Annotated in this window: 189 protein-coding genes, 1 tRNA gene, 1 other RNA gene, 4 pseudogenes and 3 riboswitches (1 of these 198 cut by a window edge); of the genes and pseudogenes, 101 read left to right on the forward strand and 94 right to left on the reverse strand. The window is 66.3% G+C overall.

All coding sequences use genetic code 11. The features are described 5' to 3' along the window. From AC5RTY_RS10610 to AC5RTY_RS10620, 3 genes are all read right to left on the reverse strand, one after another. The coding region (locus AC5RTY_RS10610; RefSeq protein ID WP_494139494.1) for a peroxidase family protein at window positions 1-4775 on the reverse strand (4775 nt) is incomplete at its 3' end. A gap of 186 nt (window positions 4776-4961) precedes the next feature. Beyond that, entirely contained in the window at window positions 4962-5459 is a 498-nt protein-coding gene (locus tag AC5RTY_RS10615) for a CoA-binding protein (protein WP_494002027.1), read from the reverse strand. Further along, the gene (locus tag AC5RTY_RS10620; RefSeq protein WP_494002028.1) at window positions 5456-6931 is read right to left on the reverse strand and encodes an O-acetylhomoserine aminocarboxypropyltransferase/cysteine synthase family protein; all 1476 of its coding nucleotides are present in this window, start codon (window positions 6929-6931) and stop codon (window positions 5456-5458) included. The genes AC5RTY_RS10615 and AC5RTY_RS10620 overlap by 4 nt, the downstream gene beginning before the upstream one ends. 92 nt (window positions 6932-7023) lie before the next feature. After that, a riboswitch (SAM riboswitch) is annotated at window positions 7024-7118 on the reverse strand. A 323-nt stretch (window positions 7119-7441) separates the two neighbouring features. Between AC5RTY_RS10620 and malQ the strand changes: the two genes are divergently transcribed. Both malQ and AC5RTY_RS10630 read left to right on the forward strand, forming a co-directional pair. Then, entirely contained in the window at window positions 7442-9643 is a 2202-nt protein-coding gene (malQ, locus tag AC5RTY_RS10625) for a 4-alpha-glucanotransferase (protein WP_494139495.1), read from the forward strand. Between the two features lie 139 nt (window positions 9644-9782). Next, complete coding sequence (locus AC5RTY_RS10630) at window positions 9783-10649, forward strand: putative endonuclease domain-containing protein (RefSeq protein WP_494139496.1); 867 nt, start codon at window positions 9783-9785, stop codon at window positions 10647-10649. A 220-nt stretch (window positions 10650-10869) separates the two neighbouring features. On the opposite strand, the gene AC5RTY_RS10635 is transcribed toward AC5RTY_RS10630, so the two are convergent. The 4 genes from AC5RTY_RS10635 to AC5RTY_RS10650 all read right to left on the reverse strand — a co-directional run bounded on the left by AC5RTY_RS10635 (window position 10870) and on the right by AC5RTY_RS10650 (window position 15926). Beyond that, on the reverse strand, window positions 10870-13038 hold the full coding sequence (locus AC5RTY_RS10635; RefSeq protein ID WP_494139497.1) for an acetate--CoA ligase: 2169 nt from the start codon (window positions 13036-13038) through the stop codon (window positions 10870-10872). Beyond that, the gene (locus AC5RTY_RS10640; RefSeq protein ID WP_494139498.1) at window positions 13014-13937 is read right to left on the reverse strand and encodes an ABC transporter permease; all 924 of its coding nucleotides are present in this window, start codon (window positions 13935-13937) and stop codon (window positions 13014-13016) included. Before AC5RTY_RS10640 ends, AC5RTY_RS10635 begins: the two co-directional genes overlap by 25 nt. Further along, complete coding sequence (locus tag AC5RTY_RS10645; RefSeq protein WP_494139499.1) at window positions 13937-14980, reverse strand: aliphatic sulfonate ABC transporter substrate-binding protein; 1044 nt, start codon at window positions 14978-14980, stop codon at window positions 13937-13939. The genes AC5RTY_RS10640 and AC5RTY_RS10645 overlap by 1 nt, the downstream gene beginning before the upstream one ends. Before the next feature lie 106 nt (window positions 14981-15086). Then, window positions 15087-15926: an ABC transporter ATP-binding protein gene (locus tag AC5RTY_RS10650; protein ID WP_494139500.1), complete on the reverse strand. Its 840-nt coding sequence runs from the start codon at window positions 15924-15926 to the stop codon at window positions 15087-15089. Window positions 15927-16287: 361 nt separating this feature from the next. Between AC5RTY_RS10650 and AC5RTY_RS10655 the strand changes: the two genes are divergently transcribed. Further along, window positions 16288-16653 carry a VOC family protein gene (locus AC5RTY_RS10655; protein WP_494075887.1) on the forward strand — a complete coding sequence of 122 codons (366 nt, stop codon included), beginning with the start codon at window positions 16288-16290 and terminating at the stop codon, window positions 16651-16653. Window positions 16654-16829: 176 nt separating this feature from the next. Here the strand turns inward: AC5RTY_RS10655 and AC5RTY_RS10660 are convergent, their stop codons facing one another. Beyond that, a complete protein-coding gene (locus AC5RTY_RS10660; RefSeq protein WP_494024831.1) occupies window positions 16830-17372 on the reverse strand; it encodes a helix-turn-helix domain-containing protein in 543 nt (180 codons plus the stop codon). Window positions 17373-17438: 66 nt separating this feature from the next. Here AC5RTY_RS10660 and AC5RTY_RS10665 point away from each other — a divergent pair, with 66 nt between their 5' ends. Together AC5RTY_RS10665 and AC5RTY_RS10670 are read left to right on the forward strand one after the other, a co-directional pair. Further along, window positions 17439-18791: an alpha/beta hydrolase gene (locus AC5RTY_RS10665; protein WP_494139501.1), complete on the forward strand. Its 1353-nt coding sequence runs from the start codon at window positions 17439-17441 to the stop codon at window positions 18789-18791. Between the two features lie 138 nt (window positions 18792-18929). After that, window positions 18930-19346: a CoA-binding protein gene (locus AC5RTY_RS10670; protein ID WP_494075885.1), complete on the forward strand. Its 417-nt coding sequence runs from the start codon at window positions 18930-18932 to the stop codon at window positions 19344-19346. Window positions 19347-19409: 63 nt separating this feature from the next. Here the strand turns inward: AC5RTY_RS10670 and AC5RTY_RS10675 are convergent, their stop codons facing one another. Then, window positions 19410-20366, reverse strand: coding sequence for a zinc-binding dehydrogenase (locus AC5RTY_RS10675; RefSeq protein ID WP_494139502.1), 957 nt, complete (start codon window positions 20364-20366; stop codon window positions 19410-19412). A 327-nt stretch (window positions 20367-20693) separates the two neighbouring features. Next, window positions 20694-20808, forward strand: a riboswitch (SAM riboswitch). Window positions 20809-20883: 75 nt separating this feature from the next. Here AC5RTY_RS10675 and AC5RTY_RS10680 point away from each other — a divergent pair. From AC5RTY_RS10680 to AC5RTY_RS10695, 4 genes are all read left to right on the forward strand, one after another. After that, on the forward strand, window positions 20884-22122 hold the full coding sequence (locus tag AC5RTY_RS10680) for an acyl-CoA dehydrogenase family protein (protein WP_494075883.1): 1239 nt from the start codon (window positions 20884-20886) through the stop codon (window positions 22120-22122). Window positions 22123-22308: 186 nt separating this feature from the next. Further along, window positions 22309-23634: an acyl-CoA dehydrogenase family protein gene (locus AC5RTY_RS10685; protein ID WP_494075882.1), complete on the forward strand. Its 1326-nt coding sequence runs from the start codon at window positions 22309-22311 to the stop codon at window positions 23632-23634. A 14-nt stretch (window positions 23635-23648) separates the two neighbouring features. Further along, window positions 23649-25109, forward strand: coding sequence for an APC family permease (locus AC5RTY_RS10690; protein WP_494139503.1), 1461 nt, complete (start codon window positions 23649-23651; stop codon window positions 25107-25109). Window positions 25110-25181: 72 nt separating this feature from the next. Further along, window positions 25182-25271: riboswitch (SAM riboswitch) on the forward strand. Between the two features lie 88 nt (window positions 25272-25359). Continuing rightward, a complete protein-coding gene (locus tag AC5RTY_RS10695) occupies window positions 25360-26781 on the forward strand; it encodes an LLM class flavin-dependent oxidoreductase (protein ID WP_494075880.1) in 1422 nt (473 codons plus the stop codon). Window positions 26782-26859: 78 nt separating this feature from the next. Here the strand turns inward: AC5RTY_RS10695 and AC5RTY_RS10700 are convergent, their stop codons facing one another. Further along, the gene (locus tag AC5RTY_RS10700; protein WP_494075879.1) at window positions 26860-27699 is read right to left on the reverse strand and encodes a DUF1206 domain-containing protein; all 840 of its coding nucleotides are present in this window, start codon (window positions 27697-27699) and stop codon (window positions 26860-26862) included. Between the two features lie 343 nt (window positions 27700-28042). Between AC5RTY_RS10700 and AC5RTY_RS10705 the strand changes: the two genes are divergently transcribed. From AC5RTY_RS10705 to AC5RTY_RS10720, 4 genes are all read left to right on the forward strand, one after another. Beyond that, complete coding sequence (locus AC5RTY_RS10705) at window positions 28043-28447, forward strand: MmcQ/YjbR family DNA-binding protein (RefSeq protein WP_494013279.1); 405 nt, start codon at window positions 28043-28045, stop codon at window positions 28445-28447. A 3-nt stretch (window positions 28448-28450) separates the two neighbouring features. Beyond that, window positions 28451-28996 carry a DUF1990 domain-containing protein gene (locus AC5RTY_RS10710; RefSeq protein ID WP_494013278.1) on the forward strand — a complete coding sequence of 182 codons (546 nt, stop codon included), beginning with the start codon at window positions 28451-28453 and terminating at the stop codon, window positions 28994-28996. A gap of 85 nt (window positions 28997-29081) precedes the next feature. Continuing rightward, window positions 29082-29402, forward strand: a complete 321-nt coding sequence (locus tag AC5RTY_RS10715) for a putative quinol monooxygenase (protein WP_494002047.1) — start codon at window positions 29082-29084, stop codon at window positions 29400-29402. A gap of 56 nt (window positions 29403-29458) precedes the next feature. Then, window positions 29459-30259, forward strand: a complete 801-nt coding sequence (locus tag AC5RTY_RS10720) for an SDR family oxidoreductase (RefSeq protein ID WP_494013277.1) — start codon at window positions 29459-29461, stop codon at window positions 30257-30259. A 29-nt stretch (window positions 30260-30288) separates the two neighbouring features. Here the strand turns inward: AC5RTY_RS10720 and AC5RTY_RS10725 are convergent, their stop codons facing one another. After that, window positions 30289-31281, reverse strand: a complete 993-nt coding sequence (locus tag AC5RTY_RS10725) for a LacI family DNA-binding transcriptional regulator (protein ID WP_494002342.1) — start codon at window positions 31279-31281, stop codon at window positions 30289-30291. A 208-nt stretch (window positions 31282-31489) separates the two neighbouring features. On the opposite strand from AC5RTY_RS10725, the gene uriH reads away from it, so the two are divergent. The 3 genes from uriH to AC5RTY_RS10740 are packed head-to-tail and all read left to right on the forward strand — an operon-like array spanning window position 31490 to window position 34910. Next, window positions 31490-32533: a uridine-preferring nucleoside hydrolase UriH gene (gene uriH / locus AC5RTY_RS10730; protein WP_494075878.1), complete on the forward strand. Its 1044-nt coding sequence runs from the start codon at window positions 31490-31492 to the stop codon at window positions 32531-32533. Beyond that, window positions 32530-33954 carry a uridine transporter UriT gene (uriT, locus tag AC5RTY_RS10735; RefSeq protein ID WP_494002050.1) on the forward strand — a complete coding sequence of 475 codons (1425 nt, stop codon included), beginning with the start codon at window positions 32530-32532 and terminating at the stop codon, window positions 33952-33954. Before uriH ends, uriT begins: the two co-directional genes overlap by 4 nt. After that, window positions 33951-34910 (forward strand): ribokinase, encoded by a 960-nt coding sequence (locus tag AC5RTY_RS10740; RefSeq protein ID WP_494139504.1) that lies wholly within the window; start codon window positions 33951-33953, stop codon window positions 34908-34910. The genes uriT and AC5RTY_RS10740 overlap by 4 nt, the downstream gene beginning before the upstream one ends. Window positions 34911-34982: 72 nt before the next feature. On the opposite strand, the gene AC5RTY_RS10745 is transcribed toward AC5RTY_RS10740, so the two are convergent. The 4 genes from AC5RTY_RS10745 to purS all read right to left on the reverse strand — a co-directional run bounded on the left by AC5RTY_RS10745 (window position 34983) and on the right by purS (window position 38987). After that, complete coding sequence (locus AC5RTY_RS10745) at window positions 34983-35384, reverse strand: VOC family protein (RefSeq protein ID WP_494075876.1); 402 nt, start codon at window positions 35382-35384, stop codon at window positions 34983-34985. A gap of 133 nt (window positions 35385-35517) precedes the next feature. Beyond that, window positions 35518-37932 carry a phosphoribosylformylglycinamidine synthase subunit PurL gene (purL, locus tag AC5RTY_RS10750; RefSeq protein WP_494139505.1) on the reverse strand — a complete coding sequence of 805 codons (2415 nt, stop codon included), beginning with the start codon at window positions 37930-37932 and terminating at the stop codon, window positions 35518-35520. After that, window positions 37933-38715: a phosphoribosylformylglycinamidine synthase subunit PurQ gene (gene purQ / locus AC5RTY_RS10755; RefSeq protein WP_493977174.1), complete on the reverse strand. Its 783-nt coding sequence runs from the start codon at window positions 38713-38715 to the stop codon at window positions 37933-37935. Further along, complete coding sequence (gene purS / locus AC5RTY_RS10760) at window positions 38715-38987, reverse strand: phosphoribosylformylglycinamidine synthase subunit PurS (protein WP_494002056.1); 273 nt, start codon at window positions 38985-38987, stop codon at window positions 38715-38717. Before purS ends, purQ begins: the two co-directional genes overlap by 1 nt. Window positions 38988-39209: 222 nt before the next feature. Here purS and AC5RTY_RS10765 point away from each other — a divergent pair, with 222 nt between their 5' ends. After that, window positions 39210-39380 (forward strand): hypothetical protein, encoded by a 171-nt coding sequence (locus AC5RTY_RS10765; RefSeq protein ID WP_494013269.1) that lies wholly within the window; start codon window positions 39210-39212, stop codon window positions 39378-39380. A 189-nt stretch (window positions 39381-39569) separates the two neighbouring features. Here the strand turns inward: AC5RTY_RS10765 and AC5RTY_RS10770 are convergent, their stop codons facing one another. Both AC5RTY_RS10770 and AC5RTY_RS10775 read right to left on the reverse strand, forming a co-directional pair. Then, window positions 39570-39911, reverse strand: coding sequence for a serine protease inhibitor (locus AC5RTY_RS10770; RefSeq protein WP_494075874.1), 342 nt, complete (start codon window positions 39909-39911; stop codon window positions 39570-39572). Window positions 39912-40168: 257 nt separating this feature from the next. Beyond that, window positions 40169-41209, reverse strand: coding sequence for a 3-methyladenine DNA glycosylase (locus AC5RTY_RS10775; RefSeq protein ID WP_494075873.1), 1041 nt, complete (start codon window positions 41207-41209; stop codon window positions 40169-40171). A 319-nt stretch (window positions 41210-41528) separates the two neighbouring features. Between AC5RTY_RS10775 and AC5RTY_RS10780 the strand changes: the two genes are divergently transcribed. Beyond that, on the forward strand, window positions 41529-44690 hold the full coding sequence (locus AC5RTY_RS10780; protein ID WP_494139506.1) for a S8 family peptidase: 3162 nt from the start codon (window positions 41529-41531) through the stop codon (window positions 44688-44690). Window positions 44691-44803: 113 nt separating this feature from the next. Here AC5RTY_RS10780 and AC5RTY_RS10785 read toward each other — a convergent pair whose 3' ends face one another. Next, window positions 44804-45268 carry a MarR family winged helix-turn-helix transcriptional regulator gene (locus AC5RTY_RS10785; RefSeq protein WP_494075871.1) on the reverse strand — a complete coding sequence of 155 codons (465 nt, stop codon included), beginning with the start codon at window positions 45266-45268 and terminating at the stop codon, window positions 44804-44806. 91 nt (window positions 45269-45359) lie between these two features. Between AC5RTY_RS10785 and AC5RTY_RS10790 the strand changes: the two genes are divergently transcribed. After that, a complete protein-coding gene (locus AC5RTY_RS10790; protein ID WP_494024553.1) occupies window positions 45360-45572 on the forward strand; it encodes a hypothetical protein in 213 nt (70 codons plus the stop codon). A gap of 74 nt (window positions 45573-45646) precedes the next feature. Continuing rightward, on the forward strand, window positions 45647-45859 hold the full coding sequence (locus AC5RTY_RS10795; RefSeq protein WP_494002063.1) for a hypothetical protein: 213 nt from the start codon (window positions 45647-45649) through the stop codon (window positions 45857-45859). A 113-nt stretch (window positions 45860-45972) separates the two neighbouring features. On the opposite strand, the gene AC5RTY_RS10800 is transcribed toward AC5RTY_RS10795, so the two are convergent. The 5 genes from AC5RTY_RS10800 to AC5RTY_RS10820 all read right to left on the reverse strand — a co-directional run bounded on the left by AC5RTY_RS10800 (window position 45973) and on the right by AC5RTY_RS10820 (window position 52991). Further along, window positions 45973-47262 carry an aspartate kinase gene (locus AC5RTY_RS10800; protein ID WP_494002064.1) on the reverse strand — a complete coding sequence of 430 codons (1290 nt, stop codon included), beginning with the start codon at window positions 47260-47262 and terminating at the stop codon, window positions 45973-45975. Window positions 47263-47502: 240 nt separating this feature from the next. Continuing rightward, a complete protein-coding gene (gene recR / locus AC5RTY_RS10805) occupies window positions 47503-48099 on the reverse strand; it encodes a recombination mediator RecR (RefSeq protein WP_494002065.1) in 597 nt (198 codons plus the stop codon). 24 nt (window positions 48100-48123) lie between these two features. Next, complete coding sequence (locus AC5RTY_RS10810) at window positions 48124-51771, reverse strand: DNA polymerase III subunit gamma and tau (protein WP_494139507.1); 3648 nt, start codon at window positions 51769-51771, stop codon at window positions 48124-48126. 75 nt (window positions 51772-51846) lie between these two features. Continuing rightward, an RNA gene (gene ffs, locus AC5RTY_RS10815) (signal recognition particle sRNA small type) lies at window positions 51847-51942 on the reverse strand. 35 nt (window positions 51943-51977) lie between these two features. Then, window positions 51978-52991 (reverse strand): hypothetical protein, encoded by a 1014-nt coding sequence (locus tag AC5RTY_RS10820; protein WP_494110221.1) that lies wholly within the window; start codon window positions 52989-52991, stop codon window positions 51978-51980. A 315-nt stretch (window positions 52992-53306) separates the two neighbouring features. Between AC5RTY_RS10820 and AC5RTY_RS10825 the strand changes: the two genes are divergently transcribed. After that, window positions 53307-53394: transfer RNA gene (locus AC5RTY_RS10825), tRNA-Ser, on the forward strand. A gap of 272 nt (window positions 53395-53666) precedes the next feature. On the opposite strand, the gene AC5RTY_RS10830 is transcribed toward AC5RTY_RS10825, so the two are convergent. The 3 genes from AC5RTY_RS10830 to AC5RTY_RS10840 all read right to left on the reverse strand — a co-directional run bounded on the left by AC5RTY_RS10830 (window position 53667) and on the right by AC5RTY_RS10840 (window position 56989). Then, window positions 53667-54581, reverse strand: a complete 915-nt coding sequence (locus AC5RTY_RS10830) for an oxygenase MpaB family protein (protein WP_494139616.1) — start codon at window positions 54579-54581, stop codon at window positions 53667-53669. 195 nt (window positions 54582-54776) lie between these two features. Then, complete coding sequence (locus AC5RTY_RS10835) at window positions 54777-55808, reverse strand: isopenicillin N synthase family dioxygenase (protein ID WP_494013261.1); 1032 nt, start codon at window positions 55806-55808, stop codon at window positions 54777-54779. Window positions 55809-56077: 269 nt separating this feature from the next. Beyond that, window positions 56078-56989 (reverse strand): Cof-type HAD-IIB family hydrolase, encoded by a 912-nt coding sequence (locus AC5RTY_RS10840; protein ID WP_494013260.1) that lies wholly within the window; start codon window positions 56987-56989, stop codon window positions 56078-56080. A gap of 112 nt (window positions 56990-57101) precedes the next feature. On the opposite strand from AC5RTY_RS10840, the gene AC5RTY_RS10845 reads away from it, so the two are divergent. The 5 genes from AC5RTY_RS10845 (at window position 57102) to AC5RTY_RS10865 (ending at window position 61975) form a co-directional block, all read left to right on the forward strand. Further along, window positions 57102-57818: a DUF4352 domain-containing protein gene (locus AC5RTY_RS10845; protein ID WP_494075866.1), complete on the forward strand. Its 717-nt coding sequence runs from the start codon at window positions 57102-57104 to the stop codon at window positions 57816-57818. Further along, entirely contained in the window at window positions 57811-59358 is a 1548-nt protein-coding gene (locus AC5RTY_RS10850) for a cupredoxin domain-containing protein (RefSeq protein ID WP_494139508.1), read from the forward strand. The genes AC5RTY_RS10845 and AC5RTY_RS10850 overlap by 8 nt, the downstream gene beginning before the upstream one ends. Next, window positions 59358-60866 (forward strand): multicopper oxidase domain-containing protein, encoded by a 1509-nt coding sequence (locus AC5RTY_RS10855; protein ID WP_494139509.1) that lies wholly within the window; start codon window positions 59358-59360, stop codon window positions 60864-60866. The genes AC5RTY_RS10850 and AC5RTY_RS10855 overlap by 1 nt, the downstream gene beginning before the upstream one ends. A gap of 139 nt (window positions 60867-61005) precedes the next feature. Continuing rightward, window positions 61006-61305, forward strand: a complete 300-nt coding sequence (locus tag AC5RTY_RS10860; protein WP_493977152.1) for a type II toxin-antitoxin system VapB family antitoxin — start codon at window positions 61006-61008, stop codon at window positions 61303-61305. After that, window positions 61298-61975: a LytR C-terminal domain-containing protein gene (locus AC5RTY_RS10865; protein ID WP_494024809.1), complete on the forward strand. Its 678-nt coding sequence runs from the start codon at window positions 61298-61300 to the stop codon at window positions 61973-61975. Before AC5RTY_RS10860 ends, AC5RTY_RS10865 begins: the two co-directional genes overlap by 8 nt. A 123-nt stretch (window positions 61976-62098) precedes the next feature. On the opposite strand, the gene AC5RTY_RS10870 is transcribed toward AC5RTY_RS10865, so the two are convergent. Continuing rightward, window positions 62099-63289, reverse strand: coding sequence for an MFS transporter (locus AC5RTY_RS10870; protein WP_494024808.1), 1191 nt, complete (start codon window positions 63287-63289; stop codon window positions 62099-62101). A 246-nt stretch (window positions 63290-63535) separates the two neighbouring features. On the opposite strand from AC5RTY_RS10870, the gene AC5RTY_RS10875 reads away from it, so the two are divergent. Beyond that, window positions 63536-64177 (forward strand): dihydrofolate reductase family protein, encoded by a 642-nt coding sequence (locus AC5RTY_RS10875; RefSeq protein WP_494024807.1) that lies wholly within the window; start codon window positions 63536-63538, stop codon window positions 64175-64177. Between the two features lie 67 nt (window positions 64178-64244). On the opposite strand, the gene AC5RTY_RS10880 is transcribed toward AC5RTY_RS10875, so the two are convergent. The 3 genes from AC5RTY_RS10880 to AC5RTY_RS10890 are packed head-to-tail and all read right to left on the reverse strand — an operon-like array spanning window position 64245 to window position 67916. After that, window positions 64245-64949, reverse strand: a complete 705-nt coding sequence (locus AC5RTY_RS10880) for a DsbA family oxidoreductase (RefSeq protein WP_494074356.1) — start codon at window positions 64947-64949, stop codon at window positions 64245-64247. 28 nt (window positions 64950-64977) lie between these two features. After that, complete coding sequence (locus AC5RTY_RS10885) at window positions 64978-66234, reverse strand: M20 family metallo-hydrolase (RefSeq protein WP_494024805.1); 1257 nt, start codon at window positions 66232-66234, stop codon at window positions 64978-64980. Beyond that, window positions 66231-67916: a thiamine pyrophosphate-dependent enzyme gene (locus tag AC5RTY_RS10890; RefSeq protein WP_494025740.1), complete on the reverse strand. Its 1686-nt coding sequence runs from the start codon at window positions 67914-67916 to the stop codon at window positions 66231-66233. Before AC5RTY_RS10890 ends, AC5RTY_RS10885 begins: the two co-directional genes overlap by 4 nt. A 117-nt stretch (window positions 67917-68033) precedes the next feature. On the opposite strand from AC5RTY_RS10890, the gene AC5RTY_RS10895 reads away from it, so the two are divergent. The 7 genes and pseudogenes from AC5RTY_RS10895 to AC5RTY_RS10925 form a co-directional block, all read left to right on the forward strand. Beyond that, a complete protein-coding gene (locus AC5RTY_RS10895) occupies window positions 68034-69191 on the forward strand; it encodes an RsbRD N-terminal domain-containing protein (RefSeq protein ID WP_494024804.1) in 1158 nt (385 codons plus the stop codon). Window positions 69192-69385: 194 nt separating this feature from the next. Beyond that, complete coding sequence (locus tag AC5RTY_RS10900; RefSeq protein ID WP_494013251.1) at window positions 69386-70747, forward strand: MFS transporter; 1362 nt, start codon at window positions 69386-69388, stop codon at window positions 70745-70747. Next, the gene (locus tag AC5RTY_RS10905; RefSeq protein ID WP_494002081.1) at window positions 70744-71139 is read left to right on the forward strand and encodes a RidA family protein; all 396 of its coding nucleotides are present in this window, start codon (window positions 70744-70746) and stop codon (window positions 71137-71139) included. The genes AC5RTY_RS10900 and AC5RTY_RS10905 overlap by 4 nt, the downstream gene beginning before the upstream one ends. After that, the gene (locus AC5RTY_RS10910) at window positions 71132-71755 is read left to right on the forward strand and encodes an RraA family protein (RefSeq protein ID WP_494024803.1); all 624 of its coding nucleotides are present in this window, start codon (window positions 71132-71134) and stop codon (window positions 71753-71755) included. Before AC5RTY_RS10905 ends, AC5RTY_RS10910 begins: the two co-directional genes overlap by 8 nt. Window positions 71756-71942: 187 nt before the next feature. Then, window positions 71943-72596 (forward strand): GDSL-type esterase/lipase family protein, encoded by a 654-nt coding sequence (locus tag AC5RTY_RS10915; RefSeq protein WP_494024538.1) that lies wholly within the window; start codon window positions 71943-71945, stop codon window positions 72594-72596. A gap of 10 nt (window positions 72597-72606) precedes the next feature. Next, window positions 72607-74190, forward strand: a pseudogene (locus AC5RTY_RS10920) (DEAD/DEAH box helicase); the annotation flags it as partial. A gap of 129 nt (window positions 74191-74319) precedes the next feature. Next, a pseudogene (locus AC5RTY_RS10925) lies at window positions 74320-74805 on the forward strand (DEAD/DEAH box helicase); the annotation flags it as partial. Between the two features lie 31 nt (window positions 74806-74836). Here the strand turns inward: AC5RTY_RS10925 and AC5RTY_RS10930 are convergent. Continuing rightward, complete coding sequence (locus AC5RTY_RS10930; protein WP_494139510.1) at window positions 74837-76273, reverse strand: amino acid permease; 1437 nt, start codon at window positions 76271-76273, stop codon at window positions 74837-74839. A gap of 231 nt (window positions 76274-76504) precedes the next feature. Between AC5RTY_RS10930 and AC5RTY_RS10935 the strand changes: the two genes are divergently transcribed. The 4 genes from AC5RTY_RS10935 to AC5RTY_RS10950 all read left to right on the forward strand — a co-directional run bounded on the left by AC5RTY_RS10935 (window position 76505) and on the right by AC5RTY_RS10950 (window position 79454). Further along, complete coding sequence (locus tag AC5RTY_RS10935) at window positions 76505-76837, forward strand: ArsR/SmtB family transcription factor (protein ID WP_494139511.1); 333 nt, start codon at window positions 76505-76507, stop codon at window positions 76835-76837. Between the two features lie 13 nt (window positions 76838-76850). Next, window positions 76851-77348 carry an SRPBCC family protein gene (locus AC5RTY_RS10940; RefSeq protein WP_494139512.1) on the forward strand — a complete coding sequence of 166 codons (498 nt, stop codon included), beginning with the start codon at window positions 76851-76853 and terminating at the stop codon, window positions 77346-77348. Between the two features lie 109 nt (window positions 77349-77457). Continuing rightward, window positions 77458-78090, forward strand: coding sequence for a CG0192-related protein (locus AC5RTY_RS10945; RefSeq protein WP_494139513.1), 633 nt, complete (start codon window positions 77458-77460; stop codon window positions 78088-78090). Beyond that, a complete protein-coding gene (locus AC5RTY_RS10950; RefSeq protein ID WP_494013234.1) occupies window positions 78087-79454 on the forward strand; it encodes a DUF2254 domain-containing protein in 1368 nt (455 codons plus the stop codon). The genes AC5RTY_RS10945 and AC5RTY_RS10950 overlap by 4 nt, the downstream gene beginning before the upstream one ends. 7 nt (window positions 79455-79461) lie before the next feature. On the opposite strand, the gene AC5RTY_RS10955 is transcribed toward AC5RTY_RS10950, so the two are convergent. Further along, a complete protein-coding gene (locus AC5RTY_RS10955) occupies window positions 79462-81486 on the reverse strand; it encodes a vWA domain-containing protein (protein ID WP_494139514.1) in 2025 nt (674 codons plus the stop codon). Between the two features lie 349 nt (window positions 81487-81835). Between AC5RTY_RS10955 and cycA the strand changes: the two genes are divergently transcribed. The 4 genes from cycA (at window position 81836) to AC5RTY_RS10975 (ending at window position 86121) form a co-directional block, all read left to right on the forward strand. Further along, on the forward strand, window positions 81836-83293 hold the full coding sequence (gene cycA / locus AC5RTY_RS10960; RefSeq protein ID WP_494013232.1) for a D-serine/D-alanine/glycine transporter: 1458 nt from the start codon (window positions 81836-81838) through the stop codon (window positions 83291-83293). Window positions 83294-83511: 218 nt separating this feature from the next. Next, complete coding sequence (locus AC5RTY_RS10965; RefSeq protein ID WP_494013231.1) at window positions 83512-84465, forward strand: acyl-CoA thioesterase; 954 nt, start codon at window positions 83512-83514, stop codon at window positions 84463-84465. Window positions 84466-84633: 168 nt separating this feature from the next. Next, on the forward strand, window positions 84634-85074 hold the full coding sequence (locus AC5RTY_RS10970) for a VOC family protein (RefSeq protein ID WP_494002091.1): 441 nt from the start codon (window positions 84634-84636) through the stop codon (window positions 85072-85074). A gap of 24 nt (window positions 85075-85098) precedes the next feature. Further along, the gene (locus AC5RTY_RS10975) at window positions 85099-86121 is read left to right on the forward strand and encodes a 1-aminocyclopropane-1-carboxylate deaminase (protein ID WP_494013230.1); all 1023 of its coding nucleotides are present in this window, start codon (window positions 85099-85101) and stop codon (window positions 86119-86121) included. Between the two features lie 67 nt (window positions 86122-86188). Here AC5RTY_RS10975 and AC5RTY_RS10980 read toward each other — a convergent pair whose 3' ends face one another. Both AC5RTY_RS10980 and AC5RTY_RS10985 read right to left on the reverse strand, forming a co-directional pair. Further along, on the reverse strand, window positions 86189-86518 hold the full coding sequence (locus tag AC5RTY_RS10980; protein WP_494013229.1) for a hypothetical protein: 330 nt from the start codon (window positions 86516-86518) through the stop codon (window positions 86189-86191). Between the two features lie 47 nt (window positions 86519-86565). Continuing rightward, complete coding sequence (locus AC5RTY_RS10985; RefSeq protein ID WP_494013228.1) at window positions 86566-87078, reverse strand: hypothetical protein; 513 nt, start codon at window positions 87076-87078, stop codon at window positions 86566-86568. Window positions 87079-87094: 16 nt separating this feature from the next. On the opposite strand from AC5RTY_RS10985, the gene AC5RTY_RS10990 reads away from it, so the two are divergent. From AC5RTY_RS10990 to AC5RTY_RS11000, 3 genes are all read left to right on the forward strand, one after another. Then, the gene (locus tag AC5RTY_RS10990; RefSeq protein WP_494013227.1) at window positions 87095-87550 is read left to right on the forward strand and encodes a hypothetical protein; all 456 of its coding nucleotides are present in this window, start codon (window positions 87095-87097) and stop codon (window positions 87548-87550) included. A 109-nt stretch (window positions 87551-87659) separates the two neighbouring features. Next, window positions 87660-87977, forward strand: coding sequence for a nucleotide pyrophosphohydrolase (locus tag AC5RTY_RS10995; protein ID WP_494013226.1), 318 nt, complete (start codon window positions 87660-87662; stop codon window positions 87975-87977). An 88-nt stretch (window positions 87978-88065) separates the two neighbouring features. Then, window positions 88066-89682, forward strand: coding sequence for a DNA/RNA helicase domain-containing protein (locus AC5RTY_RS11000; protein WP_494013225.1), 1617 nt, complete (start codon window positions 88066-88068; stop codon window positions 89680-89682). A gap of 429 nt (window positions 89683-90111) precedes the next feature. Here the strand turns inward: AC5RTY_RS11000 and aceB are convergent, their stop codons facing one another. Together aceB and aceA are read right to left on the reverse strand one after the other, a co-directional pair. Continuing rightward, window positions 90112-91752 carry a malate synthase A gene (gene aceB, locus AC5RTY_RS11005; protein ID WP_494013224.1) on the reverse strand — a complete coding sequence of 547 codons (1641 nt, stop codon included), beginning with the start codon at window positions 91750-91752 and terminating at the stop codon, window positions 90112-90114. Between the two features lie 198 nt (window positions 91753-91950). Then, on the reverse strand, window positions 91951-93267 hold the full coding sequence (gene aceA, locus AC5RTY_RS11010; RefSeq protein ID WP_494139515.1) for an isocitrate lyase: 1317 nt from the start codon (window positions 93265-93267) through the stop codon (window positions 91951-91953). A 169-nt stretch (window positions 93268-93436) separates the two neighbouring features. Between aceA and AC5RTY_RS11015 the strand changes: the two genes are divergently transcribed. Beyond that, window positions 93437-94951, forward strand: coding sequence for a helix-turn-helix domain-containing protein (locus AC5RTY_RS11015; RefSeq protein WP_494139516.1), 1515 nt, complete (start codon window positions 93437-93439; stop codon window positions 94949-94951). Between the two features lie 58 nt (window positions 94952-95009). Here AC5RTY_RS11015 and AC5RTY_RS11020 read toward each other — a convergent pair whose 3' ends face one another. The 4 genes from AC5RTY_RS11020 to AC5RTY_RS11035 all read right to left on the reverse strand — a co-directional run bounded on the left by AC5RTY_RS11020 (window position 95010) and on the right by AC5RTY_RS11035 (window position 100296). Next, window positions 95010-95708 (reverse strand): DUF4276 family protein, encoded by a 699-nt coding sequence (locus AC5RTY_RS11020; protein ID WP_494139517.1) that lies wholly within the window; start codon window positions 95706-95708, stop codon window positions 95010-95012. 4 nt (window positions 95709-95712) lie between these two features. After that, window positions 95713-97005 (reverse strand): AAA family ATPase, encoded by a 1293-nt coding sequence (locus AC5RTY_RS11025; protein ID WP_494139518.1) that lies wholly within the window; start codon window positions 97003-97005, stop codon window positions 95713-95715. A gap of 410 nt (window positions 97006-97415) precedes the next feature. After that, window positions 97416-98573, reverse strand: coding sequence for a hypothetical protein (locus AC5RTY_RS11030; RefSeq protein ID WP_494139519.1), 1158 nt, complete (start codon window positions 98571-98573; stop codon window positions 97416-97418). 520 nt (window positions 98574-99093) lie between these two features. After that, window positions 99094-100296, reverse strand: coding sequence for an IS110 family RNA-guided transposase (locus tag AC5RTY_RS11035; protein WP_494139520.1), 1203 nt, complete (start codon window positions 100294-100296; stop codon window positions 99094-99096). Between the two features lie 302 nt (window positions 100297-100598). Here AC5RTY_RS11035 and AC5RTY_RS11040 point away from each other — a divergent pair, with 302 nt between their 5' ends. Continuing rightward, complete coding sequence (locus AC5RTY_RS11040) at window positions 100599-100745, forward strand: hypothetical protein (RefSeq protein WP_494139521.1); 147 nt, start codon at window positions 100599-100601, stop codon at window positions 100743-100745. Window positions 100746-100877: 132 nt separating this feature from the next. Here AC5RTY_RS11040 and AC5RTY_RS11045 read toward each other — a convergent pair whose 3' ends face one another. From AC5RTY_RS11045 to AC5RTY_RS11065, 5 genes are all read right to left on the reverse strand, one after another. Further along, window positions 100878-101480 (reverse strand): Lrp/AsnC family transcriptional regulator, encoded by a 603-nt coding sequence (locus AC5RTY_RS11045; RefSeq protein WP_494139522.1) that lies wholly within the window; start codon window positions 101478-101480, stop codon window positions 100878-100880. 294 nt (window positions 101481-101774) lie between these two features. After that, a complete protein-coding gene (gene dbpB / locus AC5RTY_RS11050; protein WP_494139523.1) occupies window positions 101775-102896 on the reverse strand; it encodes a DGQHR domain-containing protein DpdB in 1122 nt (373 codons plus the stop codon). Then, window positions 102889-104151 (reverse strand): tRNA-guanine transglycosylase DpdA, encoded by a 1263-nt coding sequence (dpdA, locus tag AC5RTY_RS11055; RefSeq protein ID WP_494139524.1) that lies wholly within the window; start codon window positions 104149-104151, stop codon window positions 102889-102891. The genes dbpB (AC5RTY_RS11050) and dpdA overlap by 8 nt, the downstream gene beginning before the upstream one ends. Beyond that, the gene (gene dbpB / locus AC5RTY_RS11060; RefSeq protein ID WP_494139525.1) at window positions 104148-105281 is read right to left on the reverse strand and encodes a DGQHR domain-containing protein DpdB; all 1134 of its coding nucleotides are present in this window, start codon (window positions 105279-105281) and stop codon (window positions 104148-104150) included. The genes dpdA and dbpB (AC5RTY_RS11060) overlap by 4 nt, the downstream gene beginning before the upstream one ends. Continuing rightward, complete coding sequence (locus AC5RTY_RS11065; RefSeq protein WP_494139526.1) at window positions 105278-106162, reverse strand: hypothetical protein; 885 nt, start codon at window positions 106160-106162, stop codon at window positions 105278-105280. The genes dbpB (AC5RTY_RS11060) and AC5RTY_RS11065 overlap by 4 nt, the downstream gene beginning before the upstream one ends. A gap of 113 nt (window positions 106163-106275) precedes the next feature. Here AC5RTY_RS11065 and queC point away from each other — a divergent pair, with 113 nt between their 5' ends. Genes queC through queD form a run of 3 tightly spaced genes read left to right on the forward strand, consistent with a single transcriptional unit; the run spans window position 106276 to window position 107982 of the window. After that, on the forward strand, window positions 106276-106965 hold the full coding sequence (gene queC / locus AC5RTY_RS11070; protein WP_494139527.1) for a 7-cyano-7-deazaguanine synthase QueC: 690 nt from the start codon (window positions 106276-106278) through the stop codon (window positions 106963-106965). A 1-nt stretch (window position 106966) separates the two neighbouring features. After that, window positions 106967-107602 (forward strand): 7-carboxy-7-deazaguanine synthase, encoded by a 636-nt coding sequence (queE, locus tag AC5RTY_RS11075; RefSeq protein ID WP_494139528.1) that lies wholly within the window; start codon window positions 106967-106969, stop codon window positions 107600-107602. Then, window positions 107599-107982 (forward strand): 6-carboxytetrahydropterin synthase QueD, encoded by a 384-nt coding sequence (gene queD, locus AC5RTY_RS11080; RefSeq protein ID WP_494139529.1) that lies wholly within the window; start codon window positions 107599-107601, stop codon window positions 107980-107982. Before queE ends, queD begins: the two co-directional genes overlap by 4 nt. A 46-nt stretch (window positions 107983-108028) precedes the next feature. Here the strand turns inward: queD and dpdD are convergent, their stop codons facing one another. From dpdD to dpdE, 8 genes are read right to left on the reverse strand one after another with little or no spacing between them, the layout of a single operon-like run. Further along, entirely contained in the window at window positions 108029-110239 is a 2211-nt protein-coding gene (gene dpdD, locus AC5RTY_RS11085; RefSeq protein WP_494139530.1) for a protein DpdD, read from the reverse strand. Then, window positions 110236-110754: a phospholipase D-like domain-containing protein DpdK gene (gene dpdK / locus AC5RTY_RS11090; protein WP_494139531.1), complete on the reverse strand. Its 519-nt coding sequence runs from the start codon at window positions 110752-110754 to the stop codon at window positions 110236-110238. The genes dpdD and dpdK overlap by 4 nt, the downstream gene beginning before the upstream one ends. After that, entirely contained in the window at window positions 110751-115214 is a 4464-nt protein-coding gene (gene dpdJ, locus AC5RTY_RS11095; protein WP_494139532.1) for a protein DpdJ, read from the reverse strand. The genes dpdK and dpdJ overlap by 4 nt, the downstream gene beginning before the upstream one ends. Window positions 115215-115228: 14 nt before the next feature. After that, window positions 115229-115930, reverse strand: a complete 702-nt coding sequence (locus AC5RTY_RS11100; RefSeq protein ID WP_494139533.1) for a hypothetical protein — start codon at window positions 115928-115930, stop codon at window positions 115229-115231. Beyond that, entirely contained in the window at window positions 115927-118983 is a 3057-nt protein-coding gene (dpdH, locus tag AC5RTY_RS11105; protein WP_494139534.1) for a protein DpdH, read from the reverse strand. Before dpdH ends, AC5RTY_RS11100 begins: the two co-directional genes overlap by 4 nt. Continuing rightward, window positions 118980-119900 carry a protein DpdG gene (gene dpdG / locus AC5RTY_RS11110; protein ID WP_494139535.1) on the reverse strand — a complete coding sequence of 307 codons (921 nt, stop codon included), beginning with the start codon at window positions 119898-119900 and terminating at the stop codon, window positions 118980-118982. Before dpdG ends, dpdH begins: the two co-directional genes overlap by 4 nt. A 1-nt stretch (window position 119901) precedes the next feature. After that, window positions 119902-122502, reverse strand: a complete 2601-nt coding sequence (dpdF, locus tag AC5RTY_RS11115) for a protein DpdF (RefSeq protein WP_494139536.1) — start codon at window positions 122500-122502, stop codon at window positions 119902-119904. Continuing rightward, window positions 122499-125969: a protein DpdE gene (gene dpdE / locus AC5RTY_RS11120; RefSeq protein WP_494139537.1), complete on the reverse strand. Its 3471-nt coding sequence runs from the start codon at window positions 125967-125969 to the stop codon at window positions 122499-122501. Before dpdE ends, dpdF begins: the two co-directional genes overlap by 4 nt. A 483-nt stretch (window positions 125970-126452) precedes the next feature. Between dpdE and AC5RTY_RS11125 the strand changes: the two genes are divergently transcribed. Beyond that, complete coding sequence (locus AC5RTY_RS11125) at window positions 126453-127010, forward strand: VUT family protein (RefSeq protein WP_494139538.1); 558 nt, start codon at window positions 126453-126455, stop codon at window positions 127008-127010. A 166-nt stretch (window positions 127011-127176) separates the two neighbouring features. Continuing rightward, complete coding sequence (locus AC5RTY_RS11130; RefSeq protein ID WP_494139539.1) at window positions 127177-127995, forward strand: hypothetical protein; 819 nt, start codon at window positions 127177-127179, stop codon at window positions 127993-127995. A 187-nt stretch (window positions 127996-128182) separates the two neighbouring features. Here the strand turns inward: AC5RTY_RS11130 and AC5RTY_RS11135 are convergent, their stop codons facing one another. After that, complete coding sequence (locus AC5RTY_RS11135) at window positions 128183-129079, reverse strand: Lrp/AsnC family transcriptional regulator (protein ID WP_494139540.1); 897 nt, start codon at window positions 129077-129079, stop codon at window positions 128183-128185. Between the two features lie 217 nt (window positions 129080-129296). On the opposite strand from AC5RTY_RS11135, the gene AC5RTY_RS11140 reads away from it, so the two are divergent. From AC5RTY_RS11140 to AC5RTY_RS11155, 4 genes are all read left to right on the forward strand, one after another. Then, on the forward strand, window positions 129297-130685 hold the full coding sequence (locus tag AC5RTY_RS11140) for an MFS transporter (protein ID WP_494139541.1): 1389 nt from the start codon (window positions 129297-129299) through the stop codon (window positions 130683-130685). Beyond that, complete coding sequence (locus AC5RTY_RS11145) at window positions 130685-132403, forward strand: amidohydrolase (protein ID WP_494139542.1); 1719 nt, start codon at window positions 130685-130687, stop codon at window positions 132401-132403. Before AC5RTY_RS11140 ends, AC5RTY_RS11145 begins: the two co-directional genes overlap by 1 nt. Beyond that, entirely contained in the window at window positions 132396-134075 is a 1680-nt protein-coding gene (locus AC5RTY_RS11150) for a thiamine pyrophosphate-binding protein (protein ID WP_494139543.1), read from the forward strand. Before AC5RTY_RS11145 ends, AC5RTY_RS11150 begins: the two co-directional genes overlap by 8 nt. A 96-nt stretch (window positions 134076-134171) precedes the next feature. After that, window positions 134172-135800, forward strand: coding sequence for a zinc-binding metallopeptidase family protein (locus AC5RTY_RS11155; RefSeq protein ID WP_494139544.1), 1629 nt, complete (start codon window positions 134172-134174; stop codon window positions 135798-135800). A gap of 63 nt (window positions 135801-135863) precedes the next feature. On the opposite strand, the gene AC5RTY_RS11160 is transcribed toward AC5RTY_RS11155, so the two are convergent. Further along, entirely contained in the window at window positions 135864-136364 is a 501-nt protein-coding gene (locus tag AC5RTY_RS11160) for a hypothetical protein (RefSeq protein WP_494139545.1), read from the reverse strand. 256 nt (window positions 136365-136620) lie between these two features. Between AC5RTY_RS11160 and AC5RTY_RS11165 the strand changes: the two genes are divergently transcribed. The 4 genes from AC5RTY_RS11165 to AC5RTY_RS11180 all read left to right on the forward strand — a co-directional run bounded on the left by AC5RTY_RS11165 (window position 136621) and on the right by AC5RTY_RS11180 (window position 140879). Further along, window positions 136621-137280, forward strand: coding sequence for a TetR/AcrR family transcriptional regulator (locus AC5RTY_RS11165; protein ID WP_494139546.1), 660 nt, complete (start codon window positions 136621-136623; stop codon window positions 137278-137280). After that, window positions 137226-138146, forward strand: coding sequence for a glycosyltransferase family protein (locus AC5RTY_RS11170; protein ID WP_494139547.1), 921 nt, complete (start codon window positions 137226-137228; stop codon window positions 138144-138146). Before AC5RTY_RS11165 ends, AC5RTY_RS11170 begins: the two co-directional genes overlap by 55 nt. 372 nt (window positions 138147-138518) lie before the next feature. After that, window positions 138519-139784, forward strand: coding sequence for a glycosyl hydrolase (locus AC5RTY_RS11175; protein ID WP_494139548.1), 1266 nt, complete (start codon window positions 138519-138521; stop codon window positions 139782-139784). Between the two features lie 216 nt (window positions 139785-140000). After that, entirely contained in the window at window positions 140001-140879 is an 879-nt protein-coding gene (locus AC5RTY_RS11180; RefSeq protein WP_494139549.1) for a PaaX family transcriptional regulator, read from the forward strand. A gap of 109 nt (window positions 140880-140988) precedes the next feature. Here the strand turns inward: AC5RTY_RS11180 and AC5RTY_RS11185 are convergent, their stop codons facing one another. Next, the gene (locus AC5RTY_RS11185) at window positions 140989-141474 is read right to left on the reverse strand and encodes a cupin domain-containing protein (RefSeq protein WP_494002127.1); all 486 of its coding nucleotides are present in this window, start codon (window positions 141472-141474) and stop codon (window positions 140989-140991) included. A gap of 203 nt (window positions 141475-141677) precedes the next feature. Here AC5RTY_RS11185 and AC5RTY_RS11190 point away from each other — a divergent pair, with 203 nt between their 5' ends. The 6 genes from AC5RTY_RS11190 to AC5RTY_RS11215 all read left to right on the forward strand — a co-directional run bounded on the left by AC5RTY_RS11190 (window position 141678) and on the right by AC5RTY_RS11215 (window position 149137). Continuing rightward, the gene (locus AC5RTY_RS11190; RefSeq protein ID WP_494139550.1) at window positions 141678-142766 is read left to right on the forward strand and encodes an MBL fold metallo-hydrolase; all 1089 of its coding nucleotides are present in this window, start codon (window positions 141678-141680) and stop codon (window positions 142764-142766) included. Next, entirely contained in the window at window positions 142763-144250 is a 1488-nt protein-coding gene (locus AC5RTY_RS11195; protein ID WP_494139551.1) for an MFS transporter, read from the forward strand. Before AC5RTY_RS11190 ends, AC5RTY_RS11195 begins: the two co-directional genes overlap by 4 nt. 94 nt (window positions 144251-144344) lie before the next feature. Continuing rightward, window positions 144345-144803 (forward strand): acyl-CoA thioesterase, encoded by a 459-nt coding sequence (locus AC5RTY_RS11200; protein WP_494139552.1) that lies wholly within the window; start codon window positions 144345-144347, stop codon window positions 144801-144803. Next, on the forward strand, window positions 144800-145681 hold the full coding sequence (locus AC5RTY_RS11205; RefSeq protein WP_494139553.1) for a PaaX family transcriptional regulator: 882 nt from the start codon (window positions 144800-144802) through the stop codon (window positions 145679-145681). The genes AC5RTY_RS11200 and AC5RTY_RS11205 overlap by 4 nt, the downstream gene beginning before the upstream one ends. Before the next feature lie 281 nt (window positions 145682-145962). After that, window positions 145963-147318, forward strand: coding sequence for an MFS transporter (locus AC5RTY_RS11210; RefSeq protein WP_494139554.1), 1356 nt, complete (start codon window positions 145963-145965; stop codon window positions 147316-147318). 115 nt (window positions 147319-147433) lie between these two features. After that, complete coding sequence (locus tag AC5RTY_RS11215; RefSeq protein WP_494139555.1) at window positions 147434-149137, forward strand: thiamine pyrophosphate-binding protein; 1704 nt, start codon at window positions 147434-147436, stop codon at window positions 149135-149137. A 98-nt stretch (window positions 149138-149235) separates the two neighbouring features. Here the strand turns inward: AC5RTY_RS11215 and AC5RTY_RS11220 are convergent, their stop codons facing one another. Beyond that, window positions 149236-149652 carry a RidA family protein gene (locus tag AC5RTY_RS11220; RefSeq protein ID WP_494002134.1) on the reverse strand — a complete coding sequence of 139 codons (417 nt, stop codon included), beginning with the start codon at window positions 149650-149652 and terminating at the stop codon, window positions 149236-149238. A gap of 136 nt (window positions 149653-149788) precedes the next feature. Here AC5RTY_RS11220 and AC5RTY_RS11225 point away from each other — a divergent pair, with 136 nt between their 5' ends. The 6 genes from AC5RTY_RS11225 (at window position 149789) to AC5RTY_RS11250 (ending at window position 157145) form a co-directional block, all read left to right on the forward strand. Then, window positions 149789-150700, forward strand: coding sequence for a fumarylacetoacetate hydrolase family protein (locus AC5RTY_RS11225; protein WP_494002135.1), 912 nt, complete (start codon window positions 149789-149791; stop codon window positions 150698-150700). A 40-nt stretch (window positions 150701-150740) separates the two neighbouring features. Next, window positions 150741-151223: a cupin domain-containing protein gene (locus tag AC5RTY_RS11230; RefSeq protein ID WP_494002136.1), complete on the forward strand. Its 483-nt coding sequence runs from the start codon at window positions 150741-150743 to the stop codon at window positions 151221-151223. Beyond that, window positions 151220-152128 (forward strand): acyl-CoA thioesterase, encoded by a 909-nt coding sequence (locus AC5RTY_RS11235; protein WP_494127810.1) that lies wholly within the window; start codon window positions 151220-151222, stop codon window positions 152126-152128. Before AC5RTY_RS11230 ends, AC5RTY_RS11235 begins: the two co-directional genes overlap by 4 nt. A 98-nt stretch (window positions 152129-152226) precedes the next feature. Next, on the forward strand, window positions 152227-153873 hold the full coding sequence (locus tag AC5RTY_RS11240; protein WP_494139556.1) for an AMP-binding protein: 1647 nt from the start codon (window positions 152227-152229) through the stop codon (window positions 153871-153873). A gap of 23 nt (window positions 153874-153896) precedes the next feature. Then, entirely contained in the window at window positions 153897-156287 is a 2391-nt protein-coding gene (locus AC5RTY_RS11245; RefSeq protein WP_494139557.1) for a bifunctional salicylyl-CoA 5-hydroxylase/oxidoreductase, read from the forward strand. Window positions 156288-156302: 15 nt separating this feature from the next. After that, window positions 156303-157145: an alpha/beta hydrolase family protein gene (locus AC5RTY_RS11250; protein ID WP_494127813.1), complete on the forward strand. Its 843-nt coding sequence runs from the start codon at window positions 156303-156305 to the stop codon at window positions 157143-157145. 47 nt (window positions 157146-157192) lie between these two features. Here the strand turns inward: AC5RTY_RS11250 and AC5RTY_RS11255 are convergent, their stop codons facing one another. After that, window positions 157193-159157 (reverse strand): transglycosylase domain-containing protein, encoded by a 1965-nt coding sequence (locus tag AC5RTY_RS11255; RefSeq protein ID WP_494139558.1) that lies wholly within the window; start codon window positions 159155-159157, stop codon window positions 157193-157195. Window positions 159158-159541: 384 nt separating this feature from the next. Here AC5RTY_RS11255 and AC5RTY_RS11260 point away from each other — a divergent pair, with 384 nt between their 5' ends. Further along, on the forward strand, window positions 159542-159868 hold the full coding sequence (locus AC5RTY_RS11260; RefSeq protein WP_494127815.1) for a cupin domain-containing protein: 327 nt from the start codon (window positions 159542-159544) through the stop codon (window positions 159866-159868). Window positions 159869-159898: 30 nt separating this feature from the next. Here the strand turns inward: AC5RTY_RS11260 and mdlC are convergent, their stop codons facing one another. Next, the gene (gene mdlC / locus AC5RTY_RS11265; protein ID WP_494127816.1) at window positions 159899-161509 is read right to left on the reverse strand and encodes a benzoylformate decarboxylase; all 1611 of its coding nucleotides are present in this window, start codon (window positions 161507-161509) and stop codon (window positions 159899-159901) included. A gap of 248 nt (window positions 161510-161757) precedes the next feature. Here mdlC and AC5RTY_RS11270 point away from each other — a divergent pair, with 248 nt between their 5' ends. Further along, window positions 161758-162051, forward strand: a complete 294-nt coding sequence (locus AC5RTY_RS11270; RefSeq protein WP_494013174.1) for an antibiotic biosynthesis monooxygenase family protein — start codon at window positions 161758-161760, stop codon at window positions 162049-162051. Window positions 162052-162080: 29 nt separating this feature from the next. Here AC5RTY_RS11270 and AC5RTY_RS11275 read toward each other — a convergent pair whose 3' ends face one another. Beyond that, entirely contained in the window at window positions 162081-163277 is a 1197-nt protein-coding gene (locus AC5RTY_RS11275; protein ID WP_494127817.1) for an MFS transporter, read from the reverse strand. Between the two features lie 174 nt (window positions 163278-163451). Between AC5RTY_RS11275 and AC5RTY_RS11280 the strand changes: the two genes are divergently transcribed. Next, complete coding sequence (locus AC5RTY_RS11280) at window positions 163452-164336, forward strand: DNA-formamidopyrimidine glycosylase family protein (protein ID WP_494127818.1); 885 nt, start codon at window positions 163452-163454, stop codon at window positions 164334-164336. 114 nt (window positions 164337-164450) lie between these two features. Continuing rightward, complete coding sequence (locus AC5RTY_RS11285; protein WP_494127819.1) at window positions 164451-164858, forward strand: VOC family protein; 408 nt, start codon at window positions 164451-164453, stop codon at window positions 164856-164858. A gap of 100 nt (window positions 164859-164958) precedes the next feature. Here the strand turns inward: AC5RTY_RS11285 and AC5RTY_RS11290 are convergent, their stop codons facing one another. From AC5RTY_RS11290 to AC5RTY_RS11315, 6 genes are all read right to left on the reverse strand, one after another. Continuing rightward, the gene (locus tag AC5RTY_RS11290) at window positions 164959-166599 is read right to left on the reverse strand and encodes a GMC family oxidoreductase (protein ID WP_494127820.1); all 1641 of its coding nucleotides are present in this window, start codon (window positions 166597-166599) and stop codon (window positions 164959-164961) included. Beyond that, complete coding sequence (locus tag AC5RTY_RS11295) at window positions 166599-168095, reverse strand: aldehyde dehydrogenase family protein (RefSeq protein WP_494024730.1); 1497 nt, start codon at window positions 168093-168095, stop codon at window positions 166599-166601. Before AC5RTY_RS11295 ends, AC5RTY_RS11290 begins: the two co-directional genes overlap by 1 nt. After that, the gene (betT, locus tag AC5RTY_RS11300; protein WP_494024729.1) at window positions 168092-170323 is read right to left on the reverse strand and encodes a choline BCCT transporter BetT; all 2232 of its coding nucleotides are present in this window, start codon (window positions 170321-170323) and stop codon (window positions 168092-168094) included. The genes AC5RTY_RS11295 and betT overlap by 4 nt, the downstream gene beginning before the upstream one ends. A gap of 229 nt (window positions 170324-170552) precedes the next feature. Next, window positions 170553-171191 (reverse strand): hypothetical protein, encoded by a 639-nt coding sequence (locus AC5RTY_RS11305; RefSeq protein WP_494139559.1) that lies wholly within the window; start codon window positions 171189-171191, stop codon window positions 170553-170555. Then, entirely contained in the window at window positions 171188-173161 is a 1974-nt protein-coding gene (locus AC5RTY_RS11310) for an alpha/beta hydrolase (RefSeq protein ID WP_494127822.1), read from the reverse strand. The genes AC5RTY_RS11305 and AC5RTY_RS11310 overlap by 4 nt, the downstream gene beginning before the upstream one ends. After that, window positions 173158-173526, reverse strand: coding sequence for a hypothetical protein (locus tag AC5RTY_RS11315; protein ID WP_494127823.1), 369 nt, complete (start codon window positions 173524-173526; stop codon window positions 173158-173160). The genes AC5RTY_RS11310 and AC5RTY_RS11315 overlap by 4 nt, the downstream gene beginning before the upstream one ends. 192 nt (window positions 173527-173718) lie before the next feature. Between AC5RTY_RS11315 and AC5RTY_RS11320 the strand changes: the two genes are divergently transcribed. After that, a complete protein-coding gene (locus tag AC5RTY_RS11320) occupies window positions 173719-174687 on the forward strand; it encodes a nuclease-related domain-containing protein (RefSeq protein WP_494127824.1) in 969 nt (322 codons plus the stop codon). Window positions 174688-174819: 132 nt separating this feature from the next. Here AC5RTY_RS11320 and AC5RTY_RS11325 read toward each other — a convergent pair whose 3' ends face one another. From AC5RTY_RS11325 to AC5RTY_RS11340, 4 genes are all read right to left on the reverse strand, one after another. Continuing rightward, window positions 174820-175461, reverse strand: coding sequence for an NAD(P)-dependent oxidoreductase (locus AC5RTY_RS11325; RefSeq protein ID WP_494127825.1), 642 nt, complete (start codon window positions 175459-175461; stop codon window positions 174820-174822). A gap of 215 nt (window positions 175462-175676) precedes the next feature. Then, complete coding sequence (locus AC5RTY_RS11330) at window positions 175677-176291, reverse strand: dTMP kinase (RefSeq protein ID WP_494127826.1); 615 nt, start codon at window positions 176289-176291, stop codon at window positions 175677-175679. Window positions 176292-176472: 181 nt separating this feature from the next. Continuing rightward, complete coding sequence (locus tag AC5RTY_RS11335) at window positions 176473-177618, reverse strand: N(5)-(carboxyethyl)ornithine synthase (protein ID WP_494127827.1); 1146 nt, start codon at window positions 177616-177618, stop codon at window positions 176473-176475. Between the two features lie 5 nt (window positions 177619-177623). After that, a complete protein-coding gene (locus tag AC5RTY_RS11340) occupies window positions 177624-177758 on the reverse strand; it encodes a hypothetical protein (protein WP_494002157.1) in 135 nt (44 codons plus the stop codon). Window positions 177759-178317: 559 nt separating this feature from the next. Here AC5RTY_RS11340 and AC5RTY_RS11345 point away from each other — a divergent pair. Continuing rightward, entirely contained in the window at window positions 178318-178989 is a 672-nt protein-coding gene (locus AC5RTY_RS11345; protein WP_494127828.1) for a DNA alkylation repair protein, read from the forward strand. Between the two features lie 97 nt (window positions 178990-179086). Here the strand turns inward: AC5RTY_RS11345 and AC5RTY_RS11350 are convergent, their stop codons facing one another. The 4 genes from AC5RTY_RS11350 to AC5RTY_RS11365 form a co-directional block, all read right to left on the reverse strand. Beyond that, the gene (locus AC5RTY_RS11350) at window positions 179087-179962 is read right to left on the reverse strand and encodes an amino acid ABC transporter ATP-binding protein (RefSeq protein ID WP_494024445.1); all 876 of its coding nucleotides are present in this window, start codon (window positions 179960-179962) and stop codon (window positions 179087-179089) included. Next, entirely contained in the window at window positions 179959-180945 is a 987-nt protein-coding gene (locus AC5RTY_RS11355) for an amino acid ABC transporter permease (RefSeq protein WP_494024444.1), read from the reverse strand. Before AC5RTY_RS11355 ends, AC5RTY_RS11350 begins: the two co-directional genes overlap by 4 nt. 9 nt (window positions 180946-180954) lie before the next feature. After that, a complete protein-coding gene (locus tag AC5RTY_RS11360) occupies window positions 180955-181932 on the reverse strand; it encodes an ABC transporter substrate-binding protein (RefSeq protein ID WP_494127829.1) in 978 nt (325 codons plus the stop codon). A 65-nt stretch (window positions 181933-181997) separates the two neighbouring features. After that, window positions 181998-183629 (reverse strand): amidohydrolase, encoded by a 1632-nt coding sequence (locus AC5RTY_RS11365; RefSeq protein WP_494139560.1) that lies wholly within the window; start codon window positions 183627-183629, stop codon window positions 181998-182000. A 157-nt stretch (window positions 183630-183786) separates the two neighbouring features. On the opposite strand from AC5RTY_RS11365, the gene AC5RTY_RS11370 reads away from it, so the two are divergent. After that, window positions 183787-184692, forward strand: coding sequence for a LysR family transcriptional regulator (locus tag AC5RTY_RS11370; RefSeq protein ID WP_494002163.1), 906 nt, complete (start codon window positions 183787-183789; stop codon window positions 184690-184692). A gap of 168 nt (window positions 184693-184860) precedes the next feature. Here the strand turns inward: AC5RTY_RS11370 and AC5RTY_RS11375 are convergent, their stop codons facing one another. Together AC5RTY_RS11375 and AC5RTY_RS11380 are read right to left on the reverse strand one after the other, a co-directional pair. Continuing rightward, complete coding sequence (locus AC5RTY_RS11375) at window positions 184861-185433, reverse strand: CueP family metal-binding protein (protein WP_494139561.1); 573 nt, start codon at window positions 185431-185433, stop codon at window positions 184861-184863. 116 nt (window positions 185434-185549) lie between these two features. Continuing rightward, window positions 185550-187448 carry an FAD-binding monooxygenase gene (locus tag AC5RTY_RS11380; protein WP_494048943.1) on the reverse strand — a complete coding sequence of 633 codons (1899 nt, stop codon included), beginning with the start codon at window positions 187446-187448 and terminating at the stop codon, window positions 185550-185552. A 341-nt stretch (window positions 187449-187789) separates the two neighbouring features. Here AC5RTY_RS11380 and AC5RTY_RS11385 point away from each other — a divergent pair, with 341 nt between their 5' ends. Further along, window positions 187790-188770, forward strand: a complete 981-nt coding sequence (locus AC5RTY_RS11385) for an ornithine cyclodeaminase family protein (RefSeq protein ID WP_494139562.1) — start codon at window positions 187790-187792, stop codon at window positions 188768-188770. On the opposite strand, the gene AC5RTY_RS11390 is transcribed toward AC5RTY_RS11385, so the two are convergent. The 4 genes from AC5RTY_RS11390 to AC5RTY_RS11405 form a co-directional block, all read right to left on the reverse strand. After that, on the reverse strand, window positions 188751-189035 hold the full coding sequence (locus tag AC5RTY_RS11390; RefSeq protein WP_494002346.1) for a DUF1540 domain-containing protein: 285 nt from the start codon (window positions 189033-189035) through the stop codon (window positions 188751-188753). The two genes, AC5RTY_RS11385 and AC5RTY_RS11390, sit on opposite strands and share 20 nt — an antisense overlap. 140 nt (window positions 189036-189175) lie before the next feature. Then, window positions 189176-190393 (reverse strand): MFS transporter, encoded by a 1218-nt coding sequence (locus AC5RTY_RS11395; RefSeq protein WP_494048941.1) that lies wholly within the window; start codon window positions 190391-190393, stop codon window positions 189176-189178. An 83-nt stretch (window positions 190394-190476) separates the two neighbouring features. Further along, entirely contained in the window at window positions 190477-191499 is a 1023-nt protein-coding gene (locus tag AC5RTY_RS11400; RefSeq protein WP_494048940.1) for a matrixin family metalloprotease, read from the reverse strand. 253 nt (window positions 191500-191752) lie between these two features. Beyond that, entirely contained in the window at window positions 191753-192976 is a 1224-nt protein-coding gene (locus AC5RTY_RS11405; RefSeq protein ID WP_494048939.1) for an MFS transporter, read from the reverse strand. 351 nt (window positions 192977-193327) lie between these two features. On the opposite strand from AC5RTY_RS11405, the gene AC5RTY_RS11410 reads away from it, so the two are divergent. After that, window positions 193328-195001, forward strand: coding sequence for a ribonuclease J (locus AC5RTY_RS11410; protein WP_494024433.1), 1674 nt, complete (start codon window positions 193328-193330; stop codon window positions 194999-195001). A 147-nt stretch (window positions 195002-195148) separates the two neighbouring features. Here AC5RTY_RS11410 and AC5RTY_RS11415 read toward each other — a convergent pair whose 3' ends face one another. Next, window positions 195149-195451 (reverse strand): hypothetical protein, encoded by a 303-nt coding sequence (locus AC5RTY_RS11415; protein ID WP_494139622.1) that lies wholly within the window; start codon window positions 195449-195451, stop codon window positions 195149-195151. 115 nt (window positions 195452-195566) lie between these two features. Next, window positions 195567-195806, reverse strand: a pseudogene (locus AC5RTY_RS11420) (TMEM175 family protein); the annotation flags it as partial. A 305-nt stretch (window positions 195807-196111) separates the two neighbouring features. Between AC5RTY_RS11420 and AC5RTY_RS11425 the strand changes: the two are divergent. Both AC5RTY_RS11425 and AC5RTY_RS11430 read left to right on the forward strand, forming a co-directional pair. Then, complete coding sequence (locus AC5RTY_RS11425; RefSeq protein WP_494048937.1) at window positions 196112-196552, forward strand: helix-turn-helix transcriptional regulator; 441 nt, start codon at window positions 196112-196114, stop codon at window positions 196550-196552. A 9-nt stretch (window positions 196553-196561) separates the two neighbouring features. Further along, entirely contained in the window at window positions 196562-196966 is a 405-nt protein-coding gene (locus AC5RTY_RS11430) for a VOC family protein (RefSeq protein ID WP_494013154.1), read from the forward strand. Between the two features lie 151 nt (window positions 196967-197117). On the opposite strand, the gene AC5RTY_RS11435 is transcribed toward AC5RTY_RS11430, so the two are convergent. Further along, window positions 197118-198170 (reverse strand): LacI family DNA-binding transcriptional regulator, encoded by a 1053-nt coding sequence (locus AC5RTY_RS11435; RefSeq protein ID WP_494048936.1) that lies wholly within the window; start codon window positions 198168-198170, stop codon window positions 197118-197120. Window positions 198171-198281: 111 nt separating this feature from the next. Between AC5RTY_RS11435 and AC5RTY_RS11440 the strand changes: the two genes are divergently transcribed. The 4 genes from AC5RTY_RS11440 (at window position 198282) to AC5RTY_RS11455 (ending at window position 201802) form a co-directional block, all read left to right on the forward strand. Then, window positions 198282-199184 (forward strand): ABC transporter substrate-binding protein, encoded by a 903-nt coding sequence (locus tag AC5RTY_RS11440; protein ID WP_494048935.1) that lies wholly within the window; start codon window positions 198282-198284, stop codon window positions 199182-199184. Window positions 199185-199267: 83 nt separating this feature from the next. Further along, entirely contained in the window at window positions 199268-200299 is a 1032-nt protein-coding gene (locus AC5RTY_RS11445; RefSeq protein ID WP_494048934.1) for an amino acid ABC transporter permease, read from the forward strand. A gap of 2 nt (window positions 200300-200301) precedes the next feature. After that, window positions 200302-201045, forward strand: a complete 744-nt coding sequence (locus tag AC5RTY_RS11450; RefSeq protein ID WP_494048933.1) for an amino acid ABC transporter ATP-binding protein — start codon at window positions 200302-200304, stop codon at window positions 201043-201045. A 1-nt stretch (window position 201046) separates the two neighbouring features. Then, on the forward strand, window positions 201047-201802 hold the full coding sequence (locus AC5RTY_RS11455) for a type 1 glutamine amidotransferase (protein ID WP_494048932.1): 756 nt from the start codon (window positions 201047-201049) through the stop codon (window positions 201800-201802). 131 nt (window positions 201803-201933) lie between these two features. On the opposite strand, the gene AC5RTY_RS11460 is transcribed toward AC5RTY_RS11455, so the two are convergent. Further along, window positions 201934-202578, reverse strand: a complete 645-nt coding sequence (locus tag AC5RTY_RS11460) for a TetR/AcrR family transcriptional regulator (RefSeq protein ID WP_494048931.1) — start codon at window positions 202576-202578, stop codon at window positions 201934-201936. Window positions 202579-202676: 98 nt separating this feature from the next. Between AC5RTY_RS11460 and AC5RTY_RS11465 the strand changes: the two genes are divergently transcribed. Further along, window positions 202677-203723 carry an agmatine deiminase family protein gene (locus tag AC5RTY_RS11465; RefSeq protein ID WP_494048930.1) on the forward strand — a complete coding sequence of 349 codons (1047 nt, stop codon included), beginning with the start codon at window positions 202677-202679 and terminating at the stop codon, window positions 203721-203723. Further along, a complete protein-coding gene (locus tag AC5RTY_RS11470; RefSeq protein ID WP_494048929.1) occupies window positions 203720-205438 on the forward strand; it encodes an amidase in 1719 nt (572 codons plus the stop codon). Before AC5RTY_RS11465 ends, AC5RTY_RS11470 begins: the two co-directional genes overlap by 4 nt. 64 nt (window positions 205439-205502) lie before the next feature. On the opposite strand, the gene AC5RTY_RS11475 is transcribed toward AC5RTY_RS11470, so the two are convergent. The 6 genes from AC5RTY_RS11475 to AC5RTY_RS11500 all read right to left on the reverse strand — a co-directional run bounded on the left by AC5RTY_RS11475 (window position 205503) and on the right by AC5RTY_RS11500 (window position 212137). Then, window positions 205503-206279: a VOC family protein gene (locus AC5RTY_RS11475; protein ID WP_494048928.1), complete on the reverse strand. Its 777-nt coding sequence runs from the start codon at window positions 206277-206279 to the stop codon at window positions 205503-205505. A gap of 1128 nt (window positions 206280-207407) precedes the next feature. Continuing rightward, window positions 207408-208682 carry an ABC transporter substrate-binding protein gene (locus AC5RTY_RS11480; protein WP_494139563.1) on the reverse strand — a complete coding sequence of 425 codons (1275 nt, stop codon included), beginning with the start codon at window positions 208680-208682 and terminating at the stop codon, window positions 207408-207410. 58 nt (window positions 208683-208740) lie between these two features. Further along, window positions 208741-209772, reverse strand: a complete 1032-nt coding sequence (locus AC5RTY_RS11485; protein ID WP_494048925.1) for a branched-chain amino acid ABC transporter permease — start codon at window positions 209770-209772, stop codon at window positions 208741-208743. Then, the gene (locus AC5RTY_RS11490; RefSeq protein WP_493977056.1) at window positions 209769-210653 is read right to left on the reverse strand and encodes a branched-chain amino acid ABC transporter permease; all 885 of its coding nucleotides are present in this window, start codon (window positions 210651-210653) and stop codon (window positions 209769-209771) included. Before AC5RTY_RS11490 ends, AC5RTY_RS11485 begins: the two co-directional genes overlap by 4 nt. A gap of 3 nt (window positions 210654-210656) precedes the next feature. Beyond that, window positions 210657-211370, reverse strand: a complete 714-nt coding sequence (locus AC5RTY_RS11495) for an ABC transporter ATP-binding protein (RefSeq protein ID WP_494013145.1) — start codon at window positions 211368-211370, stop codon at window positions 210657-210659. Next, window positions 211367-212137, reverse strand: a complete 771-nt coding sequence (locus AC5RTY_RS11500; RefSeq protein ID WP_494013144.1) for an ABC transporter ATP-binding protein — start codon at window positions 212135-212137, stop codon at window positions 211367-211369. The genes AC5RTY_RS11495 and AC5RTY_RS11500 overlap by 4 nt, the downstream gene beginning before the upstream one ends. Before the next feature lie 234 nt (window positions 212138-212371). Here AC5RTY_RS11500 and AC5RTY_RS11505 point away from each other — a divergent pair, with 234 nt between their 5' ends. After that, a complete protein-coding gene (locus AC5RTY_RS11505; protein WP_494013143.1) occupies window positions 212372-214042 on the forward strand; it encodes a CocE/NonD family hydrolase in 1671 nt (556 codons plus the stop codon). A gap of 74 nt (window positions 214043-214116) precedes the next feature. Beyond that, window positions 214117-215469 (forward strand): aminomethyl transferase family protein, encoded by a 1353-nt coding sequence (locus tag AC5RTY_RS11510; protein ID WP_494013142.1) that lies wholly within the window; start codon window positions 214117-214119, stop codon window positions 215467-215469. 78 nt (window positions 215470-215547) lie between these two features. Here AC5RTY_RS11510 and purU read toward each other — a convergent pair whose 3' ends face one another. After that, on the reverse strand, window positions 215548-216444 hold the full coding sequence (purU, locus tag AC5RTY_RS11515; protein ID WP_494013141.1) for a formyltetrahydrofolate deformylase: 897 nt from the start codon (window positions 216442-216444) through the stop codon (window positions 215548-215550). 189 nt (window positions 216445-216633) lie between these two features. Here purU and AC5RTY_RS11520 point away from each other — a divergent pair, with 189 nt between their 5' ends. The 6 genes from AC5RTY_RS11520 (at window position 216634) to ligM (ending at window position 222428) form a co-directional block, all read left to right on the forward strand. Continuing rightward, on the forward strand, window positions 216634-217368 hold the full coding sequence (locus AC5RTY_RS11520; RefSeq protein WP_494013140.1) for a PIG-L deacetylase family protein: 735 nt from the start codon (window positions 216634-216636) through the stop codon (window positions 217366-217368). Continuing rightward, on the forward strand, window positions 217365-218060 hold the full coding sequence (locus tag AC5RTY_RS11525) for a 4-carboxy-4-hydroxy-2-oxoadipate aldolase/oxaloacetate decarboxylase (RefSeq protein WP_494013139.1): 696 nt from the start codon (window positions 217365-217367) through the stop codon (window positions 218058-218060). Before AC5RTY_RS11520 ends, AC5RTY_RS11525 begins: the two co-directional genes overlap by 4 nt. Then, window positions 218050-219207, forward strand: coding sequence for a 4-oxalomesaconate tautomerase (locus AC5RTY_RS11530; RefSeq protein WP_494139564.1), 1158 nt, complete (start codon window positions 218050-218052; stop codon window positions 219205-219207). Before AC5RTY_RS11525 ends, AC5RTY_RS11530 begins: the two co-directional genes overlap by 11 nt. A 9-nt stretch (window positions 219208-219216) precedes the next feature. Continuing rightward, on the forward strand, window positions 219217-220179 hold the full coding sequence (locus AC5RTY_RS11535) for a VOC family protein (RefSeq protein WP_494139565.1): 963 nt from the start codon (window positions 219217-219219) through the stop codon (window positions 220177-220179). Between the two features lie 53 nt (window positions 220180-220232). After that, window positions 220233-220922: a GntR family transcriptional regulator gene (locus AC5RTY_RS11540; RefSeq protein ID WP_494139566.1), complete on the forward strand. Its 690-nt coding sequence runs from the start codon at window positions 220233-220235 to the stop codon at window positions 220920-220922. A 99-nt stretch (window positions 220923-221021) separates the two neighbouring features. Then, the gene (gene ligM, locus AC5RTY_RS11545) at window positions 221022-222428 is read left to right on the forward strand and encodes a vanillate/3-O-methylgallate O-demethylase (RefSeq protein WP_494139567.1); all 1407 of its coding nucleotides are present in this window, start codon (window positions 221022-221024) and stop codon (window positions 222426-222428) included. A gap of 91 nt (window positions 222429-222519) precedes the next feature. Here ligM and AC5RTY_RS11550 read toward each other — a convergent pair whose 3' ends face one another. Together AC5RTY_RS11550 and AC5RTY_RS11555 are read right to left on the reverse strand one after the other, a co-directional pair. Continuing rightward, window positions 222520-224025 carry an aldehyde dehydrogenase family protein gene (locus tag AC5RTY_RS11550; RefSeq protein WP_494139568.1) on the reverse strand — a complete coding sequence of 502 codons (1506 nt, stop codon included), beginning with the start codon at window positions 224023-224025 and terminating at the stop codon, window positions 222520-222522. 207 nt (window positions 224026-224232) lie between these two features. Then, window positions 224233-224415, reverse strand: a complete 183-nt coding sequence (locus AC5RTY_RS11555; RefSeq protein ID WP_494139569.1) for a hypothetical protein — start codon at window positions 224413-224415, stop codon at window positions 224233-224235. Window positions 224416-224492: 77 nt separating this feature from the next. Here AC5RTY_RS11555 and AC5RTY_RS11560 point away from each other — a divergent pair, with 77 nt between their 5' ends. After that, window positions 224493-225956: a protein adenylyltransferase SelO gene (locus tag AC5RTY_RS11560; RefSeq protein ID WP_494139570.1), complete on the forward strand. Its 1464-nt coding sequence runs from the start codon at window positions 224493-224495 to the stop codon at window positions 225954-225956. 229 nt (window positions 225957-226185) lie between these two features. Next, a complete protein-coding gene (locus tag AC5RTY_RS11565; RefSeq protein WP_494013757.1) occupies window positions 226186-226887 on the forward strand; it encodes an endonuclease/exonuclease/phosphatase family protein in 702 nt (233 codons plus the stop codon). A gap of 148 nt (window positions 226888-227035) precedes the next feature. On the opposite strand, the pseudogene AC5RTY_RS11570 reads toward AC5RTY_RS11565, so the two are convergent. Then, window positions 227036-227851, reverse strand: a pseudogene (locus tag AC5RTY_RS11570) (EamA family transporter); the annotation flags it as partial. A gap of 46 nt (window positions 227852-227897) precedes the next feature. Between AC5RTY_RS11570 and AC5RTY_RS11575 the strand changes: the two are divergent. Further along, on the forward strand, window positions 227898-228392 hold the full coding sequence (locus AC5RTY_RS11575) for a MarR family winged helix-turn-helix transcriptional regulator (RefSeq protein WP_494013132.1): 495 nt from the start codon (window positions 227898-227900) through the stop codon (window positions 228390-228392). Window positions 228393-228594: 202 nt separating this feature from the next. Beyond that, on the forward strand, window positions 228595-230686 hold the 5' portion of the coding sequence (gene treS, locus AC5RTY_RS11580; RefSeq protein ID WP_494013131.1) for a maltose alpha-D-glucosyltransferase. It continues 272 nt past the right edge of the window; only the first 2092 of its 2364 coding nucleotides appear in the window; the start codon lies at window positions 228595-228597; its stop codon lies off the right edge, out of view.

Genomic DNA, 230686 nt, shown 5'->3' on the forward strand with positions numbered 1-230686 from the left:
GCCGTGCCGGCCGCGTTGGTGACCCGGAAGGTGGTGCCGTCGACTCCGGTGACCGGTTTGCTGAACGTGGCGGTGATGTTGCTGTTGGTGGCCACGTCGGTGGCGTTCGCCGCCGGCGTCCGTTCGGTGATAACCGGTGCGGCCTCGGTGGAGAAGTTCCACGTAGTGGCCGGCAGGGCATTGCCCTGCAGATCCCGGATGCCGCCGGTCAGCTGCACGGTATAGGTGCGGTTGGCCAGCAGATTGGCGGGGTCGAAGGTAGCCGTGCGGGTCGCGTCGTCGTAGCTGACGGTTGCGGTCACTGCCGTGCCGGCCGCGTTGGTGACCCGGAAGGTGGTGCCGTCGACTCCGGTCACCGGTTCGCTGAAGGTGGCGGTGATGTTGCTGTTGGTGGCCACGTTCGTGGCGTCCGCGTCCGGGCTGCGCCCGGTCACCGATGGAGCCGGTCCGGCAGTGGTGAACGACCAGCTGGTGGCAGCGAGTGGGTTGCCCGCCGCGTCCCGGATGCCGCTGGTGAGCGCAACGGTGTAGACCGTGTCGATCGCCAGGTCCGCCACCGGGTCGAGCGTCGCCGTTCGGGTCACCGGATCGTAGGTCACGGTGGCGGCGGTCGGTGCCGTTGCTTCCGCGGCCGTCAGCGTGGCCGTCGTCCCGGAGATCCCCTGGACGTCCTCGCTGAAGGTTGCCGTGATGTCGACCCCGACGGCCACGCCGGTTGCCCCGTCAGCAGGAGCGCGGTCCGTCACCGTGGGGGCTTCGGTATCCGTCAGCTCGATGGTCTGGTCGGCAAACCGGAGGCGCTCGACATTGGTGATGGTGTCGGTGCCGTCGTCCCCGCCGCCGCGGACGTGCGCGACGGTCGTGACTCCGTCGACGGTGGTGATGTCGTATTCATCGAGCGCGCCGGAGAAGTTGGCGGTGTCGACGTCGGTCGAAGCCGCACTGTTGAGAATTTCCCGCACGATGACGACGTCGCCCGGGTCGATCCGGCCGGCCATAATATCGGCCTGGATGGTCTTCAGGCTGGTGACTGACCGCAGTTCAGCGCCCTGAGCGTCGCGTACGCTGAGCCGCACGTTCAGCCACTTGTCGCCGTCGATGACGTCATCCGCGCCGTTGCCCCAGATCTGGTCGCTCCCGGAGCCGCCGATGATGATGTTGCCGGCGCCAAACTCGGTGGCACCGGCGGGCAGCAGCTCGGCCAGGCCGGTAATCCGCTTGATGCCCTCGGCGTCCAGCACATTGCTGAGGCCGGGGACCGCCACCTCGTTGTCGGGCTCGGCCGGAATCACGTCATCGCCGCGCAAGACGTCGTCCTTGTCCCAGCCGGAGAGGGCCTCGACCAGCAGGAACCGGTCCTTGAGCGCGTTCGGACCCTCCACGACGATCATGCGCATATCGGAATCGGCTGCCTCGACCGACCGGGCGTGGGTCACCCAGTCGAAGCCGTAGACGCCGTGATTGCGCTCGATCCCGGGACCGGCGACCATGACGTCGTCACCGCCCTCGGCATCGTAGTCGTCCTCGCCGCTGTCGCCGATGAGGACGTCGTGGCCGGGGTTGTTGATGTCGTCGAAGAACGGGGCACCGCTGTCGCCCTGGAGCAGGTCGTTCGCGTTGCCGCCTTCTTGCCAGTCATCGCCGCCGCCGCCGAACACCGTGTCCGGTCCGTCGCCGGCTATCACGAGGTCATTGCCCTCGCCGGCGAAGGTCTGGTTGCCGTTGAGTCCGCCGTTGGAGAAGTCGTCTCCGTCGCCGGACATGATCACGTCGAGTCCGGGACCGGCGTCCATCGCGTCGTTGCCCGGCCCGCCCTTGATCACGTCGTCCCCGTGGGAGTCGGTGATCCGATCGTTGCCGGCGCCGCCCAGGAGGGTGTCGGCGCCGTCGTTGCCTTCGATGATGTCACTGCCGCCGTTGCCCCAGACGGTGTCGTTGTCGACGCCGGCCCAGATCCGGTCCGTCCCGTCTGCGCCGCCGGCATCGTCCTTGCCGTTGTAGGTCGCCTGGGCGTTGAGGCCCGGGCGGTCCACGCTGTTGGAGACGCGGTAGCGGATGGTGCCGTCCGCCATGCGGAGCAGCAGTGCTGACTCGTCGCAGGCCGAGGCGGGATCATCGGCCACATTGTTGCCCGTGGTGCCGGTGATGTTGCCCATCTCGAACTCACAGTCGGCGACGCCGAAGACGTCGGCCTTGAGCGCGGAAGCGTCGGTATTGCGCATCACCAGCTCGGCCATGGAGTTGCCTTCGAGCTGGGCCCGCAGGTTCAGGCCCGAGGTGCGGGACAGGTAGTAGAGACGGTCACCGTCCTGCAGGTCCGTCATCTGGCGTTCGAAGATGTAATTGAAGGTGGAGCCGAGCAGCCCGCCGAAGAGATTCTGGGCTTCGGCCAGGCCCCCCACCCACAGATCGACCGTGTCCAAACCGGTCCTGGAGGCGGCGCCGTCGTTCTCCCACTCCCCGTTGCTGTTGACGAAATCGTAGGCATCGGCCGGAGTTTCGGCCGCCGGGTCGGGGCTCATGTCGAAGAGTTTCTGCGCCGCCGCGCGCTTGGCCTCGATGCTCGTCGCCCCGGTGATGCTGGGATGCGTGCCGTAAGCGGCCATAAAGTTGACCACCGAATCTGGATGCTTCAGCGCCTGCCCGAAGTCCACCCAGCTGCTGTAGGGCTTCAGGGACGACTCGCTGGTCTTCGCGTAGAGGTCCTTGCGGAAATTGTTCAGCGACGGGACGCCGGTCTCCCGGCCGCGGGCGATGTTGAGCGCGGCCAGGTCCAGGGGCAGCCCGAGCACGCTGTTGCGCAGCGTGTCGGTGACGAACTCGTCGAGCTCTGCGCCCACCTGGTCGGTCATGCCCATCGCGATCGCGCCTGCCGCCTGCTCGGGCGTCATCGTGCTGTCTCCGTTGGCGTAGTAGGCCGGTGGATTCAGGAACGCATCCAGCAGCGGGAGGCCGATGTCGGCTCCGCTGTTGGTCTTCCGATCCACGGTGTCCGTCAGCATGGAGTGACCGAACCGGTAGGTCGCGTGGGCAAACTCCGCCTCGATCGCCGGGTCGATCGCCGTGTCCGACTGGGTGAAGACGTTGAACGGATTGATGCCCGGCTGGATCTTGCGAGCGAAGTCCTCGAAGACGATGTGCTGGTACTCCATCTCCGTCACGAACCGTGCGGCCTGGAAGAGGCGCTCCCCATTCCATTCGCCGTTGGGCAGCTTCCACTCGTTCAGGTCCAGGTTCAGGGACGTCAGCAGTTCTTCCATGTAGGTGACCAGCCGGTTGTGCTCCGAGTGGAAGACCTGGTGGACGGCGGTGAGGCCGATGTTCTCGTTCACCCGGCCGTCACCGGCAACGAAGTGCGCGTCGAGCATTTCGTCGTCGTAGGTGCCCGGGTTCTGCCGGCCGCTGGTGGGCGTGATGCCGTCGTCCCCGTCGGGTGCCAGCGCCGCGCCGCGGGAGTCGAACGGCGCCGCGAAGTGGGAGATGTCGTCCAGGAACGCGATGCCGATCCGCTGGACATCCGCCGGCGGCGCGACGGGGTTCTCCAGGTTCCCTTCCACGAACTGCTTGTCCTGCGTGATGTACTGCGGCAGCCCGTTGGGCCCGCGCAGGAAGCGCCCGTACTGGTCGGTGGCCAGCATCGGGATGTTGACGACGTCGGCGTCGGAGAGCTTCAGGCCGAGCATGGATTCGGCCTGGGCCTTGATGTCCGCCCAGGTGGCCATGCCGCCGGGTTCGCCTTCGGCCAGTTCGCCGGTTGAGACCGGGTCGCCGTCCTCGTTAAGCTCGTACTCCCGGAGGAAGACGTGATGGGACGGATTCGACGAGTAGGTCTGGCTCTGGTCGACCCACGGAGAGTCCGTGTTCGTGGCGTCCTGGACGTCGTCGTCGGTGCCGAGCTTGCCGTCGGGTCCGGGCTGGTTCTCCGCCCGGTTGAGCAGCATGAAGTTCGTGGGCGAGCCCTCAACATACAGCGGATCGTCCTTGGCCAGCGGCATCATGACGACGTTGCTGGTCTTCTTGGTGAAGTCGATGCCGTGGTCGAAAAACTGGCCGAAGAGGGCAAAAAAGCCGTTGTAGGGCGGCGAGAGCCCGAAGTCGGTGGTGACATTCGGGATGTCGAGTGTCTCGCCGTCGGGAACACAGTTCAGGGGCAGCCCCTCGTCGTCGCAGGGGACGGCCGTGGGGCCGTCGTTCACCGTTCGGTGTGCCTTGCCGGCCGCTGCGATCGCGGCCGGATTGGTGGAGGTCTGGTCCACGATGACGTTGCTGACGAAGCGCGGATCCGCGTCCCGGATCATCGGAACGTTGACCGACTTGTACGACTGCCCGCCGGCGGTGGTCCGCCATTCCGGTTCTGCCAGCCGCGGGAAGGGCAGGCTGGCGGCGCCGAAGTGCCCTTGGTTGGGCACCAGGTTGTTGTCGGACCCGTCCACCGTGCGCAGCCCGTAGGGCAGCAGCGGATTGGCTATTTGGTTGGGGCCGGGGCCCAGGAGCGGCTGGCCCGGCACGGGTTTGCCCTCGGCGTCTTCCTTGGTGGCGTGGTTTTCCGCGATCTTGATTTGCTTCAGGATGAACCGCATGTCCCCGGCATTGAGGGTCAGGCCTTGGCCTACCGGCGCTGCCAACGCCGCGGGGGCGAGGGCGGAGGGCAGCACGCCCGCGCCCAGCACCAGCGCGGCGAGCCCGGCCGTGACTTTCCGGGGGAAGGATGGCCTCCCCTTGTCGGCACGTTCAGTGCCCCTCCTCGGTTGTGGATCGGTTGGTGCAGTAAACACGGTGACTCCCCCTAGTCGAGTGATGTGTGGCTGGCCACAGCATCCGATGAGGACCTTGGGGAAATCCTTGAAGGCTCTTTCCGTCTACTTCCGGGCAGGAAAAGACCCGCCCCTTGCCCCCGGCCCTCCACGTGGAAGGCCGAGGGACAAGGGGCGGGGCGGCAGGCCCTCGGGGCGGCAGGCCCTCTAGGCGGTCAGCTGCCGCTTGGAGGAGATCACCCCGGTGTCGAAGCCGGCCAGGTGCAGGCCGCCGTGGAAGCGGGCGTGCTCGATCTTCACGCAGCGGTCCATCACCACGTTCAAGCCGGCGGCCTCGGCCTGGGCCGCAACCTCCTCGTGCCAGGAGCCCAGCTGCAGCCAGAGCGTCTTGGCGCCGACGGCCAGGGTTTCCTCCAGAACGGTGGGCAGGTCGTCGTGCCTGCGGAAGACGTCCACCAGATCCGGCACCTCGGGCAGGTCCGCCAGCGACTTGTACACCGGCTGGCCCAGGATCTCCTTCGCCACCGGGTTCACGAAATACACCTTGTACGGCGAGCTGGACAGCAGGTACGTGGCCACGAAGTAGCTGGCCCGGCTCGGCTTGTCCGAGGCACCGACAATGGCGATGGATTTGGTGTTGCGCAGGATGTTCAGACGCTCCGCGGCGGACGGGCCGATCCAGGTGCGTTCCGGTGTCGCGGTCACTTGGCGGCTCCTTCTTCGGCTTCGATCAGTTCTTCGACGGACTCGACCACGCGCGTTCCGGGCTCTGTCCGGGGGGAGCGCTCCGCCGGGATCGTGCACGACTCGCCGGCATAGCTGGGCGAGGCGAACTCGGAGCTGTCGAACGCGGCGTCCTCATGGTCGCGGCTGGGACCGTGCTCGGCGCCGGCCTGCTGCGAGGCGGCCAGCGCCTGGTCCAAATCCCAGAGAATGTCGTCCACGTCTTCCAGACCCACGGAGATGCGGATCAGGTCCTCGGGCACGCCGGCAGCCACCAGCTGGTCGGCGGTGAGCTGCTGGTGGGTGGTCGATCCCGGGTGCAGCACCAGGGTGCGGGCGTCGCCGATGTTGGCCAGGTGGCTGGCCAGCTGCAGCGATTCGATGAACTTCTGGCCTGCGGTGCGGCCGCCCTTGACGCCGAAGCTGAACACGGAGCCCACGCCCTTGGGCAGGTACTTCCGGCCCCGCTCGTAGTGCGGGTGCGCGGGCAGGCCGGCGTAGCTGACCCAGGAGACGCGCTCGTCGGCTTCCAGCCACTCGGCCACGGTGCGGGCGTTGGCCAGGTGCTCGTCCATCCGCTGCGCCAGCGTCTCCACGCCCTGCAGCAGCTGGAACGCGGACTGTGCCGACAGCGACGGGCCGATGTCGCGCAGCTGCTCGGACCGGAGCTTCGTGAGGAAGCCGTACTCGCCGAAGTTGCCCCACCAGGACACGTTGCCGTAGCTGGGCACCGGCTCGGTCATCTGCGGAAACTTGCCGTTGCCCCAGTTGAAACGGCCGGATTCGACGACGACGCCGCCCAGCGTGGTGCCGTGGCCGCCCAGGAACTTGGTGGCGGAGTGGATCACGATGTCCGCGCCGTGCTCGATCGGGCGGATCAGGTAGGGCGTGCTCAAGGTGGCGTCCACGACCAGGGGGAGCCCGGCGTCGTGCGCCACCGCGGCCAAGCCGGCGAGGTCCGCGATGTCGCCGGACGGGTTGGCCACGATCTCGGTGTAGACGGCCTTGGTGTTCTCCCCGATGGCCGCGGCGAAGTCGGCCGGGTCGTTGGAGTCGACGAACGTGGTCTCCACGCCGAACCGGCGCAGCGTCACGTCCAGCTGGGTGATGGTGCCGCCGTAGAGCTTGGACGAGGCCACGATGTGGTCGCCCGCCCCGGCCAAGGCCGCGAAGGTGATGAACTCGGCGGCCATGCCCGAGGACGTGGCCACCGCGCCGATGCCGCCCTCGAGCGAGGCGATGCGCTCCTCGAACGCGGCGACCGTCGGGTTGCCAATGCGCGAGTAGATGTTGCCGTACTTCTGCAGCGCGAAGAGGTTCGCGGCGTCGTCGGTGTCTTTGAACACGAACGAGGTGCTCTGGTAGATCGGTACGGCCCGGGCACCGTGCTCGGCGTCGGGCGTGCCGCCGGCGTGCAGGGCACGGGTGCGGAAACCGAATGTGCGTTCAGCCATCAGGCGGTTGCTCCTTCAAAACTTGGGTTCCCGGAATGACGGTCCTGGCGGTACCGTGCAGGCACCGTCCGGATCAAAGATTGCTTGCGCTCTCTCCATCGCTTCTGGCGGTAGCACCTTTCCGGTGGCGTCCGGATGGTTGCTGCGGTGTCAAAGAGCCAGATCTCTCAACCGCTCGGGATGGTCCCGTCCATTCTCGCAACCAACGGCCGCGGCACCAAAAAATGTTGAGCCGCGTTGCGTCCGGGCTGTGGGCGCCCGGGCCCTGAGGCGGCACGCCGTGCGGTTGCCCGGGCTTGCGGCGGCCCGGCACGACGGCGGTGCTCGCCTTCGCCGCCCGGCCTCGCGAACGCTTTGGACGTTCGGAATTGCGGACGACGCCTCGCTGTTTGTCCGACCTGCGAATGCCCGGCACGACGGCGGTTCTCGCCGCGCGTCGGGGCCACGATATTCGCCGTACCGGCGTGACGAACGTTCCCGGGTCCGGACAGATCACCGTAGATTGGGTCTATGGCTGAACTTTCGGCGCTGCAGCGCCTCGCGGGGAAACATGGCGTTGGCATTACCTTCCGCGGCTGGGATGGCGGCGAGAAAACAGTCAGTGAGGCAACGCTGGTTTCCGTCCTCACCGCGCTGGGCGTCCCCTGTGCCACCGACGACGACGTGACGGCTTCCCTCCGGGCCGCTGAACTGGCACCGGTGCAGCGCACGCTGCCGCCCGCCGTCGTCGTCCGCCAAGGCACTGCCACCGAGGTTCCGGTCAATGCGCGGCGCGGCGTCCGTCCGCGGGTCCGGATCCTGCTGGAGGACGGCTCCCGGCGCGACGTCGAGGTGCTGGCCGGCGGGTCGGAGGATGCGGAAGGTGCCCCGCCTGTTCGTTTCACGGCGGTGGTGCCGGCGGACATCCCGCTGGGCTGGCACACGCTGGAGGTCGTGGAGCGGTCCGAGCCGATGGAGGCCGGGACCGGCGCGGCCCCGGAAATGCCGGAGGTGATGCAGGCCGGGACCGGCGCGGCCCCGGACCGGTCGGAATCGATGGAGCCCGGAACCGGCGCGGCCCCGGAGCCAACCGACAGCGAGGCGCGGTGCGCCCTCGTGGTCACCCCGCGGCGCCTGACCACCGCGGACCGCCTGCCCCGCACGTGGGGGTTGATGGCACAGCTGTACTCCGTGCGCTCGCGGTCCTCCTGGGGCATCGGCGACCTGCATGACCTGGCCAGCCTCGCCGAGACGGCTGCCGCAAAGGGCGCGGGCTTCGTCCTGATCAACCCGCTGCACGCGGCCCAGCCGAAACCGCCGGTGGAGCCCTCGCCCTACCTGCCCTCCACGCGCCGGTTCGTCAATCCGCTGTACCTGCGGGTCGAGGACGTGCCCGAAGCCAGCGGCATCCCGCTGGCCAACAACTTCCACGACGCGAACCTGGACGCCGGCATCCTGGACCGCGACCCGGTCTTTGCGGCCAAGCTGCAGGCGCTGGAAACGGTCTTCGCTGTGCCCCGGTCCGCGGAACGCCAGCAGCGGTTCGAGGCCTTCCGCGCGCAGGAAGGCGAGGGGCTGGAGCGCTTTGCCCTGTGGTGTGCCATGGCCGAAACTGTTCCGGCCGGGGCACCGGAGTGGTCGAATGCCGTGTTCATCGAAGCGCAGCGCAGCGAGCTGAAGGACCGCATCGAGTTCCATCAATGGCTGCAGTGGCTGTGCGACGAGCAGCTCGAGGCGGCGCAGGCCAGCGCCCTCGATGCGGGAATGAACATCGGGATAGTGCACGATCTCGCCGTCGGCGTCCATCCCACCGGCGCCGACGCCTGGACGTTGCAGGATGTGCTGACCCCCGGCATCTCCGTGGGCGCGCCGCCGGACATGTTCAACCAACAGGGCCAGGACTGGTCACAGCCCCCGTGGCATCCGCACCGCCTGGCCGAATCCGGCTACGTTGCCTACCGGGACATGCTGCGGACCATCCTGCGGCACGCCGGTGGCATCCGGGTGGACCATATCCTCGGGCTGTTCCGGCTCTGGTGGATCCCCGCCGGCAGCCCTCCCGGCGAAGGCGCCTACGTTTACTACGATCACGAGGCCTTGATCGGCATCCTCGCCCTGGAAGCGGAACGGGCCGGCGTCGTCGTTATTGGTGAAGACCTCGGGGTGTTCGAGCCGGGCGTGCAGGACTACCTGGCCGAGCGCGGCATCCTGGGGACCTCCATCCTGTGGTTTGAGTACGAGGACGGCAGCCCCCGCGCACCCGAGCGCTACCGCCGATCCTGCCTGACCAGCGTCACCACGCACGACCTGCCGCCTACCGCCGGCTACCTGGCGGGCAAGCACGTGGAGTTGCGTGAATCGCTGGGCCTGCTGAACCGGCCCGTGGAGGAGGAACGGGCTTTGGACCAGGCAGCCCAAGAGGCAGTGCTCTCCACGGTGCGCTCGCGGGTGCCGGCCGCGCCACAGCACGACGACGGCGCCGGCCCCGCCGCCGAACAACGCACCGTCGAGGCGCTGCACGCGTTCATCACGCAGACCCCGTCGGTGCTGCTGGGCGTTGCGCTCACGGACGCGGTGGGGGAGCTTCGAACCCAGAACCAGCCGGGCACCGCGGACGAATACCCGAACTGGCGGATCCCGCTGGCCGGGCACGACGGGGCGTCGGTCCTGATCGAGGACCTGGCCGCCAACGAGCGGTTCGACTCGCTGGTGCGCGCCCTGGGGCAGGATTAGGCAGGTCCACGCCGAGCCGGAAGCCTCTCGCCGCCCCGCCGGAGGACTGGCGCACTCAACTGGGCCGCGAAGCCTTCGGTGCGCGCGACGCAGTCCGTTCGCAGGTCTTCGGCGGCCGCTACTCATTGCTGGTCATCCGATGTCCACAATTTCGGGCCGGCAGTGGTGGCGGCCGAAGGGTGCGGTCATCCTCGATTACATGCAGAGTCCCGAAATGATCGCCGGCTGGGTGGCGAAAAGAGGAGGAGCAGCCCTCGTCAAGGACCTGCGCAGGGCGGGCATCGGACCGGATGCGATCAAGGTGGCCATCGCGTCGGGCGCCGTGACGTCCCTTCGACGGGGGCTAGTAGGCACTGCCAATGCGGATGCCGATCTGCGCATCGCGATGATGGCTGGCGGGCTCATCACGTGCGTCTCGGCCGCCGGGGAGCTGGGACTCTGGACAGTGAAAGACCCGCCCCAATTGCATCTCTGGACGGATCATGGCAGACAACCTGAGACCGTGATCAAGCACCGTGGCAGGCTCGCAGCCGAGGGGAGGTGGGGTTACGTAGGGACCCTGGATTGTGTGCTGCACGCAATCCGCTGCCGGCCGCGCTTGGAGGCGCTGGTTATAGCCGAGTCAGCGGTACGCCTAAGACGGGTTTCGAAGGCAGAGCTTATGGATCGTCTGCCGGGAACACGAAACAGCTTGCGGCGGCAGTTGGTGCAGGGCATAGGCCATGACGCCGACTCGCCGTTGGAGGTCATTGCCCGGGAACTCTTTCGCGCTGCCGGGCTCCACGTGGAAACACAGGTGCTGATCCGGGGGCTCGGGCGGGTGGACTTGCTGGTGGAAGGCCGTCTCATCATTGAGCTGGACGGATTCGTTTCCACTGGGATCGCGCGACCTTCCTCAAAGACCGGAGACGGAACAATGCGGGCATGCTCAGTGGGCTGCCTACCCTTAGATACGTTTACGAAGACTTGGTCTTCGCGCCGGAACGCGTTGTCGCGGAGGTCTTGACGATGCTGCGGAGGTCGGCCTGATGGACCAGCCTGGTTCGCTCCCACGTATAGGACTAACTTCCCTCGTTTCGGAAGGGTCATATCGCCCTGACTAGGAGAAACGTCGTGAGCCTCCGCTGAGACGTGGGAGCGAACGGCCGGTGACGCCAAGCGGCCGGCCAAAACTTGGGGAGTTTTGGCCGGCCTCGGTGGCACGGCGGATAAGAGTGCAGAAAACTTTACCGTGCGTCGCAGATGGCCTGGATCTGGGCGATGCACGGTTCGTTCTGCAGGCTGGTGGTGTCGCCCAGCTCCGTCCCCTCGAACAACTGGGTCAGCAGCCGGCGCATGATCTTTCCGCTGCGGGTCTTGGGCACGTCGGGCACAAACACCACGTCGCGGGGCTTGGCGATCGGCCCGATTTGCGTGGCCACGTGGTCCCGCAAGGCCGCAATCGCCGCTGCCCGCTCCGCAGCTTCCGCCGCCTGCTCGGCCGTCGCCGTTCCGGCGGTCCGGCCGGCACCCGACTGCCCGTAGGTCTGCCCGGCCCCCGCGGCCTCCGCGGCCGTTAGCCCCGCAACCCTCGTCCCGATCAGCGACTTGTCGCGCGGCACCACGAAAGCCGTGGCGGCATGCCCGGTTTTGGCGTCGTAGGTCGGGCAGACGCCGGCCTCCACCACCGCCGGGTGTGAGACCAATGCGGACTCGATCTCGATCGTGGACAGCCGGTGCCCCGAGATGTTGATGACGTCGTCCGTCCGGCCCAGGATCCAGGTGTCGCCGTCGGCGTCGAAGCGGGCCCCGTCGCCGGCCAGGAACCAGCCCTGCGCCGCGTACTTTTCCCAGTAGGACGTGAAGTAGCGTTCCGGGTTGCGCCACACCGTCCGGGCCATCGCCGGCCCGGTGCTGGTGACCACAATGTTGCCCTGCTCGCCGGCACCCACCCGGGCGCCGCCGTCGTCCACGATGTCCGTGGCCAGCCCCGGCAGGGCGCGGGTGGCGCAGCCGGGCTTGAAGGACGCATCGGTCTGGCGCGGCGAGAGCACGGTGGCCCCGGTCTCCGACTGCCACCAGGTATCCACCATCGGCACGCCCGACGACGGGTCCCCGGCGACCAGCGAATCCCGCCCCACCTGGGTGCGCAGCCAGCGCCAGGCCTCCGGGTTCACGGCCTCGCCCACCGTGCCGCACATGCGGATGGAACTGAGGTCGTACTCGGCCGGAATGCCGTCGGGGAACCAGCCCATCAGCGACCGGACCAGCGTGGGCGCGGTGTAGTAGCTGGTCACGCCGTAGCGCTCGATGACCTCGAAGTGCCGGCCGGGGTGCGGGGCGTTCGGCACGCCCTCGTAGATCACCTGCGTGACGCCGTTGCTCAGCGGACCGTAGATCTCGTAGGTGTGCGCCGTGACCCAGGCCAGGTCAGCGGTGCACCAGTGCACGTCGGCCTCGCGCGAGTCCGGATCCGGGTTGCTGAACAGGTACGAGTGGCTGAACGAGGCCTGCGTCAGGTAGCCGCCGGTCGTGTGGACCAGGCCCTTGGGCTGGCCGGTGGTGCCCGAGGTGTACATGATGAACAGCGGCGTCTCGGCGTCGAACGCCTCGGCCTCGTGCACGCGCGGCTGGGTCTCGACGACGTCGTGCCACCACACATCGCGGCCTTCCACCCAGTTGATGTCCGTGTGGCCGGTGCGGTTGATCACCAGCACGTGCTCGATCGCGTTCTCGCCGGCGACGGCCGCGTCGGCGTTGGCCTTGACCGGGACGGCGGTGCCGCGGCGGTACTGGCCGTCGGTGGTGACCAACAGCTTGGCGCCGGTGTCCTCCACCCGGAACTTCAGGGCCTCCGCGGAGAAGCCGCCGAAGACCAGCGAGTGCACCGCCCCGATCCGCGCGCAAGCCAGCGTGATCACCACGGTTTCCACCAGCACCGGCAGGTAGATGACCACGCGGTCGCCCTTGCCGACGCCCAGCGCCAGCAGCGCGTTGGCGGCCTGCGAGACCAGCTCCTGCAGCTCACGGTAGGTCACCGTCCGGCGGTCGCCGGGCTCGCCCTCGAAATGCAGCGCCACCTTGTCGCCCAAGCCGGCTTCGACGTGCCGGTCGGCGCAGTTGACCGCGGCGTTCAGCGTTCCGCCGTCGAACCAGCGCAGCTCCGGGCCCCGCCGCGCGGCGGTGTCCACCGGGGTGGCGGAGTGCGCGGTGTGCCACGGCTCGGCCCACTGAAGCCGGGCCGCCGCGCGCTCCCAGAACGCTATCCGCTCGGCCTCGGTCTGCGGCTCCGGCCACTCGGTCACCCGGTCGCGGTACGGCGCCGGGCCTTCCTGACCGACGACGGCGGTGCTCCCAGCGGCGCGGCGGCCGCCGGCGGTTTCGGCTACTTCTATGCCCATCTCTTGACTGCCCATTTCTCCGCGACTCCCAGGAGCGCGTCGGTGATCTTGCCGATGATGGCCAACAGGACGATGGCCAGCAGCAGCCGGTCGGTGCGGCCGTTGTTTTGCGAATCCGTGAGCAGGAATCCCAGGCCCATGGAGGAGGCGATCAGTTCCGCCGCCACCAGGAACAGCCAGGCCTGTGCCAGCGCCAGCCGCAGCCCGGAGAACACGGCGGGCACCACGGCCGGCAGCTGCACGGTGGTCAGCAGCTTCACGCCCTTGAGCCCGAACGCGCGGCCGGCTTCCACCAGGTTCTTGTCCACGTGGCGCAGGGCCAGCGAGACGGTGGTGAACACGGGGAAGAACGCACCGATCAGGATCAGCGTGACCTTGGAGTCCTCGCCGATCTTCATCCACAGGATCAGCAGCGGCACCCACGCCAGCGACGGCACCGCGCGGAGCGCCCCGATGGTGGGGGAGAGCAGCACATCGGCAACCCTGGACAGCCCGATCAGCGCGCCGAAGACCAGGCCGAGGGCGGCGCCAAAAGCGAAGCCCAGGAGCACGCGCTGGGTGGAAATGGCCACGTGCTGCGCCAGTTCGCCGCGCTGGATCAGGTCGACGGCGGCCTCGACGACCGCCGCAGGAGCAGGCAGTTGGACCGAGCTGAACAGGCCGGCGGAGGTGCTCCACTGCCAGGCAGCGAGCAGGGCGGCGGGCAGCAGCAGGCCAAGTAGCAGGCGGGCCCAGCCGTTGCCGAGCACCCCGGTCGGGGACCATCCGTTGGCGGGGGAGCGCTCGGTCGAGGGGCCGTCCTGTTCCGGCCGGGGCGCGCCCGCGGTTTTGAGGACGCCGGTGGCCGCGAGGCCGTCCTGACTGGTGGCGTAAATGCTGGCGCCGGAGGCGCCGGGATTGCCGAGGTGCGTCATCAGGATTCCTTGATGGCCGACGGATCGGCCTGCTTCACCAGCGAATCGTCGAGCAGGGTGGCGAGGGCCTCGTCGATGTCGGCCTGGCTCTTCACGTCGCCGGTCTCGACGAATGCCGGCCCGACCTTCGCCAGCACGGCGCGCTGCTTCTCGCCCGGGGCCGCTTTAACGTCCAGGTTGCTGCGCTCGGTGATCACCTTGGTGGCAACCTCGAGGTCCAGTCCGGCAACATCGGCCAGGATCTGAGCCGTTTCCTCCGGGTTCTCGGCGGCCCAGGCGCGGGCCTTCTCGTACGCGTTCACCACGGCCTGGGCGACCTCCGGCTCCTCCTCCAGGAAGGACTCGGTGGCGTTCAGGAAGCCGTAGGTGTTGAAGTCCAGGTTCCGGTAGAACAGCTCGGCGCCGTCCTCTTCTGCGCCGGCCATGATCGGATCCAGGCCGGACCAGGCGTCGACCGAGCCCTGCTTCAGCGCGGTCAAACCGTCGGCGTGCTGCAGGTTCTCCACGGTGACGTCGTCGGCGGAGAGGCCGGCCTCTTCCAGCGACTGGAGCAGGAAGAAGTAGGGGTCGGTGCCCTTGGTGGCGGCCACGGACTTGCCCTTGAGGTCCTCGACGGACTCGATGCCGGAGTCGGGCAGCGCCACGAGTGCGGCCCATTCCGGCTGCGAGTAGAGGCTGATGGTCTTGATCGGCGAGCCGTTGGCGCGGGCCAGCAGCGCCGCGGAACCGGCGGTGGAGCCGACGTCGACCGCTCCGGACCGCAGCGCCTCGTTGGCCTTGTTGGAACCGGCCGACTGCACCCAGTTCACCTCGACGCCGTCGTCGGCCAGGGTGGCCTCCAGCCAGCCCTTTTCCTTGATGACCAGGCTCAGCGGGTTGTAGGTGGCGAAGTCGATGTTGAGCACGCCATCGCCGCCGCCTTGGGCCGCGGTGGCTTCGGAATCCTCACCGGCAACGCAGCCGGTCAGGGCCAGCGAGGCGGTGGCGGCAACGGCGGCAGCGCCGAGGAGCGGGCGGCGGGAGAATCGGCTGGCAAGAGACATGGTGGTTCCTTTGGATGGGGTGCGGAACAGGAGAAATTCCGCTACGGATGACTTTCGGGCGCGAACGGCCCGGGCATTGCGTGATTTGTGGGTGGCGAGGGCGGCCCTAATGGCCGTCGACGCCGAGGCTTTCGAGGAGCGAGCGGCGCATTCGGGCCAACTCGACCGAACCGCGGTCCCGCGGGCGGCTGCCGGGAACGTCGACGGTGCGCACGATCGTGGCGCCGTCGTCCTCGCGGCCCTCTTCCGTGCCAAGCACGATGATCCTGTCCGCCAGTTGCAGGGCCTCGTCCACGTCGTGGGTCACCAGCAACACAGTGGTGGGTTCCGCCGCGTGGATATCGAGCAGCAGGTCCTGCATCTTGATCCGGGTCAGCGCGTCCAGCGCGCCGAACGGTTCGTCCAGCAGCAGCACGCCCGGATTGCGGGCCAAGGCCCGGGCCAGGGATGCCCGCTGGGCCATGCCGCCGGAGACCTCGCGCGGCCGGTGCTTGGCGAAGGCGGCCAGCCCGACCAGGTCCAGCAGCCGGGCGACCTTGGACTTGCCCTGCTTGGCGCTGGAGCTCTTGGGCAGGCCGATGGCCACGTTGGCCTGCAGGGTGTGCCACGGCAGCAGCCGGGGTTCCTGGAACGCGACGGCGCAGCGGGAGTCGATGCCCTGGACCGGAGTGCCGTCGATTTCCACCGCGCCGGCGCTGGGCGCGTCGAGGCCTGCGGTGGCGCGGAGCAAGGTGGACTTGCCGCAGCCTGACGGGCCCAGGATGGCCAGCACCTCGCCGGGACGGACCTCGAAGTTCACGTCGCGCAGCACGGTGTGGGCCTGTTCTCCCGTGCCGAACGTGCGGTTCAGGGCGCGAAAGGAAACGGCCAGCGCGGAGTCGGAACGGGCCGCGGGTGCAGCGGCAACGGGAGCCGCGTGGCGGGACGACGACAGTACTGCAGTCATGGGATCACTCCATCGATCCTGGCAGTAGCACCCTACGGATCAAGCCGTGCGGCCCGGCAATCGCCGGCCGTACCCGTGGCTTGTCACCTCGTTATCACCGGCAGCCTGGGTGGGCTTCCGGTGACCAGGGTTGCTGCGGCGTCGTCGATCCAGGTCTCTCGGCCGCTCGGGATGGTCACCACCAACTAAACGGCACGGGCGGGGCTTCCGGCAAACTGCCCGTAATAATGACCCGTAACAAAGGCGGAATGACAATCTGCCGTAACAAAGGCGCGAACCACTCGTGGGGGAACCCGCCGGGGAAACAGGCGCATCCCCGCCAACCATGGACGCAACTTCGGCTCAGTGGCAGGATGACCGCATGAAAATCAGCAGACAGATCATCGTGTTCGACGCCGCCGACCTCGCGGCGGAGAGCACCTTCTGGGCCGGCCTCTTGGACGGGACGGTCGAGGCCGAAGACGACTGGCACACGGTCATGGTGGACGGCGAATCGCGGCTGGGATTCCAGCTTGCGCCCAACCACACTCCGCCCGACTGGCCGGACGGGACGCCGCAGCAGATCCACCTGGACCTCTACATAGACGATCTCGCGGCCGCCCATGAACAGGCGACGTCCCTGGGTGCCAAGCTGCTGAAGCCGGCCGATGACCCGGCGTCCGCCTCGGGGTTCCAGGTGTACGCCGACCCCGCCGGACACCCCTTCTGCCTCTGCTGGGACGCGTAACGCCGGCCCGCCCTCTCGGGGTCATCACGACGGCGATGCCCCCGTTCGCCAGGGTGTCGCCGGCATCGCTGCCTCCTTTCATAGCCAGCCGACGACGCCGCCGTCTCCTCCCGCCCATGTGCCGCCGATGTGGACGTTGCTCCCGGTGCGGGCCCGGCCGACAGGCGGGCACTCGGTCAGGCGGGCGGATCCGCCGGGATGAGGACCGTGGAGAACAAACGGCGGTGCCGCCCCTCCTCAGGGCCGTTGGCCGCCACCTTCTCTGCGGCAGCCCTGATGGCGGAGGTGAAATCCTCGAACTCTTCGTCCGTCATCCAGAGGGCGGTCTGCCGGTAACCGGCCCCGTCGCGCACGAAGTCCGGATTCCCCCCGGAGATGTATTGGTCGAAGGCACCCAGCAGCCCGGCCGCAAAGGCCATGAAGCCGCGCCGGTGGTCATCGGCCGTCATGGACGCCAGATCGTCCTCGGCCACTGAACTCCTGGCTACGTCCAGTCGAAAGGTACGTTCGGTGGTGCCGCGAACCGGTCTCTCCTGGGCCACCGCCAGCACGCCGGCCTTGGAGAGCGTGCTTATGTGCCGGTAAAGCGTCGCGGTGGGAATGTCGGGGAGTTCGGCGGAGATCTCCGCCGTGGTCAGCGCACGGTTGCCCAGCAGCGTCTGGACGATCCGCAGGCGTACGGGGTGCAGGATCAGGTCGGCGCTCTGTGAGGAGGACATGGCTCAACGTTCTCATAGTTGACATTGTTCCTACAACTGATAATAATCGTACTGTCCGGTAACCAAGTGGGCGACCAAACGACCAAGACACGAGCAATAAACGACCCGAAGGGAGGCGCGGTGGCGGCGATAGTGGTGGAGAACAAGGAGGTTCTGCTGGAGCTGGATCGATTCGAGAAAGTTGCGGGGCTGCTCGGCGACCAGCGATTCCCGCTGTCCGCGGTGACCTCCGTCCGGGTGCTCGCGGATGCGTTCGACGGCGTCCACGGCCTGCGGGCTCCCGGGCTTGCGATCCCGGGACGGACTCGGGTGGGAACGTGGCGCGGCCGCGGCAAGACCCTCGCCGTCGCCCGCCGCGGCACCCCGGCAGTGCAGCTTGACCTGGACGGGCAAAAGTACGCCCGGGTGGTCGTGTCGCTTCCCGATGCCGAGGATGTTGCGGCCCGGATCCGGAAGGCCGCCGGCCTGCCCGCCGGTCAGGCGTTCACCGAAGAAGTGGTCAGCTTCCCGTCCGGGACCGTTCAGCTGACGGGAACCTGGGCTGAACCGGCCGGAACGGTCCGCGGCGCCGCGCTGATCCTGCCGGGCTCGGGACCGATCGACCGCAATGCCGACCACAAACGGATGCCGTTGGGCATCAGCCGTGACTTGGCGACGGCACTTGCCGGCCACGGAATCGCTTCCCTGCGCTACGACAAGCGCGGTACCGGCGACTCGGAAGGCACCTTCTGGGCGGCCGGCTTCCGTCAGAACACCGACGACGCCGCGGCCGCCCTCCGCTGGATGGCCGCCCGGAAGGCCGCGGGCCTCCCGGTGTTCCTGGTCGGCCACAGCGAAGGCAGCTACCACGCGGCTGCCGTGGCGGCAGAGTCCGGTACCCGGGTGGATGGGGCTGTGCTGCTTTCAGCCTCGGCGCAGACAGGCTTTGAGACAGGCAGGTGGCAGACGGCCCAGATCAGCGACTCGCTGCCCGCCTTCCCGCGATTGCTGCTGAAGCTTTTCCGCCAGGACCTGGTCAAGGTGCAGGCGAAGTCGGTGGAAAAACTTCGGCTCACCACCGAGGACGTGGTGCGCATGCAGGGCCGCAAGATCAACGCGCTCTGGCATCGGGAGTTCCTCGACTTCGACCCCGTTCCGAACTTGGAGCGCCTGCACATGCCGGTGCTGGCCATCACGGGCGCCAAGGACGTGCAGGTGGACCCGGCCGACCTGGACATCATCGCGGCCACCATCCCCGGCCCGGTAACCACGAGGAAGATCGAGGACCTGTCGCACCTGCTGCGCCGCGACCCGAAGGTTCCGACCCTCTCCGACTACAAGCGGCAGATCCGCGAGCCCGTGGACGCTGAAGTGCTGGAACTGGTGGGGAACTGGGTGGCGGAGCACGCCGACGCAGCGGCGGCCCGGTTGGCCGGCTAGCCCCAAACCATCGACTGTTCAGCTGGCGCCCTTAAACCGACGGTTTGAGGGCGCCTGCCGACTCCTCGATGAGGGCGGCTGAGGGGGAGAGGGCCAGCGGCGGTTCCGGTGCCGAAGAGTCGCGGGTAGGGTCGAGCCATGGCACACCAGAATGACCCTGAAGTCGTCCGGCGGCTGCTGGAAACCCCCGGCCGCTGGGCCGTCGTCGGCCTGTCCACGAACCCGCACCGGGTGGCCATGCGCATCTCCCGGTACCTGATGGACCAGCTGGACATGGAAGTCGTCCCCGTCAACCTGCAGGGCGACGACGTCCTCGGCCTGACCGGTTACCAAAAGCTCGGGGACATTCCCGGCGAGATCGACGTGGTGGACTGCTTCGTGAACTCGCAGAAGGTCGGCCCGGTGGTGGACCAGGCCATCGAAGTCGGTGCCAAGGCGGTGTGGCTCCAGCTGGGCGTGATCGACGAAGCCGCCGCGGAACGGGCCAAGGCGGCCGGGCTGGACGTCGTCATGGATACCTGCCCGGCCATCGAGGCCCCGCGCTTCGGTTTATAACAGCAGCTCACGGGCTGCGGTCAGCCCTGGCCCGCCTTCGGACGGCCGCCTCGAGTCCCCGCATCACTCGTACACAGCAATGAAGCGGCCGACGACACCTCCCTCGCGAAGCTTGTCGATTGCGCCGGGAATGTCGGCATGCTTGATGTGGTTCATGGGTGGTTTGAGCTGACCGCTCTTCATAAGCTCGTAGATGCCGGCAAGATCCTCCTTGGTACCGGACTTTGAGCCCCTGATGGAGAGCTGGTTGATGATGATCGGGTAGGTATTGATGGTCGATTCCAACCGGCCCATGCCCACCTGAACCAAGGTGCCGAACTCAGCGAGGGTTTCGATGGCGGCCGAGGTCGTGGTGCCGAAGCCGGCGTAGTCCACGATCAGCTCCAGGTTCTTGTCCTTGAACTCTTCGATCGAGGCGCCGACGCCAGCCAATCCGATCTCGTCGGCCAGTTTCTGGGTTTCCGGATTGACCTCGGCGCCGTACACCTCGGCGCCGACCAACGCGGCACAGCGTGCACCGATGTAGCCCAGTCCGCCCAGGCCGATGACACCGACCTTCATGCCGTTCTTCGCCCCGCCGACCGCCATCATGGCATGGTAGGCGGTCAAGCCGGCGTCGGTCGCCATCGCGCCGAGGTCGAACGGCACTTCGTCGGGCAGGGCGACGAGATTGTCGCCGGTCGCGCGAAGCTTGGCGGCGAAGCCTCCATCCCACTTCCCGTAACCCAATGCGTCCCCGTCCGACATCACCGGAGAGAGGCCTACGCGGTCGCCAATCTTCCAATGGTCCATGCCCTCGCCGACCTCGCTGATAACGCCGGCGGATTCATGGCCCATGGTGCGGGGCAGGCCGTGCTGGAACAGCGCCATCCATCCCGGATCATCGAGCGTCGAGACGTCCGAGTGACAGACCCCCGACGCCTTGACGTCGACGACCACTTCACCGGGGCCAGCGTGGGGTTCCTGAACCTCATTAAGCTCCAGCGGCTTCTTCGTGCCGACAAATTGCCATGCCTTCATGATGAACCTCCCGTACGACGGCCAGCGGACGGTGCCCGTCCCGGCCCGGCCATATTGGCAGTGCACCTCCACGGTAGTCCCCTCGTAACCAGGCCAGTAGGGGACAGCCGCGCAGAGGAATGCGCACGGCTCAATGCGCCGGGCGGAAGCCTGCAGCCCCAGCCCGTGGAGCCGGGCGGAAGCCTGCCGGCCCCAGCCCCCGGAGCCGGCTGGGGCGACGGGCCGTCGTCGTCATCAGAAGCGGTTTCCGTAACAAACGGCAGCAGAATGTCATGGCCTGTCATGTGCTTCCCTGCGCCGGATCGGCCCCGGCATACTCGACTCCGAGATCAAGAGTCCCAACGACAAGCTCTGGCTGGTTGGGCGGCAACCCTCTCCCGTAGCGGGGTGCCCCAGATGAGGATCCGGCCGCGCACAACACCGTGCCCGGCAAGTACGGCCCCCTCCGGGCTGCGCCCCAACCGTGACGGTTGCTGCGCCGCGGGTCCGGATGGGAGCCCCGCCGTGAGGAGCCAACATGACCGCCGTCGTGACCGCCAACAACCCGCAAACCCGCCGAGCCCCGTGGGCCGGACAGGCTACCGCCGAGGAACTGGCCCGATGGCAGCAAGTAGCCGAAGGCGTTGCCGCCGCGCTGGCCCCGGACGTGCTGGAGCGCGACCGACGCAACGCCGACCCGCACGCCGAGGTGGAGCTGCTGCGCAACTCGGGCCTGCTCAACCTGATTATCCCGGCCGACTGGGGCGGCGAGGGCGGGCACTGGGAGAGCGCGCTGCACGCCGTGCGCATCCTGGCCCGCACGGACGCGTCGATCGCGCAAATACTCGGTTACCACTACGCCAACCTGGGCGCCGTCGTGTTCTACGGTGATGCGCAGGTCCAGGAACGACTGCTAAGCCGCTCCGCGCGGGGCCGCTGGTCCTGGGGCGACTCCGTGAACCCGGTGGACCCGAATCTGGAACTGGTTCCCGACGGCGACGGCTTCCGGCTGAACGGCACCAAGCACTTCTCCACCGGCGCTTCCGTCGGCGACGCCATCCTGGTCAATGCCGTGATCGCGGCCGGACCCGAGCGGGGCAAGTTCCTGGCCCTCGCGCTGGAGCATGACCGAACGGGCATCGGATACCTCGGGGACTGGGATGCGCTCGGCCAGCGGCTCTCGGCCAGTGGTTCGGTGAAGTACGACGGCGTGCAGGTCACCGCCGCGGACATCATCGGTGAGGTGGGGGAGGAGCCTTTCTCCACGCTGGTTACCCCGTACATCCAGCTGGTTTTCGGCAACCTCTACCTGGGCATCGCGCAGGGGGCGCTGGACCGCGGGCGCCGGATCACGCTGGCGCGCCGGAACTCCTGGTTCCTCAGCGCGCAGGAGACCTATGCCCAAGACCCGCTGACCCAGCGGGTCTATGGCGAGCTGGTGTCGCGGGTCGCCGCGGTGGAGGCCCTGGCCGACCGGACGAACGCCAGGTTCGACGCTGTTATTGCCGCCGGCGCGCAGCTGAGCGCGGAGTCCCGGGCGGACCTCGCGCTCGAGATCGCGCGGCTCAAGGTCGTGTCCACCGAGGTGGGGGTGGACGTGGCGAACCGCATCTTCGAGACCACCGGCTCGTCCTCCGCGAAAACCGAGGTCGGGCTGGACATTTTCTGGCGCAACATCCGCACGCACACCCTGCACGACCCGGTCGACTACAAGAAGGTCGAGGTCGGCGCCAACTACCTGCTCGGCGACGTCCAGCCGATTTCGCTCTACACCTGAGCGGAGCAGAACGCCGCTCACCCTGCCCGCAACCCCCGGGTCACCTCATGACTGCCCGCCATCCACGGGCCCACCACCGCTGCCCGCCATCACCGATGCCCCCAACCCCCGGGGGCCCTATCACCGATGCCCCAAACCCGGGCGCCCCACCTGACGCCCTCACGGCCGAACCTTCAGGAGAACACCATGACTGAAACACTCGACAAACTCACCACGGCCTTCGACGCCGCGGCCGCCAAATACCGTCCGATCTTCGCGCGCATCGCCGCCGGGGCGTTGAGCCGCGAGCTCACCCGCGAGCTGCCGTTTGAACAGATCGGCTGGCTGAAGGACGCCGGCTTCGGCGCGGCCCGGATCCCGTCCGAGATCGGCGGCGACGGGCTGGACTGGGAAGAGTTCACCCGACTCCTGATCGAGCTCGCCGCCGCGGACAGCAACATTCCGCAGGCGCTGCGTTCGCACATCGCCTTGGTGGAGGAAAACCTGTACCACCACGGGCGCACCTCGGACCGCAATGCGTGGCTGCGGCGCTTCGCATCCGGCGAGCTGGCCGGCAACGCCTGGACCGAACCGGGCGCCGGGGGAACCGCCACCGTGCTGTCCGAGACCGGCGGCAAACTGCTGCTGAACGGCCGCAAGTTCTACACCACCGGCACCATCTTCGCGGACTGGATCGATGTCACCGCCAAGCGCCCGGACGGCTCCGATGTCTCGGTGATCATTTCCACCAAGACGCCGGGCGTGGAAACCTTCGACGACTGGGACGGTTTCGGCCAGCGGCTCACCGGCAGCGGCACCACCGTGTTTACCGACGCGGTGGTGGACCCGGCCAACGTGTCCGCCTTCGCCGACCGCTTCCCGTACCAGACGGCGCTCTACCAGCACATCCTGCTGGTGACCCTGGCCGGCATCGCCCAGGCCGTCACCAGCGAAGCCGCAGAGAACGTGCGGGACCGCAAGCGGGTGTTCGGCCACGGAAACGCCCCGCTGGTCCGGCACGACGCGCAGGTCCTGCAAGTGGTCGGCGAAATCAGCGCCACATCCTATGCCGCGAAGGCAACCACCCTCGGCGTTGCCCGCAGCCTGGACCGCGTGTTCGCCTCGCGGCAGTCAGACGCCGACGCCGAGAAGGCGGCCAACATCGCCGTCGAACTGGAATCGGGCCGGGCGCAGATTGTGCTCAGCGCCTTGGTCCCGGACGCCGCAGGAGCCCTCTTCAACGCCCTCGGCGCCTCCTCCACCAGCACCGGCAAGGCACTGGACCGGCACTGGCGCAACGCCCGCACCGTGGCGACCCACAACCCGTTCATCTACAAGGCGCGGATCGTCGGTGACTGGGAAGTCAACGGCGCCGAGCCCCCGTACGTCTGGTCGATTGGCGAGGCCAATGCCGACGCCGCCCGTCAGCCACAGAGCGACGCCGCCATTCAGTCACACACCGAGGCCGCGCGTCAGCCACAGAGCGACGCCGCCCGTCCAGCCAGCCAAGCCACCCGCTCCGCGGCCCTCTAGGAAGAAGCCAAACCATGTCTGTATCCGTCAATAACCCAACCCTCGCCGCACCCAAGGCCGCCACGGCCGCCAATGCCGGTGCTCCGCGGCTCTCCGGCCGGCTGGGCGTCGCCAGCATCGTGCTCATCGTGCTGGCCGCCGCGTCGCCACTGGGCGTCATCGGCGGAACCGTCCCGCTGGCCATCGTCAGCGGCAACGGCGCTGGCCTTCCCTTCATCTACCTGTTGGCCATGGCCATCCTGCTGTTGTTTGCCGTCGGCTTCACCACAATGACACCGCACGTGCCAACGGCCGGCGCGTTCTTCAGCTACGTCGACAAAGGCCTCGGCCGCAGGGCGGGCTTGGGGGCGGCCTTCGTGGCCCTGCTCTCCTACCTCGCGCTGGAAGCCGGCGTCTACGGCCTGCTGGCGCCGGCCGTCGACGAAGTGGTGCGCGCCTACGGCGGGCCGGCACTGCCATGGTGGGCATGGGCCGCTGCCGCCCTGGCCGCCGTCGCCTGGCTGGGCCACCGCAACATCGAGCTCTCCGGCAAGGTGCTGGGGGTACTGCTGGTCGCCGAGGTGCTGATCGTGCTGGTTTTGGACGCTGCCGTAATTTTTGGCGGCGGCGGTCGCGAGGGCCTGTCCACCGGGTTCGTCACCCCGTCCACCGTGCTGTCCGGGGCGCCCGGCATCGCGCTGTTGTTCGCCATCCTGAGTTTCATTGGCTTCGAGGCCACCGCCGTGTTTCGCGACGAGGCACGGGACCCGGACAAGACGATCCCGCGCGCCACCTATGTAGCCCTCATCGTGGTGGGCGGCTTCTACGCGCTCTCCAGCTGGCTGCTGATCAGCGTGTGGGGCGACGAGGGCATCGTCCAAAAGGCCACGGACGCGCCCGGCACCTTGCTCTCGGAGACTACCGCGCTCTACCTCGGAACCGCGGGCAGCCACGTCATCCAGGTACTGCTGGCCAGCAGCCTGTTCGCCTGCATCCTGTCCCTGCACAACATCAGCTCACGCTATTTCTTCCAGATCGCCGGACAAGGCATTTTCCCCGCCAAGCTGGCCGGCACGCACACCCGGCACCACTCGCCACATCTGGCCTCGGCCGCTTCGACCGGAGTGGTGGCCCTGTTCCTGCTGGCCGCGGTGGTGGCCGGCTGGGACCCCATCGTGCAGTTCTACACCTGGTTTGCCGGTTTCGCCTCCCTGGGCGTGGTGGTGCTGATGACGGTCACCAGCATCGCGGTGCTGGTTTTCTTCCGCCGGCAGGGCGCACCGGCCCGCGACTGGAAGCGCTCGGTCGCCCCGGCTCTCGGACTCCTCGGGCTGCTGGCCATCCTGGGCCTGATCCTGCAGAACCTGCCCACCCTGGTCGGCAACAGTGTGCCGCTGGCGATCGCCGTCGTCGTCCTGATTCTTGTCTGCCTGGGGGCCGGAGCGGTGGCGGGATGGAAGCGTCCGCAGGCCAAAGCCGGCTCCGCCCCGGCGTAACGCGTCGTAATTCTTACCCCGCGTGACGCAGGACATTTCCCTCCGGGCGCCCGCGGGTGTCCAATGGAGGGGTACCCATCCAGAGCGGCCGAGAGACCTGGCTTGTTGACGCCGCAGCAACCCCCTCCCTGAGGAAGGTGCTACCGCCAGGACCGATGGAGAAGCTCGATCTCTCGTTGGTCTTCCGTTGGCAGCCGCATGCCCGACGGAGGGCCGGCGCGGGCTCTTCTCATCAGAAAAGGAGCCTGACATGACCGTAAACAACCCGCAGCCCAACCCCCGGCGCCAGATTCGTTTCAACGCCTTCGACATGAACTGCGTGGGCCACCAGTCGCCCGGACTGTGGCGCCACCCGCAGGACAAGTCCGCCAACTACAACACCATCGGCTACTGGACCCACCTGGCCAAGGTGCTGGAAAAGGGCCTGTTCGACGGCCTGTTCATCGCCGACGTGCTCGGCACCTACGACGTCTTCGGATCCTCCAACGAGACCACGCTGCGCGCCGGCACGCAGGTCCCGGTGAACGATCCGTTCATGCTGGTCTCGGCGATGGCCGCGGTGACCGAGAACCTCGGCTTCGGCGTCACCGCCGGCACCGCCTACGAGCACCCGTACCCGTTCGCCCGCCGCCTGGCCACGCTGGACCACCTGACCAACGGGCGGGTCGGCTGGAACGTGGTCACCGGTTACCTGCCCTCGGCGGCACGCAACATGGGCCAGGAAGACCAGTTGGAGCACGACGAGCGCTACAACCACGCGGACGAATACCTCGAGGTCATCTACAAGCTGCTCGAGGGCTCGTGGGAGGACGACGCCGTGGTCAAGGACGTCGAAACCGGCGTCTTCACCGACCCGGCGAAGGTCCACGAGATCCGGCACGAGGGCAAGTACTTCAAGGTTCCCGGCATCGCCATCACCGAGCCGAGCCCGCAGCGCACCCCGGTCATCTTCCAGGCCGGGGCCTCCAAGCGCGGCACCGAGTTCGCCGCCGAAAACGCCGAAGCAGTGTTCGTGACCTGCCCGACCAAGGAGATGCTGGCCGCATCCGTGAAGAAGATCCGCGACGCCGTGGAAGCGGCCGGGCGCCACCGCTACGACGTCCGCATCTACGCCATGCAGACCGTGGTGACCGGACCGGACACCGCCGCCGCGCAAGCCAAATTCGAGGACTACAAGTCCTACGCGGACATCAACGGGGCGCTGGCGCTGATCTCCGGCTGGATGGGCGTGGACCTGTCCACCTACGGCCCGGACGACGTGATCGGCGAAAACGTGAAGTCCAACGCCATCCAGTCCTCCGTGGAGACCTTCCAGAAGGCCTCCGGCGATAGCGGCAAGCCGTGGACCATCCGGCAGCTGGCCGAATGGGTCGGCGTCGGCGGTTTCGGCCCGATCACCGTCGGCTCCGGCGCGGAGGTGGCCGCCAAGCTCGTGGAGTGGGTCGACGAGACCGACGTGGACGGGTTCAACCTGGCCTACGCGATTACCCCGGGCACGTTCGAGGACATCGTGGAATTCGTCGTGCCGGAGCTGCAGAAGCTGGGCGCCTACCCCACGGAGTACGCGCCAGGGACCCTGCGCAACAAGCTCTTCGGCCGCGGCGACAAGCTGCCGGAAAACCACCGGGCCGCCGGCTTCCGCCTGCAGAACGCGCTCGCCCACCGAGCGTAGGCCACGGCAGAACCATCTGAACAACGACGGCGGTGCGCCTGGCCCACGGGGAGGCGCACCGCCGTCGTTCTCCGGTGCCTACATCTTCGCGTAGCGCGCCCGGGCGCCCATGTAGAGGCCGTAACAGATCAGGCCAACGGCGACGACGGCGAGTGCGGCCGGGCCGAAAGACTGGTCGCGCAGCGCCTTGAGCGCCCCGTCCAACCCCTTGACCTCCTGCGGGTCGTGCTGCACCGCGGCCACCGCCAGCAGCAGCCCCAGCACGAACAGTGCCAGCCCCTTGCCCGCATAACCCACGACGCCGGTCCACGTCACGGCGGTGCCGGTGCTGCCCCCGGGGAGCCGTTTGAGGTCGTCCAGGAACTTCTTCTTCAGGCCCTTGTACACGTAGAAAACGCCGGCGCCCATGATGACGGCGCCAATCAGGAACAGGACAACGGCACCGCCGGGCCACTGCATCAGCCTGGTGCTGGCGTCCTGGGAGCTCCGGCTGCTGTCGGCGCCGGAACCCAGCGCGAAGCTGCCGAACGACACCGCCACCACCGTGTACGCGAGGGCCAGTCCCACGGACTTCGCCCGGTAGCCCCACCTCTTCTTTGCCTCCCGGCCGCGGCCGCCGAACACCGCCTCGCTGATCTGCCACAAGGCCAGGGCGGCGGCGGCAAGCATGCCCGCCCAGAGCAGGAACATCCCGCCCGGAGTCTTCGCCAGGCTGGAGGCGGCCCCGGTCTGGTCCGCCTCGCCGCCTCCGCCGAAGGCGAGCCGGAGCGCGATAGCGCCGATCAGCACGTGCAGCAGGCCGCTGGCCACGTAACCGAACCGCGCCACCCGCTCGAACGCCTTGGAATTGGCGGCGACCTCGGTCTTGTCCTTGGCCCTGCCGGCCGCCCGCTTCGCTTCCCTGCCGGTGTCTGACATGGGTCTCCTCTCCAGAGCCGTCGCCCGTTCCGAAACCCGCCGGCGGCACCGAAGCCCGCCGTCGTTCCCCGTGAAACAACTGTGAAACCATCCTGCCACCGAAGTTGCCGCCGCGCACCGGGCGGGACTCGGGCGGGATGCGGTCCAGGGGGCGTCGGGTCAGGCTCGGGTGGGGCGGGGCACGGAGGCCGGGTGGGCACGTCGATCTCCGCAGAACCGTGAGCGGCGCGGGCGACGCTCGGGCGGGGCGAGGCACGGGCGGGGCGAGGCACGGAGGCCGGGTGGTACGTCGATCTGCGCAGAACCGTGACCGGCGCGGGCCGGGAGCAGTAGGCTCGTGCCCATGGACGCAACCGCCCTGCGCGCATTCTGCCTGTCCCTGCCCGGGGCGTTCGAGGACTTCCCGTTTGGGCCCGAGTCGTCGGTGTTCAAGGTCCGGGCGGCAGGCCGAGCGGCGAAGATGTTCGCGCTCTCGGACCTGCAGGCGCCGCGGTTGAGCATCAGCCTCAAGTGCGAACCGGTGCTGGCGCAGCAGCTCCGCGCGGCGCATCCGGAGATCACGGGTGCCTATCACATGAACAAAACGCACTGGAACGGCGTGCGCTGCGACGGCGGGCTGCCCGACGACATGCTGCGGGACATGATCGAGGACTCCTACGACCTGGTGGTGGCGTCGCTGCCGCGCCGCGACCGCGAGATGCTGGGCTGGATGGGCCTGGCCAGGGGCGACGATGCGCGGCAGGGCTGAGCGGTGAGGGCCGAGGACCTGGGCGGGGTTCCGCTGACGTACGACGGCGTGGGGTTGAGCCGGGAGCGCACCTCGCCGCCGGGATACCGGGTCGTCGACGAGCGGGTCGGTGTCGGTGAGGGGGAAGACGCTTTTCACCGGCTGGCCGAGGGGCTGATGGGGTGGGAAGTGCATCGGCTGGCCGGGCTGCGGGTCGATGCCACGGGGCCGGTGGCCGCCGAAGGCGCGGAGGTGGTGTGCGGGTTCGGCGTCGGGCCGCTGCGGCTCGCCATCCCGTGCCGCGTGGTGTGGACGGAACGGACGCCGACCCGGACGGGCTTCGGCTACGGCACCCTGCCTGGACATCCGGAGTCGGGGGAGGAAGGCTTTGTGGCTGTGCTGGAGGGGAGCGGGCGGGTGGTCTTCGAGGTGTTCGCGTTCAGCCGGCATGCCAACTGGTTCTACCGGGCAGGAGCACCGGTGGCGGAGGCCGCACAGCGGCTGGTCACGCGGCGCTATATTGCCGCGGCCAAGGCGCTCGCCGGCGGGCAGGCCGGGCACCGCCGCTAACTGATTGGCCGCACCTGACCTGACGGACCGCGCGGTACATGACAGGATGAAAAGACACCCCCAACAGAAGAAAGGCTGATGCCGCGTGATTTTCATTGTGGTCAAGTTCAAGGTCAAGGACGAGTACGCCGATAACTTCCCCGAACTCGTCCGCGAATTCACCGAGGCGACGCGTGCCGAGCCGGGCAACCTGTGGTTCGACTGGTCGCGCAGCGTGGAGGACCCCAATGAGTACGTGCTGGTCGAGGCCTTCCGGGACGACGCGGCCGAAGCGCATGTGAAGAGCGACCACTTCAAGAAGGCCATGCAGGAGCAGCCGCAGTACCTGCAGGAAACGCCGCGGATCATCAGCCGCCAGGTCGAGGGCGACGACTGGGACCTGATGGGCGAAATGACCGTCGCGTAGCGGCCCGCGCGGCCGGTGGGGCTGGCAAGCGGCCGGTTCTTCGCCACAATAGGCCCATGGAAAATTTCACGCCGCGCACCGCCATCGTCACCGGTTCCGACTCCGGCATCGGCCGGGCCACCGCCGTCGCGCTCGCCCGGGCAGGGCTGGACGTGGGGATCACCTGGCACTCGGACGAAAGCGGGGCTGAAGAGACCGCGCAGGAGGTGCGCGCGCTCGGCCGCAGCGCCGCCGTCGCCCAATTGGACACCACGGACCTGCCCGGCTGCGGCGACGTGGTCGATTCGCTCGCGGAGCAGCTCGGCGGACTGGACGTGTTCGTCAACAACTCCGGCACGGGCGCCTCGGAGCCGTTCCTGGAGCTGGACTACGAGACCTGGCGCCGGGTGGTCGCCACCGACCTGGACGGCGCGTTCGTGTGCATGCAGCGGGCAGCCCGGCGGATGGCGGATGCCGGCCGCGGCGGCCGGATCATCGCCGTGACCAGCGTGCACGAGCACCAGCCGATGATCGGGGCCGCCCCGTACGACGCCGCGAAGCACGGCCTCGGCGGCCTGGTGAAGAACATGGCGCTGGAGCTCGGCCGGCACGGCATCACGGTCAACTCCGTCGCGCCGGGAGAGATCGCCACCGCCATGACCGGCAACGAGGACGAAGACCCGCACCGCATCGACCGGCCGGGCATTCCGCTGGCAAGGCCCGGCGACGCCCGCGAGGTCGCAGCCGTGATCGCCTTCCTCGCGTCGGCCGAAGCCGGCTACGTCACCGGGGCGTCGTGGGTGGTGGACGGCGGCATGCTGCAGATGGGGCCGCAGGCCGGGGCGGCCGTGACCGGGCACGACTGGCGCAAGGTGTAGCCGCGACGGCCCGGACCGCGCCGTCGTTGTTAGTTGGCGGCGATCCGATCCGTGGAGCCGCGCACAATCAGCGAGGCCTCCAAGGTGAGCTGGGGTTGCTCGAGGTCGCGGCCTTCGATCAGGCCGCGCAGCTGTTCGCCGGCCTTGAGGCCCAGGCGGGCGGCGGGAAGGTGGACGGTGGTGAGGCCGGGGTTGCTGGTGGCGGAGTAGGGCAGGTCGTCGAAGCCGGCGACGGCGAGTTCGTCCGGGATCCGCACGCCGGCAACGCGCGCTTGCTGCAGCACGCCGTACGCGTGGGTATCGGTGGCGCAGACGACGGCGGTGACACCCGCTTGCTGCCACTGGGGCCAGGCGGCGCCAAACGCGTCGGCCGACGCGCCGACGTCGATCGTGGTGCTGATCAGGTGGGCCGGGTCCGCGGTCAGCCCGCGAGCGGCCGCTTCCTCCAGGAAGGCCGTCCGGCGAATGGTGAAGGTGGCTGTGCCGGTCACGCTGTCCAGGTACGCCACCCGCTGGTGGCCGGAGGCGGCCAGGTGTGCCGCGAGTTCGCGGGCGCCGTGGGCCACGTCGAGGTTGACGGACGGCGCATAAGCCTCCAGCCCGGGCGCGTCGAGCAGCACCAAGGGGCCCGTGGGGGAGAGGTCCTCGAGGAACGCGGCATCGGGGGCATCCACCAGCAGGCCCGCCGGGCGCAGGGCGAGGAGCCGGCGGATGTCATCCGCACGGGGGAATTCGCCGGCTTCGGTGACGGAGAGCAGCAGCTGGAAGTCCGCGCCGAGGGATTCGCGCACGCCGGCAACGACCTTGGCGAAGAACGGGTTGGAAATGTCCGGCGCCACCAGCACCACAATGGAGCTGACTCCCTTGGCCAGCGAACTGCCCACGCTGTCCACCACGTATCCGAGTTCGGCGATTGCTTGGCTGACCCGGGAGATGTTGTCGGCGGACACCCGCCCGCGCGTTTTGCCGTTCGCCACCAAAGAAACCGTCGCGGGGGAGACGCCGGCGCGTGCCGCCACCATCGCCGCGGTCACTCGCCGACCGACGCGCGGCGGGTGTTGGGGAGGGCGGGCGGAATCCATGAGCCCCATGATAAGCGTAATCAAGCGCAACAAGGCATCAAGCGCTTGACGCGTGCCACGTCAAGCGTTTGACGTGGACCGGAAGGGGATGTCAAACTCGCTGTGACAATTTCCCCGCTGCGGGGCCCCGATGACGTGGAGAGAAAACATGGACGCCACTTCCGCGACGCCCGGACCGAAGAAGATCATCCTGGACTGCGATCCGGGGCACGACGACGCCGTGGCGCTGCTCCTGGCCCACGGCAACCCGAACATCGAACTGCTCGCCGTGACCACCGTCGTCGGCAACCAGACCCTGGCAAAGGTCACCAAGAACGCCCTGGCCGTGGGGACGATCGCCGGCATCACCGGCGTCCCGTTCGCCGCCGGCTGCGACCGCCCGCTGGTGCGCACCATCGAAACCGCGCCGGACATCCACGGCGAGTCCGGCATGGACGGCCCCGCGCAGCCGGAGTCCACGATCGAACTGGACCCGCGGCACGCGGTTGATCTCATCATCGACACGATCATGGCGCACGAACCCGGCACCGTAACCCTGGTCCCGACCGGCGGCCTGACCAACATCGCGATGGCCGCCCGCAAGGAGCCGCGCATCGTCGAGCGGGTCAAGGAAGTCGTGCTGATGGGCGGCGGCTACCACGTGGGCAACTGGTCCGCCGTGGCCGAATTCAACATCATGATCGACCCCGAGGCCGCCCACATCGTCTTCAACGAGAAGTGGCCCCTGGTCATGGTGGGACTGGACCTCACGCACCAGGCACTGGCCACCCCCGACGTCGTCGAGCAAATCGAAGCCGTCGGCACCGGCCCGGCCCGCTTTGTCCGCGAACTGATGGACTTCTTCGCCCAGACGTACAAGGATGCACAGGGCTTCGACTACCCGCCGGTCCACGATCCGTGTGCCGTCGCCTACGTCATCGACCCCACGGTGATGACCACCCGCAAGGTCCCGGTCGACATCGAACTGCAGGGCAAGCTGACCCTCGGCATGACCGTCGCCGACTTCCGCGCCCCCGCGCCGGCCGACTGCCACACCTCCGTGGCCGTGGACCTTGACCGCACCAAGTTCTGGAACCTGGTGACCGATGCGCTGGTCCGCATCGGCGAGGTAGAAACGGGAACCGCCACCACAACGACGACGGCGGCGCCCGCCTCCGCGGCGTCGGTCGCCACCGGGGAGGCAGCGAAATGAGCGCCGTTCTCCACGACACCAAGGCAACCCGCGGCGGCACCACCGCCCTCATGGTCGCCCTGCTGACGGCCTGCGTGGCCTTCCAGCTCAATGCCTCCATGCTCAGCCCCGCCCTGGTCACCATGGGCGAGGAACTGCAGACCGACCAGGCCTCGATCGGCCTGTCCCAGACCTGGTTCTTCACCACGGCCGCGCTGTTCTCCCTGTTCCTGCCCCGGCTGAGCGATATCGTCGGCCGCAAGCGGATCCTCGTCGGCATGATGCTGCTGACGGCCGTCGGCTCCGTGATCGCGGCGCTGGCCCCGGACGTTACGTGGCTCTTCGTGGGCCGGATCATCCAGGGCGTCAGCGGCCCCACCGTTCCGCTGTGCCTCATCATGCTGCGCACCGCCGTGCCCAACCCGCGCACCTACGGCACGCTGATGGGCGTCATCCTCGCGGTCAACGGCGGCGTGGCCGGCGTCGATGCCTTCCTCGGCGGCTACATGGCCGAGCACTACGGCTTCCGCAGCATCTTCTGGTTCATGGTGGTGCTCGCCGTGCTCGCCGCGGTTCTTGTCGCCGTCCTGACGCCCGAGAGCAAACCGCAGGCCGGGACGCGGATGGACTGGACCGGCGTCGTCTTTATTGTTGTCGCAGTCGGTGCCCTGCTCACCGCGCTGAACGAGGCCGCCAAGCTGGTCGGCGCGTTCTCCACGGGAACCCTGATTCTCTCGCTGGTGTTGATCGCCGTGGCCGCCGCAGCGTTCGCCGCCTTCTGGGTCACCGAAAAGCGTACGAAGGAGCCGATGGTCGAGATTGTCCATCTGCGCCAGCGCTCCACGTGGGCGCCGCTGCTGACCACAATCCTGACCATGACCGGCATCTTCGCCGTGATCAACGGGATTGTCCCCGCTTACGTACAGGCCGCCGCACCCGGCTTCGGCCTCGGCCCCACCGAAACGGCGCTGCTCATCCTGACCCCCTACGCGCTGCTGGGCTGGGTCTTCGGCCCGATCAGCGGGCGGCTCGCCCCGGTCCTGGGCTACACCAATGTCCTGCGCATCGGCATGATCGGCAGCATCGTCTCCCTGGTGATCATTGCGCTGTTCGGCCTGAACAGCCTGCCGGTGATGGTCGCCGCCACTGCGCTGCTCGGCATCATGTACGCCGGCACCGCGAACATCATGCTCAACGGGCTCGGCGTGGTGCTCTCGCCCCCGGGCAACCCCGGCTTCCTGCCGGGCATGAACGCCGGAGCCTTCAACCTCGGCGCCGGGCTGAGCTTCCTGGTGCTGCCGGCGGTGCTCGTGGGCACCTCGGCGCTGGGCGACCGCGGCTCTTACCTTACGGTGATTGTGGTCGGCCTGGTCATCACGGTCGCGGCCTTCGCCGCCTCGCTGCTGATCCCCAAGCCCGTTGAGGCCGAGGTGGAAAAGTGAGTCCGCGGGCCGGACGCATCGTCGTCGTTGGTTCACTGAACGCGGACCTGACCATCTACACCGAGCGGCTACCCAACCCGGGCGAAACCCTCCGTGGCGAAGGCTTCACCGTGAACCCGGGCGGCAAGAGCGCCAACCAAGCCGTGGCCGCTGGCCGGCTCGGCGGCAACGTCGCCCTGATCGGCGCCGTGGGCGAGGACTCCAACGGGGACATGCTGTTGGCCTCCGTGGCAGGGGCCGGCGCGGACGTTTCCCGCGTGCGCCGCGCCGCTGGCGTCGAGACCGGCGTCGCGGTCATCACCGTTGACGCAGCGGGGGAAAACAGCATCGTCATTTCCCCCGGCGCCAACGGCACCGTAGTTCCGGATGATGTCGCCGCAGCCGGGGACGTTTTCGATGGCGCCGCCGTCGTTTGCCTCTGCCTTGAGGTCGGCCTGGACGTCGTGGAGGCGACAGCACGAGTAGGGCACGACGCCGGAGCAACAGTGCTGCTCAACCTCTCGCCTTACGCGCCAGTGCCAAGAAGCCTGGCCGAACTCACCGACGTCCTGCTGGTCAACGCGCACGAGGCTTCGCTGTTCCTCGGCGGCGGCGACATGCCCTGCGCCGAGGCCGCCGTTGCCGACTGGGAGCAGGTGCGCTTGCAGTTTGCGGCGCAGGGGCTGGACCGCGTCGTGGTCACTCTGGGCGCCGAAGGCTCCATCGTGCTGGATGGGCATGCCGAGGAGGGGCGCCGTTTCACCCGGATCGCCCCCACCAAGGTTGACGCCGTGGACACCACCGGCGCCGGCGACGCCTTCACCGGGTCCCTCGCGGCACGGCTTGCCGCAGGGGAGGACCTGGCCGAGGCGGCGGCGTTCGCTTCGGTCGCTGCTGCCTTGGCTGCCACGAAGAAGGGAACCCAGGCCGCATATCCGTGGCTGGCGGACGTGGAGCGTCTGCGGACCGGCGCCTGACGAATATAGGCCGTGCCCGGCGGGCACGGCCTATATGTCGTCGCTGCCGGTGACGGCCGGCTCAATCAGCGCTCACGGCGCCGGTTCGTAGCCGACGAGCCAGTGAAGCCCGTGACGATCGATCACTTGGCCATCGGAGGCGCCCCACGGCTTCGGGGCAAGGGGATCGACGACCCGGCCGCCAACGGCGAGCTTGTCGAACCACTCGTGCAGCACCTTGGGCTCGGCCGTCCCGAGCAACGAGAGCATGACGCCCTCGAGCCGGACGCTCTTCTCGCCGGGTGCCGCATCCGATCCGGCCAGGGCGACCACGCCGTTCAGCATTCCGTGGGCTATCTGCCCCGGCGGTCCCACACTGTTACCGAAGTCCTCATTGGTGTGCAGGGAAAGCTCTCCTCCAAAGATCTCTGCATAGAAACCCAGTGCTTCGCGGGCAGTGCCGGGGAAACTGATATAGATCTGCGGTGCCGTCATGGGCACAGCATACAGATACGGATATCCGGCAGCGCTGGGGTGCAGGTCCCCGAGGGGAAGACGAAGAGGGATGTTTCCCGCACCACGGTGCAGGAAACATCCCCCTTTCGCCCGCCCCTGGGCAGGGTGGAACCTACCCGAAGTACTTCGGCAGGGTGCCCTCGTGGGCTTCCTTCAGTTCGGCCAGCGGCACGGAGAACTCGCTCTGGAAGTCCAGCGCGCCGTTCTCGGTGTCCACCACGCCGATGCGCATGAACGGGAAGCCCCGCGCGCCGCACATGTCCTTGAAGCGGACCTCTTCGCTGCGCGCCACGGACACGACGGCGCGTGCCTGGGACTCGCTGAACAGCAACGTGAACAGGTCAACGCCGTCACGTTCGCAGACCTCGGCCAGGCCGATCCGCGCACCAACGCCGAAGCGCAGCGCCATCTCGGACAGGGCAGCGGCCAGGCCGCCTTCGGAGAGATCGTGGGCGGCGTCGATCATGCCGTCCCGGGAGGCGTTGATCAGCAGCTCGCCCAGCAGCTTCTCGGCGGCCAGGTCCACGGCCGGGGGCTTGCCGCCCAGGTGTCCGCGGAGGTTGGCCCATTCGGAGCCGTCCAGCTCGTCGCGGGTGGTGCCCATCAGGTAGATGGCCTGGCCGTCCTCGCGCCAGCCGGACGGGGTGCGGCGGCCGACGTCGTCGAGCTTGCCGAGCATCGCCACGACCGGGGTCGGGTGGATCGGGGTGTTGCCGGTCTGGTTGTACAGCGAGACGTTGCCGCCGGTGACCGGGACGCCCAGTTCCATGCAGCCGTCGGAGAGGCCGCGGATCGCTTCGGCCAGCTGCCACATGACGTCCGGGTCCTCCGGCGAACCGAAGTTCAGGCAGTCGGACACCGCCATCGGGATGGCACCCACAGTTGCGACGTTCCGGTAGGCCTCGGCCAGGGCCAGTTGCGCGCCCTGGTAGGGATCCAGGTAGGTGTAGCGGCCGTTGGCGTCGGTGGCCAAGGCAACCCCGAGACCGGTTTCCTCGTCCACCCGGACCACTCCGGCGTCGTCGGGCATGGCCAGTGCGGTATTGCCGCCCACGTAGCGGTCGTACTGGTTGGTCACCCAGTCCTTCGAGCACATGTTCGGGGACGCCATCAGTTCCAGCACGGCTGCCTTGAGGTCTTCGGCGCTGGCCGGGGGGTTGGCGCCGGCGGCGGAGGCGCGGAAGCCGTCTGCCTGGACCCTGTCCTGCCATTCCGGGCGGGCGTAGGGCCGGTTGTAGACCGGGCCGTCGTGGGCCACGGTGCGCGGGTCGACGTCGACGATGGTCTCGCCGTCCCACTTGATGACCAGGCGGCCGGTGTCGGTGACCTCGCCCAGCCAGGAGTATTCCACGGCCCACTTTGCCATGACGGCCTCGAACGCCTCGACGTTCTCGGGCGAGACCACGGCCATCATGCGTTCCTGCGACTCGGACATCAGGATTTCGCCCGGCGTCAGGGTCGGATCGCGCAGCAGCACGGAGGTCAGCTCGACGTCCATGCCGCCGTCGCCGTTGGAGGCCAGTTCCGAGGTGGCGCAGGAGATGCCGGCGGCCCCCAGGTCCTGGATGCCCTCGACCAGCGAGCCCTTGAACAGTTCCAGGCAGCACTCGATGAGCACCTTCTCCGAGAACGGGTCGCCGACCTGCACCGCGGGACGCTTGGAGGGCTTGGTGTCGTCGAAGGACTCCGAGGACAGGATGGACGCACCGCCGATGCCGTCGCCGCCGGTGCGCGCGCCGAACAGCACCACCTTGTTGCCCTTGCCGGAGGCGTTGGCCAGCCGGATGTCTTCGTGGCGCATGACGCCCACGGCCAGGGCGTTCACCAGCGGGTTGCCCTGGTAAACGGAGTCGAAGACGACCTCGCCGCCGATATTCGGCAGGCCCAGGGAGTTGCCGTAGCCGCCGATGCCGGCGACGGCACCGTGGACGACGCGGGCCGTGTCCGGGTGGTCGATCGCGCCGAAGCGCAGCGGGTCCATCACTGCCACCGGGCGCGCGCCCATGGAAATGATGTCGCGCACGATGCCGCCGATGCCGGTCGCGGCGCCCTGGTACGGCTCGACCATGGTGGGGGAGTTGTGTGACTCGATCTTGAAGGTTACGGCCCAGCCGTCACCCAGGTCCGTCACGCCGGCGTTCTCGCCGATGCCCACCAGCATGTGCTTCTTCATGTCCTCGGTGACCTTGTCGCCGAACTGGCGCAGGTGGACCTTGGAAGACTTGTAGGAGCAGTGCTCGGACCACATCACCGAATACATGGCCAGCTCGGCGGCGGTGGGGCGTCGGCCCAGCACCTTGACTACCTCGTCGAACTCGTTGCGCTTCAATCCCAGCTCGGCCCAGGGCAACTCGGTGTCCGGGGTCTGCGCGGCATGCTCCACGGTGTCGATGTTGAACTGACGCCCCTCGGCGCGTTCGACGGCGTCGGCCGCCCCGCCGTAGCTCTGCACGTGCTCATTGCGTGCCTCGGCCTCGGTTTCCAGCCGGGTATCCACTGTTGCGCTGGTCGGATTGGTCTCGGTCATTTACTTGGCACCTGCCACAATCTTCGTCAAAACGGAGGTGAAAATTCCCAGGCCGTCGGTGCCGCCGCGCAGCTCGACGTCGCCGAAGGCGGAAGAGTCCGGGCCGAAGCCGGCTTCCACGGCGTGTTCGGGGTGCGGCATCAAGCCCACCACGTTGCCCGCGGCGTTGCTGATTCCGGCGATGTCGCGGCGCGACCCGTTCGGGTTGCCGTCCGAGTAGCGGAACACCACGCGGTTCTCGGCTTCCAGCTCGTCCAGGGTCTTCTCGTCGGCGACGTACTGGCCGTCCTGGTTCTTCAGCGGCACCACGATTTCCGCGCCGGCTTCGTACTGGCTGGTCCAGGCCGTGGTGTTGTTCTCCACGCGCAGTCTCTGGTCGCGGCAGAGGAAGTGCAGGTGGTTGTTCTTGATCATGGAGCCGGGCAGCAGGTGTGCCTCGGTCAGCACCTGGAAGCCGTTGCAGATGCCCAGCACCGGCAGCGGATCGTGCTGCGCGTTGGCGGCGTCGGCAATTTGCTCCATCAGCGGGGCAAAGCGGGAGATTGCGCCGGCGCGCAGGTAGTCGCCGTAGGAGAAGCCGCCGGGGATAATCACGCCGTCCACGCCCTGCAGGTCATGGTCGCCGTGCCACAGGCTGACCGCGGTGCCGCCGGCAATCCGCACGGCACGGGCCGCGTCGCGGTCGTCGAGCGTGCCGGGGAAGGTAACGACGCCGATGCGCGCGCCCGAGAGGCCTGCGTCCGGTGCGGGCGAGAAGTCGCCGATCAGGGGAGTCTCAGTCATTATTCGCCGGCCCCGATGGTCGCCTCGGTGATGACCTCCACCCGGGTGACGTCTTCGATCACGGGGTTGGAGAGCAGCGTGGCGGCGGCATGCCGGGCCTGCTCCAGGAGTTCCTCGGTCACCTCGCCGTCAACCGTCAGCTCGAAGCGCTTGCCCTGGCGGACTTCGCTGAAGCCGGCCAGGCCCAGGCGGTTCAGCGCGCCGGCAATGGCTTTGCCCTGCGGATCAAGGATTTCGGGCTTGGGCATGACATCAACAACGATCCGGGGCATCCGGCCACTCCTGTGCTTGGATTGTGCTCTTCAAACGAAGCGAGGCGCGCGGAACTCAGTGCAGTGTCAATCCAACAATTGGTGCCGTCTCACGCTGACCCAGCGCTCCGCGAGCTTGCAGCACTATTCTACCGGCATCGCGGGGCGCTGATTTTACGGGACGACGACGGCGGATCCCGGCAAAACCGTGCCGTCGGCCAGCGGGGCTCGTAGCATGGCTTCATGACGGAGAAGCCGCAGTCCATGCTGCTGCCCATCTTGGCCGCCGTCGTGCTGGGCGGCCTCGGGCGGATGGTCATTCGGAAGAAACGCGACGACCGGCGGACCGCCCGTGCCGCACGCCGGGATCTTGACCGCCGGGTGAGCGAAGTCATGCGCGACGGCCGGCGCTGACCCGGCCGGCCGCGGCGGCCGCTGATCCGGCAGGTTAAGGCGGCGCTGACCTGGTCGGCAACGGCGCCGCTGATCCCGTCGCTTACGGCGGAGCTGACCCGGTAGGTCACGGCAACGGCGCCGCTGATCCCGTCGCTTACGGCGGAGCTGACCCGGTAGGTCACGGCAACGGCGCCGCCTAGGTCGGCACTAAACTTCGCCGGCGCGGCCGCCCAGCAGGGCAGCCATGGCGTTCCACTCAGAGATCTTGCACCCGTCGGTGAGGGAGAAGTGCTTGTTCACCTCGTGGCCGTTAAAGGTGCCGGTGACGTGGGCCTGCTGCGGGCCGCCGTATTGCTGGGTGCAGAGGCGGTTGGGATCGGGCAGCTCGAAGAAGACCCTGTTCCCGTGCTTGGCCAGCGCGGCGCAAGCACCCTCCGGGTCCCTGACCGTGGAGCCTTCGGCGGGACGGGAATCCCGGCACACCAGCAGTTGCTCAAGCCGGGCGGTGCTGTCGGCGGAGGTCAGCATGATGGACAGTTTGGCATCCACGGCTACACCTTTCTGATTGTCCGTCGGGGGTTCCGAGGGAGCGGGTTCCGACGGGGAAGGGGTCCGCTCGTCGCCCGGGGATGGGGTATCGCCGTCGCCCGGGGAAGCGGGAACGGCGATGCCGGGGGAAGGCTGCGGCTGGTCGCCCTGGCCGCAGGCCGCCAGCCATGGCAGGAAGAGCAGGCAGGAAAGGAGCACCGCCGCTTGGCGGCAACGGGCCCGCCGCCGCCCTGGACGCTCCGCCTCAACGGCCATGGTCAGTCCTCCGTTCGGATCTTTCCCGGAGCGGAGTGACGCGCGCCCGCACGGTGCGACGACGAGTTCCCCTCCGTCCCGCGGTCCTGCACATCAGGTGCCTTGAGCACATCCAGTGCCTCCAGCACGTCCAGGGCTTCCAGGAGCCGGAGGCGCAGCGCCTGCGCCTCCTCGGCAAACGCCCGCTGGGCCGCCACGTACTGGGCGCGGCCCTCGGTGGTCTCGATCCTGACCGGTTCGTAGCCCCAGCCCGAGAGGTCGTAGGGCGAGGCCCGCATGTCCAGCTCGCGGATCCGCCAGGACAGCTCGAAGCAGTCCATCACCAGTTCGCTGGGCAGCGCCGGGGCCAGCTTGTACGCCCATTTGTACAGGTCCATGTTGGCGTGCAGGCAGCCGGGCTGTTCCATCTGCCGCTGGTTTTCCCGGGTGGGCTGCAGCGTGTTCAGCGGTACGGCCTGCGGCGTGTAAAACCGGAAGGCGTCGAAGTGCGAGCAGTTGATCCGGCTGCCCTCCACCACCTGGTCTGTTCCCTCCGCGCCGAGCCGCAGCTCCAGGTAGTCGTGCCGGACGCCGTTGAGCCGTGACTTGTAGGCCATCGCCCACTCGTGCAGCCCGAAGCAGCCGAACCGGGCCGGCCGCGACGCGGCGCCGGCCAGGATTTCCCGCGAGAACGCCACCGCCGTTCCCCGCGCCGCCAGGAAGGCTTCGGCGTCGAAGGTGACGGCACCGGCGTCGGGCCCCACACCCGCGGTGCGGCACTCGGCGGCGGTCAGCGCCCGATAAAACTTCCACCCGCGGCGCTCGCCGGCGTCGTCGCCGGTCAACACCACGCCAGCGCCGGGATGCCAGCGCGCCAGCTGCCCCGGCTTCAAGCTGTAATACGTGAAGAGGAAGTCTTCCACCGGGTGTTTCAGCCCGGCCGAGCGGCGTTGCAGGTAGGGCTGGGTGAAGCGCTCGGCGCGCTCACCGTGGGCCCGGGCGCGCGGCAGCCACTGCTCCGGTTCGAGCACCCGGAGCCGGTCGAGGAGAACCTGCGGCGCCATGGTTCCATTGTCCCAGCCGCCGCGTCAGATTGGCACCCGGCTTATAGCACCGCCGGCCCGCGCAGGGAAGTACGCGCAGGGTATTTCCGCGGCGGCGCACCCAAGAAGGGTGAAACGGTTCTTTCAGACCTTCCGGTGCGGTACTTTGATCCCACAGACGCACCAATGTGGCTGTTGTCACAGATGGGGATGGGGCCGGCCTCGCACGCCGGGGAAATCCAATACCCTGCGGCCGCACGGCCTGCAGGATAGGCATTCGGCTGCGTCTGCGGGCCGACCAAAGCGGTCGCGCCCACCGGATGAAAGGCATTTCCTTCTCATGACACAGCAAAGCAGCAGCTTTGTGCACCGGCAGGGATTGCGCTCTGCCGCGGCACTCGCACTGGGGATACCGCTGATCCTCTCCGGGCTCGCCGGCCCGGCGGCGGCCGCACCCGCCGACCTCGCCCGCACCATCACCTCGAATCCGGACGGGCAGCAGGCCGTCTACGAGGACGGCCGCTACATCGTGATGCTCTCCGGCGATCCGCTGGCCACCTATGAGGGCGGCGTGTCCGGCATCGCGGCAACGAAGCCCGCGCCGGGCGAAAAGCTGAACGGAAACAGCGCCCACGCCAAGAAGTACCGGGCACACCTGCAGGAGCAGCAGAACGACGTCGCCGCCTCCCAGGGCGTCAAGATCGGGAAGAGCTTCACGACGGCGGTGAACGGCTTCGCGGCAGAGCTGACCGGGCTGCAGGCGGCCGAGCTGGCCAAGAAGCCGGGCGTGGCGGCGGTGGCTCCGGACGAGCAGCACCACCCGGACTACTCCAGCACCGATTTCCTGGACCTGCCCGGCGGCAACGGCGTCTGGGCCGAACAGTATGGCGGCGCACAAAACGCCGGCAAGGGAACCGTGGTCGGCGTGATCGACACCGGCTACTACCCGGACAGCGACTTCCTGGCCGGCGAGGAGGTCAAGCCGCTGACCGGCAAGGCCAAGGTCGGCGAACCCTACCTGACGCCGGACGGCAAGATCGCCATGCTCAAGGCAGACGGCAGCACCTTCCTGGGCGAATGCCAGCCGGGCCAGGAAGGCTCCGGCTTCGACGGCACCGAATGCAATTCCAAGGTGCTCAGCGCCCGCTACTACGCCGACGACTTCCTGGCCTATGTGCCGCCGGAAGACCGGCATCCGCAGGAGTCCATCTCCCCGCTGGACATCGCCAGCCACGGCACCCACACCGCCACCACGGCCGCCGGCAACAGCGGCGTGACGCAGACCGTTGACGGCCGCGACTTTGGCACCGGCAACGGCGTGGCCCCGGCCGCCAAGGTCGCCGTCTACAAGATCTGCTGGGAGGACAACGACGACGCCACCGGCGGCTGCTACACCTCGGCCTCCGTGTCCGCGATCGAGCAGGCCATCCTCGACGGCGTCGACGTGCTGAACTACTCCATCTCCGGCAACAACAACTCCGTCCTGGACCCGGTGTCGGTGGCGTTCCTGAGCGCGGCCGAGGTGGGCGTTTTCGTTTCCGCCTCCGCCGGCAACGCGGGTCCGGCTCCCGCCACCGTCAACCACAGCGCGCCCTGGGTGACCACTGTGGCCGCCAGCACATTCTCCAACGAACTGCAGGGCACCGTGGAACTCTCGGACGGCACCAAGTACCGCGGCACGTCCATCATGAACCGCGAGGTTCCGCAGACGGCGCTGATCCTTTCCGCGCAGGCCGGTGCGGCCGGCGCCACCGGTGACGAAGCACGCTTGTGCTACCCCGGCAAGCTTGATCCGGCCAAGGTCGAAGGCAAGATCGTCATCTGCGACCGCGGCGTGATCGCCCGCGCGGACAAATCGGTCGCCGTCGAGCAGGCCGGCGGTGTCGGCATGGTGCTCGTCAACGTGACCCCCGGGTCGCTCGACCTGGACCTGCATGCCGTCCCCACCGTGCACATCGACGACCCGTCCATCAAGGACAAGGTCGCCGCGGACCCGTCGCTGACCGCGGCGCTGCGCGACCGTGACACCACGGGGCTGCCGCAGAGCCCGGTCCCGCAGGTTGCCGAGTTCTCCTCGCGCGGTCCGTCCACGGCGGTGGACTCGAACCTGCTGAAGCCGGACGTCGCGGCCCCCGGCGTGAACGTCCTCGCCGGAGTTTCCCCGGTGGTTAGCGGCGAGACCAGCGGCTTCATGTCCGGCACCTCGATGGCCGCGCCGCACGTAGCCGGCCTCGGCGCGCTGCTGCTGGCCAAGAACCCCAAGTGGTCCCCGGCCACCGTGAAGTCGGCGATGATGACCACCGCCGGCGACCTGGTCACGGAAGACGGCTCGGTGAACGAAGACCGCTTCGCCACCGGCGCCGGCCACGTGGATACCGCCCGGATGGGCGATCCCGGGCTGGCCTACGACGCCGATATCAACGACTGGCTCGGCTTCATCCAAGGCACAGGCCTGGACCTGGGCCTGAAGAAGCGGGACACCGTCGAGTCCAAGGACATCAACGTGCCGTCGTTTGCCCTCGGGAAGCTGGCTGGCAAGGTCACCGTGGAGCGCACGCTCACCGCCCTGAAGCCCGGCACCTACTCGGCTGACGTAGACCTGCCGGGCGTGAACGTGAAGGTCTCGCCCGCCAAGTTGACCTTCAAGAAGGCCGGCCAGGAACGCACGTTCAAGGTCACCTTCGAGAACGCGGATGCCCCGCTGGATCAGTTCACCATGGGTGAGCTGGTCTGGACGGAAGAGGGCAAGGGCGCCGGCGGGCAGCACTCGGTTGCGTCGCCCATCGCCGTCCGGCCGGTCACCGCGGTGGCCCCCGCCAGCGTGGCGTTCGCTTCCGACGGCGGCGACGGCACCGGCACGATCGAGGTCACCTCGGGCACCAACTCGCCGATCGACCTCGCGGTCGAGGGCCTGGCCAAGGCCAACGCCACCGCTGTGGAGAAGGTCCCCGGCCAGCCCGCCGTGATCGGTTCCAACGGCAGCACCGGATACGCGCCGCAGGCGGTCCCGGCAGGTGCCACGCTGGCGCAGTTCTCCATCACCGCGGCCGACCCGGGGGCAGACTGGGATCTGTATGTCTACACCCCCGCCGGCACCGTGATCTCGGCGGCCACGGCGTCGGCGAGCGAGTCCCTGGCGATCAACAATCCTGCGCCGGGCACGTACTACGCCATCGCGCACCTGTACAGCAGCCCGGACGGCAAGGCCAGCAAGGGGACCATCGACACGGTGGCGCTGAGCGGTGACGCCGGCAACCTAACGGTCAGCCCGGATCCGCTGCAGCTGGCCAACGGCGAGACCGGCACGGTGACCGCCGCCTGGTCCGGCCTGGCGGCCGGCAGCTGGGTAGGCCTGGTCAAATTCGGCGATGGCGCGGCCACGGCGGTGACGGTCAATGTCTCCGGCAACGGCGCCGCGGCGCAGGCACCGGCAGCTGAAGGTACGGCCGTGATAGTCGACGGCAGTGCCTCGGAGCAGCCCGGGCAGCGCTCCGGTCGCTAACGGCGCCGGCGGCCCCGGCCGCTGACAGCACCTGAACAAGCGGGAGGGTAGCCGGTGGACACAACCACCGGCCACCCTCCCGCGGCATCTTCCGGCGGCTTCGTGCGTTGGCGCTAGTCCTTGGCTTCCCGTGCGGCCTTGATCAGCGCATGCATCGAGGCGTTCAGTTCGCGCAACTGCTCGCGTTCAAGACCCAGGCGCGCCAGCATGGTTCCGGGCACGGCCAGTGCCTCCTCCCGCAGCGCCTGGCCGGCAGCGGTCAGCCCCACGGCCAGCGCCCGCTCGTTGCCTTCCACCCGCCCCCGGGTCACCAGGCCGGCCTGCTCCAGCCGCTTGAGCATGGGAGACAGGGTGGCGGGTTCCTGCTGCAGCGCCTCGGACAGGTCCTTGACCATCCGCGGGCTCTGCTCCCAGAGAGCGAGCATCATCAGGTATTGCGGATGCGTGAGGCCCAGCTTCTCCAGCACCGGCTTGTAGGAGGCCACCACGCTGCGCGACGCCACCGACAGCGCAAAGCACAGCTGGTGCTCCAGCAGCAGGTCGTCCGTCGTCCCCGCCGTCGCCGTCACGGCCACCACTCTCCATCAGTTCGTGCGCTAATTGTTCGTGCCCTATTATGGGGTTGAATGCCCGCAGAGTCTACCGGGCACCGGAAGAAGGATCACGCCCATGACCGAGAAGAAGTCCCGCGTCAACGCGTTCATGCGGGCGACCGGCAAGTTCCGCATCGTCTTCGGCCCGGCCCAGAAGAGCGGCGTGGACCATCCCATGACCGACGAGAACAAGGCCCTGCTCAAGCAGCGCGAGGCCGAAGCGTCGCAGTGGGAAACGGTCACCCGGGCGGACGGCAGCACTTACATCGTTCCGAAGAAGCCGGCCTAGCCCCGCCCTGTTCTTCCGTACCGGGCCTCGTTAAACTGATGCCACGGATTCTTCTGAGCAAGAAGGTGATTCAGATGGCTGGAAATCGGCGTTTCATGGACCGCTTCATGCGAGCCACGGAGAAGGCGGCGAAGGTCTGGGGCCCTGCCGATCGCATCGAAGCCGACACCCCGGTGGTGCACCGGCACGACGCGGCGGAGAAAGCGGCGGAGGAACAACTGGCCGAGATCGAAGTGGAGCGCGGTCCCGGCCACGCCTACGCCTACCGCAAGCCGCGCAAGGCCTGACACGCGACGAGGCCGCGCAGGCCCGGCACATGACCAGGCCGCGCAGGGCCTGACACACGGAGAGGGGCTGTCAGCCAACTGCTGACAGCCCCTCTCCGGTTCGGCCTGCGGCGTCAGCGGCCGGTGCCGCCGTAAACCGTGGCTTCCTCATCGGTGTCCAGGTCGAATGCCGCGTGGACCGCGCGGACCGCCGTGTCCAGCAGATCGGCGTGCGTGACAATCGAGATGCGGATCTCGGAGGTGGAGATCATGTCCACGTTCACGCCGGCCTTGTGCAGGGCTTCGAAGAACTTGTAGGAGACGCCGGGATTGGAGCGCATGCCCGCCCCGATCAGCGAGAGCTTTCCGACGTTTTCGTTGTAGAGAATGCCCTCGAAGCCCACCACGTCCTGGGCCGCGTTGAGTGCCTCCAGGGCTTCCTTGCCCTCCACCATGGGCAGCGTGAAGGAGATGTCCGTCTTGCCGGTCCCGCGGGTGGAGATGTTCTGCACGATCATGTCAATGTTTGAGTGCGCGCCGGCGACGATGCCGAAGATCTCCGCGGCCTTGCCGGGGATGTCGGGCACGCCCAGGATGGTGACCTTGGCTTCGGAGCGGTCGTGGGCAACGCCGGAGATGATGGGCTGTTCCAAGGGTTCTCCCTCTTGAATCTTGATCTTGTCGTCGGGGTTGGGCAGTACCCAGGTTCCCTCGTTCGTGCTGAAGGACGAGCGCACGTGCAGCTTCACGCCGAAGCGGCGGGCGTACTCGACGCAGCGCAGGTGCAGGATCTTCGAGCCGGAGGCCGCCATTTCCAGCATCTCCTCGCTGGAGATGGCGTCGATCTTGCGGGCGGTGTGCACCACCCGCGGATCGGCGGTGTAGATGCCGTCCACGTCAGTGTAGATCTCGCAGACGTCGGCGCCCAGTGCCGCCGCCAGCGCCACCGCGGTGGTGTCCGAACCGCCGCGGCCCAGCGTGGTGATGTCGTTGCTCTCCCGGCTGATGCCCTGGAAGCCGGCGACAATGGCGATCTCGCCCTTTTCGATGGTCGTCATCACCCGGTGCGGCGAGACGTCGATAATCCGCGCCCTGCCGTGGATGGCGTCGGTGACCATGCCGGCCTGGCTGCCGGTGAAGGACTGGGCCCTGGAGCCGAATTCCTGGATGGCCATGGCCAGCAGCGACATCGAGATGCGTTCGCCGGCGGACAACAGCATGTCCATTTCGCGGGCACTGCTGCTGCTGGAGGAGACCTGGTTGGCCAGATCCAGCAGTTCGTCGGTGGTGTCTCCCATGGCGGACACGACGACGACAACCTGGTTGCCGGCGGCCTGGGTGTCGACCACGCGTTGTGCCACGCGTTTGATCCCCTCCGCGTCCGATACTGAGGAACCGCCAAACTTCTGCACTATCAGGCTCATGTGTTCTCTAAACAACTCCTGGGTTGGGGCCCGGACCGCGGCCGCCAGGGCGCGCATGCGGGCTCATGGATTTGCTGCCACGCATCCCGGCTGCGCACCGCGCGGCAACCGCCATTCTAGCGCCGTAGTGGTGAGGGCGGAGAATGCGGCGGGCAGTATGACCGGCCAGGGTAATAACGACGACGGTGCCGGGCCAGGCGCCCGACGCCGCCACTCACGCGTGGCTGGGCCGCCGGTTTGCTACGTGAGCATGCGGCGGCCTTCAAAGGCGCGGCCCAGCGTAACTTCGTCCGCGTACTCGAGGTCGCCTCCCACCGGCAGGCCGGACGCCAACCGGCTGACGGGAATGCCGATGGTCTTGAGCATCCGGCCCAGGTAGGTCGCCGTCGCCTCGCCTTCAAGGTTCGGATCGGTGGCGATGATGATTTCCTCGATCTGTCCGTCCGAGAGGCGGCCGAGCAGCTCGCGGATGCGCAGTTGCTCCGGACCGACGCCGCCGATCGGATTGATGGCGCCGCCGAGCACGTGGTAGCGGCCCTTGAAGGACCGGGTGCGCTCGATCGCTATGACGTCCTTGGACTCTTCCACCACGCAGATGGCCGTCGGATCCCGGCGCGGGTCGCGGCAAATGTTGCAGGTGTCCTGTTCGGAGACGTTCCCGCAGATGGAGCAGAACTTCACCCGCTCCTTGACGTGGGTAACGGCGTCAACGAGCCGCTTCATGTCGGCCGGATCGGACTCCAAGATGTGGAACGCGATGCGTTGGGCGGACTTCGGGCCGATTCCAGGCAAGCGGCCGAGCTCGTCGATCAGCTCCTGGACAGCACCTTCGTACACTGAACCTTCAATCTCCGCGAACGGTTAGGAACCGTCGAGGCTTCGTTCTTCGATCAGGCGTCCCCCGAGGAGCCTTTCAATGGCAGCGCGGCCCACCAGTCCGGAATCTTCGATGGCCTCGTCGTCTTCGCTGGGGATGTCCTCGACGTACTTCAAGTTTAGGTCACGGGCTGCCGGGGACGGCGCCGCGGCGGCCGATGTCGCCCGTGTGGCCTTCGCCTGATCCAGCAACTGCTGGTAGCGGCTGCGCTTTTGCCCGGGCATTTGCCGGTCCGGCGTCGTTTCCCATTCCTCGGCGGGTGGTTCATCGTTCGCGTACGGGATGTCGTCGTACGGAGAAGCCTGTGCCGGGGAGGAGGGGGCGGGAGTGCTTGGTGGTGCCGACAGGGCGCCGGCGGGCTTGCTGTTCGGTGGGGCGGCAGCCCCGGGGATCTCCCCTGCTGGAGAGGCAGGAGCTGCAGGAGCTGCTGGAGCTGCGGGGGCGGGGAAGCCGGCCAGCGCCGAGCCGGAGTGGTTCGAGGCCGATGGCGCACCGGCAGCGACGGGGACAGCGGTTGGAGCCCCCGGGGCCGCCATCCGCTCGGCCAGCTTCGCAAACACCGGCTTCTCCCCTGGCAGGGCAGGCGGCCGCTGGCCGTTGCCGGAGGCGCTGTTCGGCGATTCGGCCGACGGCGCTGACGCCGCGGTGGCCCCGGAGAAACCGCTGGGGGCTGATGCTCCTGACGCGGCGGAGGTAGCGCTGGGTGCGGAGGCGGCTGTGGGCGCCGAGAGGCTTGAGCCCGCGGACGGACTGCTGGAAGCTGAGGTGGCGCTGAGCGCCGACAGGCTTGAGTCCGCGGACATGCCGCTGGGGGCGGAGGCGGCTGTGGGTGCCGACAAGCTTGAGCCTGCGGACACCCCGCTTGTGGCTGAAAGGCCGGTGGACGCGGAGACCCCGCTGGGGGCAGACGGACCGGAAACGGCCGAGGCAGGGGATACGCCGGATCCCCCCGACATCCCAAGACCACCGGGGAAGCCGGACGTTGCGAAGCCCGCCGACATCGCCGACCCGGCCGGTTCGGCCGGGGCAGCCGGCGTCGCCGGTTCAGCAGAAGACGGAGAAGGCGCCGAGCCCGAGCCGGCCATCCCGGCTGCGGCCTGTGCCGACTGCCGATGATCAGATTGCCCAACAACCGGTCCCGAAACCGGTGCGGGCGCACCTACCGTAGCGGTGTTGGCGGGCCAACCTCCGTCTGCCGGCTGCGGCCGGCTAGTAGGTACTTTTGGGTTTGACTCACCCGCTGTCACCGACGCGTCTTCGACGGTTTGAATCTGCAAGTCGATCCCGAGCACTTGCTGGATGGCCTGGCGCACGTTGTCCGCGTGGTCGCCGTTGTTAAAGTTGGTGGCGGACCCCTGGTTCTTGAAGCCGAGCGTCAGCGCCGTGCCGTCGAGGCTGAGCGGCGAGGCATTCGTGCTGACGTTCATCCACGTCACCTTGCGGATGCCGCTGAGCGTGTTCAGGATCTCCGGCCAGGCGCGGCGGATCATCTCGATCTGCCCGGACGCCTGCGGGCCGGGCTGGCCCTGGCGCGGAGCCTGCGCCCGTGGCGCGGCCTGTTCCGGGCGCGCGGGAGACTGTTGTGCCGAAGCCTGCGCCTGCGGTGCAACCGGTTCCGGTCGTGCCGGCGGCTGGTGGGCCGGGGCCGGGACCTGCGCCTGTGGTGTCACCGGTTCCGGGCGGGCCGGAGCCTGCGGTGCTGCCGGTGCCTGCCGCTGCGGTCCGCGCTGCTGCGCCGGGGGCTGGCCCTGTGCCTGCGGCCGCTCGTTGGCTGCCGCTACCGGCGCCGCCGTGTTCCGGGGAGATTGAGCCGGCTGGCCCGATCCACGGGCCTGGTCTCCGGCCGGCTGAGCGGGGCGCGGTGCTTCGGTTGCCGGAGCCGGCTCCGGCATGGCGCCCCAGGTGCCACCCCAGTCGGCCGCGCTTTCGCCGGAGGAGCCGGCAGCAGCGTTCTGCTGGCCGGCCGCATCAGAGGGGACCTGCACGCCGGCGTCCTGCCTGCTGCCGTCCCGCGGATTCCCGAACACCGACGACGGGACGGTCGGACGGCTGGAATCCATGGCGGATGCCGGAGCGGAAGGCGGCTGGGCGGAAGACGCCTGGGCCTCGGCTGCGGCCGCGACGCCGTTCCCATCCGGAGATCCGGAGGTTTCCGCCGTCGCAGGTGCCGTACCCGCGGAAGCGGCGGGAGCTCCGCCGTCGTGCTGTTGGGCAGGCAGGCCTGAGGGCCGGGAGTTGTTGGCGGCGGGGGCGGCGGGACCCTGCTGGTCTTCGCGGGGCCAGTCGGTGGTGCTCACCCGCGGGGGAGTGAGGCGCTCGGCGTCCGGGCGGGCGGGCTCGGCCTTCTGCGCGTTGGCTCCCCGGAGCGCGGCACGCGCGGCTTCGGGCCCGGAGAGCGGGGGCTCCGAGGCGGCGTGCACGGCGGGCGCTTGCGGCTGGCCGGCTGCCGGTGATGAAACCGGGGCCCCGCCGTAGCTGAGCCGGCGCTCGATCCGGTCCACCCGAGCCGCGACGCCCTGCTCGCCCTGGTCGGCGGCGGGCAGCAGGATCCGCGCGCACAGCAGTTCGAGGTGCAGGCGCGGGGAGGTGGCGCCGGTCATCTCGGTCAGCGCCTGGTTGGTGATGTCCGCGGCCCGGGAAAGCTCGGACGCGCCCAGCTGGTTGGCCTGGGTCTGCATCCGGGCGATCTGGTCTTCCGGGACGCCGCGCAGGATCGAGTGGGCGCTTTCCGGCATGGCGCGCACGATGATCAGGTCGCGGAAGCGCTCGAGCAGGTCCTCGACGAAGCGGCGCGGATCGTGGCCGGTCTGCACCACGCGGTCCACGGCGCTGAACACGGTGGACGCGTCACCCGCGGCGAAGGCGTCGACGACGTCGTCCAGCAGGGAGGCGTGCGTGTAGCCGAGCAGGGAAACGGCCAACTCATAGTCCAGCCCGTCCGGTCCGGCGCCGGCCATCAACTGGTCCAGCACGGAGAGCGAGTCACGGACCGAGCCGCCGCCGGCCCGGATCACGAGCGAGAGGACGCCCGGGGCCACCGGAACGTTCTCCTGCCGGCACAGCAATTCCAGGTACTGCATCAGCGGTTCCGGCGGGACCAGCCGGAAAGGATAGTGGTGGGTCCGGGAGCGGATGGTGCCGATGACCTTGTCCGGCTCCGTGGTGGCGAAGATGAACTTGATGTGTTCCGGCGGCTCTTCGACGATCTTGAGCAGGGCATTGAAGCCGGCCGACGTGACCATGTGGGCCTCGTCGATGATGAAGATCTTGTAGCGGTCGCGCACCGGGGCGAAGGTGGCCCGCTCGCGCAGGTCGCGGGCGTCGTCCACGCCGCCGTGGGACGCGGCGTCGATCTCGATGACGTCGAGGCTGCCGGGGCCGCCGCGGCCGAGCTCGACGCAGGAGTCGCAGGTGCCGCAAGGGGTGGGGGTGGGGCCCTCCGCGCAGTTCAGGCAGCGGGCCAGGATGCGGGCCGAGGTGGTCTTGCCGCAGCCGCGCGGGCCGGAGAACAGGTACGCGTGGTTGACGCGGTTCTTCTGCAGCGCCGCCATCAGCGGATGGGTGACGTGTTCCTGCCCGATAACGTCCGCGAAAGTGTCCGGGCGGTAGCGACGGTAAAGGGCTGTACTCACGATCAAACCCTATCGGTTGAAACTGGGCCGGTGCACGCCGGAGCGGCCGGGCTGGGGATAGGCAGCATGGGGGTAAGTAAAGACCCCTCATGCACCTGACAGAGCCCGCTTACCCTTGCTACCTTCCGGTCCTGGGGGAGTTCACAGGATGACACCGCATGAGGGGCCGACGAACAGTCTACCTGACGTCGGACGGCGGCCCGAAATCAGGCGCCCGGACTCGTCGGGGCACCGGCTGCGGCGTCGGGAGCGGCGTCGGGGGCATCCCACCAGCGCAGCACGCGGGAGCACCGCAGCGTGGCCCAGCGGCCGATGTCCTCTGCCGTCCAGCGGAACCACATCCGCCCCGGATACGGGCGGTACCCGCCCCAGTTGCCCGGGCTGCGTCGTCCGTGGGCCACTACTTTGATGGCGGGCGACATCCGGTCATCGTGCGGGCAGCCCTCGGCGCGAAAGTACTCGAGGCCGCGCAGGATGTCGTAGTGCCACTGCGGCGGGAACCGGAACTGGGACAGCGAAGGATGCGCCACTGCCCCGGTCCGGTGTGACCGGTAGAGCGAATGCATCAGCAGGAATTCGCGGCCGCGTGCCTCGGCGACGTCCACCTTGATCGAGCCGCCGCTGTGCCGGTAGGCAGCCAGCGCCTCCAGGGTGCTGATGGTGGTGTGGAACGAGGCGTGCTTGGTCGGTGAGCTGTGGGGCTCGCAGTTCCAACCGCCGTCGTCCAGTTCCTCGGCCAGCAGCCACGACACTGCCTTGTCGATCCGTGGATCGCCGCCGAGTCGCTGGCCCAGCTCGGAGCCGACCAGCACGGCCATGGCGGTGACGCAGTTCTCGGCCCGGTCCTGGTGCCGGCCGTAGGTCAGCCCGCCGTCGAAGTACTCTGCCCCGTCCAGCAGCCTCCGACAGCCGGCCACGGCCTGCGGGTGCCCCGGGGCGAGTCCGAGCCAATGCAGCAGCAGCAGGGTGAACATGGTGGAGGTCCATTTGGGGTTGTAGAGGCCGCCGCCCCAGCTGCCGTCCGAATCCTGCGCCTCGAGCAGCAGGGCACCCCAGCCGGAGTCGGCGATTTGGGCTTGCGCGGCCGCCACTTCGCCTTCGGGCGCGTCGCAGAGATCGCGCAGGGTCTGGAACCGGATTGACGCATCCCCGGCCAGCAGCCAGTCCACAATGCGTGCCGGTGGCACGCTGCCTACCGCTGACTCTGTACCGGTGGCCATGTTGTTTAGTCCCCTTAGAAAAGGGGCTGCCCCCAGCCCCTCACCTCACCCATGGCGTAAGTTTGCCACTGCCGGTCGCAGCCTTCCAGAGCTAAACGGCGGTGTTACCCGCGCGGTCTCGGATTCGATTTTCGGGCCCGCCTCGGTGCCGGTGGTGACCGTTTCCGGACGGGGCCAAGAGGCCCAATGTCAGCCCAGGGAGGCGTGCGACCGAGGTCCTTGTACTCCCGTACCCAGCTCCCTGCACTCCTGCTCGATTCGGCACATGGGGCCGCTTTCGGGTACTCTGGTATCTGCTCTTGTGAGCAAGCATCTGGAGGATTCGCCTAGCGGCCTATGGCGCACGCCTGGAACGCGTGTTGGGTTCACGCCCTCGGGGGTTCAAATCCCCCATCCTCCGCCAGACCCAGCGGCCCCGATCTGCACTGCAGACCGGGGCCGCTGGCGTTAAAAGCGCGCGCCGGTCGTTGCTGCGCAGGTTAGGGCAGGGCCGGTCGCTCATGCGCAGCGCGCGGGCGGCCGACGGAGTCGTAGCGGCGAGCAGCCGCGGATCGGTCAGCATCTGCCCATGTATAGCCCTAACTTCCCACGTTTCGGAGAACCAAAAAGCCCCTGACCTGCGGGTTTGTTCAAGGGCCCGTTTGAAACATGGGAAGTTATTACCAGGGTCCTTCGTCAGGCCTGCTGCCCGAGCCGGGCGAGTCGGCGGCGGGCAGCGGCTTCGCTCGGCCCGGTCTTGCTCAGCCCCAGCCGGACGACGCCTAGGACGAGCCGGGTGGCGGGCTTGATGAGGACCCGCAGCGGCAGGTGAGTGGTCGGGCGCAGCCCCAGCAGGCGGCGGTGCTCCTCGGGCAGCGTTTCCACGGCGGCGGCGAACAGGATGCGGTAACCCAGTCGTTGCGAGCGGGGCAGCGGCGGCCGCCTGACAAACGCGACCGTCTCCTCCATCGTGGGCGATGAGGCGAGCTCCGGGGCGAAGCCGGCCAGCTGGGCGCGCAGTTCCGCGTAAGTGCGGGGCGGGTCCGAGACATGCATGAGCTCGCCCGCCTTCGCCCATTCGGCCACATAGCGGTCCGGTCCACCCGGCAGCCCGCGGCCGTAGGCAAGGTGCGCGGTGACGAAGGCGTCCGTGAAGGTCAGGTGCACCCACCGCAACAGGTGGGGGTCGTTGGCAAAGTACGGTTGCTGTCCGCCGGCCGAGTCGGTGTAGGTTCCGCGGACGCGTTCATGGAGGCGCAACACCAGGTCGCAGGCGGAGCGTGCCGCAGCAGTGTCGCCGTACGTGACGGTGAAAATCCACCGGATGGTATTGGCGAGGCGCCCCAGCGGATCATCGCGGTAGGCGGAGAAGTCATGCACGCCGGCCAGCGCGCCGGGATGCAGCGTCTGCGTGAGTAGCGAACGGATGCCGGCAACGAGCGTGGGCATCGAGCCGTGAACCGCCCAAACGGCCGAATCGGGCGCGAAGTAGCCCGCGTCGTCGCCGTTCTCCAGGTCCAGCTCCCACTGCGGGATTGTGTCGCTCTGCCCGGAAAACGTGCCTCGCAGTTCGTCGCGCCAGCGGGTCAGGATGTTGCCCACACAGCCCATTATGGGCGAGCGGGAAGGGCCGCGCACCGGGTTGCGCCGAGCCTGCATCGAGAAGAATGGTGTGTGCGACGCCGAACGTCGCACACACCATGGCAGCATCTGAGGCCAGGAGGCCAGGAGGCCAGGAGGCCAGGAGGCCAGGAGGCCAGGAACCGGCGGCCCGGAGCCCCCGGCACCCCCGGCGACCTACCGCGCCTACTTCTTGGCGAGCAGCTCCGGATAGAACTTCTCGGTCACGTCCGGGTGGGCGCGCAGCCGGCCCTTGAGCATGTTGGCGCCGAAGCTGGAGAGCATCGGGTTGGTGGGGTCGTCGGTGCGGCCGCGGGACTCGGCCTTGAGCTCGTCTGGCAGCGGGACCGGGTCGATCACGGCATCCAGGCGCGGGGACCAGAAGAACGGCACCGAGTAGCGGTCCACGCCGGGCGGCGGAGCCTGCACGCGGTGGACGGTGGCGGTGATGTAGCCGTCAGTGGCGACCTCGAGCATTTCGCCCAGGTTCACCACCAGAGCACCCTCGATCGGCTCGACCGGCAGCCACTCATCGGACTCCGGCGGCCGCACCTCGAGCCCGCCCACCATGTCCTGCAGCAGCAGGGTGACGAAGCCGTAGTCGGCGTGCACGCCCACGCCCTGGTCGCCGGCTTCCTCCACCACGCCGCCCACGTAGTGCACCAGCTTGCCCATCCAGTGCGGGGTGCCGGCGAACGGCTCGTCGAAGTAGTCTTCCGGCAGGCCCAGCCCGACGCCGATGGCCGAGAGCAGGTCATGGCCCACCGTGGACATCAGCTCGGCCCAGGCCATGGCCTTCTCGCGCAGGTCCGGCTGCACGGCGTCCGGCCACTGGTTCGGACCGCGGAGCAGCCAGTATTTCTGGTCCTCGGGGTAGTCGGTGACCGGCTCGCTCTCGGGCGAGTAGTCCAGCTGCTCGCGGGCATCGGCGCGGCCCTGGGTCCGCTCGGTGCCCATGCGGGTGTAGCCGCGGAAATGCGGGGAGTTCCGGTTGTCCAGCTTCAGCCGCTCTTCCAGCGGCAGGTCAAAGAAGCGCTTCATCGCGTCGAAGAGCTCCGCTACCTGGCCCTCAGCCGCGCCGTAACCGGTGATCTGGAAGAACCCGACGCGGTGCGCGGCGTCGCGCAACTGGTCGATGAAGACCGGGTTGAAGCTGCCGTCCGCAAGGCGGGCGGTGCTCATGTCGAGTACTGGAATGCTCCCCTGAAGTGCGTTCATGGAAGGCAGACTAGCACCGGGCCCGGAGTCAATTGTTACGGACGTTACGTTTTGCTGCGGAGGCTGAGTTTCGCTTGACTCGCGAAGGGAATCGGCGTGGAATGCGCCCCGTATTTCGCCGTGTTACGGCCCGACGGCGGGCGCGGCCGACGCGGGAGGACCCTCGGGCCGACTCGGGGAGCCCCCTACCCGGTTCGGGAAGAGCCCCTACCCGGCTCGGGGAGCCCCTACCCGGCTCGCGCACCCCTACGCCCGCCCGGCAGGAGCCGCTACAACGTTTGCGCTATCGCCGCCCACGTCCGCAGGAACGCCGCGCCGGCCTCTTCGTGCACGGCCCTCGGGAAGCCCAGGTGCGCCGCGGTCAGCACCGGGTACGGCTTCTGCGGGACCCCGTCGTCGGGGCGGACGTCCACGTGCAGCACCGCGTGCCCGTTGTGGTGCAGCAGGTCGGACATCGCGTAGTCGGTGCGCGAATCGCCCATCGTCCGCCACGCGTGCGGCACCACGCCGTCCGCGGCCAGCATTTCCAGCGCCCGCTCGGCGCCCAGGTCCTTGCCCAGCTGCACCGACTCGATGTCGGTGGCGATGATGTTCGGGTCCACCCGGTAGTCGATTTGGTCGTCGCTGTCCGGCAGGTGCTGGTCCAAGCGAGTGGCACCCATGCCGAACCGGGACATCAAGGCCAGGACCTCGGCGTCGAACTTTTCCTGCACCTGGCGGTACTCCCGGTTTTCCGTTCCCACCACCTGCTCCACGGAGACCATGGCGCGCTTGGTTTCGTCGAAGAACATGTGGCTTGAATAGCCGGAGCGGACCAGCTCGCGCACCTCGGCGGCGAACTCCTGCGGCGGAGCCAGCGCATGGTCCACATGGATCGTGCCCGGGCCGGCCGCCGTGAAGCTGAACCAGACGGCGCCCTTTTCGCACACCGCGTAGCAGCGCACCTCCGGCGGCATCCCGGCGGCCAGCATCGGCTCCATCACCTGCTCTTTGATGAACTGGTCCGACCGTCCGGTGTTGAACACGATCGGCCAGCCGCGTTTGGCCATCACGAGCAGCGAGTGGATGATCTCCGCCGGCACGGTTCGGGTCACCGTCGATGAAAGCGGGCCGTCGACGTCCAGCAGCAGGCCGATGGGCGGCTGCTCCGGGCGGGCAGGGAGACCGGCTGTGAGGCTCATGGTCCCAGTATGACGGGGCGGCAGGGCCGTTCGCATCCCACCAGTTTTTCCCAAGCCCGCCCGGCAAGGATGGGTGCCTACAGGTTTGGGGGAGCGGGAAAGCGGTAAGGCAATGACGACGCTCTATGGGGATAGCGCGGTCGTGCCGGGGCCGGACAGCAGCGCGAGCCTGCCGTCCGGTCTCTCGCGGCGTGTTTTTGGGGTACTTGTTGGGGCCGGCATCGCCGGCGTGGCGGGGGGCGCGGGCCTGCTCACGGCCAGCCACCTGCAGGCCGGCACGGTCGGGGCGGGAGGCGTGCAGACGTCGTTCGGGAGCGTGCGGCTGGTGTCCGCGGAGCGCCAGCATCGGTTGGCGTACGACGGCGGTGTCCCCGCCACGGGCGCGGAGACCTCCGCTGCTGCGGGGCCGCCTACGGGCGGCGGTGCGGAAGGCCGGGGGAGTGCCGCGGGTGGAGCCGGGCACGCCGGACACGGCCCCATCATGGCCGTGGCGCCACAGCCGGCGAACATGACGTGGGGCGACCACCTGCTGGTGGAGCTGGAGGTGCGGAACGCTTCGGAGGACGCGGTGCTGTTCGCTCCCGGGCAGCTGCGGCTGAGGGTCGGCGACGGCGGTCCGACGGTGACCAACCGGGACTCCGGGGAGGCCGTGGCGCTGGCAGCTTGGAGCACCGAGCGCTTCTGGATCAGCTTCCTGGTGCCGGCGGACACGCAGCGCTTGTCGGCGGAGTTTACGGATCCGTGGCTGCACGCGGCGCCGCTGCGGCTCGAACTGCCGCGGGTGGCGTTCAGACCCGGCTGGCTGGACGAGGGCGGACATGATGGTTGAGCACGTTCCGGAGCCGGACCACGGCCGCACGATCAGCGCAGCCTCGGGTAGTTCTGCGTTGGGCAGCGCTGCCTTGGATACGACCGGCACTGAAGGCGCGGAGCCCCGGCGGCCAAAGGACTCCCAGGAGACACCCGCCGTCGGGCGCTGGAACTTCCTGAGGTACGGGGCCGCCGCCGGGATCGGCGCGCTGGCCCTGGGCGGGGTGGGCGGACTGGGCGGCGCGGCATCGGCCCAGGCGACCGTGGCTGGGCGGAGGAGCCCCGCCCAGTCCGTCGCCACCGGAACCCGGCCCTCCGCCGTCGTGCCCGTCCCCGGCGTGCTGGACCTCTACATCAACGAGGGCTACCTGAAGATGGTGGACGACTCGCTCGTTTACCACCGCGGTTTCGGCGACCGGCCCACCGGCCTGCGGGACGCCTCGCCGAGCCTGGCCGTGGCGCCCAAGGTGTTTACCGCCGACGGGCGGCTGGTGGAGTCGCGGAGCTATCCGCTGGGGGCGGCGCTGCCGCCGCGCGGCACCCCGCAGCCGTACGGCCCGGACCCGGCGAACCCCGGACAGTACTTCATCCGCCGCAACCACTGGGCCAGCTACTTCCCCGCGCGCACCATCATCGCGGAGGTGGGTTCGACGCTCCGCTTCCGGGTGCACAACCGGCTGGCCAGGGACCATGAGTTTGTCCTGCACGACGTCGGGCCGGGCCACGAGGACGCGCGGACCGGTCCGATTGCGCCGGGCGGGAGCGCACTGCTGGAGCTGCCGTGCCCGCCGGCCGGCTCGTACATCTACAGCGACCCGAGCAACGCGCCGGTCGAGCGGACCCTCGGGCTCTTCGGCGCGCTGGTGGTGATGGATCCGGTGCACCAGTGGGACATTACGCCCGGCCGGGCCAGCTTCGAACGGCAGTGGGTGTGGATCTGCCACGCGGTGGAGTCGAACTGGGCGGCCATCGAGGCCGCTGGCGGCACCGTCGACCCGCTGCAGACCAAGGCGGTGCCGCGGTACTTCACGCTCAACGGGCGCAGCGGCTACGAGTCGCTGGCCATGACCCGGAACGAGGCGCTCAACCTGGCCAGCGACGAGGAAACCCTGGTCTCCGGGTATCCGCGGCAGCTCGATGTGCGCCAGTTCGGCGAGGGCACCACGGCCGGCACCCTCCGCGGCGGCCAGCTGGTGCGGCTTATCAACCCCGGAATCGTGTACCACCAGATCCACTTCCACGGGAACCACCTGTGGACCGTGCGGCGGAACAACTACCACTGGCCGCGGCGCGAGGGGTACGTGGACAAGCAGGGCCACGTGGTGCTGCAGCAGTGGGAGGACGTGGTGGAGCTGCAACCTATGGACCGGAAGGACTGCATCATCCCGGTCAAGCGGCCGCCGGATGCCCTCGATCCGGTCTGGTACGCGCGGACCAGCGACTGGGAGTACCCGATGCACTGCCACGCCGAGCCCTCGCAAACTGCCGCCGGCGGCCTGTATCCGGGCGGGCTGGTGGCTCATTGGAACCTGAAGGCACCGCTTCCCGGGGAGGGATGATGAGCAATCAGAGAGTGCCCCTGCGCTCCGGCAACCGCACGGCCGCGCAACGGGCCGAAGAGCAACGCAAGCGGGCCGAGGCTGAGCGGAAGCAGGAGGAAGCTGCCCGTCGGCGCGAGGAGGACCGGAAAAAGGGCAAGAAGAAGGACGACGACGATCGCACGGGCGGGGGCGGGACCAAACCCACGTCGACGCCGAAGCCCACCGCGACGCCGCGACCCACTGCGACGGCGAAACCCACTTCGACGGCGGCGCCCACGGCTGAGCCGACCGCCTCGCCCACCGCCGCACCGGCGCCGTCCCCCACGGGCGAGCCCACGGAGGCACCGACGTCGTCCCCCACCGGGGAACCGACCCAACCCGCGCAGCCGACGCCGAGCCCGAGCCCCACTGACGACGACGGCCGCCCGCGCCACCGCTTTCGGAGCCAGGTGGACTTCAGCTCCGACCAGTTGGATCTGGACCGCCCGGTCACGGAATTCCGGCAGACGCCGCATTCGTCCGTCTACCTGGAGGTCTTCAACCGGGACCTGCGTTTCGACGACGGAGCCGTGTTCGAGATGTGGAGCTTTGACTCGCGCGAGTCAGGCCGCGGTTTTCCCGGCCCGTTGATCCGGCCGTTGGAAGGGCAGATCTTCCACGCCACCGTGCATCCCTCGATGGGGCCGCACACCATCCACTGGCACGGGCTGGAACCCGACCCGCGCAACGACGGGGTCGGCCATACGTCGTTCGAGATCGGCGGCACGTACACCTACCAGTGGGCGCCGGAGCCGGGACGGCCCGGAGATCCCAACTACGGCGCGGCTGGCACCTACTTCTATCACTGCCACGTCAACACCGTGCTGCACGCGCAGATGGGGATGTTTGGCCCCGTGATCGTGGATCCGGTGGTGCACCCCGACTACCCGGTGACGCCGGGAGCGCGGCGGGCGTTCGTGGACGGGCCGGAGTACGACGTCGACACCGAGTCCATTCTGATTCCGTATTCGCTGGATCCGCGGTGGCACGAAATGCACCATGCGGCCGGGCTCTCCGGCGAAGATGTGGGGCTGAACCGGTTCGAGCCCAAGCACTTCTACCTGATGGGCGGCGAGCTGGTTCGCCGGCGCTCGGGCGACAACCGGGTGTGGAGCCTGTCGGCGCTGCGGGCCAACGTGGCCGGCGGCGAGAAGAAGCCGACGCTGCTGCGCATCCTGAACGCCAATTACCTTCCCAACCGCATGTACTTCACGGCCGTGGACGGGGAGCCGGTGCGGATGGCCGAGCTGATCGCCCACGACGGCCGGCCGTTCCGTGACACCTCCGTGCCGGGGGCGCCCTCACCGACCTGCCGGGAGGCCGGATACCCGCTCATGACCGACGTGCTGGCCTTCGGCGCGGCCGAGCGGTACGACGTGATGTTGCATCCGCCGGAGCGGGGGGAGTACCGGCTGCGGGTCGAGTGGGAGGACTGGATCACCGGCGAGACGGTGGGCGTCCGCGAAGTGCCGATCACCGCGGCCTGACCGGCGGGAGGCAGCGGCCTGAAGCAGGCAGCAATAGCCCCGACGCGTGCGGCACACGGACCGTAACCTTTTGGCTACGGGTCCGCGGCACGCTGTGGCGCGCGTTTCCTTCGCGGGCCGACTTCCTTAGGCTGGGTTCGTGATCTTCAAAGCCGTGGGCGACAGCCGCCCCTACCCCGAACATGGCCACGTCAGCCCCAAGGATTGGGCCGAGGTGCCGCCGCGCCAAGTGCGCCTGGACGAGCTGATCACCACCAAGTCGACGCTTAACCTCGATGCCCTGCTGGCCGAGGACTCCACGTTCTTCGGGGATTTGTTCCCGCACGTGGTGCAGTGGCAGGGGAACCTTTATCTGGAAGACGGACTGCACCGCGCGGTCCGCACGGCGCTTCACCAGAGGGCCGTGCTGCATGCCCGGGTCCTGGTGGTCGATGACTGAACCCAGCATCCCGCCGCCACCCCGACGCAAGCCCAAGCAGATACTGAGCTGGCAGGGCCAGCGCGTCATCACCGAAGAGGATCTGGACCGCGTCTTCGTCGAGGACGGCAATGTGGAGAAGCCGCACAGTTACCAGCGGCGGATCCTGCATGGGGTGGTGTTGGTGCTGCTGGTCGGCCTGGTCATCGCCGCGGCGCTCGCGGCCCTGGCCGTCGCCCGCGGCGACCTGAAGGTTCCCGGCTGGGGCCCGCCGCCGCCCCCGGAGGCGGTCACCTGCCCGACCGGCACCTACGACTATCCGGACAACGGTTCGTTCCGGCTCAACGTTTACAACGGCACGCAGCTGGAGGGCCTGGGCAGCAAGGTGGCCGCGGCGTTGTCCGACCGCGGTTACGACATCGGTTCCGTCGGCAACAAGACCTTGAGCGTCTACGGGATGAGCGCCGTCGTCGTGTCCGGCAAGGCCGGCGAAGCCAACGCCTTCAATCTCCAACGGAATATTCCTGACTCGGAATACGTGGCCGACGACCGCGCCGATGACAGCGTGGACGTGGTGGTGGGCGCCGGCTACAAGGAACTCGTCCCGGCAAACCGGGTGGACCAGACGCCGGGGACGCTGAGCTGCCCGCGGCTGTCACCCACGCCCAGCGAAGCGGCGGAGCAGGAGTAGCGCTTCCAGCACGACGGCGGTGCCTGGCCCGGGTGCCCTCCGCACCGCCGCGACGCTCCGCCCGCGACCTTTGCCCGACGCACCGGCCGCTCCGCATCGCCGCGGCGCCGGGACGCCGCGCCCCTAGGTGCCGACGGCGCCGGCGGCACCCTTCCGGCGGCCGTGCACGAAGAAGTAGAGCAGGGTGGTCAGCACCATCACCACGGCCAGCAGGGCGTACATGCCCGGGTAGTCGAGAACCGGAACCAGCGTGCCCAGGAGGATGGGGCCGAGCCCGGAACCGAGGTCGAGCGCCAGGAAGAAGGTGGACGTGGCCGTGCCGATGCGCATGGCCGGCGACACCTTCACCGCAATCGCCTGCGCGCCGGACATGATGGTGCCGAAGCCGATGCCGCTGAAAATCGCTGAGCCGATGATGGTCAGGAGGGTGGGGTCCGGGATCAGCAGCGCCAACCCCAGCACGAAGGAGATCAGGGTGGGGTACATGACGCTGTTGTCGCCGCGGCGGTCCTGGATCCGGCCGGCGAACAGGCGGGAGACCAGCACCGCCCCCGCATAGACCAGGAAGAAGACGCTGGCCGCGGAGGTGGAGCCCCGCGACTCCGCGTAGGAGGTCAGGAAGATCAGGATGCCGGAGTAGGAAGTCCCGGCCAGCAGGATGATGCAGGAGATGGGCAGGGCCGCTGTCTCGAAAATATCGCTGAGGCTCATCCGGAACCGACCGGATCGCTTCGGGGCCGGCAGTTCCGGCACCCGCAGGAACAGGGCCACCACGAGGGCAACCACGGAGGCGGCGGCGCAGAAGTAAAACATCGCATCGTAGTTGCGCAGCCCCGCCAGCAGCACGCCGACGAAGGGGCCCACCGCCGTCGAGAGCGTGGTGGACAGGCCGAAGTACCCGGTTCCCTCGCCGCGCCGGGTGTGGGGGATGAGGGTCTGTGCCGAGGCAGCCACCGCGGTGGTGCCCGCGCCGAAGGCCATGCCGTGCACGATGCGCAGCACCAGCAGCCAGGTCAGTGAACCGGTGGGAATGTACAGCAGCGAGGCGGCCACGAACACGGCCATGGTCGCCAGGATCATCTTCCGGCGGCCGACGACGTCCAGCAGCCGGCCGGCGAAGATCCGCGCAATGACCGAACCGAGCACGAACGCGCTGGACGTGAAACCGGCGGCGGTGTCGGAGGCCTGGAATCGGTCCACGGCGTAGAGCGCCATCGTGGTCATCAGCATGTAGAAAACCAGGGAGATGAACAGGTTGACGACGATGGCCAGAATAAAGTTCTTGGTCCAGAGCCTCGTCGGTTGCTGATTCATCCCGCTATCGGTCCTCTCAATCGGGCCGAAGCGTCGGCCGGCCAATCAGTACATGCGCTGCACACGCCGATGGAACCGCAGTGTGCAGCCAGGGTGCTTCGCCGGTCGCCCAAGGGGACGGCGACCGCCACAGTTCAGGGAAGCGGACCTTCGCTCCGGGCGCCCGGGCGCCCGCAGCACCCTCAACAACCTATCGCTTCGGGAGTAACATGTCGGCCAAGCGCCGTGCAGAGCGAGGAGCGTGCGATGGGCGAGACAACTGCGCAGGCGCGATCTGCGAACCTGATGGTGGACCTGATCATCTCGCTGGACGGCTATGCCTCGGCCGTGGGCTGGCCCGGCTGGTGGGGGCTGGAGGGCCCGGAGTATCTGGCCTGGCTCGAGCAGGAGGGGGAGAAGGACTACACCTTCCTCCTGGGCGCGAACACCTACCGGCTGATGTCCGGCATGTCCGAGCAGGCCGCGGCCGGGTCCTCGGAATTCTCCGAAGATGAGGGCGCCAGCCTGACCGGGCTCGCCGCCGTGCCGAAGGTCGTCTTCTCCTCCACGCTGCAGGCGCCGCTGACCTGGCCGAACTCGGAACTCGTCACCGGGAATGCCGTCGCGGCCGTGGCTGAGATGAAACGCACCGGGACCGGGCAGCTCAGCACCCTAGGCAGCCTCAGCCTGTGCCGGTCGCTGCTGACCGCGGGCCTCGTGGACCGGTTCCGGCTGGTCGTCTTCCCCGTCATCACGGGCCGCACCGGCCGGGAACGGATCTACGACGGCTACCCGGACGTCGCGCTCGAGATGGTGGACAGCAGAACCTTCGACGGCCGGCTCCAGCTGCTTGAGTACGTCCCCACCGTGCTCGACGGCCCGCCCGGCAACGCGCAGGGCACAAGATAAGGCATAGGACACAGGAAAACCGGCGGGCCGCTTCGGGAAGCAGCCCGCCGGTTCCGGTCCGGTCAGGTCAGTTGCAGCCGTCGGGGCCGCACACCGCGCCGTCGTCGGTCTTCGACTGCGGCAGCACGGTCAGCGGGCTGCGCTCGTTCCACGCCTGCCGAATCGCCTGCGCGAACGCCTCGGCCGGCTGCGCCCCGGAGATCCCGTACTTGCGGTCCAGCACGAAGAACGGCACCCCGTTCACGCCGAGCGCGCGGGCCTCGGCGATGTCGGCGCGGACCTCCGCGGCAAAGCGGTCGCCCGCCAGCGTCTCGCGGATCTCCGTCTCGGAAATGCCCAGTTCGACGCCGATGCCCACCAGGTACTCGGCGTCGCCAATGTCTTTGCCCTGCTCGAAATGGCCGGACAGCAGGGCTTCCTTGGCCTGGTCCATCACGCCGTGCTCCTTGGCCAGATGCAGGAAGCGGTGCGCGGTGAAGCTGTTGGCCACCACCACGGAGTCAAAGTCGTAGTTCAGGCCCTCGCCCGCGGCCTGCGCCGTGACGTGCCCGAACATCTGCTTGACCTGGTCCTGCGGCATGCCCTTCATCCGGGACAGGTACTCGGTCTCGGTGCCGTCATAGTGTTCCGGCAGGGTGGGGTCGAGCTGGTAGCTGCGCCATTCGACGTCGATCTGGTCCTTGTGCTCGAAGCCCTCCAGGGCCGTTTCGAAGCGGCGCTTGCCGATGAAGCACCAGGGGCAGGCAATGTCGGACCAGATCTCAATCTTCATGGACACGTCAACAAAGAGCGCGGGCCGACTATTCCGCGCGGTCCAACTCCCCGTGGCACAGGCGCCGGACCACGTCCGTGAGCATGTGCAGGCCTGCCACGACGTCCTCGTCCCTGGTGTACTCGTGCTCGTTGTGCGAGATGCCCTCGACCGAGGGCACGAAGAGCATGATCGTCGGGACGATGTCCTTCATGTTCGTCGAGTCATGCCCGGCCAGGGTCTTCACCTTCCGGTAGGAAAGGCCGAGGTCGACCGCGGCCTTTTCGGCCAGTTCCACGCCCTCAGGCTGGTACGGCGTCACGGGCCAGCAGTGGGAGCCGCCCTTGTCGATCCGCACGTTCGCGGCCCGCTCGATCTGAAGCATCCGCTCGTGCAGCATCTGGTCGGCCTCGGCCAGTACCGCCTCGTCGGCTGACCGCAGGTCAAGCAACAGGTTCACCCGGGACGGCACGACGACGGGGGAATTCGGATACACGTCGAGCTGGCCCACGGAGGTGTGCAGGACGCCGGGGAACCGGTCCGCAATTTCCCGCGCCGCCACCACCAGCATCGAGGCCCCCAGCAGGGCATCCTTCCGGTCCGCAATCACCGTGGAGCCGGTGTGCGACTGCTCGCCGTGCACCACGAACTCGTACTTGTTCGCCGCCCAGTTTGAATCCACCAGGCCGATCGTCACGCCGTCGCGCTCCATGCTCCGGCCCTGCTCGATATGGATCTCGGCGCAGTAGGCCGCCGCCGGCCCCGTGCCGGACCCGAGGCAGCCGATGGACTGCAGCGCTTCCGCGACCGTAATACCGGCCGGGTCCTCCACCGCCAACGCGGCAGCGGCGGTCATCTTTCCGGTGTAGACCGAGCTGCCCATCATCGAGGGCTTGAACCGTGCGCCCTCCTCGTTGAACCAGTTCACGACCGCCAGGTTGTATTGCGGGGCGGTGCCCGAGGAGCGCCATTCGGCCGCCAGCCGGAACGCGGCGTGCGCGGCGGCGAGGACCCCGTAGGCGCCGTCGTACTTACCCGCGGTCGGCTGGGAGTCCAGGTGCGAGCCCACCACCACAAACGGCGCGTCCGGCACCAACTCCAGCAGGCCGAATTGGTTGCCTATCTGGTCGAACTCCACGCGGAAGCCCTCTGACTCCAGCAGTTCGGTGAACCAGCGCCGCTGTTCGCCGTCCGCCGCCGATCCGGCCAGCCGGTGGACCCCGCCGTTCTCCGTCGCCCCGAACCCGCTCAGCGCCTCGAAGTCCCGCAAGAAGCGTGCGTCGTCGTGTGAATCCAGCCCGCTCATCGCGCGTCCTCCTGTTCTCCGGTCTTCGGTGACCGCACGGATGGGTCCTGCAGCACGTGCAGCAGGGCGGGCTTGCCGCTGTCGACGGCGCGGCGGAAGGCATCGCGGAAATCAGCTGTCCGCTCCACCCGTTCGCCGTAGCCACCGAAGGACTGGGCCCACTGCGCGAAGTCCGGGTTGGTGAGCTCCGTGCCCGACGGCCGGCCCGGATAGCTGCGCTCCTGGTGCTCGCGGATGGTCGCGAAGCACCCGTTGTCCACCACGATGACCACCGGCGCGCTGCCGTACGCCGCGGCCGTCCCGAACTCCTGCCCGTTCATGAGGAAGCAGCCGTCGCCGGCCACGGAGACCACCTGCCGGCCGGGGAAGATCAATCCGGCCGCCACGGCGGCAGGGATGCCGACCCCCATGGCGCCGTTGCGCGGTGCCACGAGCGAGTCCGCCGCCGAGTGCGGCAGGTAGCGTGCCGGCCACAGCGCGTGGTTTCCCGCGCCGTAGGTGATGACGGCGTCGTCGTCCAGTTCCTCGCGCAGCACCGCCATGCACTCGTTCAGGTCCACGCCGCGGCCGCCGTCGAGCGGCACCGGGGCGCTGAAGCGCTCGTACTCGGCGCGGGCGTCCGGCAGCCAGGACGGCTCGGCGGCGCCGGTCTCCGGCAGCCCGGACAGGGCCTCGGTGAAAGCAATCGGATCGGCCACGATGTGCTGGTCGAGGCGCCCGAAGTGCCCCAGCGTGTCGCCGGGCATCACCACCACGGTCTCGGCATCCAGGCCGGCGGTGTACCCGTCGCTCAGGACGTCCGCGCGCGGGCAGCCGATGAACACCAGCAGATCCGACTTATCGAACCGCGCAGCCAGCGCGTCACTGCGGGCGTAGCCGAGCGACCCTACGTAGCTGTTTCCGCCCTCGAGCCGGTGCGGCACGGCATCGTAGGCGCGGAAGTCCGCGGCCACCGGGATTCCACGCCCGGCCGCCCACCTGGCCAGCGCCTCGCCGGATTCCTGCGTCCAGCTTTCGCCGCCCACCACGATCATCGGGCGGCTGGCCTGTGCCAGCCTCGTGCCGAATTCCTGCAGTGCCAACGACGACGGGGCCGTTCGGGCCAAGGCTCGCGGCGTCACCGGGACGCCGCCCGGGACCATGTGGGTGAGAACGTCCTCGGGAAGGCCGATGACCACCGGGCCGGGCCGGCCGCTGAGGGAGGTGTGGATGGCGTCGTCCACGACTGCGGCTGCCGAGGCTGCATGGTCGAGGACCAAGACCTTCTTAGCGGTGCTGCCGAACCAGGCGTTGATGTCGAACTCCTGGAACGACTCACGTCCGCGGTCGGCCACGGGGATGAGTCCGACGAAGAGCACCAGGGGAGTGGCGTCCTGATAGGCGGTGTGGACGGAGATGAACGCGTTCGCCGCCCCGGGCCCGCGGGTCACCATGGCGATCCCGGGAAGGTCGGTCAACCGGCCCTCGGCCAGCGCCATGAACCCGGCGCCTCCCTCATGGCGGGTGACGACGGTGGTGATCGAGGAATCGTGCAGGCCGTCCAGGACGTCGAGGAAGCTCTCGCCCGGGACGCCGTAGACGCGTTTCACCCCGGCGGCCTCGAGCTGTGCCACGATCAGATGTCCCGCGCTGATACCGGCGCCGGCGCTGCCTGCGCTGCCGGTCCTGCCGGCCTCCGGCATGGCTGTAGTGCTCACGCTGTTCCCTTCCTTCGGTCTTTGTCTCGTTCCATGCTGGCAGCCGCCAACTGCGAAGTAACTAGCTGAAGCCAACCCCTTTGGCGCGTTTAGACTGTGCTCATGCACACAGTCTTTGGCGAGACGTCCGACCGGGCCTGGGCAGGACTCGTGGCGCGGCTGCGGCAGCAGGCCGGGGCGTTGAAGGCGGATTTCGTCCAGCGGGTTCGGAGCATCCCAGGCTACGCGCAGGACTTGGTCGGCCACGACGATCTGGAGTCGACGGCGGCAGGTTCCCTCGAGCTGATCCTGGACTGCCTGGAGGAACCCGCTTCCTATCCCGGCCTGCTGAGGTTTGCGGAGGAACTGGGCGCCCGCCGGGCACGCCAGGGTGTGCCGCCGGAGGCGCTGATTTCCGCCGTGCGTCTCGACTTTCCGGTGGTCTGGGGCAGCCTGTTGGAGCTGTCCGGCCCCGAGGACGCCGCCATGCTGACAAACCGGGTGGAAACCGTCTGGAAGGTGGTTGACGACTATGCCGCCGCCGCCCATTCCAGCTATCTCGCCGAGCGCATCCTCATGGCCCGGGAGGAAGCAGGCGTGCGGCACGAGTTCGTGGCCGCGTTGTTCGGGCCGGAGGGCCAACTGCCGGAGACCAGGAACCGCTTCGCCACAGCGTTCGACGTGAATCCGGATGGCCGGTTCGGGATAGCCGCCGCGCAGGGGAAGGCCGCCGCGGCGCTGCGTCAGCTCGCGTCCTATTCACACCGTGGGGCGCCGGCCTTCCTCCATCAGGCGGACAAGTACACGTACGTGTTCTGGCCCGAAACGCAGGGGATGCAAAACCTGGGCGGCGTGCGGGTCCCGGCACCGCTGGCATCGGTTCCCTGCGGGGTGCACGGACCCGTGCTCGGACTCGGGGAACTGACGCCGGCGGCGAGGATCGCCGCGGTGCTCAGCGATCTGGTCAACAGCAGTGACAAGCAACCGTTGACCGTAGGTGAGGACTGGACCCGCCTGACCCGCCTGCGGATGGCAGGGATCGGCATCGATGTCAGGGCTGGGCTCGAGGCACAACTGGCGGTTTGCCGGCCGGACGAACGCGACCGGCTGGAAGAAACCGTGCTCAGCTTCATGCGGAACGGGAGCGTCACCGAAACCGCCGAGCATCTCTACTGCCACCGCAACACCATCCTGAACCGGCTCAAGCGGTTCAAGGACCTCACCGGCATCGACCTGATGAAACCCGTGGAGGCGGCCCGCGCGGTTGTCGCCTGGGCCTGAGGCAAACCCCCGGGGCCTGTAGGGGTTGTGTCGGGCGCGGGTGTGCAGATGCCCAGCCCCGGCGTCCGAAACGTGTGTGCTTAGCGATTGTGAGGCACACTACACGCCCGGGATAGTGGGTAAACGATTCGAATGCGCTCAGCACGAGCATGCGGCCCTGCCGCCGACCACTTCGCACCCCTATTGGAGATGCAATGTCCCAGCATGTGACACCCACCAGCGCGGCCGCGGCCCGTTTGGACCGCCGGAAGATGCGGAAGATATCCACGGCAAGCGTCATCGGCACCACCGTCGAGTGGTACGACCTGTTTCTTTTCGGCACCGCGTCCGCGCTGGTGTTCAACCGGATCTTCTTCCCCGAGCTCGACGGCGCCGTCGGCACCATCCTGTCGTTCCTGACCTTCGCGTCGGCCTACCTGGCCCGCATGGTGGGGGCCATCCTGTTCGGTCACTTCGGCGACCGGCTGGGCCGCAAGTCCATGCTGCTCATCTCACTCATGACCATGGGCGCGGCGACCTTCGCCATCGGCCTGGTGCCGGACTACTACACCATCGGTGTGGCAGCGCCGCTGCTGCTGCTGCTGCTCAGGCTCATCCAGGGTCTGGCGCTCGGCGGCGAGTGGGGAGGCGCGGTGCTCATGACCGTCGAGCACGCACCGGAGAACCGGCGCGGCTTCTTCGGCTCTATGGTGCAGATCGGTGTTCCGATCGGAACCCTGCTGGCCAACGTCGCCTTCCTCATCGTGGCCTCCACCATGAGCGACGAGGCACTGCTCAGCTGGGGCTGGCGCGTCCCGTTCCTCCTCTCCGCCGTCCTGGTTGCGGTCGGAATCTACATCCGCCTCAACATCGAGGAGACCCCGTCCTTCCAGATGGTCCGCGAGACCGGGGCCAAGGCCAAGCTGCCGTTCGCCTACCTGATGAAGCGCTACTGGAAGCAGGTCATCCTGGGCGGCGTCGCCACCCTCTCCACGGGCAGCACCTTCACCCTCCTGGTCGCTTCCGGCGTCAACTACGGCACAGCGGAGCTCGGCTACTCCAAGGACAAGATGCTCTGGGTGGTCATGTTCGCCTGCGCGCTGGCGTTCGTCGCCATCCCCTTCTTCGGCCGGCTCTCGGACCGTGTGGGCCGGAAACCCATCATCTTCGCCGGCATCATCGCCGAGGCCCTCCTGGCTTTCCCGTTCTTCTGGCTGCTCAACTCCGGATCCGAGCCGCTGCTCTTCGTTGCCTACGGCCTGATGATGCTCGCCTTCTCCGCCAACTACGGACCGATCGCGACCTTCCTCGCCGAGCTCTTCGGGTCCAAGGTCCGTTACTCCGGCCTGTCCGTTTCCTACATGCTCTCCGGCCTGCTGGGCTCCGCGGCGACTCCCGCGATCACCGTGGCGTTGCTGGCGGCCACCGGCCAGAGCACGTCCATCGCCTGGTACATCATGGGCGCCGCAGTGCTCTCCCTCATCGCGCTGTACCTTCTAACGGAGACCCGTCACGGCGATATCGACGCCGTGGACAACACGGACACGGTGAAGGCATTTGCCAAGGCGGAATCGTGAGCATTCGCCGCATCACTGCAGCGCCGGGTGCGGTGGGGCCGGTGGGGCCCTACTCCCAGGCGGTGGTGGCGAACGGTTTTGTCTTCACCTCCGGGCAGATCCCGGCGGGGCCCGGCGGCCTGGCCGACCAGCCGGAGAACTTCTCCGACCAGGTGCGCCAGACCATCCGGAACCTGGAAGCGATCCTGATCGAGGCCGGCAGCGGCCTGCAGCACGTGGTCAAGGTGAACACCTACCTGACCAGTGCTGACCAGCTCGAGGAATACAACGCCGTGTACGACGAGTACTTCGGTCCGCACCGGCCGGCCCGCACGTCGGTGTGCGTCAGCCTGTGGGGCGTGTCCCTGGAGATCGAATGCGTGGCAGTGGTTCCAGGGGCAGACCATGGATGAGTTGCTGCGGAAACTGGGCCGGGTCAGCCTCCCCACGCTCGGCCACTTCCTGGAGGACGGCTTCTGCAGCGGGGACATCCGGAGCATGGTGCCGGGCGTCCGCATGATGGGGGTAGCCGCCACCGCGTTGATTCCCGACGCAGATGCCGTGGCCGTAAACCAGGCGCTGGTCCGGCTTCGTCCCGGCGAGGTCTTGGTTCTGGACCTGAACGGGGACCGGAGCCACGCCCCGGTAGGTGCGGTCACCTCTGCCGCGGCCAGGGCCCGCGGCGCGGCGGGCATCCTGGTGGACGGTTCGGTAACCGACCTCACGGATTTGCAGGCGGCGGACGACGGCGGGGCGTTGCCGGTCTTCGCACGCGGCACCACGTGCCTGACGACGAAGCGGCACGGCTCCGGCCGGTCGCAGTTCGGTGTCGCGGTCACCATCGGCGGCACCACGGTGAATCCCGGCGACATCGTCTTAGGTGATGAGAACGGAGTGGTGGTGCTGGCGCCCGAGGTGGCAGCCGCCGTCGTCGATTCCGCCATTGAGTCGGACGATGCCGAGCCGGCAATCCTGAAGCGGATCGCCGCGGGAGAGCCCCTTCAGGACGTGCTCTACCTCGGCTATTGAACAGTAATTCGCTCAAGGACCCGGGTGCGCTCTACGGCACCCGGGTCCTTTCGTCCTCTGGCCTGCTCCAGGGGGATAGGGGGCGCACCTACCGGGTGGTCGGGACGGGGGGATAAGGTGTGCTCACCGGCCCGAGTGCCCGCCCGCGGTCCCAAAGGCCTCACCGACCCTGAAGCAGGAGGGCGACATGGCAGCTGACGCACCCGGCAGCACCGGCCACGTCGTGCTGCTCGGCGACTCGGTGTTCGACAACGCTGCCTATGTTGCCGGCGGCCCCGACGTCGTGACGCACCTTCGCGGGCTGTTGCCGCGCGGGTGGCAGGCCACGCTCCTGGCCCTCGACGGCGCCGTCATCAGCGGGGTCGCCGGCCAGCTCCGCTCCCTCCCGCGGGACGCCACGCATCTGGTGATCAGCGTGGGCGGGAACGACGCTCTCGGTTACGCCTACCTGCTCAATGAACCGGCCGTTTGGGCGGCCGAAGCCCTGGCCATGTTCGCCGATGCCCAGGATAAATTCGGCGCCGGCTATGCCGCGATGCTGGATGCGGTCGCGGCCACGGGGCTGCCGACGGCGGCCTGCACCATCTACGACACCCCGCCGTCGGGCCCCGACCAGCGGATCATCCGGTCGGCCGCCGCCCTGTTCAACGACCACATCACACGGGCCGTCTTCGCCCGGGGGCTGGCGCTGGTGGACCTGAGGCTTATCTGTCCCGAAGACGCCGACTACGCGAATCCGATCGAGCCCTCCGTCCAGGGCGGCCGCAAGATCGCGCACGCCATCAGCGCCTACTTGTTCCCCGAGCAGGCCGCCCCTCGCTCCCTGGTCATCGGCGCCTGAGCGCCGGAAGATGCCGGACAACGAACGCCTTGAAGCCGGCGCGGCCGGCGCGGCCGGCACGGCCGGCGCGGCTGGCGCGGCTGGCGCGGCCGGCGCCCGCGGGCTCCGGGAATTCCGGGACCGGCTGGGCTTCGAGCTGGACCCGTTCCAAGTAGAGGCCTGCTCGGCGCTCGAGGCCGGCCGCGGGGTGCTGGTTGCGGCCCCCACCGGGGCCGGCAAGACGGTGGTGGGGGACTTCGCCGCCTTCCTGTCCGTCGCCCGGGGCACCAGGACGTTCTACACCACGCCCCTCAAGGCGCTGAGCAACCAGAAGTTCGCCGAACTCTCTGCGGCCTACGGGAGCGCCCGGGTCGGCCTGCTCACGGGAGACAGCAGCGTCAATCCGGACGCCGACGTCGTCGTCATGACCACCGAGGTGCTGCGCAACATGCTCTACACGGGATCCCCGGGCCTGGAGCGACTGGCGTATGTGGTGATGGACGAGGTGCATTACCTGGCGGACCGGACCAGGGGAGCGGCGTGGGAGGAGGTCATCATCCAGCTCCCGCAGACGGTGCGGCTGGTCAGCCTCAGCGCCACCATCTCCAACGCCGAAGAGTTCGGGGGCTGGCTGGAAGCGGTCGGGGGCGATACCGCCGTGGTGGTGTCCGAACACCGTCCGGTGCCCCTGTTCCAACACGTGATGGCCGGGAACCAGCTGTTCGACCTGTTCGTCGAGCCCGTCGCCTTCGACGAGCTCGACCCGCAATCGCCGGCGGTGCTTGACGAGCATCCGCTCAACCCCCACCTGCTGGCGCTGTCCGATGCGGCCTCGCTGACCCGATCGGCCACCGGCGATGAGCAGGAGCGCGGCCGGACCCGGCAGTTCCACCGGTCCCGCAGCCCGGCAGAAGGCGGCCGGGATTCCAAACCCTGGGCGCAGCTGCTCCAGCGGCTCGGCCGCGACGGGCTGCTGCCGGCGATCGTGTTTGTCTTCTCCCGGGCCGGGTGCGACGCCGCCGTTCGTTCCTGCACCGGATCGGAACTCTGGCTGACGGACCTCCGCGAACGCAGGGAGATCCTCCGCCGCATCGACGCCGCGGACCTTGGGCTGACCGGGGAGGAGGGCGAGGCGCTCGGAATCCCCGGGTGGCGGGAGGGCCTGCGCCGGGGCATCGCCGCGCATCATGCCGGAATGCTTCCGGCGTGCAGGCAACTGGTGGAGCAACTGTTCGCCGAGGGACTGCTCAAGGCCGTCTTCGCCACGGAGACCCTGTCCCTGGGGATCAACATGCCCGCCCGCTCGGTGGTGCTCGAGCGGTTGGAGAAGTTCGACGGCGAGGCCATGGTTCCCTTGACCGCGGGCCAATATACGCAGCTGACCGGACGCGCGGGCCGGCGCGGCATCGACACGGAGGGCCACGCCGTCGTGCTGTGGAGACCGGGAGTGGATCCGGCGGGGGTCGCGGCACTGGCCTCCCGGCGCACCTACCCGCTGCACTCAGGCTTCCGGCCCGGCTACAACATGGCCGTCAATCTCATCGCGCGGCACGGCCACGAGGCCGCACGCGCACTGCTGGCGCGGTCGTTCGCCAGTTTCCAGGCCGGGAGGTCCGGTCGGCCGGACCCCGCTGTTCATGAGGAAACCTTCAACGGCCTGGTTCGCGTGCTCGCCCGGTACGGCTACCTGACGGTCGATGCGCAGGGGACGTTGATCGACGACAACGACGGCGGCGCGCGGCTGCGCGGGATCTACGGCGAGCGGGACCTGCTGGTCTGCCTCGGCCTGGACAGGGGCGCCGCGCGACGGCTCACTCCGGTGGAGCTTGCCGGTTTTGCGGCCGCCATGGTGTACCGCAGCGGCAGGAGCCCGGCGGGGCCGGTGAAAATGCCGTCCGACGGGCTGCAGTACTCCTTCGACACCCTCACGGACGCCTGGGCGGAGCTGAGCGTGCTGGAGCGGCGCTACCGGCTGCCGGGTACCGCGGAACCGGAGACCGGGCTGGTGCGCCCGCTGTACGGCTGGGCGGCCGGCGAAAGCCTGGCCGACGTCCTGCCGGAGACGGGTCTGTCCGCCGGTGGTTTTGTGCTCTGGGCCAAGCGGTGCGCCGACCTGCTCGAGCAGGTGGCCGCCGCCCACCCGGAGCCGTCGGCCACCGCCGGCACGTGCCGAGAGGCCGTGCGGCTCATCCGGCGCGGGGCAGTGGCCCGCGGGACCCAGATCGACTGAGCGTCGGTCAGCGCAGGGCTAGGGGCCTAAACTACTGCTCCGCCGGCGTCCGCGCCGGTTCCGCGGCCACGTCCGCGCCGGTTTCGTCCACCAGCTCCGCGCGGCGCCGCCCGGCGCCCTTGATGCCGAAGCGGTAGGCCACGAACAGCAGGGCGATCCACGCACAGCCCACCACCAAGGCCACCCGGGTGTCCGGCATGATGCCCAGCAGCACCACGATGAACACCATGAAGCCCAGCGCCAGGTAGGATGCCACCGGCCAGAACGGCACCGGGAATTCCGACGCCGGCAGCCCCTTCCGCGCAATCTCCCGCTTCATCGCGATGTGGGAGAGCAGGATCATCAGCCAGACCCAGACCGTGGCGAACGTCGCGATCGACGCAACGATCAGGAACAGGGACTCCGGCAGGAGCGCATTGAGCACGACGCCGGCCAGCAGCACCGCGGCCATCGTCGCCACCGTCATCCACGGCACACCGTGCCGGGAGATCTTCGCGAAGGCCTTCGGCGCGTGGCCCTGCTCGGCCAGCCCGTACATCATCCGCCCGGCGCCGAACGTGTCGGAGTTGATGGCGGAAATGGCGGCGGTGATCACCACGGCGTTAAGTATGTGCGCGGCCGCCGGGATGCCCAGCATGTCGAAGATCTGCACGAACGGGCTGGTGGAACCGTCGATCCGGTCCCACGGCGAGATCATCATCAGTACGGCCAGCGTGCAGACGTAGAAGAGCAGGATCCGCACCGGCACCGTGTTGATCGCACCCGGGATCGCCTTCTTCGGGTTCTCCGCCTCGCCGGCCGTGATCCCGATGGTCTCGATTCCGCCGAACGCAAACATCACGATGGAGAAGGAGGCCAGCAGCCCCCAGAACCCGTTGGCGAAGAAGCCGCCGGATCCCAGCATGGTCTCCAGTCCCGGGTTGGCCCCGTCCGGTAGCCCGAAGCCGAAGACGATGATCGCGGCGCCGCCGACAATCATGGCGATGATCGCCGCGACCTTGACCAGCGACAGCCAGAATTCGGTCTCGCCGAACACCTTGACCTTGACCAGGTTCAGGGCGGCAATGAAGAACACGACGGCGAGGATCCAGATCCAGCGCGGCACCTCGGGGAACCAGAAGCCCATGTAGATGCCGAACGCCGTCACGTCCGCGATCGCCACGATGGCCATCTCGAACGCGAACGTCCACCCGGTGATGAACCCGGCGAACGGGCCCAGGTAGCGGCTGGCGTACTGGCCGAAGGACCCGGAGACCGGGTGCCGCACCGCCATCTCGCCCAGCGCCCGCATGACCAGGAAGACCGCGGCGCCGCCGATGGCATAGGCCAGCAGCACGGCCGGGCCGGCGGCCTGGATCGCGGCGGCCGAGCCGTAGAACAGGCCGGTGCCGATTGCGGAGCCGAGGGCCATGAAACGGATGTGGCGGACAGTCAGGCCACGCGCGAGCGCGGACGCGAATTGCGGCATGGGAGAAACAACCTTGCTGGAGGGAGACAGCCGGTCAAAAAAGCGGCCAGTCAATTCTACGCCCCGCCCGGAACCCCAGCGGGCCACAAGCCGTCCGTACGCCCGACGCCAACCGCACTGTGGCCGCAGCGGCGATCATCAGGCCGGCATCGTTGCCCCTGTGTGGAGTGCCAACCGTTTTCCCACCCACACCCTTGACCCCGCGCCCGCCGAGGACTAACCTGCAACCAAATGGTTGTAGATCAAGTCAGTGACCCCGAGTTGGACCGCCTGTTCCAGGCGCTCGCCGACGCTACCCGCCGCGACATCGTCGCCCGGGTGCTCACTGGCGAGTTCTCGGTGTCGGGTCTGGCGGCGGGGTACCAGATGAGTTTCGCCGCGGTACAGAAACACGTCGCGGTCTTGGAGCGGGCTTCCCTGGTGGTTAAGGAGAAGCGCGGAAGGGAGCAGATGGTGCGGCCTCATCCTGAAGGAGTGCGAAGAGCGCGTCGCCTGCTCGACGAATACGAGATGCTCTGGCGCCAACGCGTTGACCGGATCCAGGACATTCTCGCCAAGGGATAGGAAGGACACCGTCATGCCGGTTACCGATACCAAGCAGGACCTCGAGGCCCTGACATTCACCCTCGTGGCCGAGTTCGACGCACCCGTCGAGCGCGTCTGGCAGCTCTGGGAGGACCCGCGCCAGCTGGAACGCTGGTGGGGCCCGCCCGAGTGGCCCGCCACCTTCAGCGAGCACGAGTTCACTCCCGGCGGCACGGCCAGTTACTACATGACCGGGCCCGACGGCGAGACGGCCGCCGGCTGGTGGCGGATTACCGCGATCGAGGCCCCGCACCGGCTGACCTTCGAGGACGGGTTTGCCGACGACGACGGCGAGCCGGTGGCGGACCTGGGCACCACCTACGCCACGGTGACGCTGGAATCCATCGACGGCCGCACCCGGATGACCACCGAGTCCAGGTTCGAGTCCGCCGAGCAGCTGGAGAAGATGCTCGAGATGGGGATGGTCGAGGGCATGCAGGGGGCCATGGGCCAGATCGACGCCATCCTCGCCGAGCCCGCGTCCGTCTGAGCCCGGACATCCCGCGAGCGAAAGGGGAGTGACCACCGAGGCGGCACGGCAAGCCGGTGACCGACTGACCGCCGGCCCGTGCCCGTCCGAGAGTGGATAGGCTACAAACATGGCCATCATTTACGACGCAGTGTTGAATCCCACCAAGCAGGAGCTGCTGGCGGCATGGCTGCCCGAACAGCCGTGGTTCCGGGAACTCGGGGCAGACGCCGGCGAGCTGGAGCACCTTGGCGCCTTCCGCTTCGACGATCCGGCCGGAGAGGTCGGCATGGAAACGCACCTGGTCCGGGCCGGCGACGGTCCGGTGCTGCACGTCCCGCTGACCTACCGGGGCGCACCGCTGCCCGGAGCCGAACAATTCCTGGCCGGGACCATGGACCACTCCGTGCTCGGCGACCGCTGGGTCTACGACGCCTGCGCCGACCCGGTCTACGCCACCGCGCTGGCCACCGTGATCATCCAGGGCGGATCCGGCGCGGAGCAGTTCCGCGACGTGGACGGCAAGCTCGAGCCGCTGGCCGGCGCCCTCCCGGTCCGCGGCAGCGGCGGTCCCGGCGGCATCGTCCCCACCACGACGACGGCGGTGCCCACCACCGAGGGCAGCGTCACCACCATCGATGCCAACCCATTGACGTTGACCGTCTACCGAACTCCCGGGTCCCAGGAGAGGCCGGCCACGGCCCTGACGCTGACCTGCTCGCTGCCGGGCCAGCCGCCGCTGATCCTCGCTTCCGCCTGGTGAGCCGCCCGGTGCGGAGGAGCAAGGAGTCGGGGGTTCAGCGAGAGGAAGGTGCCTGGGGCCTGCGTGTTGCCGCGTTGCGCTACCGCTTCAAGGAGAGCCTCTTTCTCTTCCCGGCGGTGGTGATGTTGGCCGGCATCGCGCTGGCCATCGGTGCCACCGCCGTCGACCGAGCCCTCGGCCACCATGCCGATGTGCCGCTCACGCTGGCGATGAGCAGCAATGCCGCCACCTGGCTGCTGTCCACCGTCGCGGGAGCGATGATCACCACCGTCGGCGTGGTTTTCTCGTTGACCGTGGTGAGCCTGCAGCTGGCCAGCGACCAGTTCTCGCCGCGTGTGATGCGCTCGTTCATCCGGGACCGGCTCAGCCAGGCGGTTATCGGCCTGCTCGTTGCCACGTTTTTCTACTGCGTCCTCGTCCTGCCGAGCCTGAGCGGGGAACCGACCGAGCCGGCGCCGCGCATATCCCTGACGATCGCCGTCGTCCTCACCCTGGTGACCGTGGTGGGGATCATCGTCCACCTGGACCATCTTGCCCGCGGACTGCAGGTTGGCAACGTCGCCCGGGTCATCGCGGCAGAGGGCCGGACCGTCGTGGCGGCTCTTAACCGGGTGCCCTCTGGCCTGCAGCCCGTGGAGCCCAAAGACTTCCATGCCCCCGGGAATGCCGCCGTCATTCCTTGCCGGATGAGCGGATGGATCAGCCAGGTGGACAGCGGCCAGCTGCTGGGAGCGGTCCCTGCCGGCACGACGGTGCGGATGGAAACCCGTGTGGGTGCTTACATCCACGCGGGTGAAGCATTGTTCACGGTGTGGCCGCCACCGCCGGAGCGCAGCCGGGAGAAGCTTGCCGGGGCGATTGCCATAGCCGACTCGCGGACCATGCTGCAGGATGTCGACTTCGCTATCCGCCAGCTGGTTGACATAGGCCTGCGGGCGCTTAGCCCGGCCATCAACGACCCCACCACGGCAGTGGAGGTCATCCTGAGGCTGGGCAGCCTTCTGCGGGCGGTCCTGACCGCCCCGCTTGCTGCGGAAGCGCTGAAGGACGAGTCAGGCCGGGTACTGCTGCAGCCGTGGAACCTTGACCATGCCGAATACGTCGACCATGCCTTTGACCAGCTGCGACAGACGAGCCTGGACCAGCCGGAGGTCGTCGCCGCTCTCCTGCGGGTCCTCCGCATGCTCATCGCCCACGTCCGTGCCGAGGGCCACCCCGAACACACGCCGGCCCTGAACCGGCAGATGCAGCTACTTCTCGACGCCATGCGGGACCGGCCCGAACTGCACCCCGAGGACCTCCGGCGCCTCCAGGCGCTGTCCTCCGACGAGACAGACCCCGCCGACCACAGCCGCAGCCGGTAGCCCGGCGTTACTTCACGCCGCGATTCCTGCGGAGTACGACGGCGGTGGCCACGCCGGCGGCGAGGACCAGGGCCGCGCCGATGCCCCAGGCGAGGGCCGGGACCGAAGCCGGGCCTTCGCCGTCGTCCGCCACGGCAACGACAGTTGCCGTCCCCGCCTGGTGGTCCGCCGGTTCGGCCACCGCGGATTCGGTGGCCGCGGCGGAAGCACCGGGTTCGGTCATGCCGGGGCCGGGTTCGACGTCGCCGACCAGATCCAGGGTCAGGGTATAGGGGATCTCCGTCTCCTTCGCGTCCTCGAAGTACAGCGGGTCGACGGCCACCTGGAGGTAGTAGTCGCCGGCAAGGTACAGGGTGCGGACGTCGTGAATGCCCTCGGCGGCGTTGCGGTAGCGCACCGGAGAGGCGAAGTTCGCTGCCACCTTGGTGCCCGGGTCGGCCATGGACGTCATGCCGTAGGCCCCCGTGGAGGTGCCGTCGGTGATCGTCACCGGCTGGCGTAGCGGATTGGCGACGCCGACCTGCAGGTAGGACGGATTGAAGATGTCCTTTTCGTAATCGCCGAGCTGGGCGACGGCACGCAGCTGCTGCCCGTAGTCCACCGGAACCCTGTAGAAGTGCACCTCGCCGGGGATGAGCGTGGCCGCAAAGCTGCCGGGCGCCAGCTCGGGGGCGGAATTGAAGCTGTTGCCGGGAGTGGTCTCCCGCGGCTTGGTGCCCGGCTTCAGCAGATCGAGCTTGGTCACGGCGTCGTAGCCGGCGGGCAGTCCGGTGGTATCGGCCTCCGGCTCGGCGAGGAAGAGCAGCTCCATCGGCAGCGGGTCCTTTTTCCAGCCGGGACCGCTCCGGGTCACGCTGACCACCAGGTCGCCGCCGCCGGTGGGCTCGAGGCACTCTTTGTCGCCGCTGCCCATGGCGCCAGTGGAGAGCACCGCGGTGACCGGGCCGTCGGAGAGCCGGGCTTCGTCGCGGGATTCGCGAATCGAGTTCAGACATTCCTGCCCGTCGGGGGAAAAGACCTCGAGCTCCAGGGCGCTGTAGGTAGTCATGCTGCCGGCCCGGATCGGCATCACCAGGGACGCGCTGACGTGCAGGCGCTCGCCGTCGTCCAGGTGGACCTTGTAGAACTTGCGCGTCCCGCCCTCGTACGTCTTGTCGCTGCCGGCGGCGAAGGTGTCCAGGTACTGGCCTGTGGACACCTCCGCGGCAGCGGCGGCGCTCTTGCCGCCGGTCACCGGGATGCCGGCGAAGTCGTAGGGGTTCAGCGCGCGGACGGTCTTGATGACCATCTGCTCACGCAGCGTGTCAGCGTTGTCCGCGTCGGCGTAGGTGCCCCCGGAGGCCTTGGCGATGCATTCGAGTTCCTTGCGGGCCTGCGCATCCACCTTGAACCCGATGGTGTGCATGGCCAGGTCCACGCCGTCCTTGGCCAGGTCCTTGGCGACCTCGCACGGCGGCGGCGGCGAGCAGGTGTCGATGCCGTCCGACACCAGCACAATGCTGCGGGGACGGTCGTCGGGAAGCTCCGCGGCGGCCCGGCGCAGCGCCTCGCCCACCGGGGTGTAGCCGGACGCCTTGATCGAGTCGATCTGATCGACCAGTTTCCCGGGATCTGCGGTGCCCAGTTTGGACAGCACGCTCACGTCCTTGCAGCCCTCGGCCCGGGCCTCGGGGGAACTGTCCGTGTTGGTGCCGTAGACCATGAGGCCCAGCTGCGATCCCGCCGGCAGGGTTTCCACCAGCTCCGTGGCAGCGGCCTTGGCTGCGTCCATCCGCAGGGTGCCCTTGGCGTCGGCGTCGGGGTTGAGCATGGAGCCGGAAGCGTCCAGAATCAGCATCACCGGCACGGCCTCCTCGGATCCTGAGGCGGGAGCCTGTGGGACGGGCACCTGCGAAACCGGCACCTGCGCAACGGGCACCTGCGAAACCGGCACCTGCGAAACCGGCACCTGCTGCGGCAGGAACATGGCCAGCGCGGCAACCACTCCCAGCGCGCCCTTCAAGACCCCGACGCTCGCACTCACAATCGACACCGACTCTCTCGATGAAACGTTATTTTGCCCCGACTATATCCGGCAAAACGCGGCCCACGGGCCAGCCGGCGGGCGGCGAAGCGCGCCCACCGGCCGGCCGGCGGAATGCCAGCCCTGTTCACCGCGCGTTTCCTCGCGGGCCAGCCTGGACGTGCTCCCGATTGTTCTCGATTTGACCCACGTGAGCCGCGGCAGATAGGTTTTCGTGGCGTAGGTCACCCAGTCGGCCCCTCCGGGCTGAGCCGCGGGCGGCTTGCTCTCGGTCTGGCCGGACGGGCAATGGAGCCTGCGTCCGACCGGTTCGAAGGGAACCTCCCGCAGCTGCACAGTCCCACCCGTAAGGAACATAGTGAGCGCCACCAGCACCGAACCGCACCTCCAGCGGTCTTTATCCAACCGCCACATCCAGTTGATCGCCATCGGCGGTGCGATTGGCACCGGGCTTTTCATGGGCTCGGGCAAGACGATTTCCGTCGCCGGCCCCTCGGTCATCTTCGTCTACATGATCATCGGTTTCATGCTCTTCTTCGTCATGCGGGCGATGGGCGAGCTGCTGCTGAGCAACACCGAGTACAAGAACTTCGGCGACTTCGCCGGCGACATCCTGGGACCGTGGGCGGCGTTCTTCACCGGCTGGACGTATTGGTTCTGCTGGGTGGTCACCGGCATCGCCGACGTCGTCGCGATCGCGCACTACGTGGCGTTCTGGTGGCCTGACCTGCCGCTGTGGATCCCGGCGCTCGCCTGCATCCTGCTGCTGCTCGCGCTGAACCTGCCCACCGTGCGGGCCTTCGGCGAGACCGAATTCTGGTTCGCGCTGATCAAGATCATCGCCATCGTGGCCCTGATCGTCGTCGGGCTGGTCATGATTATCACCAACTTCGAGCACGACGGCGTCCGCGCCTCCTTCGGAAACCTGTGGGAGCACGGCGGAATGTTCCCCACCGGCTTCATGGGCTTCGTGGCCGGGTTCCAGATCGCCGTGTTCGCGTTCGTCGGAATCGAACTGGTCGGCACCACCGCCGCCGAGACGAAGGACCCGGAAAAGAACCTGCCGCGGGCGGTGAACTCCATCCCGATCCGCATCCTGATTTTCTACGTAGGCGCCCTCATCATCCTGATGGCCGTCCAGCCGTGGACCGGGTTCAACGCCGACGAATCCCCGTTCGTGGGCATGTTCGCCCTCGCCGGCCTCGTCGGCGCGGCCGGCGTCGTGAACTTCGTGGTCCTGACCTCGGCGACGTCGTCGGCGAACTCGGGCATCTACTCGACGTCGCGCATGATCTACGGCCTCTCGCTGGAGGGCGATGCCCCGAAGCGCTTCGGCAAGCTCTCGAGCCGCGGTGTGCCGCGCAGCGCGCTGCTGTTCTCCTGCATGTTCCTGCTCGCCGGCGTGGTTCTGCTCTACGCGGAGGGCAGCGTCTCCGAGGCGTTCACCATGGTCACCACGGTTTCGGCGCTCTGCTTCATGTTCGTTTGGACCATCATCCTGGTCAGCTACATCGTGTACCGCCGTCGCCGGCCGCAGCTGCACGAGGCCAGCAAGTTCAAGATGCCGGGCGGCTCGTTCATGCCCTACGTGGTCATGGCCTTCTTCGCCTTCATCCTGTGGGCGCTGACCACCCAGCCGGACACGCTGGCGGCCCTGCTGTTCACCCCGGTCTGGTTCGTCGCGCTCGGCATCGGCTACCTGTGGCTGCGCCGCAACCCGGAGCACACCGCGATCCGCGCCGCCCACGACGCCAAGGTGGCCGAGGAAAAGGCGGCACTCGGAGGCCGCGAGGACGCCCTGGCAGGCCGGCGCTAGCCGAGCCCCCCGCAGGCTGCACCGAAACGTCCGCTTCCCGGGTCTCCGGGGAGCGGACGTTTTTGTGTCGGTCCCTCTGCAGTCGGGCCACGTCCCTCTGCGGTTCGGCCACGTGCCTCTGCAGTCCGGCACCGTCCCTCATCCGTTCGGCCGTCCCTCAGCGCCCGGCTCGTCCGCGAACCGGCAACGGCGGCCCCACGCGCGGCTACGATGGCGCCATGGAAGATTCGATCACGCTGCGCTTCCTCGCCGCGCCCACCGACGTCGCGGCCGACGGGACCACGGTACAGGCCGGAAGGGTCCTCGAATGGATCGACAAGGCCGGGTACGCATGCGCCGTCGGATACTCGGGCGGATACTGCGTCACCGCGTACGTCGGCAATGTGCACTTCACCCGGCCGATCCACAACGGCGACCTGATCGAGGTCAGCGCCCGCATCGCGCACACCGGCCGTTCCAGCATGCAGGTGGTCGTCACCGTCGATGCGGCCGACGTGCGCTCGCGGCAGTTCCGGCCGGCGATGGACTGCATCCTGGTGTTCGTCGCCATGGACGAGCAACGGCGGCCCCGGCCCGTTCCGGCATGGGCGCCGACCGACGACGCGTCGGAGCGGCTGGCCCGCGGGATCGAGGGCCGGCTGGAGGCCCGGCGCGAGATCCGCGAGGTGATGAGCTCCCAGGCATATACGGATGCGGGCACCACTCCCTCCGAAAACTTCCGCTTCCTCGCCGCCCCCACGGACGTGAACTGGGGCGGCAACGCCCACGGCGGGATCGTGATGCGCTGGATCGACGAGGTGGCCAGGGCCTGCGCCATGGGCTGGTGCGGTGCCGACGCCGTGGCGGTCTACTCCGGCGGCATCCACTTCCTGAACCCGGTCCACATCGGGGACCTGGTGGAACTCTCCGCGCGGATGATCCACACCGGTCCGCACTCCATGCACATCGCCGTCCATGTGCGGGCACGGGACCCGCGCGGCGGCGACTGGCGGGACACCACTCAGTGCATGACCGTCTTCGTCACCCGGGACGAGGCTGGGCACGCCGCCAAGGTTCCGCAACTCGTGCTGCGCTCAGACGAGGATCGGCGGCTGGCCGCCCACGCCCAGGACCTGGTCCAGCGGCGGGCCGCACTGCCCCCGCTGGAGTTCGGCGTCGAGCGGACTTACTGACCCCCGCTTCCCGGCACAGGGTGCGGAAGCACCGGAGCACGCACAGGTTGGACGTTCCACCTCACGGGCAGGTGCGGCCGGGGCCCGCCGCCCCTTCCCGCGCGCCGTGGAAGGCGCAAGAATGAACGCGGCACGGAACGCGCCGCATCCACTACGGAAGGCAGACCCATGGCACTGGACCTGAACCCCTACCTGCAGTTCACCGGCAACGCCGCGGAGGCGATCGAGTTCTATCACTCCGTGTTCGGCGGCGAGCTGAGCAAAATGACCTACGCCGAGGGAATGGGCGACGAGAGCCCCGAGACCGGCGGGAAAATCATGCACTCGTCCGTGACCGTGGACCGCGGCTTCCTGCTGATGGCGTCGGACGTGCCGCCCGAGATGCAGGCCTCCCCGAACGGCTACATCTGTGTCAGCTCCAGCGGCGAAGACCCGGGCGAGGACGACAAGCTGCGCAGCTACTGGGAGGGCCTGAGCGACGGAGCAACCGTCAACCAGCCGCTTGAAAAGGCCCCGTGGGGCGACTACTTCGGGCAGCTCACGGACAAGTTCGGTGTGAATTGGATGGTCAACATCACCGCTCCGGAGAACGCCGGATCAGGCCAGTAGCCGCCGAGGCAGAACGGGGACCACATGGCCATCACGGAGTTCGACCGCTACCCGCTCACGTTCGGCCCCAGCCCGGTCCACCACCTGCCCCGGCTCAGCAAGCATTTGGGTGGTGCTCAGCTCTGGGCCAAGCGGGAGGACGTCAATTCCGGCCTGGCCTACGGCGGCAACAAGACCCGCAAGCTCGAGTACATCGTCCCGGACATCCTCGCGGAGGGTGCGGACACCATCGTGTCCATCGGCGGCTTCCAGTCCAACCACACCCGGCAGGTAGCAGCAGTGGCCGCGACCCTCGGCCTGAAGGCGCTGCTGGTGCAGGAGAACTGGGTGGACTGGCCGGACCCGCTCACCGACCGCGTCGGCAACATTTTGCTCTCCCGGCTGATGGGGGCGGACGTGCGGCTCGACCCGGCGGGCTTCGACATCGGCATCCGCGACTCCTGGCAGAACGCCATCGCCGAGGTCGAGGCGGCCGGCGGCAAGCCCTACGCCATCCCGGCCGGCGCCTCCGAGCACAGGCTCGGCGGGCTGGGATTCGCCAACTGGGCCTACGAGGTCCAGCAGCAGGAGAAGGAGCTCGGCGTCTTCTTCGACACCATCGTGGTCTGCACCGTCACCGGCTCCACCCACGCCGGCATGATCGCCGGGTTCGCGGCCCTGCAGGACGCCGGCGGCCGGTCGCGCCGGGTGCTCGGCATCGACGCCTCCGCCACCCTGTCCAAAACCCGCGACCAGGTCGGCCGCATCGCCCGCAACACGGCGCAGCTCATCGGCCTCGAGCGGGGACTGCACGACGACGAGATCACGGTACTGGAAGGCTGGGCCGGCGACCTCTACGGCATCCCGGTCGAATCCACGCTGGAAGCCATGCGGCTGAGCGCCTCGCTCGAAGCCATGATCACCGACCCGGTCTACGAAGGAAAATCCATGGCCGCCCTAATCGACCTGGTCAGCAGCAAGCAGATCCCGGCCGAGAGCACAGTGCTCTACGCACACCTCGGCGGCCAGCCGGCCCTCAACGCCTACAGCGGCCTGTTCCGGAGCTAGGAAACAACGACGGCGGTGCTCGCCTGAGCGCCGCCGTTCAGTTGAGCCCGGGGCTGGCAGCCGATGGTCAGCGGGTCAACTGGAGCACGCTGATGTACAGAATGGTCACGGCAACCGCGGCCAGCAGTTGCCACCAGATGACGTGTTTCCGGACGGCTGGCCGCCGATGCACTTCGTGCTGGTATTCAACGGCATCGAGGGCAAGGCCGATAAGGACGGCACCGCCAAGGTTCATCCAAAACCCGTTGCCCGCGATATTGAAAAGCGTGATGAACAGAAAAATGAAGGCAATCCCGAGCAGATCGCGGAAGACTTTGCCGCCGCTGGAAAACTTCCACTCCAAGTAGCTTTTCGGCTTTTGCTGCGTTTCTGGGACGGTTTGATCGTGGGTTGTCATGCATTTCCTCCGGGCTTAGTCTGCCGTCATTGTGCCATGACCGCGGATTAAGTCGAAGTTCGGGCCAGCTCAACGATCCACTCGGGTGTCTGGTGCCCTTGTTTCTTGTCCGTCACTACACGAAGTCTGGCTGCCTGGATTCTGACACTGTCCTGTTGTGCGGAGTCAGTGGCTTTGGGGGAGGCCGGCATGGTCTCCACGTCCTCAAGAGCCGTGACCTGCTTAGCCAAGGCATCGGTTGAGGCGACCTGAAGAATCCGCGCCTCTTCCTCGCCGGCCAAATGGCTTTCGGCGAGAAGCGCCAACACGCCGAGCCCAACCACCTTGCGGTCCAGGCTGGGGGACATGGACGCATCGAGCGCCCACTCCGCCCGCGCCCACCACTGGGCACGGCGATCTGCATGGGCCTGAGCGCGCATGCTGCGCCAGCCTATGTAGGCGGCTATCAGGGCGGCGACGAGAATCGCCAGCGGACCGAGGGAGGCGAGAACGTCCCAAGCATCAGGGGCGTCGTTGCGGACCACAACCTCGACCGGATCTGGAGCTTGCAGCGCGATCATGGCTCCAACCTAGGGCATGCATCGCTTGATGTGGCTGAGGACAACAAGCTATTTACGTGCCGGTATTTTCCGGACGCTGGAGGTGGCGTGGCGGAAAGCCGCAACGACGGCTGCACCTTTTCTCAAAGACTGGGATGATCAGGCCATGACTAAGTCATCGATGATCATTCCTTCAGATCTTGCCCGTGCGGCCCGCGCACTAACCCAGGTTTCGTCCAAGGTGATCGGCAAGGCAGCCGGCCTGGACAAAAAACAGGTGCGCGATTTCGAGAAGGGCAACCAGGCGCTTACCCCGGAGCAGAACTGGCAATTGCGCCGTGCCTTGGAGCAGTTCGGCGTCGTCTTCATCGAGGACGACGATCAGGGCGGCTACGGAGTGCGTCGAAAGTTCAACGCTTCCAAGATTGCGCGCTTGGAAACCTGGGAAGGCGAAGGCGGAGCGCCCCACGAGGACGACATCCGATCGTACTGACGACGTTGAACAGCAGTTGGTCTTCGTTGATGGCCGCTGTGGGTGCAACAATGATGATAAAGCGGCAATAGTTACAGGGGCCATCAAAGCTGGCTGATAGCTTTGTTCCATGCAAGATACGTATCCCTTGGAAACACTTCGCGCGTTCGTTGCCGAACGAGATTGGGGGCAGTTTCATACGCCCGAGAATCTTGCAAAGAGCATCAGCATTGAGGCTGCAGAGCTCCTTGAGTGCTTCCAGTGGGGCGGGGAGGACCTTCTTTCAGCACAGGAAGAGCTCGCGGACGTACTCACGTACTGTTTTCTCCTTGCCGACCGATTGGGCGTAAATCCGCACACTATAGTGTTAGAGAAGCTGAAGAAAACGGGCAATAAGTACCCGGTAGAAAAGGCACGAGGACGAAGCGAGAAGTATGACCAACTTTAGCCTCGAACGCTTTCCATTCGCTCCGGACGAAATCCGGGCGTGGGGTGCAGCCGATCTTCGACACCGCAACTGGCCTGTAGTGTACGTCATGAACAATGACACTGAGGTGTACGTCGGAGAATCATTGAACTCCGAAAGCCGCATGCGGCAGCATTTAGACTCAGACGAGAAGCGTCGGCTCAGCTGGGTTCGCGTCGTGCTGGACAAAACTTTCAACAAGTCAGCCTGCCTGGATTTGGAGTCCTATCTCATCCGGATGTTCTCCGGAGACGGACAGTATCAGGTGCTCAACCAAAACGCGGGCATCACAGACGCCGACTACTATGACCGCGAAGTGTATAGGAAGAGCTTCGACGAGGTCTTCGAAAGGCTTCGTACCCAAGAGCACCTCTTCCAGCGAACTCTTCCTGAAATCATCAACAGTGATCTCTTCAAGCTTTCACCGTTCAAAGCGCTTAATCATGATCAGGCCATCGCTGTCGAGGATATCCTCGAAGGACTCTTCGCTGATTTGGAAAGCGATACACCGAGCACTGTCGTCGTCCAAGGCAATCCCGGCACGGGGAAGACGGTTGTCGCCATCTATCTTCTGAAGCTACTGGAAGACATTAGGCGGCACAACCCAGAAGAACCACTAGACAGTGACTCCATCTTCAGTGAATTCTTCACACCAGGTCGCGCCGAACTCCTGGCAACATTACGCGTGGGTCTCGTCGTACCCCAACAGTCACTCAGGGCATCCATCTCTCGGGTCTTCACGCTCACCCCCGGACTCCACAAAAACCTCGTACTCACGCCTTTTTCCGTTGGCGAGAGCGACGAGCCTTTTGATTTATTGATTGTCGATGAAGCGCACCGCCTCAACCAAAGGGCCAATCAGCCATCGGGCCCGCTCAACAAAAAGTTCGCTGAGATAAATCGCAAACTCTTCGGTGAGGACGACCCCAAGTTGACACAATTAGATTGGGTCAGGAAGCAGAGCAAACACACGATTCTGATGCTCGATACAGGGCAAAGTGTGCGCCCCGCAGACCTGCCCGCCGCCACCACGAACGCCCTCCTAGAAGAAGCATCGGCTTCAAGCCGTCTCTACCCCCTTCAATCACAGATGAGGATTTCTGCGGAACAGGACTATGTCGGGTATGTTCGCAAAGTACTCAGTGAAACACCACCGCCGGCACGTGAGGACTTCGAGGGCTACGACCTCCGCTTCTTCACAGATCTCGGGGAGATGAGACGAGAGATCCTCCTGCGCGATCAGGAGAAGGGACTGTCACGCCTGATCGCAGGGTACGCCTGGAAGTGGAGTAGCAAGACGGACAAGAATAGGTTCGACATCGAACTCGACGGTGTGAAGCTTCGGTGGAACTCGGTTCAACGCGACTGGATCAACTCACCCAGCTCAGAGCTGGAAGTCGGCTCAATTCACACCGTGCAAGGCTACGACTTGAACTATGCGGGCGTCATCATTGGCGAAGATCTCCGCTATGACAAAGCGGCGAGGAAAGTCACATTCGACCGGTCCAAATATCACGACAAGAAGGGTCGTGAAAACAACCCGAAGCTCGGCATCGAATACTCCGACCAAGACCTTCTCCAGTACGTGCGGAATATTTACGCCGTGCTGCTCACTCGAGGGATATTCGGCACGTACATCTATGTTTGCGACGGGGATCTCAGAGACTATCTCCGTCGATACTTCTAGAACAAAGGAATCAATTAGCCTCACTGCGCAGCTCGCCGCATGAGAGCGTAATCGCGAAAGCTTCAATTGCTCAGTCTCCGCAGGACCGGTCCGGGCCGCCCGGACTTCGGGCTGCCTGTGGCCAAGGGCGTGGCTTACGCGGTCCGGGATCGGGCACCCGCTATCTGCAGGACCGCCGAGATCCTTGCTCAGCCCGGAGGGTCCCGGCTACGTAATCCACTCGAAAAAGCGAAAACGCCGGGTGCGGCTCCCTCTAGAGAGCCGCACCCGGCGTTTCATTTCACTGTGCTTCCGCAGGGTCCGCCGGTCCGCCCGACCATCGGGCTGCTTGTGGCGAAAGATGCGTGGACCTGGCGGCCCTGCGGAAAGTTTTTGGTGCCGGCGGTGACCGGGGGCTGGCTATTGGACCCCGGTCAACCGCCGGACGGATCAGGCTGCGGCAATCACCTTCGCCGGCGACTTCTCCAGCAGGTAGTTCTGGTAGGCGGGGATCGTCAGGAAGGCGGGGAACTCTTCGCCGAGGGCGCACTCTTCGAAGATTTCGCGGGCGTCGTCGAACCGGTCGCCGTCGAACCGCGGCAGAGCGGCGAACTCTTCCTCCAGCAGTTCGCGGACCCATTCGCGGGTGATGATCTCGCCGTCGTCGGTTACGGCGTGGGCGTGGATCCACTGCCAAATTTGCGAGCGGGAGATCTCCGCCGTCGCGGCGTCCTCCATCAGGTTGTGGATGGCCACCGCGCCGTTGCCGCGCAGCCAGGACTCGATGTATTGGATGCCGACTTCCAGGTTGGTGCGGATGCCGGTCTCGGTGATGGAGCCCTCGGTGCCGGCGACGTTCAGCAGGGCGGCGTCGTCGGGCGTGACGTCCTCTCGCTGGCGGTCCAGCTGGTTGGGCCGGTCGCCGAGCACCGAGTCAAACACCTCGCGGCAGACCGGCACCAGGTCCGGGTGCGCCACCCAGGAGCCGTCGAACCCGTCGGAGGCTTCGCGGGTCTTGTCCGCGTGCACCTTCTCCATGGCAATGGCGTTGGCCTCCGGGTCGCGGCGGCTGGGGATGAACGCGGCCATCCCGCCGACCGCCATGGCGCCGCGGCGGTGGCACGCGCGGACCAGCTGCTCGGTATAGGAGCGCATGAACGGCGCCGTCATGGTCACCTGCGTGCGGTCCGGGAGCACAAACCGTGGCCCGCGGGCGCGGAAGTTCTTGATCACCGAGAAGATGTAGTCCCATCGGCCGGCGTTCAGCCCCGAGGCGTGGTCGCGCAGTTCGTACAGGATCTCCTCCATCTCGAACGCGGCCGTGATGGTCTCGATCAGCACGGTGGCGCGGATGGTGCCCTGCGGGATGCCCAGCAGGTCCTGCGCCAGGATGAACACGTCGTTCCACAGCCGGGCTTCCAGGTGCGACTCGATCTTTGGCAGGTAGAAATACGGTCCGCGGCCCTGGGCGATGAGCCGCTGGGCGTTGTGGAAGAAGTACAGGCCAAAGTCCACGATGCCGCCGGCCACCGGTTCGCCGCCGATCAGCATGTGCTTCTCCGGCAGGTGCCAGCCGCGCGGCCGGACCACGATCGTGGGCAGGTCCGTCAGCGTCCGACCGGTGAGCTTGTATTCCTTGCCCGTGTCGGAGACGAAGTCGATCCGCCGTTCCAGCACGTCGGTCAGGTTCAGCTGCCCGTTGATCACGTTGGACCAGCTGGGCGTAGAGGAGTCCTCCATGTCCGCCAGCCACACCTTCGCGCCGGAGTTCAGCGCGTTGATGGTCATCTTCTTCTCCACCGGCCCGGTGATCTCCACCCGGCGGTCCTCCAGCCCGGGCGCCGGGGGAGCGACGCGCCACGAGGAATCCTCGCGGATGTGCCGGGTGCCGGGCAGGAACTTCGGGTCGTGCCCGCGGGCGATCGAGCGCCGCCGGTTCTCCCGCTGCACCAGCAGCTCGCGCCGCCGGGCCGCTGTGGCCTGGTGCAGCCTGGCCACGAACTCCAGCGCCTGCGGCGTCAGCACTTCCTCCTGCCGGCACACGGCCGGGCCCGTCAACGTAATCCCGTTCAAGGTAATCGGATCGTTCATCGCTCATTCACTCCTCAAGAAAACTTTTGTAAGTACGACGCCGGCGCCCGGCCTGGGTGCCAAAGGTGACCTTCGGATCTGAGGTGCGGAGCCGGGACCCGGAAAGCGGCTAATAGCTTCCGTAAGGCCGTCCGTGGCCGTCGGAAGGTCGTGCCGCGGCGGGTCCCGGCGCAGCGCCGGAGGGGCGCCCCGTCGTCGTTAGTGGAACTGGCCCTCTTCGGTGGAGCCGACCAGTGCCAGGGTGCTGCCGTTGGGGTTGAGGGCAGTGGAGATGGTGTCGAAGTAGCCGGTGCCCACTTCGCGCTGGTGCTTGGTTGCGGTGTAGCCGCGGTCTTCGGCGCCGAATTCGCGCTCCTGCAGGTCCACGTAGGCGCTCATCCCGTTGCGGGCGTAGCCGTGGGCCAGGTCGAACATCGAGTAGTTCAAGGCGTGGAAGCCGGCCAGGGTGATGAACTGGAAGGTGAAGCCCATCGCCCCGAGCTCGCGCTGGAACTTGGCGATCGTCTCGTCGTCCAGGTGCTTCTTCCAGTTGAAGGACGGCGAGCAGTTGTAGGAGAGCATCTGGTCCGGGTACTCGGCCTTGACCGCCTCCGCGAACTTGCGGGCCAGCTCCAGGTCCGGGGTGCCGGTCTCCATCCAGATCAGGTCCGAGTACGGGGCGTAGGCCTTGGCCCGGGCGATGCACGGCTCAATCCCGTTGCGGACCTTGTAGAAGCCCTCGGGGGTGCGCTCGCCGGTGATGAACTCGGCGTCGCGCTCGTCCACGTCGGAGGTAAGCAGCGTGGCGGCCTCGGCGTCGGTCCGGGCGATGATCACGCTCGGGGTGCCGGCGACGTCGGCGGCCAGCCGGGCCGCGTTCAGGGTGCGGATGTGCTGGCCGGTGGGGATCAGCACCTTGCCGCCCAGGTGGCCGCACTTCTTCTCCGAGGCCAGCTGGTCCTCCCAGTGCACGCCGGAGGCGCCGGCGGCGATCATGGACTTCATCAGCTCGTAGGCGTTCAGCGGCCCGCCGAAGCCGGCCTCGGCGTCGGCCACGATGGGCACCAGCCAGTCCTCGACGGTCTGGATGCCCTCGGAGAACTCGATCTGGTCGGCCCGCATCAACGCGTTGTTGATCCGGCGGACCACCTGCGGCACCGAGTTCGCCGGGTAAAGCGACTGGTCCGGGTAGGTGTGGCCGGAGAGGTTGGCGTCGGCGGCCACCTGCCAGCCGGAGAGGTAGATGGCGCGCAGCCCGGCCTTGACCTGCTGCACCGCCTGGTTGCCGGTCAGCGCGCCGAGCGCGTTGGTGTAGCGGCCCTCGGCGGCTTCCTCGGTCAGCTGCTTCCACAGCTTCTGGGCGCCGCGCTTGGCCAGCGTGTGTTCTTCCTGGACCCGGCCGCGGAGGCGGACGACATCCGCTGCGGTGTAGTCGCGAGTGATGCCCTCCCAGCGGGAATCGGCGGCCCACTCGAGCTCCAGTGCCTTGGCCGCTTCCTCAGCGTTCATCGGGGCCGGCTCAAATGATGCAGTCATTGCTGTTCTCCTTAGTGGCCGTCGGTCGAGCTAGCTCTCGGTGGTCGAGCTTGTCGAGACCAGGCCATCGTCGGCCTAACCTGCCGATCGGAACCGGCACCGAACTTCTTCGTGAAATCGACTATTCCGCAGGTCACAACAGGTAATCCATAAAAAATGCTGGAAAGATTTGCACTTCTTCTCGTATTCTCAAGAAATGACAACCACCAGCTGGAATCGTCCCTCCAAGCACGACGGCGGTGCCTCCGCAGAGCCCGAAATCGATGTCATCAGCCTGGGCCGGCGGGTGCGGCACCTGCGCAAGGCCCAGGGCATGACGCTTGACGATCTCGGTGCCGCGGTCGGCGCCGCGCCGTCGCAGCTCTCGCTGATCGAGAACGGCAAGCGCGAGCCCAAGCTCGGCATGCTGCAGGCCCTTGGCAAAGCGCTGGGCGTGGGAATCGACCAGCTGCTCGGGGCGGAGCCGCCCAGCCGCCGTGCGGCCCTGGAGATTGAGCTGGAGCGGTACCAACGCGGGCCGCTGTACGAATCGCTGGGACTGCCGAAAGTCCGCGTCAGCTCGCGGCTTCCCATGGATGTGCTGGAGTCGTTGGTGGGTCTGCAGCACGAGCTGGAGCGCCGGCTGGACGAGCAGGCCGCCACGCCAGAGGAGGCCCGGCGCGCCAACACCGAGCTGCGGGCCGAGATGCGCGCCCGGAACAACCACTACGAGGACCTGGAGGCGCAGGCCCAGGAGCTGCTCAAGGCGGTCGGGTTCAAGGGCGGTCCGCTGTCCCACCACGTGGCCGCGGACATCGCCGAGCACCTCGGTTTTAGCCTGCAGTACGTCAGCGACCTGCCGCATTCCACCCGGTCCGTGACGGATTTGAAGAACAGCAGGATTTACCTGACTCAGGGCCACCGGTCGGAACACGACCCGCGCTCGGTGCTGCTGCAGGCCGTCGGCCATTACGTCCTGGGACACCAGACGCCCACCGACTACGCGGACTTCCTCCGCCAGCGCGTCTACACCAACTACTTCGCCGCCGCCTTGCTAATGCCCGAGCATGCCACCGTGGACTTCCTGCAGAAGGCCAAGGCCTCCAAGGAGTTGGCCATCGAGGACCTGCGCGACGCGTTCAGCGTTTCCTACGAGACCGCCGCCCACCGCTTCACCAACCTAGCCACGCACCACCTGGGGATCCCGTGCCACTTCCAGAAGGTCCATGTCTCCGGCATCATCCACAAGGCCTACGAAAACGACGGCGTGAACTTTCCGGCAGACCACACCGGCGCCATCGAGGGCCAACCCGTCTGCCGCAACTGGACCTCACGGGCGGTGTTCGACGTGCCGGACAAATTCAGGGCCTTTAACCAGTACACGGACACCAAGGCCGGGACCTTCTGGTGCACGGCTATCACCGAGCGACACTCGTCGGGCGAGTACTCGCTGAGCATCGGCATCCCCTACAAGGAGGTGAAGTGGTTCCGCGGCCGGGACACGGCTGAGCGCTCCGTCTCCAACTGCCCGGACGAGTCCTGCTGCCGCCGCCCGCCCGCCGACCTCGCCGCCCAATGGGCCGGCCATGCCTGGCCAAGCGCCCGCGCCAACTCCCATCTCCTCGCGGCCCTGCCCCCTGGAGCCTTTCCTGGCGTGGATGAAACCGAGGTATACCAGTTCCTGGCCGTACACGCGGAGCGGTAATCAATGCCAGGGCCAGTCGCCGTAGTGTCTTTTTCTACGAACAGGATTTCTCCGGACGTCAGGAGCGTGTGGCGGATTCAGGTCGCGTCTGCGCAGGCTCACTAGCAACAAGCATTCGGACGCTATCGCGAAAGTATTGAAAGCTCTGCGACTCGTTTTGATCTACGTCTATGTGGGGAGAAATATTGACTGCCCATTCCCACTTAGCTTGCCCAGTAGTGGGGAAACCTTGCCTCTTAAGTGCAGTTGCCCCTCCAGGATAGACGACGTTTGCCAATGTCTCCCATGTGCCACAAATGGAATCGGGCGTGTAATGACTAAGAACGTCTGCTTTTGCATGGGGATAGGCGGTCTTCACAGCACTCTTATCACCTAGGAGCCAAGCCTCACCCTCTTCTACTGCTATACAGAAGACTGCGGTTGGAGCAGGATTGCATCTCTCGAGTACTTGTTCCAAGTCGCGCACAAAACTGTGGAGAACTTTATCGTCGAGATCGCACACCACGACGACGGCCGCCTGATAATCAACCCCATATCCTTGAAAGGTTCTACCGTAGCCTTGCAGTAATCGAGGCAACTGATCTAAAAGGATTCTCTTATCAGCATTTTGATTGCTTCCCATCCCCCTAGGTAATTTACCAATACCCTTATATGGCAGGACTTCAAAAGTATGTTCATTGAGTTCGATAATTTTCGGAACAAGAACATTCAGGGCGGCGCCACCTGATTTGTCCTCAACAAGAAAAACCAAATGCATTCTTTTAATCCACATCCAGATATTCGCTGTACCAGAGCCCACCAAGAGGCAAGCCCTCGGATACAAGATTTGCAATTAGAGGATTTTTGTTAGCTCGACGAATATTGGAGAACCCGTCATCTTGTTTTTCAAGAATCCAGACTTCTTCTGGATTGAGAGCATCCACTAAGTAGGGCTGATGCGTCGTCAGAAACACTTGCGAACTACCTTTGCGACCGGTTGCATGGGCTCGAAATTCGATAGCTAGTGATTCAAGAAGCTTATGATAAAGACCGTTCTCGGGCTCCTCAATACAGAGAAAGGGTGGGGGAGTGGGGTCTTCAAGTAGCAAGAGATAGGCGAAAACCTTCAAAGTTCCATCTGACATTTGCTGAGAGTAGAAGGGATCCTTGAAGCCCTTGTCATTGAAGCGCAGCAAAATGCGTCCATCAGCTGACATTTCGGTAGTGATGTTGTTGATCCCAGGTATTTTGCCTGCGATTCTGTCTAAAATAGTCTGAAATCTTTTTGGGTGTTCGCGCTGCATGAACTGAACTACGTTACCAAGATTGTCCCCATGAATATTGAGATGCTTCTGGGGGCCAGCTAGTGGTAAACTCCGGGCGGCGTCCGGTGTAAAGTAACTAAGATACCAGCCTTCTATGAAACTCCGAAACGCCGAGATCCGCGGATGCTGCTTTAGTGATCCGAGTGTTGAAATGCCGAGTTTTCGCTTATCGGATAATTCGACTAACTCGGTCTCCTTGGATTCCTCTTGGCTGTCCAGGTCTCTAAAGTCTTCTAATAGTTTGAATATGGAATTGTCGCGGCCGTCTTCGACAATTTGCTTACCTTCGAGGTCGTTTTTCCACACTAGTCCTTTGCCGTCATTGAGGACCAAAAAGGAGAAGGGCCAACCGTTACTCTGACCGCGGCGTCGCTGTCGTAAGCGCTCTTTCAAGACGAACGGTCGACCGGACATATCTATATCAATCGACAATTCATAGGTAATTGGTCGAGCGTTTCCGTCCTCCTTGTAGTAGATTTCGAAGGAAATTGGGCCGGTCTGCCCCTGAGATCGAAGCCTTGTGAAGCCTCCGCGGCCGCTAGAGTCGCACGCTTCTTCCACACCCAGTTTGAGGCAGTCCGCTAGAAATCCAAAAGCATCAAAAAGAGTGCTTTTCCCGGCCCCATTCTTGCCGATTACGGCAGTAAGGGGCGTAAGTGGCTCTTCGGACTGAAGATTCCAGAGCTTACCAAGAGTCACGTCTCGTAAAGTTTTGAAATTCGTGATGCGGAATCCGTCTATTTGAGCCATGTATTCCCTGTCATTCTATGCGCGATAACCTTGATTATTGTAAACAGTTCCTGAGAATCGAATGTCAGTGGCCCGAAACGATCGTGGCGGTGCACCACTGCCAACTGCGGTTCCACTACCGCCGTCGTGTGGCACCGCGCCCTTCAAATGTGATCGACGGCCCGACCACTCAGACTATCGCGGCCGGCACATACAGAACGCATCTTGCCGGCGTGTCCACGTAGTCCGAGCCAGTCCCTAAACGTGATGCGTGACCTGCTCGTTCTGGTCCGCCGCCTTGCTTAAACCAGCTACGAGTTCCCCAAAGTCGTGGCCGGAACAAGTTGTCGATTGCCCTGGGTGACGAGTTACGGCCTTGAGCGTTACTAGAGCTGCCGGATGCCGTCGGCGCTTTTGAGGGCCGTGCAATCTTAAGCGATTCGGTCGTCATCGATCGTCGAAATACAAACCCAACCGTTCTGATCGGCAAGTGTTTTGCACATTTCCCCACGAAGTGATCTCGTGGTCGGAGCGATTTCATCCCCGAAGTCCAGGACAAAGGCCTCGCAGTTGTCGCTGCCATCCCGGTAGAACTCCACCTCAAATGACGAACCGTCTCGTGCAGTGCCGTACCCTGAAGCGTCCCGGCCTCGCCAGTAGACCGTCCCGATCGACGATTCCACCGATAGCTTGACTGCCTCGACAGTCTCCAGGTTTCCTACAGGAACCTGGTTCCACCAGTCGCCACCGGCGCCGAACTCGTAAGGATTGATGAATAGATAACGGTCATCCCTGGAGAATTCATCCTGATAGTCTTCCATGTTGGCAAAATGCTGAGGCTCGACGCTGATGCCTGACCGTTGGCGGTGTCGTCTATCCAGGAAGCGCCAAGCCGACTGCTGGACCTCGTCCTCAATCTGTCTGCGGTCCGTGTCGAGCGCAGCACAATGTAGAAGGTCAAAAAGCCGTACCGCAGGCACAACGAAGGCGATGTGAGAGTGCTGGGAAAGGCCCAGTCCAGACTCACTCGTGCTCACCTCGTCAACAAAATGGCCTACATGGATTCCGAGCAATACCTCATCTATTCGCTCTTCGCCCATTCGTGAAAACACCGGTGCACCACTCATGCCCTCCGCGGCGCTGCTTTCAACAAGCAGCACGTTTTCGCGGTGTCCACGACGACCAGGGACGGGTTCCAAAGGAGCCATTGACAAGCGTCCGAAAAGCATAACCGGCTCGATCCGCTTTGAGTCTTGGACATGTCGGAACAGACCCACGGTCGCGGTCTCAATGCCCAATGGCGGATATTCGTCGTAATCTTGCCGTTCAACATCGATGATTGCTTCAATCGGCACCGCTGTGGTGGCTCTTCCGATGATGTACCCGGAGTACGATGGCCCCCGATATCGTTGGCATGCGAGATCGACCCGATCCTCGCCATCACGGAGGTTCTCGCTGAGGATGATGTGCCAATCTCTTCCGGGCAGCAAAGACCGACTCCCGCCCTGCCCGCCCATCCAGTTTCCCTCTTCGACGAGATCTCGTGCTGCGAACTGGTGGTCAAAAGCGCAGTGGGCTGCCGTAACCACGTACGTGTGGTAGTAATTATCCCGCCACAGCGCTCTTTCGAACGGCATTATTACAAGGAACGCACTGCCCACACGCTGGCCTCTGGCACGATGCGATTCGGATGAGGGGCCTACCCCATTTGGATCAAGCTCCTCCCCAGGAGTGGAAAGTATCAAAGAAGAATTAACAAGGTCGGCACGGGGGAGCCAAGAGGTCCCGCCCATGCGAAGAAAATCGATGTCTGGCCGAAACGGGCGAGGGAAAGACACCTTCGAATCGTACCGGGTTTCTCAACCGGACAGACTGTTCCAAGTAGGCGATCTCGATAACAGGGATAATGGCGGCCGGTATAACTAGCCGCGTCATCGCGAGTGACTTTGTCATGCCTGACTCGGTACTGGTTTGAGCTGCCACGCGGTTCTCGCCCGCCGCCCGCAATCAAGCTAATACAGTGGCCAGACCAAATCGTACTGAGTCTGCGCGGGCTGAGAGAGAGTCTGCCGGTTAGTCGGGGGTGTCCCTATGTTCTTCGTCAAGGGGTCAGGCTGCCTTGAGCTGAGGTGTTTCGTAGAGGGTCATGTCGCGGAGCATGGCGAAGAGGACGTCGCAGCGCCGTCTGGCTAGGGCGATGAGGGCTTGGTTGTGGCGTTTCCCCTCGGCGCGTTTTCGGTCGTAGTAGGCGCGGGAAACGGGGTCCTTCAGCGCCGCGAAGGCGGAGAGGAACAGGGCGCGTTTGAGGATTTTGTTTCCCTTCTTCGACGGGTGGTCGCCGCAGATCGAGGTGCCCGATCTCCAGGTCACCGGCGCGAGTCCGGAGTAGGAGGCCAGATGTCCTGCGGAGGCGAAGTCCTTGCCGACGATCTCGGTGATGATCCGTGCTTCCGTCCTGACGCCGACCGCCGGTATGGAGGTCAGGACGAGGTGAAGAAGGTGGGCCTCCACGAGTTCTTCGACCCGGGCCAGCACTTGGGTGCGCGACGTTCGCAGCTGCGCCAGTTGCGCGGCCAGCTGCGGCAGCACGTTGCCGGCGGCGCCGGTGCCGGATACCACGACGGTTTGCTCGCCGAGGGCCGTGAACACCTCGGCCGCCCAGCGCTTGCCTGCCCGCGGCGCGAACCTGCCCAGCAGCGCGCCCACGCGGGCCTGGCCGGCCTTTCGCAGGGCGTCGGGCGTTGGGTATATGACCAGCAGTTCCGCCATCGCGGGGTGGTCCAGATGCGGTCCGATCACCCTCTCCAACGCCGGGTGGATTTGGGTCAGCAGCCCGCGGATTCGGTTGGAAGCAGCCGTGGCCTGCTGCGCCAGATCGTCATCGAAGCCGCAGAGCATAGAGAGTTCCGCGGCCTGCTCGTCAGCCAAGGCAATGGCGCGCAGAGTATGTGGCATGGTCCGCGCAGCCTCGGCGATGATGGCTGCGTCCCGGGCGTCGGTCTTGGCCTCGCCCGGATGCAGGTCCGCGATGCGGCGCATCGCCAGGCCGGGCAGATACCCGACCAGGATGCCTTCGGCATGGGCCACGGCAACCGGCAGGGCACCGATCGTGGCCGGCTGGTCCACCACCACCAGCAGCAGTGTGCCGTGCTCCGCGAGGCCGCCGATGATCGTTCGCAGTTGCGCCTCGTCCTGCGGCAGCGCCTTGTCCAGCAGTTTCTTGCCGTTGCGGTCGAGCGCGACCGCATGATGGTTGCTCTTGCCGACGTCGACGCCGATGAAGACATCGACGAGATGGTGGTCTTTGATCACGCTGCCTCCAGACACTTCGTTGTGATGACAGTGCCGGCTTGTCCTGCGGCGGCAGAGTTCGGCATCCACGTTACGGCCGACCTGCCACGGTCAAAGCTTTGGCTGGTCTTGTCCCCATCAGCGATCCTCTGGCGCCTATCGGACCCCGGTGACAACACCCCCCCGGATCATGAACGACTGGGGGCAGACATCATGCCGGGGCCGACAGGCCAGCAACCCTGATTCTTACCTATTCAGGGCCCACAAAGAAGGTAACGGGGGTAGGAAATCCGCCTCGCGTAGTCTTCCTTGACGACTTCGAGGTGGAGCCAGGAGTCGGTGCGGTTGACGGCGGGGAAGCTGCGGATTTCTTCGAGCTGGGCGAGGAGGTCGCGGGGTTATTGGGCGGCGAGGGTGGCGATGGCGTCGAAGCGGCCGACGGTCTGGGCGACGAACTCCACGTGGGATGAGCTGCGCAGGAGTTCGAGAACGGCGTCGTTGTTGCCGGAGAGGTTCAGGCCAACACCCAGCCGCCGTGGGGGCTTACCCCCACCGCGGTACGCTCACGGGTGCAGGCCTGCTGGACGCCCGGATCATCCGGATCAGCGCGGTGGAATCCCGCGGTGCCGGCGGCCGGCTGCTCTCCATGTGAGGTCCCGGTAGCTGGTCCGGCCGTCCTGCTGCAGGATCTCGATCAGCTGGGTGTCCACCTGGTCGATGGAGACCTCGCCGGCGTACTGCGAGATGAAGAAGCCCTCTACCACGCGCGTGTAAACCAGGGTGTCGATGTAGGCGACGTTGGGGTGCTCGCGCAGTTGGGTGAGCACGCCATGCAGTTCGTCATGCGTGGCGACCCGGATCTCGGCAGCCAGGTCATGGGTGCCCCCGATAGCGGCGACCAGCACCGCCTCCGGCCAAGCAGTCAGTAGCTTGGCAATATTGCGCACCGGACCGGACGCCACCACCGAGACGTGCTCGATCACGTGCTGCCCAAGGAACGCCGGATCCACCGCAGCCACCACCCGAACAGTGTGGTTGTCCAGCAGCTCCCGCAGCCGGGCCGAAACCGTGAGCCGCGGCAGGCCGAGGTCCCGTGCCAGGTCTTGGTAGCTGGCCCGGTCCTCCTGCTGCAGGGCACGGACCAGTTTTGTGTCGATCATTTCGGTGGAGACCGCCGCAGTTTCCTCAACCTCCCAAGTGAGCACCGCCGTCGACACTTTCCGTCTGCGGTACATCCCTGGACCGAACTAACTTCAACCGTCGACGCATACAAAGGTTGATTAAATCGACGGGAACGCTCCATTCCGGCACCGGAAATGTTTTGGGAGCAGGGCCGCCCTAAGGTCCCCGCGCTCCTCTTCAACCCCGTAGTCCGCGACTGCCGCGCGCGCGTTGGACGGACTCGACCACAGGGTTTCGGCCCCGGGTCAGTCATGGAAAACGCGGGCAACGACAGACGCGCCACCCGTGTAACTCATTTCGGTTCTGCATCTACAGGCCTAAAACAGGGACGGGGCCGATCGAAGTGCTCGCAGCAGGTGGTTCGTAAGCAGACGCACATCGGACGGGGTGTTCTGGAGTCCGTTCCACCGTCGAGTATCGTCCGGGCCGAAGTTCCAGTTGCCGCTCGTCCAAGCTACTTCAGACTTGAGTTTCTCGATCTCCTTTTCAAGCCTGAGACCCGGGAGTTCGGCTGCCGGCACACCTTCAGTGAGCGAGTCCATCACGTAGCCAAGAGATTGGATGCCCACGCCGTGGGTCAGACGGGACTTCAGCGGGGGTAGTTCCCAGGCCTCCGGGAAGGTCCGCTGCACAAGCGCCCAGAAAAGGTTGAGATGCAGAAGGATCTGGTCGATATCGCCAGTACCATCTGAGGGATCACGGTATTGATACAGTGCGCCGTCGTACAGGCTGTTTTCGATCATTTTCAGGACGCTGTTGTCCTTAATGTAGCCATCCGGATTCGTAGGTGTGGCGATCCGTCCGCCGAACGGCCTTTCGAACTGTTGGGCACCGGCGTTGAGCCTCATCATGATCGAGGCGGGCAACTGCTTGCGGGCGTAGACCGCCGGCAAATGCCCGGCGGTGTCGGGCAGAAGTTCGTGGATGAGTCCCTTAGGCAAAGGTTTCGTGTTGTTCACGAGGATAAACTGCGAACGTTGCTCGGCCTCCCCGCGGGCAATAAAGCCGACGGCTGCGATAGGGAACTCCGCCAAGTCCGCGTCCCGGATGGCAGCGCTTCGCTGCTGGCCGTCGACTAACCAAGCCGGTTTCTGTTCTTCAGGCAAGGACTCGTCTATGGGAATGACGAGTTCGCCGACGGTCGAGTAGGCGATCTCCCCCACTGGGGTGGCCGGTACGAACGTTACCCGTTCGTCGAAGGCAAGGACTATCGCGTTGGGCAGCATTGGTGATTCCGACTCAAGGTACCGGCGAATGGCTCGGATATGGCTCAAGACTTCGGGGCGCTGGTACCCCTGCAGGGAGTCATCGTCGCGGTGAACACGTGAAACAGCCGCGAAGTCGTGGATGCGTTTGCCGTCCACACCAAAGCAGAAAATGTACTGCTTACCCTGTTGAAGCCGGATGGCTGGCAACCTCAACTCGTATTGGTCAGCCATGGTTACTCCTTGTCGTGGATGTGAGACTCTTGCTATTGATCTTCTTCATCTTGCGGGCGAGCACTGACATGTTGTGGAAGCCTCGGCGCTTGTTCCGTTCAGTGCCACGGAAGATCGCGATTTCGATGCCGTGTTCCCGGCAGAGCGAGCATGGGCATGTATTCCACGGGGCGGCATCAAGGGTCCGCTTATACTCGTCTTTGTAGCTCTTCTTTTTGCCTTGGCTTTTGCCCTGACTGATTATTTCGTAGGCTTCAAGTTCCTCAAGAACTCTTTGGGTCGACTTGTCGCTGCCATCGTGTTCACGCAGGGCTCGCAGACAGGCCCTTTCCTGTCTGATCGCGTCTTGCTGCGACACCTGGCCTGACAGTATCGCTCGTTTCAACGTTGGATTACCGTCTACCTGTGGCACACGTAGAGCAGCAAACGAGTCGTTCTCAGTGTGGAAGTTATTCCGATCATCCATGAAGGCCTGGCGGAAGGCAGAGGTGCTGTCGAAACTTGTTACGCCATAGTCACCGAAGGTCTCCATGGATTCCACCCGGGTGATGCCAAGTAGGTGAAGTTCCGTGCTAGGACGACGGACGGCGTCGATGGCGACGAGGCAGTCGAGGATGTCTTTTGTCTTCAAAGGAACCATGCCGCCGAGCGCAATGCGCACATATCCCATGTCCTGCAGTTGCCGCACGCTGTCCGCGAAGCTATCCGGACTCCAGCCTTGAGCTGCTCCGACAGGTTGGAGTTTCAGACCTTGGTCCCGGACATGCGAGATGAATTCCTCGGCGAGTCGCAGCGTGATCCGTCGGCGTTCTGCCCAGGCCGGATCAACATTCTTCTCGGTCGCCAGCGGTTCGTATCCGAAGATGATGTGATCGACGCTAACGCCGGCGTCAAAACCGCACTCCTCGTAAAATGCCAAAGTCTCAGGGACGGTCACTGGCGGGATCAGTTCATCAACGTAATTAAACGCTCCATTGTCGCCAAGCGTTTCAACCATGTCCGGAAGCCGAAAAAACCTGCGGACTCCCAGTCTGTATAGTCGCGCCCGCTGCGCTCCTGTGTATTTTCCGGCTCCCTTCAACGTCCCGTCGACTATTGCCTTGCTTACGAGTATGCCGTCGTACGGTGCAGGGTTGAGCACCTCATGTGCATAGAGATCGTCCCTCTGACGCACGCGCAGAGGCGAATACTCGTCGCGCAAAAAGTCATAGGTTGGACTAACCAGGTCTTGGCTGTCTGGGAAGAAGAACTTCATCTCATCGCCGCCCTGTTGGTCACGTATGTCCTCGCAAGGTAGTTGGAAAGGGCACTGATGTGTCTCGGCGTGTTCTGGAGTTCGTCCCAGGGCAGGCCAAGTTCAGGCCATACGCCTTGAGTCCAGAAGCAGGCGCCAGAGATAGACGCGAGTTCTAATTCAGCCGCGTGGACAGCGTCAGGACTTCCAACGTCGACGTGCGCCATGACCCTTTCCATCAGGCGCCCCATGCCCCTAATGCCGACCCCACCCATCAATCGAGACTTGGTAGGGGGAAGCCCCCAGGCTTCCGGAAAGGTATTCTTTACGGCTGTCCAATAAGTCAGTAGAACCTCTCGGATGCCTTCAGTGTCAGTGGTGCCGGTAGCGATGTTTCGGTACGGAAACAGAACGCCCGACGGCGATTCCAGTGATTCCTTGAGTGCCTCAACAAGACCTGTGTCCGTGACGATCGCGGCCTTCTTCGCTTCGTCAGGTGTCGACGCACGTTTGATGATGCCTGCGAACGGAGACGCAGGGTCTTGGTTTAACATGTCGACCAACGCTGAGGGCAGTCTTCGCGTTGGCATCCGTCCTGAGGGAATGCGCGTTATGTCCGGGAGCAGTTCTGTGACGAGATTGACCGGCAGTGGTTGCACCGTGTTTACCCTCAGGAACTGTTCCCGCTGAAGCTCAATCGTGTCTGCGACAAAACCGGCAATGGGCACGGGCAGGCGCCGGTTCTTGGTGCGCGACAATGCCAGGCTGCGCTGTTGACCGTCGACGATCCATGCGGGCCGTGGCCCGTCCGGGCCAGTACTCAGCGGAATTTCCAGAGTTCCTGCAACCACTAAACCGTCGTTGGTGGACGGTCCACGGCTGGATCTGAAACGTACTTCGGGCGGAAGCGCAAGGATTAGACCGTTAGGAAAAAGTACGTCTGCGCTATCCAGATAATCCTGAATCTGCTTAACATGCTTCTTTTTTTCAGGCCGCTGGTATCCGATCAGTTTGCCGGCTTCGTCACGGCCGATCCTCGCGACGGCTGCGATCAGGTCGACTTCCTCTGCGGCAAGCGCGAACAGGTATAGGGGTATGTCGTCATTCTGGAGCACCTTGAGAGCGCGACGTTCCAACCACTGCTGACTCATGCCATCTCCACTGCTACTTGGGTGAATAGTTCGCCAAATCGCTTCTGTTCGCAAGCTAGCCCCGCGTCGCGAAGCGCTCGCAGAGCTCGACTTTTCGAGATGTCTGGATGTGTTTGGCGCAGTTCACGAATAAAACTGAAGACGGCCTCATCCGAAAGCGGGGTACGGCTCGGCGGGGCCGGCGTTCGGGATCGTTCCACCCAGTCGTGCCAGGCTTGGCTGCGAACGGCACCTGGGATTTTAGGCTCGTTCAGGTGCTCGATCCAAGTGATTGCGGTTCGGAGATTGAGGCTGGTTGCTGTTCCTCCGAGAGTGTTCATCAAGCCCCGGTCCGCAGGAATACGTATTCGGTCGGGTACGTGCTTCGACCCTCCGAAAACCACGACATCGTCACGGTCTTCGAACGCCGCAAGGTCCGCGGACATAGCATTGGCATAGGGTTCTGAGAGAACGAACAGCGTGGGCCCACTCAACTGCTGCTCAAGTGATTCTTGATCTTTGTTCATAAGACCCCACCAGGCCTTGACTACGGCAGGGTCGTTGCTGATGGAGTCTGCATGTCGCGGCGAGAACGTTGCGGCGTAAGCAGGCCATCTTGTATCTACAGAGACGAGACCAAGGCCCGCGGAGGCCACCAATAGGTTGGGCTCAAAACCGGCGCGATGCGCTGCCGTCTCCAATTTCAATGCCTGAGTCCAAGCATCACCTCTGTAAAGCTGCCGCAGGGGGGTGCGTTCATCGGCCTCATGAAGGGCGTCGGACCAACGGATGACTCGCTCTTCCAACGGGGCGGGTGACAGGTTCCGAAGGCGCAGTGGTTCACCGGGATGCGCTGATTTACGCTCGGTGCAGGTGACGACCAACGTCAGTTTCTCGTTCATGCCCTTTGCCCTTGTCCTCGAAACTGTCCGCCTGTCGTACCTACTGTATCGTGTAGTTTCGAACTGGCGTATTTCTAGACGCTAGTTGTGAATCCAAACGAGACGAGGATCGCATGGCACGCAAGGCAGTCGTCCTACTTAGCGGCGGACTGGACTCGACTACCGTACTCGCCCACGCAAAGAGTGAAGGCTACGAACCCTACGCACTCAGCTTCCGCTATGGGCAGCGACACGTTGTGGAATTGGAGGCTGCTAAGCGCGTGGCCGAAGCACAGGGCGTCGAAGGCCACGTCGTTTGCGATATCGACTTGCGTGTCTTTGGGGGGTCGGCTCTTACAACGGACGTGGAAGTCCCTAAGCATGAGTCTGTCGAGCAGGTTGAACAGGACATCCCGGTGACGTATGTCCCGGCGCGTAACACGGTGTTCTTGTCCTTCGCTCTGGCATACGCGGAAACCATCGAGGCAACCGACATTTTTATCGGTGTAAGCGCGCTTGACTACTCCGGATATCCGGATTGTCGCCCCGAGTACATCGAGGCGTTCGAGAACATGGCAAACCTGGCAACTCGGATCGGCGTCGAGGGCACGAAAATCAAGATTCATACGCCGCTCATCGACAAGACCAAAGCTGAGACGGTGAGAATGGGGCTCGCTCTTGGCGTGGACTACAGCCTGACCTCTTCGTGCTATGACCCAGATGAAGCGGGCCGCTCATGCGGCCACTGCGACTCCTGCCTCCTGCGCCTCAAAGGCTTCGCCGAGGCGGGTAGCCACGACCCCATCCTGTACCAGGAAGTTTGACTTGACCTACAAGATCAAAGAAATTTTCTACACCCTGCAGGGCGAAGGGACTCATGCCGGGCGCCCGGCGGTGTTCTGCCGGTTCAGTCTCTGCAATTTGTGGACCGGCCGGGAGCGAGACCGGGCCCGGGCTATTTGTCAGTTCTGTGATACAGACTTCGTCGGGACGGACGGTGAAGGCGGCGGACGGTTTGAAACAGCAGAGGAACTTGCTGATGCTGTGGAGGCAGCCTGGCCGGCCGATTGGCTTGAAAACCGTATGGTGGTCTGTACTGGCGGCGAACCACTGCTGCAATTGGATGCCGCCGCAGTCGCGGCACTCAAGAGTCGGGGTTTCTACGTGGCCGTCGAGACCAACGGCACCAGGATTCCTCCGGAGGGTATCGATTGGTTGTGTGTAAGTCCCAAGGTAGGTGCTGAGCTCGCTATATCGAGCGGCAATGAACTGAAGTTCGTCTTCCCTCAGGGCGGTGTTGACCCGACAGAGTTTGAGAAGTTGGAGTTCGACACTTACCGCGTCCAGCCAATGGACGGGCCAGACATATCCGAGAACACCGCACGCGCTGTCCGGTTCTGTCTGGAGCATCCCAATTGGCAACTCAGTATGCAAACCCACAAGTACCTAGGGATTCCGTGACTTTTAGCGCAGAAATCTACCGTGAGTTCACCTTCGAGGCTGCTCACCGGCTTCCGTTCGTTCCCGAAGGGCACAAATGCAGTCGACTTCATGGACATTCGTACCGCGTGCAAGTCCACGTAGCGGGCTCCGTAGCTGACGAGTCGGGATGGGTGCAGGACTTCGGCGACATCAAGGCCGCATTCAAGCCCCTTGAGGAGCAACTGGACCACTACTACCTGAACGATATCCAGGGTCTCGAGAACCCAACAAGTGAAGTCCTCGCCCGGTGGATTTGGCAGCGGTTAGAGAAGCAACTGCCTCTCCTGACAGCGGTGCAAGTTCGTGAGACATGCACGTCCGGTTGCATATATCGAGGTGAACGGTCTGATGCTTTCTGACTTCGGCACGAAGCGCCTCTGGCAGCGCTCTTAGTTCAGGTCTAGGTCACAGGACGAAGTTCGCCAGTTCGCGAAGGATCGCGGAGGATCCGCGAGAGTTGACCAGAAGGGTAGGACCGGGACGGTGATCGGCGATGAATGTCGTCGCAGCGTGCTTAGCCGATGCAGTAACTACGACAAATAAGTCTGCGTTGGCACTAAGTTGGGCGAGTTGAGGACTGCCGTCGTGCTCGGAGTTTGTGCGCACGTCAACGGTCGGCACTAGGCGCTTGAGTACTTGCGAGGCGCGTGTAATGGCCGTTTCGGTCAGGGAATGTAGGACCACCGTCTTGCCGTCGAGGTAGCGGTAAGCGGCGGCGGGATCCTCGCTGAGGTTTTCGGCGATGGCCGCACGGAAGTCGGCAGGCACTTCGGTGCCGATCTCTGCAGCGACCACCTCCAGAGCTTCGAGGTCAGCGGTGTCGAGGGCGGTCCGATAGGGTCGGAGTACCTGGATTACGTTAAAGTAAAACTCGAGCACTGCACTTGTGCTGCTGCCAGGTGTGGGGATCGCGGTGAGAGTTTGTAGGATGTCGCAAACCCAAGATGCAGTGGTGGCAGCAGCGTTCGCCTCCAGAATCGCTGTTGCCCAAGTGAGGAGGTCCTCGTAAGTGGACTGGGAGGGACCGCTTGCGCCAAGAGATTCGAGCAGAGCAAGTGCCTGCACACGGATACCTGGCGAAGCCTTGCCACTTAGACCAATCGCAGAAACCAGTTGCAGTGTGACCTCTGATGCGTCCGGCGACTCGAAAACGTAGCTGTGAGCGGCAAGGAACTGGCCGCCGCACTCTCCGATTTTGGTCAACGCAGCGTCGGAGGCCTGGGTCACCAAAGACACAAGTCTGGCCGGCGGGAGGGGCTCCCATGTCTGAACTGCCCCGTTCGACAGTTGCACCGTTTCGCCCTCGGGATTGTCGAGGCTAGCGAACCAGTCCTCCCAGCTACGCAACGGCGACTCACCGCAGATGGACTCCAGCCACTCCACTTTTGCGCGGAGAACCGGGGAAGTTGCTGCTACAACTGCCATCAGATCGTGAGCGACAAGATAATCGAGGACCATGGTCGCCCACTTAGCACTGGACAGTTGCCGGGCTGCGTGCACTAGACCACATCCCACTTCCGTGCTCGGCTCACTCGCGATGCCTAGTTCGATGCAGGCGGCATACTCCCCTTGAACAATCAGAGAGGCGATCTGCACCGTCGGGCTGGGTGATGGCTGTTCGACGGACAGTCCGGGGTCGGCCTCGGCGGTAGTTTCGGCTGGCACGAAAGCTTCGATGATGCGGCGGAACTGCTCATCGAGGCCCGATTGAATGTCGGATGCGAGGTCGACGAGTCGCCTGACCGCAGGATCGTTCGCAGAAGGGGTAGCCAGCAGTCGGCAGATAAGTTCGACGACGGCCTCGGCACGACTGCTCGGAGGGCCCCCGGTATAGAGGCCGCGAAGAGCAGGCTCCAACTGCTCGGCGGTATTGCGAAGTTCGGACTCTGCGCCTTGATAATCCAGGTCCCTGAATCGCTCATAATAGAGCCCCGATTGGATCACCCGTGTGACCCCCAGCGGACGCCGCATCGATAGCACTTGGTCCAGAGCCGGATCCGCAAACATCGCGGTCCAATCGCGCATACCTGCATAAAGGCGAAGCCTAAGGAATGCCAGATTCGACTCGTCCAGGTCAGCCGACTGCTCAAGCTCGATCAGGCACGCTTCTGCGAGTGCCCGGTCATGCGCTGCGATCGCGTGGCCGAGATCGTCGAGGATTTCCACGGTCGTCCTCATCGCGTCGAACTGCGACGGCGGGCGCTCGTTTGCGAGTCGGGTCAGCGTCGTCAAGGCGTTTCGAACGGCTTCCTTGGCCTGAGCCGAATGAGGAGCCACTCTAGGGAGTACTTCGAATCGGAGGGGCGCTACCTCAAGATCAGCGAGAGTGGCATCGAAGGGGTCGGAGACATCCAACCCTCCCCGTCCCATTTCGAGGTCGCTGTAGGTTGGGCCGACCCACGCGTCAAGGAGTCCGAGAAGTTCGCGGCGCTGGCGTTGTGACGGAGCGAAAGCATACCAGTAGGTGCGCCGCTGTGAGAGACGCGGCAGGAAGCCGATTCCGCCGCCTTGGATCGTTGCCTGCCAACTATCGAGCAGTGCTTGCATCGGTGGGGTCAAGTCAGCAGGATTGATTTCATTGCCGGTACCGAAGAAATCCTCCAGAAGGTGGCTCACGAGACTTGAAATCTTCCTTGATAGTCGAGACGGGCACGTGCAATCGCGTCGGGATCTGACGTTACGGTTACGCCTTCCTCGTTTACTGCCTGGCCGAAGTGCGTGAAGTTCATTGAGCCGTGCACGTGGAAACGGTCGCTCAGCAACCCCTTGTCATGGAGGATGTCACGTATGAGGACCTCAGGTCGCGGACCGGACATAGGCAAGTCGTGGATCAGGGTGCGGACCATGGCATTTTTCGGGTCATCGCGAATCACAAGGCGCACCCTGCTGCCACGGCGCGCTAACTCGGTCAACACCTCGGTAATGCGGATAGGACGAGCCGGCAGGCCAGGGAGCACGCTCTTGAACTGTCCGGAGGAATTGTCGATGACGACAATGTCGGAGATCCAAGGCGACAGCACGAGCAGTTCGCTCGATGGGTCGAGCAATTCGGTCACGAGCAGAGTCTGAAACAGGTCCTTGACTAGACGAGTCTGCCCGCCACCTCGCGTAGCGATACGGCGGGTGCTCATAGGGCCATCTCCGCGAGTTCCAGTGAGACTACGGCTGTTCCGTCCGGTAGATGCCTGACCTCAGTGATGCGGGGATACACCTGGAGGAAGTCAGTCTCGATGGCCTTGGTCGTGAGACCAACGAGGAGATCGGCGAGTTCCCCGGAGCACATTGGTTGAGCGCTGAGTTGTGCTGATCCGTGATTGGCGAGCATCTCCCGGACCTTCCTGTCAGCTTCTTGTGTAGCAACATCGACAGCCCCCTGGGAGTTCTTCAGCATGGAACGCAACAGGTCGGGCGCCGCCGGCAGACTCCTGGAGTACGGGTTGTACGACTCCAATTCACGAGCGCGCAGTGACCATCCCCGTGGCCAAAGTAGGCTCTGGATTGTGTCGATACGGTGCTGCTCCGTCTTTGTAGCCATGATGTTGAGCCCTGCGTCCAGGTCAGTACGCTGACGCATGAGATATGCCCAAGTCCGCGAAGGAATCTCCAACTCGAGTCGCTGTTCCTCCTGACTCCACTCGCTGACCAGGGTATGGAGTGCTTGGTCGGTCGCAGTTGTCGAACCTGGGCGGAGGAGGCGGTTGGCCATTGAAGACATCACGGATTGCTCCGCGCCGTACACCCCGGCTTGGCGCATCTTCGTAATGATGCTTCCTAGGATTGCCACCCGTTGCTCCTGCGATTGCGCAGTACGGAAGGCTGCGATGATCTCGCTCCAGTCGGATTCGGAAACAATCAAGTTGAGCAATCGCTGCATGTGCGCGTCGACGAGTTCGTTTGTGCCCGGCTCGAGTGCGCGGGCAACAAGGCGCAGGAACCTGCGCGGGTCGGGGCGGACACGTGCGGCCAACGTCTCGATGAAGCCACCGCCACCAATAGACGTCTCCGTTAGCCAGACCTCGTCGCTGCGCGGTCTCCCCGATTCCTCGAGGCCTGGTTCGACGTCGACGAACAAGCCCTCAGGATCGTGCTCCGGGCAGATTTCGCGGGCGGCCCATAGGACGGCCTGCCCAAGCGTGAATAAGAGGCGGCGGTGCAGCCACGCCTGAAAAGCGTCGGCAGTAGGTTCCCACGCTTGCTCCACAAGGTGATCGAGGCGAGCGACAACGGCAGGTTCGCGCAACAACTCGGTGAGACGCTTGCCGAGCCTGCTGATCGTTCCGTCAGCATCCTCATCGATGTTGGCGCTCCGGAACATCGCCTGAAGCGTTTCATGTAACTTGTCGGCAAAGCCCACGCGCACATCCGAGTAAGCGGCTTCCAGCGTGCATTTCTTGTCCACGGCAGTAGTCATCAACATCGCCTCTAGGGTCTCGAAGAGCCAGCTTAGTTGAAACGTGTTGACGTGCTCCAAGAGGTCCGGATCAGTTGTGATGATATGGCGCAACCACGCGCTCTTGATGCCCGGAAGGATCTCATCGGGTACGTCGATGGAGTCGGGAAGGTCGAGGCGGATGGACATCCCGTCCACGTCGTAAGTTGCACCGAGGCCGACGCGTTGCCCGTTGAGCGTGAAGTTCGTGCGGACACGCCTTTCGTCGCCGCCTTTCAAGATCAGGGAAGCTTCAGACTCGATGGCTGCCCGACGCACTTCGATGTGGGAGTTCTGCGCGTGCAAATAGAATCTCAAATCCTTGATGAAGTAGCCGATCGGGTCGGTTTTGGGAATGCGCGTTTCGAGGCCTGTGCCGGTCTCTGTAATTTGTGACGACCAAGTGAGCAAGGCGTTGGATGAGTCCTGAATCTCATCATCTGCTAGTTCGACGTTGAGGTGATCGGGGCGGATCAGCTTGAGTTCGGTTGGAGTTCCCTCGACGTCGATGAGCAAGTCCGAGTCGTGGCGGTACATGGGAAGGATGGTTGGGATGTCGATGGTTGCTTCGCGAGCATCGGTGGGAATTGGTATCCAATGCCGATGACTGAGGTCTCGTGTGGCGAATCTGCGGGAGACCCGTCCTGGCGCGAACTCGCGCAACATTTGCGCCATACCCATCGCCTGCATCTCGCGCTCCGTGGTGTCCCAGCGCTGCGATGGCACCAGGACGTAGCCCTCCGGGAGCGCGAGTTCGCTGAACAGGTTCTGGGGGAAAAAGTCGGGCAGGGGATTGCCACCCAGATTGTCCTTGCCCGCCACAAGTCCGCCCGTCTCCGCCACCGCCCACTCAGTCGTCAGGCGACGGGCCAAGGCCGGTATTGCAGCTAGGATGACGGCTCGAGGCGGGTGCCAGAGAATCTCGTTCACGACGTTCGGCGGCAATTTGAGGGCGCCCGCGATCCATTGGCGCAGACTGTTCTGCCGGGACGGGTCGCGCAGAACCCTGTTGAGCAGGACGGCGGCAGCCAGTTGGGTCTCCCGTTGCTTTGGCCCGTAACTGGGATTGCTCAGGCTTGACAGGTCGCGCCAAAGGTTTGCGTAGGTCTTCTGAGTACGTATCTGTTCCGCAAGCCAGTCCATCGTCGCTAGCACGGCCTGCATGCGAAGCACGGCACGATTGCGGATCGGCAGAACGAGTCTCGGCAGCACCGGATCGAAAAGCGCGTCCCAGGCTTCGTAGGTAGCCCGGTCGCGTCCGTAGTCGGACAGGACAACGGCAGTATACGGGCGCATTCCGCGGGTACGTCCGGCACGTCCCTTGCGTTGCAGGAATGCCGCGACGCCTCGAGGAGCTTTGTGCTGCAACACTGCGCCTACGTCGGGATCGTCGAAACCAACTTCCAGGGATGCGGTGGCGACTATCAGTTGCGAGTCGACATCGACTCCGGCATCCTGGGAAGTCGTACGGCTCACCTTCAACCCAGCAGTCTGGAAGTGGTGTCCGAGCGCTAGCGGCAGATCCCAACTTTGGCCTGCACGCCGCTGTCCATCCAGATCGTCCGAGATAGGCATGCGCATCGAAGCGAGCGGCGCTTTCACCTGCTTAGCGCGTTGTTGGGAGTAACGTTGCCCCTCTGCGTCGAGCACGTTGGAAAAGAGTCGGTTCGTAACGTCTAGGTCGTCGGTGAAAACGAAGGCCTTGGTGCCATACGCTCCCTTGGCGCTTCGGACCGTCGGCGCATCGAGCGTTCGTGGAAGTAGCATCGAGGCCTGGATAGTCGTGGAGAGGACACTGGCGCCGCTCGCCGGATCGCTTCGCACCGCGAGCATGTACTCGGCTCCTTCGTACTCCATCTCATCGGGTGCTGGTTCGATGCTGGTGACGAACCCGTCTTCAACGCCCGTCAGATCGGCGAAGTGACGAACGGCGTTGGCGAGTGTTGCGGAGAGGCCGACGAAGCACACATGGCCCTGGATCCCGTGATACCAACGGCGGATTGTCATTGCGGCCTGGGCGCCGGTTGTTCCTTCGTAGGTATGGATCTCGTCGAGAAGCATGAGGCGAGGCTTCTTCGCGGCTCCGATCCCGAGTACGTGCCGCAACTCCAAGTTGCTGATGTTGCGATTCAACATCTCCGTCGTGGTGAAGAGCAGGTCAGGAGGCGACTGGCTCATTCGCCTGCGGGTCAGGACGACGACGGAGGAGTCAAAGGACGCCTGGCATGAACCGCAGACCAAGCGTTCGGTGTCTGATTCGACATCTGCCACGGGCCAATAGAGTGCACCGCCGTCGCTCGGGCAAGTGAGGGCCGGGCAGCGGTATCCCTGTGCCGACCTCTTCCACGTCGAGTTGCCCCCTTTTAGGGATCTGTTTGTAGTGGGTGTATCACCATTGAGCACACCCATGGTGAGTGGGCGCCCGTTCAGAGTCGTGGCGACGTCATCGAGTTTGCGGGCATTGGCAAAGGCAGTAGAGAACTGGTCTCGAAGCAGTTCGTTACGGGGATACACAGCGATGGCACGGGTCCATGCACTGGAGTCCTCCAGCGAGGTTATGTAGGCAAACGCAGGCAAATAGAATGCCAAGGTCTTGCCGCTACCGGTGCCAGCGCCCACTACAGTGCCTGTTGTGGAGGGCGCTCGCAACGATGTGAGGATGTTGGTGGTAGCACGCTTCTGGAAGCCCGCGATGTTAAAGTTGCCGCTGTTTTGCATCGCAGGTTTGGAAGTTAAGCGTTGCAGCACCTCGCGGTAGGTGGTTTGGTTGAGTTCGCCCGTCAGGGGAGAATCCCACTTTTGATCACGTTTTGGATAGGCCCGCGGGCGCCGGGCGTAGCGGTAGTCCGCAACAAGTTGTGCGCCGCGGCGCCACGCTGCCTGAGGATCCTTAAGCAAAAAGATCTGGCGCAACCGTGCCAGCAAACGCAGAGTTTCGCCGTTGCGGGTACGCCACAGTGCGGGGCTTATCGAATCGTCTCGCACGATGAGACCTTGTGCCTGGAGTGTCTCCGCCAGTTCTTCCGGGGAACCGAGTTCACCTACCTCCAGAATGACTCGATCCAAGGCTTGCATGAGCTCGTCGTCGGTAAGCCCACCGTCCACGACTCCCCAGCACAAGAGGGGGTCTTCCAACCCCTCAAGTACATCAAGTGCCCGCATGATGGTCGGCTCCTTCAACTTAGCACCACCCGGAAGCGATCTAGGATGCCGAGATCGTTTAACGCTGAGACCACCTCACGGCTCATCTCCAAGAATGGAACGCCGTCGTTTTGAGCAAGCACGACTACCTTGGCGATCGCAGGGTCGATCACTGCACCGATGCGCGACTTGCTGGAACTCAAGGCGTAAAGGGCTTGCTGCGACTTTAGGGCGTCGCCAGGTTGAGGGAGTATTCGGTTCCTTAGAGTGAACAACACCAGCCTCGCGCTCTCGATATCCGAGCGAATTGCTTCCACATCTACACCCGCCTGATCGAGCGCATCCAATAGGTCGTCGTCGGCCGGTGTGGAGTTCGGCAGGTATTCCTTCCAAGCACTGGCAACGAACTTCTCCGAGTTCTTGAAGTGCACCTCGATGGCATGGCACTGCATTTTCACTGCGTCGAACTTCGCCTCAACCGGCAGACTAATGATCGTGTTGATGAGGTCTTGCACTGTGGCGAGCGCAAAGGCGCGTTCCTGATCGTAGTCGTCCTGGGCGATCCCCACGGTTTGGAGTTCCTCGCGGCCAGCCGCGACGTTTGCTGCGTTCGAGGTTGCGCTCTGAAGTCGTTCGCGCAGTGCTGTGAACTCGCCGGATCGGCTCCTGATCTTATCTTCATCGTCGGCAGCGGTAGCCTTCAGACGCAGTTCACTGATCTTCTCTAACAGAGTCATGCTGGCTCCTTCGTCTCTTTGACCGGTTCGAGGAGCTCAGCCAACTCCTGCAGAGCGCTAAGGAGTGCGGAGCGGGTCTGTTCGTATTCGAGTTCAGCCGCAGAGTCAACGCCGCTGCCCAGTTTGGCCTCCAGGGCTTGAATGGCACTAGTAGCGAGGGCGTGCCACTCTCGCACGCGGCCGACCGTTTCGTCCCAATTGTCGGTTAGCAAACCAATTTGATCGTCCGGCGACAGAGTTTCCCAGTCGTCGAGTTTGGCCCGCAGCCCTTCAACGCGGTTCTGGTCACCCTGCTTGATCAACTTGCCTGCGGCATTCAGACCTGTTTGGACGCCGTTTTGGCTGATCACAGCGGGGAGTTGTCCGGCGGTTGCGCGTTCCGTTATCAAACTGTCGAGTTGCTTGATGACGTCAGTTAGGTCGCCACCCAATCCGCTGAGGTCCGGGACCATCGTGAGTGCCTCCTCTCGTAAAACGGGCAGCATGTCATGAAGCATTTCGATCCACTTAACGGTCTCCCCGAGAAGCCCGGGCATAGGGGGTAGGTCAACACCACTGTCTTTGCCCCGCAGTGCCTTGGTCAGGCGGGGCAGATCGAGGGCTAGGGGATTGCCCGCACCCTGCGTGAAGGAGGCGAGTCGAAGTACGCGCCACTGGAGTTGTTCACGCGTGAGGCGTTGGGAGTCTTGTGAGATACGCTGCTGCCACTGTCGCAACTTCTGGCGGGGACGGTTGAAGTCGATCGAGATGGGAGCGAACAGCGCGCGAGTGCGACTCAACGCGTCTTCCTTAAAGGCGTCAGGGACGCCGAGCGCCTTACTCATCGCGAGCAGGGCGTGAGCCGCGACTGCGAGCTCGGAATCGTGGCGCTCGTCGCGTTGGGGGAACAGGGCGTCGCTAACTGCAGTTGTCCACGCAGTAACCTTCTCCTCGACAAGGCGGTGGAGCACTTCGCCGTTTTCAACTGAGTTCCAGTGCTCTGTAGCATTCACCCAGGCGAGGGCCCGAAGAACGCGGACGTCCTCGTCATTGTCCTTGTCGATGATAATCAGTGCCCCAGCTACCTGCTGGTCACCGAGGGCGATCGAAGTCTGTGCTTCGAACGTCGTATCCCACTGCTTGCCGGTGCTCGTCCACATTGGGTAGCCGCCGAGTCCATCCTCGAGTGCGAGTCGTCCGGTGACGGCGGCGTGGATCATCTGGCGCAGATCGTTACGATCCCTCTGACGGAGTAGTCCGGTCGCACGCCATTCATCGATCGCTTGGACAAGTGCAGGAGCGACTATCGGTTTCGGTGTTGGAGGGGCCGGAGGGGGAGTAGGGATGAGCGATGTCGAGCCCCCAGCCAGACCGGGGTTGGGAGCAGGGGTATTGCTCCTAGCGTTGGGGCCCGGCAACTCTGCTAGGGGTGGGACCTCGAACGCGTCGTGGATCGTCTGCAGGAGGTTCCGGGGACCGGCACCGTTGGGGCCCCAGTAACGCACCAAGTTGACTCGGCGCTTGGTCAGTTCGGGATCACCCGGGGTCGCCAGCAGATGTTCATCCTCCACACTGTCAAGTGCGCCTGTGGCGCCTGCACGAAACGCAATATCGAAGTTCGAAGTGGGAAAGTTGCCTTCGTCAATGTCATCGTGATGGTTGAACAGCACTGGTCGAAGTACTCGCGTTAGAAAATCCCGAACGCTGAGGCGCTCCTCGACGAGTTTGCTCTTCACTGCCTTGTCGAGGGCGTGCTCATTGAATGGGAAGAGGCCAAAACCGTCCGCCGCTCCGAATGCCTTGTGGCATGCGTCGTTGACAGGGCACTGATCGCAGGCGTTGGGGATGTCCTCCGCGCTAATGTGTGCTTGCTTCAGAACTTGACTGCCGACGCGAATCGCATTCATATAACGAGCCGCGAGAGCTTTCGTATCGAACGAAACCTTCGGTTTCGGATCATCAAGGTCGAAGACCTTGTGAACCCGGGTGTAGACGGTGTCGGGCATTTGATTACGGAAATAACCTGTAGTGACAGCCATCACTACACGCATCGGACAGATGTTGTTATCTTGGGTCGGAATTAGTGTGATCGCATCCAAGAGTCCGCCTTGGATGCCTTGAAAAATCGAGAAGTCCTCGATGAGCAGCAGGAGTTCCAAGCCCTGTTTCTTAAACTCGCGGCGGACCTCCACCAACAAGTCCTTCAAGTCATCGCCGCCAATTCCGAAGACCCGGCTAACCGCCGGGCCGATTTGCTCGTTGAGCATCTTGGCGGCCACTTCACGCACCTCGGGTCCGCTTGCCAAGGCAGTAGCAACACTCTCTGCCGCTGCCCCTGCCCGGCTCACATCGTCGACCGACAGGTTGAGGTCGTCAGCGCTGAAACCGAACGCCTCCTCCTTGTCTTCTGCACCTTTGCCCTCAAGTTTCTCTCGTACAAGACGGCTTATCGGTCCCTTCTCAACCAAGAGGGCATCGCGGAAGATGTCGTCCCCCAGCAGCGCAGGAAGGCCCTCACGTGATGACAGGTAAGCGCGTAGGTCCTGCTCTTCAGAGGGCGCATCGGAATGCGGACTCTGCGTCTCGATCAGGAGGGCGAGTTCGCTTCGCAGGCGTAACCTGGCCACGTTCTCGTCAGCGAAACCCTCTACTGCCGCAGCGACTTTACTGCGCAACTCATCGGCCCGGTCGCCGGTCGCATGTTGGAGGATCAGATCGAGGATGCCGCGCAACGACATCCGGTGCTTCGGTACGAAGATGACGCGACGTTGCTGTTCGGGGGGCAGTTTTGCGCGCAGCCATCGCACCAGATGTGACTTACCAGTGCCGGAACCGCCGAGAATGGGCAAGATCGGCTGATCAACAGGCTGCTCCGCAACGGCTTGCAGGAGTGCTTCTTCATCGGTTCGGTTGGTGTGGTTAGCGTTGACGACAACGTCACGCTGAAACACTGGGATCGATGTGTGCGTTGCCAAGAAGACGCCGTCCGAGGGCGTCTCCGCTTCTGTGGGGATGACTCTCTCTGCTTCGACTGCTTCCCAACATGTGGGGGGCAAGGTACCTCGCCAACTCATCGCTTCTTCCCGCCCTTCAGGGTGATGTGCGTCGTGCGGTTTGTGCTGCTTCGTGACAGGAAGACGCCGTCGGCGTCAGCCAGGTTGTCTAGCTTCAGACACCCGCGACTCTCGAGGATTCGAAGTACCTGGGCGATGGAGGTGTCTAGGGCGTTACCCTGCACTCCCGGGTCCGGGTCGGCATTAAGTCGCGCCACGAGTCCGTTACGGATCATTCCACCCGGGAGAACGGGAATTTTCCGTGCTAGGACGTCGAGGAAATCCAGAATTTGCATCTGCCCGTTTGGCATCTCGGCAACAGCGTCGGCGATGGCGACCGTAGGAAGCGGCACCAATCCTGGGGTGGTACGGACGAGCGAAGGCACTGCCAATCCAAGTGCAGGTGCCCAGCGCGTGAACGCGTTCCATCGGGTGTCATTTGCAATCGGCCACTGAGCGTTCTGTCCGGTACCGAACTGATCGGCCTGCATCTTCTGGACATTGTCATTCCAATTGAGCGGATAGCCGAGTGCGTCCTGCGCGAGGAACCACGCCAAGGCGCGCGTAAGATCGCGGGCGCCACTGGTGCTAGCTTCCCCGTCACTGACGGACCAAGGGTCGCCGTCCCGCCTGAGGTCGAAGACATGGCTGACCAAAAGGCGTCTGAACTTATCGCGCCCTAACCTCGGTCCGTGCGTGGTGACGCTTTTAGCGACGGTGATATTACCTTCGGTGGAATTCTCAAGCATGGCTATGGCGCGGAAGGCGCTGACAGTGTTCCTTACACCGTCGGCACCACCACTGGACTCATTAACACCTAGAGGCTTGAAGGCATCAACTAGTCCTGCTTCGTCTTTGGTGCTGCGGCTCTCGATCAGGAAGTTGATCATTGCTCGGCCAAGACCGGGGAGGACTCGAGGTGGATTGAGTACGGCCATGTCAGATCCTCCTCAGGAAATCGTGCATTTCCCAGTGTGGGGAGCGGTAGTTTACGATTTTGTGCCCGGCTTTCTCGGGATCATCGGCCCCCTCAGGAACAACCACAATTCGTAGTGGGCCTGAGGAAGGTTTGAGCCAGGACAAGTTGGGCGAGTCCGTTTCATCAAGCAGGATGAGCGTGGGAGCGGCGAAGGAGACCTTCGGAAGTCCATCGCCGATCGTGTCAATCCAGATCAATCCTTCGTCGGCCGATTGAGACGCAGTGGTCATGGCGGGGTGGTTCATGAAGGAACGAGATGCCAAGATTCCGCGGACTCCGTGGTTTACGCATCGCTGGACGAGGTTTTGCAGGGTCAAACGCAGACTCCTGGGGTAACTCACGATCACAACGTGGCCCCCAGCTGCGAGTGCTTTCAGGGCCGTGCTGACGTCCCGGCGCAGGTCAGGGATATTGGAGTCGCTAATGAGTGGTATTGGAGTGTCGTACTGCGGGCGGGGCTTGTGCTGCTCAGCTGGGCAACCGGAGCATGCCGGGGTGGCGCCTAGGGTTGCAAGCATCGGCCCAACGTCCTTGAAGGTGTACTCGGCTGCGATCACGTCCGCCCAACACTCTTTCCTCGCGAGCAATCCATCGATGCGTGCGTGGGAAGACTTCTCCGTAGCGCGAATGTTGGTACGGAGTTGCCTGAGACGAGCTTCGAACGTCGATTGGTCGAGATTGAGACCTGCATTGATGCGCACTCGCAACTGATTGCGGAACCCCTCCCATACCTTCTGCCGCCGCAACTCGAAAATGGTCTCTTCCTCGTTCTCGCCTCGCTGTATATCGGGTGGCGGTGTCGCTTCAATCGAGATGAGGCCGGCCCGTTCCATGAGCGTAAGCGTATTGCGGTTCCAAAGGCGGTTGGAGTCTGATGCGTGGGTGACGTGTTTGGGCACTACTGAAGTGTCGACGACGAGCAACCCGGGATCGGAATCGGCATGCACGGAACGGAGTCGCATCGCGTGCCAGCGATTCCACGTCTTCTCGTCGCCGATGAGGGTGTTCCTCTCGATGCTACGTCCCTCATTGACATCTCCAGGTGCAGTGAGCCAAACCGACACTGCAGCATGCCCATCTCTCCCGGCCCGCCCGACTTCCTGATAGAAGCGGTCGACGAACGCGGGCACACACGCATGAACGATGGTGCGAACGTCGCTCTGGTCGACGCCGAGGCCGAACGCACTAGTGCCGACTACGATGTCGAGTTGCGTGGTGCCTGCCGAACCTGACCATCCCCTCAAAATGCTCAATCTTTTCTCTTCGCTAACGTCGCCATGGAAGAAATCGACCCGACTAAACCCAGCGTCCCTGAGACGAGCGGTGATCTGCTCTGCATCCTGCTTGCGCGTTACGTAGATGATGGCTGGGCGGGGAAGGTGATGCATTGCTTCAACGACGCGGTCAAGGCGTTCCTCGCGTGATTGTGAGGTGCCGTTGAGGTAGCGCAGTTCAGTTCGCAGGAATGTCGAGCCAATGAAAGTCGACTTGTGAGACCCATGGAAAAGGGCGTCATTGAGTTCGAGGCCCTCCTCCGAAAGCGTCGCCGTGAGCAGGATGACGTGAGGTTCCTGATGTCCGGAAGCGGTTGCGATTGCGCGGAGTTCGCTCACAAGTGCGCTGACCAACTGGTACTCCGGACGGAAGTCGAGACCCCACGAGCGGACCAAATGCGCCTCGTCGATTACGACGCTGGTGAGTTTGCCGCTTGCAGCCAGTGCATGAAGTGCTGGCGCAAGTCCACTCGTCAGGGCCTCAGGTGAAGTGAACACCACTCGTTGGGTACCTGCACGCAAACGCTCCCGGATCGCTTCCTTCCCGCCGTCGGAGCGATCGCCGTAGTATGCGAGTTCCATGGGCAAATGCAAATTAGGGAACCGTTCATGCGCTGTGCGCTCCTGGTCGAGTGCGAGCGCGATTGTGGGGACTACCACGAGAGTGGTGCCGTCCGGACGTAGCAGGCCGGGCGCGAGACCGACTATGGATTTACCAGTTCCGGTGGGGAGCACCACATGCAACGTAGATGAAGGGTGACCGAGAGTTGCGGTGCGAATCGCGGCGGCTTGAGTTTTAGAACGATACTTGGTGACGCTGGGGGCAATAATCGTCAGTGCGGGGTCAGCAGGAACCGGATTATCCGGGCGCGCGTAAGTGGACACTTCCTCAGGCGTGCCGCCGCGGTAGGGGCCGGGACTTGCACAAGCAACGTCGATCCACCGAGGATCACCGTGCAACCAAGCCGGAGCCCAAGTGTCCGCCAATGTCACGGCGTGCTCGGTCTCGCCGTAGCGGGTGCAGTTGAGGTTGCTGCGGGCTAATACGTCCGTGGTGATAGCACGATCGTCCAGCCTGATTCGCAGTCGAGGGGTATCTGTGGATGATACGTCTCTCTCGTGCCTGAGCACTTGCGAGACAAGCGCGGCGACATCGGCAGCGATCTCCGCGCCGGAACGAGTCGACAACCATGCGTCGAGTAGACGACGGTGAGGTCCGGTCAGTTCGTCTCTTGCTCCGACGTCCCCAAGTAAGGCGGCCTGGACGGCTTCGAACTGGAGGGTCATGCGTCGTTTCCCAGCGTTAGTTCCTCGCCGGAGACGATCACGATTCCGGTGCTGTCGAGGCGAAACGACGGGGTTTTGATCGCCGAATAGAGGGCCCATCCGGCATCTTCCTCAACCGTCACTTCCTTCTCGAGGGCTGAGCGTTCACGACCCGCGCTACGAGCAACCCGCAACTGTAGTTGCTTCACGCGCTTCGCCGAATCGGCTTGTGCCTGCTGGAGACCCGTTTGAATGGCGTCTCGCACCGCGGGAAGGCTGCCGACGAGATTTACCGCAGTAGTTTCCGCTTCGTACCATCTCCGAGACCAGGCCGCGGCCGGAACGTACTTGTAGGCGGCCTCTATGCGCGAACGGTTGAGGGAGTAGTCGCCTCCGAGAGCCCTGTCCCGAGGCTTAACATACGGCTCTTGCAGCACGTCCAAGAGAGCGGAATCTGTCAACTGCCCACCCCGATCATCGATCCACACGGTGATTATCAGTGGCGGGAACACGTTGTCGGCCCGGTGCGCCAAAGAAGCCGTGTCTACAGAGTTGTCCCGATTCAATAGTTGATACTGCAGGCCAGCGGCCGCCGGTATGTTAGCGCGAGGGCGTGCCTCGACCGCGTAGTCGAAGCGGTAGGCGACCCTCTCGCCGTACCCCCAGTCCGGGCGCCAACGCCACATGCCGAACGCACGACCGCGGTCATCATGCCACAGGAAGTCGGAAACCGCTTCAATAAACGGATCGCCATAGCGGTAGAGGTGAGTGTCGTTGTACTTGATGGCGTGGGTGCGGAGAAAGGTGCCGCGCTGGTCGCGGACAGGCAGGAAGTCTCTCTGCAGGCGCTCCAAGGAGATGAGAGGGATCTGCAATTGATTACCAGGCAAGCGCGAGAAGGCATCGTACCCACCCACACTGTGCACCGGATCACCGATGGTATTGAAGCGGAGGTTGCCGGGGACATTTGCCAGGAGATCATGGGTGAGCTCGGCAAACTCGGATTCGGTGGACTCGAACTCCATCATTTTCCTGTAGATGGAACCGCGATCGCCGCTGGATTCGATGCTGTCGAGGGCATCCTGCTCGCGGATCAGCAGGACTTCCTCCTCAAGGGACGAGCGTACCGATTCGACGATCGCTTCTCTGGCCTCCATGCCATCGGTGAGGAGTTGCTGCCACGCACCCTCAGTCGCAGTTTCGACAGCGAATTGCAGGCTGGCGATTGACGAATCGAAGACCCCGAAGCCGTCTTTGAGGATTTGGGTCCACACGGAAGCGAACGTCTCGGATGCGCTGGATTCGGTTACGATCATCGAGCGCCGTTCACCTGCAGTGTCAATCATTTGCCAGCGGTCACATCGTCCAATCCGCTGCTCCATGCGATTGGCGTCTGACGGGACCCCGACGTGGACCATCAGGTCCGCAAACTGGAAGTTGCGGCCCTCTTCGGCTGAGGCATCGGCGAGTAGTATGGCGGTCTCACGCGCGCTCTCAAACTTCCGGATTACCATCTCGATATGCTCCGGCGCATCAGTGATGCGGTGCTCGAGCACCGCGGTGTCGGGGAGGAAATCCTGGAGTTCCTCCCCGAGTTCGGTCACGAGATCGGCGGTCGGACAGAAAACGACGACCTTCTCCCCGTCTTTGAATTGATAGGAGAGCGCGTCTGCGATCGGCTTGGCAACGGCATCCCGGCGGTTCGTGAACGCCAGGTCTTGAACTATGCGGTCGAGCGCGGTCTGCTCTCCTGGTGTCGCGGCCTTGCGTGAACGTGCCCACTCAGCAAGCGACTCGGGATCAAACGAGAAGTTGACGGCTTCGGCGAACGAATTTGCAGCGGCCCGAAGAGCAATCGGATTCTGCTCATGCGCGGCTAGGACTTCCTGACGCCATGCCTCCAACAGTCGGGTCAACTCGGTGAGTAGTCCCGACTCAAACGTGAGTGATTTGGGAGCTTTGCGGCCAGTGACTCGATAGGTGGTTTGCAACGCTGACGTACGACGGGTACGGAGCATACGCCGGTGCACGCGGTAGATCTCGGCGACGTGTGTTCGGACCTCCTCGAGCGCCCCCTTGAGAGCGTCGTGGTCGGCTGCCGTTAAGGCAGCCGACGCGATATCGAGGAGCTTTTCGACTTCAGAGTCGCCTGACATTTCGTCGCGCAGTTCTGCGAGTCGGTTGCGGAGGATTATTGCGGGGAGGCTGGGTCGGAGGCCGAGGAAAATTCGGCCGAGCCCGGATCTTGCAGCTAGTCGCTGGCGCAGGTCATCAACCGACACGTCGGTATATACTGCGGGGTCCAGAAGTTTAAGCATCTGCAAGAAGACCGGTTCATTGTTCAGCGCCGGTGTTGCGGACAGCAGGAGAAGCCTCGTGGACGCTGTAGCGACCTGCGCCAACTTGGCGTAACGCGCGGCGAGATCCGACTGGTCGCTGTCGGCCAGGGCGGCTAGGTTATGGGCCTCATCGACGATCAGAAGGTCGGCGGGCGCCCAGGTGTCGGGCGCGTCGTTGCGAGAGAACCGGATGTCCGCCCGGGGAAAGTCCTGGACGAAGAACTTACTGGCCAGTTCTTTCCTCCATTGGCCGATCAGGAACGGCGGCAGAATTAGTTGCACCGAAAGTTCTGGGTCGTCGAGTAGTAACTGGCGAAGGATAATGCCTGCTTCGATGGTCTTGCCTAGTCCCACCTCGTCGGCGAGGAGGTAACGCTGCACGGGATCCTGCAACACACGCCACGCGGCCTCGAGTTGGTGATCATGGAGTTCGATGGCGCTCGACAAAGCGCCCTTCATGCCGCGGGCGGCAGAGCGTTGTTGCAGGATAGCCCGGAGGAACGGCCGGCGTAGATCGGCCAGCAGGGGCGACTCGAGCAATCCGCCCGCAGCAAACCCGACGGGATCGGTGAGTGGACGGTGCCACCGCACAAACATTTGTTCCTCGGCGACGAAGCCTTCCCAGTCGCGTGACCGGACGTGTATGTCCCTCTCCGGGGTGGCCTCTATGACCCGACCCGAACGCCATTTTGCGGCCGAAATCCAGAAGACTCGCGTTTCCTGTTTCAGGGGGAATCGGCGTAATCCGCTGCGCGGGACGGAAATCCGTGTACGCTCCTCAGTGGCCTGCCCTGGGTTGTCGAAGTATTCGAGTACAAGCTTTTCCCCGTCGGCAGCGACCAATTTGCCTGGTCCAAGCGCATTAGTGTTGGAGACGAGCAGGTCCCCTCGGCGAAGTTTGGTACTTCTTCCGGCGCGGGTCGCGGAGGACGAAACTGCCGTTCCGGTGGCACTCGTAGCGGTCGATATTTTTGAGGGGCCCGTCTTTTTCGCCGAAAGATCCGGTAGCGTGCCGTCGAAATTCAGGCTCCCTTTGCAATTAGGGTACCTGGTACATCCCCAGAAATCGTTTCCGGCGTTGCGTCCAAACCTGGCGGATCGCAGAGTTAACGGAGCCCCACAAAGAGGACATCCATCTTCCAAGTTCATCGATTCACCCCCTCTGGGAAGGTTAACATGGTTCTAGTGGGGGGCGGTCGGACGTGGAGGGATGTGTCATCAGCAAGGGGGCAGTGTTCGACAAGTAGACTAGTCGGGAGTGAAGGGCGCCCACTGGGAATAGAGCAACTACCAAGGACGGCAAGGGGTGCCGCTGTAACGCATGCAAAAAGCCCTTCTTGGCCGTCGACGTGAACGTGTGAGTAAAAGGCCGCATCATCGGAAGTTGGAGTCCAGTTGCGCGGAGAGGGTCAACTCGCGCTTTGAGCAGGGACAACGGAGTTGCTGCTCCTGCTAAAGCTTCGAGGATCTACCTACATTCCAAGCGGTTTTCAGACCAGCCTCGGTGGGAAGTCTGGGAAGGTCGCGAACGTCACTTGCCCTGGCAGTTAGGGCGTCGGTAGGAGGCTGTATTGTCTACCAGTGGCCCCGGCAGTCACATCGGCTGGCAAGCCACTTGTAGAGGAGACACCCATGACCTTGACCCTTACCAACCTCACCGACTCCCGCAATAGAAGGAACGTTATCGTGGCCTTCGCTTCGGCGGTTGGCCTGCTCGCTTGCATTCTGGCGGCGAATTTCGTGACTTCCCGGTATGGTGTCGTTCCTGTCGGCTTCGGCTTGGTAGCAACTGCAGGTACCTACTTCGCAGGGCTCACGTTCGTTTTGCGCGACGCCTTGCAGGACTCTGCCGGTAAAATCTGGACGTTGGGCCTGATTGTGGTAGGCGCGGTACTGTCCCTCCTGCTGTCTGAGCCATTCATTGCCATTGCGTCCGCCGTCGCATTCTTGTCGTCTGAAGTAGCCGATCTGGCCGTTTATACTCCGCTCAGGAAACGTGGCTACATCCGCGCTGCAGTCGCATCTAATGTCGTGGGATCATTCGTTGACACCATAATCTTCTTAACTATTGCGGGTTTTTCGGTCAGTCAGGCGTTGGCAGGCCAGATGGTTGGCAAGTTAGTGGTGACGGTTCTGGCTGTGGCACTAGTCGTGGCTTTTCGTTCGTGGCGTAAAGCTCGAATGGCGTGATCGCCAGTCTTGGGGGAGCCAAACTGCGACGGACAGGACCAGGCAAGCAGTCTTGCGTCGTAGATGAGGCCGGGCTAATGCATCTCTCAAGGTCACCACTCCTAGGACGCTTTAGTCTGCGTCGTTTGCTTAGTCTTTCTCGGTATGTCCGAAATAGCATCCTCACATGAGCCGGGAACAGACCAATCCTCCAGCAGGTTTAGCCGCTGAAGGCGTGTGCACGCCGCCACTCTGGATTTTGTCGCTTCCAGAAGTCCAACCTTCATCATCGAACGACTGGACTTCACAGGCGTTTTCGGTTGAGGCCCACGAGTCTCTTAGGAGCCGAGAAGAGCAGAAGTTCTTCGACTGGAGCATTGGTATTTTGGAGGACGCTGGCATCGTAGGCGTATTGAAGAATGACTACGTCTACCAAGCGGCTGCCCTGCAGGGAGAGATACACACTGGTGGGAGGCTGTACGCGGTGACGCTGTCCAAGACTTCGATCGATTTTGACGACGGAGAAACCGCTGAGGGACCTATCCAGTTCAGTGACGCCTTGCTTGAGACCGACGGAGAGGAACTCGAAGCGTCGCAGGTTGGCCGTGCATTCGATTCCTCGCGGCGTCACTTCGCGTTGCGTCGGGCGTGGCATGACTGCACGCCAATGACAAGCCGACATTCAGTTGTCTTCAAAGACCTGCGTATTCTTCATCATGGTTCAGAGTTTGGGATGGATGTAGAGACCGAGACAGCGGAGTTTACTGTGGCCATCCGTCGAACGCCCAACTCCGGTGTCTTCCGGTACTCGCTTACGGATGCGGCAACTTCGATCGTGCACAGTCCTCGAGTTGCTGACGCGCTACTTTGCGATGCTGCCGAAGAGGCCGGCGAGGTTCCTGAGCCCGCTGCGATCCTCAATGCCATAATCGGTGCCGCCGAACTGGCTCAGAGAGATCCCGAATGGCTTGCCATCGGGACGAGGAGACCAACGGATCGGGGATAAGGCATGGACTCCGGCTTTTCCCTAAGTGGTGCTGGGCTCCCGGCTTGTTCGTTGGTTCTGACCCGCCTAGACATTCGTTTGGCCCGCGATAGCCAGGTCCATGCACAATTCCGCCCAAGTCCGTATCAGGTGACCGGCCGTCGAGGCGCTAAATTGAGGCTTGTGCTTGCTCCAGGGTTGCCCTACATCAGGAAATCCTCCGCGCGTAGTCTTCCTTGACGACTTCGAGGTGGAGCCAGGAGTCGGTGCGGCTGACGCCGGGGAGGCTGCGGATTTCCTCGAGTTGGGCGAGGAGGTCGCGGGGGGATTGGGCGGCGAGGGTGGCGATGGCGTCGAAGCGGCCGACGGTCTGGGCGACGAACTCCACGTGCGATGAGCTGCGCAGGAGTTCGAGGACGGCGTCGTTGTCGCCGGCCAGGTTTAGGCCGACGCCCATGGATAGCTGCCGGCCGCCAGCGCCGCGGGATTCCACGGCACTGATCCGGATGATCCTGGTGTCCAGCAGCCGCTGCACCCGGGAGCGGACGGCGGTGGGGGTCAGCCCCACGGCGGCGGCGAGGTCCCGGTAGCTGGTCCGCCCGTCCTGCTGCAGGATCTCGATGAGCTGCGTGTCCACGCCGTCGATGGTGACCTCGCCGGCGTATTGCGAGAGGAAAAAGCCCTTGACCAGACGGGTGTAGACCAACGTGTCGATATAGGCCACGTCGGGATGCTCGCGGAGTTGGGTGAGCACGGCGTGCAGTTCGTCATGTGTGGCCACACGGATCTCGGTGACCAGGTCATGGGTGCCGCCGACTGCGGAGGCCAGCACCACTTCCGGCCAGCCGGCCAGCAGCTTGGCGATGTTGCGCACCGGCCCGGACGCCACCACCGAGACGTGGGCGATCACGTGCTGGCCGAGGAACGCCGGATCCACCGCGGCCACCACCCGGACCGTCTGGCTGTCCAGCAGCTGGCGCAGCCGGGCGGAGACCATGGCCCGCGGCAGGCCGAGCTCGCGCGCCAGTTCTTGGTAGCTGGCCCGGCCCTCCTTCTGAAGGGCGCGGACGAGTTTTGTGTCGATCATTTCGATGGGGTCCGCCAAAGTTTCCTTAACCTCCCAAGTGAGCGCCGCCGTCGTCAATTATCCAGTGATTCAGACCACAAGCAAGCGCATCGGGAAAATTCTGCATGAGAACAAGAGCAGAAGTGAATTCAGGGGCCCGTAACGCAAAGTTTCTGATCTTGTCGGATTGTGATTTCGGCCCTACAGTCGCATAGATCACAACGGCAGTCATGCCCACACCCCAAGGTGGAACAACATGTCACACACGTCAGCAGCCCGGCCGCAGTTCAGCCACGCCCGGGCCCGCCGCGCCGGATTCGCGGCCTTCGTCGGCACCGCCATTGAGTGGTACGACTTCTACATCTACGCCACGGCCGCGGCCCTGGTGTTCGGCCCGCTCTTCTTCCCGGAGGCGGACCGGCTGGCCGGCATCGCCGCCGCCTTCGCCACGTACGCCGTCGGCTTCCTCGTGCGGCCCCTGGGCGGCGTCATCTTCGGCCACATCGGCGACAAGTTCGGCCGTCGCCCGTCGCTGGTGATCACGCTGCTGGTGATGGGCCTGTCCACGGTGTTGGTGGGCGTGCTGCCCACCTACGAGAACATCGGCTCCTTCGCCGCGGTGCTGCTGGTGGTGCTGCGCGTACTGCAGGGCCTGGCCGTGGGCGGCGAATGGGGCGGCGCCGTGCTGATGGCGGTGGAACATTCGCCGGAGAAGTACAAGACCTTCTACGGCGGCTTCGCGCAGCTGGGCAACCCGGCCGGCGCGCTGGGAGCGACGCTGATCTTCGGCATCCTGTCCGCACAGGGCGAGACGTTCCTGGTGGACGGCGGCTGGCGCATCCCGTTCCTGCTGTCCGTGGTGCTGATCGGCGTAGGCTTCTGGGTCCGCTACCGGGTGGAGGAATCCCCGGTCTTCGAGGACAAGGTGGAGGGGCAGGAGCAGTCCGTCCCGATCAAGTACGCGCTGCGCAATAACTGGAAGCCGATTTTGATCGGCATCGGCCTGCTGCCGATCTCCACCGGCGGCTACTACCTGGCCACCACGTTCGCCACGGCCTACGGCACCGACCCGTCGGTGGGGCTGAACGAGACGCTGATCCTGAACGCCATGTCCGTCGCCGCCTTCTGCGAGCTGGTCACCTGCCTGGGCATCGCCTGGCTGGGCGACAAGTGGGGCCGCAAGCGCGTGATGGCCATCGGCCTGATCGGCTCCGTGGTGTTCGTCGTCCCGCAGTTCTTGCTGATGTCCACCGGACCGGAATGGATGATCTTCGTGGCCTTCGCCGTGGTCCGCGTGGCGATGAACTTCACCTACGCCCCGGTGGCAACCATCCTGTCCCAGCTGTTCAAGCCGCAGGCGCGCTACACCTCCATCTCGCTCTCCTACGGCCTGGCCGCCGCCCTCTGGGCCGGCCTGTCGCCGCTGGCCGCCACGCTGCTGTGGGACGCGACCGGCACGGTGTGGTCCGTTATCGGACTGTTCGCCGCGATGGGCGTGCTGGGCCTCTTCTGCCTGGCAATCGCACCGCAGCACGTCGACGACGACGTGTACGGCGATCAGGGTGCGGCCGGGGCTGCTGACGGCGCCGCCGGTTCTGCCGGCGCCGGCACCCAAGGTATGTGGAAGAAGGAGAGCTTCAAGTAATGCGCAAGCTAAAGACGTTCGACGACGGCGCCGACTTCCAGCCGCTGCTGGTCACCGCCGGCACCATCCACGCGCTGGATCCGTCCGGCAAGGGCGCGACGGCGATGCTGGTCGCCGCCGGGCGGGTGGCCGCCGTCGGTACCGAAGCCGAATGCCGCCAAGCTGCCGCGGGGCTGGGGCTGCGCGAACCTGTGCTCCGCGAGCTGGGAGACGTCACCGTGGTGCCCGGCTTCATTGACCCGCACGCGCACCCGCTGATGTACGGGCAGATGAAGACCTGGGTGGACTGCGGGCCGGATAAGGCAGGCAGCATCCCGGAGATCGTCTCGCTGCTGCGCGCGGCCGCCGAGACCGCCCCAGCCGGGCAGCCGGTGCGCGGCTACGGCTACGAGCACCGCAACCTGGCCGAGGGCCGGCACCCCACCCGGCACGAGTTGGACCAGGTGGCAACCGACCGCGAGGTCTACCTGATGAACGCCTCCGGCCACGGCGGCGTGGTGAACAGCTACACGTTCCAGCTCAGCGGCATCACACGCGACACTCCGAACCCCGCGGGCGGTGAGTTCTTCCGCGACGCCGATGGCGAGCTGACCGGCGAACTCTCCGACGCGGCCTGCAACATCCTCACCGGATTGGGCGGGGTGAAGGTGGGCCACCACGGCCCCAACTTCCACCTGGCCGACGCACCGGAGGAGCACCTGCGCCAGCTGGCTGCGGCGCAGCAGGACTTCCTGGCCGGCGGCGTGACCACCGTAGGCGATGCCCAGGTCTCCCGCCGGGAGTTCGACATGTACCTGCGGTTGGCCGAGGCCGACCAGCTGAAGATCCGCTACAGCATGTACTTCCTTTCCCACCTGCTGGAGGAGGGGCTGGAGATTGGCATGACCGGGGCGTTCGGCAACGCGCACCTGAGCTTCGCGGGCTTCAAGTTCTACGCCGACGGCACGCTGGGCGGATGGACCGCGTACTTCCCGGACGGCTACGTGGGTGACCCGTGCCGCACCGGCCAGCTCTACCATGACCCGGCCGACTACGCCTCGCTGATCCTGAAGGCCCACGCCGCCGGGCTGCAGACCGCCACGCATGCCCAGTCGCCCACGGCGCTGGAGATGGTGATCTCCGCGATCGAGGCCGCGCAGGCGGAGTTCCCGGACTCCGATGCGCGGCACCGGATCGAACACTGCGGGCTGCCGACGCCTGAGCAGATCCGCCGGATGGCCGACGCCGGCATCTTCCCAGTGAACCAGCCGCAGCACTACTACAACTGGGGTGAGGGCGTGACCGCCGCCGTCGGAACCCCCGGGGAGCGGTTCAACCCGCTGGGCGAATTCATTAACGCCGGCGTGCCGGTGACCCTGAGCTCCGACGCACCGGTGGCCGAGCCGCGTCCGCTGGAAGCGATCCAGGCCGCGGTCACCCGCGTGACCCGTCGCGGCCACAAGCTGGGACCGGACACGCTGAAGATCACCGCCGCCCAGGCACTGGAGGGGCACACGCTCAACGGTGCCCGGGCGCTGGGCCGCGAGGACGACCTCGGCTCGCTGGCCGTCGGCAAGCGTGCGGACTTCGCTGTGCTCTCTGCCGACCCGCTGGCCGTGGCACCGGAAACCATCGCGCAGATCCAGGTGCTGCAGACCTGGGTGGGCGGCAAGCCAGCGTTCGAGGCCGAGCCCAGCCGAAGCAGCGAGCCGGCGCTCGCCGGAGGCGGCCATGTCTGAGCAGACCGCACAGCGGGTGCAACAGGAAGTCCAACTGCCGGACGGCGTGGTAGCCGACAACGTGGGCCTGACCATGCTGACGCTGCTGCGCAACTATGGGATCGACGCGGTGTTCGGCATTCCCGGCACCCACAACCTGGAGTTCTACCGGCACCTGTCGCCGTTGGGCATCCGCGCGGTGACCAGCCGGCATGAACAAGGTGCCGGGTACGGCGCCGACGGCTGGTCACAGCAGACCGGGCTGCCCGGCGTCGTGATCACCACCTCCGGGCCAGGACTGCTCAACGCACTCTCCGCCGCCGGCACCGCTTACTGCGAGTCGCGGCCGCTGATCATCCTGTCTCCCGGCGTGCCCGAGGGCGAGGAGTTCGCGGACGTCGGCGCGCTGCACGAAACCAAGGACGCCACCGGGGCCGCCGGCGCCATCGTGGAGTGGTCGCGCCGCGTCCATTCCGGGGCCGAGGCAGCGCAGGCCATCCACGACGCGTTCGAGCTGTTCCGCTACGGGCGCCCGCGCCCGGTGCACATCGAGGTTCCGCTTAACGTGCTCGAGGGACCCAGCGACTGCCCGGCGGATCTGCTTCAGGCATCACCGCGGCGGGAGCCGGCGGGCGCGCCGGCCCAGGCGATCCGGCAGGCCGCCCAGCTGCTTGCCGAGTCGCTGCGGCCGGTGCTGCTGGTTGGCGGCGGTTCGCTCCGGGCCGGCAACACCCTGCTGCAGCTGGCCGAAGCGCTGGACGCCCCGGTGGTCACCACGCTCAACGGCAAGGGCGCCATCCCCGAAACGCATTCGCTGGCGCTGGGCTCGGACATCCGGCTGCCCGCCGCGCAACAGCTCTGCGAGGAGGCCGACGTGCTGCTGGTCATCGGCTCCAAGGTGGGCGAGGCCGAACTCTGGTTCAACCAGCTGCAGCCGCACGGCAACGTGATCCGCGTGGACATCCTGCCCGGCCAGATGACCAAGAACATCGCAGCCGACGTACCGCTGGTCGGTGACAGCGCCGCCGTCGTGCCTCAGCTGCTGGCGGCACTGCCGGAACAGCACGACAGCGGTGTCCAGCCGCGCCCGGAGAGCGGCGCCGACCGCGTGGCGCAGCTGCGTCCGGTGCTGCGCGAGGCGGCCCGCGAGCTGGCCCCGCCGCTTGCCGCGCTGGCCGAACAAGTGGCCTCCGTGCTGCCGGCCGACGCCATACTGGGCGGCGACTCCTCGCAGGTGACGTACTTTGGCACCGCGAGCTTTGTGCAGCAAGACCGGCCGCACTCGTTCCTCTACACGCCCGCCTACGCCACGCTCGGCTACGGCCTGCCGGCGTCCATCGGCGCCAAGGTGGCCGCGCCGGACCGGCCGGTGGTCTGCGTGCTCGGCGACGGCGCACTGATGTTCGCCATCCAGGAGCTGGCCACCGCGGTGGAGCAGCGGCTGGACCTGGTGGTGGTCTGCGCGGACAACGGCGGTTACGGCGAGATCCGGCAGAACGAACTGGACCGCGGGATCGCCCCGGTGGGCGTGGACCTGGTCCAGCCCGACTGGGCCGCCCTGGCCACTGCCTTCGGTGGCCACGGCGAACGGATCACCGCCGCCGAACAGTTCGCACCCGCACTCGCCGCCGCCATCAACGCCGGCGGAGTCCGGCTGCTGCACGTGCCCACCGAATTGTTCGAAGCTGCGTGACACCTCCCCCTGCCGCGACGGCGGTGCTGGACTTCCCCCAGCCGAGCACCGCCGTCGTCCTCCCTCAATAACTTGCACCACCCGAAAGGAACACCAGTGAGCACCACCCAGGAAACCACCGCCGCAGCCGTCCCCGCAGGCCTCGCCGCCGAAGCCAAGGCCACGGCCCGGGAGTGGATCGATGCCAACATGAACCGGCTGTCCGAGTGGCACCGGCACATTTGGGAGCTCGCGGAGCCGGCTTGGCGCGAATACCGCTCCGCCTCCTGGTACGTGGAGCGGCTGCGGGCCGAGGGCTTCGAGGTGGAAGAGGGCAGCGGCGGGATGCCCACCGCGTTCAAGGCAGAGTGGACGCAGGGGAGCGGGGGGCCGGTGCTGCTGACCTACGCCGAATACGACGCCGTGCCGGGCAACTGCCAGGCCGCGTCCACCGAGGAAACCCCGCGCGACGGGCTGAGCGCCTTCGCGCCCGGCCACACCGACCCGCACTCGGCGCTGGGCATCTCCACGCTGGCCGGCCTGCTTGGCACCAAGCACGCCATGGAGGTGCACGGCATTGCCGGCACCCTGCGCTACACCGGCGAACCGGCCGAGAAGGTGCAGGGCTCAAAGGTGGTGCACGGGCTGCGCGGCTACTACGACGGCGTGGACGCGATTGTCAGCTTCCACCCGTTCTACATGCTGCCGCTGTGTAACACCGCCCGCTGGGACACCCAGTGCGGCTCCTATTACTCCAAGGTCTACTCGTTCATCTGCGACGAGCCGGAGACCTGGCAGCTCTCGGCCAACCCGAACTCGCCGATCCCGGCGTCGCACTCGGCGGCCCGCGCCCCGGGGGCGAACGTGGCGCTGATGCAGATGTACACCAGTTCGCGGGTGATGCAGGACGCCATGCTGCCCAGTTTCGGCGGCTGGAGCCTGTCGGACGCGATCCTCGGGTCCGGGCAGGCGACGGCGGACAACCTGCCGGCACGGATCGCGCAGATCCAGTACTCCTGGCGCTGCCCCACGCTGGAGATGGCCGAGCACGTCCTGGCGGTGCTGGACCGCAACGCCGAGCACGCCGCCGCGATGGCGCACTGCCGGGTGGAGACCACCTGGGTGGCCCGCAACCGTCCGGGCATCACCAACCACGCGCTGGCGCAGGCGCTGTACAACAACCTTGAGGAGGTCGGCGCTCCTGTGTATGGCGACGACGCCGTGGCCGCCGCGCAGCAGATCCAGTCTGGACTTGGAATCGAGCCGATGGAGAAGCCGTTCCTGGACGAGTGCGAATCGCTGATCTCGCCGCAGGACGCGGAGGAGGCGCTGCGCGAGCACCTCGCCCCGTGGCAGAAGAACTGGACCAGCGACGACTACGTGGAGATGACGCACTACGCACCGACCGTGCGGTTCTACATCTCCCGGCCCGCGCTGAAGCCGGCCCCCGGCAAGGGCGCCTACCCCGGTTGGGTCATGAACGCGCTCGGCGGCATCCCGGCAGCGATCGACCCCACCATCGAAGTGGCCGGCAAGACCATCGCCGGCACCTTCGTGGACATGCTGACGTCGCCCGAGCTCTTGGCATCGGCGGGGGAGGAGTTCCACCGCCGCAAGGCCGAGGACCCCACCGAAGCCCTGCTCCCCGCCGACTTCATGCCGCCGACCGGCCTCGCCTGGCCCGACTACGCCCCGGCCGAACCGACGGCTTCCGGCGAGCGGGTCTGGCACCCGCAGGCGCTGTAGCATCCTGAAAAACGTAAGGGTGCCGTCCCTGGCGGGACGGCACCCCTCGCGACTGTCCGCAGGTTAGGCGGCGGGCTCTTCGACGACGGGCTCTTCGATGGTCGGGTCTTCGACAACCGGCTGTTCGGCGGCGAGCTGCGCCTCGTAAGCGTCGGCAACGGCCTGGTAGGCGACGCGGGCTTCGTTGACGATCGCGCGGTTCTTGACGCGGAGGTCCTTCAAGGCAGCGGTCTGTGCCGCGCGCAGGTTCTTTACCTGCAGCTGCGCGGCTTTCACGGCCTTGCCCTTGGCGAGCTTCGCCTTCTTGGACACGGCCTTCAGCTCGGCGGCTGCGGTGGCGCGGGCCTGCTGTTCGGTGGTGCGGGCATTATTCTGCGCTGCCTTGAAGGCGGCCTTGGCGGCTTTGACGTCGGCCTCGGTCACGGCCGGCTCGGCGCTGACGGGTGCGGTGATGACCGGTTCGGTGACGGGCTCAAGGTTAGCGGCGGACGCGGCGGTGGCGCTTCCACCGGCCAGGAGAGCGGCTGCGAGGAAGCCGGCGGCGATCTTGCGGATTGCAGTCATGTGTACTCCGTGTTCGGATGAGGTGGCCGGCCCAGTGCCCGCCACCCTTCGAAAATAACGAGTCCGACCGCCGCAAAGGCCCTCCTTGCGGCTAACCTGCCGAAACGTTGCCGCAGCTTTACAAAACCTGCGTCTTTGGTGGGACGAGTCGTATCTGAAGTGACTGCAACCTGCCCCTTGGAAGGAGGCGGGCAGCGCCGTCGTGATGGGTTTCCGGCTCTTCCGCCGGAACCCTTTTAGCGTTAACCTGATTAACATGAAATCCGTGCAGGACACGGGAGCCCGGGGCTACCGGATGGGCAAGCGGGCCGAAACAACCGCGGCCACGGCTGACCGGATCCTGACTGCCACGGTGGAGCTCTTCACCGCGGAAAGCCTGGCCGGCGTGACCCTTGGCAAGGTGGCCGAGCGCGCGGACACTACGGTCCAGACGATCATCCGCCGGTTCGGCGACAGGGACGGCCTGCTGGGAGCGGCCGCGGAACGGGCCAGCGCGGAAGTAGCCCGGGCCCGCGGTGCGGTCGAACCGGGTGACGCGGCCGCCGCCGTCGTCAATCTTGTGGAGCACTATGAGCACGTGGGGCGGACTGCCTTGCGCATGCTCGCGGAGGAGGGCGGTTCGGACTTTATGCGCCGCATCACGGGGGAGGGGCGTGCCTTTCACCGGCGGTGGTGCGCCCGGGTTTTCGCCCCGTCCTTGGAAGGGCTGGAGAATGCGGACCGGCGCCGCCGGCTGGCCCAATTCGTCGCCGTTTGCGACGTCTACACCTGGAAGCTGCTCCGGCTCGACGCGGGCCTCAGCCGCCACCAGACGGAAAAAGCACTGCTCGAGATGCTCGAGCCCCTCATCGGGAGGACGCCATGTCCACCATCCTTGCGTACACCTCGCCCGCGCTCGGGCACCTCTACCCGCTGATCCCGCTGCTGCAGGAACTGGGCCGGCGGGGGCACGACGTCCACCTGCGCACCCTGGAATCCCAGCTGACGGCCGTCCGTGCCCTTGGCATCCGCGCGGAAGCGATGGACCGGCGGGCCATCACCGAGATCGAGGACTACCGGGCCGGGAACACCCGAGAGGCCCTCGCCGCCTCGGCCAACACTTTCGTTACGCGGGGCCGGTTCGACGGGCCGGATATGCGCGCGGCGATGGACGGCGTGCGTCCGGACCTACTGGTGGTGGACATCAACGCGTGGGGCGCCCGCATGATGGCCGAATCCTCCGGCCTGCCGTGGGTGCTGTTCAGCCCGTACACCCCTCCCCTCAGATCGCAGGGCACCCCGCCGTTTGGGCCGGGGCTGCGTCCCTTGAGCGGTCCGTTGGGGCGGATTCGCGACGCCGCCGTCCGCCCGCTGGTGATCGGCGCCGTGGAGCGGCTGGTGCGTCCGGGCATCAACGCCCTGCGGGCCGAGTTCGGGCTGGGCAGCATCAAAACCGCCGACGAGTTCTTCCGCCTGGCGCCGTTGATGCTGGTGGCCACCGCCGAGCCGTTCGAGTACCCGCACCCCGACTGGGGCGACCGGATCCGCATGATCGGTGCCCTGTCTTGGGAACCACCCGCCGAACCGCCGGCCTGGCTCGCCGGGACCACCGGGCCGCTGGTGCTGGTGACGACCTCCTCGGAGTACCAGGCGGACGAAGCGCTGGTCCGCGCCGCGGTCGACGGTCTTGCCGGCGAACCCTACACGGTGGCCGTGCCGCGCAGGGCCTCCGGCGACAGCTTCTTCACCGACAAGCGGGTACCGGCCCCACAGGCGACCACCCGGGCGGCGACCTCCAGTTAAGGTCCGCCAGACAATCTCGATGGCCGACGGTGCCCGCCGGGTCGCGGCCGGCTACGACGCCGCCGGGGGAGCTCCTGCCGGTGCGGACGCTATGGAGGAGTTGCTGCGGCGGGGCGTTGGTGTGGGATAACCGTTTTGGGTGGGGGGGGGGCTCATCGGTTTGCAGCACAGACACGGCAACGGGGTGGCGCGGAGTCAGTGCGGCCGGATTCCAGTCCACCCTTGATGGTCAGGACGCAAGGGGCGGGAACCGATCCTGATTGCTCGTTTGACCAACGAGAGGGCGTTCAGGTAGTGTTGCGCCCCACACGCGGCCGCAGGCCCAGCGGCTTCTCCTCCCCGTCTCGTATTCCTTCACGTGAGAGTCCCTCCATGCGCCTGGCCTTAAAAATGATGCTGATCCCGGTCCTTATGGCGCTCGCGCTCCTGGGCGGAGGGGTTGTCCCCGCTCAGGCAGCCACGGCCGCGATAACTCTCAGTCCCTCATCCGGACCGGCAGGGACCTCCGTCACGGTGACCGGCACAGGCTTTCCCAAGAAGTCCTCCGGAACAATCTCGGGAGGAACAGAGCCTGTCCCCTTCCTCTCAAGTGCCTCGGGATACTTCCGTACCACGCTGGTTATCCCTGCGACCGAGCAGGCAACTGTCTCCATCGAGGCTAAAGCCGGCGCCACCCGCGCCTCCGCTCCCTTCACGCTCACCTACAGCAGCCCCTCGGTGACACAGGAGGAACCGGCGCCGCCCCAGCAGTCTCCCGCCCCCACCGCGCCATTGATCAGCAAGGCGCCGCTTCGCTTTGGCTTGGGAACGCCCGGTGGACCGCTGGCTTCGGCCGAACTGGACGCAGCGGCTGCCCTGGTTGGCGAAGCACCGTCGATCATCCTCTCCTACAAGGACTTCAACCAAGCCCCGCCCATCACCGAATTGGAAGCGGTCCGCTCCCGCGGAGCTCATACCTTGCTCACCTGGGAGCCCTGGACCTGGGGCGGAGGCACTGCACAACCCGCCTACTCGCTGGACCGGATCACCGCCGGAGACTTCGACCCCTACCTCCGCGAATGGGGTACCGCGCTGGCTAAGTGGGGCCACCCTGTGATGCTGCGCTTCGGCCACGAGATGAACGGAAACTGGTACCCCTGGTCCGAGGGAATCAACGGCAATACGGCCGGGGACTATGCTGCCGCTTGGCGGCACGTGCACGACGTCGTCTCTTCCACCGGCGCCCGGAACATCACCTGGGTCTGGAACCCGAACGTCCCCTACGCCGGATCTACCCTCTTGGATGGTCTCTACCCGGGCGCGGGTTACGTGGATGCGGTTGCCCTCGACGGCTACAACTGGGGAACCGCAGTCGCGTGGAGCACTTGGACCCCGCCGTGGGCGCTGTTCGCCGACGGGCTCGGACAACTCCGGTCGCTGGCCCCGGGCAAGCCCATCCTCATCGCCGAAACGTCCTCCGCGGAAGAGGGCGGCTCCAAGGCGGCCTGGAACAAGGACCTTGTCTACTACCTGTCCCAGCAGCCCGACATCACCGCCCTGGTCTGGTTCCACTACAACAAGGAAACGGACTGGCGCATCGACAGCAGCAAAGCGTCTGCCACTGCGCTCGCCGAAGCCCTGGCCGCCCGGCCCAAATAGCGAACGGACGTGCGAGCTTCCCACTAATCTGGATAATCCGGCAGCGCCGACCCTGAAATCCTGCACGCTCTGCTGGCCGAGCGGCCGGATGGGGCGCGACGTTACACAGCAGCATCTGGTCTTCAGCGCGCACGCGACGAGCCAGTCCGACCGTCGCTGCCGCCAGGTGCAGCCCATCGCCAGCGACTTAGGATGGGAGGCGCACGGAGTATGAGGGTGCGCAGTCAAGAGGAGGACCCAATTCCCGCCACCGCGCCACGGACGCAGCGCCCACAGCTGCAGCAATTGCTGGTCACGCTCTACGGTCTTTATGCGGGAGGCGCCGGAGCGTGGTTGCCGGTCTCTGTGCTGGTGGCCATGTTGGCGGATCTGGGCGTGGACGGCCAAGCGGCGCGGTCGACCATTTCCCGGCTGAAGTCAAAGGGTGTGCTGTCCGGCCGGCGGGTCGACGGCGTGTCCGAATACGCCCTTTCCGAAGGGGTGCTGGATATTTTCCATGCCGATGACCAGCGGATCTTCGCACCGGAACGGTCACGGCCGGACGATGCCTGGGCTTTGGTGGTGTTTTCCGTGCCGGAGGCGGAGCGAAACCGCCGGTACGAACTGCGCGCGGAACTGACCAGCCTGGGCTTCGGATTTGTGGCGGCGGGTGTGGCGATCGCTCCCACTACGGTGATGGAGCAGGCTATGCGCCGGCTGGCTGACCGCGGCCTTGACCGCTACACGGAGTACTTTGCCGGAAGCTACCTCAAAGAGGGCGACATCCGCGAGCACGTGCAGCAGTGGTGGGACCTGGCGCTGCTTGAGCGCCAGTACGAAGATTTTCTACAGTGCTACTCGCTCCCGGCGGACGAGTGGCAGCGCCGGACCGCAGCAGGTGAGCGGCCGCATCCGCGCGAGGCTTTCAGCCTGTACGTGCCGATGCTGACTCAGTGGCGAAGGTTCCCCTACCGGGACCCGAACTTGCCCTTCGAATACTTGCCAGAAGGCTGGAAAGCACCGCAAGCCAAACAAGTGTTCCTGACCCTGGACGGCATCCTCCGTGCTCCGGCGGCCGACCGTGCACATGCGTTGTTGGGAACACCAGTTCCCTGAGCCAGTTCAGTACCCGTACCCCGAATGATCGCCGATGCCGGTGCCCTGCCTGCGGGAGGAGGGCACCGGCGTCGTGATGACAGGATCACCCCGGCCGCTGAAGCGGAGATTACGCGCCGGGAACGCTGCCCTCGGGCAGGAAGTTTACGTCGTGCAACGCCGATCGGCGGACAACTTCTTCCGGATCGCTGAGGTCGTGCAGCTGGTCGAATAGCTGGGCAAGCCGGCCTGACGGGCTGACCCAGAAGAGAGCCTTGCCCGGGGTTTCTCCCTTGTTGTAGTAGGCGTGCGGCAGATCCCGGGGCATGCGGACGGTGTCGCCCGGGCCCGCGGTGGTCCACTCGCCGTCGAGGTACAACGTGTAGACGCCTTCCATCACGTAGATGTGCTCGTCCTGAGTCGGGTGGACGTGCGGCGGCACGCCCGTTCCGGTGGGATCCAGCGACAGCCACGCAAAGCTTGTGGCGCTTTCCGACTTGGCCAAGTAGGTGTGTCCGAGGACGTTCCAGGTTTTGTTACCCATGGCTTCGCTGGCCAGAGTTATGCCCTTGGGCAGGTCTCCCAGAACGATTTCCTGATCCTGTTGCGCCTGCATGGCGGCTCCTTTCGTTGAACGAACTGTGCAGCCAGCATGGCAGGCTGACGGTTTATATGCAATAGGTATTGCGATCGCAAAAGTAGCTCCATATGATGTGTGTCACGCTTCGATCGCTACCAGGCCGGGGCGCGTCACGACGCCGCCACATCACCTTTCCGGGCGGCTCCTTTCCCGCCCACCTACCGAAGGAAAGAGGGCACATGGCTACAGCACCGCAGGGTATGAGCGTTCACACGCTTGGAACGGGAGGCGGTCCGATTGTCTCCAGCAGTCGCGCAGGAACCAGCACCGCCATCCGCGTAGACGACGCTGTCTACGTGGTGGACTGCGGGATGGGCAGCATCCGCAACTACCGATCCAGCTCCACGTGGGGTGAACTGCGGGGGATTTTCCTGACTCACCACCACTCGGATCATGTGTACGACCTGGGTTCGTTCCTGGTCACCGGTTGGCAAGTCCCCGGGGAGTCCTTCAGCCGGCAGATCCAGATTCTGGGTCCGGGCCGTCCGGAGCGTGTACCGGCTCTGGATGACGATCATGCCGGGCAGATCGGCACCCGGTTAGGCAACCGCGGCATGACAGGTACCCGCGAGATGGTCGACGCTCTGCTGGACAAGGTTTTCGCGTCTGACATCTGCATCCGGATGGCCGATGAAGGGCGTGCCGACCCGAACGACTGGGTGGTTGCCGCAGATATCGAGATACCAACATCGGCGGCCGCAGACCCTGTCTACAACCGGCATCCCGAGATGGAGCCCTTCGAGATCTACCGGGACGACAAAGTGGCCGTCAGCGCCATTCTGGTGGACCACCGGTTGTGTTTCCCGGCCTTCGCCTACCGTTTCGACTCGGCGTACGGGTCGGTGGTGATATCGGGCGATACAGCCTTTTCGGAGAACTGCATCCGGCTGGCGCAGGGTGCCGAGCTGCTGCTGCACGAGGTGATGGATCTGGAAGCCATCCTTGCGACCTTCCCGGACGGGCCGACCCGCAACGGCATAGAAGTCCACCTGCGTGAATCGCACACCCCGTACACCGAAGTGGGCAAGGTAGCCGCACGCGCCGGCGTGGGGCGGCTGGTGCTGCACCACGTGGTGCCGAACACGCCGGGCGCGGCAGACACACAAAAAATGCAGGAGGCCGCTGCCGCCGACTTCGGTGGCCCTGTGGACGTGGCCGAAGACAATGACGTCTTCGTCCTGCCACCGCAGTTCCCGGCTGGTGCACCGTCCGTGACGGGGGCAGGGTCGTCCGTGGCCGCAGCCAAGACCATGGAGGTCGGAGTATGAGCGCGCAGCAGGCCCGGCAGGTGTCCGGGCAAGAAGAGCCGATCCCGCCGCACACCCTCCGGGCCGCGGTCAAGTATGGCCGGATGAATCGTCGAGCCTGGCTGGTCACGGGGGCGCTGGTGGTTTTTCAGATCATCAACTTCGCGGACAAGGCGGTCCTCGGCCTGGTTGCAGCGCCCGTAATGCAGGAACTCAACCTGAGTGCCGGTGAGTTCGGCTTCATTGGCAGCGCGTTCTTCTTTCTCTTCGCGGCAGCTGCCGTGGCCGTGGGCTTCCTGGCCGGCAAGGTGCCGACGCGTTGGATCCTGCTGGCCATGGGTATTTCCTGGGCGGTGCTGCAGTTCCCGATGCTCTTCGGCGGCGGCGCGGCCGTCCTGTTGGTTACCCGGATCATCCTGGGCGCCGCAGAGGGGCCGGCCACTCCCATCAGCCTGCAGCACGTCCACGGCTGGTTCCCGGCCAAGGAGCGGGGGCTGCCCAGCAGCATGGTCGCCATCGGCTCCACGCTGGGGCCCATCATTGCAGCTCCGGTGCTGGCCTGGATCATCGCACATCCCGATCTGGGCTGGCGCTGGGCCTTCGGATTTCTGGGAATCGTGGGGTTGCTGTGGTCGCTTGCCTGGCTGTTCATAGGACGCGAAGGTCCCTATAGCCACACTGCCACGTCAGAGTCCGGAAAGGCGGGCGGCGAGGAGCCAACTGTTGCTGCCGCGGCGGCGGGAGCGGAACGGACTGCGCCCGCTCCCACGACCGCAAGTATCGCTGACCGTTCGGACCTGCTCAAGATAGTGCCGATCCGACGTGTGCTCGGCACTCGCATGTTCCTGTGCGCTGTCCTGGCGGGAGCCGGTTGCTTCTGGGCGCAGGGATTCCTGACCACCTGGTCGCCCAAATACCTCGCTTCGGTCGTCGAGCTTTCACCCGAGATGATTGGGCTCGTCTCCACCTTCCCCTGGGTCCTCGGCGCGCTGGCGCTGCTGGTGCTCGGCTACACCTCCCGGTTCCTCATGCAGCGCGGTGTGACCGTTCGCTGGGCACTCGGAGCGCTGTTCGGGGCATCGCTGCTGTGTTCGGGTGTGTGTTTCCTGGTGCTGCCGCAGGTCGGCGGCGCGGCAGCGGTGGTCTTTGTGACGCTTGGCGCGGGCCTGGCGCTGGTCTTTCCGCTGGCTCCGACGGCCCTGGCCTTCAGCGTCTGCGCCAAGCAGCGTGGCGCCGTCATGGCCACCTTGACCGGTTTGGCCTCGCTCGGCGGCGTGATCGCTCCGGCCATGGTCGGCAGCCTCATGGACCGTGCCGGCTATGTTATAGGCCCCAAGGGCGTTGCCGATACCGGCGAAATGGCGGCCCGGCTGGCCGCGGGGATGAACTCGGCATTCTGGATGATCGGCATCTACCTCGTCGCGGTCGGGATCCTGAGTGTGATCATGCTCAACCCGGACCGCACGGCAAACCGGCTGCAGCAGCGGTTCGTGTTCAACGGCTGAACGGGCGGAAGGCCGCCGTCGTCTATCGACCCGGCAGGGCGCTCCGTCACCGTTGCGCCATAGGATGGACATGGTCTGCAGTGAAGGGAGAACCATGGAGGCGAACGACGGCGGCCTGCCGGAGGTCAGCATCGAACGGACCGTCGAGTGGGTCGATACCGACGCGGCCGGCCACCAGCACAATTCCGTAATCATGCGGTGGGTGGAGGCTGCTGAGGCCGAACTGTTCCGTCGGCTGCAGTTGCCCGATTACTTCCCCAGCGCCCCGCGCGTGCAGCAGGTGATCAACTACCGGGCCAAGCTGTGGTTCGGCCAGCGGGTGACCGCCCGGTTGTCCGTGCAGCAGTTAGGCCGGACATCCCTGACGTTCGCGTTCGAGGTCCACGGTCAGCCGCATGAACAGTCGCCGGGCGGTCTGGCGGCCGACGGAACCTTCACCACTGTTTACGTACCGGCCGACAGCGGCGGCGCGCAGCCGTGGCCCGACCACATGCGCGCCGCCATCTGCGGTGCGGGCTTCCGGTCCGCGGATGCGGGAATCCTAGAGGCATGATGGAGATTCCAGCGCCGCAACTGCAGCACCAGCAGTTGATTCTCACCATCTACGGCTTGTATGGGCGGCGAGGCGGATCCGCGCTGCCCGTGTCGGTGCTGATCGATATGCTTGGCGACCTGGGGCACGACGCCCCGGGCGTGCGTTCAGCGGTCTCGCGCATGAAGGCCAAGGGCGTGCTCAACAGCGTTCGCAGCGGTGGAGCGGCGCGATACGAGCTGTCGCCGCGCTCGCTGGAGATAGTGCAGGAAGGCGATGAGCGCATTTTCGCGCCGCAGCGAGGGGGGCCGGAGGGACGATGGGTGCTGGCGATTTTCTCGGTGCCGGAGTCTATGCGCGATCGCCGTCACCAACTTCGCACCGAACTGGCTCGGCTTGGTTTCGGGTCCATGTCGGCGGGGGTTTGGATCGCTCCGGCCGCAGTCCGGGAGAGCGCCCGGCGGCGGCTCGAAGACCGCGGTTTGGCCGGGTACGTGGAATTCTTCACGGGCGAGTACTCGGAAGGGCCGGATATGCGTGCCAAGGTGGCTCAATGGTGGGACCTCGACGCGTTGGCCGCTCAAATCAATGAATTTCTGGACTACTACGGTGGATCGCTGGCAGCGTGGACGGAGCGCGTCGGAGACGACGCCGCACAGGCGCTGGCCGCGTCGGATGCCGAAACCACACGGGACGCTTTCCGGTACTACGTGCCCATGCTGACGTTGTGGCGGCGTCTGCCGTATCGGGATCCCGGCCTACCGCTGAAGTACCTGCCTGAAGGTTGGCGCGGTCCGGACGCGCGGCAAACCTTTTTCGGAGTTCATCGCTTGATCGGCCCGCTGGCCGAGGCCCACGCCCAGTCGTTGGTCGCTGGCGCCGCCGGGGCTAAGTCTTGACGGCATAAGCTGCCGATCGCCGGTACGGTGTGGGGCTTAGGCGTCTGCCGGCCACGCCGACCGGTTGCAAGCCGAGCCAGCGGGACGCCTGCCCGTCCTCAAAGTTCATGTGCGGAAATCTGGTGACGCCCGTCACAAGCCTGTGTTATGTTGTGCCAGTATGACGCTCGTAAAGATGTCGGCATATGCCTTGGGTGGTGCAGTTGAACCGCACAACGGCAGTCCTGCCCGTCCCGTAGAGCACTCGCCCACTTCGTCCCGAATGATGAATTGAGATCCGAATGACAACTACATCCCCGCCCGTTTTCAGGGTGCCGCCCAAGGCAACGAAGACGGTGCTTTTTTGCTGCTGGCTGGCCATCTTGGCGGAAGGCTACGATGTCGGCGTCCTTGGTGCTGTCCTGCCGGCGCTCGCGGAGTACCGTGCCTGGGACCTTACGCCGTTGGAGCTCGGTGGACTCGGAGCCTACGCCCTGGTTGGAATGCTCATCGGTGCTCTATTCATCGGCACCCTTAGCGATATGTACGGGCGCAAAAAGATGCTGTTGGTCTCAATGGTCATCTTCACCCTGACACAAGCAGGTGCCGCGGTCGCTCCGACGCCGGAAATCTTCGGTCTTTTCCGACTCATCGGCGGCCTTGGCATGGGCGGCGTCATTCCCGTGGCCGCCGCGCTGACAATCGAGTATTCGGCTCCGAAAAAGCGTTCGTACAATTACGGACTCATGTACTCCGGCTACTCGCTGGGCATCGTTGCCGCTGCGCTCATGGCGCTCTTCTTGCTCCCGGTGGCCGGTTGGCGCTGGGTGGTCGCCATCGGCGCCGTCCCGGTTCTACTCTTGCCGGTTATCGCCAAGCTGCTGCCGGAGTCGCTGGACTATCTGGAGGCCAGCGGAAAGCGGCAGCGGGCTGAGCTTTTGGCCGGCCGATTGGGAATAGCTCCTTATGTTCCGACCGTGCCGACGAAGCCAGTCGAAGAAGGCAAGACCGACCCCTGGTGGCGGACCATCACTACGATGTTCTCTTCCCGGTACTTGCGCTCCACAGTATTCTTCTGGATTTCCCTTTTCTGCGGCATGGTCCTGGTCTACGGGCTGAACACCTGGCTGCCTTCCATCATGAAATCCGCCGGCTACGACCTCGGTTCCTCTCTGACCTTCCTGTTGGTGTTCAGCCTCGCCTCCGCTGCCGGAGGGCTGGCCTTGGGCAAGGCTGCAGACAAGTACGGTCAGAAGCTCATTCTGGTGGTCTTCTACCTCCTCGGGGGTTTGGGCATCCTGCTGCTGATATTCCCCGGGAACATGGTGGTCAATCTCCTGTTTGTCGCGTTCGCCGGTATCGGCTCCATCTCTACCTCGCTGGTGCTGACTGGCTACATTGCCGACTACTATCCCGCCAACATGCGTGCCACCGCCACGGGATGGGCGTTGAGCTTCGCTCGCATCGGAGCGATCTCCGGCCCACTGATTGGTGGATGGATCGGAAGCGCCGCACTGCCCTTCGAATGGAACTTCATCATTTTTGCGGGCGTCGCCGTTGTTGCGGCGGTAGCAGTGGCTTTGATTCCGAAACGTATTACGCCGACATTGCCGTCGGCGAAGCAAGGCGGGGAAACTGCGGACGTTAGCGTCCGCTAGCCCTACTGCTGAGCGCGGAAATGCCTCGGAGCCCAGCCGGAGCCGAGGCATTTCCGCCATTTGATCGTTGCTGCGGGCGCCGAGCTGGACTGGCCCGTATCCGAAGGGAGACGTCTTGACCATTACGACCAACAACCAACAGGCACACCCGCAAGCCGATATCCGCCAACCCGTGAACGTCGCAGAGCTCGTCGGCTATACCTTGGCACGGCTGGGGGCGGGTCATGTTTTTGGGGTAGTGGGCAGCGGCAACTTCACTGTCACCAATGCGTTGCGCCGCTACGGGGTACCGTTCACCGCCGCCCGGCACGAAGCCGGCGCAGCGACCATGGCCGACGCTTACGGGCGGATGTCCGGAAGGGTGGGCATAGCCTCCACCCACCAAGGCTGCGGGCTGACCAATGCTGTCACCGGAATCGGGGAAGCCGCTAAGAGCCGCACTCCGATGATCGTGCTGACAGCGGATACGGCGGCCTCGGCCATCCGTTCCAACTTCAAGATCGACCAAGATGCCTTGGCACGCAGTGTCGGTGCCGTCGCCGATCGCATCCATTCCCCGGAGAGCGCCATAGCGGACACCGTCCGTGCATTCCGTACCGCTGTCAATGAACGCCGGACAGTGGTGCTGTCGCTGCCCACGGATATTCAGGCGGCAACCGTGCCTGACGAGCTGCCCGTTCTTGAACATCGCCCGGTGCCGCAGGCCGTTCGTCCAGACGTCGCATCGACCTCCCGGTTGGCCGGATTAATTCGGCGCGCCCAGCGTCCGGTTTTTGTCGCCGGCCGCGGCGCCCGTGGAGCAGGCCAGCAGATTTCGGCGCTTGCCGCAGCCTCCGGTGCGCTGGTGGCGACCTCAGCAGTGGCACATGGGCTCTTCGCCGGGGATCCCTTCAATCTCGGAATATCCGGAGGATTTTCCTCCCCCTTCACTGCCGAGACCATTGGCAATGCGGATTTGATAGTCGGCTGGGGCTGCGCGCTGAACATGTGGACCATGCGGCACGGATCCTTGATCGGGCCAAACACGCTGGTGGCCCAGGTCGATCTGGAGGATTCGGCCCTCGGCGCCAATCGGCCCATCGAACTGGGCGTACTGGGTGACAGCGCCGAGACCGCCAAGGCCGTACTGGAAGCGCTGCAGGCCGAGGGCTACCAGGCCACCGGACTGCGTACCCCGGAGATGGCCGCGCAGATCTCCGCCCATGCCCGCTGGAACTCCGTGGCGACGGAAGACCTGTCCACCGATGAGGTCATCGACCCACGGGTCATCAGCCGGGAGTTGGACAAGATTCTCCCGGCTAACCGTCTGGTGTCCATCGACTCCGGAAACTTCATGGGTTACCCCAGCAATTACCTGTCCGTGCCGGACGAATTCGGATTCTGCTTCACCCAGGCATTCCAATCCATCGGACTCGGGCTTGCGACTGCCATCGGCGCCGCCACAGCCCGCCCGGACCGCCTGCCAGTCCTGGGCACCGGGGACGGTGGCTTCCTGATGGGGATCGCAGACCTGGAGACAGCAGTGCGGGAGCGGATCCCGTTGGTGGTCATCGTCTACAACGACTCCGCTTACGGCGCCGAGGTCCATCACTTCGACGTAGGGGACGAGGAACTTGAGGTGGTCCGGTTCCCGCTCGTGGACATCGCCTCGATAGCCAGAGGCTACGGGGCCGAAGCCGTCACCGTTACCGGCTTGGCCGACCTGGCGGCGGTTTCGGCGTGGCTTGCGGGTCCGCGGGCGGAGCCGCTGGTCATCGACGCGCGGATTGCCTCCGACGGCGGTGCCTGGTGGCTTGCCGAGGCATTCAAGGGGCATTGACCGCCGGCGCTGCCGAGGTGCGGTCGGCCACGACCGCAAAAAAGTGTGGGAGGGCGGAAAACTCCGCCCTCCCACAGGATTTGGCTCTGCGTTTTAACTCAGCGCTCCGGTATCACCGCGATGCCTTGGATCTCGATCAGCGCTTCTTTCTGCCACAAACGCGAGACGCCGATGCCGGCCATCGCCGGATACTCTGTCCCCGCCATCTCCCGCCACAGGCGCCCGATTTCCCGGCCGTTGGCCAAGTAATCGTCCACATCGGTGAGGTAGATGGTCACGCTGACCAGGTCTTCCGGGCGTCCGCCGGCTTCCTCCAGCGTGACGAGCACGTTGGAGAACGCTTGGCGGAACTGTTCCACAATGCCGCCCGGGACAATCTGCATGTCCTTGTCCAGCGCGGTCTGGCCGCCTAGGAAGACCGTGTTTCCGGCCAGGATTCCATGCGCGTAGCCGGATGGCTTGGGTAGTGAAGCGGGATTGATGGTGCGGTTCCCAAGGGCTGACTGATGGCTCATGTGTTCTCTCCTGGCGTTGATGGGTCGGTGTGGTCAGTTTGGAAAAAACTCTGGTGCAGATCGCTTCGATCGTGTACGTTGAGCATATGTGACGGCCGTAAAAAAGTCGACACATTGAAAACGAAGGAGAAACCGCATGAAACTAGCCACCTTGCGAACCGGCCCCGGCAGCACCACGGCAGCCGTCCAAATAGCGGCCGGCGCCTATGTGCCGTTGCCGGCCTCCGATGTGGGAGCCTTGCTGGCGACGCCGGGCTGGCGTGCGGTGGCCGAGGAGGCCGTGCGCACCGCCGCGGGCGCGGCCGTCGTCCGGCCCGGGGACCGCGAACTGGCACCGGTGGTGCCGCGGCCGGGCAAGGTGATTTGCTGCGGTCTGAACTACGGCGACCACATCCAGGAAATGGGCCGCGAGCTGCCCGAGTATCCGACGCTGTTCGCCAAGTTCGCGGACACCCTGGCCGGGCCGGAGGACCAACTCACGGTAGCCGGCAGCGAGAACGTCGACTGGGAGGCCGAGCTGGCCGTGGTGGTGGGGGCCACTCTGACCCGCGCCGACGAGGACCAGGCTGCGGCCGCCGTTGCCGGCTACACCGTGGCCAACGATGTCTCCATGCGGGACTGGCAGCGCCGGACCCTGCAGTGGTTCCAAGGCAAGGCTTTCGACGCGAGCACGCCGCTGGGACCGGTGCTGGTTACCGCTGACGAATTCGACGGAAGCGGAGTAGAGGTCCGCGGCTACGTGAACGGCGAACTGGTGCAGCGCGGCCACACCCGCACGCTGGTGTTCGGTCCGGCCAAGCTGCTGTCCTATATTTCGCAGTTCACCACGCTGCGCCCGGGCGACGTGGTCCTGACCGGCACACCCGGGGGAGTGGGCATGGGCATGGTTCCGCCGCGCTTCCTGGCCGACGGCGACGTGCTCAGCACCGAGATCGACGGCATCGGCCGCCTGACTAACCTGATCCGCATCCAGTCCGCCGACGGCTTGTCGGAGCCCGCACCAACACTTTCAGAAACAACGACGGCGGTGCCAGCCGCCCGCGGCTAAGGCGCCTTTCCCATTCACCCCCTTCAACAGAGGAGCAACTATGACTGAAGCAGCCATCGAATACCGCACCGAGGGCGACAACTCGGTCTATGCCGGAGCGGACGGGAAGGTGGTCCCGGTCGTCACCAAATCCGGCAGCGAGGACACGAACACCGCACAGTCCGGTGATTGCGTCCGGGTCTCCGGTGTCTCGATCCAGCACACGCCGGCCACCAAGATCTGGTTCGGCCAGGTCTCCAACGTTCCCGGCTACCGCTCGCTGCCCCACCACCACGGAGAGGCCGAAACCGGCGGTTACGTGCTGCGCGGCCATGGCCGGATCTACTTCGGCGAGGGCTACTCCGAGTTTGTGGACATGAAGGCCGGCGACTGGGTCTTCGTGCCGCCGTTCATGCCGCACGTGGAAGCGAACATGTCCGTCACAGAAGAACTGGTCTGGCTCACCGCCCGCACGCCCGAGAACATCGTGGTCAACCTGGAAGAGGTTCCGGACGAGACGCTGGAAGGATACCGCCGGGCATGAACACCGTAACTGCCCAGGACACCCTGGCGCCCACGTCCGAGACCTTCCTGCGCGCCGTCGAACTGACTGCCGTTGAACCTCAAGTCCACGACCAAGCCTACGAGGCGACCACCCAGTACGTGCCGTGGCCCAAGGCCTACGGCGGCGACATGGTGGCCCAGGCTGCAGCGGCCATGATGCGTTCGGTGGGCGAGGACCGGCAGCTGCATTCGATGCACAGTTACTTTATGCGCCCGGTTGATATTGGGGCCGTGGTCCGCTACGAAGTGGAGAAGCTGCGCGACGGTCGCGGCTACTCCACCCGCAGTGTGCGGGGCTGGCAGGACGGCAAGACCGTGTTCGCCGCCATGGGTTCCTTCCAGGTGCCCGAGGACGGCCCGGAATTCCAGCCGGAGATGCCGGCCAACGTGGACCCGGAGTCGTTGCGCAGCGCCGCCGACGTGCTGGCCGGCGTCGAAGGCGACGCCGCGGCCTACTGGTCGCGGGGGCGCAGCTTCGACATGCGGCACGTGCCCGGCCCGGTGTATCTGGAGATCGAGGGCGAACAGGTGCCGCAGCAAGCTGTCTGGGTGAAGGCATTCGGGCAACTGCCTGACCAAGCCGACGAGCGTGCCACCCGGGACCTGCACCGTACTGCGCTGGCCTACGTCTGCGACTACACCATCCTGGAGCCGATCCTGCGCGCGCAGGGCCACCACTGGGCGGAGCCCGGACTGGTGACCGCAAGCCTGGACCACTCCATGTGGTTTCACCGCGACGGACGCGTTGACGACTGGGTGCTGTACGTCCAGGAAGCGGTTTCCGGCCAGCGCAACCGCGGGCTGGCCACCGGCCGGTTCTTCGACCGTGACGGCCGCCTTCTGGCCACGGTCGCGCAAGAAGGCATGATCCGCACGGCGCGCTGAGCCTGGCGGAGGCACGTGAACCATCCACCTGCCTCCGCTCTGGCCGCCTCACCCGCTCTTTTATCTCCCCGCCCATTCTTCTCTCCGAAAGGAACGCCATGGAGCTTTCCCCGTCAGCTCATGTGGACTCGTTCACGCGCGACCACCTGCCGCCCGTTGAGCAGTGGCCAATCCTGGAATTCACCCTTCCCGAACTGCAGTATCCGGACCGACTTAACGCTGCCACGGTGCTCATCGATGAGGCCGTAACCGCCTTCGGGAGCGAGCAGCCCGCCCTGCATACTCCGGACGGCCAGACGTGGAGCTACGGCCAACTGCAGCAGCGCGCCAACCAAGTGGCGCAGGTGCTCACCGAGGATTTCGGCGTGGTGCCGGGTAACCGTGTCCTGCTGCGCGGCCCCAATAACCCCTGGCTGGTGGCCGCCTGGTTGGGCGTGCTCAAGGCCGGTGCCGTCGTCGTCACCACGATGCCGGTGCTGCGCGCCAGTGAAGTCGCCACCATCTCCCGGTTGACCCGTCCCTCCGCAGCGATCACTGATGCTCGCTTTGCTGATGGACTTGCCGAGGCGGTCGGGGAAGGCATCGCCGTCATGACCTACGGGGCGGACGACCCCGATGACCTCACCGTCAGGTGTGCTGCCAAGAGCGGCAAATTCGACGACGTTGACACAGCGGCGGACGACGTTGCCCTGCTTGGGCCGACCTCGGGTACGACCGGCACGCCGAAGATCACCATGCACTTCCACCGCGACATCCTGGCTAACGCGGACACGTTTGCCCGGTATATCTTGCAGCCCACGGCCGACGACGTGTTCGCGGGATCTCCGCCTCTGGCGTTTACGTTCGGGCTGGGTGGTTTGGTGGTCTTCCCGCTGCGCTTTGGGGCTTCCTCGCTCCTCACTGAACGGGCCACCCCGGTGCAGTTGGCGGAACAGGCAGCCAATGCCGGCGCTACCGTGCTTTTCACGGCACCCACCGCGTACCGCGCAATCCTAAAGGAAGGTCGGGCGGACCTCCTCCGGGGGCTGCGCATAGCGGTGTCTGCAGGAGAGCATCTGCCCAAGGAGACGTGGGAGGCGGTCCATGAGGCCACCGGGCTATCCCTGGTCAACGGGATCGGTTCCACCGAGATGCTGCATGTGTTCATTTCTGCCGCTGGAGACGACATCCGCCCCGGGGCCACGGGGATTGCGATCCCGGGTTTTCGTGCCAAGGTGCTGGACGACGACGGCAACGAAGCCCCCGTCAACCAGCCCGGGAAGCTGGCCGTTATCGGCCCGACCGGTTGCCGCTATCTGGACGACCCGCGGCAGGCAAACTACGTGCAGAACGGCTGGAACATAACCGGCGACACGTTTCTGCGCGACGAGGAAGGCTACTTCGTCTACCAGGCCCGGTCGGACAACATGATTGTCTCGTCCGGCTACAACATCGGGGCCCCCGAGGTGGAAGCGGCGATCGACCAGCATCCGGACGTGGTGGAGAACGCCGTGATCGGTCGGCCGGATCCAGAACGCGGCAGCGTCGTCTGCGCCTTCGTGGTGCTGCGCGAGGGTGCGGTCGGCGACGACGCCACACGCAAGGATATCCAGGACTTCGTCAAGGCAACCATCGCGCCTTACAAATACCCGCGGGACATCAGGTTCGTGACCGAACTGCCGCGCAATCCCAGCGGAAAACTTCAGCACTTCAAACTCCGCGAGCAGGCCGGCCAAGGGGCAGACCTGGCCGGCAGCCCGGCTTAGACCAGACCGGAAGGACAACAGACATGAAAATCGCAATTGTGGGAGGCGGCCCCGGCGGCCTGTACTTCGCAGCCCTGATGAAGCAGTTGGACCCGGCGCACGAGGTGACCGTCTGGGAGCGCAACGCGGCTAATGACACCTTCGGTTTCGGCGTGGTTTTTTCGGACGAAACCCTGGGCGGGATCGGCAACGCGGACCCTGTGGTGGCCGAGTATATGAGCCGCCGATTCGCCCGCTGGTCCGACATCGACATTCACTACCAGGGCGAAACCATCGCCGTGGGCGGCCAAGGTTTCGCTGCCATGAGCCGCAAAGAACTGCTCGAACTGCTGCAGCACCGCTGTGCGGAACTCGGTGTGGACCTGCGCTTCTCAACCCTGGCACCTCCGGTGGAGGAACTCGAAGCCGGCTATGACCTGGTGCTGGCAGCAGACGGCGTAAACTCCCAGATCCGCTCGAAGTACGCCGACTCGTTCGGCCCCAATCTGGACCCGCGGCCGAACAAATTCATGTGGTTGGGTACCGACCTGGTCTTCGAAGCCTTCAAGTTCTTTATCAAAGAGACCGAGCACGGGGTCATGCAGATCCACGGCTACCCGTTCTCCGATCAGGGCTCCACGTTCATCGTGGAAATGCCCGAGGACGTCTGGCGCGCTGCCGGCTTCGATGAAACCGAGAACGAGGTGTTTGCCCCGGGCGTCTCCGATGAGAAAGCGATCGCGAAGATCCGGGAGATATTCGCTGACGAGCTTGAGGGCCATCAGGTACTGGCCAACAATTCCAAGTGGCTGAACTTCACCACGGTCCGGAACAGCAGTTGGCGGCACGGCAACGTGGTGCTGCTCGGCGACGCCGCGCACACCGCACACTTCTCCATCGGCTCCGGCACAAAACTGGCCATGGAGGATGCCCTGGCCCTGGCGGCTTGCCTCCACGAACACCAGGATCTGGAGACGGCGCTGGGAGCCTATGAAACCGAGCGGCGGCCAGTGGTCGAATCTACCCAACGCGCCGCGCAGGCGTCACTCGAATGGTTCGAACGCGTGGGCCAATACACCGGGCAGGACCCGGTCCAGTTCACCTTCAACCTGCTCACCCGCAGCCGGCGCATCACGCAGGACAACCTGCGGCTGCGCGATCCGGAATTCGCTCTGAAAGTCGAGGAACACTTCGCCACCTCGCAGGGTCTGGAATCAGTCGCGCCGGCGATGTTCCAGCCGTACCGCATAGGCGGCTTGGAGCTGAAGAACCGCATCGTGGTCTCGCCCATGGATATGTACTCCGCCACCGATGGGATGCCGGCTGACTTCCACAAGGTGCACCTGGGCAGTAAGGCCATGGGCGGCGCCGGCCTGGTCATGACCGAGATGGTGTGCGTCTCGGCAGAAGGCCGTATCACTCCGGGCGACACGGGGCTCTACACGGATGAACAGCGCGACGCATGGGAAGACATTGTCGAGTTCGTCCACGGGCATTCCGACGCCAAGATCGGCGCCCAGATCGGCCACGCGGGCCGCAAAGCGTCCACCAAGCTGATGTGGGAAGGCATCGATCAGCCGCTGGATTCGGGCAACTGGGAGGTCATCGGCCCGTCCCCGCTGCCCTACGGACCGGACAACCAGGTTCCTCGGGAAATGGATCGTGCCCAGATGGATAAGGTCGTGGCAGACTTTGTCGCCGCCACACGTCGGGCAGACGAGGCCGGATTCGACTTGTTGGAAGTGCACGCGGCCCACGGTTATCTCCTCTCCTCCTTCCTGTCCCCGGTGGCCAACCACCGGACGGACGAGTACGGCGGCAGCGTGGAGAACCGGCTGCGCTTCCCGCTGGAGGTCTTCGAGGCGGTGCGGGCTGCGTGGTCGGCGGAGAAACCGCTGACGGTACGCATCTCAGCGACCGACTGGATCGACGGCGGCAACACGCTGGATGAAGCTGTCCAAATCGCCAAGGCGTTTGCGGCCCACGGCGCCGATGGAATTGATGTATCCACCGGCCAGATCGCTAAGGGGGAGAAGCCTCAGTTCGGCCGTAGCTACCAGACGCCGTATGCGGACCGGATCCGCCAGGAAGTGGCAGTTCCCGCGGGCATCGCTGTCATCGCTGTGGGAGCGATTTCCACTTACGACGACGCGAACTCGATCCTGCTGGCCGGGCGCGCCGACCTGATCGCTCTGGGACGAACACACCTGTATGACCCGCACTGGACGCTGCACGCGGCTGCGGAGCAGGACTACCGGGGCGACGGCGTCGCGTGGATCCCACAATTCCGGGCCGGACGGCGCAAACCGCCGAGCGCGCGCACGGACGCGGTCCGCCCGCGACTCTCCCTCATCCGGGAGGTTAACGAGACGGCGGACAACCCGCATCTACGCTGGAAGCCGTTGCGCCCGGCTGAGCCCGCACTGGCAGGCTAAGGTGCGTGGCGTCTGATGACCGACGACGGTTGGCCGGGGCAACGTCCCGGGCCAACCGTCATCGGTCACATTCGTATCCGCCAAGGCGAGCAGGCCGAAAGGGAAGGTTCAGTGAGCACACCCGCAGCAGAAATTCAGACGATCCACTACGGGCCGGAGGCGTCCCAGTGCGTTTTTTGCTGGAATCCAGCCGGCCACGCCGCCCCCGTCGGATTAGCCTTGCTGGTGCACGGCGGCTACTGGCGTGCCCAGTTCGATGCCTCGCTGATGGAACCCATGGCGTCCGACCTGAGCTCGCGTGGATGGGCGGTGGCGAACATCGAATACCGGCGCGGAGCGGCGGAGAGTGAGTGGCCTGAACCGCACGAGGACGTTGACGCGGCAATCCGCGCGGTCACTGAAAGCCCTTGGGCGCAGGAGATGCCCGGACCGCGGATTGCCATCGGTCATTCGGTGGGCGGGCAACTGGTCCTGCTGACCCGCGCGCCGGTTGACGCACTGGTTGCGCTGGCGCCTGTGACGGATGTGGCACGAACCTACGAAGAAAACCTGGCGGAAGGTGCCGTCGTCGAATATTTTGGCGCTGGCCGCCATGATTTGTACCGTGATGCATCACCGGTGCGGCATCGGCCGTCCTCCATCCCCACCTTGGTGGTGCATGGCGATGCTGACCTACGAGTGCCCTTGGACCACACCCGCGACTTCGTCCGCCAGGCCCGGACATATGGTGCCCAGGTCGAACTAAGCGTTCAGCCCGGCATGGACCACGTCCAACTCATTGACCCGCAGGCCGGACACTGGGACAAGGTTCTGACGTGGATCGATGAACAACAATCCCGGTTGGAAGGGGTGCCTTAACCGGGCCGCCATCGTCCGGCAGCGCTGATGCCAGCCCTGGCCGCTCGCTACCTCGTCATCGACCGGTGGGCCTCGGGCAGCTTTACCTTCTTCTCGCCCTTGAGCGCGCCGTCCATGGTTTCCTTCCACACCGGGGCGGCGACTTCGGAGCCGGTCAGGTCTGTGTAGGTCTTGCCGTAGGCCTTGACGCGTTTGAGCGGGTACTCCGCCCCGCCGCGCGGGTCGCCGAGCCAGACGGCGGCTGTGAGCTGCGGGGTGCCGCCCACAATCCAGTTGGCGGCGAAGTCGTTCGTTGTTCCGGTCTTGGCTCCGGCCTCCCGGTTTCCCTTGAGTTCGATGCGCGGCCCCAGGGTTCCTCGCGGGTTGAAGGGTTCCTTGAGCACATCGGCAACGGTGTCCGCGACAGCGGGTTTGATGGCGCGATGGCAATCCGGGTCCGGAACGGGCAGCTCTTTCTTCGTGTCGGTCTTGACTGCCTTGATGATGGTGACCGGTTTGCAGACCGTCCCGTTGCTCATGAAGGCGGCGTAGGCGCTGGCCATTTGCAGCGGCGTGACTTCGTAGGCGCCGAGGGCCAGCGAACCTTCCCTGCCGCTGAGCTTGTCGGGGTTGATGGACGTGATGCCCAGCTTGTTGGCCATCCTTGCCGCGTTGATGACGCCGACGCGCTCGACCAGCTTGATGAAGTAGATATTCACCGAGGCGCGGATGGCCTGGTACGCGTTGATGACTCCATAGTCGACGTTGTCGTAGTTGATGTACCCGCCCTTCGGGTTGTCCAGTTTCGGTGAACGGTAGGGGCCGTCCGCCCGGAACTTTTGGGAGGTGGGGATGCCCTGCGTGAGAGCCGTCGCGAGCACGATCGGCTTCATGGCCGACCCGACCTGGAAGGCGTGCCGGACGTAGACCACCTGGGTCTTGCCTTTGCCCTTGCCCCAGGCGCGGTTCTGCGCGATGGCGGCCACGTGGCCGGTTCCCGGTCGCACGACGGCGGTGCCCAGGGCCGCGCGGTTGTTGTTGCCCAGCGCCCTCTCCACGGCTTTTTGTGCTGCGTCGGCAGCCTTCCGGTCCAACGCGGTGGTCAAGGTCAGGCCGCCCAAGTTGAAGCGCTGCTCTCGGATTTCGGGGGTCTTGCCGAACGCCGGGTTGGACAGGAGTTCTTCGCGGGCCGCCTCGCAGTAGAACGGATACTTGGACCCGCCGCAACCGGATGGCACCTCGCCGCGCTTCACGCCCAGCGGGGCCTCGCGGGCGGCCTGCGCTTCGTCGGCCGGCAGTACTCCCTGCTTTTCCAGCACATCCAGCACGGTGTTGCGCCGCTCCGTGGCGGCTTCGGGGTTGGCGAACGGGTCGAAAGCCGTGGGCGCCTTGAGCAGCCCCACCAACAGGGCCGACTGTGCATAGTCGAGTTTGGCCGCCGGCGTGCTGAAGTAGTAGCGGGCCGCGGCCTCCACGCCGTAGGCACGGTTCCCGAAATAGACGGCGTTCAGGTAGCGCGTGAGGATCTCGTCCTTGGGCAACTGCTTTTCCAAGGCGACGGCATACTTCATCTCCCGGAGCTTGGCGTTGTAGGTGTTGCCTACAGCGACCTTGTCTTCCTCTTCGTTCCGCGCGTGGTTGACCAGCAGGTTCTGGACCAGCTGCTGGGTCAGGGTGGAAGCGCCCTGGACCTCGCTGTTGGTGGCGTTATGCATCAGTGCCCGGGCGATGCCCAGCGGGTCTACGCCGCCGTGTTCGTAGAAGCGGGCATCCTCCGTGCTGATCAGGGTTTTCTTGAAGGCCTCCGACACCTGGTCCAGCTCAACATCCACGCGGTTCTCGCTGGCGAACCGGGCGAATTCCTTGCCGTCCTTGTCCAGCAAAACCGTGTGCTGGGCCAACGGGCGATCCAGCGGCAGGTCGGTCGGCAGCTCTTGCCACATGTCCAGGACCGAATTGCCGACGGCGGACACGCCCACCGCCGCGGGTGCGACGATCGCCCCGGCCGCCAAGGCCGCGACGGCAACGCTCACCACCCACAAGTCGAGGCGCCGACGCCGGAGCTTCTTCTTCGGGCGGCGGGCAGACGCCATCAGTTCGTCGAGGTCGACCTGTTGAAACCTGTTTCGTCGAAAGGGCCACATGATGCGTTATGCGGGAAATCAACGTGACGGATGCATCCGCGCGCAGCCTTCGGGCGGGGCGTTGGGGAGCATTTCCTGACGCTGGATCCCACACCCCTCCTTCCCCGCAGTGGAGCAGTAGAGGAAATGGTAGAAGCTCAAAACCCCCTTCGGTAGGGGCCGGCCTACCCTGTTTTGGCCAGGGGAGGGGCGCCGGCGTGGAGGGCTGCTGCAGGATGGGCGAGGCGCCGGATAGGGTGGCCACGAACAGCCATTTCTGACCGAAGGAGAAACATGCAACGCGACGTGCAGACTGGTTTCGCGGACCAACAGACCGGTGGGCGCCCGCCGGCGGTGGCCACCGTGCAGATCGACAACCACCGGGTGACGGTCACCGAGTGGCGGTTTCCTCCCGGCGCGGAAACCGGCTGGCACGTGCATCCCGTGGACTACGTTGTGGTCCCCATGAGCACCGGGACCCTGACCCTGGAGACCAGCGAGGGGGCGTCGGCCAGCCAGTTGACCGCCGGCGTTTCCTACACGCGCACGGCAGGCAGCGAACACAACGTTGTCAACGAGTCCGACGACGACTTTGTGTTCGTCGAGATCGAGCTCAAGTAGGCGCTTGGCAGCAGCCCGGCCTACGGCGATTCAGCCGGTAACCACCTGTGCGTCGATGAGGACGGGGCCGCTGGCGGCGAGTGCCTTTTGGTAGGCGGCTTCGAATTCTTCGCGGGTGCTGGTGCGTTCGGCCGGGACGCCGTAGCCCTCGGCGATGGAGACGAAGTCGATGCCGCCGAGCTTCAGGCCGGGGACGTCGGGCACGCCCATGCGTTGGGCGAAGCCGGCGAGGGCGCCGTAGCCGGAGTTGTTGACGATGACGAACACGGTCCGCGTCTGCCGGCGGGCCGCGGTGTAGAGGGCGGTGATGCCGTAGTTGGCGGAGCCGTCGCCCACGGTCGCGACGATGGTCTTCTCCGGGGCGCCCAGGGACATGCCCACGGCTGCGGGCAGGCCGAAGCCCAGCCCGCCGGAGGCGGGGAAGTGGTACATGCCCGGGCGGTCGATGGCGATGCGTTCCAGGTAGTCCAGGTCCAGGGTGGTGGTCTCGTTGACGTAGGCGACGGTGTCGTTGACGTGGGTGTTAAGGAGTTCGAGGATTTCGGTGCCGGTCATGCCGTCCGGCGAGGTCTTGGCCGCCGGCAGCTCCCGGGTGCCCGGCTCACCGCGCCGCTGGCCCCGGTCCCTCACGCCGGCGGCCAGTGCCTTGGCCGCGCCTGCCACGTCGGCGACGACGGACCGGCCGAACGGCGCCCGGGTCGCCTCGCGCGGGTCCTGGGTCAGCTGGATGACGCGGGTGCCGGGCTCGAGGTAGTTGCTCGGCTCCCAGCGGTGGTACCGGAAGACGGCGGCGCCGAGGACCAGCACGACGTCGTGGCCGGCGAGCCGGTCGCGCACGGACTGGATGCCCGGGACCAGGACCGCTTGGAAGTTCGGGTGGGTGGTCGGGAACGGGCCCCGCGAGGGGGAGGGGGCGACGTAGACGGAGGCGTCGGCCTTCTCCGCCAGGGACACGACGGCGTCGAACACGGCCGGGTCCTCGACCGCGGCGGTGTCCACCTGCGGGCCGACGACCAGGGCCGGGTTCTTCGCGCCGTCGATCGCGTTGATCAGTTCCCGGGCAAGGTCCTCGCTGAGGCCGCCGGCGGTGGTGACCGAGCGCTCGGTGAGCAGGGCGTCGTCGTCGAGCGCGGACTCGGCCCAGTCATCGAGGGGGACCGAGACGTAGACCGGTCCGCGGGGCTGGGCGCAGGTTTCGAATACGGCCTGGGACAGGGCGCGCGGCACGTCGGCGGCGGCCAGCGGCTCGTGCGAGTACTTGACCAGCGGGGCCGGCAGGGCAGCGGCGTCGGCGCTGGCGAGCATCACTTCCTGGCCGACGGTTCGGCGGACCTGCTGGCCGGCGAGGATGACCATCGGGATGTGCCCGTAGTGGGCGTTGGTCAGGGCGCCCATGGCGTTGCCCGATCCGGAGGCGGCATGCAGGTTCACCAGCGCGGGCCGGCCCGTGGCACGGGCGTAGCCCTCGGCCATGCCCACGACCACCTGCTCGTGCAATCCGAGAACGAAGTCGAAGTCCCCGCCAAGGCCGGCGAGGAACGGGAGCTCGTTCGACCCGGGATTGCCGAAAATCGTGGTCATCCCGTGGGCGCGGAACAGCTCCAGCGTCGCCTCGAGAACCGTCTTCCTCTTGCCCGTCACTTCTGCTCCTCCAACTTCGCGAACCCGGCGGTCTCGGTACCGTGACCGGCCCCGCCGGCCCGACGTCGTGCCCTTGGACGCAGCCTAGGTGCAGCGAATCACTAAATCCAACAGTCGCCGGTTTCCCGGAAAGCCTGCTCCCGCCGTCAGCAGCGGTCATGTGCAGCCGAGCGGCAACGCGACGTCCCGGACGCGATAGCGTGGACTCCTGATGGTCCGGGCGGTTCGGACCCGAAAGGAGCAGCATCGTGTCCATCGTCGTCATTAACGCGCTCAAGGTCCCCGAGGGCTCGGGTACAGAATTGGAGGCGCGCTTCGCCGCACGCAAGCACGCCGTCGACTCCGCTCCGGGGTTCGAGGGCTTCCAGCTGCTGCGTCCGGTCGCGGGCGAAGAGCGCTACTTCGTGTACACCCAATGGGCCACCCGTGAGGACTTCGAGAACTGGCGCGACAACCGTGCGCCGCGGGATCACGGCTCGAAGACCCCCGTGGCCAGTGGGTCGGAGCTGCTCGAGTTCGAGGTTGTTGAGCTCGCCGACTGACAACAGTGGTTGGCCAGCCGCGCTCCGGGTCACAGGACTTGCGGCTGGCGCATCCGGACAAGTCCCGTGATGCCGCCGAGTACGAGGAGGCCCGCGGCCAGGGCGGCCAGCACAACGGGCGGCAAGGTCCCGTAAGCCACTCCAAAGCCGGCGGACCCCAGCGCCTGTCCGATGGCCAGTGCGATGAAGAGCCACGAAGTCCCTGCTCCGGCACTCTGAGGCCAAACGCTGCGCGCCCAGAGAATGAGCACGCCGGACAGGCTCATGTAGCCGGCACCGAAAACGGCCATGCCGGCATAAGCGACCCAAGTGCTGCCGGAGGCTACCGATATTGAGACTCCTAAGCTGGCGACGGCCAGGACGCTGGCAGAAAAGCACCATGCGGCCCGCAGGCCCATGCGCCTGGCCAAGGCTCCCGTGAGTACGCCGAGGACCCCGCCCAGGCCCAAGGCGATCCACAGCCATCCGGCCTGAGCGGCAGCAACGGAACCGGCTTCCGTAACCAGCAACGGTCCAAACGTCCAGATCAAGGCCGAGCCGGCTCCTGCAATGACCGCGGCCGCGGCCGGGACGAGGAGAAGGTGCCCCGGTCCATGGCGACGTTCGGGGCTCGAAGCCGCTGCAGCGGCTGGGAGGCCAGAGGTACCCGGATCAGCACGAGCCCGGACGGGATACCACGCCGCGACCGCCGCCGCCGCGCAGACCAGCGCCATGAGCACCCATGCCCCGGCAATCGAAGCGGCCATTGAGGCGACCATGCCGGCTCCCACCACGCCGACCGCCGTTCCCGAGTTCACCAGGGACTGTGCTGTCGCACTGGTGCGGCGTGCAACGAGCGCGTCGATAACCGGCACCAATGCGGGCGAGGCGAAGCCCCCGCCCATGCCGCCGACGAATACAGCCGCCACGAACATGCCCGGAGCTGAGGCGACAGCCACCCCCAAGCAGCCGACGGCGGCAGTGCCTCCGGCGAGAAGAAGTCCGGCCCGAGGAGCGCGGTCGACGAAGCGGGCGGCCGCCACGGCGGCTATCGAATAGGAGGTGAACTGTGCAGCCGCAGCCCATCCCAGCACCTCGGTAAGTTCCGGCCGCTGTGCGGCCAAGAGCGGGGCGAAGAGGCCGACCCCGAACCGGGCCATGCCATACGTGGCCGCGATCAACAGCATTCCGGCCAGCGCCACGCCAAGGCCGGAGCCGGCTCGACGACCCACCGTGATTCTGCCCATGGTCCGGCACCTCCCAGCACATAACGCCCGTTACACCAGAGCGAGCGTTACACAGATGGTAACCGACCGTCTGGGCGCGGCTCGCGCAGGAAGCCGGGCGCCCCGACCCGGACGCCGTCGCGGCCCGGTGCAACCCGCCCGGTCATAGGAGCAAGCTTCCGTTATCGTTAGGGCATGCCCGAGATGCCGGAAGTGCAGGGACTCGTCGACTTCCTGCGGCTTAAGCTCCTCCCGCCCGACGCCCCGCCCGCCCAGGTGGCCAAGGTGGAGGTGTTGTCCTTCTCCGTGCTGAAAACGGCGGACGTGCCGCCGGAGACGATGGGAGCCGAGCCGGTGTCCGCGGTCTCGCGCCGCGGCAAGTTCATCGTCATCACCGCCGGGCAGACGCACCTGGTGATGCATCTGGCCAAGGCCGGGTGGCTCCGCTGGTCGGATGCCCTGAAGCCCGAACCCCTGCGGCCCGGCAAGGGTCCCATTGCGCTGCGCGTGCGGTTTGTCGCGGCTGATGGCGCCGGTCAGCCCGGGTTCGACCTGACCGAAGCGGGGACCAAGAAATCACTGGCCGCCTACGTGGTCAAGGACCCAATGGATGTTCCGGGCATCGCCCGCCTGGGACCTGACGCGCTCGACGTCGACCTAGCGGCGTTCGCGCGGATGCTCGCCTCCCACTCGGGACAGATTAAGGGCCTGCTGCGGGACCAGTCGGCGATCGCGGGCATCGGGAACGCCTACAGCGACGAGATCCTGCACGCGGCGAAGCTCTCCCCGTTCGCCAACGCCTCGAAGCTGGATGCAGAGGACGTGGAGCGCCTGTTTTGGGCGATGCACCAGGTGCTCGAGTCGGCCATCGCTCACGCCTCCGGCCGTCCGGCCAGTGAGCTGAAGGATTCCAAGCGCAAGGCCATGCGCGTGCACGCTCGCACCGGCGAGCCCTGCCCGGTGTGCGGGGACACGGTCCGGGAGGTGTCGTTCGCGGATTCCTCGCTGCAGTACTGTCCCAGCTGCCAGACCGGCGGGAAGCTGTTGGCGGACCGGCGGATGTCCAAGTTTCTCAAGTAAACCCCCCGCCGTCCGGTGGTGCATGCCGTAGATATTCTGGTGTGTTCCTGATGGACGGTTCCTCCGACCGCGGTAAGTTCAAAGGTTCGACGCGTACTGCGGGAAAGAGGGTGCATGGTCACTGAACCATACGAGGCAAAACCTCGAGCCACTGACTTTGGTTTCGGATTGCACCACGTTCAGCTCGCACTTCCGCCGGGTGGTGAGGATGATTGCCGTAAGTTTTACGTCGAAGTCCTTGGGCTCACGGAGGTTCAAAAGCCGCCGGTATTGGCTGCGCGTGGTGGGCTGTGGGTGCGCGCCGATAACTTAGAGATTCATCTGGGAGTCGAGGAGAATTTCCGTTCTCAGCGGAAGGCTCATCCCGGAATCCTCGTTCGGGATATCGATGCACTGACCCGGCGAATAGAAGCTCATGGGCATGCTCCCGAGTGGGATGACAACTTCCCGGGAATGCGCCGGTTCTACCTGTGGGACAACAACGGAAATCGGCTCGAGTTCCTCTCGCCTCATAGCGGGTAGAAGAGCAGAGGGTGGCGGAAGCAGTGTTTGCTTCCGCCACCCGCTGTCGTCTGGGCGACCACCGGCGCCGCCTATTTCCTCAGGGGGAAGGCGGTAGCGATCAGGCGTGCGCCGCGCCGGCGCCGGCCGCCGCCGTCGTTGTTTCCGCGGCCAAGCTGCCGCGGATGAGGTCGGCGCAGCGTTCGCCGATCATCATCACGGTCAGGTTGGGGTTGACCGTCACGTGCTCGGGCATGACCGAGGCGTCAGCCACGCGCAGGCCGGTGACGCCCTTGACCCGCAGCTCGGGGTCCAGCGGCGACATGACGTCGTCCACCGGGCCCATGCGGACGGTGCCGACCGGGTGGTAGACGGTGTTGTGCGTCTTGCGGATGTAGTCCTGCAGCTCCTCGTCCGTCTGCGCATCGATGCCCGGCGAGAGCTCGCGGCCGGCCCACGGGGCCATGGCCGGCTGCGCGGCGATCTCGCGGGCCTTGCGGATGCCGGCGACCATCACGCGCATGTCGTGGCCCTCGGGGTCGGTGAAGTACCGGGGGTCGACCATCGGCTTGTCGCGGAAGTCGCGGCTGCGCAGCCGGACGGTGCCGCGGGAGCGGGCGTGCGTGACGTTCGGGGTGAGGCTGAAGCCGTTCTCCGTAGTGGGGTAGCCGTGCCGCAGGGTGTTCATGTCGAACGGCACCGAACCGTAGTGCATCATCAGGTCGGGGCGGTCCAGCCCCTCCTCGGTGGGCGTGAAGATGCCGATCTCCCACCACTGGGTGGATTCGGTGACCATCGGCTGCTTCGCCTCGAACTGGACCACTCCCTCGGGATGGTCCTGCAGGTGTTCGCCGACGCCGGGGGAGTCGACCAGGACCTCGATGCCGTGCTCCGCGAGGTGTGCGGCCGGCCCGATGCCGGAGAGCATCAGCAGCTTCGGCGAATCGATGGCGCCGGTGGACAGCACTACCTCGCGCCGCGCGGACAGCGTGTGTGTGCGGCCGAAGGCATTGTCCACGATCTCGACGCCGGTGCAGCGCTTGTCCGCGTCGATCACCAGCCGGCGGGCGCGCAGGCCGGTCAGCAGGGTGAAGTTCTCCCGCTCGATGATCGGGTGGATGTAGGACACCGAACTGGAGGAGCGGGTGCCGTCGGCCCGGCGGTTGATCTGGAAGAAGTTGGCGCCGTTGACCACGGTGGTGCCGTCGTTGAAGGTGGCCCGCGGGATGCCGGCCTGTTCGCAGGCATCCAGCAGCGCGACGCCGGTCGGGTCGGCCGGCGGGACGTTCATGACGTGCACGGGGCCGGAGTCGCCGTGGTGCGGGGCGTCCGGGCCGGCGTCCTCGTTGGTCTCCAGCCGCTTGTACAGCGGCCAGGCCGCCTCGGCGTTCCAGCCGGTGACGCCGTGCTTGGACTCCCACTCGTCCAGGTCCTCGCGCGGGGCCCAGAAGGCGATGCAGGAGTTGTGGCTCGAGCAGCCGCCCATGACCTTCGCGCGCGAGTGGCGCATGAAGGAGTTGCCGTTCTCCTGCGGCTCGATCGGGTAGTCCCAGTCGTAGCCGGACTCGAGCAGCTCCATCCACCGGTCCAGCTGCAGGACCTCGGGCACGCCCCGGTCGTCCGGGCCGGCCTCGACCAGCGCCACGGACACCGCAGGGTGTTCGCTCAGGCGTGCGGCGACGGCGGCGCCGGCGGATCCACCGCCGACGACGATGTAGTCGAATTCCCGGTCGACGAGGTTCTCGACGTTGTCGATGTGCATCAGTTCTCCTTGCCGTGGTCAGCGAACCAGCCGGTCACCTGCGGGCTGGTGTTCTGGTAGATGTGCTTGGCTTCCTGGTACTCGGCCAAACCGGTGGGGCCGAGCTCGCGGCCGACGCCGGACTGGCCGAAGCCGCCCCACTCGGCCTGCGGGAGGTAGGGGTGGAAGTCGTTGATCCAGATAGTGCCGTGACGCAGCCGGCCGGCAACGCGCTGGGCCTTGCCTGCGTCCTGGGTCCAGACGGCTCCGGCCAGGCCGTAGATCGTGTCGTTGGCGGTGGCCACTGCCTCATCCTCGTCGCGGAACGTCTCCACGGTCACCACCGGGCCGAAGGCTTCGTCCACGACCACGGACATCCCCCGCTCCACGCGGTCCAGGACGGTGGGCAGGTAGTAGAACCCGTCGTCGTACTCGGGGCCCTCGGGGGCGGCGCCGCCGCAGCGCAGCCGCGCGCCCTCTTCCACGCCGCGCTTCACGTAGGCGTCCACCTTCTCCCGGTGTGCCGCCGAAATCAGCGGCCCGGTTTCCGCGGCCTCGTCGAACGGGCCGCCCAGGCGGATGCCCTCGGCGCGGCGGACGAGCTCGTCGACGAAGCGCTCCGCGATCGACTCTTCGACCAGCAGGCGCGCGCCCGCGGAGCAGACCTGCCCGGAGTGGACGAAGGCCGCGTTCAGGGCGTTGTCCACGGCGGCGTCGAAGTCGGCGTCGGCGAACACCACGTTCGGGTTCTTGCCGCCGAGTTCCAGCGCCACCTTCTTCACGGTGCCGGCGGCGGCCGCCGCGACCACCTTGCCGGTCACCAGGCCGCCGGTGAAGGAGACAAGGTCGACGTCGGGGTGTTCGGAGAGCGGTGCGCCCGCCTCCGCGCCGGGGCCGGTTACCAGGTTCGCGACGCCGTCGGGCAGGCCCAGGTCCTTGAGCAGTTCCATGGCCAGGATGGCCGTGGACGGGGTGAGCTCGGCGGGCTTGAGCACGAAGGTGCAGCCGGCGGCCAGCGCGGGCGCGATCTTCCAGGCGGCCTGCAGCAGCGGGTAGTTCCAGGGCGTGATCATGCCGCAGACGCCCACCGGCTCGTGGACAATCCGGCTGACGACGGCGGGGTCCCCGGCGTCGACCACGCGGCCGGCTTGCTGCGAGGCGATCTTGCCGAAGTACTCGAAGGAGGCGGCGATGTCGTCCATGTCCATGCGGCTTTCGACGATCCGCTTGCCGGTGTCCAGCGACTCGGCGCGGGCGAACTCCTCGCGGCGCTCCCGCAGGCCTGCGGCGACCTTGAGCAGGAAGTCGCCACGCTCGGGCGCCGGCACGGCCGCCCACACGCCGGAGTCGAAGGCGGCGCGGGCCGCGGCGATGGCCCGCTCGGTGTCGGCACGGCCGGCCTCGGACACGGTGGCAACGACCCGGCCGTCGGCCGGATTGCGGATCTCGCGCACCGCGCCGTCGGCGGCCGGCTCCCAAGCGCCGTTGATGAACAGGGTGGAGGCGGTAGTGGTCATGGTGTCTCCTTCGAAAGTGCGGCGACGGGTTCTGGGACGGCGGCGACGGGTTCGTCGACGGTGTCGTAATCGGTTTCCCAGTCCGCCTTGGGCGGGACGTTTTCGGCGGCGGTGCTGTAGGGCAGCGTCGCGCGGTGCTGGTGCAGGAACTCGAGGTGCACCTCGTAGTGGTCCAGCACGTCGGCGATGACCTCGTCCTTGCTGTACCCCATGAGGTCGTAGCCGTGGCTGCCCTCGAGCGAGAACACCTCGATGCGGTAGTACTTGCCGCCGGCGGCGGAGGAGCGCGCATAGGACGGGACGTCGTTCTGCACCGGATAGATCTGGTACTTGAAGGTGCGTTCGCCGTCGAGCTCCACGCAAAGGTCCGCGGTGTCGATCCCGAAGGCATCGACGGTGCTGGTCTTCAGCGTGGCCTCCAGCCCGCGGGCGGCGAGGTCGGTGCGGACGTCGTTGAGCGCGGGCATGGCGACCTCGGCCACGAAGCGCTGGGCCTGCCGACGGCCCGGGTAGTTCATGGCCCGGGCCAGGCGCTGGCGCCAGCCGCGGCGTCCGTCCGCCCCGTGCGGCACGTTAGTGCGGGAGTTCAGCACGGAGTGGAGGCCGGCCTGGTAGCTGTCCGCGAGGGCCGTTTCCAGCCGCAGCGCCTTGTAGAGGCCGAGCATGATGAAGACCAGCACCACCGAGAACGGCAGGCCCATGATGACGGTGGCGCTTTGCAGCGTGGGCACCCCGCCCACCAGCAGCATGGCCAGGGTCAGCAGGCCGGTGGCGACTGACCAGAAAACGCGCAGCCACTTGGGGCCGTCTGAATCGGCGTCCTTGAGGTAGGAGGTGAAGTTGCTCATCACCAGGGCACCCGAATCGGCGCTGGTGACGTAGAACAGCAGCCCGGTGAAGGTGGCGATCGCGGCGCTGAGCGGGGCCATCGGGTACTGCTCGAGCAGACCGTAGAAGGCCCGCTCCGGCTGGCTCATGGCCACCTCGCCGAACGCTGCATTGCCGCCCATCACGATCTCGAGGGCGCTGTTGCCGAAGATGGAGATCCACAGCAGGATGAAGGCAAACGGCACCACCAGCACCCCGACGACGAACTCGCGCAGCGTGCGTCCGCGCGAGATGCGCGCCAGGAACAGGCCCACGAAGGGAGCCCAGGCGATCCACCAGGCCCAGAAGAACAGCGTCCAGCCGTTCAGCCACTCGTCGGGCCGGTCGTAGGCGAAGGTGTCCAGCGCCATCGACGGGAAGCGGGAGAGCGTGTCGCCGATGTTGGTCACGATCCCGTCCAGCAGGAACCGGGTGGAGCCGGTAATCAGGATGAAGACCATCAGGGCGATCGCCAGGACGACGTTGAGCTCGGACAGCCGGCGGATGCCCTTTTCGATCCCGGTGAGCACCGAGATGGTCGCCATCAGCACCGCCACGGCGATCAGGGCGATCTGCACCACCGTGTTCTCCGGGATGCCGAACTGGAAGCTCAGGCCGTAGTTGAGCTGGGCGACGCCGATGCCCAGGCTGGTCGCAATGCCGAAGATGGTGCCGAGCATGGCCGCAATATCGACGGCGTGGCCCACCGGCCCGTGGATCCGCTTGCCGAGGATCGGGTAGAGCGCCGAGCGGATGCTGAGCGGCAGGTTGTGCCGGAAGGCAAAGTAGCCCAGGGCCAGCCCCATCAGGGCGTAGAGGCCCCAGCCGAGGATGCCGTAGTGGAACAGGGTCCAGACCACGGCCTGCCGGGCGGCCTCGACCGTGGAGCCGTCGCCCGTCGGCGGTGCCAGATACTGAGTGACCGGCTCCGCGACCGAGAAGAACATCAGGTCGATACCGATGCCCGCGGCGAAGAGCATCGCCGTCCAGGTGAAGAGGTTGAAGGTGGGGCGCGAATGGTCGGGCCCCAACCGGGTCTTGCCCACGCGGGAGAGCGCCACGAAGAGGACGAAGGCCAGGACGGCGACGACGATCAGCGAGTACCACCAGCCGAAGGTCTCGCCCACCCACGCGACGGCGGTGCCGATCACTGCGTCGGCCGATTCGCGGTCCAGGATGGCCCACAGCGCGATGCCGAGGACGCCCGCCGCGGAGCCGATGAAGACGGTCCAGTTGACCCGCGTCCGCGGCTCGACGGCGGCGCTGCCGGTGGGCGGCTCCGGTGGGGCGGTGCCGGGGACGGGGCGGTTACTGTCTTCGCCGTTGAGCTTAGGCTCGTCAGATTCGGGCGGCGTACTCATATCGGTCTCGTACCTCGCATCGTAGGAGTGCTGGTCGCGGTCTCGCTGTTGTCTTGGCCGGGTGAGGGCAACTCTCGACGCTAGCAAGAGCAGGAATTTACCCGCATGCGCGCGTATAGCACATGAACTAAGTGAGGAGTATCACCTCATGAAGTGGCGAGGTTCACGTCGATTGCCCCGCGTGTTCTGTTTACGGGAGGTCAGTGGGGCGCCACCAGAAGGGAATGCGTCAGGCGCCGTCGTCGTAATACTGGCTGTTCGTCCCGAACTCCGGATCCTGCTCGGAGCGGATCATGCGGTGGTCTTCGGGGTGGTCAAGGCAGGGGCTGGTGAAGGAGAGGACGACGGCGCCCACGCCGCCGGCAACGTGGTGCGCGGCGGTGGCGCCGAGGTCGCCGTTCCGGAAGTAGAGGGTGCGCACGTCGCCGGTTTCGGCGGTGGCCTCGTTCTTTTGCTCCCAGCCATGTGCGGTCAGGTAGCCGGCGGCGGCGTCGAGGGCTGCGTTGGCCTGGTCCGCGTCCGCTACCTTGCCGGTGGCCCGGGCGATCCAGGCGGTCTGGGTCTGCGGTTGTGCGTCCTCGGGGCGCAGGCAGGTTTGTTCGCGCAGCAGGCTGACCTTCAGGTCGGCGGCGGTGGATGCCTCGGCGATCGCCTGGGGGAGCAGTTGCTCGAGCTGGCGGCCGTAGTCCTGGGACGTCGGTTGTATCTCCTGTGACTGGTTCTCCTGCGGCATGGCGCAGCCTCCTAGAATGACGGCGGAAAGGGTGGAAGTCGCGGTGAGGGCGGCTGCGAAGCCGGGGCGCCGCCGTCGTTCTTCGCCGCGCGGGCGGGCCGGGCGGTGCCAGGGGGAGCGAGCCCGCATGTTCATTTCTCCAGACTTTCGACCGTCACGGTTTCAAGGTTGCCATATGCGTAGTCCTCGGGATCCTGCTTGAGCGGGCTGGTGATCAGCGGGCCGTAGGGGGAGTAGGTTTGCTGGATTCGGTCCTCGACAAACGTGCTGACGCTGGTGCCTTCGACGACGCCCTGGATGTTGGTGGCCGAGGTGGAGCCCGGCCAGAAGTAGTCGGTGTGCCCGTCCATCAGCGAGCCGGGGTCCTCCGGTCTCAGGAAGCCGGTCTCGAGCCGGACCGGGTCCATGGCGGTGGGGCTGCCGCCGCGCCAGAACGACGCGCCGTGGTAGCCGCCGCCGAGCATCTGGGCGGCGCTGATGGGGTCGTCGCGGGTTTGCAGCCAGTAGCGGTGGGCCTCGGGGTTGGCGGTGTCCTCGGGGCTGCCCACGTTGTGCCCGGTGCCGGCCGGTGCGACGTAGACGATGTTGGTGGAATCCAGGCCCTCGCGTTCGGCGGTGCCCAGCAGCGAGCCGCCGGCGCTGTAGCCGATGTACGTGGTGCGGGCGTCGGGCCGGGTCTCGAGGTCGAGGGCGTGGTCGAAGGCGGCCAGCAGGGGCCCGCCCCGCTCGTTGAACGAGGTGGTGATGTTGTCGGGGACCTCATCCGGCAAGTCGGTGCCCTGCCAGTAGAAGGAGACCGTGCCGGCGGGCGGTTCGCCGTTCACCGCGTCGAACCGGGCCGAGTAGGCCTCCAGCTGACCCAGGTCGGCGCCGGTGCCCGGGACCAGGGCGGCCACGGTCCTGGTGTCCGGCGTCAGGGTGCCGTTCATGGTGACGATCCGGCCGTCGCCGTCCAGGCTAACCAGGACCACCTGGGAGTGATGGCCGACGGCGTAGTCCAGTCCCGTCCTGAGCGTTGCCAGCCGGTCGTGTTCGGCCTGCCAGGTGTCGAGGTCGGCGGCGTACTGCCGGTAGGCCCGCTGGTAGACCATCCGCGGGTGGCCTTGCTGATTGCCCGCGGCCGCGACGTAGTCGCTGAGGTCGGGCTGTGGGCCCAGCTGTGCCTGCCGGGTCGCCACGGTTTCGCGGTAGCCGGCGGCGGTGATGGCGTTGGCCCGGATCCGGCCGGCGAAGGGGATGCCGTTCAGGCCCCCGAACACCGCCGGGTAGAGCAGCAGCAGCCGTTCCTGTTCGGCCGGCGCCAGGGTGAGCCAGGCCTCGCGGATTCCCGCGATCCCGCCCTCGGTCAGCGCGGCGTCGCCGGCCATCGCCTCCGCCATGGCGGCCTCGGACGAGCCGGGCATCCGCCACGCGGGGAGCTTGTGGGCCGCCAGCAGGGCGGCACCCTCGGGGTTGGCCGCGGCCCAGGCCCGCAGTTCCTCGTCGGTGAGCCCGGCCAGCGACGGCAGGTACGACTCCGGCGTCAGCGGGCCGAACCGCTCGTCGAGCCCGCTGGTGAAGTGGGCCCACGGCGGGGAGGACGGCCCGGCGGCCAGCAGCGGGGTGGGCGGCAGCGAGTCGACGGTGCCGCCGATGGCCCGCAGGGCGGCGGCGGTTTCCGCGGTCAGCGCCTGCCAGTCGGCCCGCAGGGAGCGGACGCGTCCGTTGAAGGCCTCCGCCCGCTGCTCCGCTTGGTCCGCCTCGTCGCCCTCCTGCGAGTCCGCGCCGTTCAGCGCCCTGGCCAGGCCGGGGCGTGCCGCCGCGAGTTCTTCGGACTCCGCCTGCAGTGCCCGGCCGGAGGCGACGAAGACCGTGACGGCTTCCCGGGCAGCGGCCAGCGCCGCAGTCCATTCCCGCATGGGTCCGTCCAGCTCATTCAGGGCGGAGTGGACCTCCAGTTCGGTGTCCGGTTGCTGATAGGCAAAGCTCAGCCCGGCCCACGCCGCACCGGCGTCGACCAGGTAATTTGCCGCGGACTCGGCGCGCAGGGACATCTCCCGGACCGCATCGCCCAGCCGGTCCCAGGGGACGTTGATCTCCGGGACGCTGCCCAGTCGCACCGTCACGGCTGCGGCACCGGCCCGAAGCCGCGCGGGGCAAGGACGGTCGAGTGGTCGGCGTTCAGGGACTCGGCGAAGGCTGCGGCTTCGGCGGACATCCGCCCGTCGGCCTCGACGAACAGCTCCGCGGTTTCGGCCACGACCCGCGACTTGTTGTACACGAGGCCGGCAATCCGGTGGCCCACGTCCCGCCGCGGCGACCAGAACCCCGCGAACGCGTCGGCTACGTCCGTGGCACTGCCGAACAACGACGCCGCCTCGTCGCCTGCCGCCGCCGTGTCGCCTGCCGCCTTGTCCAGCGACTGGCCGTCCGCGGCCACGTCCACCAGGATCATGTGGAGCTGCCTCGGATTGATCCGCCAGCTGCCCATCCCGCCGCCCTCCCCCGCTTAACCGTTTCCCTCACACTGTTGCATGCGGCACCGCAGAACTGAATGGGGACGACTACCCATGGTTTATCGATTTGGCACTTCCGGCGGGTTCACGGCCCGGAACCCCTGGCCCCCGGCGCGGGGCGGGGACATACTGGGTCTCCATGCTGAAACGAGATCCGGGGAGGTTGCATGGAACGTCCGGAACAGTGGGGGGCCGCCCGCCGGCCGACTGGACCCGAAACCCTGTATTCGCCGTTCATGGAATTCGATCCGGGCCAGCTGTCGTGGCGGAACCAACCCGCGCCCGCGGAGCGCATCGGCCGCAGCTACAACGGCCTTCGCGTTGTGGTCGTCGTCGTCCTATTACTGATCGGTTTCGGACAGTCAGTGGTGCTCATCTCGATGCTGGCCAGCGCCGCATTAGGTGACGCTCCGCCTCAGCTGCCGGTCGCCGTCGTCCTGACGGCAGCCTGTTTCCTGGGCCTTGGCGCGATTGGCAGGCACTGGGGCGTCGCGGCGCCGAAAAAGGTTGCCCGGCAACTGGTCTTCGGCGCGGGCGGCGCGGCCCTGTCGGGCGGTTGGTCCCGGTTTCGGCCGGAGGACATCGCCAAGGGCGCGGAGGGCGAGCGGTGGACGGCGCAGGCACTGGAGACCCTGCTGGCCATTCCCGGGACCCGGATCTTCCACGGGCTGCGGTTCCCGGGCAGCCACGTGGCGGACATCGACCACGCCGTCATCAACGGCGACCGGGTGGTCTATATCGACTCCAAGTTCTGGAAACCCGGGCAATACCAGTGGATCGACCGGGAGACGCTGGCCTCCGTCCATCCGCGCGGGTTCAGGCGGCGGACCATCCACATGGACGTTGTGCAGACCGACCCGCGCACGGCCAGGGTTGCGGCCGAGGTCGCCTGCCACGTCATTGCCCATCCGAATGCGCCGGGCCCGATCACGTTCACGCCCGGGCACCAGATTTCTCCCACCGGCATCCCCATCACGGGCGTGCAGACCGGCGTCGACGGCATTGGCCACTGGCTGCTGCAGGGGCAGAAGGCAGGAACGGTGAACCGCTACGCGCTGGCGAGGCTGCTTGCCATGCAGAAGAAAGCACCGGCCGGTACCGGTACACGCCGGACCGGCCGCGGGCACCGGCGCTGATCTTCCAGCGGGCGGGGCGCGTGGACAGGCGCCTGTCGAGACGGTGAACGACGGCCGCCGAGCTGCCTGCGACCGGACAGGTTGCCCGGGCCGGACCAACTGCGGCGGCCGTCGTGTTGTGGCCGGGGAGGTTTAGCTGTCGCTGACCGTGAAGCGGGTCTTCCGGTGCGCGGGCTTTTCGATCTCGTCCAGGATGGCCACGGCCATCGTGCCGGTGGTGGTGTGTGATTCGCCGTCGGCGGCATACAGGAGCCGGTCCGTGCCCAGCACCGGGGCGGTGGCGTCACCGGGCGTGAACAGCGCCGAGGGGGACACCCCGACCCAGTCGACGTCCGTGACGCCGCGCAGGTATTCGAGTTCCTTCAGCTGGTTCTCCGGGATGGAAATCCACGCCTCGGCGCTGGGGATGTTGCGGATGTCCTCGACGAACAGGTGGTCGTCGTCGCCGGTGGTCAGGCTGCCGGCGCCCAGGATGAAGACCAGGCGGGGAGTGGTTTCCCCGGCGAGCTCGACCAGCGAGCGGGCCAGGTCAACGTGCCGGTAGGCCTCGTGCGGAGCCGTGCCGAACGCATTAACGACGACGTCGAAGGCTGCAAGGTCTTCGGCGCCGAGGGAGAAAGCGTCGCGTTCCAGTACCGCGGCGTCCGCGCCGAGGACGTCCCCGGCCTTTGCGGCGCTCCGGACGATCGCTGTTGTCTGGTGGCCGCGTTTGGCCGACTCGTGGAAGAGGGCGCGTCCGGCGTTGCCCGTGGCTCCGATGATTCCGATCTTCATGCTGTCCTTACGTTGGCGTGATGTCTTTCAAAAGGCTTGGCCTCTGCTAGGTGCAATCGATTGAAGCATCAACTTATTCCGGGGTGAGTGCCTCCAGGCGACGGACCGCCCGCTCCCCGGCCGGCCGTAAGTGCCGCCGAGGCGGCCGCCCGCTCAGTCAGGGCCGGCCGTCGTCGTCGTTAGGCAGGCAAGTGAGCATGGGCCGGGAGGCCCAGCTAGGTGGCAGGCGGGGACACAGCCTCCATGACGCGGCGCAGGACGTCGCTGCGGGACCCAACCGCGTCGACGACCTGCCAGTCCAAGGACTTGGCCCTTCGCAGGTAGACGTTGCGTGCCGCCCGCAGGTAGTCCGCCGACTCGGAATCCTCGCCCCGCGCGATGATCCGGGTGTGCGCCGCCTCGGCGGGCAGATCCAGCAGCACGACGACGCCTGGCCGAGGCAGGGCTCGGACCAGCCAGGGCAGGACGCCTCCCGGCGGCAGGCCACGCACGTCACGAAGGACCTGCTGGCAGTGCAGGTGCCGGTCCATCACCGTGGTTCCCCGGAAGGCTGCCGCCCGGAGGTGGGCAGCCAGCACGTTCACAATGCGCACCATCGACTCGAACCGGTCGGCCCAGCGCGGAGTAATGCCGATGCCGAGGCGTGCAGCTGCCCGGGACAGCCAGCGCCGTCCGGCCGGGTTACGCACTAACTGCGCGTAACGGCCCGCCGCCCGCTCAACTTCGACCAGCGAGGCCGCGGCCGTCGTCTTCCCGGCTCCGTCGATGCCGAGGATAACGACGGTTCTCCGCGGGGGCCGCCGCGGGCCGCGTCCGGTTTCCGTGGGCAAAAATTCCCTGCTCTCCTGTGGTGATGTCTCCTCAACAACGCACGCGCGGCCGGGATCGATGCCCGGTCGGGCTGTGAATTTGCTGAGACATGCCGAGCAGGCGAGGGGCTCCGAGCCAGAAAGACGACGGCGGCACGTGAGCGCCGCCGTCGTCCCTATGGGGCGATCGGTACCGCGGAATTCAGGCAGGCAGGTGAGGGTAGTCTTCCGAGCGGTCCTGGAAGGCGAGAACCGCCGGGTTGGCGATGACGCCGTCGCGGATCTCGATGGCCCGGCTGATCGTCTCGTCCTCGAGCCAGCTGCCGGGTCCGCCCATCACGGTGCGCAGGAACGGGATCAGGGCCGTGCTGATCTCCCAGGTCGCGGAATTCCACAGGTACGACGGCGTGTGGTCCACGGCGTAGTAGCTCACGTGGTTGCCGACCTCGAAGGTGGGTTCGGCGAAGGTCGTCATCTTCGCCCAGCTGAAGCCCATGCCTTCGTCGCAAGAGACATCGACGATCAGGCTGCCCGGCCGGAAGCCGTCCAGGTCCGCCTCGTCGAGGTAGATCAGCGGGTTGTTGGGGTCCTGCAGCGTGCAATTGACCACGATGTCCCGCTCGGCGAGGAACGGAGCCAGCGGCACCCGTCCGTCGTCGTCGGTGATGACGTGGCTGAGGTGCGGGGCGGTGGCGTCCTGGTCGAACTGGGTGATCCGCGCGGAGTGGATCGGGGATCCGACGGCGGCCGCCGCGCGGTTGGTCAGGACCTGCACGTCGTGGATGCCGTGCGCGTTCAGGGCGGTGACCGCGCCGCGGGCCGTGGCGCCGAAACCAATGACGACGGCGGTGAGCGGGCGGCCGTAGTCGCCGGTGGATCCTGCCAATTCCAGCGCATGCAGCACCGAACAGTAGCCGGCCATCTCGTTGTTCTTATGGAAGACGTGGAGGGCGAACCTGCCGTCCGCGGCCCAATGGTTCATCGCTTCGAAGGCGATCAGCGTCAGTCGCTTGTCGATGGCCAACTGGGTGATGGCCCGGTCCTGGACGCAGTGCGGCCAGCCCCAGAGGATCTGGCCGTCGCGGAGTTCGGCAAGGTCTTCCGGCTGCGGCTTGGGCAGCACCACCACGTCCGCTGCTGCAATGAGTTCCTCGCGCGGCGCCATGCGTCCCACCAGTTGTTCCAGGTGCGCGTCGGACACGCCGAAGCGCTCGCCGTAGCCCCGTTCGAGGATGATCCGCTCGCGGAGGTCGGCGTCGAGGCGCTCGATGTGCGCAGGATGGAGGGCCAGCCTGCGCTCATCGGGCTTTCGCGTAGTTGCCAGGACTCCGAGCGAGAGCAGAGTCAAAAGCCTCAGCGCTTCTTGATAGTGGTCAGGGTCTCCGAGGCTGCGGCGCCGGCGGCCTTGGCCTTCTTGTCGCTGCGCTTTTCCTTGATGGACTTGCCCGATTTCTTCGATGCGGTCTGTCGGGGAGATTTGTCGGCCATGAGTGCCTCCTTGGCGCCAGCAAAGAATGCTGCGCCTTAACGGGAGCACAGACGTGCTCCGTACTCCTGACCATACGCCATCGCGCGTCAGGCAGGTGCTCCGGTGGCCGTCGGCGGTGCACGTTGTGGCACGACGGCGGGAATGGGGCGGCAGTCCGGCTGCGGTCGAGGACGACGGTGGGGGATGCGCTGTCGCGGGGCCGTCCTGAGTCCTGGTCCCATCGACGGCCGCCGGAAACGCCGAAAGCGGCCGATACCGCCGAAAGCGGCCGAAAACGGCGAAACGGGCCGATAATGTCGTAGCCCTGTCGGATATGGGCCCGTTTCGACGCGGGTGCTTCGGCATTGGGGCATGGTGGGCGCCGCGAGAGGTGAAACTGCCGGGCCTGCGGGTTGGAGCGCCAGAGCGCTGAGGCGTGGAACACCAGGGCACAGGGGCTTGAAGCGCCAGAGCCCCGCGAGGCGTGGAGTACCGGAGCCCTGAGGCTTGGAGCGCCAGAGCGCCCGTGATTCAAACACCAGTACGCTGGATCTCAGACGTGAGTAACCGGGAGGGTGGATGTCCGAGACGACGGTAACAGAGGTGATGGCCGAGCTGGCCGCGCTTGAGGACCCGAAGGTGCGCGAGGCGAACGAGAAGCGCGGCGACGACCACGGCGTTAACCTCGGCAAGCTGCGCGCTGTCGCCAAGCGGTTGAAGACCCAGCAGGATTTGGCGCGCGGGCTGTGGGCCACGGGCAACACTGCAGCCCGGCTGCTGGCCCTGCTGATCTGCCGGCCGAAGGATTTCGGACGCGACGACCTGGACGCCATGCTGCGCGAGGCGCGCGCCCCCAAGGTGCACGACTGGCTGGTGAACTACGTGGTCAAGAAGAGCCCGCACGCCGAGGAGCTCCGCGTGGCCTGGACCGGCGACGCGGATCCGGTGGTCGCCAGCGCCGGGTGGGCGCTGACCACCGAACGGGTGGCGAAAAAGCCCGAGGGCCTGGACCTCGAGGGACTGCTGGACACCGTCGAGGCCGAGATGAAGGACGCGCCGGACCGCCTCCAGTGGGCCATGAACCACACCCTCGCCCAGATCGGCATCGACCACGCCGAGCACCGCGCCCGCGCGATCAACATCGGCGAACGCCTCGGGGTGCTCAAGGACTACCCGACGCCGCCGAACTGCACGTCCCCGTATGCGCCTGCCTGGATCAACGAGATGGTGAGCCGGCAGGCCAAAGCCTGAGCGCTCGTTAGCGGCGCCGTTGCGAAGACCCGCACCGGAGCCGCCCCCTCAGCGGATCTTAGGCGGCGACGGCGACTCGAAGGTCAACCGCAGGCGTCTACAGCACCTTCGCCAAGAACGCCTTCGTCCTCTCCATCTGCGGGTTGGCGAGCACATCAGCCGGCGCGCCGGATTCGACGATGGTCCCGGCATCGAAGAAATGAACGGTATCGGCAACCTCACGTGCGAAGCCCATCTCGTGGGTGACCACCACCATGGTCATGCCTGCACGGGCGAGTGCCTTCATCGCCTCAAGGACTTCCTCGACCAACTCCGGATCCAGTGCGGAAGTGGGTTCGTCGAAGAGCATGATTTCGGGGTCCATGGCCAGAGCGCGCGCAATCGCCACGCGCTGTTGCTGTCCGCCGGAAAGCTGGTGCGGGCGTTTCTGCGAATGGTCGGCCAGGCCCACCTTCGCCAGTTCATGCAGTGCCCGGGTGCGGGCGGCGGACTTGGAGACGCCTCGGACCTCGGTCAGCGCGCAGGCGACGTTTTCCTCGGCAGTCAGGTGCCCGAAGAGGTTGAAACGCTGGAAGACCATGCCTATGCGCGAGCGGAACGCGGCGAACTGCTTGGGGGTCCACTCGTAGTAGCGTCCATTCCGATACTCGTACCCGACGTGCCGCCCGTGGACCAGCAGCGTGCCGTCGTCGTACGCCTCCAGCGCATTCAGGCAGCGCAGGAAGGTGGACTTGCCCGAGCCGGAGGGCCCGACGATGCAGCTGACCTCGCCGGCGGCAACCGTGAAGTCCACGCCGGTGAGTACCTGGTGGGCGCCGAAGGACTTGGTGACGCCGTGGGATTCCACATGCAGCTTGTGCGCCCGAGCCGTGGAGGCGGTACCGCCGGCGGCCGTCGCGGGGGATGACGCGGAGACAGGTTCGCCGGCGCGAGGTGCAGGGGAGGCGGAAAGGCTGTTGGGTTCGGTAGTCATGGGAGATCCTTTCCGGCCGTGGCGACATCATCCGCCGCGCGCGGTTCCGCCGTCGTTCTCTTGGCTGTAACGGTCTTGAGCAGGAAGCCCGGCCTGCGGACCAGACGCACGGCGTCGGCTCCGAAACGGGCCTCGAGCTTGGACTGAAAAAAGGTTGCGATGGCGGTCATGACCATGTACCAGAGCGAGGCAACGATCAGCAGTTCCATGATCAGGTTGTTCTGCTTGTAGATCTGACTGGCGTTGGTCATCAGGTCGTTGCCCGCGACGACGTACACCAGCGACGTGGTCTTAAGCATGGAGATGAACTCGTTGCCGGTGGGCGGGATGATGATGCGCAGCGCCTGCGGCAGCACGATCTTCCGCATCCGCTTGCCCGGGGTCATGCCGAGCGCATACGCGGCCTCGCTTTGGCCGGCGTCGACGGCCTGGATGCCGGCGCGCACCGTTTCAGCGAAGTACGCCGCAAGGTTCAGCCCTAGCCCGAGCAACGCCGCGTTGAACCCGGTCATCACGTCATTGGTGTTCCACATATAGCCGATGTTGGTGAACGGGACCTGGATGATCAGCGACGGGAACAGGAAGGCCAGGTTGTACCAGAAGATCAGCTGCACGAGCACGGGGGTGCCGCGGAAGAACCAGATGTACAGCGTGGATAGCCAGTTCAGCACTGGGTTGTGCGAGAGCTTCATGACTGCCAGCAAGACGCCGAGGACCAGCCCGAGCACCGTGGCGAGCACGGAGATCATCAGGGTGACCCAGATCCCGTCGATAATCTTGGGGAAGAAGAGGTACTCGGCGACCTTGCCCCAGCGGATGTTGGGGTTGGTGGCCAGCGTGAAGGCCAGCCAGGCGAAGACCACCACGGCCAGCGTCCCCAGAATCCACCGCTCGGGATGGCGGAGCGGGACCACGGTCACGGCGGTGCCGTCGGGCCCGCTCAGCTGCCTGGGCCGATTGCTGCGTCGGAGCGCTTGGCTCATCTGCGCCCCCTATTTTCCGTCGTTGATTGTGGCAGTGTCGATCGCCATCTGCTGGACGTTCCAAGCGGCGAGGATCTTCCCATAGCTGCCGTCGTCGATCAGCTCCTGCAGGGCCTTTTGCACCGCGTCGATCAGTTCCTTGTTATCCTGCTTCATCGCGATGCCCCAGACGCTTTCATCGCCTTCGATGGCCACGGCTTCCAGGACGCCCTCGGAGGTCTGCGCGCGGTAGGCGGCGACGGGGTAGTCGTTGATCCCCGCGTCGGCGCGGTCGTTGCGCACCTGCAGGATGGCGTCCTGGTCGCCGGAGAACTTCAGGATCTCCAGTCCGTCTTTCCCGGCGGCCTTGCAGTCCTTGTCAAAGCCCTCCGCGAGGGCGAGCGAGGAGCCGTTGTCCACGACGGCCACAGTCTTGCCACAGGCCGTCGACGGGTCACCCATGCCGGCGGGATTGCCCTTCTTGACGACCCAGCCGTTGCCGGCCTGGACATAGTCCACGAATGTGACGGTCTTGCGCCGCTCTTCGTTGTCGGTCATGGAGGACATGATGATGTCGTAGCGCCCGGTGGTGATGCCCGGGATCTGCGCGTTGAAGTCCTCGTTGTTGATGGTGATTTTGACGCCGAGCTTGTTCGCGATCGCCCGGCCGAGGGAGGGGTCCACCCCGATCAGTGTCTTGCCGTCCTCGGCGAGCAGTTCCATGGGCGGGTAACCCTCGGAGGTGGTCATTTTGATGCCCTCGGTCTTGATCGACTCGGGCAGGCCGGCGGTCAAATCGGCGTTCGGTGTGATGCCGTCGATGACGGACTTGGCCAGGTCCTCATCGGGTGCCGGTGCGGCGCTAAAGGAGGTGTCCTCGTTGCCGGCGGCGTTGCCCTCGGTGGAGGAGAGTGACTGCCCGCCGCAGGCCGTCGTGGCCAGCAGTGCCAGCAACGCAGCGGATGCCATGACGCCGGAGCGGAGGGTACGGACTCGGGTGATGTTCATGCGGTCTCCTTGGTGCGGATGGTTGGAACGGATTGTGTGCTGGAGGTGTGTAGCGGGCGGAGCGGTTACAGGTCCCTCCGGTACCGGAGGGATCCCCCAACGGCGGTAGCCATGACCGGAATGTCGCGTAGCTCGGCGGGACCGACGGCGTAGGGGTCGGCCCCGAGGGCCGTGAAGTCGGCCAGCATTCCTGGGCGCAGCCGGCCCTTGGTAGCCTCTTCGCCGGAGGCATGCGCGGCGCCGGTGGTGTAGCCGGCGATCGCCTCGGCGACGCTCACCCGCTCGCCGGGCTGCCAGCCGCCGACGGGATCGTTGTCACGGTTCTGCCGGGTCGCGGCGGCATGAATCCCGTGTAAAGGGTCGGGCAATTCCACGGGCGCGTCGGAGCCGAAGGCGGGAAGTGCGCCGGCGTCGATCAGCGAGCGCCACGCGTAAGAGGCCAGTTCGCGGCCAACGAGCAGGGTGGAGGCCAGCGGGATGTCGGACGTGCAGTGGGTGGGCTGCATGGAGGGAACGACGCCGAGGCGCGCCACGCGTTGCACGTCCGCGGGGCGTAAATGCTGCGTGTGTTCGATCCGATGCCGCAATCGGCTGGCTGCTCGTTCGGTGTGGCCCGTGATGTTGGGGGAGGCATCGAGCGGGTTGCGGACCAGGTCCTGATAGGCATCCAGCACCAGCTGGTTGGCGCGGTCCCCGATGGCGTGAGTAGCGACCGCGATTCCGGCGCCGGCGGCCCGGCGAACCAGTGCGAGCAGGTCGAGATAGGGGATGACCTCGATGCCAGCGTTCCCGTCCTCGCCGGGGAAGGGCTGGGTCATGTGACAGGTGTGGGAACCCAAGGCGCCGTCGGAAAAAAGCTTCACCGGACCGGTGCTCAGCCAGGCGTCGCCGTTGCCGGTGGCCCGCCCTTCGTCGATCGCTTGGTCCAAGGCGATGCGCGGGATCGCCTTATGTACGCGCAAATGGAGGTTGCCGCTCTCGCGCAGAGACCGGTATGCATGCAGGCAGTCCTCGCCATCGAAGTCGTGGATGCCGGTGAGCCCGACGGCTAGCAGGCGGTGCTGGGCCTCGGCAAGCTGTGCCTCGAGGTCCCCGGCCTCGGCGCTGTGCATGATGTCGCTCAGCTGGGCATGGGCCGTCTCGCGCAGGATGCCGGTGGGATGGCCGTCGCCGTCGCGGACGATTTCACCACCCACCGGATCCGGCGTGGAGGCGTCGATGCCGACGACCGCCAATGCCGAGGTGTTGGCCCAAACCGTGTGCCCGTCGATGCTTGGCAATGCGGCGGGCCTGCCACCTGTGGCGGCATCCAGCGCTTTGCGGTCCGGTTGAACCGGCACATCCCAGGCGTTGAAGTCCCAGCGTCCGCCGAAGACCCAGGCCGATGCCGGCAGCGCCTCCGCGTAGTTCCTCACCCTGTCCAGGGCGTCCTCGAGGCTGGTGGCGCCGCGAAGGTCCAGGGCGGCAATTTCGCGGGCGTAGTTCGCGGTGTGGATATGGGCGTCGGTCAGGCCCGGAACCACTGTGGTGCCACCGAGGTCGATGGTTTCGTATGTACCGGTGGCGTGGGTGCGCATTTCCTCGGGTGTGCCGATGGCGAGGATGCGTTCGCCCCGGGTCAGCAGCGCGGTGGCCCGGGGAAGCCCGGCCCATTGGGTGTAGAACGTGGCATTGACGTAGAGGCGTTGCTCAAGCATTCCTAATCCTTTGCGGCATGCTAGCGCCGAAAAGCGGCATGCCCAAGCGTGTCTTGCGGAACTTCTTCGTCCCGTTCGCAACACTCTAGGCGACGATGTAGCAAACTATGACGTACAACACAGCGGTGATTCGACGAACTCAGTTCAAGGAACGCTAATGCTCAACCTGATCCACCTGCGCACCCTCGTGGAAGTGCTGCGGCTCGGTTCCTTCACGGCGGCCGGCAATCGGCTGGGATACACGGCCTCGGCGGTGTCCCAGCAGATGTCGGCACTGGAGAAGGACATGGGCACGCGGTTGTTCGTGCGCAGCGCACGCAGCGTGCAGCCCACGCAGGCCGCGCATGCAGTGGGCCAACATGCGCTGAAGCTGTTGCGCGACGTCGACGGGTTGTTGGCCGCGGGGGCCGCCGCCAGCGGAGATGCGGTACGCGAGTTGCGCATCGGGGCATTCCCCTCGGCCGCGACGTTCATCTTGGGGGACGTCCTGGAATCAGTGCAGTGGCGGGAGCTGGGTGCGCAATTGAAAATTTCTATCGGGGAACCGAGCGCCGTCGTGCCGGGAGTTCGAGTCGGTGGGGAGCTGGATGCGGCCCTTGTGTACCAGGTGGGCGAATCCGGGCTGGTCCTGCCCCAGGGGGTGACCCGGCATTGGCTGGGGGAGGACCCGTTCCGCGTCGTTATTCCCGCCGCGGCGGGCTACCGGGAAGACCAGCGGATGGACGTCAATGCGCTGGGCGCGATGCCTTGGATCATCCACCTGCGCGGTTCCAGCGACGCGAACGTAGTGGACGCAGTGCTGGCCAACGCCGGCCTGCACCCGCGTATCGTGGCTTCCAGTGACGACTTCCACGCGACGCTGCGGCTGGTCGCCGCCGGCCATGGGGCAGCTATGGTGCCGCAACTGGCGATGGGCGCACGGCCAAGCGGACTGACGGCCGTGCAGGTGCCCGAGCTGCAGCTTTCCCGGAAGCTCATGGCGTTGTCGGCCGAGGACGCACCCGCGGACCTCGTCGGGGAACTAGTCGGGTGTTGCGAGAACCTGTTGCAGCCGGAGAGTTGAGGCGTGGGGACCCGGGGACCACCCCCGCTGATCCGGTGGCGGTCAGCGCCGGCTGGGGCGCTGAACCCCGAACTGCGCGTCCCCGTACGCGCCCATCTGGGCCAACGAACTGGCCAGCAGGCAGGCCAACGCTTGCTACCGGCGCGAGGCGGCAAAATCCGGGCGTCCTTAGGTCAGCCGGAGATCCGTGATGCAGGTGGCGCTGTCATCGGTCGTCGAGAAATCGGCCGAGCCGGTGTGCCCGTCGTAACTCACTTCGATGGTGCCGTGGATGTCGCCGGGAACGCAGAACCCTGCGAAACCGTTGCTGAAGGTTTCAATCTGCTCATCCACCAGCGTCTCCCCGGTGGTGTCGACAGTGATCTTGACGCTCATGTCCTTGTTGCCCAGTTCGCCAAGGCAGGTCGTCAGACTATGGTAAAAGCAGTCGTGGGTCTGGTTCAGGTACGGGGCGACTGAGATGTAGGAACTGTCCTCCGGCAGGTCCAGCGTTACCTCGTTGTGGCCGTCGGTGAGCAGTAGATCGCCCTGCCGGACAGATGCCATCAAGTCGGTGGGCCGCTCGGCAGTGTCCAGCCGGTCGAGGTGGTCGATGATGCCAACCGCGTCCATATCGTCGAGCCCGAAGCCAGCGAGGAATTCGGCGTCCGTGGCCTCCCCCGCGGAGGTAGTCCCCTGGGCTGGCGCGCAGGCAGTCAGCATCAGGCCAAGCGCAGCCGCGGCGATAACGGCCCGTTTCATATCCCATCTCCTCATCCCCGCACCCTGGGCAACGCGGGGCCTACGGTGGTGATCTGTCCGCAAGAAAAGGACGACGACGGCACTTGTGCGCCGCCGTCGTCCTCATGAAGGGTGAATCAGTGCTGCGGCTCGCGGGCCTTCAGTAGGGGCGCGAAGAACTCGGCCAGCTCAGCGGTCGCGGACAGCGGCAGCACGTTCGCCACGTACTGGTCCGGCCGGACCACCACGATGGCGCCGTCGCGGGAGATTCCGCGGGCGTCGAAGATGTCCTCATCCTTGGCGGTGCCGAAGACCTTCTCGAGGTTGGTCAACTGGAACGGGCCCACCTCGGGCTTGAACACGGCGGGTACGGCGTTGATGTCCACCTCCTCGTGATGCTGCTGGTAGATCACCTTCACATCGAACCAGGCGTCGAGGTCGGCGCCCTCCGGCCGGGCGGCGAGCGGGGAATCCGGTGCGGTCACCAGCCACTCGGACAGGTTGGCAACGGCCGCGGACTCGCCGGCCTGCGCCTGGTCGGCGAAGACATAGATGCGCCAGCGCCCGTCGGCCTCGGCCAGGTGGCCCAGGTGCAGCGGGTTGGTGTCGCAGACGCGGGAGACCTTGGCGGACTTGAAACGCTTGCCGACGGGGAAGCCGGTGGCCAGGTCCTGGTGGCTGCGCGCGCCGGTCAGGATCGACTGGGCGTACTCGGTCATGAAGCCGGCCGGGAATTCGGCGGTGCGGACGTAGAAGTCCTCGAGCTCCGTGGGATCGGCGAACTCCTCGGGCTTCTTGGCCATCATCGTCGACCATTCCTTGTCGAAGTCGATGAGGTCCTTCGCCACCACCTGGCGCTCCGCGGAGTAGGTGGAGAGCAGGCTCTCCGGGCTGCGGCCCTCCAGCACGTGTCCCAGCTTCCAGGCGATGTTGAAACCGTCCTGCATGGAGACGTTCATGCCCTGGCCGGCCTTGGCGCTGTGCGTGTGGCAGGCGTCGCCGGTGATGAAGACACGCGGGGTGCGGGTGCCGACGTCCTCGGGCAGCAGGTCGTCGAACCGGTCGGTGAGGCGGTGGCCCACCTCGTACACGCTGTGCCAGGCGACGCTGCGCACGTCCACCGTGTACGGCGTCATGATCTCGTTGGCCTTGGCGATGATCTGCTCGATAGAGGTCTGGCGGATCTTGCCGTTGTCGTCGTCGGGCACCACGCCGAGGTCCACGTACATGCGGAACAGGTAGCCGCCCTCACGCGGGATCAGCAGGATGGACCCGCCGTCGTGCGACTGGATGGCGCACTTGGTGCGGATGTCCGGGAAGTCGGTCTGGGCCAGCACGTCCATGACGCCCCAGGCATGATTGGCGCTGTCGCCGGCCAGGGTGCTGCCGATCGCGGCGCGGACCTTGCTGCGGGCGCCGTCGCAACCCACCACGTACTTGGCGTTGACGATGCGCTCCGAGCCGGCGTCCGGGCCTGCGCTGCGGATCAGCGCCACCTTCACCGGGTAGTCGCCCTCGTCGGCAACCTCGAGGGTCTTGAACTCCCAGCCGTAATCCGGCGTCAGGCGGGTGGGCGAGTTGGCCGCGACCTCGGCGAAGTAGTCCAGCACGCGCGCCTGGTTGACGATCAGGTGCGGGAACTCGCTGATGCCCATCTCGTCGTCGACCGCGCGGCCGCCGCGGACAATGTGCTTGGGATTCTCGGTGCCCGGGCGCCAGAAGTTCATCTCGGTGAGCCAGAACGCCTCGGCGGTGATGCGCTCGGCGAAGCCGAAAGCCTGGAAGGTCTCCACGCTGCGGGCCTGGATGCCGTCGGCCTGACCGAGGACCAGCCGTCCCTCCCGGCGCTCCACCAGCCGCGTGGTGATGTTCGGGAACTGGGCCAGCTGCGCGGCCGCGAGCATGCCGGCGGGACCCGAGCCCACGATGAGCACGTCGACCTCGTCGGGAAGCTCCTCGGGGCGGTCGATGCCTACGCCGGCTGCCGGCTTGACGCGCGGGTCTCCGGATACGTAACCGTGGTGGTGAAACTGCACGGGTGTCCTCACTTCTATTGCATCTGCGGCCGTCGCCAGTGTTCTATATTTGAACACCGGGTTCTATAACTGAATAACCGTTCGGTTGCAGATACTGTACGGCAAACATGACGCAGCTAACAAGTAACGCCGCTGGCGGCGGGTGGTCCTCCGGGTCCGGCGGCGTGTTCCTCTCTAGCCGCCCGGCTGGGGTGTTGTGGGACAGAAGGGCGGAATTGCGGAATCGCCGCCCGCCGGGGCGGCCCACGTGAAGTGACGAGGGTCACGAAAACTGAAACCGGCGGATGTTGACCGTAGAATCCGGCCAGCAACGGACTCCAGATGCTGCGAGAGGACTTTCTGTGACCATCCCTTATTACGACGCCGATGCCGTGCGTGCCGCCGTCCCGTTCGGTCGGGCGGTGCGCGCCATCGAGGAGGGGCTGCTGTCCGGCGTGGATCCGGAACTGGACAGCCCCCGGCTGTTCAGCCCCGCGCCGGACGGGGAGTTTCTGCTGATGCCGACCGAGGGCGGCGGCCGCTACAGCGGGGTGAAGGTGGCGACCATCGCACCGAAGAATCCGGCCCGCGGGCTGGAGAAGATCCAGGGCATCTACGTCCTGTTCGACGCCGAGACGCTGGCCCCGCTGGCGACGATGGACGGCTCGGAGCTCACGGCCATCCGCACTCCGGCGACAACCTTGGCGGCCGTGAAGAACATTGCGGCGGCGGCACCGGACGGCGAGGGCTTTGGGGATGCCCCGCAGGTGCTGGTCTTCGGCGCGGGGATACAAGCGCTGAACCACATCCGCGCCGCCAGGTCCGTTTTTCCGAACGCGTGCTTCGCGGTCGTCGGCCAGCGTCCGCAACGCATCTCGAACCTGATCGCCGTGCTGGCCGCGGAGGGAATAGAGGTGGCCGACGCAACCGGTGCGCTGGACGCTGCCGTGGCGGGCGCCGACGTCATACTTTGCGTGACATCCTCGCCGGAGCCGCTGTTCGACGGCAAGCTGCCCAAGGACGGGGCGATCATCGCGTCGGTCGGGCAGCACGGTTTGGACGCCCGGGAGGTCGACGCGGCGCTGGTGCTGCGGAGCGACGTGGTGGTGGAAGGCCGGGCGTCGTCCTGGCGGGAGAGCGGGGACCTGATCCCGGCCCGAAGCGTGGAGGAATGGCGGCAGATCCAGCCGCCGAACCTGCGTGACCTGGTGCAGGGCAAGCTGGTCCGGCGCCCGCGCACGTGCTGCCTCTACACCGGCGTCGGCATGGCCTGGGAGGACCTGGTGACGGCGGCCGTGGTCTATGAAGAGGGAGGGCCGCGCGTTACCGGTGCGCGTAGGTGAGGCAGTCCGCGTTGTCCGCGCCGGGACCCACGTGAACTTCGGGCGCCTGGCACATGAGGTGGTCGTTGTGGGTGCACTCGGTCCGCTGGCAGGCGCCGACGCTGGCCAGCACCTTGGGAAGCCCGCCGTGCACTCCGGTGTCGATAAAGGTGGCACAGGCGGCATGGTTCTCGCCGCCGGCCACGGTGATGGCGGCCGCATTGCATTCGCTGTGATCGTTGAAGGAACAGTTGGTCACTGAGCAGTCGCTGACGTGTGAAGTCACAGTCATGGCACTTCCTTCCATCCCGGGACCGCCCCGGGTTGGGCGGCTCCATTAACTACGGTAGGCGCGATGCGGCCGATCAAAAAGGCATAAGACTGTGAGGTAATTGCCGACGCGACAAGAGGCGCCGGGCCCGCGGCTCAGGCGGCCGCGCGGCTGGCCGTCCGGCCGTGCACCACGTAGTACAGCAGGATGCAGGCGAGCATGAGCAGGCCAAGCCAGCCGTACATTCCGTCGAAGCCGGTCAGCGGCACCAGCAGGCCCAGCAGCACCGGGCCGAAGCCGGTGCCGATGTCCAGCATCAGGTAGTAGGTGGCCAGGGCGGTGCCGAACCTCCGCTCCGCAACCAACCGGACGGTTATGGCCTGAGTTCCGGGCAGCAGGGTCCCGAATCCGAGGCCGCTCAGCACCGCGGAGACGATAACGATCCAGGTGTCCGGCCCGAGCGCCAGCAGGGCCAGGCCGGCGGCGAACAGCACCAGCGCGGGATACAGCACCACGTTGTCGCCGCGGCGGTCTTGGACCCTGCCGGTGGTCAGCCGCGACACCAGCACCGCGGCGGCAAACACCATAAAGAACAGCGCCGCCGCATCGGCCTCCCCCGCCGCCTCCGCATATGAGGTCAGGAACGAGAGGATGCCGGAAAACGCCAGCCCGCTCACCAGCAGCACCGTGGTGAGCGGCAGGACCTCGGGTGCGAACACCTTTCCGAGCAGGACCGCGGGCGTCCGGCGCTCCCTTGCAGGCTCGCCGCCCGGACCGCGCTGATTGGCGACGGCGGCCGGCGCCGCCGGCGCTTCGGGCAGTCTCAGGATCAGTGTCACCGCCAAAGCCGCGACGGAACAGGCCGCGCAGAAGAGGAACGCGCCTTCGTAACTGCCGTCAACAACCAGCACCACCGCCAGCAGCGGCCCGAGGGCGGTCGCCAGCGTGGTGGAAACGGCGAAGTAGCCGGTGCCTTCGCTGCGGCGGGCGGGCGGAATCAGCGCCTGCGCACCGGCCGTGACGGCGGTGTTGGCGAGGCCGAAGGCCACACCGTGCGCCAGCCGCAGGACCACCAACGAGGCCAGGGAGTCCGCCGGAATGTACAAGAGCGAAGCCGCGACGAAGGCGGCCAGGCTGATCAGCAGCATCCGCCGCCGGCCCGCGTTGTCGATCAGCGGCCCGGCAAAGAACCGCGAGACGAGCGCCCCCAAAATGAAGGCGCTGGACGCAAAGCCGGCCCCGGCGTCGGAGGCCAGGAACCGCTGGGCCGCGTAAAGCGCCATGGACGTCATCAGCAGGTAGAACACGATGTAGATGAACAGATTCGCGCCGATGGCCAGCACGAAGTTTCTGCTCCACAGCTTCTCCTGCATGCGGACTGCCTCCTAGCCTGCCTGGCCGGTCCTCGTTGTCCCAGCGTTCCGGACAGACCAGCAGTCCCGATTATGCCGCCGGGCTACACTTCCGGCACGCACGGCCCGGTGCCCAGCAGCGCCAGGCCCGCCCGGTCGCCGTCGGCCAGTGACGTCACGCCGTTTGCCCCGGCATACATCAATTGCTCCGGATCATCCACGTGCGCCAGCCCCAGCACGTGGCCGAGCTCGTGGATGATTACGGCGCGCACGTGCTCCCGACCGTCGGGATATGTGAGGACGTTCCGGAGCGACGGCGCATCCAAGGTGATCTGGCCGGCGACGAGAACGTGCGGCGTTCCCCGTGCGCCGACCGAGGAGCTGCCGCCGAGTCCGGCTATATCTCCGGCCAGCCGGGACACTTCGTCGGGATCCGACCACGTGATCAGCACCGGCGCCCACCGCTTGCCGTACCGTTCCGGCTGAAAGCGTTCGCGGCCTTCCTCGGCGAAGGCCTCGTCAGTAGGTCCGTCGTAAACGAACTGCAGTCCGCTGGCCGCGGAAACCTCAGCGATGGCTTCCTGAATGATCGTGTCGCCCCCCGGCGGCGCATTGTCCGGACGGACCACGTAGTGGATGGGGCGGCAGGGGTCATAGGCGAGGAAGGGCTGCGAGGACTCCGGCGGTGTTGCGTACAACTCGTAGGCGTCCGACTCCGCGATGGCGGGCGGCCGGCCCAAGGGGTTGTCGGCGGCTTCGACGCCGCGGGGCGGAATGTCCGCGCCGGGAAGGTAGGGGGCTATCGCCGGCATGACGTGTCGGCTGAACACGCCCGGGGCGAAGCACAGGGCGATGACGAAGGCGAGGGCCAGCCCGGTCGACAGGCGGCCGGCGCGGCGCGGGGAGGTACCCCGCTGCACGGAACGCGGGCGGGACTTTGCCGCCGGGGTCGGCCAGCCGGCAGCGGGCCCCTCGGCGGGCCGGGGCGGGGAAGAGGTTCCCAGTGCCTCGTCCAACGCCCATTGCGGGATCCTCCCGCTGGGTGACCGCTTGACGCCCGGCTGCCCGGGCCGGGTTTGCGCCCCGGGGGACGCGTCCCTTGCCAGTCCCTCTGCCCGGTGCTGCATCTGCTTCCCCCAACTACCCCAATTCGGCTTCGCCGAACGACGAAAGCAGCAGAATTATACGTTTCATCAAGTGGGAACCACCAGCGTAGAGGCAGCTCCAGGGCGGCCGCCGGCCAGCCTTCTGCCGCTCGGACGCCCGCACCGCCAGCGGCCGGCCCGCGGCCTACTGCTGCTCGGACGCCCGCACGGCCATCAGCCCGCCCGCGGCCTACTGCCGCTCGGACGCCCGCACGGCCATCAGCCCGCCCGCGGCCTACTGCCGCTCGGACGCCCGCACGGCCATCAGCCCGCCCGCGGCGAACGCCACCGTGCACGCGAGGACAAGAAGCAGGGGAGCAGTCCAGCCGCCGGTCACCGTGTTCAGCCATCCGGCCACCGGCGGAGCGCAGGTCGCGGCCAGGTATCCGCCCGTCTGGATCCGGGCGGACGCGGAGGCCGCCTCGTTGTCGTTGCGGGCCACGCGCGGGATGACCGAAAAGATGGCCGTGAACCCGCCGCCCTGGGCGATCCCTCCCGTGATGGACCAGAGAATGTAGGCGTCGGGTGCCAGGAGCAGGCCGAGGGGGAGGGTCATCCACAAGACGGCGATGCCAGCCGTCGGCACCCAGAGTCGGGTTCGTGCTGCCACCAGCGGCACGCCGAAAGCGCCGATGATGGCGGCCACCTGGAAGAGCGAGGCCGTGGCTCCGGAGGCGGCAATGGACATGCCCCGGACTTCCGACAGCAGCAGGGGCAGCCAAGTGGTCGTTCCGTAGTAGGCGGCGGACTGGCCACAGAAGGCCAGGGTCAGCAACCAGATGATCCACCTATTGGGGCGCCCGCCGCCGGTCTTCGGGCGCGGTAGCGCCGCCGTTCCGGATCCACCGGTGCCAGCGGGCCTGGCTGCGGCGGTATGGGCGGGCGGTTCACCGGACGCGCGGTCCGGCCCGGCCGCCAAAGCCGCGCGCCGCCGTCGCGCGGTCGGCAGCCAGTAGGCGAGGCCGAGGACGGCCAACACGCCCCAGGCCGCCAGTGCCCACCGCCAGCCGACGAGCGCGGCGAGCGGTGCGGTGCCCAGCAGGGTCGCCATGGACCCGACGTTCATCGTGGCCGAGTAGACGCCGGTGGCAGCGGAAACGCGGTTCCAGGGCACGTCGCGGCGAATCAGCACCGGAACCACGATGTTGCCGAGCGTGAGCGCCGCGCCGATGATTACCGTCCCTGCCAGCACCACCGGTACCGGGCCCAAGGATCGGATCACGGTCCCGGCCAGGACGCCGGCCAGGCACAGCACCACCGTGGCTTCCGGGCCCCAGCGCCGGATCGTCTGGGTGGCCAGGGGAGTGGCCAGCGCGAAGAGCAGCACCGGCAGTCCCGTGAGCAAACCCGCGCCCGCGGCCGACAGCCCGGTGTCGGCGCGGATGTCCCCGACGACGGCGGTGGGCGCGATGATCGGTGCGCGCAGGCTCAAAGCCAGGATGGCGATGCCCAGAAGCACCCACGGCAATGCCGGCCGGGAGGCGAATGCGCGGACCGTGGCTGGCTCCTTCGGGTTGTGTGGGCGGCAACGGAGAATCCCCCAGTCACCCTAGCCGAAGTGATCGGTGCCACCGCTGATGGTTGACGTCGAGGGTGGGCATCGCCGTCATTATTCGCGGCAGGCCTGCATCGGGACGGGATTCCTTCTGCCCGGTGGTAAAGTCGGGAGAAGTATGCTTTCCGTCCGCACCCGCTGCGCGGAAGGCCGTCGAAGCGCCTCGGGCGCATCGGCCACCCAAGACTTCAGTGCCGGCAACTCCGGCTTCGGGCGTTGATGCCCGGCAACACACCGCACCACAGATCGGAATCCATGAACACCAAGCCGTTGCAAACTCCTCCGAAACTCGCCAAGGACGCCTTGCGCATAGTCCCCTTGGGCGGACTGGGCGAGATCGGCCGGAACATGACGGTGTTCGAGTTCGGCGGCAAGCTGCTGATCGTGGACTGCGGCGTCTTGTTCCCCGAGGAGCAGCACCCGGGCGTGGACCTGATCCTGCCCGACTTCTCCTACATCCGCGAACGCCTCAACGACGTCGTCGGCATTGTCCTCACCCACGGGCACGAGGATCACATTGGCGGCGTGCCGTACCTGCTGAAGGAACGCGCCGACATCCCCGTGATCTCCGCGAAGCTGACGCTGGCCTTCGTAAAGACCAAGCTGCAGGAACACCGCCTGAACGCCAAGATGGTGCAGGTCAAGGAGGGCGACCGGAAGAAGTTCGGTCCGTTCGACCTGGAATTCCTGGCCGTCAACCACTCCATTCCGGACGGACTGGCCGTGGCCATCCGGACCGGCGCCGGGCTGGTGCTGGCAACCGGCGACTTCAAGATGGACCAGTTCCCGCTGGACCGCCGGATCACCGACCTGGCCGGGTTCGCGCGGCTGGGCGACGAGGGCGTGGACCTGTTCCTGCCGGATTCCACCAACGCCGAAGTCCCCGGTTTCCTCGCTGCCGAGGCCGATCTGGTGCCGGCAATCGATACGGTCATGCGCACCGCCCCGCGCCGCGTGATCGTCTCCAGTTTCGCCAGCCACGTGCACCGCATCCAGCAGGTCATCGACGTGGCACACAAGTACGGCCGCAAGGTCGCCTTCGTGGGCCGGTCCATGGTGCGCAACATGACGACGGCGCGCGAGCTCGGCTACCTGAACATCCCGCGCGGGGTGCTCGTGGACTTCAAGGAGCTGGAGAAGCTGCCGCCCACCAAGGCCGTGCTGATCTGCACCGGCTCCCAGGGCGAGCCGATGGCTGCGCTGGCCCGCATGGCCGGCGGCGACCACATGATCGACCTGACCGAAGGCGACACCGTGCTGCTGGCGTCCTCGCTGGTGCCGGGCAACGAATCCTCCATCTACCGGCTGATCAACGACCTGACCAAGCGCGGCGCCAACGTGGTGCACAAGGGCAACGCGAAGGTGCACGTCTCCGGCCACGCCTCGGCCGGCGAGCTGGTGTACTGCTACAACCTGGTCCGCCCGAAGAACGTGCTGCCCGTCCACGGCGAGCACCGCCACCTGAAGGCCAATGCCGAACTGGCCGTCCGCACCGGCGTGGACCCGAAGCGTGCGCTGATCGTGGAAGACGGCACCACCATCGACCTGAAGGACGGCGTGGCCCGGGTTTCCGGCCAGATCGCAGCCGACTACGTCTACGTGGAGAACATGGTGGCCGGCGCGGCCACCGAAGCCTCCCTGCAGGACCGGCTCCGGCTGGCCGAAGACGGCGCAGTCACCGCACTGCTGATCGTCAACCCGGACACCGGGCGGCTGGAGGAAGACCCGGAGTTCTTCCCGGTCGGCTTCGCCCCGGCGGTCGAGCAGTTGGAGAAGGCCACCGGCATCGTGGAGAAGACGCTGATGCAACTGCGCGGCGACAAGACCGGCCCGGACGCCGAGAAGGCGATCGCGCAGGCCCTGATCCGCTGGTCGGACCGGGCGCTGCGGCGCAAGCCCGTGGTCACGGTCATCATCGTGGAGGCGTAGCCGGCCCGTTCGCCACAGCGAAGACAGTTGGGAGGGACGGAACGGGCACAGGCCCGTCCGTCCCTCCGCTCTTTTGAGGAACGCTCCTGCCTCCCGCTCACTGCCCGAGGGCCGGCGGGTTCCGCTGCCCCGCGTAGGAATTCCTGGTCACCGGCGCTCCTTCTGCCGTGAATCAGCCGTTGGCCGCCGGTTTTCCCGGGCGGCGAGCCTGCCCGAAAGCGGTCCCAGCACGATGAGCGAGGCCCAGATGAGCTTTCCCGCTGTCCCGCCGGCGGCGAAGGCCACCGGAATCGATATCGCGAAGACCAGCGGCGGGACGAGGGAATCGAGCACGAACGCCCGATGCTGCCTGCGGTTCAGCGGCTCGATCTCGAGGCGGTTCCTGCGGGCGATCTCGAACATGGCCAGCTGCGCCAAGGCAGCGAGGGCAAGGTTGGCGGCGTACAGCACGGTCGGACAGTTCGAGGGAGGAGGTCTCGGGGTCGCTGATACCCTGCGTGGTGAACGGAATCAGGATGACGAATGAGGCAGCCACCAGGTTCGCCGTCGTCGTTGCGGAATCAAGCGCAGCGAGCCGTTGTATCAGGCGGAGGTTCATCCGCCAGAACACGGCGATCACCACGAAGCTCAGGACGAAACCGGCAAGCTGATGCACCAGGCCGGAGCCTGCCAGCGACCGGAGGTCTTGCCATGCCTCCGGCGAAGGAGCATCCAGGTTGGTGATCAGCAGCGTGATGGCGAAACCGTAGATGACGTCGTAAAAGCCGATGCCCCGGTCAAACTCGCTGGACTCCCGGGCCAACATGGCGGAATTGCGCTCCGGCTGTTCGGAATGTTCCGCGGAGCTTTCGGGGCCCGCGCCGTGTGCCGGCGGTTCGCCGTCCCGGGGTTGTGCCACGAGATCAGCGTGGCGCAAACCGTGGTCACTATGCAATGGGCGTAAGGCGCGACGGCGGCACCCGCCTTCGGGTCGAGACTGAGGCCCGATGGTGTACCCCGCACCGCCGTCGTTGCCACGGCTGCCATCCGGGGTCCGGGAAGCCGCGCGGCGGCCGCCTGCCGCCGCCCGCACGGCTACCCGTCGATCCGGGCAGGGGATAACCTCGACGTGTGACCCCTGAGGAACTGGCCAACCTGGCGCATCTGCGCCGGGCGCGGGACCTGATCGACCGGGACTTTGCCCGGCCGCTCGATGTGCCGACGATGGCGGCGAAGGCGCTGATGTCGCCGGCGCATTTTTCGCGCCGGTTCAAGGCCGCCTACGGGGAGACGCCCTACAACTACCTGATGACCCGCCGGATTGAGCGCGCGATGGCGCTGCTGCGCTCCGGGGCGAGCGTCACGGACGCGTGCATGGAGGTGGGCAGCACCTCGCTGGGATCGTTCAGCACCCGGTTCACCCAGCTGGTGGGCGAAACCCCCAGCGCCTATCGGGCCCGGGAGCATCCGGCGGCCGAGGCGATGCCGCCCTGCCTCGCGAAGCTGCTCACCCGGCCCGTGGACCTGAGATCGAGCAGGATCGAAGAAGCGGCCGCCCCGGCCCCTGCGTAGGTTGGGCGCATGAGCATTTCACTTCAGTACTGCAACATCACGGTCAATGACCCCGCGGAATCCATCCCGTTCTACCGGGACGGCCTGGGGCTGGAAGTCCGCAACGACGTCGCCAACGACGGCTTCCACTGGATCACCATGGGCAGCCCCGACCAGCCCGGGCTGGAGCTGGTGCTGTCCGCACCCCACGCCGGGCGCTCGCAGGCCGACGGCGACCAGCTCCAGGAGCTGCTGGTCAAGGGCGTGCTGCCCATGCTGGTCTTCAGCACCGATGACCTGGACGCCGCCTTCGAACGGCTGGTGTCCATCGGGGCGGAGGTCCTGCAGGAGCCCATGGACCAGCCGTGGGGACCGCGCGACTGCGCCGTCCGCGACCCTTCGGGCAACATGATCCGCATCAACCAGGACAAGTAACCCCGGAACGACGGCGGCCGCTCACCTTCCGTAGGTGCGCGGCCCGCCGTCGTCGACCGCTTGACCACGGCAGGTAGACGGGGCTTCCCGGCAGACGCGGTGCGATCCTGGGCCAGCGCCCGGTTGTATGAGTCGTTTCCCTGATGCAGGCCTAGCTGTGCGGCATGGTCCATTGTTCCGCGGGCCGCAGCCGGAACACGCGATGGGCATCTTCCCGGACTCCCGTTTCCAGAAAATTGACGAGGAGGCGGACGGCACTTCGCCCGGGGCCCTCGGGGTCTGCAGATTCCATATAGTTGACCCTCGGGTCGTGGATGGCCTGCTCGGAGGTCGCCGCGGAGGAGACGACTACATCCCCGGGGATTCCCACCCCCAGAACTGCTGCGGCCGCGATGATGGCACCGGAGTAACTCTCGTTAAGGCAATAGACCGCATCGGGCCGATCGGTGGACAGCAGTCGGTGGGCGGCCTGTCCCGCGTCTTCGCTGGGTCCTAGAGCCGTGATGCGCGCCTGAATTCCATGTGCCTTGCACCAGGAGGAAAACGCCGCTTCTGTTTCCGCCGTGTAGCGGTCAATGATGGATCCGGTGAAGAGCGCCATGTGGGTGGGGGCCCGCCCGGCCACGGCGTGGCTTTGGCGGGCCGTGAGGTCGAGCATGTCATGCACGGAACGACCCACATTGCCCAGGACCGCCATCTGCAGGTCCCCCTCCAAGCCCCTGACGAAGCCGCCGTCGGCGACCAGCGGAATACCCCGTTCGGCGCAGAAGGCGACTATGGGGTCGTTGTCCAGGGGGTCGACGACGATGACCCCGTCTACGAGCGGGAAGGAATCGGCGAGGTCGTCTGCCTTCGGTGACGCCGCGACCACGGAGTAGCCATGGTCCATTGCCTCGATGGCGGCGTCGGAAATTATGCCGCGGTAATAGGGCAGGTACGTGTAGCGCCAGACAGGGGAATTTCGGTAACTCACGAGGACGCCTAAAACCCGGGTCTGCCCCATCCGCAGCGCTCGGCCTGATGGGTTTGGCTGGTATCCGAGCCTCTTGCCGGTGGCCAGGACCTTTGTCCGCGTTGACGCGGCCACTTCGCCCTTCTTGTTGTAGACGTTCGAGACCGTCGCTGTGGACACCCCGGCAGCGGCAGCGACGTCCTTGATGCGAACGCGCGGTGCCGCAGCGCCGCTGCTTGGCCGCTCCCTCATGCGATGTAGATCTCTCTCTGGTGTGACGTAGTTGACACCTGCGGTGCACTTGCACTTACAATTCTAAGCGATTGCCTAAATCGATTTAGGCACCGCCGAAAGGACCACGATATGCGACTCTCTCAAATGGTGACTACCTCCGGTGCCGTGGCACTGGCGTTTGGTTTGGCGGCTTGCGGAAGCTCTGCAGGGGGCGCCGGTACCGATTCAGAGGATGCTGCCGCGGACGGGAATCCGGCTTCCTACGGCGACTGTGCCGTGTCCGGCCCGGCAGGCACACACGAGCTTGACCTGATTGAGGAGGGGACCATCACGGTCAAGGCGGACCTCCCGTCGCCAGGCTGGTACAACGGCGACACCGTCGAGAGCATCGCAAGCGGCTTTGATTTCTGCTTGCTGGCGAACATCGCACATCGGGCTGGAGCCGAAAATATCGTCCTGCAGAATACGTCCTTTGACGGTCTCGTGGCAGGGAAGGCGGGTGATTTCGATATGACGCTGAACCAGATCACGATCACCGAAGAGCGCAAGCAGGTGATGGAATTTTCCGAACCTTATTTCCAATCCACAGCCGGGGTGCTGGTCAAGAAGGACTCTTCCGTCAACGAACAAAACCTTGCCGACTCCCGGATCGGGGTAAAGCAGGGAACGGTGGGTCAGATGCTGGTGGCGGATGTGATCAAGCCCAAGAGCGAAGTGGCTGTTTTCCCCGGGGATCCCGAACAGCAGGCTGCCGTCGCAGCAGGCAGAATCGATGCCGGTATTCAGGATCTCAGCATCGTGCTGGGCGCAGCGGCGAAGTCCGGTGGCGCGTTGGAGGTGGCAGGCCAAATCCCGACGGACGAATCCTACGGAGTGATGATGCCCAAGGGATCAACCAACGTCGACACCGTCAATGAGATCCTTGCCGAACTCCGCGCGGACGGAACCCTCGACAAGTTGGGCTCTACCTACCTTGCCGACGCCTACGGGGTCGACCCGGCCACGATCCCCGTCTGGGACGACCTCAGATGACGGGTGTTTTCCCGCCCATAACTTCCTCGCCCCCGACAGGGCGCGCAAAAGACGCGAAGCCTGCCGATGCAACAAGTACGGTCTTGCTGGCAGCCACCGTCATCTTCCTTTTGGCCCTTGGCCTGACCGCCTACACCGCGGTGATGTTGAACGCGGCGGCGACGGAAGGGCTCTGGACCGTCGTCCTTACTGGCGTCGGTGCCACTCTCGTGGTGTTGGCCCTTGCGACAGGAATCCCGCTCGTGCGCGGTTACCGGTTCGCCAAGGCCGGTTCCGCCGCGCTGGAGGCCGGCGACCTGGTGCAGGGGCGGCGCCTAAGGTTCCGGGGAGCCAACTGTGGTTGGATTACGCTCGGTTCGTCGATGCCGGTCAGCATCGTCAGCGTATTCGTTTTGTTCCTTCTGGCGAACGATCACGCAGTCCAGTCCACCTTCTTCGATATCTCCTTCATGGCGCAGAGCCTGGGCGACGTGGCCAAGGCCTTCACCAACAACATCATTATTGCCGTGACGGCAGAGCTGTTCGTTCTGATTTTCGGTTTGGTCATTGCCATCGCGAGGATGGTGCCCGGCCAGGCGGGCAGGCCTATCCGCTGGCTCGCGATGATGTATGTGGACGTGTTCCGTGCCATCCCATCGATCATCGTCATCTACCTCATCGGGTTCGGTCTGCCGCTGGCCAATGTGCCGTTGCTCAGCGATATGAGTCCGATGTGGGCGGCGATCTTTGCCCTGACCTTGACCTACAGCGCGTATGTGGCGGAAGTATATCGGGCCGGCATCTCGAGCATTCATTGGTCGCAGGTTTCGGCGGCCAGGTCGCTCGGCCTCAGCTACGGCAAGACCCTGCGTTTCGTCGTCGTCCCGCAAGCATTCCGGCGCGTGTCGCCGCCGCTGCTCAACGACTTCATCGGGCTGCAGAAAGATACCGCGCTCGTCACGATCATCGGGACGGTGGACGCATTCACTCAGGCTAAGACGTACGCCAGCAACTACTTCAACCTGTCCTCGGTCACCGTCGTCGCGATTCTGTTCATACTGATCACCATTCCGCAGACCCGGTTTGTCGACCGGCTGTTGGAGCGGGACGAGAGAAAACAAAGGCTGCAAGGATAATCATGCCCTTTCTTCAAATGAACAGTGTGGTCAAGTCTTACGGAGATAACGTTGTCTTGCGTGGCATCGACCTTCACGTCGAAAAACACGAGGTTGTCTGCCTCATCGGCGCTTCAGGTTGTGGGAAGTCGACCCTGCTCCGCTGCGTAAACGCGTTGGAAACGATCCAAGGCGGAGAAATCTACTTGGACAATGACGTCGTGTCCGGCGAGGGCATCGACGTGAATGCCTTAAGGCGCAGGGTGGGCATCGTCTTCCAGAGCTTCAACCTGTTCCCGCACATGACGGCCCTGGACAATGTCACTCTCGCCCCAACCCGGGTGTTGGGAGTGGCGAGAGCGGAAGCAGAGAAGCAGGCACATGAACTGCTCACGCGGGTGGGATTGAATCACAAGGCCAAGGCCTTTCCAGACCAGCTGTCGGGTGGCCAGCAGCAGCGGGTGGCCATCGTGCGGGCGCTGGCAATGAACCCCGACGTGCTGCTGCTCGATGAGATAACCTCCGCCCTTGACCCGGAACTTGTCGCCGAGGTGCTGAACATCGTCCGGGATCTGGCCAACGACGGACTGACTATCCTCATGGCCACCCACGAGATGTCTTTCGCCCGGGAAGTCTCAAGCCGTGTGGCCTTTCTCCATGAGGGGCAGGTCTTGGAGGTTGGGCCACCCGAGCAAATTTTCGGCAACCCCGCGGAACCCAGGACGCAGGAATTTCTGAAAAAAATTATTGCAGCAGGGAGGCTTTGAGATGTTGGAAGCCGCCGAAGGCGGCAAGCTCAAAGTCCTCATCGTGGAACACGAACGCAGCGCCGACGCAGCGCTGGTCGGCGAACGACTGGCCCGGGCTGGGGTGGAGACGACCGTGGTGGGACCGGAAACTGCGAACTCTGTGCCCGCTACCAGCGTCGGCTGCGACGGGATCGTAGTGCTCGGTGGTACTCCCGGGCCCGTCGACGACGAGTCCGCCCCGTGGCTGCCTGGAGTGCGCGCCCTGGTGAAGGACGCCCTGGAGACGCAGGTCCCGCTCTTGGGAATCTGCCTGGGCGCGCAATTGCTCGCCCATGTCGCCGGTGGACGTGTTGACGCGATCGCCGCGGGGCCGGAGATCGGGCTCGTGGAGATGCAATTGACTCCCGAGGGCGCCGCGGATCCGCTGCTTTACGGCTTTGACAAACCGCTCCAAGCGCTCCAATGGCACTGGCTTGAAGTGGCCACGCTTCCGGCAGGGTCTGTCTCCTTGTGCTCGAGCGACGTTTGCCGCAACCAAGCATTTCGTGTCGGTCGGAACGCCTGGGGTGTGCAGTTCCACCTCGAAGCAGTCGCACGCACGGCAAGTCAGTGGAGCCTCGAGAGCGGGGATATCCTGGCCGGTCTGGGGATAAACCCGGAATCGGAGATTATTAACCGATTCATGAAAGCCGAATCCGCGCTCAGAGAACAATGGTCGCTGGTCACAGACCGCTGGATTGAAGTGGTCCGCGAGCATGCGCACGTTGAGGCCTAAGCGGACTTTTCCCGAGGCGCGTGCCGGTGCCCTGGTGCAGCCATGGCAAAGGAACTCTTCCCAAGCTTTCCGACGCGAAGAGCATAAGCCTGATGCCGCCGTCCCCCTGCCCACCGAAAGGCGGCCGCGCGCTATTGGTCCGTGACGGGCGCCGCGTGGGGCAGCAGCGACGACGGCGCCGCGCCGACCATCACTTCGACGGCGCGGCCGAGGTGGGTGTGCCGGTCGCTGACTCCGTTCCAGCGCACCAGCCCCTGGGCATTCAGCCCGTCGATCATGCCCAGAACCTGCCAGGCAACGGCCTCCGCGTCCTGCGTGGTGAACTCGCCGGCGGCAACGCCCGCCTCGAGCAGCTCCCGGATCACCGCCTGCCACGCGTCCATCTGCGCGCGCACGCTGACTGCCAGCGCCTCGTTCCGGCGGCCCAAGGACCACGCTTCCACCCACACCGCCGTCACATCCAGCCGGCGGTCGTCCAGAAGCGTGTCAAGCAGCAGGCCGAGGCCCTGCCGGGGCGTGGGCCTCTCCGCCACCATGGCCGACACCTCTTCGATTTCAGCGGCCACGATGGAGGTGAAGGCGCCGGCCACGAGGACATCGACGGTGGGGTGGTAGTGCGCCACCAAGCCCGGGGCCACACCGGCCCTGCCCGCCACGTTGCGCAGGGTGATCGCGGCAAGGCCCTGCTCGAGCCCGATGGCCCGGGCCGCTTCAGCAAGTTCTGCGGCGCGTTCGGCGGGCGCCTTGCGCGGCGTGCGTTTGGGTGTGCTTGACATCACAGAACAGTCTAGAGTAACTTCGCTGCATTATTGATCATGCGATCAACAAGCGGGCCGGGCGGCCCTTCCTGTTCCCTCACGAGACGGAGGCCTTTGTGGCTTGGAGAATGCCGGCGGAAACCGATCCCCATGAGCGCACCTGGATGGCGTTCCCGCGGGCCGGGCTGACGCTGGGCGCGGATGCGGCGTCGGCCGAGGAAGCGTACGGCGCCTGGGCCGCGGTCGCGCACGCCGTCGCGGAGTTCGAACCCGTTGCCATGGTGGTCGACCCGACGGAACGGGAGCGCGCCGGCCGCATGCTGGATGGCGGTATCGACCGGCTCGAGGCGCCGCTGGATGAGTTCTGGATGCGTGACATCGGCCCCACCTTCGTGGTCGACGATGAACGGCCGGACGTCCTGGGAGCGGTGGACTGGACCTTCAACGGCTGGGGCGCGCCGGCCTGGGCCGAGTGGGAGAAGAGCCGCGGCATCGGAAGCTTTGTCGCCGCGCAGGCCGGCGCCGAGCTCGTCACCTCCCTGCTGGTGAACGAAGGCGGCGCCATCCACGTTGACGGCGAGGGCACCGTGCTGGTGACCGAAACCGTGCAGCTCGATCCCGATCGGAATCCGTATGCCGACAAGGGGCGGGTGGAAGCTGAACTGGCCCGCACGCTGGGCGCCACGCATACGGTGTGGGTCCCCCGGGGCCTGACCCGTGACTACGAGGACCTGGGCACGCGCGGGCACATAGATATGGTGGCCGCCCTTCCCTCACCCGGGCGGATCCTGCTGCACATGCAAAACAACCCCGCGCACCCCGACTTCGACGTCAGCCGGTCCCTGCGGTCCTTCTTCGAGACCCAGGTCGATGCGGCGGGCAAGCCGTTCGACATCGTCGAGCTGCCCGCCCCGGACACCCTGAAGGATGAGGAGGGTTTCGTCGACTGGAGTTACGTCAACCACCTGGTGGTCAATGGCGGCGTGATCGCCTGCGGCTACGGCGAGGAGCGCGCCGATGCGCTGGCGGCCGAAATCCTGGCCGAGGCCTACCCCGGCCGCCGCGTGGTCACGGTGGACGCGCGGCCGATACTGTCCCGCGGCGGCGGGATTCACTGCATCACGCAGCAGCAACCCAAGCTCGGCGCGAAGGCGGCAGCATGAGCCGGTTCGACGTGGTGGAGGCCTCGATTGCCCAACTGCGCGAGGCGCTGCACACGGGGCAGGCGACCAGCGAGGAACTCACGAACGCCTACCTGGAACGCATCGCCGCCTACGACCACGGCGGCATCCGGCTGAACGCCGTCGTCGTCTTGAATCCCGAGGCGCTCGCGGACGCCCGCGCTTCCGACCGGAGGCGTTCCCGCGGAGAAACCCTGGGACCGCTGGACGGCATCCCCTATACGGCCAAGGACAGCTACCTCGCCGAAGGCCTCACCGCCGCCGCGGGCTCGCCCGCCTTCGAGCATCTGGTCGCCAGGCGGGACGCGTTCGCCATCGAACGGCTGCGCGCGGCAGGGGCGGTGCTCCTGGGCCTCACCAACATGCCGCCGATGGCCAACGGGGGCATGCAGCGCGGCCTCTACGGACGCGCCGAAAGCCCCTACAACGCCGACTTCCTGACGGCCGCCTTCGGCTCCGGCTCATCCAACGGCTCCGGAACCGCGACTGCGGCAAGTTTCGCCGCCTTCGGCCTCGGCGAGGAGACCTGGTCCAGCGGCAGGGCGCCGGCGTCGAACAACGCGTTGTGTGCCTACACCCCGTCGCGCGGCGTCATCTCGGTGCGGGGCAACTGGCCGCTGGTCCCCACCATGGACGTGGTGGTGCCGCACACCCGGACCATGGCCGACCTGCTGGAAGTGCTGGACGTGATCGTGGCGGACGACCCCGAAACCCGCGGCGACTTCTGGCGCCTGCAGCCCTGGGTGCCCATCCCCGCCGCCTCGTCGGTCCGGCCCGACTCCTACCCGGCCCTGGCGCCCCGCGGACTCCAGCAGGCCCGGGACGCGCTGCAGGGAAAACGGTTCGGCGTGCCCCGCATGTACATCAACGCCGACCCCGATGCCGGCACCGGAGAGGACCCCGGCATCGGCGGTCCCACCGGGCAGCGGATCGAGACCCGGGCCTCCGTCATCGAGCTGTGGGAAGCTGCCCGCCGGGACCTGGAGGCGGCGGGGGCCGAGGTGGTTCCCGTCGATTTCCCGGTCGTCTCCAACTACGAGGGGGACCGGCCGGGTGCCCCGAAGATTGGCACCCGCGGCCTGGTCAGCCCGGAGTACCTGCGGCGGGAGATCCTGGATCTCTCCGCGTGGGCGTGGGATGACTTCCTCGCCGCCAACGGGGACCCCGCGCTCCGGACCTTGGCCGACGTGGACGGGTCGAAGATTTTCCCGCACCCACCCGGGGCCCTGCCGGACCCCTACGACGATTTCGACGACATCGCAGCCTATCCGGCGCACGTGCGGGAACACGGCGTTGCCTCGTTCACCGACATCCCCCATCTGGAGGAGGGGCTGCGGGGACTCGAGGAAACCCGCCGGGTGGACCTGGAAGCCTGGCTGGACCAGCACACACTGGACGCCGTCGTCTTCCCGGCGGTGGCGGACATCGGCCCCGCGGACATGGACGTCAACCAGGCTTCGGCAGACCTCGGCTGGCGCAACGGCGTCTGGGTGGCCAACGGGAACCTCGTCCCGCGCCACCTCGGCATTCCCACCGTCACCGTGCCCATGGGCACGACGGCGGACATCGGCATGCCCGTGGGACTTACCTTCGCGGGGCGCGCCTACGACGACAACGCCCTGTTGGCCGTGGCGGCCGCCTTCGAGGCGACCGGCGCCCGCCGCACCGAGCCGCCCCGGACCCCGCGGCTGGGCTGACGGCCGGGCCGGCCGGCGAGGGGCGGGCCCGCACGCGATTGGGCCGGCCCGCAATCCCGGGGGGCTAGGCGTGCGGCAGCTCCTGGACCACGAGGAACATGGCGCCGGTCGGGTCGGTCAGGGTGGCGACGCGGCCGAAGGACGTGTCCTCGGCAGGCTGGACCACGCTCCCGCCCCGGGCAGTCGCCTTGTCGACGGCCGCGTCGGCGTTCTCGACGGCGAAGTAGATGCGCCAGTGCGCCGGGACGCCTTCCGGCAGCCAGGCGCCGGCGTCCATGATCCCGGCCGCCGCGGTGTCGCCGGAGCCAAGCGTGGTGTAGCGGAACTCGTCGGTGTCGCTCATGACGTCCGTGTCCCAGCCGAACACGTCCTGGTAGAACTTCACGGTGGCGGGATAGTCGCGGGTGAAGAGTTCGTGCCAGGCGGGGGAGCCAGGCTCGGCGGCCAGCTCGTAGCCGGTGTGCCCGGCGAACTCCCAGAGGCCGACGGCGGCCCCTCCGGGGTCGGCGAGCATGCCCATCTTGCCCTGTTCGGGAACTTCCATCGGCTCAACGTAGACCTGGCCGCCGTGGGCCGTGGCGATGCTGGCGGTGGTGTCGATGTCGTCCACGCGCAGGTAGGTGGTCCACGTGTCCGGGGTGTCGGCCTGTTGGCTCTGCATGATGCCCGCAACGGCATGGCCGTCCTTGAAGGCCATGATGTAGCCGCCGTACTTCTCCTGGTCGCCGGTCTCATAGGTCCAGCCGAAAAGCTCCGTGTAGAACTGCTTGGCCCGCTCCGGATCGGAGGTCATCAGGTCCACCCAGCAGGGTGCACCGGGTGCGAGGGTGGGCTTGGGCATGGCTGGCTCCTGTTCAAAGGGTGGGTGCTGGAGACAAGCGCGAGCCTACTCGGGGCCGGGCCGCGGCGGCAACGGATTTTCCGGCCTAGACGCTCTCAGCGTTTCGGATATATTGCGGTCGGCGCCTGTGAGGGCTGCCGCCGATCCTGTCCCACAGGACCATCACTGCCGCCACCGGGCCCAGTACAGGGACCAGTAGCGCCGCGGCTGTGAGGCCAATCCGGATGAAGGGTCGACCCCTTCCGGCGACTGTCAGCACGAGAAGTGCACTCAGAAGGTGGACTGCACCGACCGCAATGAGGGTTCCCACGAGCGTTTGGCCGACCAGTTGCATCGCGTAGTTCAGCTGCCCCACGGGGTCCTCGGGGATGAAAGCAGCGACCATATCCGTTCCGTTCATAAGCATCCTCTCCTGACTCGGTCTGACCCCAGAAGGGAGTCACGCTCCGTACCCGCGGTGCCCTGTCGACTGCGCGGCGGGACGGGTCACACCTGGCGGTGCCGGGCACATCGCTGCGTTTGCCGGTGGCGCTCAGGCAGGCAGGGCCAGCGGTCGAACGTCCCAGCGGGCTTGGCTGCCCGGGTGATCGATCTGTCGGCAAATGCACTGCTAATGCGACGCAGTCCTTGCCCGAGGCTGCCGCGAGAAACCACAGAGGTGTGTCAGCCCGGCAGTGTCAAATTCTGGACCAACTTCCTCGTCGCTTTGCCCCTTGTACTGCCCAAATACTGTGGCTGGTGCATCGGCTGGCGACAGTTGCGCCAGGAACGCGGCTTCGAAGGGCGTTCTGAACCGCTTCTCCGACCGCGTGCGCATCAGCGCTTCATTAAGGGCTCCAAACTGATTCTGAGAGAAGCTAACCGCCAATCAATACTCCTTTTGACAAATTCAAGCGTTCGCCCGAGAACGTGTTGGACGCACGCCAAAATACGTTCAGCGTCCGGTTCTTCCACGTCCGGCGGGACACCACAAGCCTAGCTAAACTAGTTTGGTTAGGCAAACCGAATTTCATTCAAATACGTCCGCCACTGTTGACCGGGAACGCCCTGTCTGTGGCGTGCCCTGTTCAGCGGAGAGGTGACGGCCGCCGGAACGGCCGGAACCGCCCCGGCGCCCCGGGGGGGCCTTTACGGCGCATAGGACTCCGCCGGCACGTAGCCCTCGCCCGTGTGCTCCTGGACCTGCACCTCGGAAATCGGGGCCATGTTGGTGGTGGTGTCCACGCTCAGGCCGTCGAGCAGCAGCGGCGGCTCGAAGTCCTTGACGTTGCGGACCGCTTCCATGAGCGCCTCGTGGGTCGGCTCGGCCATGTTCTTGAACGCCTCCTCGAGGGTGGCCGCGGTGGCGTAGCCCCAGAGGCAATGCGGGATGATCTGGTCGGCGGTATCGGGGGCGTACTCCTTGATGTCGGCCAGGAACTGCTTCACTTCCTCGTCGTCGGTCTGCGTGGGTTGCTTGGTGAAGCCGGTGCTGTACACGTTCGGGAAGGCGCTGGCATTGCCCGGTTCCAGCACGTCCCGCTCGTTGGCGGCCACGGCCGCCAGGAAGATGGACGGGGTCCAGCCAAGGTCCTGCGCGCGGACCATCGACGACGCGGTCAGCGCCGGCACCGTGTTGGCCGAGAAGAAGACGTCGGCCTCGCTGTCCGCCAGTTGGGCCATCTGCGCGTCCACCGTCGGGTCGCCCGGTTCGAATGTGGCCCGCTGGACAATCTCCACCTCCGAGCCTTCGATGGCGTCCTCGAGCCCGGCAACAAACTCGTTGCCGGCGTCGTCGTTCTGTTCCAGCACGGCGACGGTGACCGCCGTGCCGGAGTCCACCAGGAACTTGCCGAACGAGTTGCCTTCGGCGTAGTAGGTGGGCATCCAGCCGATGGTCCACGGGTTGGCCTCGGGGTCTTCGCTGAACACCGAGTCTCCGGAGGCCACGAACACCTGCGGGAATTCTTCCTCGGTGGCCACCGGCATGACGGCCAGGTTGGTGCGGGTGCCCAGACCGTTGACGTCGGCGAAGACGCCCTCGGCGATCATCTGCCGGAAGTTCGCCACGGCGCGGCCGGGATCGTAGGCGTCGTCGTACGCTTTGAGCTCCACTTTGCGGGTCTTGCCGTCGCCGAATTCCACGCCGCCGTCCGCATTGGCGGCGCCGAAGTAGGCCTCCATGCCCGCGACCAGGCAGCTGCCCGGCGCGCCGGCCACGCCGCTGAGCGAGGTGGTGCTGCCGAGCAGGATGCTGGTGTCGGTGATGCCCTGCTCGGCTCCGCCGCCGCCCTCCGTGGCGCCCGGGCTGCCCTCGGGCGAGTTGCCGCCGTCGCCCCGGCCGCAACCGCTGAGCGCGAGCGTGAGGGCCGCCGCGGCCGCCACGGCACCCGTGGCGCCGCGTCCGATCTGCCGTGTTCGCATTGTTCTCTCCTTAGCCTTGTGGGCCTTGTGCTGGATCGGTGAGTTGCCCCCTGCCGGCTCACATCGCCGTGGTGGTCGGGGTATGGACTTCCGGGCCGGTGTCGGGAGCCTTGAGGGCGGCCTCGGGCTCCGCACGTCTGCGCCGCATCCGCCGCAGCAGCGCGGGCAGGGTCACCAGCCCGCCGGGGGCTAGGAACAGGATGACCAGCAGGGCCGCGCCGTAGATGATCGGGGTGTGCGAGGCGTCGATTTGCCCGGCCAAGACGGGAATGAAAACGAAGAAGAGTCCGCCGAGCAGGGACCCGAGAATGCTGGCCGACCCGCCGATGATCATGGCCGCCAGCATGTTGATGGAGACCACGAAGCTGAGGGTGGCCGGGGACATGTATTGCACGGCGGCCAGGTACAGGAAGCCCGCGACGCCGCCGTACAAGGACGCGACGGTGAACGCGAGCACCTTGTACCGGTAGTTGGAGACGCCCATCGCGGTGGCCACGGCCTCGTTCTCGCGCACGATGGCGAAGGCCCGTCCGATCCGGCCACGGGTCAGGTTGGCCGCCAGCACGAAGAGCACGGCGGCGATGCCGAGCACCACGTAGTACCGCCACTGGTCGTCGGCCAGGCCGGTCCAGTCCGGGGCGTTCATCCACTGCACGGTGATGCCGACGGAGCCGCCGGTGAAATCGTCCAGCCGCTTGGCCAGCCGGTCCGCGATGATCGGCAGCGAGATGGTGACCATGGCCAGCGAAACCCCGCGCAGCCGGACCGCGGGAAGGGCGACCAGGAGACCGACGACGGCGGGGATCAGGGCGGCGAGCACGAAGGTCAGCAGCACCGGCCAGCCCTCGGTGACGCCGTACGCGGTGACGTAGGCGCCCAGCCCCATGAATGCGCTTTGGCCCAGCGAGATCTGCCCGGCGTACCCGGTCACGAGGTTGAGCCCCAGGATCGCGACGGCGAAGGCGGCGACCACTGTCAGCTGGTAGTTCACGTAGGGGATGAGCTGCAGCGGCGCCAGGACCGCCAGCACGACGAGGACGACGGCGGCGGCGATCCGGAACCAGCGCGAGGCGAAGACGTTGCGCTTCATACCCGCACCACCTCCTTCTGCCCGAAGAGGCCCTGGGGCCTAACCAGCAGCACGATGAACATCGCGATCAGCGGCACGGCGATCTTGAGGTCGTCGCCGATGAAGCCGATGTAGGCCCCGGCGAGGTTTTCGACCACGCCGATCAGGCCGGCGGCAACCACCGCGCCCAGCGGGCTGTTGAGACCGCCGAGGATGGCGGCGGCCAGGGCGTAGACCAGCACCTGGTCCAGCATGTGCGGGGACAAGAAGACCTTCGGGGCGATCAACACGCCCGCGATGGCGCCCAGCACCGCGGCCAGGGCCCAGCCCACCATGAGCAGCCGGCCCACCGGGATGCCCGAGAGCGCGCTGGACTCGGGGTTGTCCGCCACCGCCCGCAGGGCCAGGCCGAGCTTGGTTTTCTTGAACAGCAGCTGGAGTGCCAGCACCACCAGCAGCAGCACCACGATGTTGCCCAGCGACTGATAGCTGATGAAGGCCCCGGCGACCTGGAAGGTGCCCAGCGGGAAGAGCGAGGGGAACTGCTGGGAGTTGTAGCCCCAGAACAGGCCGGCCAGCCCGGTGAACAGCACCAGCAGGGCCACCGTGACGATGATGGCGGTGTCGGGCAGCCCGCGCTCGAAGCGCCGCATGATCAGGCGCTCCACCCCGGCGCCCAGCGGCGCCGAGACCAGGATCGCCAGGGGAATGGCGAGCGCCGGCGGAATGCCGGCCTGCCACAGGGTCCAGGCCAGGAAGGTGGAGAACACGGCCATGGCGCCCTGCGCAAAATTGATCAGCCCGGTGGCCCGGTTCACCAGCACGATGGCGAGCGCCAGGGCGGCGTAGATGGCCCCGTTGCCCAGGCCGTCGATGATGAGCTGCAGGAACAGTGAATCCACGGCTCACCCGCCCAGGTACGCTTTGCGAATGGCTTCCAGGCCCATAAGCTCTTCGCGCGGCCCGGACAGCACAGCGTGCCCGGTTTCCAGGACCGTGGCCTCGTCCACAATGGAGAAGGCCAGGGCAGCGTTCTGCTCCACCACCACCATGGACAACCCCGTTTCGGTGCGCAGTTTGGTGATCGCTTCGTAGACCTGGCCGGCCGTGCTGGGCGCCAGCCCCAAAGACGGCTCGTCCAGCAGCACGAGCTTGGGCCCGGACATGAAGGCGCGCCCGATCGCGAGCATCTGCTGCTCACCGCCGGACAGCGCGGCGGCCGGTGTCTTGCTGCGCGCCGCGAGCTGCGGGAAGAGATCGAAGTAGTTGTCCCGGTCGGCGGCGACGCCGCGCTGGTCCTTGCGCCGGTAGGCACCGACCAGCAGGTTGTCCTGCACGCTGAGGTTGGCCAGGGTGCCGCGGTCCTGCGGCACGTGGGCGATACCCAGCCGGGCCACCTGGTCGGGCCGCATCCCGCCGATCCTGCGGCCCTCGAAGGTGATGTCCCCGCTGGTCTTTACCATGCCGCTGATGGCGCGCAACGTCGTGGTCTTGCCGGCGCCGTTGGCGCCCAGGATGCCGATCGCGCCGCCGTCGGCCACGCTCAGGCTGATCCCGTGCAGTGCCACGGCCCGGCCGTACCAGGCGCGCACGTTGGAGAGTTCGAGGAGGCCCGTCATGCCGCCCCCTGCCCGAGGTACGCCTCGACCACGCGCGGATCCTGCCGGACCTCGGCCGCCGTGCCCTCCGCCAGCTTCCGCCCCTGGTTGAGGACGGCCAGGCGGTCCGTCACCGCGGAAATCAAGCCCATGTGATGTTCGACGACGACGATGGTCAGCTCGAATTCCGCGCGCAGGTTCCTGATCCAGCCGATCAGGTCCTCGACTTCCGCGTGCGAAAGCCCGGCGGCCGGCTCATCCAGCAGCAGCAGTTTGGGCTGGCTGAGCAGCGCCCGGCACAACTCCACGCGCTTGCGGAAGCCGTGGGCCAGCTCGCCGGCCGGCAGCCGGGTGGCCCAGTCCAGGTCCAACCGGGCGAGAACGTCATGGGCCCGCCGGCGGAGAGCGCGCTCGCCGCGGACGGCGTGCGGGAGCCGGAGCGCCCAGGACAGCGCACCGCCGGACAGCCGTGAATGGCCGCCGAGGAGCACGTTGTCCAGCACCGTTTGGTCTAACTGCAGCGCGGGATGCTGGAACGTGCGGGCCAGCCCCATCCGCGCCAGGGCGGACGGCGCACGGGAGAGGACGTCCGCGCCGTCGATGCCGATGAACCCCGACGACGGCTTGTAGTGTCCGCTGACGCAGTTGAACAGGGACGTCTTGCCCGCGCCGTTGGGGCCAATGAGCCCGAAGACCGTCGAGGGTTCCACCTCGAAGGAAACAGAATCCAGCACCGTGATGCCGCCAAAGTGCAGAGAAACATCCTCGACGGTCAGCCGGGCCGTCATGGCCGCACACTCTCTGCCGTACGCCACATGGATTCAACGCTTCCTGGAGGCGGGAGACTGCTCATTCCGGCGTCGTGGGCCGGCTGGTGCTAACAAGAATGTTGACATTGAAGCTAACGATGTGATCTATCTCATGTCAAGGCGGTGATGGGAACGTTATGGCCGCCGTCGTCAGGCAGGGGAAGCAACAGGCGTTCGGCGGCTGCACGGCTGCACCGCGGAAAGGCGGACACGATGTCTGGCTCCATCCCGTATCTCTTCAGGGGACACCGCCATGCTCCCGAAGAGCGCGGCGGCCGTCCGCCCCAGCCTCGGACCGAACATCTTCCGGGCATGGTCATCGAGCGGGACATCGCCGTGGCCGCGTCGTCCGGCGCGGTGATCCGCGTGGATGTCTATCGGCCCGACGGCGCGGTGCGCGCCGCTCCGCTGGTCAGTTGGTCGCCGTACGGTAAGCACATCACCGAGCAGCTGGGCGTGGTCCGCCCCACCAGCGGGGTGCGGGCCGGTTACACCAGCGGGCTGACGACCTTCGAGGCGCCGGACCCCGCCTACTGGGTGCCGCACGGCTACGCGGTCGTCGTGGCCGACATCCCGGGCACCTGGTACTCGGAGGGCGCGGCAACCTACTGCTCTCCGGAGGAAGCCAGGGACTTCTACGACCTGATCGAGTGGGCCGGCGGGCAGGAATGGAGCAACGGCAAGGTCGGACTGTCCGGCGTCTCCTACCTGACCGTCTCCCAGTGGCGCGTGGCCGAGCTGGACCCGCCGCACCTGGCCGCAATCAACCCCTGGGAAGGCTGGACCGACACCTATCGGGAAGTCGCGCGGCACGGCGGCATCCCGGAAACGTGGTTCTGGCCCTACATCTGGGAACGCTGGGGCTACGCCACCGGCCCCATCGAAGACCTGGAAGCCGAGACGGCCGCGCATCCGTTCTACGACGCCTTTTGGGAGTCCAAGAGCGCCGAATTGGAGAAGGTCACCGTCCCGGCGTTCGTCGTCGCCAGCTGGTCGGACCAGGGGCTGCACACGCGGGGGACCCTGGAGGGCTTCCGCCGGATTGCCTCCGAGGAGAAATGGCTGTACGTGCACGGCCGGAAGAAGTGGGCCGAGTACTACCGCCCCGGCATGGTGGAGCAGCAGCGGGTCTTCTTCGACCACTTCCTCCACGGGCGGGACGGCGGCCTGGCGGACTGGCCGCGGGTGCGGCTGGAGGTGCGGGACCGCTTCTACGAGGGGAGCACCTACGCTGCCGCGGATTGGCCGGCGCCGCAGACCCGGTACCGCACCCTCTATCTCGATGCCGCGGCCGGCTCGCTCGCGGACGAGCCGCCCGCCGCAGAAGGGGCCGCCGCCTACGACTCGCTGGGCAGCGGGCTGCGGCCGCACCGGGCGGAATTCAGCCTCGCCTTCCGCGAGGAGACCATGCTCGTGGGCCACGCCAAGGCCGTGCTCTTCCTGTCGGCCCCGGACGCCGAGGATTTGGACGTCTTCGTGGCACTGTTCAAGAAGGACCGGGACGGCACGGTGGTCGGCTTCCCCTACTACGCCATTTTCGACGACGGCCCCGTCGCGGTGGGCTGGCAGCGCGCCTCCCACCGTGAACTCGATCCGGACCGCTCCACCGAGTACCTCCCGGTGCTGGCCCACCGGCGGGCCCTGCCGCTGCCCCCGGACGGCCCGGTCCGGCTGGAGATCGAGATCCTGCCCTCCGGTACCCGCTTCGAGGCCGGGGACACCCTGGGCCTGGTGGTGCAGGGGTCCGACGTCATGCGCTACCCCAAGCCCGACCTCTACGCCCGGCACGAGGACTCGGTCAACCGCGGGGAGCACCGCATCCACACCGGCGGGCAGTCCGCCTCGCACCTGGTGCTCCCGGTGTTCGCCGAAACCCCGGGCTAACACGCCGCAGCCCGGGCCGCGCACGGCGGCCGGCCGGCCCGGCCGTGGAACCAGATCACCGAAGGGAACATGACATGCCTGCCGAAAACCTCGAAGATGCCATCCAACGCACCGGCAATCCGGTGGAGCTGCTGCGGAATCTGCCCGCGCTGCCCATTGTCTTTCCGATCCAGCCGGAGTTCACCAACTGGCGGTCGGAGCAGCGGGCCTGGGACCAGTCCGTCGCCCTCCTGGACCAGTCCCACCACATGACCGACCTGTACCTTAACGGACCCGACGCCCTGAAGCTGCTCAGCGACCTGGGCGTGAACAAGTTCGCCAACTTCCGGCCGAACACCGCGAAGCAGTTCGTCGCGGTCAACGAGGACGGCCACCTGATCGGTGACGCCATCCTGGCCTGCCTGGCCGAGGGCAGCTTCAACCTGGTGGGTCATCACATGGTCGTGGACTGGGTGGAGTTCCACCTGGGGAAGGGCGGTTACGACGCCACCGCCGAGCGCGATGGCAATTCCCTGGTCCGGAAAGGCAACCCGAAGATCTACCGGTATGAACTGCAGGGGCCGCAGGCGCTTCCGCTGGTGGAGAAGCTCACCGGTGGACCGGTTCCCGACGTGAAGTTCTTCCACATGACCGACTTCACGATCGCCGGCTGCCGGGTCCGGGCGATCCGGCACGGCATCGCCGGCCAGGCCGGGTTCGAGATTTTCGGCCCGTGGCAGGAGGGCGAGCGCGTCCGCCAGGCCATCCTCGAGGCGGGCGAAGAGCTTGATCTGCGCCAAGTGGGCGCCAAGGCCTATTCCACCTCCCCGCTCGGCTCCGGATGGGTGCCGACGCCGGTGCCCGCCATCTTCAGCGGGGACCGGCTCGCCGACTACCGGAAGTGGCTGCCGCTCGCCTCCGCCGGGTCGCTCGGCGGAAGCTTCGCCTCCTCGAACATCGAGGATTACTACCTGACGCCATGGGACCTGAACTACGGCCGCGTGGTTTCCTTCGACCATGACTTCCTGGGCCGGAGCGCCCTGGAGCGGATGCGGGAGAACCCGGCCCGCGAAAAGGTCACGCTGGTCTGGAACAGCGACGATGTGGCCGGCGTGTTCAAATCGCTCGGTGAGAACGCGCTGCCGGCCAAGTACTTCGACATGCCCAAGGCCCGCTACGCGTTCTACCAGGTGGACCAGGTGCTGGCAGGCGGGGAACCCGCCGGCCTGTCCTTCGACTGCGGCTATGCGGCCAACGAGCAGGCCTTCCTCTCGCTGGCCACCGTGGAGAAGCGGCACAGCGCACCTGGCACGGAAGTCACCGTGCTCTGGGGCGAGGAGCCCAATACCCGCAAGCCCCAGGTCGAGCCGCACCGCCAGGTGGAGATTCGGGCGACGGTCGCCCCGGTGCCGTACGCCGACTTCGCGCGGAAGACCTACCGATCCTGACCCCGGGCGCGCGGCCGCGGCGTCGATGATCAACGGACTCGGCGGCGGCAGCAACGTGGCCCGGACGCGCGGCAACCTCTAAAAAACGATGGTGCTGTTGCCGTCGCGCAGCACCCGGTCCTCGCAGTGGGCCATCACCGCGCGGGACAGGACGCTGCGTTCCACGTCGGCGCCCAGCCGGGCGAGGTCCTCCGCGGAGTCGCTGTGCGAGACCCTGATGACGTCCTGGTCGATGATGGGCCCCTCGTCCAGGTCTTCGGTGACGTAGTGGGCCGTGGCCCCGATGAGTTTGACGCCGCGTTCCTTGGCCTTGCGGTACGGTGCCGCGCCGATAAAGGCGGGGAGGAACGAGTGGTGGATGTTGATTACCGGGACGCCCACCTCCTCCAGGAAGCCGGGCGAGATGATTTGCATGTACCGGGCCAGGACCACCAGGTCCACGTTGCCCTGCAGCAACTCCAGGTGGCGCCTCTCGGCCGCGGCCTTGTCCTCCTTGTCCACCGGCACATGGAAGTAGGGGATCCCGAACTGGCGCACATCGGAGCTGAGGTCGGGATGGTTGGAGACGACCATGGCGATGTTCACCGGCAGCTCGCCCCGCCGCTGCCGCCAGAGCAAGTCCAGCACGCAGTGGTCGGACTTGGACACGAAGATCGCCACGCGCTTCTGCCGGCTGACTTCCACCAGCCGCCACGACAGGTCCGGGTCGCCGGACAGTTGCTGCTCCAGGCTGTGCGCCAACTGCTCCACCCGGGCCGTCAGGTGGGGCAGATGGAAAACCGTCCGTTGGAAAAACCGGCCGCCTTCGGGATTGGTCGAATGCTGATCCAGCGAGACGATGTTGGCGCCGGCCTCGGTCAGCAGGGTGGAAACGCTGGCGACGATGCCCGGCCGGTCGGTGCCCTGGACGATCAATCGCCCCTGGTCTTCTGTCGACGGCGCTCCTGCCGGGGGCTTCTGCGGGTAGGTAGTCATGGCGCCCTGCCTTCCGAGGGCTCGCAGTTTGTTGCGAATAATTTAGCAGGCCCGCGGCCCGGAGGCTTCTGGTGGGAAGGGACCGATGTTGCCCGTCCTTTGGCACGCACGGAAAGTGAAACCAGAATTGTTGACGATTCTGGTTCCCGGTGGTTGACTTCCCCTAGGACAACCACACCGGGAGGACCCTTGAGCGACACCGAGCCGGCCCTGTTGGTGGTCAGCGCGCACGCGGGCGACTTCGTCTGGCGGGCCGGCGGCGCCATCGCCGCCGCGGCACAGCGCGGGGAACGCGCCGTCGTCGTGTGCCTGTCCTACGGCGAACGCGGCGAGTCCGCCAAGGCCTGGCGCGAGGGCAAGGAACTGGAAGAGATCAAGGCGATCCGCCGGCAGGAGGCGGAGAACGCCGCCGCGGCGCTCGGCGCCGAGGTCCGGTTCCTGGACGCCGGCGACTATCCGCTGGTGCCCACGCGGGACCTGGTGGACGAGCTGGTCAGGATCTACCGCGAGGTCAAGCCCACGGTGGTGCTGACCCATCCGCTGGCCGACCCGTACAACGGGGACCACCCGGCCGCGGCACGCATGGCGCTGGACGCGCGGGTGCTGGCGCAGGCCATCGGCTACGACGCGCCGGGCGATCCGCTGGGCGCCCCGCCGGTGTTCTTCTTCGAACCGCACCAGCCGGAGCAAAGCGACTTCAAGCCCAACGTCCTGCTCGACATCACGGCGGCCTTCCCGGCCAAGCGCACGGCGATGGAATGCCTGCCGGCGCAGCAGCACATGTGGGACTACTACACGGACCTGGCCACGCGCCGCGGCGTGCAGGTCAAACGCAACGCGGGGCCCAACCTCGGCTTCCCCACGGACACCAAGGGCGAGGCGTACATGCGCTACTACCCGCAAGTGACCGGCACGCTGGCATGAGAAACGTCATCGTCACCAACCCGCCCCGCGCCGACCTGGCCGACGCCAACGCGCTCGCCGGCTTCGGCGTCGCCACGGTCCATGAGGCGATGGGCCGCACCGGCCTGGCCGGCCCGCAGTTCCGGCCGATCCAGTCCGGCATCCGGGTGGCCGGCACCGCCGTCACGGTGCTCTGCTGGCCCGGCGACAACCTGATGGTCCACGCGGCCATTGAGCAGTGCCGCCCCGGGGACATGCTGGTGGTCACCACCACGTCCGAATGCACCGACGGCCTGTTCGGCGAGCTGTTCGCCACAGCCCTGCAGTACCGCGGCGTCCGCGGCGTGGTCACCAGCACCGGGGTGCGCGACGTGGCGGAACTGCAGGCGATGGGCTTTCCCGCCTGGTCCGCCGCCGTCCACGCCCAGGGAACGGTGAAGGCGAGCGCCGGGGCGGTCAACGTCCCTATCACCCTGGGCCGGGTCACGGTCCGGCCGGGCGACGTGATTGTCGCCGACGACGACGGCGTGGTCTGCGTGCCGCGGCTGGAAGCACCGGCGGCGGTCGAGGCTTCGCAGGCGCGCCTGGACAAGGAGGAAAAGACCCGGTCCCGGTTCCAGGAGGGGACGCTGGGCCTGGACTACTACGGCTTGCGGCCGGTCCTTGAGAAGCTCGGCGTTCAATACGTGGCGGCCGAGGACTATGACGGCTGAGCACGACGGCGATGCGCGGCCCCTGGCCGCGGCCGCCCCTTCCGGAGCCGGCGGGGACTACGACCACGGCGTCCGCTGCATGCTGATGCGCGGCGGCACCTCCAAGGGCGCCTACTTCCTGGCCGGGGACCTGCCGGCGGACAGCGCCGACCGCGACGACCTGCTGCTGCGGATCATGGGCAGCCCGGACGCCCGCCAGATCGACGGCATCGGCGGGGCCCACCCGCTGACCAGCAAGGTGGCGGTCATCTCACCGTCGAGCAATTCCGGGACCGACGTGGACTACCTGTTCCTGCAGGTCGCCGTGGACGAGGCGACGGTCACGGACAGCCAGAACTGCGGCAACATCCTCGCCGGTGTCGGACCCTTCGCCGTCGAACGCGGCCTGCTTCGGGCGCAGGGAAGCACGACGGCGGTGCGCATCCGGATGGTGAACACAGACAGCAGGGCCACGGCCACCTTCCCGACGCCCGGCGGCCGGGTGGACTACCGCGGGGACGCGGCCATCGACGGAGTGCCCGGTACCGCCGCCCCGGTCACCTTGGACTTCGCCGACACCGCCGGCTCCTCCACCGGGGCGCTGCTGCCCACCGGGCGGGAGGCGGACGTGGCGGACGGCGTCGACGTTACCTGCGTGGACAACGGCATGCCGTCGGTCCTGCTGCGGGCGGGCGATCTCGGGGTCACCGGCTACGAGGACCCGGCCGAGCTGGAAGCCGACACCGCCCTGGCGGACCGGCTGGCCCGGATCCGGATTGAGGCGGCGAAGCTGATGGGCATGGGCGACGTGTCCGGCAAGACCGTGCCGAAGCTGGTGCTGCTCTCCGCGCCGCGCAACGGGGGCACGGTCAACACCCGCAGCTTCCTGCCGGTGCGCTGCCACACGTCCATCGGCGTGCTCGGTGCCACCACCGTGGCGGCCGGCATCCAACTGCAGAACGCCGTCGGACACGAACTGGCCCGGCTCCCCGCCGGCGGAAGGCCGCTCCGGCTCGAGCACCCCACCGGCTACCTGGACGTCGGCGCGGAACTGGCCGAGCGTCCCGCCGGCATCACCACCACGTCCTCCACGGTGCTGCGGACGGCGCGGAAGCTGTTCGACGGCACCGTCTTTCCCCGAGACCGGGTGGCCCCGCAACCGAAGTGAAGGAAGACCATGACACCCCAGCACCGCGACATCGCCCACCTGGGCAACATCGAACTGTTCACTGACAAATTCAACGAGAGCTACTGGTTCTTCAACGACCTGCTGGCCATGCGGGAGGTCGCCCGCGCCGGAGACTCGGTCTTCCTGCGCACCTGGGACGACTACGAAAACTGGAGCATCAAGCTCACCCCGCGGCAGGCCTCCGGCGTCGGACTGGTCGCGCACCGGGCGGCCTCACCCGAGGCGCTGGACCGGCTGGTGGCTTCGATCCAGGAATCCGGGCAGGACGGACAGTGGCGGGACGGGGAATTCGGCGTCGGGCCGTCGTTCCACTTCACGGACCCGGACGGCCACCCGATGTCCGTCTACTACGAGACCGAGTGGTACCGGGCCACGGACGACAAGCCGGCCCTGAAGAACCAGGCGTCCCGGTTCCCCGGCCACGGGGTCAACGCCCGCCGGCTGGACCACATCAACTACCTGGCGGCCAACGTGGAGGCGAACGCGAAGTTTTCGGCCGACGTCCTGGGCCTGAAGGACAGCGAACTGATCCGGCTGGACAACGGACGCACCGCGGCCCATTGGTTCCGGTTCGGCCAGAAGTCCTATGACCTGGTCTACTCGGCCGACCACCTGGGCGCCTCCGGCCGCCTGCATCACATCGCCTTCGCCCCGGACACCCGTGAAGACATCCTCAAGGCCGCCGACATCTTCCTGGAGAACGGCATCCACATCGAGTCTGGTCCGCACAAGCACACGATCAACCAGACGTTCTTCCTCTACGTCTACGAGCCGGGCGGGAACCGCATCGAGTTCGCCAACGCCGGCGCGCGGCTCCTGCTGGCACCGGACTGGGAACCGGTGGTCTGGACCGAGACGGAACGGAAGAAGGGCCAGGCCTGGGGGATGCAGACCATCTCGACCTTCCATACCCACGGCACACCGCCCGTAGAAGTGCCGGACACGCCCTGAGAACCACATGGGCTAGGTTATTGGCAACAACTTCGTCAGCACACTCTCTCAGCATGGAGCAGCCTCCCGTGAGCACCGCCAGCCAGATTGCCGCACCCCGATCAACCGACCCGGCCGCCGTCGTCGCCGGGCTCAAACGGGCGATCGACCGGGGCGAACTCGTGCCCAACCAGCGGTTGGTGGAGGCGGATATCTGCGCCGAGTACCATGCCAGCCGGGCCACCGTCCGGGCGGCGCTGGCGGAGCTGACGCTGGAGGGGCTGGTGGAGCGCATCCAGAACCGCGGCGCCCGGGTGCGCGCGGTCGCGGTGGAGGAAGCGGTGGAGATCACCGAGGTTCGTGCCGCCTTGGAAGCCATCTGCGCGGCCAAGGCCGCCGAACAGGTCACCGACGAGGACGTGCGGGAACTGCGGGCCCTTGGCGAGGCCATGAGCCGGGCCGTGGCCGCCGGCGACCTGCTGAAGTATTCGGACCTGAACAAGACCTTGCACCGCCGGGTCGTCGAACTGAGCCGGCACGAAACGGCGGCCGCTCTGATCGCGCGCCTGCGCGGCCAGAGCGTCCGCTTCCAGTTCCGGCTGGCCATGCAGCCGGGCCGGCCCGCCGTATCCCTGCCCGAGCACCTGGAGATTCTGGACGCGGTCTGCGCCAAGGACCCGGAACGGGCCGCCGCAGCCATGGATAAGCACCTCAAGAGCGTTGCCGATGCCATCACGCGGGCGGCCGAGGACCCCGGCCGCTAAAGAAGCCGGTTCCCCTGCCGCCCGCAACCGCACAGCATGCCTTCGGCCAACGGAGGCATGGAAGAGACGCCGGCCCCGGCCGGCGGGGATAGGGGAATCATGAGTGCACAGAACCTGCAGGACGTCCTGGACCAGGCCGGCAATACCGTGGAGCTGCTGCGCAATTCGCAGATCGGCGCCTACGTCTACCCGGTGGTGGCACCGGAATTCACCAACTGGCGCAGCGAGGTCCGGGCCTGGCGGGAGACCGCCGTGCTGTACGACCAGTCCCACCACATGGACAACCTGTTCATCAAGGGCCCCGATGCGCTGAGACTGATCTCCGACACCGCGATCAACTCGGTGGCCACCTTCCCGGTGAACAGGGCCAAGCAATATGTGCCGACGACGCCGTCCGGGCACGTGATCGGCGACGGCATCCTCTTCCACGAGGCCGAGGACCAGTTCGTCTACGTGGGGCGTTCCCCCGCGGCCAACTGGCTGCTCTTCCACGGGCAGACCGGCGGGTACGACGTGGAGCTGGAGGTGGACCGGCGGTCGCCGTCGCGGCCGATGGGCAAGCCCGTGCAGCGCAGGTACTGGCGGTTCCAGATCCAGGGTCCGAACGCGTGGCAGGTCATCGAAAAGCTCAACGGCGGCACCGTGGAGCAGCTGAAATTCTTCAGCATGGACCACATGCAGGTGGCCGGGGTCCAGGTGCGCACGCTCCGCCACGGCATGGCCGGCGCCCCCGGGCTGGAGCTCTGGGGGCCCTACGAGTCCTACGAGCGCGTCCGCGAGTTCATCCTGGACGCCGGCCGGGAGTTCGGCCTACTGGCTGTCGGCGCCCGGGCCTACTCGTCCAACACTCTGGAATCGGGCTGGATTCCGTCCCCGCTGCCGGCCATCTACTCTGGGGAGGAGCTTCGCCCGTACCGGGAATGGCTGGGTGCGGACAGCTACGAAGCCGTCAACGCCGTGGCCGGCAGCTTCGTCTCCGACAACATCGAGGATTACTACCTGAACCCGTGGGAGCTGGGCTACGGCTCGTTCATCAAGTTCGACCACGACTTCATCGGCCGCGAGGCGCTGGAGAAGATCGACGGCCAGACGCAGCGGAAGAAGGTCACGCTGGCCTGGAACGCCGAGGACATGACCAAAATCTTCGCCTCGCTGTTCGACCCGGAGGGAACGCCCTACAAGTACTTCGACCTGCCCAACGCCAACTACGGCTCCTCGAACTACGATTCCATCGTCGACGCCGGCGGCACGAACGTGGGCCTGTCCCTGTTCACCGGTTACAGCGCCAACGAGCGGCGGGCGCTGTCACTGGCCACGGTCAACCCCGACGTGGAGATCGGCACGGAGGTGAACGTGGTCTGGGGCGAGCCCGACGGCGGCACCCGCAAGACCACCGTGGAACCGCACCGGCAACTGGAAGTCCGGGCCGTGGTCAGCCCCGCGCCCTACTCCGTGACCGCGCGCAAGGAATACCGCGGCGGCTGGCGGACCGCCCAGGCGGTCTGAACCGGGGGACCGTCCCGCAGGCGGGGCCGGCCCCGTTCCTCTGCTGCTCCGCGTCGGGCGGACGAAGGGCCGCCCGCCGCCGTCGTCGTGGTTAGTGGCCAGCGGCGGCTGCCGCCTCGTCCAGGTGGGCGATGGCGCGGGTGTCTTGGAACGCGCGGACGCCTTCGATGCCCTGTTCACGGCCGAAGCCCGAGTGCTTCATGCCGCCGAACGGCGCACGGAGGTCCAGGCGGGTCGCGCCGTGGTCGTTGACCCAGACGTAGCCGCAGACCAGCTGCGAGCCGACGGCGTTGGCCTTGTCCGTGTCCGCGGTCCACACCGAGCCGCAGAGGCCGGCCCAGGTGTCGTTGGCCAGGGCCAGCGCTTCCTCTTCGGTGTCGAAGGGGAGGATCGGGATGACCGGACCGAACTGTTCCTGCGTGACCACGCGCAGCTGCGGGTCCGGGTCGACCACCAACGCCGGCCGCAGGAAGTTGCCGCCCTGCAGCTCCGGGTCCGCCGGCAGTTCCCCGAATTCCCGGACGTCGGCACCGGCGGCCTTCGCCTCGGCGATGAGTTCTTCGACGAAGGTCTTCTGCGCAGGCTGGTGCAGCGGGCCCATGGTGGTGCCCTCGTCCAGGCCATAGCCGACGACGGCCTTCTCCAGCCGCTCGGACAGCCCGGCGACCAGTTCCTCCAGCCGGGAGCGGTGCACATAGATGCGCTTGGCGGCCATGCAGATCTGCCCGGTCGTGTCGAAGACCGCGGCATACAGCCGGTCCAGGTGCGTGTCGTCCAGGACGGCGTCCTCGAGGACCACCGCCGGGTCGTTGCCGCCGAGCTCCAAGGTGACCCGGGTCAGGCTCTTGGACGCCATCTCCATCATCTTCTTGCCGCCGCCCACACTGCCGGTGAAGCAGACCTTCGCCACGTCGTCGTTCTGGATCAGGCCGCCCATCTCGCTGTCCTGGCCGGTGACAATATTCAGCACACCCGGCGGCAGTTTTTCCGCCACGCGCTGCACTACCCGGGTGATTGCCAGCGGGGTGGTGGGCGGCGGCTTGACGATCGCGGTGTTGCCAGCCAGCAGGGCGTGCGGCAGCGAGGCACCCAGGATGGCGATGGGCCAGTTGAACGGAACGATTACCGTGACCACGCCCAGCGGCTGGTATGCCACCGAGGTGGTCACCGGGATGCCCGGGGCCGGTTCGAGGACCTTGCCCTGGTCCACCTCGTCCGCGAGCGCCAGGGCGAGCTGGAAGCGGATCTCGAAGACCAGGGCGTCCACCCAGGCCTCCATGCGGATCTTGCCGTTTTCCTGCGACAGGATCGCCGCGTCCTCGTCACGGAGATCGGCGATGCCTTCGATGGCCGCGCCGAGCCGGGCGGCGCGCTCCTTGGCGCCGAGCGCAGCCCACGCCGGGAAGGCGGACTTCGCGGCGGCGACGGCGTCGGCCACATCCTGCCGGGTGGCGGCCGCCGCGTAGCCCACCACGGAACCGGGCTTGCCGGGGTCCGCTACCGGGTATTTTTCGCCGGAGTCCCGGACTTCGCCGGCGATATAGAGCCCGGTAGTGACCTGGCCGGTTTCGCCGGTAGTGCTTGCTACGTCAGTCATCTCGAAACACCTCTCTGTGTTTTGACCGTTCCGGCCCCATGCCGGAACTGCAGGAGCGACGTTCTTCAGCGTCGGCGCCCCCTGCCGGCTGAAGGCGACAACCTCAGAGCGTGGTGGGCGCCAGTTTCCCCTGCCTTCAGCTTTGCCTATCCGCGGGGGGAGTGCTAGGGGTTGGTGCGCCCTATTTTCCGGCTGGCGCCGCCCGCTTTAGTAGCCGCGGTACGGGTTTTCGTCCGTGCCGCCGCGGCGGCCCTGGTCGTAGCCTTCCTGCCAGGCTTGGTGCACGGAGGCCACCAGCCCGGCGAGCAGTTCGTAGGAAGGGTGGTCCGGTCCGATGTACACCATCTCTTCTCCGGCCCGGTTCAGGATGCTGTGGATGTGCGTGCTCATCGTGGTCTTTCCTTTGAGTTCCGGGTATCTGCCGGCTGGGGTGACGCCGCCCGTGGTGTCCTAGCTATTCTTGGGGGATGAGTGCTCCAGCACAATCAACCCTCGCGTTTGATGGCCGCTTCGCCCGCGAGCTTGCGGAGCTGGCCGTCCCCTGGCGGGCGCAGGAGGTCCCCGACCCGCGCCTGCTGGTTCTCAACGAGCCGCTGGCCGCCGAATTGGGAATCGAGCCGGACGCCCTGCGCAGCCCCGACGGGCTGCAGCTGTTGACGGGCAACCGGATCCCCGGTGCTGCCACTCCGGTGGCGCAGGCGTACGCCGGACACCAGTTCGGCTGGTACTCGCCCCGGCTCGGCGACGGGCGGGCGCTCCTGCTGGGCGAGCTGACCGATGCGGGCGGCCGGCTGCGCGACGTCCACCTCAAGGGTTCTGGGCCCACGCCGTTCGCGCGGGGCGGTGACGGCCAGGCCGCGGTGGGCCCGATGCTCCGCGAATACGTGGTCAGCGAGGCCATGCATGCCCTGGGCATTCCCACCACGCGCTCCCTCGCCGTCGTGGCCACGGGGCTCCCGGTTTACCGTGACACCGAGTTGCCGGGAGCCGTTCTGGTGCGGGTGGCCGACAGCCATCTGCGCGTGGGAAGTTTCCAGTACGCCCGGGCCACGGGCGACGTCGACCTCCTGCGCCGGCTCGCCGACCATGCCATTGCCCGCCACCACCCGGCGGCCGCCGAGGACGAGCACCCCTATCTGGCGCTGTTCCACGCCGTGATCGGCGCCCAGGCCGCGCTGGTGGCGCAATGGATGCTCGTGGGATTCGTGCACGGGGTCATGAACACCGACAACATGACGATCTCCGGTGAAACCATCGACTACGGGCCCTGCGCCTTCATGGACGCCTTCGATCCGGCCTCCGTCTACAGTTCCATCGACGAGGGCGGACGTTACGCATACGCCAACCAGCCGCTTGCCGCCGAATGGAACCTCGCCCGGCTAGCGGACGCACTCCTGCCGCTCCTTCACGACGATCAAGAGCAGGCGGCCGCCCTCGCGTCGGAAGCCCTGGGCGCCTTCAGGAGCGAGTACAGCGCCGTCTGGCTGGCCGGCGCGAAGAGCAAGATCGGCCTGGGCGACGGGGTCGATGCCGCGGCGGCCTCCCCGCTCGTGAACGACCTCCTGGCCCTGCTCCAGGCGGGCAAGGTAGACCACACGGCGTTCTTCCGCAGCCTCGGCGCGGCCGCCCGGGGCCAAACCGACGCGGCGCGGCGCCTGTTTCCGGACCCCGCAGGGTTCGACGACTGGCTGGGACGATGGCGTCCGCTCCGGCCGGACGCGGGTTTGATGGACCGGGTCAACCCCGTCTACATTCCCCGCAACCACCTGGTCGAGGAGGCCCTCGACGCCGCAACGCACGGAGACCTGGACCCGTTGACCCGCCTCCTGAACGCGGTGACCCGCCCCTACGACGAGCGCCCCGGTCTGGAGCGTTACGCAGCCGCTGCGCCGGAAGACTTTGGCGCGTACCGGACTTTCTGCGGGACGTGAGCGCCGGCAAGACGCCGGCGGGACGGGTGCCGATGCCCGGCAACGCGGCGCCGATGGCCGCGCCCGGCACCTGATTGTCGAAGGATATCGGCCACCGGTTTTTGCCGTCCTTGCGGGGCGAATCCGCCCTTTGGGCCGGTTTGGCGGGCGGCCGCCGAATGTAACCGCGGGGCCGGCTCTGTAATATGGGCGCAGGCTACAGCGACCGCGACGGAAGGGTGATTCTTTGTTGAGAGCTATCAGCTACAACCTGCGGAAACACAGTGCGAGCGCGGAACTCGAGGACCTGACCGACCGCTACGACGTCGACGTGATGTGCCTGCAGGAAGCGGACACGGAGAAACTTCCGCACACGCTGGGACACCTGCGGTTGGCCAATTCGACCAAGGGAAACAGGCTGGGACTGGCCGTCTATTACGACGAGGACCGGTTCTCCGCCCTTGATACCAACACTTTCGAACTCAAGAAGTCGCTGCACGATTACGTGCTGGCGCCGGCCCACGAGCGGCTGCTCGGAGTCAAAATGGTGGACAACGAGAGTAAACACGAAATCGTCGTCGGCGACTTTCACGCCGCTCCGCTGACGGCCACCAACTCCCTGCGCCGGCATCAGATCAAGGCCGGCCACGAAGCGCTGCTGGGCATGGGCGGCACCGGCGAGCAGATGACACTGATGGTGGGGGACTTCAACTACCCCTTCTTCACCAAAAACCTGATCGCGCACCTGAAGGAAACGGGCTACGAGCTCACCCTGAGCAACCGCCGCACCTACACGCGCTACAAGCTGTTCCGTGGCCACTTCGACTTCGCCACGTCCCTGGGCCTGGACATTCAAAGCGTGGAAACCCTGCCGCGCGGCCAGTCCGACCACCTGCCGATCCTGGTGACGGCGGAATACGTGGACGAGAACCGCGAGGCCCGCGCCAGCTGACGGGTTCGCCGTATTCCGCCAACTGGCAATCGGCTGAAGGTCTGCCTGACGAGAACCAGCGGAAATGTATGCGCCGAATGGCTGCCGCGGCGGCGGAGGCCCGCCCGCCCGTTGTCGTGGCCTTGGAATTGGAGGCGACCAGTGTTGCCAAAATCAGCAACGCCCCCGCTGTTTGACCGGGGGCGAGTTCCTGATGAAGGACCAGCCATCCGGTGGCGGTGGCGACGACGGGACTCAACAGTCCCAGTAGCGACACGCTGAACGCCGGCAGCAGCTGCAGCCCGCGGAACCACAACGCGTAGGCCACAGCAGTTCCGATCACCGACAGGTAGATGTAGCCACCGAAATTCGAACCGGTCAGCTGCGGCAGCGGGCCCTCCATGAGGAGGGCCAGCGGTGCCAGCAGCAAACCACCGGCCGTCAACTGCCAGCACGTAACGGCCAGAGCCGTATCCGGCTGCCCCCACTTCTTAGCCAGCACCAGGCCGGCGCCCATGGACAAGGTGCCGCCCAAGGCGGCCGCGACCCCGACCGCGTCGAGTCCGGCGTGTGATTGCAGCACTATCAGCGCGACGCCAAACAAGCCGACGGCCGCTGCAATGACCTTGGGGCCGGTCAGCCGCTCGCCGATCCAACGCGAGGCCAGGACAGCCACCAGCAAAGGCTGCACGGCGCCAATGGTCGCCGCCACTCCGCCGGGCAGCCGATGGGCGGCAACAAACAGCAGGGCGAAGAAAACGCCGATGTTCAGTGCGCCGAGCAGTGGGGCCTTCCACCACCAAGGGCCCTGCGGGAGCCGCCGCACAATCAACAGCAGGAGGAGCCCTGCAGGTAGCGCCCGCAGCGCCGCTGCCAGGAGCGGCTTGTCTGCAGGCAGCAGTTCGGTGGTGACCGCGTAGGTCGTTCCCCAGATCAACGGGGCGAAGGCAGTGGCTGTGAGGAGGAGCCATCGATTGCTAAGCACTTAGCCAATATAGCTAAGCTCTTAGCGAATCGTCTATGCTGGATGCGTGGAAGACCCGGTAGCGAAAATTTTGGGGCAGTGGGCTGCGGAACGGCCCGACCTGGACGTTTCGCCCATGGCAGTGATTGGACGGATCACCCGCGCGTCGCGGAAGGTGGACGCCGTGCTGGCGGCAACGTTCGCCCGCCACGATCTCGATTCGGCCAGCTTTGACGTCTTGGCGACACTGCTGCGCTCAGGGAAGCCTTACACGCTCAGTCCACGCGAGCTGACCCAGGCCGCCATGGTGACCTCCGCCGCCATCGCCCAGCGCTTAAACCGGCTGGAAGAGCGGCGGCTGGTCACAAGGACCAAAGACATCACGGACGGCAGGGGCAAGCAGGTTACCCTCACGCCAGCAGGGCGGGACCTGGTCAGCAAGGCTCTGCCCGACCATGTGAACACCGAACGCGCCCTGCTTGCCGGATTGACTCGGACGGAACGCGACCAGCTCGCGCGCCTGCTGGCCAAGGTGGAGCAAGCCGCCGAAGCGCGCTGCTAGCCGAACCGGTACGAAGTCGGCTCCTACAACGAGCACGACCGGAACGGCTCCGCGGTCCTCGAACCCGGCGGCGGTCCACTTCCTGCTGAAACCGCCCGGCCCACCGGCGGCCCGGGGTAGTGGTGGCCCCGGCCGTCTGGCAATGTTGGGGGTAGAGCCCGTCTGGAGAATTCCAGCCGTCGAGCACAAAGGAGATGACGCCATGAAGGATTCGGTTCTGGGGCACGATCCCGTCCTTGACCGCACCAACCATGTCGACGGCGGTGCTGCCGCGAGGGCAGACGGGGGTGCTGCCAGGGCAGACGGGGGTGCCGCCGCGGCAGACGGCGGGAACACCGCCGTCGAGCCCCTCGCCGAACCCCAGGCGCCGGACATCAGCTTTGACGAGCAGTTCTACCCGGCCCGTCCCCGCTCGCTGCGCCCCACGGCCCGCCGCCGCCAGTTCGTCCCCGGCCAACCGCCGTTCGAGCCGGACGCGCGCAACAAGGTCTATGTGGAGTGGCTGCGCAACCAGTCCATGCTGGGCGACGCGAAGGTTTTGGGGCGCCAGCTCTCCGGGCAGGCCAGCATGTGGCAGAACCCGTTCGCGTACCCGAATCCGCGGGCGGCGGTGGAGCGGGCCTCGGTCTGGTTCACGGCCTACCCGCTGTCGCTGATCACCAGGCCCGGACAGACGTTCTTGGCGGCGCTGGGCGATGCCGCGCTCTGGGAGGCCTTCCAACAGATCGGCATCAAGGCCATCCACATCGGGCCGGTGAAGCTGGCCGGCGGCCTGACCGGCTGGAACCATACCCCCAGCGTGGACGGGCACTTCGACCGCATCAGCATGGCGATCGACCCGCTGTTCGGCACCGAGGACGAGTTCCGGAGCATGTGCGGGGTGGCCGCCGAACACGGCGGCACGATCGTGGACGATATTGTGCCCGGCCACACGGGCAAGGGAGCAGACTTCCGGCTGGCGGAGATGAACTTCCGCGACTATCCGGGCATCTACCACATGATCGACATCCCGGAGTCCGACTGGGACCTGCTGCCGGATGTCCCCGAGGGCGAGGACTCGGTCAATATCGACGTCGCGACCGAGCGCCGGCTCCAGCAGGCCGGCTACATCATCGGCGAGCTCCAGCGGGTCATTTTCTACGAACCCGGCGTCAAGGAAACCAACTGGAGCGCCACCCCGCCGGTCCTGGACACCGAGGGCAAGGCCCACCGCTGGGTCTATCTGCACTACTTCAAGGCCGGCCAGCCGTCCATCAACTGGCTGGACCCCACCTTCTCCGGCATGCGCCTGGTGATGGGCGATGCCCTGCATTCGCTGGTGGACCTGGGGACCGGGGCGCTCCGGCTGGACGCCAACGGCTTCCTGGGCGTGGAGAAGAGTGCCGAGGAAACGCCGGGCTGGTCCGAGGGGCATCCGCTCTCGGCGGCGGCCAACCAGATCATCGGCAGCATGGTCCGCAAGGTCGGCGGCTTCACCTTCCAGGAGCTGAACCTGTCCATCGACGACATCAAGGAGACCTCCGCCACGGGGCCGGATTTGTCCTACGACTTCGTGACGCGCCCGGCGTACCACCACGCCCTGGTCACCGCGGACACCGAGTTTCTCCGGCTGACGCTGCGCCTGGCCATGGACATCGGCGTGGACCAGGCGTCGCTGGTGCACGCGCTGCAGAACCACGACGAGCTCACCTACGAACTGGTGCACTTCACCACCAAGCACAAGGACGACGTCTATGAGCTCGACGGCGAGGAGCTCACCGGCGCGGAGCTGGCCCACAAGGTGCAGCAGACCCTGCGGGACGGGATCACCGGCGAAGCCGCCCCCTACAACCTGGTCTTCACCGCCAACGGAATCGCCTGTACCACGGCCAGCGTGATCACCGCGGTGCTGGGCATCACCGACCTGGATTCGATCACCGAAGAGCAGTCGGCCGAGATCTGCCGCGTGCACCTGCTGCTGGCCATGTACAACGCGCTGCAGCCGGGGGTCTTCGCGCTCTCCGGCTGGGACCTGTGCGGGATGTTGCCGCTGGAGCGCAGCCGGGTGGCCCGGCTGATGTCGCGGGGGGACACGCGCTGGATCAACCGCAGCGCGCATGACCTGATGGGTTTCGACCCGACAGCCGAGACGTCAACCTCCGGCATGCCCATGGGCAAGGCCCTGTACGGCACGCTGCCCGAGCAGCTCGAGGACGAAGCGTCGTTCGCCCGGCAGTTGGCCCGCATCCTGGCGGTCCGGGAAGAGCACGGCATCGCCAAGAGCGCCCTGATAGATGTTCCCGACGTCTCCCATC

The sequence above is a fragment of the Arthrobacter sp. Y3224055 genome (assembly GCF_059090825.1).

What these genes read in the sequence shown, in the direction of transcription:
- AC5RTY_RS10620 (WP_494002028.1), bottom strand. Translation starts at nt 6,931, where the DNA reads ATGGCTGAACGCACATTCGGTTTCCGCACCCGTGCCCTGCACGCCGGC.
- malQ (WP_494139495.1), top strand. Translation starts at nt 7,442, where the DNA reads ATGGCTGAACTTTCGGCGCTGCAGCGCCTCGCGGGGAAACATGGCGTT.
- AC5RTY_RS10630 (WP_494139496.1), top strand. Translation starts at nt 9,783, where the DNA reads ATGTCCACAATTTCGGGCCGGCAGTGGTGGCGGCCGAAGGGTGCGGTC.
- AC5RTY_RS10635 (WP_494139497.1), bottom strand. Translation starts at nt 13,038, where the DNA reads ATGGGCAGTCAAGAGATGGGCATAGAAGTAGCCGAAACCGCCGGCGGC.
- AC5RTY_RS10640 (WP_494139498.1), bottom strand. Translation starts at nt 13,937, where the DNA reads ATGACGCACCTCGGCAATCCCGGCGCCTCCGGCGCCAGCATTTACGCC.
- AC5RTY_RS10645 (WP_494139499.1), bottom strand. Translation starts at nt 14,980, where the DNA reads ATGTCTCTTGCCAGCCGATTCTCCCGCCGCCCGCTCCTCGGCGCTGCC.
- AC5RTY_RS10650 (WP_494139500.1), bottom strand. Translation starts at nt 15,926, where the DNA reads ATGACTGCAGTACTGTCGTCGTCCCGCCACGCGGCTCCCGTTGCCGCT.
- AC5RTY_RS10655 (WP_494075887.1), top strand. Translation starts at nt 16,288, where the DNA reads ATGAAAATCAGCAGACAGATCATCGTGTTCGACGCCGCCGACCTCGCG.
- AC5RTY_RS10660 (WP_494024831.1), bottom strand. Translation starts at nt 17,372, where the DNA reads ATGTCCTCCTCACAGAGCGCCGACCTGATCCTGCACCCCGTACGCCTG.
- AC5RTY_RS10670 (WP_494075885.1), top strand. Translation starts at nt 18,930, where the DNA reads ATGGCACACCAGAATGACCCTGAAGTCGTCCGGCGGCTGCTGGAAACC.
- AC5RTY_RS10675 (WP_494139502.1), bottom strand. Translation starts at nt 20,366, where the DNA reads ATGAAGGCATGGCAATTTGTCGGCACGAAGAAGCCGCTGGAGCTTAAT.
- AC5RTY_RS10680 (WP_494075883.1), top strand. Translation starts at nt 20,884, where the DNA reads ATGACCGCCGTCGTGACCGCCAACAACCCGCAAACCCGCCGAGCCCCG.
- AC5RTY_RS10685 (WP_494075882.1), top strand. Translation starts at nt 22,309, where the DNA reads ATGACTGAAACACTCGACAAACTCACCACGGCCTTCGACGCCGCGGCC.
- AC5RTY_RS10690 (WP_494139503.1), top strand. Translation starts at nt 23,649, where the DNA reads ATGTCTGTATCCGTCAATAACCCAACCCTCGCCGCACCCAAGGCCGCC.
- AC5RTY_RS10695 (WP_494075880.1), top strand. Translation starts at nt 25,360, where the DNA reads ATGACCGTAAACAACCCGCAGCCCAACCCCCGGCGCCAGATTCGTTTC.
- AC5RTY_RS10700 (WP_494075879.1), bottom strand. Translation starts at nt 27,699, where the DNA reads ATGTCAGACACCGGCAGGGAAGCGAAGCGGGCGGCCGGCAGGGCCAAG.
- AC5RTY_RS10705 (WP_494013279.1), top strand. Translation starts at nt 28,043, where the DNA reads ATGGACGCAACCGCCCTGCGCGCATTCTGCCTGTCCCTGCCCGGGGCG.
- AC5RTY_RS10720 (WP_494013277.1), top strand. Translation starts at nt 29,459, where the DNA reads ATGGAAAATTTCACGCCGCGCACCGCCATCGTCACCGGTTCCGACTCC.
- AC5RTY_RS10725 (WP_494002342.1), bottom strand. Translation starts at nt 31,281, where the DNA reads ATGGTGGCGGCACGCGCCGGCGTCTCCCCCGCGACGGTTTCTTTGGTG.
- uriH (WP_494075878.1), top strand. Translation starts at nt 31,490, where the DNA reads ATGGACGCCACTTCCGCGACGCCCGGACCGAAGAAGATCATCCTGGAC.
- uriT (WP_494002050.1), top strand. Translation starts at nt 32,530, where the DNA reads ATGAGCGCCGTTCTCCACGACACCAAGGCAACCCGCGGCGGCACCACC.
- AC5RTY_RS10745 (WP_494075876.1), bottom strand. Translation starts at nt 35,384, where the DNA reads ATGACGGCACCGCAGATCTATATCAGTTTCCCCGGCACTGCCCGCGAA.
- purL (WP_494139505.1), bottom strand. Translation starts at nt 37,932, where the DNA reads ATGACCGAGACCAATCCGACCAGCGCAACAGTGGATACCCGGCTGGAA.
- purQ (WP_493977174.1), bottom strand. Translation starts at nt 38,715, where the DNA reads ATGACTGAGACTCCCCTGATCGGCGACTTCTCGCCCGCACCGGACGCA.
- purS (WP_494002056.1), bottom strand. Translation starts at nt 38,987, where the DNA reads ATGCCCCGGATCGTTGTTGATGTCATGCCCAAGCCCGAAATCCTTGAT.
- AC5RTY_RS10765 (WP_494013269.1), top strand. Translation starts at nt 39,210, where the DNA reads ATGACGGAGAAGCCGCAGTCCATGCTGCTGCCCATCTTGGCCGCCGTC.
- AC5RTY_RS10775 (WP_494075873.1), bottom strand. Translation starts at nt 41,209, where the DNA reads ATGGCGCCGCAGGTTCTCCTCGACCGGCTCCGGGTGCTCGAACCGGAG.
- AC5RTY_RS10780 (WP_494139506.1), top strand. Translation starts at nt 41,529, where the DNA reads ATGACACAGCAAAGCAGCAGCTTTGTGCACCGGCAGGGATTGCGCTCT.
- AC5RTY_RS10790 (WP_494024553.1), top strand. Translation starts at nt 45,360, where the DNA reads ATGACCGAGAAGAAGTCCCGCGTCAACGCGTTCATGCGGGCGACCGGC.
- AC5RTY_RS10795 (WP_494002063.1), top strand. Translation starts at nt 45,647, where the DNA reads ATGGCTGGAAATCGGCGTTTCATGGACCGCTTCATGCGAGCCACGGAG.
- AC5RTY_RS10800 (WP_494002064.1), bottom strand. Translation starts at nt 47,262, where the DNA reads ATGAGCCTGATAGTGCAGAAGTTTGGCGGTTCCTCAGTATCGGACGCG.
- AC5RTY_RS10820 (WP_494110221.1), bottom strand. Translation starts at nt 52,991, where the DNA reads ATGGCCACCGGTACAGAGTCAGCGGTAGGCAGCGTGCCACCGGCACGC.
- AC5RTY_RS10830 (WP_494139616.1), bottom strand. Translation starts at nt 54,581, where the DNA reads ATGGGCTGTGTGGGCAACATCCTGACCCGCTGGCGCGACGAACTGCGA.
- AC5RTY_RS10835 (WP_494013261.1), bottom strand. Translation starts at nt 55,808, where the DNA reads ATGAACGCACTTCAGGGGAGCATTCCAGTACTCGACATGAGCACCGCC.
- AC5RTY_RS10840 (WP_494013260.1), bottom strand. Translation starts at nt 56,989, where the DNA reads ATGAGCCTCACAGCCGGTCTCCCTGCCCGCCCGGAGCAGCCGCCCATC.
- AC5RTY_RS10845 (WP_494075866.1), top strand. Translation starts at nt 57,102, where the DNA reads ATGACGACGCTCTATGGGGATAGCGCGGTCGTGCCGGGGCCGGACAGC.
- AC5RTY_RS10850 (WP_494139508.1), top strand. Translation starts at nt 57,811, where the DNA reads ATGGTTGAGCACGTTCCGGAGCCGGACCACGGCCGCACGATCAGCGCA.
- AC5RTY_RS10855 (WP_494139509.1), top strand. Translation starts at nt 59,358, where the DNA reads ATGAGCAATCAGAGAGTGCCCCTGCGCTCCGGCAACCGCACGGCCGCG.
- AC5RTY_RS10865 (WP_494024809.1), top strand. Translation starts at nt 61,298, where the DNA reads ATGACTGAACCCAGCATCCCGCCGCCACCCCGACGCAAGCCCAAGCAG.
- AC5RTY_RS10870 (WP_494024808.1), bottom strand. Translation starts at nt 63,289, where the DNA reads ATGAATCAGCAACCGACGAGGCTCTGGACCAAGAACTTTATTCTGGCC.
- AC5RTY_RS10875 (WP_494024807.1), top strand. Translation starts at nt 63,536, where the DNA reads ATGGGCGAGACAACTGCGCAGGCGCGATCTGCGAACCTGATGGTGGAC.
- AC5RTY_RS10880 (WP_494074356.1), bottom strand. Translation starts at nt 64,949, where the DNA reads ATGAAGATTGAGATCTGGTCCGACATTGCCTGCCCCTGGTGCTTCATC.
- AC5RTY_RS10885 (WP_494024805.1), bottom strand. Translation starts at nt 66,234, where the DNA reads ATGAGCGGGCTGGATTCACACGACGACGCACGCTTCTTGCGGGACTTC.
- AC5RTY_RS10890 (WP_494025740.1), bottom strand. Translation starts at nt 67,916, where the DNA reads ATGCCGGAGGCCGGCAGGACCGGCAGCGCAGGCAGCGCCGGCGCCGGT.
- AC5RTY_RS10895 (WP_494024804.1), top strand. Translation starts at nt 68,034, where the DNA reads ATGCACACAGTCTTTGGCGAGACGTCCGACCGGGCCTGGGCAGGACTC.
- AC5RTY_RS10900 (WP_494013251.1), top strand. Translation starts at nt 69,386, where the DNA reads ATGTCCCAGCATGTGACACCCACCAGCGCGGCCGCGGCCCGTTTGGAC.
- AC5RTY_RS10910 (WP_494024803.1), top strand. Translation starts at nt 71,132, where the DNA reads ATGGATGAGTTGCTGCGGAAACTGGGCCGGGTCAGCCTCCCCACGCTC.
- AC5RTY_RS10915 (WP_494024538.1), top strand. Translation starts at nt 71,943, where the DNA reads ATGGCAGCTGACGCACCCGGCAGCACCGGCCACGTCGTGCTGCTCGGC.
- AC5RTY_RS10930 (WP_494139510.1), bottom strand. Translation starts at nt 76,273, where the DNA reads ATGCCGCAATTCGCGTCCGCGCTCGCGCGTGGCCTGACTGTCCGCCAC.
- AC5RTY_RS10935 (WP_494139511.1), top strand. Translation starts at nt 76,505, where the DNA reads ATGGTTGTAGATCAAGTCAGTGACCCCGAGTTGGACCGCCTGTTCCAG.
- AC5RTY_RS10940 (WP_494139512.1), top strand. Translation starts at nt 76,851, where the DNA reads ATGCCGGTTACCGATACCAAGCAGGACCTCGAGGCCCTGACATTCACC.
- AC5RTY_RS10945 (WP_494139513.1), top strand. Translation starts at nt 77,458, where the DNA reads ATGGCCATCATTTACGACGCAGTGTTGAATCCCACCAAGCAGGAGCTG.
- AC5RTY_RS10965 (WP_494013231.1), top strand. Translation starts at nt 83,512, where the DNA reads ATGGAAGATTCGATCACGCTGCGCTTCCTCGCCGCGCCCACCGACGTC.
- AC5RTY_RS10970 (WP_494002091.1), top strand. Translation starts at nt 84,634, where the DNA reads ATGGCACTGGACCTGAACCCCTACCTGCAGTTCACCGGCAACGCCGCG.
- AC5RTY_RS10975 (WP_494013230.1), top strand. Translation starts at nt 85,099, where the DNA reads ATGGCCATCACGGAGTTCGACCGCTACCCGCTCACGTTCGGCCCCAGC.
- AC5RTY_RS10980 (WP_494013229.1), bottom strand. Translation starts at nt 86,518, where the DNA reads ATGACAACCCACGATCAAACCGTCCCAGAAACGCAGCAAAAGCCGAAA.
- AC5RTY_RS10985 (WP_494013228.1), bottom strand. Translation starts at nt 87,078, where the DNA reads ATGATCGCGCTGCAAGCTCCAGATCCGGTCGAGGTTGTGGTCCGCAAC.
- AC5RTY_RS10990 (WP_494013227.1), top strand. Translation starts at nt 87,095, where the DNA reads ATGCATCGCTTGATGTGGCTGAGGACAACAAGCTATTTACGTGCCGGT.
- AC5RTY_RS10995 (WP_494013226.1), top strand. Translation starts at nt 87,660, where the DNA reads ATGCAAGATACGTATCCCTTGGAAACACTTCGCGCGTTCGTTGCCGAA.
- AC5RTY_RS11000 (WP_494013225.1), top strand. Translation starts at nt 88,066, where the DNA reads ATGAACAATGACACTGAGGTGTACGTCGGAGAATCATTGAACTCCGAA.
- aceB (WP_494013224.1), bottom strand. Translation starts at nt 91,752, where the DNA reads ATGAACGATCCGATTACCTTGAACGGGATTACGTTGACGGGCCCGGCC.
- aceA (WP_494139515.1), bottom strand. Translation starts at nt 93,267, where the DNA reads ATGACTGCATCATTTGAGCCGGCCCCGATGAACGCTGAGGAAGCGGCC.
- AC5RTY_RS11020 (WP_494139517.1), bottom strand. Translation starts at nt 95,708, where the DNA reads ATGCATTTGGTTTTTCTTGTTGAGGACAAATCAGGTGGCGCCGCCCTG.
- AC5RTY_RS11025 (WP_494139518.1), bottom strand. Translation starts at nt 97,005, where the DNA reads ATGGCTCAAATAGACGGATTCCGCATCACGAATTTCAAAACTTTACGA.
- dbpB (WP_494139523.1), bottom strand. Translation starts at nt 102,896, where the DNA reads ATGGCTGACCAATACGAGTTGAGGTTGCCAGCCATCCGGCTTCAACAG.
- dpdA (WP_494139524.1), bottom strand. Translation starts at nt 104,151, where the DNA reads ATGAAGTTCTTCTTCCCAGACAGCCAAGACCTGGTTAGTCCAACCTAT.
- dbpB (WP_494139525.1), bottom strand. Translation starts at nt 105,281, where the DNA reads ATGAGTCAGCAGTGGTTGGAACGTCGCGCTCTCAAGGTGCTCCAGAAT.
- AC5RTY_RS11065 (WP_494139526.1), bottom strand. Translation starts at nt 106,162, where the DNA reads ATGAACGAGAAACTGACGTTGGTCGTCACCTGCACCGAGCGTAAATCA.
- queC (WP_494139527.1), top strand. Translation starts at nt 106,276, where the DNA reads ATGGCACGCAAGGCAGTCGTCCTACTTAGCGGCGGACTGGACTCGACT.
- dpdK (WP_494139531.1), bottom strand. Translation starts at nt 110,754, where the DNA reads ATGAGCACCCGCCGTATCGCTACGCGAGGTGGCGGGCAGACTCGTCTA.
- dpdJ (WP_494139532.1), bottom strand. Translation starts at nt 115,214, where the DNA reads ATGCGGGCACTTGATGTACTTGAGGGGTTGGAAGACCCCCTCTTGTGC.
- AC5RTY_RS11100 (WP_494139533.1), bottom strand. Translation starts at nt 115,930, where the DNA reads ATGACTCTGTTAGAGAAGATCAGTGAACTGCGTCTGAAGGCTACCGCT.
- dpdH (WP_494139534.1), bottom strand. Translation starts at nt 118,983, where the DNA reads ATGAGTTGGCGAGGTACCTTGCCCCCCACATGTTGGGAAGCAGTCGAA.
- dpdG (WP_494139535.1), bottom strand. Translation starts at nt 119,900, where the DNA reads ATGGCCGTACTCAATCCACCTCGAGTCCTCCCCGGTCTTGGCCGAGCA.
- dpdF (WP_494139536.1), bottom strand. Translation starts at nt 122,502, where the DNA reads ATGACCCTCCAGTTCGAAGCCGTCCAGGCCGCCTTACTTGGGGACGTC.
- dpdE (WP_494139537.1), bottom strand. Translation starts at nt 125,969, where the DNA reads ATGAACTTGGAAGATGGATGTCCTCTTTGTGGGGCTCCGTTAACTCTG.
- AC5RTY_RS11125 (WP_494139538.1), top strand. Translation starts at nt 126,453, where the DNA reads ATGACCTTGACCCTTACCAACCTCACCGACTCCCGCAATAGAAGGAAC.
- AC5RTY_RS11130 (WP_494139539.1), top strand. Translation starts at nt 127,177, where the DNA reads ATGAGCCGGGAACAGACCAATCCTCCAGCAGGTTTAGCCGCTGAAGGC.
- AC5RTY_RS11140 (WP_494139541.1), top strand. Translation starts at nt 129,297, where the DNA reads ATGTCACACACGTCAGCAGCCCGGCCGCAGTTCAGCCACGCCCGGGCC.
- AC5RTY_RS11145 (WP_494139542.1), top strand. Translation starts at nt 130,685, where the DNA reads ATGCGCAAGCTAAAGACGTTCGACGACGGCGCCGACTTCCAGCCGCTG.
- AC5RTY_RS11150 (WP_494139543.1), top strand. Translation starts at nt 132,396, where the DNA reads ATGTCTGAGCAGACCGCACAGCGGGTGCAACAGGAAGTCCAACTGCCG.
- AC5RTY_RS11160 (WP_494139545.1), bottom strand. Translation starts at nt 136,364, where the DNA reads ATGACTGCAATCCGCAAGATCGCCGCCGGCTTCCTCGCAGCCGCTCTC.
- AC5RTY_RS11165 (WP_494139546.1), top strand. Translation starts at nt 136,621, where the DNA reads ATGAAATCCGTGCAGGACACGGGAGCCCGGGGCTACCGGATGGGCAAG.
- AC5RTY_RS11170 (WP_494139547.1), top strand. Translation starts at nt 137,226, where the DNA reads ATGTCCACCATCCTTGCGTACACCTCGCCCGCGCTCGGGCACCTCTAC.
- AC5RTY_RS11175 (WP_494139548.1), top strand. Translation starts at nt 138,519, where the DNA reads ATGCGCCTGGCCTTAAAAATGATGCTGATCCCGGTCCTTATGGCGCTC.
- AC5RTY_RS11185 (WP_494002127.1), bottom strand. Translation starts at nt 141,474, where the DNA reads ATGCAGGCGCAACAGGATCAGGAAATCGTTCTGGGAGACCTGCCCAAG.
- AC5RTY_RS11190 (WP_494139550.1), top strand. Translation starts at nt 141,678, where the DNA reads ATGGCTACAGCACCGCAGGGTATGAGCGTTCACACGCTTGGAACGGGA.
- AC5RTY_RS11195 (WP_494139551.1), top strand. Translation starts at nt 142,763, where the DNA reads ATGAGCGCGCAGCAGGCCCGGCAGGTGTCCGGGCAAGAAGAGCCGATC.
- AC5RTY_RS11200 (WP_494139552.1), top strand. Translation starts at nt 144,345, where the DNA reads ATGGAGGCGAACGACGGCGGCCTGCCGGAGGTCAGCATCGAACGGACC.
- AC5RTY_RS11205 (WP_494139553.1), top strand. Translation starts at nt 144,800, where the DNA reads ATGATGGAGATTCCAGCGCCGCAACTGCAGCACCAGCAGTTGATTCTC.
- AC5RTY_RS11210 (WP_494139554.1), top strand. Translation starts at nt 145,963, where the DNA reads ATGACAACTACATCCCCGCCCGTTTTCAGGGTGCCGCCCAAGGCAACG.
- AC5RTY_RS11220 (WP_494002134.1), bottom strand. Translation starts at nt 149,652, where the DNA reads ATGAGCCATCAGTCAGCCCTTGGGAACCGCACCATCAATCCCGCTTCA.
- AC5RTY_RS11225 (WP_494002135.1), top strand. Translation starts at nt 149,789, where the DNA reads ATGAAACTAGCCACCTTGCGAACCGGCCCCGGCAGCACCACGGCAGCC.
- AC5RTY_RS11230 (WP_494002136.1), top strand. Translation starts at nt 150,741, where the DNA reads ATGACTGAAGCAGCCATCGAATACCGCACCGAGGGCGACAACTCGGTC.
- AC5RTY_RS11235 (WP_494127810.1), top strand. Translation starts at nt 151,220, where the DNA reads ATGAACACCGTAACTGCCCAGGACACCCTGGCGCCCACGTCCGAGACC.
- AC5RTY_RS11240 (WP_494139556.1), top strand. Translation starts at nt 152,227, where the DNA reads ATGGAGCTTTCCCCGTCAGCTCATGTGGACTCGTTCACGCGCGACCAC.
- AC5RTY_RS11245 (WP_494139557.1), top strand. Translation starts at nt 153,897, where the DNA reads ATGAAAATCGCAATTGTGGGAGGCGGCCCCGGCGGCCTGTACTTCGCA.
- AC5RTY_RS11250 (WP_494127813.1), top strand. Translation starts at nt 156,303, where the DNA reads ATGACCGACGACGGTTGGCCGGGGCAACGTCCCGGGCCAACCGTCATC.
- AC5RTY_RS11260 (WP_494127815.1), top strand. Translation starts at nt 159,542, where the DNA reads ATGCAACGCGACGTGCAGACTGGTTTCGCGGACCAACAGACCGGTGGG.
- AC5RTY_RS11275 (WP_494127817.1), bottom strand. Translation starts at nt 163,277, where the DNA reads ATGGGCAGAATCACGGTGGGTCGTCGAGCCGGCTCCGGCCTTGGCGTG.
- AC5RTY_RS11280 (WP_494127818.1), top strand. Translation starts at nt 163,452, where the DNA reads ATGCCCGAGATGCCGGAAGTGCAGGGACTCGTCGACTTCCTGCGGCTT.
- AC5RTY_RS11285 (WP_494127819.1), top strand. Translation starts at nt 164,451, where the DNA reads ATGGTCACTGAACCATACGAGGCAAAACCTCGAGCCACTGACTTTGGT.
- AC5RTY_RS11290 (WP_494127820.1), bottom strand. Translation starts at nt 166,599, where the DNA reads ATGCACATCGACAACGTCGAGAACCTCGTCGACCGGGAATTCGACTAC.
- AC5RTY_RS11295 (WP_494024730.1), bottom strand. Translation starts at nt 168,095, where the DNA reads ATGACCACTACCGCCTCCACCCTGTTCATCAACGGCGCTTGGGAGCCG.
- betT (WP_494024729.1), bottom strand. Translation starts at nt 170,323, where the DNA reads ATGAGTACGCCGCCCGAATCTGACGAGCCTAAGCTCAACGGCGAAGAC.
- AC5RTY_RS11305 (WP_494139559.1), bottom strand. Translation starts at nt 171,191, where the DNA reads ATGAACATGCGGGCTCGCTCCCCCTGGCACCGCCCGGCCCGCCCGCGC.
- AC5RTY_RS11315 (WP_494127823.1), bottom strand. Translation starts at nt 173,526, where the DNA reads ATGGGCAGCTGGCGGATCAATCCGAGGCAGCTCCACATGATCCTGGTG.
- AC5RTY_RS11320 (WP_494127824.1), top strand. Translation starts at nt 173,719, where the DNA reads ATGGAACGTCCGGAACAGTGGGGGGCCGCCCGCCGGCCGACTGGACCC.
- AC5RTY_RS11325 (WP_494127825.1), bottom strand. Translation starts at nt 175,461, where the DNA reads ATGAAGATCGGAATCATCGGAGCCACGGGCAACGCCGGACGCGCCCTC.
- AC5RTY_RS11340 (WP_494002157.1), bottom strand. Translation starts at nt 177,758, where the DNA reads ATGGCCGACAAATCTCCCCGACAGACCGCATCGAAGAAATCGGGCAAG.
- AC5RTY_RS11345 (WP_494127828.1), top strand. Translation starts at nt 178,318, where the DNA reads ATGTCCGAGACGACGGTAACAGAGGTGATGGCCGAGCTGGCCGCGCTT.
- AC5RTY_RS11350 (WP_494024445.1), bottom strand. Translation starts at nt 179,962, where the DNA reads ATGACTACCGAACCCAACAGCCTTTCCGCCTCCCCTGCACCTCGCGCC.
- AC5RTY_RS11355 (WP_494024444.1), bottom strand. Translation starts at nt 180,945, where the DNA reads ATGAGCCAAGCGCTCCGACGCAGCAATCGGCCCAGGCAGCTGAGCGGG.
- AC5RTY_RS11360 (WP_494127829.1), bottom strand. Translation starts at nt 181,932, where the DNA reads ATGAACATCACCCGAGTCCGTACCCTCCGCTCCGGCGTCATGGCATCC.
- AC5RTY_RS11365 (WP_494139560.1), bottom strand. Translation starts at nt 183,629, where the DNA reads ATGCTTGAGCAACGCCTCTACGTCAATGCCACGTTCTACACCCAATGG.
- AC5RTY_RS11370 (WP_494002163.1), top strand. Translation starts at nt 183,787, where the DNA reads ATGCTCAACCTGATCCACCTGCGCACCCTCGTGGAAGTGCTGCGGCTC.
- AC5RTY_RS11375 (WP_494139561.1), bottom strand. Translation starts at nt 185,433, where the DNA reads ATGAAACGGGCCGTTATCGCCGCGGCTGCGCTTGGCCTGATGCTGACT.
- AC5RTY_RS11395 (WP_494048941.1), bottom strand. Translation starts at nt 190,393, where the DNA reads ATGCAGGAGAAGCTGTGGAGCAGAAACTTCGTGCTGGCCATCGGCGCG.
- AC5RTY_RS11400 (WP_494048940.1), bottom strand. Translation starts at nt 191,499, where the DNA reads ATGCAGCACCGGGCAGAGGGACTGGCAAGGGACGCGTCCCCCGGGGCG.
- AC5RTY_RS11410 (WP_494024433.1), top strand. Translation starts at nt 193,328, where the DNA reads ATGAACACCAAGCCGTTGCAAACTCCTCCGAAACTCGCCAAGGACGCC.
- AC5RTY_RS11430 (WP_494013154.1), top strand. Translation starts at nt 196,562, where the DNA reads ATGAGCATTTCACTTCAGTACTGCAACATCACGGTCAATGACCCCGCG.
- AC5RTY_RS11435 (WP_494048936.1), bottom strand. Translation starts at nt 198,170, where the DNA reads ATGAGGGAGCGGCCAAGCAGCGGCGCTGCGGCACCGCGCGTTCGCATC.
- AC5RTY_RS11440 (WP_494048935.1), top strand. Translation starts at nt 198,282, where the DNA reads ATGCGACTCTCTCAAATGGTGACTACCTCCGGTGCCGTGGCACTGGCG.
- AC5RTY_RS11450 (WP_494048933.1), top strand. Translation starts at nt 200,302, where the DNA reads ATGCCCTTTCTTCAAATGAACAGTGTGGTCAAGTCTTACGGAGATAAC.
- AC5RTY_RS11455 (WP_494048932.1), top strand. Translation starts at nt 201,047, where the DNA reads ATGTTGGAAGCCGCCGAAGGCGGCAAGCTCAAAGTCCTCATCGTGGAA.
- AC5RTY_RS11460 (WP_494048931.1), bottom strand. Translation starts at nt 202,578, where the DNA reads ATGTCAAGCACACCCAAACGCACGCCGCGCAAGGCGCCCGCCGAACGC.
- AC5RTY_RS11470 (WP_494048929.1), top strand. Translation starts at nt 203,720, where the DNA reads ATGAGCCGGTTCGACGTGGTGGAGGCCTCGATTGCCCAACTGCGCGAG.
- AC5RTY_RS11475 (WP_494048928.1), bottom strand. Translation starts at nt 206,279, where the DNA reads ATGCCCAAGCCCACCCTCGCACCCGGTGCACCCTGCTGGGTGGACCTG.
- AC5RTY_RS11480 (WP_494139563.1), bottom strand. Translation starts at nt 208,682, where the DNA reads ATGCGAACACGGCAGATCGGACGCGGCGCCACGGGTGCCGTGGCGGCC.
- AC5RTY_RS11485 (WP_494048925.1), bottom strand. Translation starts at nt 209,772, where the DNA reads ATGAAGCGCAACGTCTTCGCCTCGCGCTGGTTCCGGATCGCCGCCGCC.
- AC5RTY_RS11495 (WP_494013145.1), bottom strand. Translation starts at nt 211,370, where the DNA reads ATGACGGGCCTCCTCGAACTCTCCAACGTGCGCGCCTGGTACGGCCGG.
- AC5RTY_RS11500 (WP_494013144.1), bottom strand. Translation starts at nt 212,137, where the DNA reads ATGACGGCCCGGCTGACCGTCGAGGATGTTTCTCTGCACTTTGGCGGC.
- AC5RTY_RS11505 (WP_494013143.1), top strand. Translation starts at nt 212,372, where the DNA reads ATGTCTGGCTCCATCCCGTATCTCTTCAGGGGACACCGCCATGCTCCC.
- AC5RTY_RS11510 (WP_494013142.1), top strand. Translation starts at nt 214,117, where the DNA reads ATGCCTGCCGAAAACCTCGAAGATGCCATCCAACGCACCGGCAATCCG.
- purU (WP_494013141.1), bottom strand. Translation starts at nt 216,444, where the DNA reads ATGACTACCTACCCGCAGAAGCCCCCGGCAGGAGCGCCGTCGACAGAA.
- AC5RTY_RS11525 (WP_494013139.1), top strand. Translation starts at nt 217,365, where the DNA reads ATGAGAAACGTCATCGTCACCAACCCGCCCCGCGCCGACCTGGCCGAC.
- AC5RTY_RS11530 (WP_494139564.1), top strand. Translation starts at nt 218,050, where the DNA reads ATGACGGCTGAGCACGACGGCGATGCGCGGCCCCTGGCCGCGGCCGCC.
- AC5RTY_RS11535 (WP_494139565.1), top strand. Translation starts at nt 219,217, where the DNA reads ATGACACCCCAGCACCGCGACATCGCCCACCTGGGCAACATCGAACTG.
- AC5RTY_RS11540 (WP_494139566.1), top strand. Translation starts at nt 220,233, where the DNA reads ATGGAGCAGCCTCCCGTGAGCACCGCCAGCCAGATTGCCGCACCCCGA.
- ligM (WP_494139567.1), top strand. Translation starts at nt 221,022, where the DNA reads ATGAGTGCACAGAACCTGCAGGACGTCCTGGACCAGGCCGGCAATACC.
- AC5RTY_RS11550 (WP_494139568.1), bottom strand. Translation starts at nt 224,025, where the DNA reads ATGACTGACGTAGCAAGCACTACCGGCGAAACCGGCCAGGTCACTACC.
- AC5RTY_RS11555 (WP_494139569.1), bottom strand. Translation starts at nt 224,415, where the DNA reads ATGAGCACGCACATCCACAGCATCCTGAACCGGGCCGGAGAAGAGATG.
- AC5RTY_RS11560 (WP_494139570.1), top strand. Translation starts at nt 224,493, where the DNA reads ATGAGTGCTCCAGCACAATCAACCCTCGCGTTTGATGGCCGCTTCGCC.